Genomic DNA, 230686 nt, shown 5'->3' on the forward strand with positions numbered 1-230686 from the left:
ACGCCATTCAGGCGCGGGCCGGCGTTGCCTCCAAGATCATCATACGCGTGGCAGCGGATGCACTGGGCCGTCTGGTGGCGGAAGAAAATCCGTCGGCCCTGGTTGGCATCGCCCCCGGAGAGACTACCCTTGTAGGAAGCCAGCAGATCGTCGGGCGATAGCTTAGCACTGATGGCTTTGTAGCGGGCGGTCAACTGGGGCGAACGGGTATTGTTGACGGCCTCTTCCAGTTCCAGGCCGATCTCCGTAGGCAGCGTACCGTTCTCCATTTTCGCCAGTAACTGCTCGAATACCTTTTGGGTGTTGGCCACCGGCAACTTGCCGAGCGTAACGAGGGCGGCCTGTTTTTCTTCCGTGGTGCGGGTGTTGATCACATCGGAAAGCAGTGCCACCATCCGGTCTTTGGCCATGGCCGTTTTGTCGACCAGGTCAAGGGCAGCTACGCGAACGGTTTTTTCGCCGTCGGACAGCGCCTGTTCAATGGCCTTGCCAATGTTCGGGTTCTTCATCGCGGCCAGCGCACGCAGGGCTTCAACCCGAACGGTCGGGTCGCTGTCGCTCTTCAGCCGGTCGAATAACTCGTCGGCCGCGTCGGTGATTTTCAACTTACTGATGGCTTTTACGGCGCTCATCCGTATAGTCAGGTCCGAGTGGGTCAACAGGGTAGTGTACGTACCACCGGCTTTGGCTTTCACTACGTTCGGGTCGCGCTGCACCTCGCCCCGGTAGCGGCCATCAACCCGGTCCAGTACCGATGGCTTGGCCCAGGTGCTGAGGGCGTCCATTGCTTCGGCCCGCATGGCCACCGGATTGCCTTCTTTTTCGGCGTACGTAATCAGGTTTTGCATGGCCGCCGGCGTACCAACCCGCAGGTTTGCGTTGATAGCCCGCCGAATCAGGGCTTCGTTGGTAAAACGGGTCGTAGCCAGCACATTGCCCAGCGCGGGGAGGGCTTCCTTGATGGACAGGTCATCATTGATACCGCGGGCCGCTTCCGTTACAACAAATTCATCCGAATCGGTCAGGAACGCTGCAATGCCCGGATTACTCATCCGACGAAGCGCCACAACGGCCGCAATACGCAGCGCCCGGGATGGGCTTTTCGACAGCGCTACTACCGGTGCTGCTTTCCCAATGCGGGCCAGGGCCAGGCTGCCGGCGTGACGCAGGTACACGTCCTCGTCGTTGTTGGCTTCCAGCATCGCAATGATCGGCTGAACAGCCGGTTCGTATGCAATCCGGCCCAGAGCTTCAGCCGCAAAGAACCGGGCCCGGGCGTTGTTGTCTTTCAAAAGCGGCATCAGAGCCGGGCCGGCTTCCTGGTAGCGAATGTCGCCCAGCCATTTAGCCGCCTGCGCCCGGATTTCCGGATCCGAATCTTTCAGCAGCGGCAACAGGAGCGGAGCGTACTGCTTATCCTTGCGGGCCAGCTGACTGATACCCCAGATGCCGTGTACCCGCGCCAGTTGATTGTCCGTTTGTTTGATCGCGGCCGAAAAGATCGTAGCGCCTTTAGCCCCCCGCTTCGCCAGTTCGAACTGGGCTTTCTGCCGAACCCGCATATCCGGGTTTTTCAGGTAGTCGCCCAACTGATTTTCCGTGGTCTTCGTGAAATCGTCGGCCAGCAGCTTTTTGGTCAGCAGCCGTTCGGCCGAACCGGCTCCATCTTTATCATCCAGTTTCCAGATGCGGCCGTATTCCTTGGTGTCCCAGCCGTTGATCCAGTCCGCTACGTACATGGCGCCGTCCGGACCGAAATCAATGCCGGTAGCCAGTACGTTGCCCAGAATCTTCTTGTGTTCGCCCAGTTCGAACGAAGCGCCCTTGGGCTTCAGCTTGAACGCATGAATACCCGACCGGGCCGGGCTGCCAACAAACTCGCCGATGAAGAACGTATTTTTATATTTCGGACTGAGGGCCGTGCCGGGGTTGTAGAGCATACCCGTCGGGCCGCTCACGAAGTTGGCCAGGGTGGGGGTAAAGTACGCGGCCTGGCCGTCGAAACGGGGTTTGTACATTCCCTCGTCCATCCAGACCTTGTACGTATTGTTGTTCGGGTCGCGGTATTTGCCGTACTGCCAGTTGCTGCGCCAGCCCGTATCCGACCCGTTGACGATGTACACCAGGCGCTCTTTCTCGCCGGGATGGTCGCCGTCGTTGTCTTCGCTGATCAGGTTGCCGTATTCGTCGAACACAAACTCGTGGGTGTTCCGGACGCCGTGGGCAAAAACTTCAAAGTCGCTGCCGTCGGGGTTAGCCCGAACCACGACGCCACTGTTGGGATGCTCCCATTTTTTGCCGTCGGGCCCTTTGCCGTTGAAGCCGATGTCGCCGATCTGCCAGTAGATTTTGCCGTCCGGACCCATTTCAATGCCCGACATACCGTGACCGCTGAAGCCGACGTGAATGCCGTATCCGTGCGAGAGCGACACTTTCTCGTCGGCAATGCCGTCCCCGTTTTTGTCTTTCATGCGCCAGAGGTCCGGCGCTACGGCTACGTACAGATCATTGCCTTCGGCCAGCACGCCCCCGGCCACGTCGGTCACTTCGTCGTGAAAATCCTCGACCACCAGTTGCGACAAATCCGCCACACCATCGCCCGATACGTCTTCGAGCCGGTATATGTGCTCTTTCTCAACGGCCAGGTCACGCCAGTCGTGCGACCCGTCGCCGTTCAGGTCCTTCAGCCATTCGTTCTTTTTGCTGTTGGCCGGCGATAGTACGTTGCGCAGAAACGCGCGCCGGTCTTCCACCGTCTGGAGCCGGTTCGACGGGATTTCCCAGTCCTGATGGCCGCGAATGTCGAACTCGGAGTTTTTCTGCCGGTTGGTACGGGTGTAGAACAGCCGGCCTTTGTCGTCGATGTCGATGGCAATCGGGTCGGCCACCAGCGAATCAACGCCCCATATCTTCAGGGTTAGCCCCTCGGCCAGTTCAGGCGTAACGAGGGCTTCGATGGATTTGGCCAGTTCGGCGGCTTTTTCGGGTGCCATCCGCTTGATACGTTTGCCGATCGGGTCGTCCTGAAAGCTGCCCAGTATGACAAACGGCGAAACGGCCAGGGCAGCGTACCAGGCAATTTTTTTGAGAGAGGGTAACGTTGTAATCGGTTTTTTCATGCGCTACAAAAATCGAGAGCGTGGGTTAACACAGGTTTTATTGGTCAGCCGTGATGGGTCCGGACTCCATGAGCACCGGGACGCAGCGGGCTTATCACTCCAGGGGTGGTTGGTTCACAACGTCGCCGGCCAGCACCGCAGCTTCGTGGAGCAGTTCAGTCGCTACCAGTTCGTCGGTCAGTTCTTCAATGCGTTCGTCGATGGCATCCAGCCCATCGTCTAAAGCAGGCGCGGGCGTTTGCATACCCAGTAAAAAGCGACCGACGTACAACAAACTAAGCGAAAACCGTAACTCGGGCAGGGCAGGGCTGTGTCGGGTAATGGGTTCTGTTTGCATGGTACCGGTAGAACAAGGACCGCCGGGGCTTGGGTTCGCCCGTTCAGATCAAACTACAGCTCTTTGATCCGAATGTTGCGAAAATAGATTGGTGCGCCGGCGTGTTTGCCCTGCAGGCCGATGTGCCCTTTCAGGGGGAGTTCGGCCGGCGGTTTGCTGAGCCATTCCGGTACGGTCGACCCATCGGGGTTCGTTTTGGCCGAGGTGAATGTCGACAGATCGATGGTGTTGACTAACTCATTGTTCAGCACTATGTAGATCAGCTTGTCCTGGCACGTAATGGTGTAGCGGTTCCATTCGCCGGGTCGCTTCACGAGGCTTTTGGTAGCGGGCTGGTGACCGAAAAAGGCCCCGCACCGCCAGCTGGCCGGCGATTCAGCCCATTGTTTGGCATAATCGTCGGCAATCTGGATCTCGACCGAGTTTGGAATCCAGTTCGCCGTATCGCTCGCGTGAACAATCACGCCACTGTTGGTTCCGTCGGCGGTTTTGAACAGCAGGTCCAGCACGAAATTTTCGTAGGGCTGAGCCGTCCAGATGGCTTTGTCCTCGGTAGCGGTCAGGATGCCTTCCTCGAAACTCCAGACGCCTTTCGGGTAGCGGGCATTCGACAAATCGTCGGTGAATAGGGGGCGCCAGCCGGCCCCGACGGGGCTGGGGTGCCCTTTTGGTGGGGTCTGGGCAAAAACCGGCGAAGCAAGCAGTAAGGCTAATCCAAGGAGACGAAGTGGGTTTTGCATGGAGGTAGGTAACGGTTTGTATATAAAGCAAACGGCCGGGGCAATTTCCTCATTGCCACCGGCCGTAAACATTCGTCAGCATCGGCTTGTCTGAACCGGATTTACCCGATTAAGCATTTTCCAGCTGAGCTTCCCCATCGGTACTGACAATCGATTGGGTGTCGTTCCGGCGGAAGCTTTTCATAATCCAGCCCCCACCAACAACGTCGTCGCCTTCGTAGAACACGGCGGCCTGACCCGGTGCGATAGCCGACACCCCGTCGTGGAACAGAACCTGAATTTTGTCGCCGGCCTGATGGATTGTCGCCGGTGTACCCGGATCTTTGTACCGCACTTTCGTGACGGTTTCCAGCGGTCCGGCGATGCGGTCGTATTTTTGTAGATTCAACCGGCTGACGATCATGCCGTCGCGGAACAGGTCTTTATCGACGCCGAGCACTACCTCGTTCGTGTCTTTCCTAATCTCCGTTACAAACACCGGATAGCCCAGCGCAATACCGAGCCCTTTCCGCTGCCCGATTGTGTAGAACGGATACCCTTCATGCTTGCCGACAACTTTGCCGCTGCCTTCCAGAATGAAGTTACCCCCGGCAACTTCCTGTTCCAGACCCGGCACGCGCCGTTTCAGAAAACCCCGGTAGTCATTGTCGGGCACGAAGCAGATCTCGTAGGATTCTGATTTGGTCACCAGTTCAATAAAACCGCGCTCTTTGGCCATTTCGCGAATCTCGGATTTGCGCAGATGACCCAGCGGCAGTTTCGTCCGGCTCAGGCTCTCCTGCGAAACCCCCCACAGCACGTACGACTGATCTTTTAACGTATCGACGCCCTTCGAAATAACATACCGGCCGTGCGACGGACCGTCGTTTTCAGTGCGGATGTTCGCGTAGTGACCGGTGGCAATAAACTCGCAGTCCAGTCGGTCGGCCCGGCGGAGCAGCGCATCCCATTTGATGTGGGTGTTGCAAAGCACACACGGGTTGGGCGTCCGGCCTTCGAGGTACTCGCCCGTGAAGTGGTCGATAACGTAATCGCCGAACTCGTTGCGGATGTCGAGGATGTAATGCGGGAAACCCAGGCTTACGGCAATGTTGCGGGCGTCGTTGATGCTGTCGAGGCTACAGCAGCCGGTTTCTTTTTTGGTACCACCCGACGACGCGTAGTCCCAGGTTTTCATGGTCATGCCGATGACCTCGTAACCTTCTTCGTGCAGCATAACGGCCGCGAGCGAAGAATCAATGCCGCCACTCATGGCGACCAGAATTCGTCCGTGTTTGCTCATGGATGATCTGCCAGGGTTCAAAGCCCTGCGATTTAGTAATTTCGGTAAAATTAGCCGGTACTGGGCCAACAACCGAATGGTTCGGTTTAGTTTCCGGCAGTATAGCGCAAGTTTTTTGTTATTTTTGACAAAATCGCCTACTTGGGCAGACGACGGTTATGGAAGCACTCATTCAACCAGCATCGGATTACGAAACGGAGCGGAATAAACCCATGCCCAATCTTATTCACGGCATCATTCAGGCTAATCTTGTTTTTGAACTCAAAACGCGGTACCGCACCGACTATCACGTTGCTAGTGAAGTGGCATTGGCCACGTTGCCTGATGGGAGCACACCTGACGTTGTTGTCTATCCAAAATTTGCGCTTGATTATCAGAACCAGCCGGCTAAACGCACCGATGCACCGTTAATTTGCATTGAGATACAATCTCCTTCACAGAGTAACGAGGAAATGGTTGCAAAAACTCAGGTGTATTTCCAGTTTGGGGTGAAATCCTGTTGGGTTGTTCTGCCAAGTTTACGTGCCATTATGGTCTTCGACCGTCCCGGGCACTACGTGTTTTTCTACGAGGATGATACGCTACGTGATCCAAACACAAACTTCGAGGTTCCACTGGCGGCTATTTTTGGCTGAACAGCAGCAAACACGCCACTGGTACCAGCACCAGCGATACTAACGACGACAGCGATACCAGCAGAGACGCGTTCTCGGTTTCGGTGTCCAGAAACGTAGCAAATACGACCAGGTTCGCGGCAATTGGGAAGGAGGCAATCAGGAGCAATAACTTCTGCTCGTCACCCTCAAGCTGCGAGATCACTGCGGACTCCAGCAGGACCAATCCCCCCATCAACAGGGCCGCGGCAACATACCGAATGCCCAGCAGCTTGCCAAATTTCGCATAGTCAACCTTTTTGAACTCTATTTCGGTCAGCGTAATACCAATGATGAGCATACCCAGCGCCGAGAGCGTCCAGCTGGCGCCTTTGGTGAACGGTTCGATCTCTTTGGGTAATTCAAACCCCTGGATGTTCGCGATTATGGCCGCGATACAGGCGTAAATGGCCGGAATCTTCAATACGTTCTTCACTGAATCGCTGATGGGCAGGTCCTTACTGCGCGACACGAGATAATAACCGATGGTGTCGCCGTACAGTACGTTGCCCATATACGCACTGATGATCAGCGGCATTTTTTCTTCCCCGAACAGAGCCATGACAACCGGAATTCCGAACCAGCCGATGTTGAAATACGAGTAGGAACAACTGAGCAGGTTCTGGTTCATTTCCCGATCTACGTAGCGACCGGCCAGCAGGGCAGGCCCGGTCATGAGCAGCGCCAGCAGAAAAATGATCGCGGCCACAATGGCTAACTGACTCAGCTCGGCCTTCAGAATGTTGTCGAAGATGACGAGCGGAATCAGGACGTAGAGCAGGATTTTGGAAATCGGCTTGCTTTGCAGGCCAAACCGCCGACTGGCGACGTAGCCCGCTATGATGAAGCCGTAGAGGGGTAGTACGTTAGTCAGCAGGCTGGGCAATACGTTCATAAGACAGGCGTCGGAGGATGGCGTTGGTCATTTGGTCGGTCCGGGCTACCAGGAACCACAGGGCATTGGTGTCGAGCAGTTCGCCCACCAATACGTGGCCAATGCCGTACAAAGGCGCGTCGGGGTGGTCGGGTACAAGGAGTTGCAGGGTATCAACCTCAGCCCGAACGCCCCCCGGTTCATAGGGAACAATTCGTTTCCTGCGGAGTAATTGCTGGAGAATCGGAACGTCCATTTTCTCGATGGACGTGGCCGGGCCGGTCGCGTTGATGACGTAATCAACCTTTTCCGTTTTCCCGTCTTCGGTCGTGACGTAAAAGACATGCTCATCGGCGTGCCATTCCACTTCTTTGGAGTGAGCTGTTACGGTCAGTTGACCGGACTCCATGAAGCTGCGGAGTCGTTCGGCGTTGCGCAGCGGAATGGCGTGGCGGTTGATGTCGTTGTAGGGTTTCAGCCATTTCAGAAAGAGCATTTTCTGGTCGGGGGGCAGCAGCTTCCAGATGTCGAACGAGTCGTAGCGGGTCGAATACAGGATATTTTCAAAGATGTTTTCTCCCTTTAGAGCCAGATCGATGTCCTCTTTCAGTAAGTCCAGTTGCGGCTTATCAATCCGCTTAAACCGCTTCCAGTCCTGCTTGCCCATAACGCGTTCGGCTTCCTGCAGAAACAGGCGGAACAGGTCTTTTACCCGAAGCGGTTGATTGGTTTCCCGAATCCGCTTCCGGATGTTAGCCATGGTCAGGATCTGGCGGTCAAACGGCACTTCCTTGGGGGATTGTACGCGGGGCAGCAGACCGTCCGGCGAAAACATTTTTAGCGGACCCGTATGACCGTTGTTGGTGAGCGTGATCACCGCGTCCAGGGCCGTCAGGCTGGCACCCAGGATGCAGACGGTGGCCGCTTTATCGGTGATGGTGTCGGTCAGCCGGTCTTCGGGCCAGGGCGAATCCAGGTAATTGGGTGAGCGTTCGAGGTGGTTGAAGTTGTTGGATCTGGGTGTGCCGGTAGCCAGCACCGCTACGTCGGCCCGAATCTGACGGCCCGAAGCCAGAGTCAGCGTAACAGAATCGCCCAATCCGTCGTGGTCCGACAGCTCGGCATCAACGGCCTCTTCGTTACAAAGTTCAACGTCGATAGCGTGTTGCTTCGCCAGCTCGACGTACTCGTCGAACATAGCCTGGAGGTAGTGGCCGTATAAATTACGGGGCGGGTAGGCTTCCGGTTTAATCTCCGTGCCCGGGTATTCCCGCTCAACAAGATCGCGGTTCGCCTGCATCCAGTCGACAAAGTGCAGGGGCTCCCCGGCAAAGATGCCCATCAGCCCGGCCGACGTATTGAGTAAGTGCCCTTTCTGCCCGGTGCCATAGGCTAATCCCGGACCGAACTCCTCGCGGGGTTCGATGATTACCAGGGTAACGGGCGCAGGGACGGGCTCGACAACTAATTTTAGAACAAGGTGAATGAAGGTTGCTACCCCACTGGCACCACCGCCAACGATAGCGATTGTCTTGGCTTGCATGAATAACGTTGAGAGTATATGGCAGATACCGCTTTTGCGATGTATCTCCATAGCCTAACTGAGGGTTTTAATCTTTTGTTTATCAGAAGTAAATAAGGTGCCGGTTTACGAACAGGCAACCAGAGCGTTGAACCGCTCTTCGCAGAAAAGCCGCGTTCGGACTCCACCGACGCGGCTTTTCTGGTTACGTATCGCCTGGAGCTGGTCAGGGTTGTCCACCACCGCCGGCGGCTCCGTACACCTGCCCCGTGGCATAGCTGCCGTCGTTGGCCGCCAGCTGTACGTAGATCGAAGCCAGTTCGACGGGTTGGCCGGGACGTCCCAGCGGGGTATCACCGCCAAAATTTTTCAGCTTTTCCGGCGTAGCGCCACCGCTCGGTTGCAGGGGTGTCCAGATCGGCCCCGGAGCAACGCCGTTGACCCGAATGCCTTTCGGGCCGAGTTGCTTCGCCAGCGACTTCACGTAATTCATGTTCGCGGCCTTGGTCTGGGCGTAGTCGAATAAGTTCGCTGAGGGGTCGTAGGCCTGCTCGGAGGTTGTGCTGATAATAGCCGAACCGGGCGGCATGTGCGGAAGCGCAGCTTTGGTAATCCAGAACGGCGCGTAGATGTTGGTTTTTATCGTCGCGTCGAAGTCCTCGGACGTCAGGTCCGTAAGCGACTCGCGCTGTTGCTGCCGGGCCGCGTTGTTGACCAGAATATCGAGACCGCCAAGCCCTTTTACGGCTTCGTCGACCAGCCGCTTGCAGAACGCTTCGTCGCGGATATCGCCGGGAATGGCAAAAGCTTTCCGTCCTTCTTTTTTGATCAGGTCAATCACCTCTTTGGCGTCGGGTTCCTCGGCCGGCAGGTAGTTGATGGCTACGTCGGCTCCTTCGCGGGCGTAGGCAATAGCGGCCGCCCGGCCCATACCCGAATCACCACCGGTGATCAGGGCTTTGCGTCCCTGTAAACGTCCTGAACCCTTGTAGCTGGTTTCGCCATGATCCGGCCGGGGATTCATTTTGCTGACCAGACCCGGCCAGGGTTGCATGGGCGTATTAAACGGCGGCCGGGGGTATTTCGTGGTTGGGTCCGTAAGCGGAGCGGGAGCGGCTGTGTTCGCAGGCTGCCCTGCCGAACCGGCAAATCCTGGGGTTGTCAGTACGGAAGCCGCCAGGCCGCTTCCAATGCCGCCGATGACCTGGCGTCTGTTAAACCGATTCTCAGTCATGGTTGTATTCTGTCGTTGAGCAAGTACTCGTTTTGTTAAAGTTATCCTATTTTGCCTGTAGGCAAATAGCTAACCAGTTGTGTCGCGGTAAGGTTAGATTTTTTCCAGGATTTAATGGGTTGTCGAACCGGGGCCTTGTTACTACCAGAAACGCCCGGCTGTTCATGAAAACGCCGGGCGTTGTTTGGGCTGTACGGATTGTCCGGTCAGGAACCGGCTGCGTTCTTTTTGCGGGTAGCCGCAGCTTTCCTGGCGGATGCAGAGCGCTCTTCGGGCGTGCGTGACGCTGACGCGGCCCCGCCTTTCTTACCCCCTTTCTGGGCTGGCTCTTTGTTTTCGGCGTGCCCCCGGCCTGAACCGCTTTTTTTACCTCCTCCCGATGTTTTGTTCACCGTTGCCCAGGCCCGGCGCTCGGCTTCATCTTCGGGTACCCCGCGGTCTTCGTAGCTTTCTTCGATGTGTTCAGCCTGCCGTTTTTGCTTGTCGGTATACGCTGATTTGTCTCCTCTTGGCATAGTTTGATTTCGTTAAACGTTGAGATGTTTGTGGTAAACTATTCAGGAAGGATTGTGTTTGAGCGGGTTAACTACTGGTCATTTCCGTATGACTTCTGCCGGGGATGGCCGGCTATTTACCCCTTGACAACCCTACTATCCGCTTCTCATTTCGCCAGTCCAACGTACTCAAGCCACAGGCCGATGGGCTGGCCGTCTTGTTCGGTACGTATGTCCTGCTCAACCCGAATCTCAACTTTTTCGATACTGGCAACGGCAAACGGAGCGGGCCCGGCGGGTTGGAACGTTAGGGGCTGGAAATCCGGGTAGGGGCGCGGCAACAGGAGCATGGCCTCCTGAGTCAGGCGGCTGAGCGGTACGTCGACCTCGGTCATTTGCTGCGGCAGGCTGACGACGGTACCGTAAGCATTGCCGTCCCGGCTGATCAGACTGACGTTGACCCGCACCGGCTTTTCCTTGTCCGACCGGCCCCGAACCAGCAGTCGGGTGCAGGCAGATAGTTCGGCTTTCCGACCGCTGATTTTATCCGTAAAGTAAACTTGAAATGCCAGTGGCCGGTCGGGATGGGGCTTGGCAACGCTGGCTTTGAGGAGCAGCTGGCCGGGATTTACATCAGGAACGAACGCCACCGTATTGTTCCGAAAATCAGGATTATAGATCAGTAACCGGCTGCGATCGGTGTGGCTGGTGAACAAATCCAGTCGACTGGTTTCGGGCGTAACGATGGTTTGGTACGTATCGGTCGGCAGGTAGTCCCAGGCGTTTGGGTTGCCCGTCAGGCCACCGGGATACGTTCGGTAGTGCTGGCCCTGCCGTACCATGATGCGGTAGGTCAGTACACCCGCCTTCACCACCTCCGCTGGCACCTCCGCTTCGTAGCGATACGGACCGACGGCCCGGAGAGGCAGTACCCGCGGGCGGCCCGGACCCGTGGCCGGTCGAATCTCAACACTGGCTTGATCGGCTGAGTCCAAGCCCACAACCGTAGCCGACAGGACAAACGGCTTTTGCGCCGACACGGTCTCGTAGGGCGTGTGGACGACAATCGGCTCGGGGTCGGTGGGAGCCGGGGGCGCATAAAACTCGGATAAGCCGATGACGGCGTTGGGTAAGGATGCCGGCAAGTTGACGGTGGCTTTTTTCAGCAGATACGTACCGGGGCGGATGGAAAACTGACCGCCGGTGGCCGACGATGAAACGGAATTGCCTTCGTTCTGTCCAATAACGTCAAACGACGACCCCAGGTCGGGCAGGTCGACGCGCATTGGCCAGGTAGCGTAGCGAATGGTGGTCACTTCTTTCCGGAGCGATGGCCGCCCGAACGGGTCCCGTACCCGAATGGCGTCGGGCATGACCTCAAGCCGCCAGACGCCGTTGCCGATTTTGTCCAGAAAATACGCGCCTGTTCCCCGATACGTAACAATTGGTGAGCTGCCCACACCGGCAATGTGCTGCAGTCGGGCCGGATTGACGGGCTTGCTCGGTGTTGGATTCGAGTGATAAAAGGCCGTCTCAGTGTTCATTTCGCTCAATGCCCGGGCATAGCTCACCCGAAACGGCCCGAACGTCGTATCCTGTGGGTACTTGCCGTACTTTTTGAAGCGGGGTGTTTCGTGGAAGACCCGTGCGGCAATCAGCATACTGATCGCTTTCGAGGGCGTATAAGCCAGATTCAGGTAGTGCGTCTGGTAGTCGGTGTTCGCGTAGGCGAAAGCCATTGGATCGTAGGCAAACTGCGTGGCCCACTGGAAACCGGCACCCCGGAAACTACGCGCCATGGCCGGGTACATGAACGGCGCATACACATCGCCCGCATCGAACTCGTAGACCATCCGGGCTTTGTTTTTGAACGCGGGGATGGTATCAAACGGAATCTGATACGTATCTACGTGTGGGAGCGTATTACCTTCCAGCGTACGGCCGGCCACCAGACCCGTTGGATACCACTGAAAGCTGTGGCCATTCACATCCGATTTGGCGACCGCATCGGCATACCAGGGGTTCTGCGCAATGTTGTAGAAAATGGGCTTGTCCCAGCCGGTGCTCCGCAGGGCGGCATTGACCCGATTAATGTACTCAGTCACTTTGGGTTTAGGGCCGCTGTGGCTTGGCTCGTTGTTAAGTTCGACCGCAATGACGGATTCATCGGCACCGTAGGTCGTTTTCGTGTACGGGTTTACGTGCCGGAACAACTGCCGGATGTATTCTTCCTGCGCCCGGATGGCGTTTTCGTTGACGTTTGCCTGCCCTTTGCCGTATACCCGCGAAAAGCCGGGCGTTCGCTCATCGGGTTCAGGATAGCCATTGCCCCAGTAGGCGATGGGGGTGATCACAATTTTAATGTTACGCTTTTTAAGCTGGGCCAGCAGGTAATCGAACAGGCGCAGGTGTTCGTTGTTGAGCAGATTGCCCAGCGAATCGCTGATTTCGGTGTCCCACATGTGTACCCGAAAGGCATCGACTCCCATGCGGGCGAAGTGATACACATCCTGATCAATGGCTTTCTCGTGGCTGATGCCCAGGGATTTCACGGCCCGATACCCATGCGCAAACGGCAGGCAGTAATTCACGCCGTAAAAAGCAGCTTCCTGCTTGTTTTTTGTGTAGCGGATGACCCCGGCCGCATCCATGTACACCAGATTTTTAGGATTTGGTTTTGTCTGGGCTGCGGTATCCGTGCCGACCAGCGCCAACAGCAGGCAGACTGCAATGTGTTGAGCAAAGAATTTCATTAGTAATCAACTTGTCCGTAATTGATTAATAATGCACCGGGGTATAGGATCAGTTCCGATATAGGAGCCTTGCCGCGTTTTTAGTTACCGTGAATTATGGATAGGCATTAAGCCGGTTTTTGTTGGTATGACAAAATGAACCCATTTGTTAGCTGTTCTTGCGTCGATTATTCTGACTTGAATCCATAAGTTACTGCTACCCGTCTGCCTGCGGGAGTCGCAACGTAGTGTGTTGAGCAGTATTCAGCCGCGAACCGTAAAGGCCAGCTTACTCCGTCCGCAGACTTTTCACCGGATTCATCAGCGCGGCTCGGATGCTCTGGAAGCTGACCGTCAGCAAGGCAATACCCACAGCCAAAAGCCCGGCCAGGCCAAAGACCCACCACTCGACGTTGATCTTGTACTCAAAGGTTTTGAGCCACTCGCTGATGCCATACCAGGCAATGGGTGCAGCAATCAGAATGGCAGCCAGAACCGGCTTGAGGAAGTCGCCGGAAAGCAGGCCCACGATACTGGCAACGGATGCCCCCAGCACCTTCCGAACGCCGATTTCCTTCGTACGCGACTCTGCCGAGAAGGTGGCCAGGCCGAACAGACCCAGGCAGGCAATCAGAATGGCAACCAGCGTGGCGGTTTCGATAAGTTGGGCAGTACGTGTTTCGTTGTGATACGCCCGCGCCAGGGTTTCGTCCAGGAATTCGTAGCTGAACACCTTGTTGGGAAACGTGGCCTTCCAGATGGATTCAATCGTGGCAATCGTTGCGTTGAGGGTCTCGGCCGACGCGTTTTCGGCTGCTAACCGGATGCCGGCCTGGTAGTAGTGTTTCGGAACGACCTGCAGCAATGTCGGGTCGATGCCCTGATGCAGCGAGTTGACATGGAAGGTTTTGACGACACCGATGATCGGCGCTGATTCCTGACTGTCGCCGAAGTACACCAACTGACCGATGGCTTTCTCTGGTTTATCGATACCCATTCGCTTCAGAAAAACCTCATTGGCAATGAGCTTGGGCAGTGTGTCACCCTCGCGGAAGGCTTCGCCCGCAATAAGCTGAATGCCATACGTAGTCAGGAAGTGCGCATCCACCATTTTCATCTGGGTCCTGATTTCAACGGGTTGGGTGCTTTTCCGGTATTGAATGCCCTGCATCCAGTTGCTCTCCGCCGATGGGCTGTTGAACGAAAAACTAACGTCTTTTATCTGCGGAGACCCTATCAACTGACTACGCAGCGTTTGCAGCTTACCAGGGTCGTTGTTAGGCAACCCGACGGTGATAACGGCGTTTTTGTTGAAGCCTAAATCCGCGTTTTTGAACAGCGACAATTGCCGGTTAATGAACAGTGTGCTGCTGATGAGGATCATGGATACCGTAAACTGCACGACCACCAGGCTCTGCCGGAACGTAATGCTCCCGGCAACCCGGGGCAGTTTGTTGTTTTTCAGCGCCCAGATTGGCGACATCCCCGACAGCCGGAAGGCCGGATACGTACCAGCCAGTAACGTAGTCATGATAAATAACAGCGTTACAAACGTGCCAACCGGCCACGAGAACAAATCACGGGTTTTCAGCGGAAGCCCCATCATATTGGCAGCCGCCGGGAGCATGGTCCGGGCCAGCAGCAGAGCCAGCAGAGTCGCTATGAACGTCAGCAGGCCCGCTTCAGTGATGAACTGGTAAATCAGCGTCAGGCGTGTACTGCCAACGGCTTTGCGAATGCCAACCTCTTTGGCTCGCCTGAGGGCTTTGGCTGTGGTTAGGTTGATGAAATTAATGCAGGCAATCAACAGCACAAACGCCCCAATCAGCGACAGAATGGTCAGGAGTTTCTGATTAGCCTGTCGGCCGCTGAAGTTGTAGCCGTAATGAAGCTGCGACAATGGGTTCAGCTCAAAATGCTGGTTTTTGATGGTTTCCGGGTCTTGCTGGTATTTCACCTGAATCGCACGAAATCGGTTTGCCAATTGCTCTGGTCTGATTCCTTGTCGCAGTAACGTATATACCTGATAGTTATCGCCGAACCCGCCCCAGCCGTGGGTGTCATAATCCGGACTGATGCGCTTCAGGGTAGGCAGCGAAACCAGGACGTCGAACGGGAAATTGGTAGTGGCCGGGTGGTCTTTCAGTACGCCCGTAACGGATAAGTTGTGGTCGTCGCCGAGGAGGACGGTTTTCCCGAGAACATCCATCGTACCGAACAGCTTCTGCGCGTGCGACTCAGTTAAGACAACCTGATTCGGTCTTGTCAGCGCCGTATTGGCATCACCGCTAACCCACTCGTAATCGAGCAGTTTAAACAAGTCGTTGTCGGCAAAAGCGACGGGTTCTTTAAAAAATTTACCTTCCTGCGGAACGGCGATAGATTGCCCGGAAGTCCGGTACACTGGGGCTACCCGGTCAATTTCGGGCACCTCGTTTCGCAGGACGGCCGTCATCTCTGTATACGTACCGGCATGGGCTTCGCTGTTTCCCATATTAACTGTTTCGACCCGGTATATGCGGTCTGCGTTTTTATGGTGCAGATCGTAGCTGGTTTCGTGACTAACCACCACAAAAATGAGCAGGGCACAAGCCAGGCCCAGAGTCAGGCCGAAGCCGTTGATGAGCGAAAAACTTTTGGCGTGAGTCAGGTTACGCCAGGCGATCTTTACGTAGTTGCGTATCATAGCAGGACTGAGTAAGAAAGGCAAAGGATAGTCAGCAGGGTGCTGATCCGTAGGTTTACGTTTGATAATCGACGGGCGCAGATACGTCAGCGTCTGCCGCCAGTAGAAGCGACGGGCCGGGCCGGGGCCAACCTCCTGAAGCTGCCTGGCGTAAACTTCGTGCAGATCGCCCAGCAGGTCTTCGCGCAGGTGGGGAGCCACCAGCCAGTTCAGCAGACGGTCGGCCACGCGGGGTGGTTGGGAAGTTGGTTTATTGTTGGTGGACATAGGTCGGGAATGGCTTGCTTACTGACCGATGAGTTGTAGCTTGCCCTGCGGAATGGCCTGCCACAGTCGCTGGCGCATCTCCTGAATCTCCAGCAACGCCCGGCTGCCTAAGGCCGTTACGGTGAAGAAGCGTTTGCGTCGTCCACCGCGTTCGGCCGTCGCGCCCCCCATCTGCGACGACAGGTAGCCTTTTTCCTCAAGCCGGTACAACGTAGCATGAACGGCGCTGATGGTGATGCTGCGGCCGGTCTGCTCCTGTAGCTGCTCCCAGATTATTACACCATAGGCATCCTCGGTGCAGGCCGCTACCACCAGCAATACAACTTCTTCAAACTCACCCAGGAAGGTTCGTTTCATATGTCAGTAATGATTAGTTATAATAATGCAAATCAAATCCGGTGCCAGAACTCTAAATCTACCTCAGCGTCGCCGGAAGGGCTGTTGCAGGATGAACCGCAGACCATAAGCTGTCCGTTTCTGGACAGCTTATGTACGCCCCCGGACAAGTTTACAGCAGCAAAAAAGCACCACCCAGCAGGTGATGCTTTCGAATAAAGAAACTTTTTATTCACTCTGTCCGTAGACTTTTCACCGGATTCATCAGCGCGGCTCGGATGCTCTGGAAGCTGACCGTCAATAGCGTAATGAGCAGGGCGCCAGCACCCGAAGCCGCAAAAATCCACCACGATAGCTCCGTCCGGTACTCATACTTCTGAAGCCAGTCGGACATGGCGTAGTAAGCCAGGGGCGTAGCCAGTAGAAACGCGATAAGAACCAGGACAACAAAATCCTTCGATAACAGCCCCCATAGGTTCAATACCGATGCACCCAGCACTTTGCGGATGCCGATTTCTTTGGTGCGCTGCTCAGCCATGAAGGAAGCGAGTCCGAACAAGCCTAAGCAGGAGATTAATATAGCCAGGAAGGCAAAGACGGATGCCAGTTTACCAATGCGTTCTTCAGCGGCAAACTTGGCCCCATACTCCTGATCGGCAAACTTGTAATCGAAAGGGACAGTTGGGATGAGTCGTTTGAATACCGCTTCAATTTTGGGCAAAGCTTCGGCCGCACTTACCTGTGGATTGAGCTTGATGTTTATCCAATTGTAGTTGTCTTCCAGAAAGAAAACGGTCGGTATGGCTGACTCGTAGGGCGATAGAGCCACCATATCATTCACCACACCTAAAATGGTGTACGTCCTGGCTTCACGAGAGCCTGGGCTCCAGGTGACAGTTTCACCCACCAGTGATGCTGCCGTTTCCTTGCCTGTTCGGGTCCGATTGTTTAGACTGAGTAGTTTGGCAAATGATTCGTTGATGATAAAGCCAGCCGAATCACTCGAATACGCTCGGTTAAAGTCTCTTCCCGCCACAAATTGCCAACCGACCGTTTGGCCGTACTCCGTTGACACGGGCAACGTACCGCAACCGTTCGGACAGGTTATTCCCGTACCCCTTCGCGAAAAGCCGCCATTCCACATCGTGATGCCGGTTGTTGAACTCCTCGATTCGGCCATGTCGAAAACCACGCCGGTATTTTTCAACTCGCTCCTTAGTAATTCGTGCTTGCCTTTGAAGTCAGCCGTTTTCTGCTTTACCAGCAAGAGCCCTGCTTTATCATACCCGATTGGCCGGTTTTTAGCGTGCTGAATCTGTCGGTATACGATGAGCGTACCGGTGATCAACGTTACCGAGACGGTAAACTGGAGCACAATCAGGAGCTTACGCGGGGTAGCCACCAACCGCCCGCTGTTCAGAGTTCCTTTGAGGACTTTAACGGGCTGGAATGACGACAGGTAGAACGCGGGATAGCTGCCTGCTACAAAGCCGGTCAACAGGATGAAGCCCAACCCGGCCAGCCAGAAGTATAGATTAGTCCAGCGAAAGGTTAACTGCTTGGCCGCAATGTCATTAAACCAGGGCAATGAAAAATGTATCAACAAGACGGACGCTACAAAAGCCAGGCCAACGACCAGAAACGATTCGCTGAAGAATTGGCCCACTAACTGCCCCCGTAGCGAACCCACTGCTTTCCGAATACCCACTTCTTTCGCTCGTTTCATGGAACGGGCTGTACTTAGATTCATGAAGTTGATGCAGGCTAACAGTAATACAAATGCGCCAATCAGGCCAATCAACCACACCATCTGTACCGGCCCCTTATCGTCCTCATAGTAGTTGCCGTACAGGTGCCATCGACTCATTGGAAGCAAGGCTATCTGCGGCTGGCTGGCTACCTGCTTCTGTGCGCCCTCCAGGTTTCTGATTTTATTCAGCTCAATATCTTTAATGAGCGCAGAAACCTGATCAAAGTCGATACCCGGCTGAAGCTGGACATAGACAGATAAAAACCAGTTATTCCATTGCTGTTCTTTTACCCAGGGATTGACCGAAGTCCAAAGCACGAAGGGTGCAAGAAATTTTATCCCGTTGAACTCCGTATTGTGGGGAAAGTCTTCGTACACGCCGGTCACTCTGGCGTCCATGTCCGTGTTGATTTTGACGTGTTTGCCCATTGGATCGGCGTTTCCAAACAGAGCCTGAGCCGTCGATGCCGATAATAGAATGGAATGAGGATCTTGCAGCCCTGCCCATGTCCCTTTCAGCATCGTTAACGTAAGCATTTCGGGTGCCCCTGCTTCAATAAACCGGCCTGTCTCAGTTAGCTTTGTCTGGTCAGCCGTCAGGATATGCTCTTCGGGGTCATTGGCGATCAAAATGTGCTTGAAAAAGCGTTGGTAACTGGTTTTCAGTTCTGTTGCCAGCGGATAGGGTAACGATGTGTTTGAATAACGTCTCCCATCTTCCCGAATACCGCGCTCTCTAACCTGCGCAATCCGGCCGTAATTCTGGTGATAGTTGTTGAAAGACAACTCGTCGTGAATCCACAGGCCGATCAGCATAGCGACAGCCATGCCCACCGCCAGGCCACCGATGTTAATAGTTGAGAAAGCTTTGTTTTTGGTGAGGTTTCGCCAGGCGATTTTAAGATAGTTGCGCAGCATGTCTGTATGGCTTGGATTTGGATATTGGTTGGGTTTGCGTCTAATAAATCTGGGGCGCACGTAGGCCAGCACCTCGCGCCAGTACGTCTGTCTGGCCCGGCGCTCACCCAGCCGCTGCATCCGCAGGGTGTAGCGCTCGTGGATGTCGCCCAGCACCTCCTCGCGCAGGTGGGGTGCAACCAGCCAGTTGAGCAGCTTATCGAGCCAGCGGGGTGGGGACGGGTTGGGTTTCATATCGCTGGTAGGTGACGTAGGCTATTCGGTGCGCAGGCTTTTTACCGGATTCATCAGGGCGGCTTTGATGCTCTGGAAGCTGACCGTCAGCAAGGCAATACCTACCGCCAACAGCCCGGCCAGGCCAAAGACCCACCACTCGATGTCAATCTTGTAGGCGAAGTTCTGCAACCACTGATGCATGGTGTACCAGGCTATCGGCACCGCAATCACAATGGCGATAATCACCAGTCGAATAAAGTCTTTTGCCAGCAACTGAATAATCTCTGCTATACTAGCCCCCAGTATTTTACGTACGCCAATCTCACGCGTACGAACCTGCGCCGTGAACGTTGCCAGCCCAAACAGACCCAGGCAGGAGATCAGAATGGCTATGGAAGCAAACAGATTGAAGAGCGTACCGGTACGTTGTTCTACCCGGTAGAGATTGTCGAACAGCTTGTCGAGGAAAAAGTATTCGAACGGGTAATTCGCATTGTACTGTTTCCACGAGCGTTCGGTGGCGGCAAGTACCGGTTCGGCCTCATTGCCCGTCGTTTTAACGTAAATCGCATTGAGTCGGTCGGGGGCGTAGTAGAAAACGGCCGGTTCGATTTTCTGCCGCATGGAGGCAAAGTGGAAATCCTTTACTACACCAACGATGGTTCCGTCGCGGTCCCACAGTTTAAACCGCTTACCGACCGGATTTTGAATACGGGCAGCCTTCACGGCGGCTTCGTTCAGGATAAAGCGGGTCGAATCAGCTACGGCACCCGTGAAGTTGGCCCCCTGTTGCAGCTTCATCCTGAAGAAAGGCACAAAGTCTTTGTCAATGGCCACCGGATACACAAACATTGTCTCTCCCTGTTCCTTACCATCCCATTGTGTATCACCGGTCTGTTCGCCCAGTTGAACGATATTGGCACTGGCCCGGGTGACTCCTGCCACACCGGGCTGGTTCAGGAGGTCTGCTTTCACGGCCTCGTAATGCTTCCCCATGTCGCGCATGAAAAAGGCAAACACGTGCGTTTTGTCGTACCCTAATTCCTTCGAGCGAATGTATTGCAGTTGCTTGCCGATGATGAACGTACCGGCTATCAGAATCACCGAAACGGCAAACTGCGTAACGACCAGAACTTTCCGGAACGCTACGTCGCTCAAACGGGCGGAAATCTTTCCCCGCAATGCTTTCAGCGGTTCAAACGACGACAGCAGCAGAGCCGGGTAAATGCTCGAAGCCGCCAGTGTCCCAAGGATAGTTAGCCCCATAACCTGCCAGAGCTGGCTATCCAGCAGATTAAGAACCAGTTCTTTACCCGAAATCTGGTTGTAGACCGGCAACAGCAGGTAAATCAGACCAAGCGCCAGCAGGGTAGCCAGCGAGAAAAGGAGTGCCGTCTCGACCAGAAACTGCATGAAGAGCTGACTGCGGGCTGCGCCTACAATTTTGCGCATGCTGACTTCTTTGGAGCGAAGCATAGCCCGGGCCGTTGAAAGATTGACGTAGTTAATGCAGGCAATCGTCAGAATAAGCAGGGCAATAATGCCGAACATCCGGACCGTCTCGATACCGCCGTTCGTGCCATCGGCCCGGTACAAGTGCATGTCGGGCAACGGCTGCAACAGGTAGCTGAGGTCGGTGTCGTCGGGTTTATGACTGAGGTGAATGGCCCGCAGTTTCTCGGCTACGCTACTGATGGAAGCGCCCGGTTGTAGGAGCAGGTACGTATTGTAGTTGAACTGACTGAAGTCGTTGGCCAGCGTTTTATCGTCGTCCCGGTTCGTATAGCGATCCTTGAACATGAGCGATATTGGGAGCAGTATATCAGCCCTGATACTCGAGTTTTTTGGAAAGTCGCGGACCACACCACTCACCTTGAATGAGGTTTTATCATCGACCGACAGGGTTTTACCCAGTGGGTTTTCATCGCCGAAATACCGTTTGGCCGTCGTTTCGGTTAGCACAACGGAAGAGTTGTCGGGGAAAGGGGCAGCAGGGTTACCCTGAATCAGCTGGAAATCAAAGACCGGAAAGAGCGATGGATCGGTGAAGAACGTATTGTCTTCCTTGAAGAGCTTATCCTTGTATCGAAATAACGTATAAGATCCATTATATGAAATACGAACGGCATCGTTCACTTCGGGTACTTGCTTCTTGGCGTAATCGGCAATGGGGGCAACGGTTACGGTCCAGATTTGCCGACTGCTGCCGGTGCCTGCCCAGTTCTCCAGGCGGTAAATGGAGTCGGCTTGCCGGTGAAACCGGTCAAAACTCAGTTCACTCTGCACCCATAGCAGAATAAGTAGACCAACGGCCAACCCGACGGTCAGGCCAGTCATGTTGATCAGCGAGTAGAACTGATTTTTGGTCAGATTGCGCCAGGCTGTTTTGATATAGTTGCGAATCATGTCAGTAAACAGGGGTTTAGCGTATTCGGATGGTCTGCGTTTGATAAATTGAGGCCGCAGGTAAGCCAGCACCTCGCGCCAGTACGTCTGTCTGGCCCGGCGCTCGCCGAGTCGCTGCATCCGCAGGGCGAAGCGTTCGTGGATGTCGCCCAGCACTTCCTCGCGCAGGTGCGGAGCCACCAGCCAGTTGAGCAGCTTGTCGGGCCAGTTGGGGGGCGGAGGTGGTTGGTTCGGGTTCATGGTTTGTGGGGCTGGGGGCGAAGGGCTGAGCTTGGTCACCCCAAGCCCCCGGCCCCACGCCCTTAGCCAATTACTCGGACCGTAAACTTTTAACCGGATTCACCAGGGCCGCTTTGATGGCCTGATAGCTGACTGTGAGTAACGTAATGAGTAGTGCTCCGCCACCAGCCACGGCGAATATCCACCAACTGATGTCGGTGCGGTACGTGTACTTCTGGAGCCAGTTGTTGAGAAAGTACCAGGCTATTGGAGTGGCTATCACGAAAGCAACAATAACCAACAGCACGAAGTCTTTCGAAAGCAGTCGCCACAGATTAAACACCGATGCGCCCAACACTTTGCGCACCCCAATCTCTTTGGTGCGCTGTTCGGCCACGAACGAAGCTAGTCCGAAAAGACCCAGGCAGGAGATAAAGATGGCCAGTGCGGCAAAGATGCCTGCCAGGGTGCCAATCCTCTCTTCAGCCTCAAACTTTTCAGCGTATTCCTGATCGACAAAATCGTAATCAAAAGGAACTGATGGAATCACTTTCTTGAAGACCGACTCAATCTTGGGTAAGGCATCGGAGGCTGCTACGTTCGGCTTGATTTTGATATTAATCCAGTTAAGTGGTCCTCTGAGGAAGAATATGGTCGGGTGTACCGGCTCAAATGGCGAGGTCATTACCATGTCTTTAATGACGCCCACAATCCGGAATGGTTGACCGTCGCGACGGATAATTTCGCCAACTGGCTTCTGTAAGCCCATGAACTTGACGGCTGCTTCGTTAACCACAAAACCCGCCGAATCGGAGGCAAAGTCCCGCGAGAAGTCCCGCCCGGCAACGAACTGCCAACCTACGGTTTTGCCATATTCAGGCGAAACGGTTAGGGTGCCGAAGTCAGCTTGTAGAGAAGGATCTTTACCGGTCCACTCAAAACCCCCATTATTTGACCATAACTCTGTGGCACGGCTGGCCGATTGCGCCGTTTCGAAAACAACACCGGTGTTCTTCAGTTCCTGGCGTAGCACGTCGAATTTGGTGTAGAAATCATCGGCTGCCATTCGAACCTGCAACAACCCTTCACGATTGTAGCCTACAGGGCGATTCTTAGCATACTGAATCTGGCGATAGACGATGATGGTACCAATGATGAGCGTAACGGATACGGCAAACTGAACTACGACTAAAACTTTGCGGGGAATAGCCGCTAGCCGCCCCACTCGAAAGGTACCTTTCAGGACTTTGATGGGCTGGAAGCCGGACAGATACAAGGCCGGATAGCTGCCTGCTAATAAACCTGTGATTAGAATGAAGCATAGGCTAAACAACCAGAAGTAAGGATTCTCCCAAAGGATCGTCATCTGTTTGTCAGCCAGTTGATTAAACCAGTTGATGGTCAAGGCGACTAAGCCAATGGCTACCCCAAAAGCCAGAATAACGACGAGGAACGACTCGCTGAAGAACTGCCCGATCAACTGCCTCCGCACCGACCCAACGGCCTTGCGGATGCCGACTTCCTTGGCGCGTTTGTCGGAGCGGGCAGTGCTCAGGTTCATGAAGTTGATGCAGGCCAGCAGTAACACAAACGCCCCGATGATGCTAAACAGCCAGACATACTGGATGAAGCCGCCGTTGTTGTTTCCTTGCTTATCGAAATCCGAATACAGATGCCACTTGCTCATCGGGTGTAGGAAAATCTGGAAGTTGAAGGCGAGCTGCTCCTTATTATCCCCGAGGTTCTTGTGCTTGATATCCTTGATCTTAGCCGATAGTTTATCCACATCCACATTCGGCTGAAGCTCAGCGTATGTTTGAATAAAGTTATTGAACCAACTTTGTTCTTTTATCCACGTATTCGCCGATACGTACAGATTCCAGGGAGCAAAAAACTTAACCTGATGAAACTCGGTATTGTGAGGTAGATCTTGGTAAACACCGGTGACTTTAGCATCCATTGCGTTGTTGATCTTCACTACTTTCCCCATCGGATCAGCGTCGCCGAAGAGCGCTTTTGCCGCCGATGCGGAGAGCAAAATTGAGTTTAGCTCCTGAAGCCCCGCCCGCGTACCCTTCAGCATGTCGAGCGTCAGCATATCTGGTGCTTCGGACTCGATGAACTCGCCGGTTATCGAAAGCTTATTATCTCCCACTGCCAGAATGTGATCCTGTATTCGCCAGGCCTTCAGAACGCGCTTGAAATCGTTAGGATATTTGGTTTTCAACTCGGTGCCCAGTGGGTAAGGCAATGAGCTTCCCGTCCAGGTTTCGCCATTAACAGTTCCATGTTGGGCTACTTGCACAATCCGATCGTAGTTCTCGTGGTACCTATCAAACGAGAGTTCATCCCATACCCAAAGGCCAATCGAGATAGCGACGGCCATACCCACAGCAAGCCCCGAAATGTTGATGAACGAGTATCCTTTATTTTTGGCGAGGTGGCGCCAGGCAGTTTTGATATAGTTGCGTAGCATGTCAGTAATCAAAGGGTTAGGATACGCTTGGGGTTTACGTTTTATAAATCGGGGTCGCACATAGGCCAGCACCTCGCGCCAGTACGTTCTTCGGGCCTTGCGTTCGCCCAACCGCTGCACCCGTAAGGCATAGCGCTCGTGGATGTCGCCCAGCACTTCCTCGCGCAGGTGCGGAGCCACCAGCCAGTTGAGCAGGCGGTCGGGCCAGTTGGGGGGCGGAGGTGGTTGGTTCGGGTTCATGGTTTGTGGGGCTGGGGGCGAAGGGCTGAGCTTGGTCACCCCAAGCCCCCGGCCCCACGCCCTGAGCCAATTACTCGGACCGTAAACTTTTGACCGGATTCACCAGGGCCGCTTTTATCGCCTGATAACTGACGGTCAGCAGAGCGATGGCGATGGCTGAAAGTCCCGCCACGGCAAATACCCACCACTCCACATCAATGTGATAAGCAAACTCTTGTAGCCATTGATGGGTAGCCCACCAGGCCAGCGGGAAAGCAATGCCATTGGCGATCAAAACCAGTCTTAGAAAGTCTTTAGAAAGTAAGGCGGTAAGATTGAGGATGCTTGCGCCTAATACCTTACGGACGCCAATTTCCTTGATGCGTTGTTCGGCGGCATAGGTGGCCAACCCGAATAACCCCAGACAGGCAATGAAAATCGTAGCCAACGCTACCCAGATCAGCAGGGTTTCCCGGCGCTGGTCTTCGACGTAAAAGCGGGCCAGTTGATCATCCAGAAAGTGATATTCCAACTGGTGCGTAGGATCAATACTAGTCAAAACGTCGTTCATTTTGGCCAAGGTCGCCGGAATATCCTTGCCTTCAATTCGGGCTGTATAATAATCGATCGGATAGACCGGATTATTCTGGTAAGCCAACACCAGCGGGGCAATCTTTTCGCGTAAGGATTGGAAATGAAAATCCTTTACAATACCGACGACCCTTGCGTTAAAAGGCTGATTAGCCTCGTTAAGTGGGCTATAGCTCCCGCCCATTGCTCGGGTGGGTATCTCAACTTGCTGCGCCGAGGCTTCCCGGATACCGAGTAGTTTGGCGGCCGTTTCGTTGAGGATGACGGATGTCGAATCGCTCATTCCGCCAAAATTTCGGCCGTTCAGCAACTGTACTTCAAAGGTCTTGGCGAAGTTCTCGTCGGCTCCAATCAGATAAGCGATTTTGTGTTCGTCGGTATTTCCCTCGGGCCTGATTTTGACCGTAGAAATTGTTTTCCACTCGCCCGGTACTCGCGAGGTCGCCGACACGTTTTTGACGGTTGGAATCCGGCTAAATTCGGTTTTGATCGTTTCGGCACTACTCCGTACTTTACCACTGTTAATGTCGATCACCAGCAACAAATCTTTGTTAAAGCCCAGATTCTTATTGTTGGCAAACCGAACTTGCTGGAACAGCACGATGGTGGCGATCATCATGACGACCGAAATCGTAAACTGAAACACGACTAATCCTTTTCGCAATGACAGATCGCCTTTATTTTGCAGTTTAAGATTCTTCAGCAACAACAGGGGACTAAAACGTGACAGTAAAAAGGCGGGATAACTACCCGATAATAAACCTGTGATAACCAGGGCGACGAAGGTGTAAATCCAAATTCGATAATCACTATAAAAGCCTAACGAGAGCTCTTTATGAGTGAATTCATTAAAGGCAGGAAGCAGTAGATTGACCAATACCACGGCCAGCAGAAAAGAAATAGCCGTTACGACCAGCGATTCGGTCAGGAACTGATGTATGAGATGACTCTGAAACGCGCCACTGGCTTTGCGAACACCAATTTCCTTCGACCGGTTGGAAGCCCGTGCCGTGGCGAGGTTCATGTAATTGATGCAGGCAATGAGTAAGACAAACAAGGCAACAACCGCAAAGATTTTGATGTAAAGCAAAACTCCCTGGCTCATCGCTTCTACGTTACCGTTTCTGGCGCCATCCTCAATGTTTTCGGAGTGCAGATGCATGTCAGCGAGAGGTTGCAGTGAATACCTCACCGAATGCCCGGCCTCCCGTTTCAGATTGATATTGAGTAGGTTGTTGATTTTATTAGCTGCGACTTCCGGATTGGCCTGTTGCTTCAATAGGAAAAACGTCAGGAAATTTTGGTCATCCCAATTAGTTATCCATTCGGCAAAGTCGTCGCTGTTGGCGATGGTTGCTTCCGAAATCATCGAATTGAAGGTAAAACTTGAATTGCGGGGGTGATTTTTCAGAACCGCCGTTATCTTGAGCGGTTTATCGGGCATGAATTCAACGATGACGGTTTTGCCGACAACCTGGGTGGTGTTGAAAAGCCGCTGCGCCAACTCCTCGACGATAATAATGGAATTTGGCTCGTTCAAACCTGATTTACTGTCCCCATCAATAGCTTCAAAGTCAAAAACTTCCAACAATCCTGAGGAGCCAAAGGCGATTGTCTCCTGAAACGTATTTTTGTTGTCGGGGTTTGATAGGTTCGCCCTTCCGACTCGGTTAATGCGAGCCGAGTTTTCGATCTCTCCAATGCGTTTCTTGGATTCTTCGGCCACTTTGTAGCTCGATGCCGCAATGGTCAGATCGTCATTCGGTGTCTTTCTATGCTGAACAGCCCGGTAAATTCTGCTCGTTTTGCTGTGTTGCTGATCAAACGTCAGTTCATCGAAGAGGTATAATCCGATCAGCAAAAAACAGGTAACGCCAAAAGTCAAACCGGCTACGTTAAGCCCGGTGTACAGTTTATTCCGGCTCAGGGTTCGGAAGGCAATCTTGAAGTGGTTGCGCAGCATGTCCATATTCGTTGGGTTCGGATAGTTAACAGGTTGTCGTTTCATGAATCCAGGTCGCACGTACGCCAGCACCTCGCGCCAGTACGTGGCCCGCGCCTTACGCTCGCCAAGTCGCTGTACACGTAGCAGGTAGCGTTCGTGGATGTCGCCCAGCACCTCCTCGCGCAGGTGCGGAGCCACCAGTCTGCTGAGCAGCTTGTCGGGCCAGCGGGGACGTTTCGTAGCGTTTGGCATAGGGCTGGGGGCTTAGGGCAGGGGGGTAGGGGCTAGGTAGTTACCCCACGCCCCTAGCCCTTATCTGGTTAACTCCACTTCAGTATGGTTTGCGGCACAATGCGTTCCCAGAGTCGGTTGCGGACCGAACGGACATCGTTCAGAACGCGGCCGCCCAGGGCCGTGACGGTGAACAGCCGTTTGCGTCGGCCCCCGCGTTCGGGCGTAGCCTCGCCCAGTTCGGAGCGGAGGTAGCCCTTCTGTTCAAGTCGTTGCAGAGCCGCATGAACCGCCCCGGTGCTGACGGTCTGGCCGGTCTCCCGTTCGAGTTCTTCGGCAATAACCACCGAATACGCTTTGGGAGAAAGCACGGCTACGGCTAGCAGAACGACCTCTTCAAATTCGCCTAAATCACTCCGTCGCATGGGCAGAAAACAGCGGTTGGTTTGGGTTATCGGATATTATCTATTTCTGTATGTCAAATGCCTTGCCAAAAAGAAAAAAGGCCCTTTCCAACGCAGAAAGGGCTTTTGTACTTTGTGAGTGCTATAGGATTGTCCAGAAACGGACAGACTTTGTACGAGCGCGGACAAGCCGGTAAACAAACCTGAAAACGATCATCAACTGGCCAGTTTCTGCCGGCTGGCGGATGTTTGGGGGATAGTAGTGAAGCGTGTAACTTTAGATCGGCAGACACGAGAGCTGATGACCGAAATCTTTGACAATATTCGAAGGCTGTACCGGTTTTATACGCCTGCTAATGAGCTGGCCGATTATGTTGAGTTCTTTTCGGAATCATCCGCAGAGGACACGTACCGACATGTGGCTGACAATCGGTTTACGATCAGAATGTTTCCTAGCTGGACACCGACGTGTTATATCAACCTGGGCGCGCCGTATCAAATGGATGTCGGTGATAACCGGTATCTGATCCGGAAGGACACCGACGTGCTGTTGCTGCGAAATTCCATTGTTGAGCGAATTAACTTACCCTCCGATCACATCTTCACAATCAAGTTTTATCCCGGTGGACTCGAAGCCATTCTGGGCGTTAGTCAAGTTCAGTTTGTGGATCAGGTTGTGCGGCTGGAGACGGTCTTGCCGGCTGACCTGATCCAGCGAATGAAACGGCTGCAAGCATTTGATGAACGGATTGAGCTGCTCGAATCATTCCTGTTGAGTCAGTATGGCGGCTGGAAAAAAATGGATCATTACCGAACCATCGTGACCGACACCATTGGTACGTTTGCTGCCAACGGACTGGTGCTTAGTCCCAGCCAACTGGCCGACCGAACCTTCGTTACGTCTAAAACCATCAACCGGTATTTTCATCGGGTAATCGGTACGTCTCCTAAGCAGTATCTGTCTCAGGTGAGGGCCCGGACAGCTCTTTCCAGGTACGTTTCGGATATGAATCAGTTCTCGCCCTATGAGTATGGCTACTACGATATGAGCCATTTCTACAAAGACGTTGTCAAATTTACCGGTCAGACCCTAAAGCAGAACGTCGGGAAATAATGTCCGTTTTTTACTAAAATCTTCGCGGGCAACCCAGTTGATTTGTCGAAAGTTTAATCATAACCGGATGAATAGATTTTCGATACATGTCCTTGCGCTAGTGCTTGTTTTGCAGTCGATTGGCTACGCACAGGGTCAACCTGGGGTGGTAAGGGCCCTGGAACCCTGCGCGTGTCAGGTTAAGGTAGACAGCAGCTTTCGGACTCGCTGCGCCTACCTGATCGTACCCGAAAATCGCAGAAAGAAAAACGGCAAAACCATTAAACTGCCGTTCATTGTCGTCGAAAGCAAGAACCCGAACAAGAAGAAAGATCCGCTGCTCTACACCGCCGGTGGCCCTGGGGGCAGTTCATTGGGGTGGGCGAGGGGCGTTCCGCAGCGGTTAGTCATTAATGATCGTGATTGTATTGCGTTTGAACAGCGAGGTACTCGCTACGCCGTTCCGAACCTCTGGAGCAACGAACTGAGTGATGCAATCAAAGAATCCTACCGCAAAAATCTGAACAAAGACAGCATGGTGGTTGTGGGCGTCAAACGCTATAAAAAAGCTCTCGAAGCCAAAGGAATTGATTTGTCCGGCTACAACACGGATGAAACCGTGTCGGATATTCATGATCTGCTGGCTACGCTGACGCTCGATTCGGTCAATCTATCCGGGGGCTCGTACAGCGGAGGCCTCATGCTGGCTGTGCTGCAACGGGACCCCACCCGTATTCGATCAGTGGTGCTGGACTCTCCATTGCCGACGTTTGTGCCGATCGATGAAGATGAGCCAGCCAACTTTAACGAGGCCTTACAGAGGCTTTTCAAGCGGGTGGAAAGCGATTCAACCGACAAAAAACGGTATGGAAGCCTGAGCGAACGATTCCGGCATTATTTCACGTCCATTGGTAATAAGACGTTTACGATCCCTTACGTGGAAAAAGGAACAATGGATACATTGCGTTTGCAATACACCCGAAATGACCTCTGGACTATTATTCAGAACAACTTTTACCCGCCCCAACTCCAGCAGCTTCCTTATATCCTTACCGATCTGATGGCCGGAAATCATTACAATTACGTCAAGCCTTACCTGGATCAGCTATTCAGTCAGGGAAACGGGCCTTCGGGCATGCGTATATCGGTTTATTGCGCCGATCAGACGGCTTATCACAGTGAGAAAGTTGCTCACCAGCTCTACGATGCTTACCCGCACATGCGGGGGTATCATATCAACGATGTGTACCAGGCCATGTGCGACTGCTGGCAGGTACCTCCGATCAAACCCGAAACGAAACAGCCGTTCTATTCAACCAAACCGGCGTTGCTGGCTGCTGGTGAACTGGATAACGCCTGCCGTCCTTTGTACATCGACATGATTCATCATTACATGCCAAATAGTCAGCGGCTACTGTTTAAAAACCGCTCGCATGGCGTAGGTGGGCCGGATATGAACCGCTTTACGCGGGAGTTTCTCAATAATCCATACCGGAAACTAGAGTCAGCAACGCCGGAAATCATTGCGTACTAAGTAAGTGAACGGCCACCGGGATGGAAGAAAGTATGTTGCTCAATTTTCTCCATTCCGGTGGCCATTCGTTTATTCAGTACGTAACGACTTGATCGGGTTCGACAGAGCCGCCCGGATGCTCTGGAAGCTGACCGTCAGCAGGGCGATCGCGATGGCCATAACAGCAGCAACGACAAACGTCCAGGCACTGATGTCGATGCGGTACGGGTAGTTCTGCAACCACGCGTCAATCGCATACCAGGCGGCCGGGAAGGCGAACACAAACGAAAAGCCCACCAGCTTCAGAAAATCCGACGAAAGCAGTTGCACCAGGCTCGAAACCGATGCACCCAGTACCTTACGGATACCAATCTCCTTCGTACGCCGTTCGGCCGAGAGGGTGGCCAGCCCGAACAGACCAATACACGAAATAAAGATGGTCAGGATAGCCCCGAACAGCATAATCTGCTTCCATTTGGCCTCGGCTTCGTATTTGCTGCGGTTCGATTCGTCCAGGAACGTATACGAGTACGGCATAATGGGAAACAGACGTTTGAAGGTCTTTTCCAGATGACGGAGACTGGCCGTTTCGGTTCCGGGCTTGATCTTTACAAAGAACTTGCCGTACGGATTCGTCGGCTTCATCGTGAACAGTTGCGGGCCAATTTCTTCGCTCAGCGAGGCATAATGATGGTCTTTCACTACGCCCACGACCCGGTACTTTTCATTTTCGTTGTACCAGAAATCAACCACCTGCCCGATTGGATTCTTCCAGCCGGCTTTTTTAACGAACGTTTCGTTCACCAGCACCGCCTGTGTAGAGTCTGTTCGCAGGTCTGCTGAGAAATTACGCCCCTGCACAATCGGGATTTTGAACAAGGGAAGGAAATTAGGATCAATGGTTTCGTACGCGAAGTTTTGCTGCGTTTCTCCGTTTATCTTGGCAATCGTACCCCAGCGACCACCGTTTTTGGGCGTAACACCAACGATGTTGGGGTTTTTGAGCAACTCGTCACGTAGCAGTTTCAGCTCATTTCGATTTAACCTTGATTTTTCAACGTCAATCACGTGCCGGTCGTCGTAGCCCAGGTCCTTGTTGGTTAGGTACTCGAATTGTGAGTATATCGTCAGCGTACCGATAATCAGGAACGACGCGATAGCAAACTGAAGCACAACCAGCGATTTCTGAAGGTAGTTTCGGCCCGACAGTTTGAACCGGCTGTACAGCGTTTGCACGGGGTCGTAACTCGACAGGACCAGCGCCGGATAAAAGCCCGCCAGCAGGCCAGTGGCGAGAAATAGGCCAATGTAGCCCGCCACCAGTTTGACGTCGAACAGGTACGACAGCGCCAGGGCTTTGTTGGCAAGCTGATTGAAGGTCGGTAGTACCAGCAGCACTAGTAGCACGGCGAAGACAAACGCAGCGAAGCACAGCAGGAACGACTCACCCAGAAACTGAAACGTCAGTTGCGAACGGCCACCACCCACGACTTTCCGGATGCCGATTTCCTTGGCCCGTTTCAACGACCGCGCTACGGTCAGGTTCACGAAGTTGATGCAGGCAATGATGAGAATGAACAGCGCAATACCCGTCAGGATGTAGGAGTACATGGGGTTACTGCGATCAACCAGCCCATTATCAGGGGGCAGGTCTTTGTTGAGGTGCATGTCCGTAAACGGCTGAAGCATATACTCCATTCGGTTCTTCATGCCGAATTGCTGAGCCATCGTTTTGATCGCGTCGCGGGCATCGGCCACATAAATCCGATTCATCTGCTTCTCAACTTTGCCCAGATTGGCATTCGGGTTGAGCAGCACGAACGTATTGAGGAAAAAATTGAACCAGTTGTTATTATCGGCCATTGCCTCCTGCGGAACAATAAGCTGCTTCAGGATGTCAAACTTAATCGACGAGTTCTGGGGGCATTTGGCCGAAACGCCGGTTATGATATAGGGGCTGAACTGGCTATTGTCCTCGTAATCTGAGTCTTTGAGATAAATTATCTTGCCCAGTACATCGGTGGTGCCAAATTCCCGCTGCGCTACGTCCTCCGAAACGACAACCGAATTGGGGGCCTTGAGTGCCGTTTTCGGGTTGCCGCTCAACAAGGGAAAGCTGAACACCGAGAAAATGTTGGAATCGGCTTCAAACACCGGCTGGCTCGTTACCTCGTTCCCACGTTTCATGTCGAGCCGTTGCTCCCGGTACCGAACAAACGACAGAATCTCCGGGACGCCGGCCATGAACCTGGGCCCCTGAAAGTAGCCGGTGTTCGTTCCCACGCGCTCCTGTACGCCGGCGGGGTTAAACTCCCGGTTCGTTATCCGATAAATGTGCGGGTTGTTGGCGTGGAAACGGTCATAGCTGACTTCATCTTTGGTGTACAGCATAATGAGCATGGCCGCGGCCAAACCAATGCTGAGACCAACGACGTTGATGAGCGAATACACCTTGTTGTGGGCGAGGGTTCGCCAGGCGATGGTGAAATAATTACGTAGCATATCAGGACTCAGTAAAAAAGGAGGAGGATATTCTCTTGCTTGTTTTGATTTGGCCAGCGGCCGTAACAGTTTTAGGACATTCAGACAATAGCGCCAGTCGGCCCGCCGTTTGCCCACCGTCATGACCCAGTAGTGGTACAATTCCAGCAGGTCACCCTGCACGTCTTCGCGGGTGTCGGGGTGGCTCCACCAGGAGAGAAGCCTGGTGGCCCAGCGCGGTGGTCGGGTGGCGTTTGGCATAGGGTTGTGGGGGAAGGGCAGGGGGCGTGGGGCTTAGGGCTTGGGGCAGGGGCTAGGTAGTTACCCCATGCCCCCGGCCCCTTGCCCTTCGCTATTATTCAGAACGTAAGGACTTGACTGGGTTCATCAGGGCGGCTTTGATGCTCTGGAAGCTGACCGTCAGCAGGGCAATACCAATGGCTGCTATGCCCGCCAGGGCGAACATCCACCACGACAGGTCAATCTTGTAAGCGAAATCCTGCAGCCAGCGACTCATGCCATACCACGCAATGGGCGTGGCAATGAGCAGGGCCAGCACAACGGGCTTCAAAAAGTCTTTTGACAGTAGCCCAACGATGCTGGCGACGGATGCCCCCAGAACTTTCCGAACCCCGATTTCTTTAGTGCGCCGTTGCGCCGTGAAGGTGGCCAGACCAAACAAACCCAGGCAGGCGATGAAGATCGTCAACCCGGCAAAAATGGTAAACAATTGACCAATGCGCTGCTCCGACTGGTACATGGTATTGAAGCGGTCGTTCAGGAATGAATAGGCAAACGGGTTGTCCGTCTGGGTTTTCCAGATTCGTTCGATCTGCCCAAGCAGAGCCGCCATGTCGCGGGTATGAATGCGGAGAGCCATCTGATAGGAATCGGCCCCGTAAATCATTACCAAAGGGGCAATCGGCTGGTGCATCGATGCAAAATGGAAGTCCTTAACGACCCCTACCACAGTATAGGTACGTTTGCTTTCGGGGCTTCCGTTGCCCACTGCCGTGAGCCGTTGCCCAATCGGATTCTTTCCGCGGGATGCGGTCCAGCCAAACTGACGGGCGGCTGCTTCGTTGATTAAGACAGCGGAACTGTCGGACGGAAACGCTTTTGAGAAGTTACGGCCAAGTGCCAGGCGAATTCCCAGGGTAGGCAGGTAGCTTTCGTCGATGTAGTACGCCTGATTGCGGTAGGTGACCGATTCGCCCTTGCTGTTTGTCGACTGAAATCCATCGGTGCCCGTGTTGGACGCCCCGGCGGGCAGGTATCCCGCCAGCGTAACTGCACGTACCTGCGATAGCCTGGTTAATTCGGCTTTGAGCGCGTTGACTTTGTTGTCAAGTGCGTACGTATCGTGGATGATCAGGACCTGGTCTTTATCGTAACCTACCTTTTTACTCTGGATAAAGTCTAATTGCTGATACACGGTCAGGGTACTGATAATCATGCCAATCGAAACCACAAACTGAACCGTCACCAGCGTATTACGTAGCTGACCACTCCGGGCGCCACTCTGTAGCGCCAGAGCCGAACCGTTGCCTTTTAACACAGTGATCGGTCTGAACGCGGACAGGAAAAAGGCCGGATAGCTACCCGCGAGTAATCCGACCAGCAAACAGCCGAATCCAATGCCCGGCAGCATCCAGCCGCTGGTGAGGGTGCTCAGGTCGAACTGCTTACCCGCCAGTTGATTAAAACCGGGTAATACGGCCAGCACAATACCTAATCCAATCAGTAAAGCCATGAACGTAATCAGCACGGACTCACTCAGAAACTGACCAATCAGTTGCTGTTGCTGCGATCCGAGCGCCTTGCGAATGCCGACTTCTTTGGCACGACCCGCTGATCCGGCCGTCGACAGGTTCATAAAGTTGATGCAGGCAATCAGCAGGATAAAAGCCGCAATGGCCGAGAAAATGTACACGTATTTGATGTCGCCATTAGGCTCAATCTCCCCTTCCAGGTCGGAGTGAAGGTGAATGTCGGTAACCGGCTGGAACTGAAATCCGAAGCGGTCTCCTTTCCTGGAAAACTCGGCCAGACTTATGCCTAACAACTGCTGCAGCTCGGGACCAATGTACCTCTGCACCAGATCAGGCATCTGCGCTTTCAGCGTCTCAATCGAATAACCGGGACGTAGGGTCAGATACGTCAGGGCACCGCTCGACAGCCACGTATTTCGTAAGTCGATGGAGCTGAGCGATCCGAATATGTTGTAGTGAAAGTGGGTGTTCGACGGTATATCCTGACACACACCCGTTACCCGAAAGAGTGCCCGCGAACCTAGCGTCAAGGTTTGGCCGATGGGATTCTGGGCTCCAAAATACTTGCGGGCAATGGTCTCCGTAATAACGATGGTATTAGGTTCTCTTAAGACAGTGCGTTTGTCACCCTGCAGCAGGGGAATGGAGAAGAATTGGAAAAAGTTGGAATCGGGGAAAACAACGTGTTCTTCCTTGAACCGCGCTGACCCGCGTTTGACAATAAACGTTCCTTCCTGATACAACCGGACGGCTGCTTCGACACCCGGATAGTCGTGTACCAACGCCGGACCAGCCGGAACGCCTACAGGAGCTGTACGAAGCTCTTTACCGCCTATCTGACCGTTCATGGTCATGCGGAACATGCGGTCGGCGTTAGCGTAATAACGGTCGTAACTCAACTCGTGCGTAACAAACAGCATAATTAACAGGCAGGTCGCCAGGCCAACGGCCAATCCGACAATGTTGATCGTCGCGAAGGCTTTTTTACGCCACAGATTTCTCAGGGCAATTTTGATATAGTTCCGTATCATATCGGGACTTAAAAAAAAGGGTTGCGCGTATTCGGTCGACTGTTTCTGTTTGGCCAGCGGCCGTAGTAACCTCAGTGCGTTCAGACAATAGCGCCAGTCGGCCCGCCGTTTGCCCACCGTCCTGACCCAGTAGTGATACAGTTCCAGCAGGTCGCCCTGTACGTCTTCGCGGGTGTCGGGGTGGCTCCACCAGGAGAGAAGCCTGGTGGCCCAGCGCGGTGGTCGGGTGGCGTTTGGCATAGGGTTGTGGGGTAAGGGCAGGGGGCGTGGGGCTTAGGGCTTGGGGCAGGGGCTAGGCAGTTACCCCATGCCCCCGGCCCCTTGCCCTTCGCTATTATTCAGAACGTAAGGACTTGACTGGGTTCATCAGGGCGGCTTTGATACTCTGAAAGCTGACCGTCAGCAAGGCAATACCAATGGCTGCTATGCCCGCCAGCGCAAACATCCACCACTCGATATCAATCTTGTAGGCAAATCCCCGGAGCCAGCGATTCATGGCATACCAGGCCACCGGCGACGCCAAAATGAGGGCAATCAACACAGGCTTCAAAAAGTCGGTCGATAGCAAGGCAACAATGTTGGTCACTGATGCACCCAGTACCTTCCGAACGCCAATTTCTTTGGTGCGCTGCTCGGCACTGAAGGTGGCCAGACCAAACAGGCCCAGGCAGGCCACGAAGATGGTCAGCCCGGCGAAAAGGCTCAGGATACGTCCCGTTTTCACTTCGGCCTCATACATGGACTGGTATTTCTCATCCATGAACCCGTAGCGGAACGGTTCGTCCGTGTTGAAGCCTGTCCAACGCTCCTGCACCGATGCCAGCAAACCGGCCACGTCTTTCGTTCGGGTTTTGACAAGGATACAGCCCGAATTCGTGCTGTTGAACATCACCATTGGGGCAATGCGCTCGTGTAGCGACCGGAAATGGAAATCGCGTACTACGCCGATGACTTCGTAGGTCCGGTCGGTGTCGCGTTGCCCATTTATGGACGGCAGGAGTAACTTACGACCCAGCGCCTGATTTCCCCACCCGAAATGTCGGGCCGCTGTTTCATTGATAATGACGCCAAAACCGTCTGTTTGGTTAGCTGCCGAGAAGTTGCGGCCGGCAGCTAGTTTCATACCCAGTGTTGGCAGGTACTGGTCGTCTATGCCGAACAAAGCCAGACGCGTTAACTGCCGGGCATTCCCCTCCGGCTGCATACTAACCAGCCCCACGTTGTAGCGGGTATTCGGCAGGAACGCCGATACGCTGGCGTTCACTACACGGGCATCCTGCGCCAGTTGCTGACGCAATACGGCTTCGTTTTTACCCAACGCCGACGTGCCTTCCAGAATCAGTACCTGCTCTTTGTCGTAACCGAGCTTAATGTCCTGAATATAGCTCAATTGCCGGTACACCACCGTTGTACCAATCATCAGGCTAATCGACACGAAAAACTGAACTACTACCAGACTGCTGCGTAGCCCGATGCTGGTGCGACCATTGGCAACGCGCAGGGCATTGGCTCCGCCTTTGAGAATCGCAATGGGATTAAACGACGACAGGAAAAACGCGGGGTAGCTACCCGCCAGCAGACTCACTACCAGCCCAAACCCGAGCAAGGCAGGCAGTATCCATGGAGTCTGTACCATATCCAGTCGCAACGCCTTTCCCGACAATTCGTTGAACAGCGGCAGTACCAGATAAACAAGGCCCACGGCCAGCGTCAGCGCCAGTCCGGTGAGCAGCATCGACTCCACCAGAAACTGCCCGACCAGCTTGCCCTTTTCCGAACCCAGCGCCTTGCGAATACCCACTTCCTTAGCGCGTTTGGATGCCCCGGCGGTACTCAGGTTCATGAAATTGATGCAGGCCAGCAGCAGCATGAACACTGCAATAGCGCCAAAAATGTACACGTACCGTACATCGCCACCCGGTTCCAGTTCGGTTTCAGGTTTGAGGTCCGAATGCAGGTGAATGTCTGTCATTGGTTGCAGAAACAGGCCTACATCGTTGCCTTGCTCGCGAAACTGCGCCAAACTGATACCCGTCATCTGCTTCAGAGCTGGCCCCATGTACGTATCTACGATTCGCGGCAGTTTGGCTTCCAGTTTATGATAATCGTACCCTTCGGGCAGCAGCAGGTAGGTAAAGAAGTTAGAGATTAACCAGTTTGCCTGATTGGCTTCAGGTAAAGTCGCCATGGAACCCAGCACGTCGAAGTGAACATGCGAGTTGGTGGGTACTTCGGCGAACACGCCCGTGACGGTATAATTCGTCTGTCGGGCTTTAACGGTCAGCACCTTACCGATGGGGTCGTCGTTACCAAAATACTTCTGCGCGGTGGCCGACGAGATAACAAGCGTATTGGGCTGCGACAGGGCGGTTCGGGTATCACCCTTTATGAGCGGCAGAGTGAACACCTGAAAGAACGTGGAGTCGGCAAAGTAGAACCGCTCTTCCTTGAATTCGTTGTCGCCATACGCAAAACGCGTTGCCTCACCAGACCGTATGCGGGTAGTTGCCTGCACCTCCGGAAAGGTGGATTCAAGCGTTTTTGCGACCAGCGGCATCACGTTGGCCTCGCGCATCTTCTCGCCGTTCATGGTGCCCTTGAACACGACACGCACAATCCGATCCGCTTTTTCATTATAACGGTCGTAGCTCAGCTCGTCAAAAACAAACAGGCTGATGAGAATGCATGTGGCCAGACCTATGGATAATCCGACGATGTTAATGGCCGAAAAAGCCCGATTTCGGTTGAGGTTACGCCAGGCGATGGTGAAATAATTACGTAGCATATCAGGACTCAGTAAAAAAGGAGGAGGATATTCTCTTGCTTGTTTTGATTTGGCCAGGGGCCGTAGTAACCTCAGTGCGTTCAGACAATAGCGCCAGTCGGCCCGCCGTTTGCCCACCGTCCTGACCCAGTAGTGGTACAGTTCCAGCAGGTCGCCCTGCACGTCTTCGCGGGTGTCAGGGTGGCCCCACCAGGTTAGCAGTTGGGTGGCCCAGTGCGGTGGTTTCGTAGCGTTTGGCATAGGGTTGTGGGCGAGGGGCGAGGGGCTTAGGGCGTGGGGGCTAGGAGTTACCCCATGCCCCCGGCCCCAAGCCCCAAGCTATTTATCCAGTAATCAGTTGGAGGGTTTGCGGAGGCAGTGAACGCCACAACTCCTCGCGGACTTGTTTGACGTCCCGTAACGCTTTTCGTCCGGCGGCCGTGACCGTAAAAAACCGTTTCCGCCGACCACCGCGCTCGGCTGTGGCCCCACCCATGCGCGAAGCCAGAAAGCCTTTCTCCTCCAGACGTTGGAGGGTCGTATGGACCGTACTGAAGCCGACAGACCGGCCGGTTTTCTGCTCGATTTCCTGCGTGACGGTTACGCCATAGGCTTCTTCGTCGAGGATGGCGACGGTCAGCATGACTACTTCTTCAAACTCTCCCAGAAAGGCTCGTTTCATGGCTTCGGCATTTTCTCCGATAATGCCGAACAAATGCGGTGCCAACCGGGCAGAAAGGCCCCGAAAGCCATAAAACAGCCCTTTTAGGCCAAACGGCGCTTGATGGGGTTGTCCGCTTTTGGACACTGACCGTACCGAAACGGACAAGTCAGCCCAGGCCTGGGCCGACTTGTCCGCAGTAAACAGAGCAGGTTGTCGGTGGAATAGAACGGAAAGCGGTTGGGGTTGAACGGGCGGTTATTCCGTCCGGATTGACTTTACCGGATTGGCCAGGGCGGCTTTGATCACCTGCAAACTGATGACTACGCTCGTCAGTATAGCCAGCAGCACGCCAACCTGCACAAACGGTTGCCAGTTGATTGGCGTGTGGTAGGCGTAGTCGGCCAGCCAGTCCGAAATTACCAGATACGCGAGGGGCCAGGCAATGCCGTTGGCGATACCCATAAGCCAGACGTATTCCCGCAGGAACAAGGTCACGATGCTGGGCACCGATGCACCGAGTACCTTCCGAATACCAACTTCCCGGGTCCGGCGGGCTACGCTCAGCGACACCAGGCCAAGTACACCCAGGACGACAATCAGAAGCGCGAGACCGGTGGCAACGTAAGCGGCTTTTTCGAGCTGCAACTCAGTTTGATACAGCTTTTGCAACGTCTGGTCCATGAATGCGTAATCGAACGGGGCGTCGGGGAAGAGCTTTTGCCAGGTCTGTTCAATGGCCGCTATTGTTGGTTGTGTGTTGCCCGGAGCGATTCGGAAGGAGAAAAAGCGGTAGAGGGGGCGGGTCTCAACGTGCAGCAGGGCCAATGGGGTAATGGCCTGGTGCATCGAGCCCACGTGAAAGTTCTGAACAACGCCCCGGATCTCGAACCGACGGGGGCTGCCCTGGAAACGAACTCCCCGGCCAACGGCTGATTGTGGATTCGCAAACCCCAGTACCCGCGCGGCCGCTTCGTTGATGACCACACTCGTTGAGTCGTAGTTACCCTGACCGTAGTGAAAAAAGCGTCCGCTTTTCAGAGCAATCCGGTACGTTTGGGCGAAGTATTCATCGGTGGTCATAAGGTTGACACTAACGGCCCCGGTTGAGTCCTTGCCTTCGGGATACAAATTGCCGCTGTTGCCGACATTGCCGTTGGGTATCTCGAACGAAAGACTCGCCGAACGGATACCCGGCAGTCGGGCGAACTGATCGCGGGCGGCTTCCATCCGGGCGACGCCTTCTTTTGACCAGGTTCGGGGGAGCGACGATACAGTCAGTACGGCTTCTTTCTTGAAACCAAGATCCGTGTTGAAGAAATAGGCAATCTGGCGGGAAACAACGACTGCACCAATGAATACAAAAACGGCGATGCTGAACTGAACCGTGACCAGTCCGCGACGAAAAAGCACACCCTCCCGGGCTGATTTGCCTTTGCCTCTGAGCGAGTCGACCGACGAGTAGGCGGACAGGTGCAGGGCCGGGTAGCCGCCCGCCAGACCGCCAATCCCCAGTACCATCACCAGCAGCAGCCAACTGTACTGCCAGGGGAGTTGAGTCAGCGACGGAACGGGTTTGCCGACGACCTCATTGAACAGGGGTCGGAAAACAAAATACAGCGCTATTGAGAAGAGCGTAGCGACCATCGTCAGGACAAGCGCTTCCAGCAAAAACTGGGCGGTTAACTGCCGGCGGAGTCCCCCCAGCACTTTACGCACGCCGATTTCCCGCAGCCGGGACGACGAGCTGCCCATCGAAATGTTGACGAAGTTGACCACCGCCATCAGGAGAATAAATACGGCTACGGCCGCCAACGTAATGATCATCTTGCCCACCAGGCCGTTGTTACTTTGCAGGTAAAAGTCGGTCAGGGGCGTAACATAAGCTGTCAGGTTTTGTCGGATCTCGGCCGGGGTGTTGGTCGCGATCAGGTGAGCGAGGGGCTTCTCCAGATCGGCCGGCGTTACGCCCGGTTGCAGTTCGACATAGTTGACAATGTATGGGTTGAGCCACGAATCCAGCGTGGCGCCAAAGTAGGGGAGCGCCCCGGCCGCCATGAAGATTTCATTGTCTTCGGGCAGCAGCTGCCATACCGAATTAGGAGGTAACGGTTTCAATACGCCCGTAACGATAAACGCCTGCCGACCCTGCTGTGGCGTTTCGACGGTCAGGGATTGGTTGAGCACATCGGTTGTTCCGAACAGCTTGAGGGCTTTGGCTTCGGTCATGACGATGGCGTTGGGGCCGGTCAGCGCCGTTTTTGGATCGCCGTGCAGCAGGTCAAAACCAAACATGGTCAGCAGGGTGGAGTCGCCAATCTGGATAGACTCCCGAAAATGGCGATTGCCCGTTGAGACGGTGGCCCCTACGCCGTGGAAGCGGTAATAGTTGGCAACCAGGGTGGGGTACTGCGCCGTCAGGGCCGGCCCCATTGGCGCCAGTGTCGTAATAGGCATTCCCATATTATCCTCCTTCCATCGGCTCTGGACAATGCACTGCTGACCGGCATTGCGCAGCCGTTGATTGACCTGGTACTCACCCCAGATGTAGCTGCCGATCAGCAGGGTAAAGGTGATCCCGACGGCCAGACCGATGATGTTCAGAAGGGAGTAAAATTTGCGACGGAGCAGGTTCCGCCAGGCGATTTTGAAGTAGCTGCGAAGCATAGTTGTATGGGTATGAGTATGAGGCTTGGGGCAAAGGGCGTGGGGCTGGGGGTGGGTTTGTTACCCCACGCCCTTTGCCCCAAGCCCAGGGCTATTCAGTTCGTAAACTCGTCACTGGATTCGCCAGGGCGGCTTTGATGCTTTGGAAGCTTACCGTTGCCAGGGCAATGCTGATCGCCAGTAGACCCGCCACGGCGAATACCCACCAGGCAATATCTACCTTATAAGCGAAGTCCTGCAGCCACTGATTCATGGCGTACCAGGCCAGCGGTGATGCCACCACAATGGCAATCAGTACCAGTTTCAGCGTGTCTTTCGACAGTAGGGCGACGATACTGGTTACGCTGGCACCCAGCACTTTGCGAATGCCGATTTCTTTCGTGCGCTGTTCGGCGGTATACGTTGTCAGGCCGAACAGCCCGAGGCACGACACGAGTACAGTCAGTACCGCAAATCCGTCGAAAAGTGTCATCATAAGCCGGTCTTTGCGGTATTGGGCGTCTACTGATTCATCCAGGAATGAGTAGTCGAAAGGAATATTCGGATAATGTTCCTTCCAGGCAGCCTGTACGATCGGCAGGTGTTCCGGCTGAAGTTTCAGCGTCAGGCTGGCTGGCGGGAACGTGTTGTAGATCAGCACCAGCGGCTCGACCGGACTGTGCAGCGACCGGTAATTGAAGTTCCTGACCACCCCAATCACCTTGCCCTTGTGCATGAAGCCTTCTATAGCCTGCCCAACGGCCTGCTGCCAGCCCGCCATCCTGACAAAGGCTTCGTTCACCAGAAAGCCCCCCGTCCGGTCAGCCTCCGACGTATTGGTCAGATTACGCCCGCTGATTATCTTCATGTTCAGCAGGGGAACAAACCGTTCATCAATGAAGAAGTAGTTGCTGGTAACCTCGCGTTTCTTTCCGTTCGCGCGGAAGAATGTAGTACCGACTGGTAGTATGGCGTCGGGCTGTAGCCCTGAACCAAGGGTTACGTCGGTAATTTCGCTACGCTGCCGCAATGTATTCGCCAACGCTGGTGCCAGAGTCCGGGCCAGTGAATCGTCGGGTAGGGGAACGGTCAGGACCTGGTTGCTCGAAAAGCCCAGCGACAGGCGTTGCAGGTAGTTCATCTGGCTACGGATAACCACCACGCCGACAATCATGGCGACGGTAAGGGTGAATTGAAACACAGTTATGCTTCGGCGCAGCCATAGCCCTGTGCCGAAATGCCCGAACCGTCCGCGCAGTACGTTCGCTGAGTCATAGCCGGAGAGCACGAAAGCGGGATACAGGCCACCCAGGACCGTTGTGACCAGTATGGACACAGCCGCCATCAATAACCCATCGGTCCAGTGGATCGAAAGCCGTATCTGCAGCAACGTATTGAAGTACGGAACAGCGACAACCAGAAGCCCGACCGCCAGACTGACGGCCAGCAGACTGAGCAGCAACGATTCTGACAGAAACTGCCCAATTAGTTGACTGCGCACGGCTCCGTTGGCTTTGCGAATGCCTACCTCTTTAGCGCGGCTGGTCGCCCGGGCAGTGAGCAGATTGATGTAATTCAGAATGGCGATGGCGAACACAAAAGCGGCCAGGAACGCAAACAGATAGCCGTACTGGCGGTTGCCCTTGGGGGTATCAGCCATCTTGCCCTGACTAAAATGCACATCGGCCAACGGCTCCGCCTGAAACCGGACCGCGTAGCCCTCGGCTCCCATCCGCTTGAATTCCGGTTGAATGTACGTCTGGCTGAGCAAGGCCAGTTTCTGCTCAAACGCCCGAAGGTTCGGCTGGTTCCGAAACAGCACAAACGTGTAGGCTGGAAAGTCTTCGCCTAACCAGGAAGTGGAGGTCGAAAAGTCTTTATGTAATAGGGCGCTAATGTGCAAGTCAGTGTTGGAGGGTAAGTCCGCAATCACGCCCGTGATCCGGTACGTTGTCTTGTTGCATTGGAAGAGTTCACCCAGCGCATTGGTTTGACCTACGTACTTTCGGGCAAACGACTCAGTCACCACGGCGCTGTTGGGCCTGGTTAAAGCCCCAAGCGGATCACCGGCCAGAAACTCGTACGAAAAAGCGTTGAAGGCATCCGAGTCGGTGTAGAATACGTCGGGCTGATTAAACAGCTTGTCACCATACCGAACCGTAGCCGATAGTGGTTCAAAGCGCACAGCCGCTTCCACTTCCGGGTAATTCTGCCTGAGGACGCTGGCCAACAGAATCGGGCAGGACGCCACGGACATCGGCGCTTCGGGTGTTTTCAGGCTGGTCGTAATCCGCACAATCCGATCGGCCTTGCTGTGATAGCCGTCGAAGGTAAACTCGTGCTTTACGTACAGAAACATGAGCAGACAGGCGGCTAACCCAACGGCGAGTCCTCCAATGGTTAAAGCGGTGTAAAGCCGGTTTCGGCGCAGGGTCCGCCAGGCGATTTTAAGGTAGTTGCGAAGCATAGTTGTAGGGGCTTGGAGCAAAGGGCGTGGGGCAAGGGGCTGGGGGTGGGGGTGGGTTTGTTACCCCACGCCCATTGCCCCCAGCCCTTTGCTATTCAGTTCGTAAACTTTTCACTGGATTCATCAGGGCAGCTTTGATGCTTTGGAAGCTTACCGTTGCCAGGGCAATGCCGATCGCCAGCAAACCCGCCAGCCCAAACATCCACCAGGCAATGTCAATCTTGTAAGCGAAGTCTTGTAACCACTCATTCATGGCGTACCAGGCAAGGGGCGACGCAAGTACAATGGCGATGAACACCAGTTTCAGGATGTCTATTGAAAGCAGGGATATAATACTAGCGACGCTGGCACCCAGCACTTTTCGAACACCAATCTCTTTTGTGCGCTGTTCGGATGTAAAAGCAATCAGCCCAAACAGGCCAAGGCAGGAGATAAGAATAATGAGCGTTGAAAACCAGGTGAGCAGGATTTTAGCTTTCTCTTCCTGCTGGTACTGTTTGTCGAAGCTTGTGTCCAGAAAAGCCGCTTCGAAGGGATACTCCGGTATGAGCGAAGCCCAGGCTGACCGGACGACCTCCACATCAGACGGCCTGAGCCGAACCAGCACGTTGAGCGGGTTGTCTGTCTGGTAATACAGCATCATGGGCTCAATCCGGTTGTGCAGCGACGCGAAGTGGTGGTCGCGTACCACACCAATTACCTGCCGAGGTAGCGAATCATTCGATGACGTCTTTACTGTCTGACCAATGGCCTGATCCATCCGCCAGCCCATCCATTTAACAAAGCTTTCGTTGACGATAACGGCCCGGTTTTTATCGCTGGCAAGTTCAGAATTGAAATTTCGACCCGCTTGCAGTTTGATTTGCAGTAGGTTCAGATAAGCCTCGTCGATACGGGCGAAAAATACCAACTGCTCAGTTTTCTGACCGTCGACTTCTCGAACGACACTCCCTTTTGCGTCATTGGTAATGGGACTCAGGCCCAGCGAAACGGCTTCGATGCGGCTGTTCTGGGCCAGCATCGTTTTCAGAACGCGCATCTTCTGTCGAATCGCTTCTTCGGCCGGCACACTCACTACCAGAACCTGCTCTTTCGTAAAACCGGGGTCTTTGCTACGTAGATAATCCGTCTGTTGCCGCACGACCAGCGTACTGACGATGAGACTTACCGACAGCGTAAATTGCAGTACGACCAGCGACTTTCGGGTCCACTGGCGACCCATTCCGCGTGATTGCCCTTTCAGTGCCCCCACCGGCTGAGCCGACGACAGGAACAGGGCCGGGTACAATCCGGTGAGCAAACCCACTAACCCAAGCCCGGCAAGCCCACCCGAAACGAATGACCAGTTGGGCAGCGTCAGCGGAATAGCGGTGAACTGTTCAAACACCGGACGAACCACAAGTATCACGCCCAGTGACAAAACAGTGCTCATGAGCATAACCAACCACGCTTCGCCGAGAAACTGACCAAGCAACTGATGGCTACCAGCTCCCATTACCTTTCGAATTCCGACCTCTTTCTGCCGCTTGGTAGCCTGAACCACGTACAGGTTCATGTAATTTATGCACGCAACCAGCAAAATAAATGCGGCCACAATGGAGAAAATAGTTAGGTACATCCGGTTGCCTTTGGGCGTATCATCGAACAGGCCATCAACGAAATGCAGCTCCGTGAGCGGTTGTAGCTGATGCTCTATTTTGATATCATACCCTAATGCCTTAATGCGGGGGGCTACCTGTGTCTTATCAAATTGAGCCAGCTTTCGGCGGAATCCACTTGCCTGCGTCTGATCGGCCAGGAGCACATACGTAAAACAGGACGTGTCAAATACGTCTTCAGCCGAAGCAGGGGCATCCCGCCAGGACAGAAGCGCGCTGAACCTTAGATCAGTGTTAGGCGGAAGGTCCTGCAATACGCCGGTCACTGTATAAGGCTGCTTATTCAGTATCAGGATTTTTCCAGTTGGATCGGCTGCGCCAAAATATTTCCCGGCTAATTGCTGAGTCAGCACCACACTATTGGGCTTGTCTAAAGCGGTTTTACTGCCGGAAAGCAACCGGTACGAGAACACGTCGAAAACGCTTTTATCCGTTTCGTACACATCGCCTTCGTTCGTCAGTTCATTGCCGTGTCGTTTGGTTGCTACGGGTACAGATTTGAATCGAACCGTTTTCAGCACCTCGGGATGTGTCTGCTGTAATCTAGGACCAACATCGGCACCCGACAGCGCCAGACCATCATCCGAATCAGCCATTTTGAATCGGGTGATGACGCGAAAGATCGAATCCGCCCGCTCATGAAACCGGTCAAATGTGAGTTCGTTCCAGACGTACAGACTTATCAGCCAGCAAGCGGCCATACTGACCGACAAGCCTATCATGTTGATCCCGGTGTAAAGCCGGTTTCGGCGCAGGGTCCGCCAGGCGATTTTAAGGTAGTTGCGAAGCATAGTTGTAGGGGCGTGGGGCCTAGGGCTTGGGGCTGGGGGCGGGTTTGTTACCCCACGCCCCAAGCCCCAAGCCCTGGGCTATTCGGTTCGTAAACTCGTCACTGGATTCATCAGGGCGGCTTTGATGCTTTGGAAGCTTACCGTTGCCAGGGCAATGCCGATCGCCAGCAAACCCGCTACGGCGAATACCCACCAGGCGATGTCGATCTTGTAGGTAAAGTCCTGCAACCACCCGTTCATGACATACCAGGCCACCGGCGAAGCGATGAGTATGGCAATCAGCACCAGTTTCAGGAAATCCTGGGAGAGCAAAGCGACGATGCTCGTGACGGATGCACCGAGAACTTTACGGATACCAATTTCTTTGGTTCGCTGAACCACTACGTGCGATACCAGCCCGTATAAGCCAAGGCAGCAAATCAGGATGGCAATCCCGGTGAACGCATTGATTAGTTTATTAATCATGTTTTCGGTCTGGTACAGGCTGGCTACCTGCTGGTCGAGAAACTCGTACTCAAATACCTCGTCGGGGTAGATTTGCTGCCAAACTTGTCGAATGCGTTCAAGCGTCTGCGCGGAGTTCTGACCCGAAATTCGAATGCCTGCTTTCCGGTACCAGTCGGCGTAACTGGCGATGACGCAAGGCCCAATTTCATCGCGCAGTGATTTCTGATGAAAATCGGTAACGACGCCCACAATAGGTAACGGAACGGGCGATAGGTAGTATTGAAGCTTTTTGCCCAGAACCTGCTGCGGATCATGAAAGCCAAGTTTGTGGAGCAGGGTTTCATTAATCAGGTACTCCCGGATGGTGTCGCTGGGTGTTATATTTCGGCCAGCCAGCAACTTTATACTGTACGTACTCATGTAATCGGCATCGCCCAGCCGCTCCAGCACCGGAAACTTGGCCCATTCGGCACTGCCATTGAATTTAAACGAACCGCCATAACCCAGGACGCTGGAAGGCGGCAGCACGGTTAAACTAACGGACCGTATATCGGTATACGACGAAAGCTGCTGTTTAAACGCATCCTGTTTCGCTTTTTGGCCCTGCGGCAACGTGATCGTTATCACATTGTCTTGCCGAAAACCCAGATCAGCCTGTTGCATGTATTGAAGTTGATAGGCCACCACGAATGCACCTAGAATCAACGCCTGGCAAACCGCAAACTGCGTGACAACCAGCACCCGGCGAACCGTAAAGCCACGACCAGACTGCCCAACCGCCGAACCGGTTAACCTGCCCCGCAGGGCAGCCAGTGGCGAGAAGCCTGACAGGACTGCAGCCGGGTAACCACCCGCCAGCAAAACAACAACGGTCAGCAACAGACCTACGAAACCCAATGTCAACCCATCGAGCCGTAGTGTCAGATTAAGTTGTATCCAATTGTTGAACAGCGGTAGTAACACAAGAACGAGCAGAATGGCCACGACCATAGCGGCCATAATAATCAGGGCTGTTTCGAGTAGAAACTGACCAATCAACTGACCCCGCGAACTGCCCAGCGTTTTTCGGACGCCTACCTCCTTACTACGCCGGAGAGCCTGTGCAGTAGCCAGATTGATAAAATTGATGCAGGCTGCTACGACCAATAAAATTCCAACAGCGCCCAGCGACCACAACAGCGAGGGACGAATGGCTCTGCCGGGATCACGGGCTATATCAAAATGAAACTCCCGCATTGGCTGCACCGTAAAGCGAAACACATTGGCGTCGGAGCCGTAATGCTTCTTGGCAAGGGCTGGCAGCGCCCGTTGCAGACTTACGGCTGACTCCGGATTTTTGAGCGTAGCGTACAGCCGGTTGGTGCTGTTCAGAAACCCCCAGTCCGCTACGTTGAAATCCGGCGACAGCTTTTTCAACGTAGCCATTGAGATAAATAAATCCAGGTCAGTGTCGGTCGTGGCAGGTGGGTCAGCCAGCAGGCCGGTCACGGTAACATCGCTTTTGTTGTTAAGGGTCAGTACCTGGCCAATCGGGTTGGTGTCACCGAAGTACTTCTTCGCCCAGGATTCGGTCAGGACAACCATATTGGGCTCACGCAGGGCGGTTTTCGGATTGCCCTGCAACCAGGTATAAGTCAGCACATCAAACCATTCCGGCTCCACCAATCCTGTCCCTTTGTGTTCCAGAAAGCGTATGGTTTCCTGCTGACCCCGGCGTTTGACACTGACCGTTAAGTCGCGGTTCATTATCAAAAAAGCCGCCTGGTCGACCTGCGGATACTGGGTACGTAACACCTGGGCCATCGGAAGTGGCGCTTCGGGATTGTATTCTGTGTAACCGTCGGGGAGGTACACATCCGTAGCGATGCGAACGATGCGGTCGTAGTTGGCGTGGTGCCGGTCGGTGCTGAGGTGATGACGTAAAAAGAGGAAGATTACCAAAGCCCCCGCTACACCAACCGATAGGCCGATGGTGTTCAATAGCGCATAGCTACGTTGTGTGCGCAGGTGCCGAAGGGCAATAGTGAAGTAGTTCTGAAACATGAATGTCCGTACCCTGATTCGGCGGTCAAGGTACGGACGATGTTGATATCTAGGCTGTTAAAAAAAGTTAAGCCTTGTAAGCGGCTTCTGTTGGATTACTTCAACACCACCCACTTGTTGACCGAGTTGGCGGGGCCTTCGAGCCAGATTTTGTAGAACGACGATGGTTTGTCTTTCACCGGGACGCTGAACTGCTGCTGGCTTAACGGCACCTGGCCAACCAGTTGATACGTGTCTTTGCCGCCGGTTTCAAACTGATTGGTGGTTGCCAGCCAGACCTTGACGCTGCCGGTTGGTTCCAGCGTTTTCCAATGGATTTGCAACGTGCCGTTGTCAAGCACAACCTGCGGGTCGGCCAGGGAAACCGGTCCCAGCAGGGAAACCCCGTCTACTTCCGGCACCAGATCGTTGGGAATGTCGATGCGCATAAATCGGGCTATTGTCGGCATCAGATCAACAATACCCGGTGCAAACTGCCGCCCGTAGGTGTTCAATCCCGGCTGGTTAGACACAACCCAGGTGGTCCGCTCGCGATCCGACTGCCCACCGTGGTTAAGTCCGGTTTTAGCGTCGCGGCCGTGGTCGGTGGTAATAATCAGCAGCCAGTCTTCCGGAAATTGTTGCTGACGTAGCTGAAACGCGCGGCTGAGCCGCCCGATCTGGGCGTCCATTTTTCTGACGGCCTCGTCCATCTGGGGGCTGTCGCCGTACTTATGCCCAATGTCGTCGGTGAACTCAAGATACACCCACGACAGGTCGGGGGCCTGGCTGGTCAGGCAGGTAACGGCTTCGTCGATGACCCGGTTGTCAATCCGGTTCATAAATGTCCGTTCCTGGTCGTGCGGGAAATTCACGGTATCCAGCTCGTAGCCATCAGCATGGTAATCAACGTTGATAGTACCGGTCTGGGGCAGGCCGTCGCCCACCAGTTTGGTGCGGTTATCCAGCCAACTGCTGAATACAGCCGTTTTTTTATGAGGATACTGATTTTTGAGAAGCCGAAAAAGGGTGGGGTAGTGGTAGTTGGGTGCTTTGATGTCGTTGCCCCAGACGTTGTGTTTGTTCACCCAGGTGCCCGTCAGCAGGCTATTGTAACCCACCGCCGAGATGGTCGGCGTTTGTGAATACGTCCCTTTCTGCCCTCCCACGTACGCCCGTTTGTAGAAGCCAGCCTTCGCCAGACTGTCCAGATGGGGCGTCGGCACCTTCTCAATCACGTCGGCCGGTATCCCATCGACGATAACAAAGACAGCTTTGGGCGTGCGGTTTTGAGCCAGTAAGGAAAACGGCGCAGCAACGGTCAGCAGGGCAAGAGCGAACAGCTTTTTCACGATACGTATGCAAATGAACTAATCGGACCCAAAAATAACGGTTCGTCTTCGTCCTGGCCGACAGGCTACGTTAAGCATTCGTTACGGATACAGCAGATACTTCTTCCGCATCGTTTTATAGTCAGACAACCCCGGCTCCCAGCTCTGGCGTATCTCTTTTTCACTCGCGCCGGCGATGATCTGCTTTTTCAGGTTTTCGGTGCCCGCCAGCTTATCGAAGTTGCCGATCTCCTTACTCTGGCTTATGTCAAAAAAACGCGCTTTGTCGGGATAGGCCTTGTACAGCTCCATGAGCCATTGCAGGTTGAGTTGCCGGGTTTTTCGGAGGGCATTGGTATCGTACTTCCGCAGGTCGAGACCATAACAATCCGTATCCTGGTGCAGGGGCGCTTCTTTCATACCTTTGATGCTGACCGGCCGGAACGAGAACGAATAGGTACCCTTCAGGGCCGGAGCGCCCAGCACCGTGAACGGGATGTAGGTGCCCCGGCCCTGACTGATGATAGTGCCTTCGAACAGACAAACACTCGGATAAAGGAGGATAGACTGCTGGGTATTCAGGTTTGGCGAAGGGGCCACCGGCAGTACGTAGGGGGTGTCGTGCGTGTAGTTAGCTACCTTGATGATCTTCAGTTTGCACGAATTTTTGGGTAGGCTCCAGCCTTCCCCGTTAATCATTTGGGCAAACTCGCCAATGGTCATGCCGTGCGTAATGGGAATCCTGTGCTTGCCGATGCCCGAATGCAGGTGATCTTCCAGAATGGGGCCATCCACGATAAAACCGTTGGGGTTGGGCCGGTCCAGAATCAGTAATTCTTTGTTGGCCTCGACGCAGGCTTCCATAATGTCATTCAACGTATTGATATACGTATAAAAGCGGGCCCCTACGTCCTGGATGTCGAAGATCAGCAGATCAATCTTGTCTAGCTGCTCTTTCGACGGTTTCCGGTTTTTGCCGTACAGCGAGATAATGGGAATCCCGGTTTTGGCATCGACTTCATCGGCAACCCTGGCTCCGTTGCTGGCGTTACCGCGAAAGCCGTGTTCGGGTCCGAATACCATAACGATGTTCACGCCCAGGCTTTGCAGACTGTCTACGCTGGGTTTACTGCCGATGATGGAAGTCGGGTTGACCACCATCCCGATCCGTTTTCCTTTGAGATACGGCAGGTAAGCCGATACCTGATCGGCACCCGTGATCAGATTCGGCTTCGACGGACCAGTACCAACAGGGGCGTTTGGTTGCGTAACGGGCGTTGGGTCGATAAACGGTGTCGCGCACAGCCCCAGTACCAGCGGGAGCCAGACAATGGAAAACGATTTCATACAATTCAGATCAGCAATAAGGCGGCAAGTTGAACAGAAAACGAGAATGTGCCAAACCTAACAAAAAGACCCAGCCTGGAAAACTCTTCGATGGACACGTAGGTCAGGATACTGCGAGCGGATAGTTATAGTGTGGAAAGCAGATTAAGCCGGTACGTAGTAGGGGTGCTCTTGTAATGGCGTTTGAACAGCTTGTTAAGGTGGCATACGTCGGTGAAGCCAAATTCGTCGGCAACCTCCGACACGGTCAGTGAGGTCTGCTGAAGTCGCCTGGCCACTAATTTGAGCTTGTGCCGGATAATAAACTGCTGAATGGAAGCGCCGACCTGCTGCTTGAACAGGGCGCTCAAATGGCTGGGCGAGTAATTGAAGGCATCAGCAATCGTATCCATACGTAACCGATGCGGCTCACCGATATAACGAGTGATGTAGGCGATCACCCGCCGGGTAATTTCCGACGAATGCGTGGGCTGCACGGATGTGGTCGGGGCAGACCGGGCGAGCAACCGGCAGACCAAACTCAGAATAACCGCCATCAATGATTCAACAATGCAATTGTCGGAAGATGGGCGCAGGCTTTGCTTCTCCGCCAGCAGCATGACTACCAGTGCCCGAAGCTTGTCCTGGTCGGCGACGTCGGTGGCAATTGATCCCAGGCAGGGCGAGGTGGCGGCATCGAGATAGCCCCACGTATGGTTTTCCCGGGCGGGCAAGCTATCAACGAAGAACCGCGAAAACGAAAGCCGGTAAACGCTTGTTCGCTGCGCCATCGAAAAGCTGTGCTGATCCTGAGCAGCCAGGAAGAAGACATCCCCCGGGCCATACACAACCGGATTTCCATTGACTACGAGGTGGCCTTCGCCCGCCTGAACCAGAATCAGTTCCTGACAATCAGGCCACCGCTTCGGCATAATCCGCTGATCCAGTTTAACATGTTCGACAAACCAGGATTCCGACTGAGAACTGCGTTGTGTAAGCATGAGTAGTGAAGGTTTATGGCTACTGCTACCGGAACCAACACAATGCCATTCTGACAACGTAGCCATCCGGTTTTGAAAAGATTGTTGATTGTCAAAGGGTTATTAAATTTAGAGGTAAATCGGTATCCTCCACTATAGTAGAGACTCCAATATATTGGAGAGGCTGGCTGGAGTCGTTTTGGAGGTTTATCTTTACCGGTAGTCAACGTTCTTAATCCGACATGCTGCCCGTCAACGAGCCAACCGCCCTGCCTTCCCTGCTCATAGTGGAAGACGAGTTTCTGATTGCCAACGATCTACGGCGGATGCTCACCAAGGCAGGCTACCGGGTAGCGGGTATTGCCGGGTCCGTAGCGGAAGCCAAAGAACTGCTGGGCAATCAGCAGACCGACATTGTGCTGCTGGATATTTTTCTGGACGGCCCGGAAACGGGTATTGACCTCGCCCAGTGGCTGAACCGGCAGGCCATTCCGTTCGTGTTTCTGTCGGCTAATTTGACGGATAGCCTGCTCGAAGCAGCCAAGGTGACCCAGCCGTTCGGATTCCTGACCAAACCCTTCCGGGAGAAAGACGTACTGTCGACGCTGGAGATTGCCCGGTACCGCCATGCGCACAGCGAAGAAGCCAAACTACGTCAGCAGCAAAGCATTCAGATCGCGGTCAATAACGCCAGTATCAATATTCAGGACCGCGAACAGTTTTGTCTGGCCATTGCCGAACAGATCAATCGATTCGTACCGTTCTCATTTCTCACCTTCCGGATTAGTTTGCCGGACGACTCCTCGTTTTACTGGCTCATGCTGGAAAAAATGGGCGACAACGCGTTCAGGCGGATAACCCTGGCGACTCTGCTACCGGACGAAGCCGATACAATCCTACCGCAAAAACCTGATAAAGAAGCGCCGGATCCGCTGGGCGAACAGACAGGCGTATTCTGTGGGGAAGCATTTGAGCGGCTCTGCGGGCAATACGTTACCGTGCGGGCCAGTCGGGATCGGTTCGGCGTACGGTCGCTGGCCCTGTTTCCGATTCCGCTGAAGCGCAATGCCGTAACCACGATTATGCTGTCGAGTACTCTTGCCGATGGGTTTACGGACCAGGATTACCAGACGGTCAGCCTGATCTGCCCGCAGATTGCCCTGACCCTGGATAATCTGCTCGCTTATGAAGAACTGGACACACGTCGGCAGGTAAAGGCCATTGAACTCGCCATTGCCAATGCGTTCCGCAGTGGGGTGAGCATGAACACCATGCTCACGCAGGTGGCCGGGTCGATCAACGAGTTGCTGCCCTTTGATCTGCTGGCGCTGTACCGAACCGACGAGCAACGGACCTCGGCAGTTAGTACACTCAGTACGGTGCAGAAAATGAATGGCCGTTTTGAGCCGCTGGATGTTCAGTCGTTACCCGTGTATACCACAATCAGCCCGGCAGCCTGGGCTGCCACCCTGGATTCGCTGCAAACCTGGCTCGCCAAGCCCACGCTCCATGTAGGCTTTCAGTTTACCGATCAGGCAGCCACCAACGTACTTGACGGGCTTTTTCGGAAAACGCTGGGGCTGCAATCCATTATGTACGTGCCCGTTTTTGTCAGCGATCAACCGGCGGCCTCGCTTATACTGGCCAGCAAAGTCCCCTACGCTTTTACGTACCGAGACCTGCACACCCTGCAGGACATCAGCGTTCAGATGGCGCTGGCGCTGGACAATGTGCTTGCCTTCGAGCGGATTAACCAATTGAGCAAGCGGCTGGAACAGGAGAAAACCTACCTCGCCGAAGAGATCAAAACCAGCTACAATTTCGGGGAAATCATTGGTCAGAGTGCGGTCATGCAGGCTGTGTTTACCAACATTAGCCAGGTGGCTCCTACCGACGCGACCGTGCTGATCCTGGGCGAAACCGGAACGGGTAAAGAACTGGTGGCTCGCACGGTGCATACCCTCTCACCACGGAATGGGCGGCCCATAGTCAAGATTAACTGTGCCGCGCTGCCTGCCCAACTGATTGAATCGGAGCTGTTTGGCCACGAACGGGGCAGTTTTACGGGAGCCACCGAGAAGCGCATCGGCAAGTTTGAACTGGCCGACAGCGGTACGCTGTTTCTGGATGAAATTGGTGAACTGCCCCTCGAACTACAGGCCAAACTCCTGCGGGCCATTCAGGAAAAGGAAATCGAACGCATTGGCGGCAAAGGGCCTATCCGCATCGATGTCCGGATTATTGCGGCCACCAACCGCAACTTGCAGGAAGAGGTTGCTAAAGGCCGGTTCCGGTCGGATCTCTACTACCGGCTGAACGTATTTCCGATTGTGGTGCCGCCCCTGCGAGAACGTACCGACGATATTCAGCCGCTGGCGCTGCATTTTCTGCGACGCATCAGCAAGAAACTGGGTAAACCCCTGACCGGCATTGCCAACGACGCCCTTCGGCAGATATTGACGTATTCCTGGCCCGGCAATATCCGGGAACTGGAACACGTACTGGAACGGGCCGCTATACTGTCGCGCTCAACGACGCTGGAACTGGCCGAACCACTGCGGTCGGCACCCTCGTCCGACGAACCAGCGTTTACCGAACCGCGAAGCGATTACGTACGGCCCATCAACGAAACCATGCGGACGGCTATCCTGGCTGCTCTGGCCAAATCGGGCGGGCGTATCCGGGGGCAGGGCGGAGCGGCCGAACTGCTGCACCTTAAACCCACAACGCTGGAGGCCCGGATGAAAAAACTGCGCATCAGCGTCCCGCCTAAATCGACCGGTAGCTGAGCTACAAGTCCGGCAATAACGCCGTTTTGGGCAAAACAGCGCTATTTTTTTGTGGGGCTAAAGTCCAGTTGTATGCCAACGCCCTGGGCATGGCGAATCTGGAGCTGGCCCCCAATCTGGCGGCTCAGGCCCTGAATCATCGTCAGGCCCAGCGTATTGCTGCGGGCAGGGTCGAACTCGGCGGGGAAGCCCACACCATTATCCTCAATAATGAGCCGGTATGCTGGTTGGGTCAGCGGCTGCAGGCTAACGCGAATCACCCCCGACGGGTGGGTACCAGTAGCGCAGGCCGGAAAGGCGTATTTAAGCGAATTGGTAACAGCCTCATTGATGATTAGCCCAATGGGCGTAGCCAGATTCACATCGAGTCGGACCGGAGCCACCTCCAGTTCTGCCCGGACAGCCGGCTGGGTGTTGAATGATTCCAGCAGATAGTCAATCAGTTCGCCGATGTATCCGGCCATATCTACCTTCGACAGATGATCCGATTCGTACAGCCGCTGATGAATCAGCGCCATGGTCTGAACCCGATTCTGACTTTCCCGGATGGCGGTCAGGGCTACCGAATCCTGCAGATAGTCCGACTGCGCGTTCAGCAGGCTGGTGATGACCTGTAGATTGTTCTTCACCCGGTGGTGGATTTCTTTGAGCATCCATTCTTTCTCCACCAGCAGCGCTTCTTTCTCGGTGACGATCTGTTCGAGCGACTGGTTTTTCTGGTCAATCTCCCGCTGTTTGGCTTCCAGCAGTCGGTTACTCCGCTGTTTGAGCCGGTAGCGGTTGTAGCTGACACCCAGCAGACCCGCCAGCAGAACGGCCCCAATCATCATGGCAGTCTGGTTTGTTCTGGCCCGTTTCAACGCCGACTGCTGGAGTTCGCTCTGCTTGGTCAGCAGCGCAATATTCTGCTCTTTCGCCCGCGTGTCGTACTGAATCTGTAGCTGGGAAAGCTGTCTGCTTTTCGCTTCGTTGAACAGGGAATCGTTCAGGGTTTTGTACAAACGGAAATGGTTAATGGCCGACAGGTAACTGCCCTGCGCCGAATCGACCCTGAACAGCATGAAATGAATGTCCCTCAGCGACGACAAAGCTTCTTTCTGGGGTAGTATGGTCAGGGCTTTTGTCAGATAATCACCAGCCTCTTTATACCGCTGCTGCCGGAGGTAGAAAGCGCCTAACTCCTGCCTGACGCGCAGTGACCCTTCGAAGTCGAGTCCGTTCTTTTCGTACCAGTACAGCGCTTCCAGGTAAGACCGCTCGGCCAGCCGGTTGTTGTTTAACGCTTCGTAGCAATACGCCAGATTCTGCGCCACGCAACCTTTCTGGATAATGGTATTCGTTGGAATCTCCTTGACCAGTTGCTGAATGAAATGGAGAGCTTCGGTTGGTTGTCGTCTGTTAATCATGTCTTTAGCAATAGTCCCGGCGGCATTGAAAAGCGCAAAATTTGGAAGTCGTTCCCGACGCCAGGCCGTGAACGACTTTTTGGCCCAGTCAATGTGCTTCTGGTGATTGCCGGCCACTTCATATACCTGCGCCAGATCGCCGTAAAAAGCCGCTGCCGAGGCTGTATCTGCTGTTTTGTGCATGGTATCGATGCACAGCAGCGCGTATCTCAGGGCACCGTTCAAATCGCCTTTGACGCGGCTGATGGACGATAACAGATTGTAGGTATAGTGTAAATTAGGATAGTGAATGGCTCTGTACCGCTTCAGAACGGCGAGGAGTTCAGTTTCGGCCAGCGCCAGCTTGCCTTCATAAAAATGGGTAACCGCAACTTCTTTCAGGGCATATAGCTCACTTTCGGGTTTAGAAATGGACCGATAGATAGCCGCTGCCCGCCGGAAATTGGCCACCACCTTTATTGAGTCCGGCGCGTAGTTGCGGAGCCAGATGGCGAATCTGGTTCGGGCTATGGCTTCGCCTTCTTTATCGCCCGACCGCTGGCAGTTCGCGATAAGACTCGCAAACCGTGACCGGCCGCTGGCCGTATGGCCGCTTTCCAGATCAGCGACGATCAGTAAACTTTCGGTTTCGTGTTGCCGGGTCACCAAATGCAGTGAGTCACTTAATTTCCTGGCCCAGTTGAGGTACATCCGGCTGCTGTCCAGATCGGCTTTCGACTCCCCCGGTTTGTAAATGTGAAACTTGCCTAATTCGAGTAAAATAGCAACCCTATGGTCATCGGCTCGGCTTTTCGGCAAATCATCGAGCAGGCCATTCACGCGTTGCCGGTTTATGTTCTGTCCGTTCGATACCAGCGCAGCCAGCAACAACACGAACAGCACGGAAATCCGCCTGTAACCGGAGACTATTTTAAGGGTGGCCAGTAAATGACCCGCACGTTTAGCCGCACCTGGCTGCATATTTTCGGGAGTTACGCAGGCGCAACCCGTTGCAAAACTGGTTAGCAAGCCTGCCAATGAGGGCGCTGTTCGACAAATATACACCGTCACCTGGCAAGGCGCTTTCGTCCCGATCAAGGTTTATACAGCCAGCGGGCCACCAGCCGAACGTAACGGGGCATAATGACAAACGTCATCAGGCCAACGATGAGCAGGCTGGTTACGAACGCGCGAACCACCGGAACCGCAAGTATGGGAAAGGCTGTCAGGGCCGGGCCGAGGAGCTGCGGAATCAGAAATGATAAGGGAAAAATGGCAGATAAGGTTATCAGAAACTGTTTATAAGCCGGGGCTACTTTGTGGCTGGGTGGTGTGAACCAGAATTCAAGCCCGGTCCTGATATCGATTCGTTCGACTTCGTTCAGCAGCGGACGTACTTCGTCAAGGAGTCGTTTGCGGGTGTCGGAGGCCAGCCAGTCGCGCAGGTAGGCCTCCGACTCAAAATGCAGCACAATGGTATATTCCTCGCTCTGCCCGTGCGGCCGAATTACGTTTACGCCCCGGTGTCCCGGTGCCGTCTGGGCCAGCGGAACAATTTTGTTTAACCAGTTTTCGTAAGCCTGAACAGACTGCCGGTAAGGCCGCTGGACGATGATGGTCGTAACAGCACTGTTGGAATCGATGGAAATGCCTGCAGCCATACATTGCACTTAATTAGTGTATGCGCCCATTCAGGGAATGTGTTCAGGGCGCTTACTAGTAACGACCATCGGCACGAAATACGGCTGTAAGCCAGGCCGACGGATGGGATCAAACCGGTTTTAAAAAGCTAATTCTGTCATCCCGACGCCAGGACCGGGCCGCCGGGATGACAAAAGATTAACGTTGCCGTTTGGCCTTAATCCGCCCGTTTGTTTAGCCAGCTCAAAATATCCTGCATGACAATCTCCCGGTCTGTATCATTCAGCAAATCGTGATAATGCCCTTCATACAGTTTCAGTGTTTTATCGTCGGATGAGGCCGTGTCATAAAAATACTGACTGCCACTGGGTTTGGTGGCTTTGTCGGCAGTACCGTGCAGGATCAGCAGGGGTAGGTTTATGGTAGCCATCTCAGCCTTTAGTCGTTCGTCGGCAAGCGACAATTGCTGTACAGTTTTCGTCGGCTGGACTTCATCCGCAATAAGCGGGTCATTATTCATAAAGTCAACTACGGCCTGATCGCGGGAAAAATCCTCGTTTTTCAGTCGCAGTACGTGGGCATGGGGGAATACGTGGCTTAAACCCCTTAGAACAGCCACGGCAAAATCGGGGGCAGGCACCTGAAACGCGAAACTTTCACAAATGAAACCGCTGAGCTTCTCCTGATGCTCCAATGCATAAACAGACGACAAAACACCGCCCGCACTATGCCCCAGCAGGAACGTAGGCAAGCCCGGATGGGCGGCTTTGGCAAGATCGACTAACTTGTCCAGCTCTTTGACAAACGCTTCATAGTCGGCTATGTAGTACCGTTCTCCATCGGAGTTTCCCCGGCCCGGAAAGTCAATGCCGTAGACTTCATAATTCTGAGCCGTTAGCTGTTCGGCAGCCCATTGAAAGTAGCCACTGTGTGAGTTAAATCCGTGGGCCAGAACGACAAGGGCTTTTGGCGCGTCGGCTGCATGCCAGTTCTTGTAGGAAACAGCAAGGCCCTGTTCCGAAACGAACGACTTGGTTTGGGGTTGACTAAGGGTTTGCATTGTATTTGTAGTGTTTGGTTTCCTGGTAAACTCGTCAGTTGGTCCGCAGCACCGGGAGCGCCTTTTCAATTCGGTCCCGGGAAGCTGCGTACTGTTTAGGTAGTTTAAGGTGGCTGCCCAGTTCGGCCAGCGGCTCATCAACCGTAAAGCCCGGATTGTCGGTCGCGATCTCAAACAGAACACCACCGGGTTCGCGGAAGTAGAGCGAAAAAAAGTAGTCGCGGTCAATCTTCGGGGTGATCTGTAAGCCACTGGCCAGAATCTTTTCCCGAAATGCCATCTGAACCGTGTCGTTGGCCACCCGAAAAGCAACGTGGTGATTCGTCCCGGCGGCATTGCGGCCCATTTGTCCATCCGGCTCTTCGAGCAGGTCAACGATGGCGGCTTCGGGTACGGCATCCGTTCGGAACCGGTACCTATTACCTTCCTGCGCCAGTTGCCGATACCCGAAAATATCGGTCAGGATCTTCGCCGTAGCGTCTATTTTTTGCAGTGTCAGCGTAATGGTATGGAACCCCCGGGTGGCCATGTCCTGCCTGACCGTGTCAGTTTCCCAGGCTATGCGGTTGTCGGGCTGTTGGGAAACAACCAGCGTCAGTGCCAGCCCGTCGGGGTCTGTAAACGGAAGATACCGTTCGCCGAAACGCTCGGCCTGTTCACCCATCGATACGCCAGCCTCGCGGAAGCGGGCAACCCAATTGTCCAGACTACCGGCTGGTACTGAATAGCCAATTTCGGTCGCCATACCGGTACCGTTCCGACCGGGGCCGATGCCTTCCCAGGGGAAGAACGTCAGAATGGTACCGGGAGCCCCCTGCTCATTGCCGTAATAAAAATGGTAGGTGGTGGGGTCGTCGAAATTAACCGTTTTCTTGACCATGCGCAGGCCAAGTACCCGAGTATAAAAATCGTAGTTGCGTTGGGCGTTGTTGGCAATGGCCGTTATGTGGTGAAGACCTAAAATTGAATCGTTCATGGCAAAAGGGTTAAGCAGCAATACCGATTGGTTTACAGAATGAAGACAGGCTGACCCGTCTCGAACGTGTAGGGGTCAGCCTGTCGCGGGCTATGATTCTGATTGCAAAAAGGCCAGTAAGTCCGCATTGATCGTAGCGGCTTCGGTGGTTGGCATGCCGTGCGGAAAGCCGGGATACGTGATCAGACGACCGTTCTTCAGAAGTTTAATGGCTTTGTGGGCGGTAATCTGAATAGGTACAATCTGATCATCTTCTCCGTGCATGACCAGTACCGGTACGTCGATGCTTTTGAGGTCTTCGGTGAAATCAGTTTCCGAGAACGCTTTAATGCCATAGTAGTGAGCATTGATCCCCCCCATCATTCCCTGGCGCCACCAGTTGTCCCGTACACCTTGTAAAACCTTGGCTCCCTCCCGGTTATAGCCGTAAAACGGCAGGGTAAAATCCTGAAAATATTGGGGACGGCTGGTAGCCGTGTTTTCCCGAATCTCATCAAACACGGAAATTGGTACCCCGTCTGGATTCGTTTCGTTTTGTACCATCAGCGGGGTGACCGCACTAATGAGAACCGCTTTGGCCACCCGCCCCTGTCCGTACCTGGCAACGTAGCGGGCTACTACCCCGCCCCCCGTTGAGTGCCCAATGTGAATAGCATTGCTCAGGTCGAGGTGATCGACCAGCTCGGCGGCATCGGCGGCATAAGTGTCGATGTCGTGTCCGTTGGGTGATTGAGTAGAGCGTCCGTGGCCCCGTCGATCAAGGGCAACGACCCGATACCCGTGCTTCAGAAAAAACATCAGTTGAGCGTCCCAGTCATCGCTGGATAACGGCCAGCCGTGGTGAAAGACAATGGGCTGACCTGTTCCCCAGTCTTTGAAATAGATCTCGGTACCGTCTTTAACAGTTAGCGTAGGCATATTCTTTCGCTTTAATGGTTAGTAAGTTCCGGAGCGGTTGAGGCTCTCCGGTTGACTGAGACAAAGTTGGGGGGAGGTGACGGACGAATCGCGGTACGAATTGCGGGAAATGCGGTACTTTCAGCGGTTCTTGAAGGAAGAGCGGGTGTGCCTGCCTACAGGGTGCGGGCGTTCGAGATTATAGAGATCAGCCGCACCGGAAAAGGTCAGTTGCTTCTGCCCAACGATTTCGATGGCCGTATGGGAGCTATTGAGCGCAGAAAAGCACGTATCAACCAGACAAAAGGCAGCGCTGTGGGAGGGAATCCCGCCAGCCACGAAAAGCATACAACGACCCCGGATTTGTATAATCCGACCGCCAGCCGATGGGGCGACCTTTGCATGGTTTACCAACTAAATCAATGCAATCATGAGCAACGTAGTGATTATCACGGGAGCCTCCTCCGGTATTGGAAAAGAAAGTGCCAGGTTGTTTGCCCGGCATGGGTATCGGGTATTTGCCACGGCCCGTAACGTAGAGCGCATGAAGGACCTTGCGGCCCTCGGCTGCGTTATGATTCCGATGGACGTAACCGATGAAGAGAGCATTCAGCAGGCGTTTAAGCAAATTTACGCCCAGACCAGTCGGGTAGACGTACTGGTGAACAACGCGGGTTTCTCTCAGAACGGTTTTTTTGAGGAACTGACTCCGCAACACCTTCGCTATCAGTTTGAGGTGAACGTTTTTGGGCTGGTGCGGGTGACCCAGATGGTGCTCCCAATCATGCGGAAGGCCCGGCAGGGGCGCATTATCAACGTCGGTTCGGTCGGAGGGGATTTCACGACGGCCGGGGCCAGCGCCTACCACGCGTCGAAATACGCGCTGGAAAGCTTGACTGATGGCCTGCGTCAAGAGATGAAAAACTTTGGCATCGACGTAGTACTGGTCAAACCCGGTGGGGTCGAAACCGAATTCATCAACAATGCGGCCTCGTTCTATCCCGAGCCGATTGCCGGTAATCCGTACGGGGCGATGCGCGAGAAATTTCTGAAGATGACCGAAACCATTCTGGACTCGACCAACAGTTCGTTTCCGATCCTGAAAGCCACGGAGGTGGCAAAAGCTATATTTGACAGCACAACGGCCAGCCAGCCACGCACCCGCGTGCGGGTAGGGCGGACCGCCAGGATGATACCGCTTATGAAGGGCGTACTGAGCGACCGCGCCTTCGACAACATGATTATGGGCCAGCTTGGTTTGAACAAATGAGCGACTTTCTGAAGATAGACTCCATTAGTCAGCTGCACCGGATGCTGGGGTACGAAAAACCCCGGCATCCGTTGGTAACCGTGATCGACTACGGCCAGGTTACGGCTCACCCGGAGCATTACAACGTCAGAATCGTGGTCGATTTTTACGTCATCAGCCTCAAGAGCCCCGCTCCCAGGTCCATGCAGTACGGTCGGCAGTACTACGACTTCGAGGAAGGAACGATGATGTTTATGGCGCCGGGGCAGGTCTTCTCCGTTCAGGCGTTCAACGAAGAGACACAGTACGAGGGCTGGGGACTCTACTTCCACCCCGATCTGCTCGCTCATTCCGATTTGGGCCGGAAGATGAAGGACTACACATTCTTTTCCTACGCCGTCAGCGAAGCCCTGCACGTGTCGGACGAGGAGCGGCAAACCCTTTCGGTGCTGGTTGATACGATACGCAGCGAATACAGCGGGAACCTGGACCCCTACAGCCAGCGGGTGATTGTTACGGCAATTGAACAACTGCTCAACTACGCCCACCGCTTTTACGGGCGGCAGTTTCTGACCCGGCAAAAGCTCAATACGGACCTGGTTTCCCGGTTTGAGGAACTGCTGATCGGCTACTTTCAGACTAACCAGCAGCGCGAAAACGGCCTGCCGGGTGTAGAATACCTGGCCGGCCAGCTGGGTCTTTCAGCCGGCTACCTGACCGATCTGCTGAAACGGGAAACGGGTAAAACGGCTAAGGAGTATGTCCAGCACTACGTCATCGAACAGGCCAAGCTGAGGTTGTTGAGCACCAGCGAAACCGTCAACGAAATTGCCTATGGGCTGGGCTTTGAGTATCCACAGTACTTTAACCGGCTCTTCAAAGCAAAAACCGGCATGACCCCCATGGCGTATCGGACTCCAAATTGATGGGGCCTGGCAGAGATTCCCCATTCTCCTCTGCCAAGCCCTATCGTTACTCGCTTCGTAAGCTTTTGACCGGATTAACCAACGCTGCTTTGATAGCCTGGAAACTGACCGTTAGCAACGTGAGGAGTACCGCGCCCAGGATTGCCACCGCAAAAATCCACCACGACAGCTCCGTACGGTACTGGTAATTCTGAAGCCAGCCGCTCATGAAGTAATAGGCAATCGGGACGGCAATCAGGCAGGCGATGAGGACCAGCACCACAAAGTCTTTCGAGAGCATCTGCCACACGTTGGCCACCGACGCGCCCAGCACTTTGCGAATGCCAATCTCCTTAGTGCGTTGCTCAGCCGTAAAGGAAGCCAGACCAAATATCCCCAGGCAACTAATTAATACAGCCAAACCCGCAAAGAAAGTAGATAGCTTCCCAATTCGTTCTTCGGCACCAAACTTGGCTCTGTACTCATCATCCACGAACTTGTACTCGAACGGAACCGAAGGTACTACTGCCTTGAAGACGGCCTCTATCTTCGATAAAGCATCATTGACGCTGGTCTGCGGGTTGATCTTAACAAATAGCCATCGCTTGTAGCCCCGTAGCGAAAAGATCGTCGGGCGAACCGGCTCGAAGGGCGAATCCATCACCATATCCTTGATAACTCCCAGAATTCGGAACGTGCCTTTGTGCCAATCGTCCGATCGAACGATTTCGCCGACCGGTTTTTTTAGACCCATCACTTTTACGGCTGCTTCATTAACTACTAAGCCCGAGGAGTCACTCGGAAATTGCCGCGAAAAGTCGCGTCCTGCTACAAATTGCCAGCCAATAGTTTTGCCGTACTCATACGAAACGCCCAGCGTGCCGAAGTCGTCATCAGCTCCAGGGACTTTACCGGTCCATTCAAAGCCCGTGTTATTGGAGCCGACTTTCGTGAGTGGACTGGCCGATTCGGCCACTTCGTAGACTACACCGGTTCGGAGCAGTTCGCCACGGAGCACATCAACCTTGTCCAACAAGCCATTCTCGGGGAAACTCAACAGGCCATTGCGCGAGTATCCAACCGGACGATTCTTGACGAACTGAATCTGGTGATGCACGACAAGGGTACCGATAATTAAGGCAATGGAAATTGTGAACTGAAAAACGACCAACAGCTTGCGGGAGTAAGCCGCCGAACGTCCGCTTAAGATACCACCTTTCAATGTCCTGATTGGCTGCAAGGAAGACAGATAGAAAGCCGGATAGCTGCCCGCTAACAAGGCCGTGAATCCAGTGAAGGTTAGACCTGCAATCCAGAAAACCGGATTTGTCCACAGAAGGGCTATTGTCTTATCAGCAACGCCATTAAACCAAGGTAGTATAACCTGAACTATCCCTAAACACACCATAAAGGCAAGCCCGGCCATGAGCAGTGATTCACTCAGAAACTGCCCAACCAACTGAGCCCGCTGCGAGCCAACGGCTTTGCGGATGCCTACCTCTTTAGCGCGTTTTTCGGAGCGGGCGGTTGACAGATTCATAAAGTTGATGCAGGCCAAGAGCAGCACAAACACGCCGATGATACCATAAAACCACACAAACTTTACTCCCTCACTCGTGACCTTGACTCCGTTTTCAAAGGTTGAATACAAATGCCACTGACTCATGGGGTGCAGAAATACTTCCGGCTTTTGGGCTGCTTTTTTCGCATCCAAGTGCTTGAGCATGATGTTCTTCAGTTTACTCGAAACTTGCTCAAACGTGGTATGAGGGGCTATCTGCACGTAGATGGGGAAATTGTTTTCGCCCCACTTGTCCTGCGCTTCCTTTACCCACGGGTTAATTGACGCGTATAAATCAAAGGGGGCGATATAGGTTACGTCTTTGAATTCGGAATTAGTAGGTAAATCTTTATACACGCCTGTCACTTTGGCTTCTGCTTTCGTGTCAATCGTCACAATCTGGTTAATCGGGTCAGCGCCACCGAATAACTTTTGAGCCAGCGATGCCGACAGCAGAATAGAGTTTGTCTCCCGAAGACTGGCCCGGCTCCCGCGAAGCATGCGTAAGCTCAGCATATCCGGCGCTTCGGATTGCATGAACCGCCCGGATTGCGTGAACTCATCGTCGCCGTTGGCAATAATGTAATTCACCGGCTGCGTTGACATGACAACGTGGGTGAAGTCACCGCTAAAGGACGACCGTAGTTCCTGGCCAAGCGGAGTCGGACTGGATTGACCACCCGTTTCTTTCTTGCCGTCGATGGTAAAGTGCCGCAGGACCGTGGCGATGCGGTCGTAGTTCTGGTGATATTTATTGTAAGATAGCTCGTCCCAAACCCACAGCCCAATCAGCATAGCAACGGCCATACCGCTCGCTAAACCGGTAATATTGATGAATGAGTACACCCGGTTCTTAGCCAGATTCCGGAACGCGACGGTCAGATAATTGCGGATCATGTCAGTGTGTGTTGGTCTGGGATACTCACTTTTTTGTCGTTTTATAAGCGAGGGGCGCATCAGGCTTACCACGTCGCGTATGTAGCGCCACCGCGCTTTTTGCACCCCTACTGTTGCTACTCGTTCATGAAACAGCTCATTGAGGTCGCCCTCCATCTCGTCGAGTCGGTGCGGGGCGCAGAACCAGCGCAGCAGGCGCGTAGCCCAGCGCGGGGGTGAAGGTCTGACTGACGCCATCGTCACTCGCTTCGTAAGCTTTTGACCGGATTCATCAGGGCAGCTTTGATGGCCTGGAAACTGACCGTCAGTAGCGTTATAAGCAACGCACCAGCGCCCGCCAAAGCGAAAATCCACCACGACAACTCAGTGCGGTACGTGTAATTCTGCAGCCAGCCGCTCATGGAATAGAAGGCAGTCGGGATGGCGATCAGGCAGGCTACGATGACGAGCACCACAAAGTCTTTGGAAAGCATCTGCCACAGGCTGGCCACTGATGCGCCCAATATTTTACGGATGCCGATCTCTTTCGTCCGTTGCTCGGCGGTGAACGAGGCCAGACCAAACAGACCCAGGCAGGAGATCAAGACAGCCAGCGAGGCAAAGAAGCCGGCCAGTGTACCAATTCGTTCTTCGGCCGCAAACTTGGCAGCATACTCCTGATCGACGAATTTATACTCAAAAGGAGCTGAGGGAATGAGTTTTTTGAAGACGGCTTCAATCTTGAACAAGGCGTCGCTCGCGGTTACTTCTGGCCGAATCTTAATGTTGATCCAGCTTACTGACCCGTTGTGCCCTTTAATGTAGAAGACCGTAGGAATAATAGGTTCATAAGGCGACTCCATCACCATGTCTTTAATGACGCCCAGAATTCGGTACTGAATAGGTGGTTTGTTGTTCTCCCACCACCTCCAGGTGACCAGTTCACCGACCGCAGCGTCGGCTGCCGGATTGGCTAAGCCCATGTACCTGGCTGCTGCCTCATTGATAACCATGCCTAAGGAGTCACTGGCGTATTTTCGGGAGAAGTCCCGGCCCGCTACAAACTGCCAGCCAACTGTTTTCCCGTGTTCGTGAGTTACCGCCAGCGTACCAAAGCTTTCGTCTTTACGGGGGTCTTTCCCCTTCCACTCAAATCCGTTATTGCCTGAATAAACGTCTGTAACGGGTCCCATCGACTGCGACATTTCAGCCACTACGCCCGTGTTCTTCAGTTCACGTCTCAACACATCGTACTTACCGTAAAAATCATCAGACTTCATTGGCATCGTGATCAGACCTTCTCGCGAATAACCCACTGGTCGTTGCTTGGCGTACTGAATTTGTCGATAGACGATGATGGTGCTGATGATGAGCGTTACCGAAACGGTGAACTGAACGACGACCAGTACCCTACGGGGAACGGCCGCAAAACGCCCTACTCGGAACGTTCCCTTGAGCACTTTGACCGGCTGGAACGAGGATAGATACAATGCCGGATAACTACCCGCTAATAAACCAGTAATAAAAACGAAGGCCGTACTTGTCGCCCAGAACCAGCCATTGTTCCAGGGCATTACGATCTGCTTGGCGACCAGATTATTAAACCAGTTCAGCGAGACGGTAGTAAGAAACAGGGCCACCACCAGTGCGAGCATGGCTACTAAGAATGACTCGCTAAAAAACTGACTGATCAGTTGCCCACGTACCGACCCGACGGTTTTACGAATGCCCACTTCTTTCGCGCGTTTTTCGGAGCGGGCCGTGCTCAGGTTCATGAAATTGATACAGGCCAGGAGTAACACAAATCCACCAATAATGCCAACCAACCATACCATCTGCACTGGCCCTTTGTTGATCTGGCCCCTCTCGTAAGGAAACAAGTGCCACCGACTCATGGGATAGAGTAAAATCTGCGGTTTGCGCGCCGACTCTTCAGGCAAGTGAGCGATGTTGTTAAGTTCGGCATTTTTGATCCGTTCGGAGACCTGATCAAACGTCGAACCGGCTGGGATTTCCGCGTAGATTTTAATAAAATGATTACGCCAATTATCAATAGCTCTTTTTTCAATCCAGTCATTCTCTTGAAGGAAAAGTGCCCAGGTTGTTAGGAATCTGGTTTTATGAAATTCGGTATTCAGCGGAAGGTCTTCGTAGACGCCGGTCACTTTCACTTGCGTCTGGTTATTGAGCGTAATCACTTTGTTGAGCGGGTCGGCGTCGCCGAATAGCGCCCGAGCTGTTTGAGCAGAAATCAAGATTGCATTTGGGTCGTTCAGACCAGCCCGATTGCCATAGATCATTTTTAGGCTGAGCATCTCGGGGGCTTCCGGATCCATGAACTGCCCCGTGACGGACAGTTTGTTGTCGCCGGCCGCCAGAATCTTGTCTTGTTGAAATGACGCCCGTACCAGGTGCCTGAAGGTATCGCGGTACTTAGTTTTAAGCTCCGTTCCCAAGGGATAGACCATAGTCTGACCAACGCCAGTCTCACCCTCGTGAATTTGTTGTTTGACGACCTGCGCAATGCGGTCGTAGTTTTGGTGGTAATTGTTAAACGATAGCTCATCCCAGATCCAAAGACCATTGAGCATAGCCACCGCCATACCTACGGCCAGACCACCAATGTTAATGGCCGAATAACCTTTGTTTTTGGTGAGGTTACGCCAGGCGATTTTGATGTAATTACGTAGCATATCAGTAAATAAAGGATCAGGATATTCAGCTGGTTGTCGTCGAATAATAAAAGGTCGCATCAGGCTCAGCACATCGCGCCAGTAGCGCCACCGCGCCTGACGCAGCCCCTCCATCTCGACCCGCTGGTGAAACAGCTCGTCGAGGTCGCCCTCCAGCTCATCGAGTCGGTGCGGGGCGCAGAACCAGCGCAGCAGGCGTTGGGCTAAGGGCGGAGGGGCAGCACTCATACGATTACTCGCTACGTAATGACTTGACCGGATTAATTAGAGCGGCTTTAATGGCCTGAAAACTGACTGTCAACAAGACGATTACTATGGCCGAGCTTAGCGCGATAGTGAACGTATTAATGCCAATCGAAATGCGGTACGTGTACCCTTGAAGCCATTTATTCATAGCGTACCAGCCAATTGGTGCTCCAATGACAAACGCGATGACGGTTAGATAGATAAACTCTTTGGTAAGGAGTTGGACAATACTGGTTACGGAGGCTCCCAAGGTTTTTCGAATGCCAATCTCTTTTGTTCGTTGCTGAGCCGTGTAGGCAGCTAGTCCAAATAGTCCTAAACAGGCGATAAAGATTGTCAGCCCGGAAAAGAGACTAGTCAGAGTACCAACACGTTGTTCGTCAGCGAACTTGGCTTCATACGACTCGTCGGCGAACGTATAGGCAAATGGATACGCTGGATTATACTTTTTGAAGATTGCTTCGGTAGTTTCCAGGTTTCTGGCCAGCGTGTTAGCCGGATTTAACCGGATGCTTGTCCAACCGAGACCTATCGGACTACCCGGACCCGTAACAACAACCGGGTTAACGGGATCGTAAGGTGACGCAAATACGAAGTCCTTCACCACACCAACTATATGCCAATCGCGATCATGAAAGTGAATAGTTGTTCCAACCGGGTTTTTCAAATGCATCGTTTTGACGGCCGTTTCGTTCAGCATGACTGCCGTAGAATCCGTTGGATACTGACGAACGTTAATTTCCCGACCTGACAGCAACTTTGCACCTGTTGTTTTAAGGAAATTGGCGTCGGTGCCAAACCGGTCAAACTCGATATCCTTGTCGGCTTTGGTGCTGCCAGGCCAAGAAAGACCCCACTGACGAGAATTGATCTCGGTAAGAGGGCCAAGTGATCGGCTAACCGAAACAGCGGCTCCGCTACGGATCAGATCCTGTTGCAGCGCGTCGTAATGCGATGGCAAGTCGCCGTGCAGGAAGGAGAATAGAAGGTTATTTTGATCGTACCCACTTTCTCGGTTTTGACCGTACTGAATTTGTTGCTGAATAACCAGCGTGGCTATAATCAGGACAATAGCAAACGTAAACTGAAGAACGACCAGGCCTTTTCTGGGCGAAAACGTAGCCGTTACGGGCTGTAATGTTCCTTTCAGGACGCGTATAGGCTGGAAGTTCGCGAGATAAAAAGCCGGATAGCTTCCCGCTAGTATACCTGTAAGCAGAACAAACCCCAGCGCCGTGAGCCAGAAGTCAATCGAGCTAAACGGTAACGAGAGCTGTTTACCCGTTACGGTATTAAACAAGGGCATACAAAGCGCAATGAGCAGTAAGGCCACAATGCCAGCAAACAAGGCGAGCAACACGGATTCACTAATAAACTGAAAAATTAGAGAGCGTTTCTGGGCCCCAGCTACTTTTCGAATGCCAACTTCCTTTGCTCGTTTTTCACTACGGGCCGTGCTCAGATTAATGAAGTTGACAGCGGCAATGAGCAGAATAAACGCGGCAATCAGACCAAACAAACGAACGGTAACAATCTTGCCATCAACCAGGGAACCATTTTCCTGCTCCGAAAATAAGTGCCATTTCCTGGCCGGGTGGAGAAAAATCTGACGGTTCGACACATCATCCAGAACGCCTTTAAGGCGCTGAGCAGTGACGTGCTTAATTTTGTTCTCCGTGATAACCGGGTCTACCTCATCTTTCAGCAGAACAAACGTATACTCATTGTTCGAAGCCCAGTCGTCGGAACCCCAACCTGATGATATGAAATATGTATACGGGAGTAGATACGATACATGGCTGAATCGCGAATTGTTGGGTAGGTCATCCAGCACACCAGTTACCGAAAAGCTATCCTTATGGTCAACCTGAATGATTTTACCCAGCGCTTGAGTCGTTCCAAACAGTTTTTCGGCTAATGATTTAGTGATAACGATGCCAGCAGGCTCTGAGAGGGACGTTCGGGGATTGCCCGTTATAAAGGGTAAATCAAATAAATTCAGGAAGGCAGGTTCCGCAAATGCACCGTCGATACTCAGGTTTTTCTCATTAGTAGTCAGAATAAACGTAGTCGGTCGATACCGGGACGCATCTTCAATGTCGGCGTAGTCTTGTTTCAGGACTGGCGCTAAAGGGCGTGGGGTTGTTTCCCAAGCTTGTGTGATACCACTAAACTTGTCGCGGTTGTATACCTGAAAGAGACGATCAGTTTTGTTATAAAATCGATCATAGGTTAATTCACTCTGTATCCACAGAATGATAAGGGCCGAAGCCGCCATTCCCACAGCCAGCCCGGCAATATTGATAAACGTGTAGCTTTTGGCGCGAGCCAGATTTCGAAACGCGACGGTTAAATAATTACGGATCATGTCTGTATAGCTTGGGGTTGGATATTGCCGGTACGCTGGATCGTTTGATTGTCGTCTCATTAGTGAAGGCCGCATCAAGCTTGCTACGTCACGCCAGTAGCGCCACCGCGCCTGACGCAGCCCCTCCATCTCGACCCGTTGCTGGAACAGCTCGTCGAGGTCGTCTTCCAGCTCGTCGAGCCGTTGCGGGGCGCAGAACAAGCGCAGCAGGCGCGTGGCCCAGCGCGGGGGTGAAGGTCTGACCGACGCCATCGTTACTCGCTTCGTAAGCTTTTGACCGGATCTAACAAGGCGGCTTTAATAGCCTGGAAGCTCACGGTCAGCAGCGTAATGACCAACGCGCCAGCGCCCGTTAAGGCGAAGACCCACCAGGTTACGTCGGTACGGTACTCATACTGCGCCAGCCAGTTGTTGAGAAAATACCAGGCAATGGGCGTAGCAATTAGGAACGCAATCAGCACCAGTACGACAAAGTCTTTCGACAGGAGACGCCAGACGTTGAACACCGACGCCCCCAGCACTTTGCGGATACCGATTTCTTTAGTGCGCTGTTCGGCAACAAAAGAGGCTAAGCCAAACAGGCCCAGGCAGGAGATAAAGATGGCCAGACTGGCAAAGAGACTGGACAGTGTGCCAATACGTTCCTCGCTCCGAAACTTCTGATCGTACTCCTGATCCACAAACGTGTAGTTGAAGGGCGCTTCGGGCAGGTGTTCCTTCAGCACCGCGTTAATGGCAGCCAGGGCCGCCTGTGGACTGCGCTCCGGATTCAGCCGCATGGTCAGGAATTTGCCGGGGTTATTGTCGATAAAAAAGAGGGTCGGTTTGGCCGGTTCGTAGGGTGAATCCATCACCATGTCCTTGATCACGCCGATGACGTGAAAACGGACATTGAAATCACTGCCACTCCAGGTGATGGTTTTCCCGACGACATCCTGCATGCCCATAAACGCCACGGCAGATTCGTTCAGCACGACGCCCATTGAGTCGGAGGCCAGTTGCCGGGAGAAATCGCGCCCTTCTTTGAACTGCCACCCTACGGCCCTGCCGAATTCGTGCGATATGCCAATTGTCCCGAAATTAACCTGCAATGTGGGGTCTTTGCCTGCCCAGTCAAATCCGCCGTTGGTCGAACGAACTTCGGTCAGCGGACTCGCCGATTCGCCCACCTCAAGCACAGCCCCTGATTTAATCAGCTCGTTTCGCACGGTCTCCCGGTGCCGTTCGTAATGAGGAACGTTCAGAAGCAATGAAACCAGGCCGTTTCGACTGTAGCCAATGGGGCGGTTCTTCGCGTGTTGAATCTGCCGATATACAATCAGGGTACCAATGATGAGCGTAATCGATACCGTAAATTGCATAACGACCAACGCCCGGCGGGAAACAGCAACGCCCTTGTTTGCCCGGAACGTACCTTTCAGGACAGATACGGGACGGAACGACGACAGGTAAAGCGCTGGATAACTCCCCGCAATCAGGCCCGTAAGCACCGTGAATCCCAAGCCAGACAGCCAGAAAAGCGGGGTGTTGACCGGAACGGTCATGTGCTTGTCAGCCACCTCGTTGAAGAGCGGAATCGCCAGGTAGGTAAGCCCAATTGATGCGCCATAAGCCATGGTAACGACCAGCAGCGACTCGCTGAAAAACTGAACGATTAGCTCCTTGCGCCGGGAGCCGATTGCTTTTCGGACACCCACTTCTTTGGCCCGATTGACGGAGCGGGCTGTTGACAGGTTCATGAAGTTGATGCAGGCCAGCAACAGCACGAATACCCCGATGATACCAAATAACCAGACGAACTGAATCCGTCCGCCCACATTAACGCCGTTTTTCCAGTCCGAATACAGATGCCAGCGCGCCATCGGATAAAGAACGACTTCTGGTTTTTGAGGAGATAGTGTTCGTGTATTATCGGCTAACAGGTTCCTGATTTTTGCTGACACATCCGCTGCTGTAACCTGCGGAGCGAGTTCAACGAAAATCTCAAACGACGTATTGGTCCAGTCGTCTTTGGCTTCATCTACCCAGGGCGTTGCAGCAGCATAGAGGTCCCAGGGCGCAATGAACTGAACGTCGTCAAAGCTGTTTCCGCTGGGTATGTCCTCGTAGACACCCGTAACGTTAACCGTCATCGTATTGTCGAGGGTCAATGTCTTATTCAGTGGGTTTGTATCCCCGAACAAAGCCTTTGCCAGCGACGCGGATAGCAATATGGATGCTGGTTCTTTTAACCCATCCCGGCTGCCTTTCAGCATCGTTAATGATAGCATCTCGGGCGCTCCGGGCGTCATGAATTTGCCGCTCTTCGAAAAGACCTGGTTTTTCAGCGTAATGGTATGCCAACTGGTCCACCAGGCTAATACTACCTCTTCAAAAGCATCGCCGTAGGTAGCTGTAAGCGTTTGAGCCAGCGGAATTGGCAAGCCTGCTCGGGTATCCGTTTCGCCGTTGACCGTTCGGTTCCGCATCAACTGTGCAATCCGGTCATAGTTCTGGTATGATCTATTGACCGACAGTTCATCATAAAGCCAGAGGCCAATCAGCATAGCCACCGCCATTCCCACGGCCAACCCACTGATGTTGATGAAGGAGTACACCCGATTTCTGGCCAGGTTGCGGAGGGCGATTTTGAGATAATTACGTAGCATGTCCATAGTACGTGGGTTTGGATACTCATTTTTTTGTCGTTTGATGATGAAGGGCCGCATCAGGCTCAGCACATCCCGGCAGTAGCGCCACCGCGCCCGACGCAATCCCACCGTTTCGACCCGCTGCTGGAACAGCTCGTTCAGGTCGTCTTCCAGCTCGTCGAGCAGGTGCGGGGCGCAGAACCAACGCAGCAGGCGCGTGGCAAGTCCAGGTGGTGACTTAAGAGCGGAGCGCATAGACTTATTCGCTGCGTAACGATTTAACCGGGTTGACTAAAGCCGCCCTGATGGCCTGATAGCTGACGGTTAGTAAGGTAATCAGCAGCGCACCCGCGCCTGAAACCGCGAAAATCCACCAAGCCAGTTCCGTGTGGTATTGATACTTCTGTAGCCAGCCGTTCAGGAAGTAACGGGCAATGAACGTGGAGATACCAAAGGCGATTATTACCAGGATCACAAAGTCTTTCGAGAGCAGCAGCCACAAATTAGTTACCGAAGCGCCCAGCACTTTCCGCACGCCAATTTCTTTGGTCCGTTGTTCGGCGATAAACGAGGCTAAGCCAAACAGCCCCAGGCAACTAATCAGAATAGCGAGAATAGCGAAGCTCGAAGCCAGTTTGCCAATCCGTTCTTCGGCGGCAAATTTTAAGGCGTATTGCTGATCCGTGAACTTGTAATCGAACGGGCTGCCGGGATTGAATTTACGGAATACACCCTCAATGTTAGCCAGTGACTCGCTGGCGCTGCGGTTAGGATTGAGCTTGATGTTGATGACGTTGGCCCAGCCATAATCCAGCATATAAACCGTCTGGTAAATCGGCTCGAAGGGCGAGCCCATGAGCATATCCTTGATGACCCCGACTACCCGGAATGACCTATCGTTCCATTTAATCTGCTTGCCTACCGGGTCTTTCAGGCCCATGTACCGAACAGCCGTTTGGTTGAGCACTATGCCCGACGAATCGGTGGCAAACTGCCGCGATAAGTCTCTGCCCTGCACAAACTGCCAGCCCACCGTTTTGCCGAAATCGTGCGAAACGGCAACGGTACCGAAGCTCGCCTTCAAGGCCGGATCTTTGCCTTCCCAGGTGAAGCCGCCGTTCCGCGAGTTCAGATTCGTTGTCGGGGTTGATGAGGTCGACATATCAACAGCCGCCCCGGTTTGAATCAGGGCGTCGCGGAGTGCGTTGTAATGCTGATACAGTTCCGGCGTGTTCATCGCCACGGTAATCAGGCCACTCCGGTCATACCCAACCGGACGGTTTTTAGCGTGCTGAATCTGACGGAACACGATGATCGTTCCGATAATTAAGGTGACCGATACCGTAAACTGCACCACCACCAGCACCTGCCGCGGTACCGAGGCAAACCGCCCCACCCGAAATGTACCTTTTAAGACTTTAACCGCTTGGAACGACGATAAGTAAAAGGCAGGATAGCTACCCGCAATGAGACCCGTTACCAAACTAAACCCGATGCCGCAGAGCCAGAAGACCGGATTCGCCCATAAAATACCGATTTGCTTATCGGCCACCTCGTTGAAAACGGGTAAGACGAGTAGCACCAGCAGAATGGATAGAACAAACGCAAAGGCAACGACCAGCAACGACTCGCTAAAAAACTGCGCAATCAACTGACTACGTACTGAACCGACGGCTTTGCGGATGCCGACTTCTTTGGCGCGTTTCTCGCTTCGGGCGGTGCTAAGGTTCATAAAATTGATGCACGCCAGGAGCAACACGAAGACCCCGATGATGCCGAACAGCCACACGTACTGAATCCGCCCGTCGCTATTCCCCGCTTTATCCCAGCCGGTGTAGAGGTGCCATTCGCGCATGGGCTGCAGATAGACTTTTGGTTTGAGAAACGCTACTTCCGGCGTATGTTTCAGCCGAATGTCTTTGATTTTTGCCGATACGGCCTCGAACGTAGTATTCGGCGCAATCTGCACCAGCACCTGCCAGGAATTATTGCCCCATTCTACGTTGTCCTGCGCCCGCTTCACCCATTCCTGCGACGATGCATAAAGGTCCCAGGGGGCAATAAATTTCAGATCCCAATATTCGGTGTTGTACGGAAAATCTTCGTAAACGCCCGTCACCTTGACATCCAGCCGGTTATCAATTTTCACCATCTTGCCTACCGGATCAGTCTCGCCAAACAGGGCTTCAGCCGTCGACTCCGATAGCAAAATTGAGTTCTGGTCTTTTAAACCAGCCCGCGTGCCGCTAAGCATGTTCAGCGTGAGCATATCGGGCGCACCGGCACTCATATAACTACCGGTTTTAGTCAGTTTTTTGTCGCCGTAGGCCAGGATGTGATCATTATTGCCATCATAAGACAGCATGACGACGTGCGAAAAATTTTCGCCGTAAACGTTCCTCAGTTCAGGCCCCATGGGAGCCGGGTTATAGCCACTGTGAAACACCTCTCCCTCGAAGGTTCCGGTTTGCATGACCTTGGCAATGCGGTTGTAGTTCTGGAAATACCGGTCAAATGAGAGTTCGTCGTATATCCAGAGGCCAATCAACATGGCCACCGCCATTCCCACGGCCAGCCCACTGATGTTGATGAAGGAGTACACCCGATTTCTGGCCAGGTTGCGGAGGGCGATTTTGAGATAATTACGTAGCATGTCCATAGTACGTGGGTTTGGGTACTCATTTGGTTGTCGTCTGATGATGAAGGGCCGTATCAGGCTCAGCACATCCCGGCAGTAGCGCCACCGCGCCCGACGCAATCCCACCGTTTCGACCCGCTGGTGGAACAGTTCGTTCAGGTCGTCTTCCAGCTCGTTGAGCCGGTGTGGAGCGCAGAACCAGCGCAGCAGGCGTTGGGCTAATTGGGGCGGGGATGCAGTTGACTTGCTCATGACCAGGCGGTTTTTGGGATGGCCTCCCACATCTGGCTCCGCAACTCCCGTACTTCTTCAAGGGCTCGCCGACCCGCATTGGTGACCGTATAGAGCCGCTTCCGTCGACCACCCCGTTCGGCTGATATGCCGCCCATCTCCGACCGGACCAGCCCTTTTTCCTGAAGGCGGTTCAATGCCGAATGCACCGCGCCCAGGTTGACCGACCGGTTCATCTGCTGCTCAATCTCGTTGACAACGGCGGCTCCGTACGCATCGCCCGCCCGGATCGCCACAGCCAGCAACACTACCTCCTCGAACTCGCCTAAGTAAGTTCCCTTCATGCCCGAATATTAGTTGTGTAAATGTATAACAAATGGCCTGCCAGATTAACGAAAAGGCCATTCCAGTGCTGGAATGGCCTTTCTGCCAATGAGTTTATGCAGGCACCTGTCCAGAAACGGACACTGTTTGTACGCTGGTGGACAGGGTTGCTCTGGTCAGGCGTCTACCGTTGCAGTACGTCGTCGATGAAGCCGTATTCCCTGGCTTCGTCGGCTTTCATCCAGTGGTCGCGGTCGGCTTTGCGTTCGAGTTCGTCGACTGGCCGCCCGGTATGGTGAGCCATAATTTCGTACAGTTCGGTCCGTAGTTTTACGATTTCGCGGGCCGTAATTTCAATGTCTACGGATTGCCCCTGGGCTCCACCGTGCGGCTGGTGAATCATCACGCGGGCGTGGGGGAGGGCCGACCGCTTGCCCGAAGCACCGGCGCATAACAGTACCGCCCCGAAGGACAGGGCAATGCCGGTGCAGATGGTCGCTACGTCGGGACGAACGTACTGCATGGTGTCGTAAATGCCCAGTCCGGCGTAGACCGACCCTCCCGGACTGTTGATGTACATCAGGATGTCTTTTTTCGCATCGGCCGACTCCAGGAACAGCAACTGGGCGATGATGATGTTGGCGATGTTGTCGTCGACGGCCGCCCCCATGAACACAATCCGGTCAGCCATCAGGCGTGAGAAGACATCGACCTCCCGGAAGTTCATCGGACGTTCTTCGATGACGGCCCGCGTCATGTTTTCGACTTGATGCAAGTAGCGATCAACGGTTAGGCCGTTCAGGTGTTGGTGGTGCACGGCGAACCGCCGGAACTCGCTTCGGCTAAGCTCTGGATAATACATAAGACAGGGGAATAAGTATGGGATGAAAACTTGATGCTTCAGACAGGCGGTTGAAAAAGGCAATACAAAGCCGGATGGCTTGTTTATAGCCATTTAAAAACGCCGATGAATTAACTGATTTATCCGGGGGAACTAACCGAACAGACGAACGTGGATAGCTTCCAGTTCGGCGCGAAGCTGTCGGCGGCCAAACAGACGTAACGCCCTATACGCCAGCTGCTGCCCGGCCAGTTTCTGCTGTAGGTCCCGGTCCCACAGCAAACGAACCGCTACGTCGAGCTGCTGCTCTTCGGGTAGTGTGCCTTCGGCGTACGCTTCCAGCAGGTGAACTTCTTCCAGGAGGGGACGCATAGACTTTATGATTTAAACTGCTCGATGGTCAGATGGCTCACGGCACGGCGTAAGCGTTCCAGGCACTTAAACTTCTGAACGGTGGCCGACCGAACGCTCCGGTACCCATGCTCCGTGGCAATCTGCTCCAGACGCTGACCGAAATAGTAAAAGCTAACCAGAATCGATTTACAGGTTTCGCCCAGTTGTTCAACGAAGGCCATCAGCGATGCCGTCGGTGGCTCAGCGTCAGGTGTGGGGTCTTCGGCCAGGTCGGCGTGGGTATCCGTCAACGCGGTCTGGCGGGCTCGTTTTGCCAGCTCCTGCCGCCAGAGGTTTTTGCAAATGCCCATCAGATACGTAGTCACCGACGCAGTTAACGTAAGCTGCTCGAACACCACCTTTTCGTAGTACGTAATCAGCGCTTCCTGAACGAGGTCTTTGGCGTCGTCGTCGGAACCACCGTGTTCCCGGACGTAATGACGCACCATTGGGTACGTCTTCGCATAGATCCGTTCCAGCGTTTGTGCCCGGTCGGTCAGCAGGGCGGCTTCCATTGATCGGCTTTGTGTCGAAACCATACGCTTTTTACAGGTTAATCGGAATCAGGCGCAACTATCACCCATGAACAGGAAAAATAAGATGCAGATTCTTCCGGTGCAACCGAATCCTCTCTGCTTGCATCTTAACGGAAAAGATAGACCAATGAACGCTACCTTCTTTCGATCATTTGCCATTGCGGCCGGTGTAATGCTGGCTTTGTTGTATTCATCAGACGTTACAGGCCAGCCGGGTATCAACGGCGGTAAACCCATCATTACGTATAACACGTACGGACCGGTATCTATCCAGACGCAGTCGCCACCGTCGTTTCCAGGCGGGGAGGAGAAACTCGAAGCGTTTGTGCTGAGGAGCGTTGAGGACGCCGAAGACCCAATCAAGCTACCCCGAAAAGTGTGGCTGACGGCCAGTATTAACAAGGACGGTAAGGTAATTAGCCTGGTGCCGACCTACGACGGTGACCCAGCTTTAAAGCGTGGAATGGAGCGGATTGCTAAAGCAATGCCCCAATGGAATCCGGGTCTGATCAACGGCAAAGGCGTGGAGACCCAGTTTCAGTTTCTGGTTAGACGGTAACAGATCATTGTGTTGTCAGCGTTAAGAAGTTGACAACACAAAACGAACTTTGAACAGCAACTTGTGTCGCAATGACCGTTGACAGACGAGCATTCGCTTCGCTGGTTGATCATTGCCCTTTACCGAATAAACGGACGTATTGACTCCCACACAGCGGGGAAGTTGCAGAAGATAACCACATGCGGGCAGCCGGGAATGATACTGAGCTGGCTTCGGGGAATGAGTTTGGCGGCCGTTGTCACCCGATCAATCGTATGGTAAGTATCGCTATCTCCGCTCATGACCAACACCGGACATTTGATTTTTTCAAACGTTTCAGCACTTATGTAATCGTCGTTGTACAGCTTGTTGAGCATCGACAGGCTCTCGCCCCAGCGTTCCGGCTCCGGCATGAGGGCTTTCCGGCTTTCGAAAAGAGTCCTGGCCTGACCCATCAGCATGTCGGGCGAATAGGTAAACGTATTAGTGCGGGAACCCTTCGGCGTATCGCCCGCACCAATCGCGATGAGCTTCCTGACCGCCTGAGGATATAAAGCCGCCAGTTTATACCCCGCAAACGCTCCGTCACTGAACCCTAACACCAGCACACTATCCTGCGTAAGGCTTCGGATCAGTTTGTAAGCATCTTCGGCGCGTTGCTGCCAGGTGTAGGGTTGCGAGCCGATCTGAGACTTGCCATGGCCTCGGGTTGCTAAACAAATGACCTGATGGGTTTGGGAAAGCCTGGCGATCAACGGCTCAAATTCACTGATATAGCCGTAAACTCCGCCATGCAGCAATAGGATCGGCTTCCCTTTGCCGTACACTTCGTAGTAAAGCCTGGCGTCGCCCACGTCGATGTATCGGCCGGCACGTGGGTTATTGCCATACGGAATTTTATCGTCCTGCGTAGAGAGAAGCCCAGTTGCTCCAGCCCGGTTAAACGCGAAAGAAGCTACCAGACATAAACCCATCAATAGGGAACGGTTTAGAAAAAAATACTTGAGGTGCATAGCTGTTTGAGGATGTTGGTCAGGGTATGGTTGGTTATCTATCAGCCGCCAAGTAACACGTATAATGCCTGAAATACGTTATTTTCACCTGTCCAAGTTTACGTCAAATTTGTTCAATCGGGTCTGATACGTGAAGTATGCTTAAAAATTCGGAAGAAGAGTCGCTGCGTCAGTGTCTTCGGTTAATCGAAGCGCAGTTAGGCTGGGGGGATGGCACCGGCTGGACGCAGTACGACTTTGAAACGCTCAGCGAAGCCATTCAGGAGCGGACTCAGGTGCGGCTTAGCGTGACTACGCTCAAACGAGTCTGGGGGAAGATCAGATACGACAGCGCGCCCACACTGACCACCCTGAACACGCTGGCCCGGTTTGCCGGGTACCCCGACTGGCGTGGCTTCAAACAGCGCCAGTCAGAACCGACTCACTACGTCTATGATGCGGACGTGGCTGCGGAGGAACCCGTCGTGAACTACCCAATTCCTGACAAAGAACCGGACGTATCGACCCGCCGTTTGTTCCGGCGCTACTGGCTAGTGCTGGGCCTGGGGCTGGTAGTGGCAGGATGCCTGTTTATTGCATTCAAAGAAAAGTCAGGCGCAATTACCATCAACCCAAATCAGTTTGCGTTCAGGGCCAATAAAATGACTACGGTTGGTGTACCAAATTCGGTCGTGTTTAACTACGATGCTCGGGCGGCCAGAACGGACTCGGTGTTCATCGTCCAAACCTGGGATATCAGACGAAAAACCTTAATGGCCAAGGATAAGCATGCGCATTCCGCGATGTACTATTATCCCGGTTTCTTTCGAACCAAACTGATTGTCGACGGGCAGGTTGCCAAAACGCACGACCTGTGTATCAACACCGACGGCTGGCTCGGGCTGGTTGAAACCGAACCCGTACCGCTTTACTTCAAAAAAACGGATTACCTGAAGAACGACCGGGTCGAGATTGATGCCAGTACGTTGCAGGCATACAATCTGCCTCTGCATCCCCGAGCCCCCAAAGTGCGGTTCTTCAATCAACGGGAAATGGGGGATCTCATGAGCGATACCTTCGTTTTTGAAACCTCGCTGAAAACGGATTTCAAGGACGGAGCCGGTGCTTGTCAGAAGGTGGAAGTGTTGATTCAGTGCAAAGACGACATCATTAGTATTCCTTTGTCGGTTAAGACGTGCATTGGTGAAATGAACCTGTATTTCTGCGGGAAGAACATCAGCAGCAGAGACGCGGATTTATCGGGTTTTGGATGTGACCTGACCCAATGGACTACCTTACGGGTAGAAGCTAAAAACAAGCAGGTGGCTATCTACGTGAACGGGACGAAAGCGCAATCGTTTACGTTCCCCAATCAGGCCACGGGTATCGTCGGGTTGCAGTACCGGTTTGACGGCTTGGGAGCCGTAAAAGATACCTGGTTTCAAGATAAGGGGGGTATCACCCGGTTGTGAAATGGGCAGAAGCCCCTGACTGTCAAAGCAGCAGGGGCAATGTTTGCCAGAAACAGGTATGCCTACTCCGAACGCAAACTTTTCACCGGGTTCATCAAAGCCGCTTTGATACTCTGGAAGCTGACCGTCAGCAGGGCGATACCAATGGCCAGCGAACCCGCCCCGGCAAACACCCACCACTCAATCTCGATCTTGTAGGCAAAATCCTGCAACCACTGATTCATTGCCCACCAGGCCAGCGGGGAGGCAACAAGGATGGCAATAATGACCAGTTTCAGGAAATCTCCGGACAGCAGGGCCACGATGCTGGTTACGGAAGCCCCCAGGACTTTGCGAATACCGATTTCTTTCGTACGCTGTTCCGTAGTGAAGGTAGTCAGGGCAAATAGGCCCAGACAGGCGATGAAAATGGCCAGGCCAGCGAAAATACTGACGAGCGTAGACAAACGTTGTTCCGTCTGGTACTGGCGGTTAAAGTCCTCATCCAGAAAATAATAATCAAAATCATAGCCGGGAAAACGAGTTTGCCAGAACTGTTCAATCCGCGCTACGGAGTTATGCACGTCGCCGGCACCCAGTCGAATGGCCAAATAGCGGTACGTATAGGCCGGGGTGATGAAGGTCAGAATGGGGGCAATTTTCTGCTGCAACCCGTGCTGATGAAAGTCTTTGATGACACCCACCACCTGCCCGTTTTCCAGTCCTGGTGTGCCAATTCCTTTGCCAACCGCTTCGTCGGGTTTCCAGCCGATGGCTTTACAGGCGGCTTCGTTCAGTAATACGGCATGACCGGCATCGGTGGTAAACTGGGTTGAGTAGTCGCGACCGGTACGGATAGTCAGGCCAAGCGTTTTGACGTAATCGTGGTCGACGGGAATGACTTCGAGCGAAAACGCCTGCTCACGCGGTCGTCCTTGTGGGTAGACCATCTGACCATTCCAGCCGTCGCGGCCGGGAAGCGCCGAAACCCCCGTTACAGCCTGTACGTTAGGTAAGGAAGCTACCTGCTGCTTAATCGTCTCGTAGTTGTTGATGAAATCCAGCCGGGGCAGCTTCCGAAGCTCAATCGTCAGAACGCGTTCTTTGTTGAAGCCGAGCTGCTGACCCTGCATAAACTGCAACTGCCGAACCACTACGATGGTGCCGACGATCAGGCCCAGTGAGATACAAAACTGGAACACCACTAATCCGCGTCGCAGCCAGGCGCCTTTGGTCCTGGCCACCCGACCTTTCAACGTTTCGACCGGCCGGAACCGCGCCAGCAGCAGGGCGGGGTACCAGCCCGCGAGCAGACCCGTCATAAACAGAAAAACAACGCCAATGCCTATCGTTATGGGATGAATCAGAATGCTGATCGGAATGGCTCTGTCAGTCAGGTGATTCAGGGCCGGTAGCGCGGCTGCCATCATCAGGACCGCCAGAAAGCCGGCTAAATAGGCCAGCAAAAGCGATTCGCCCAGAAACTGTCCGATCAGCGATGAGTAAGCCGCGCCGATCGCTTTTCGGATACCGACTTCTTTGGCCCGTTCGCCCTGATGAGCCGTCGTCAGGTTAATGAAGTTGATACCAGCCAACAATAACAGAAACAACCCAATGACACCCAGTACGTAAAGCTGTTTAGCACTGCCATACGACCGGTTGTTAGCCCCGCCCAGATCGGGCATCCCAAACGAATGCAGATAAATCCAGGGAAGCGGTTCCAGCGAGTGCGTTACGTACATCCCGTTGTTGCGATACTCCTGGCCGTTGTGTTTCATCGGTAAAGCGGCAATTTTCTTCTCTGCTGTCACCGGGTCGGCCTGCTCCGGAAGCAGCACATAACAGTATTCATCCCAGGTAAACCATTGTCCATCCTCGTTGCCATTCATGGCGTAGAAAGTCGGCAGGGACAGCAGCAGTTTGAAATCGATATGCGATGGCTGCGGGTCGGCGGTAACACCCGTAACCCTGAATGGTAGGGTATCCTGAAGCATCAGGGTCTTTCCCAGCACAGCGGTAGTTCCGAAGTATTTGCGGGCTGTACTCTCTGTCAAAACCACCGTGTACGGATCGCGTAGGGCAGTTTGAGGGTTACCTGCGATCAACGGAAACGAGAACGTAGTCAGGAAGTCGTTGCCGACGAATAGTTCCTTGTCAAAGAAATAGCGGTTGTTTTGTTTGATAGAGAAGTTAGCCCGTCGCACAGGGATGACGGCTTCGACATCGGGTACTTCCTGCCGGATTGTTTCAGCCACGGGGCGCCCTACCGTATTGGAAGCCATCGTTGCCTCCCCTTTCTCGACGGTGTTGGTAACGACCCGGTATATCCGGTTGCCTTTTTCATGAAACCGGTCGACCCGCCATTCGGTGAAAATGTACAGGGCTATCAATCCGCAGGCTGCTAGGCCAACGGACAGGCCCGACAGGTTGGTAAAGGTGTATACCTTGTTTTTAGCCAGCGAACGAATTGCGACTTTTAAATAATTACGTATCATGGTAAAAGTTGAAGGACTTGGATACTCACTCTTTTCCCGTTTGATGACATAAGGCCTGACAAAGCCCAGCACCTCGCGCCAGTAGCGCCATCTGGCCCGGCGCTCACCCACGCGCTCGACCTGATACGCAAACTCCTCGTGCAGGTCACCTTGTAAGGTTTCCAGCAAGTGCGGAGCTACAAACCATTCCAACAAGCAGTCGGCGAAGCGCGGAGGGGTAGGGCGGTCCGGCGATCGGGCGGGGGGCTTGGGGTTCATTGCAAAGGGTTTAGGGCTAGGGGCGTAGGGCGGGGAGCTGGACTGGGTGTCACCCCTTGCCCCACGCCCCCAGCCCCAGGCGATTTACTCACTCCGTAACGACTTCACCGGGTTCATCAAAGCCGCTTTGATGCTTTGGAAACTGACCGTTAGCAGGGAAATGCCAGCGGCTAACAAGCCGGCCAGCGCAAAGACCCACCACTCGATATCAATCTTATAGGCGAAGTTTTGCAGCCATTGGTGCATGCCCCACCAGGCCATTGGCGAGGCTATGACGATAGCCACCAGGATCAGCTTTAGAAAGTCTCCGGAAAGCAGTACGACGAGGTTCGTCACACTGGCACCCATTACTTTCCGGATGCCAATCTCTTTCGTCCGTTGCTCGGCGGTGAACGCAGCCAGTCCAAACAGGCCAAGACAGGCAATCAGAATAGCCAACCCGGCAAATATCAGGACAACCCGGGCGGTACGCTGCTCACTCCGGTACAGATTGTTTAAATACTGATCGAGGAAAACGTACTCAAAAGCGGCATCGGGCAGGTTTTTCTGGTAGGCTGCCTGCAACTGCCGCATCGTTTCCGGCAGATTACGGGTTTGGGTACGCACCAGCAGAAACGTACGGTTTTCCGTATTGGCGTTGTGAAAGCCGTACGCGCCGATGGGCTGGTGCAGCGACTGGAAATGAAAGTCGTCCACTACGCCTACAATTTCGGCATTGTTATCAAACACACCCGGCGCTTTTTTGCCAATGGCCTGTTCGGGAGTGTAGCCTAAGAAATCAACCGCCGTTTTGTTCAACACGATTTGAACCGTCGTGTCGCTTTCGTTGTCAGTGTCGAGTTTATCCGACTTAGCCGCAGGCAATGTTGTACCCGCCAGCAGTTTAAGGCCCAGAACTTTGATGAAGTCAGAGGTAACCCGGTTCGTTGTGATATACGTAGAGGCTTTGTCGTCGAGGGGTTTGTTGAGTGAACGCCCGCTTCCTGTCTTGCCCGGATACGTCTGCGCCCGGCACACTTCGTCGATGCTGCTCAACGACCGAAAATCGTTTGTCAAGGATTCCATGTGCTCTTTGGAGGGTACGGCTGCCGTTGACACCGCTACTACCTGAGTAGGTTCGTAACCCAGTTTTCGCTGCTGGATGTACTGTAGCTGCCGATAGAACAGGAACGTACTGATGATCAAAATAAGCGAAGCCGTGAACTGAGCCACCACCAGCGACCGTCTGAGCCAACCCGCACCTGTAGACGAACGGTAGCTGGGGTTCATCAGGTGTTTGGCCGAAAATCGCGACAAGTGCAAAGCGGGGTACAGGCCGGGTAGTAAAATAACGAGCAATCCCAGGACCAGCAGATTGCCTAGCATGTCGGGGGTAAGCAGCGAGCCAAGCGTAAGCTGTTTTTCGGCCAGATCATTGAAGAAAGGCAGGCTGATAACCACTAACCCGATTCCGAGCAGCAGGGACCCGGTCACAACCAGTGTTGTTTCCGTGTAAAAACGCCCGATTAGTTGCGTACGGGTAGCACCAACGGCCTTATTGATGCCTACCTCCCGACTCCGTACCTGTGATTGAGCAGTGGCCAGATTCATGTAATTAATTCCGGCGATAACCAAAATCACAATGGCCAGTATGAGGAGAATGTTCACCTGGCTTTGGTCGCCCACCCGGTCCGTACTGGTGTTCGTGAAGCCGGGTGAGTGCAGATGTACGTCCGTTAATGGCTGCAGACCGAGGGTGTAGAAGCGATCGCCCGGTTTGACGTTCCTTTCAAGGATTGCATTCATCTGCCCGGCGAGTCGGGTCAGGTCCGTTTCCGGCCGGACCAGCAGATACGTTTCAAAACTGGCATTGCTCCAGCTCTGGTTTGTTGGGTTACTGGCCCATTTGACGCTGGCCCACGAACCGATAAGGTCAGCATCGAGTGTAGCGGTGGCGGGCAGATCGGCGTAGACGCCGGTTACTTCCAGTTTTTGTTGCCCATCCACGTTCAGCACATTGCCAAGCGGGTTAGCGGTGCCAAAGTACCGCCGGGCGGTCGATTGGCTCAGAATCACCCGGTCAGGTCCAGCCAACGCTGTGTTTGGATTACCCACGAGCAGCGGAATATCAAACACCTTGAACAAGGTGCTATCGGCCCAGTATAACCGGGTCTCGGCAAATTTGCTGGCGAAGCCGATGGCGTTTACGAAGGCCGTCTGTCCGTAGTTGTGGCGTAGAAAGCGCACCTGCTCCTCGATACCGGGTAACTGAGCCTTCATGGTTGGGCCGACGATATTAGGCGCGTTGCCCCAGTGCATGGTTTCCCCGTCGAAAGAGGCCGTAAGCGTTATCCGGGCAATTCGGTCGGCGTTGGTGTAGTGCCGATCAAAGGCTCTTTCGTCGCGGACGTAAAGCAGAAGCAACAGAGCCACAGACAAACCAATGGCCAGCCCGGCACTGTTGAGGAGCGTAAAAAGACGATTTTTCCAGAGGCTTCTCCAGGCGATTTTTAGATAATTACGAATCATAGCGGGACTGAGTAAATGAGGTGAGGAATATTCGTTTGGTTGACGCTTCATGACATAAGGCCTGACAAAGCCCAGCACCTCGCGCCAGTAGTGCCACCTGGCCCGGCGCTCACCCACGCGCCCGACCTGGTAGGCAAACTCCTCGTGCAGGTCGCCCTGCAGGGTTTCCAGCCGATGCGGAGCCACGAACCATTCCAGCAGGCGGTCGGCGGTGCGCGGAGGGGTAGGGCGGTCCGGCGATCCGGCAGGGGGCTTGGGGGTCATAGCAAAGGGTTTAGGGCCGGGGGCATGGGGTGGGGAACCGGGCGTGGTAGTACCCTTCGCCCCACGCCCCCGGCCCCAGGCGTTTATTCGTTACGTAGTGATTTCACTGGGTTCATCAGGGCGGCTTTGACACTGTGGAAACTGACCGTCAATACCGTAATGACTAGCGCACCAGCACCCGCTGCAGCAAAAATCCACCAGGTAATGTCGGAGCGGTATTGATACTGCTGCAACCAATTACTCATAAAGTAATAGGCCAGCGGGTATGCGATCAGCAACGAGATCATGACTAACACCACAAAGTCTTTCGAGAGTAGTTGCCATAAATTGATTACCGAAGCCCCCAGCACTTTGCGGACGCCAATCTCTTTCGTCCGTTGCTCAGCCATAAAGGAAGCCAAGCCGAATAAGCCAAGGCAAGAGATAAAGATTGCCAGAAAAGCAAAAACGGTGGATAGCTGGCCAATACGCTCTTCGGTGCGGAATTTCTGGTCGTATTCGTCGCTGGCAAACTTGTAATCGAACGGGCTACCGGGGTTGTATTTGCGAAAGACGGGTTCAATCCGATTCAACGCTTCGCTGGCACTCAGTTGAGGGTTCAGTTTGACGAGGATCAAGTTGGCCCAGTCGTAGTCGAGCAGGAAAACGGTCGGCTTAACCGGCTCAAAGGGCGAACTCATAAGCACGTCTTTTACCACGCCGACGATGGAATAAGTCTTGCCGTTCCACGTAACAAACTCGCCAATCGGGTTTTTGAACCCCATAAATTTCACGGCTTTTTCATTGACGATTATGCCGAGTGAATCGGTCGAAAAATCGCGTGAAAAGTCACGCCCCTGCTTGAACTGCCAACCCACTGTCCGGCCGAAGTCATGCGTAACGGCAACCGTACCAAAATCACCTATCTGGTTATGAGCTTTACCTTTCCAGCTAAAACTTGCGTCCGTTGCCCATAGATCGGTGGTTGGACTCGAAGTTTCAGCCATGTTTACGGCAGCACCAGTACGCATCAGTTCATTGCGGATTGCGTCATAATGTCCGTAAAAATCAGGAGTGTTCATTAACACAGTGAGCAGTCCGCTTCGGTCGTACCCAACCGGGCGGTCTTTGGCGTGTTGGATCTGACGAAAAACGATAGTGGTACCAATGATAAGGGTGATCGATACCGTGAATTGTACAACAACCAACGCTTTACGGGGAATGGATGCCAGCCGCCCAACGCGAACGGTTCCTTTCAGCACTTTGACCGGCTGGAAGGAGGATAAGTAGAACGCCGGATAACTACCGGCAATAAAACCAGTTAATAAGCTCAGACCTAGGCCGATACCCCAAAGCACTGGATTCGTCCACGGAATAGACGTCTTTTTATCGGCAATCTCGTTAAACCACGGTAGGGCGAGTTGAACAAGCAACAAGGACAACGACAAGGCAAGCAATACTACCAGAAACGACTCGCTAAAAAACTGAGTGACCAGCTGACTTCGTAACGAACCAACCGCCTTGCGAATCCCAACTTCTTTAGCGCGTTTCTCAGATCGGGCAGTACTTAAATTCATGAAGTTGATACAGGCCAGCAGCAGCACGAATACACCGATGGTGCCAAAAAGCCAGACGAATTGAATACGTCCCCGAAGCAGTACACCGTTCTCCCAATCTGAATACAGGTGCCAGCGGGACATGGGGTGGAGTATCTCAACAGGATTGAATCGGGCTTCATCCTTGGCATGTCGGGCTTTAATTTTACTGATTTTTGCCGAAACGTGCTCGAAATCGGTATTCGGGGCAATCTCTACAAACAGTTGAAAGGAGTTGTTGCCCCAGTTGTTTTCTGAGCGTTTCACCCAGGGCTGATCGACCAGATATTGTTGCCATGAAAGCAGAAACGTGACCAGCCGGAATTCAGTGTTGTAAGGGAAGTCTTCATAAACGCCCGTCACCTTAACGTACTGTTTATTATTTACTTTGATGATTTTGTTGATTGGATCAGCCGTGCCGAAAAGTGCATTAGCTACTGATTCCGACAGTAGAATAGAAGCCGGGTTGTCAAGCCCATTCTGACTCCCTTTCACCATCTTCAAGGGCAGCATTCGGGCAAACTCAGACTCAACGTAGTTCCCCATTTTGGTGAACTTGTTCTCTCCAAAAGCAAGAATGTACTCCTGTGTCCAGGACGAAAGCGCCAGATGTGTAAAATCACTGCTATGTTCGTTTTGTAGGGCGGCCCGAAGGGGAATAGCAATGGCATTTGATGTAAAGGTTGTTCCGTTTGTAGTTTGCTGTTCGATTACTCTGGCAATCCGGCTATAGTTCGCGTAATAGTTGTCGAACGACAATTCGTCGTAAATCCACAAACCAATCAACATGGCCACGGCCATACCAGTAGCTAAACCACCAATATTGATAGCAGAATAACCTTTGTGCCTGACCAGATTCCGGAAAGCGACTTTGAGATAGTTGCGGAGCATAGTAAGATTGGTTGGGTTTGGATACTCACTCGATTTACGCCTAATCACATAGGGCCTGACAAAGCCCAGCACCTCGCGCCAGTAGCGCCACCGCGCCCGGCGCTCACCCACGCGCTCGACCTGATAAGCGAACTCCTCGTGCAGGTCGCCCTGTAGGGTTTCCAGCCGGTGCGGAGCCACGAACCATTCCAACAGGCGGTCGGCGGTGCGTGGAGGGCGAGGGGGTTGGGGCGTGGGGTTCATGGCAAAGGGTTTAGGGCAAAGGGTTTAGGGCTGGGGGCGTAGGGCGGGGGGCGGACTTGGTATTCCCCTTCGCCCTATGACCCCTGCTCCAGGCGTTTATTCGTTACGTAGCGATTTCACCGGGTTCATCAGAGCCGCTTTGATAGCTTGAAAACAGACGGTTAAGATGGTGACTACCGTAGCCAGTACACCGGCCAGGGCAAACATCCACCACTCAATGTCAATCTTGTAGGCAAAACCTTGTAGCCATTGATGCATGCCGTACCAGGCAATGGGCGAGGCAATAATAATGGCGACCAGGACCAGTTTAAGGAAATCTTTGCTCAACAACGCTACGATGCTGGCTACTGACGCGCCGAGGATTTTGCGGACGCCGATTTCTTTAGTGCGTTGAGTGGATATAAGGGTCGCCAACCCAAATAAACCAAAGCATGAAATCAGAATGGATACCGCCGTGGCCAAGTTGATGATCCGGCTTTGGGCCATCTCATTTTGATAAAAATCGGCTAACTGAGCGTCGTAAAACCGATACTCAAATGGTTCATCCGGATAGAATTCCTTCCATTTGGTGGCTGCCTGTTCAAGGGTCTGTTGCCAGTAAGCCGGTTTATCAAAGGCTAATTTTATGTTGACGGTTAGAAGGTTACTTTTCGTCATTAACAGTACCGTTGGCGAAATCTTTTCGTGGAACGATTGACTATGGAAATCTTTTACAACGCCAACTACTGGAAACGAGGCTCCTTCTTCTTCAGTCAGAATTTTTCCGACTGCATCTTTGGGCTGCTTAAAGCCGAAAGCTTTCGCGGCCGCTTCATTGATGACATACTCACGAATAGTATCGCTGGGTAAAACATTACGCCCAGCTAACAGAGGTATTCCGTAAAACTTGAGGTAATCAGTATCTATAAATTTTCGATAGAGCGATACAGATACTTTGCCTTTTTTGCCTTGGTAACTCCAGACGTTATTATTAAAGTAGTCCGTTGCGGGGGCATCTCCGAGACTTATAGCTGCTATTCCGGGCAACTTCTGGAGTTCGGTTTTCAATACAAACCGGCGCCCTTCGTCTTTGTAGTCCCAATACGGTGTTCGCGCCAGTACTACTGCTTCCCGGTTAAAACCCATTGGCTGACCGAGCGCAAAACGGAGTTGTTGCCCCATTAGTAACGTACCGACAATGAAGGTTTGTGAAATGATAAACTGAAAGACAATTAAGCTTTTACGTAATGTAAGCGTTGAGGATCCAAGACCAATTCCCAGTCGCTTCTGTAATCCAGCAAGGGGTTGTAAACGGGCGATAAGCCAGCCAGGGTAGATGCCTGCTAGACTGGTTACGACCAATGATAAGACAATCGCAAAACTAATAGCGAGTGGTGGATTGGTGTACTCGGCCGTTCCAGCAGGAAGCAGATCACCGAAGCCCGTAAAAAACAGGTTCGTCAGAGCGAAAGCGATAAGCATTGCCAGCGAAACCACCAGCAGCGTCTCACATAAAAAGTGGACGACCAGCAGCCAGCGGCTGCTGCCAAGCGTCTTACGAATGCTGATTTCCCGGGCGCGTTGCGGTACTAAAGCCGTGACCAGATTAACGTAATTGATAGTGGCTAATAGGAGAATAAATCCAGCCAGACTCATCAATCCGTACAATAGCTCTTTACTGGCGGTACGAGAATCGTTGGCGTAGTCGGCGTCAAAGTGCAAATCAGATAGAGGCTGAAGCAGATGCCATCGGGTAAAAGGTACACCTTCTTTGTGGATAGTAGCTGTGTATTTTTGGGCAAGGGCGTTTAGGCGTCGTTCGACTGCCGACGGCTGCGCGTTCGCATTGAGCCTCACGAAGACTTGCGTAGTAGCACTAACTTCCCCCCACTCACTGACATCGGGTGTTAGGCGCATTGAGGAAAGAGAAAGAAATTCATGGCCGACAAAGTCTGTGTTGATGGGCGGGTCAGTCACCACACCTGCCACTCGAACCCGTAGCGTGTCCCAATAGATTATTTCCTGACCAATTACCTCTTTTGACGACATCCCTGGAAAATATTGGGTAGCCCGGTTTTGGGTCAGAATTACCTGATATGGCTGGGAAAGTGCAGCAGCCGACCCAATTAAAAACGTGTTGGAGACCAGCGAGAAATAGTCCGGCTCGGTCGCGAAAATTCCTTTCGGTTTTTTGACGTTCTGAATTCCTTTTTTCGGTCGGAGTACCTGAAGATTCTGCATTCGCTGTTCAAACACCGGTACGGACAAGTCTGCACCGGGCAATTGAGCGCGTATAACGTTTAGCATTGGTATTGGTACACCAGGATTGCCTGATTCTTTGCCGTCGAAAATAGACCGGCTCACAACCCGGTAGATTCGATCATGGGCTGGGTGATTCGTGTTAAAGCTGAATTCGAAACTTGCCATTCGGTACACAACCCAACAAGTCGCTAATCCAATGCTTAGGCCCAGTACATTCAACAGAGTAACCATGCGATTGTACCATAGTTGGCGCAGCGTAATTTTAAGATAGTTCCGGATCATGTCGAAGTTGGTTGGGGTTGGATACTCACTCGATTTACGCTTAATCACATAGGGCCTAATGAATCCCAGCACCTCGCGCCAGTAGCGCCACCTGGCCCGCTGTTCACCCACGCGCCCGACCTGGTAGGCAAACTCCTCGTGGAGGTCACCTTGCAGGGTCTCCAGCCGGTGGGGAGCTACGAACCATTCCAACAGGCGGTCGGCCAGGCGGGGTGGGGTAGGGCGGTCCGGCGATCCGGCAGGGGGCTTAGGGTTCATGGCAAAGGGTTTAGGGCTGGGGGCGTAGGGCGGGGAGCCGGACTTGGTAGTACCCTTCGCCCTACACCCCCTGCCCCAAGCAATTTATTCGTTACGTAAGGACTTCACTGGGTTCATCAGAGCCGCCTTAGCACTTTGGATGCTGACCGTTAGCAAGGCTACAAATAGAGCGAATACACCCGCTAGAGCGAACACCCCCCACTCAATGGAAACCTTATAAGCAAAGTCTTGCAACCAGCGGTTCACTGCGTACCAGGCAACGGGAGAGGCAATTACGATAGCGACCAAGACCAGTTTTAAAAAATCTTTGGAAAGTAATGCGACGATGCTGGCGACCGATGCGCCGAGTACTTTGCGAATGCCAATTTCTTTCTGACGTTGCTCTGTAGAAAGGGCTGTTATACCTAACAAACCCATACAGGAAATCAGGATGCTCAGACCCGAAATTATCGACATGAACTGTAGCGCCTTTGTATCGTTGCGGTAAAGCGCTTCGAACTCTTCGTCCATGAATGAATAAAACAAGGGCTGGTCGGGGAAAGCAGATTTGAACGCTGCTATGGCTTGGTTCAACGCCGGGACAGCTTGACCAGGTTGCGTTTCGATTAGAAAAGAGCGGCTGTTGGGTAAGTTGGCTTTTATGACTACCGGACCAATCTTTTCATGCATGTTTTGATAGTAAAAATCTTTAACTACCCCAATAATGACGCCCTCATTAAACCGTTTCCCAATAACGGGTTGGGTTAAGCCGAACTGCTTGACGGCGGTCTCATTAAGAATTGTGTTTTCTTTGTCCGAACTGATCGCTTTATCAAACCACCGACCTTGCACTAGTTTGAATTTCATGATCGTATTGAGATCCGAGTCCGCTCCGTAACTGACGTAAGAGGGTTGGTAGTCGGGAGAACGACCGTCCCAGTCAATACCCCCCGATATTCTATAGCCATCATTGACGACGGATTCCAGATTCATTCGCGCCACCTGTTTTATAGCCGCTTGGGTCAAAAGGTGCTGCTTCAAAGCTTCCAGCCGAAACTGTAACTTTTTGGTTTGTTCCTGAGCTTGCTCGAAGCTGGAAATTACTACGTGTTCATCGGGGACCTGGATGGTCAACAACTGACTGCGATTGTAGGCGTTGTGCTGCCGTTGCATATACTCAATCTGCCGGTACACGACAATTACCCCGATCACCATAAGAACGGTAATGCTGAATTGCACCGTTATCAGGCCTTTGCGAATGGAAGTGTTCCTGACCTGGAAGAGTCCGGCTCCTCTAAACAGATTGAGAGGATTAATGGAAGAGAGTAGCAACGCTGGATAGACACTGATGAGCAATAAAGTAACTACCCACGTTCCAAGCAGTAGTTTACTAATATGCCATTCGGTCAGATCAAAGATGAATTGTTTATTGGTAAAAGTATTGAACGCCGGAAGACAAACGTTTGCCAGTAGGACGGACAGCATAATAGCAATAAGGCTGATTAACGCCGATTCAGCCATGATTTGACTGAATAACTGACTACGACCAGCCCCAACTATCTTTCGAATACCGATTTCCTTGGAACGTATCCCCGTTCTGGCAATGGACAAATTCACATAGTTAACGCAGGCGCTCACTAGTAACACCAGAGCTAGCAGTGTGAAGATGTTCACATTCCGAACGTCAGTATGTTCGAACGCTGTGATGTTGAAGTTCGTCTGGAAATGGAGTGCTTGTAAAGGGAGAAGGGATGGAGACAGGTCATCTTTATCTCGATTTGCTTTGTACAGGGCAGCAATCGCCTGTGCTGTCTGGGTTGGGTTAGCCGACGGGCGGAGCCGGACGAATGTTTTGTGAGTAGGGTACAACCAGTATTGTGCTTCCTCTCGCTGGGTTTTGGTGATAAGTTTTACCGATAGTGGAATATAAACATCGAATTGAAAGCTGGAATTGACGGGATTATCTTTGACAACGGCCTGAACCACGTATTCCGTTGAGTCAATACGTATTCGTCTGCCCGTAACATTGATATCATTGAAAAGCTGCCGGGCTTTTGATTGTGTCAGCATCAGGCTGTATGGATGGGCAAGAAAAGACTGCCAGCTTCCAGCCAGAAACTCATAACGAAACATCCGAAACCAGTCTTGATCTACATAGACAGTAAATTCCTCTGTGAAGTAGTTGCCATTAACGTTTAACGTTACTTCGTTTTTCTGTGACCTGGCCATGTGGGTAACCAGTTCAACGTCAGGCAACTGTTGCCTCATAGCAGCTGCCAGTAGATAAGGACTATTTTCCACAATAACATTCTGAGCGATGTCTGACTGGTGCTGATTAGTAACCAGAAAAATCCGATCGATACTTGAGTGATAGGTATCAAACCGTAACTCGTTTTGCACCCACATCATAATCAGGATGGCTGCGGTTATTGCTACAGATAGGCTACCAACGCTTAATACACTGTGCATCTTTTGATTGATGCTGTTGCGCCAGGCGATTTTGAAATAATTACGTAGCATAACAGAACTTAGTAAAAAAGGACTTGTGTACTCACTTTTAGCACGCTTAATCACATAGGGCCTAATGAATCCCAGCACCTCGCGCCAGTAGCGCCACCTGGCCCGTTGCTCACCCACGCGCCCGACCTGGTAGGCAAACTCCTCGTGGAGGTCACCTTGCAGGGTCTCCAGCCGGTGGGGAGCTACGAACCATTCCAACAGGCGGTCGGCCAGGCGGGGTGGGGTAGGGCGGTCCGGCGATCCGGCAGGGGGCTTAGGGTTCATGGCAAAGGGTTTAGGGCTGGGGGCGTAGGGCCGGACTTGGTATTAGCCTTCGCCCTATGCCCCTGCCCCCAGCTATCTATTCACTCCGTAAGGATTTGACCGGATTCATCAACGCGGCCTTAATACTTTGGAAACTAACCGTTAGCAGGGTAATGCCAACCGCCAGCAAACCCGCTACGGCAAATACCCACCATTCGATGTCGATGCGATAGGTGAAGTCCTGAAGCCACTGGCTCATTAGATACCAGGCAATTGGCGATGCTATGCCGATCGCAATGACAACCAGTTTGAGAAAATCTTTGCTTAGCAGAGCCACAATACCGGCCACGGACGCACCGAGTACTTTCCGGATGCCAATCTCTTTCGTGCGCTGCTCGGCAGTGAAGGCCGCTAAGCCGAACAAGCCCAGGCAGGCAATGAAGATGGTCAGTCCGGCGAAGGCGCGGTAAAGCCAGCCCATCTGCTCTTCCGCTTTGTAATACGCATTCAGGCTTTCTTCGTAAAAACGGCCGACAAACGCCACTTCGGGAAAGACACGGGCATGGGTAGCCTTAATACGTTCTACCGTTTGCGCCAGGTTTTGCGAACGTATTTTCACACTACCTGCATAATAGAACTTCTGTGATGGCGTAAGAAGAAGCGGCTGAACGCCCCCGTCCCGCGCCGAGTTGGTGTGGAAATCCTTTACTACACCTACAATGGGACCGGTAGCACCGCCTAATCGTAGGTTTCTACCCACGACCGAGGCCGGGTTCTTCACCCCCAGCTTCTTGAGCAGTGTTTCGTTCACCACAAACTTGGGAAGCGTATCATTGACCGCGTAAGGGGCACCTGCCAGAAAGGTTATACCGTGGGTTTTGAAGTAGTTGCCGTCGGCCATCTTCAGCGATGCGATGAAATCTTCGTTTTTCGAAAGATTAGTGAAGGCAAACGTGCTTTGCCACCGGCTGTCGGACGACGGCACATCCGACGAAAACGTAACGGCGGAAACGCCTGGAATCCGCAGTAGTTCATTGCGTAAGGTGGCATTTCGGGTACCGTATTCGGTATCCATCCCGAAATTAAAAATGCCCTCTTTATTAAAGCCTAAATCCATGCGGCTCAGATAGTCCATCTGACGCAGGTTAATCACCGTACTGATGATGAGCACCATCGCCGAAGCAAACTGAAACACAATCAGGCTCTGACGGAGCGAAATGCCTCGGAGTAACGGCTGCCGGAGCCAGCCCCGCGAAATTTGCTTGCGGAACATGTCGAGCGGAGAAAACGACGATAAAATCAAGGCCGGATACAGACCTGCCAGCAATGTAAGTAGTACGAGTAACCCGAGTAGCGGTAAACCTAAGCCGGGGCCAAAATACAGCGATGCCTGCGCAGGGATGTTGAACAGGGTGCTGACGAAAGGCAGGGCTACATAGGCCAGTCCAACGCCCAGCAGCAACGATACGAACACCATCAGAAACGTTTCAGTGAGAAACTGTAGAATCAACTGGCCCTTCTGACTACCGAGTACCTTCCGAACGCTCACTTCTTTGGCCCGCCGGGTAGCCAGTGCCGAGGCAATGTTAACGAAGTTAACGCAGGCCATCAGCAGCAACAGTCCACCTACGATGGCCAGGTTCCAGATACGTTGTAGAGACACGACAGCCACTTTGTTGGAAAACGTATCGTATCGGTTATCGTGGTGCAGGTCGGCCAGCGGACTGAGAAAGTGCGTTTTTTTATCTTTGTCGCGCCCGTCGTAGTGTTTGCGCGAAAATTTTTCTAGAAGAGCATCGGCTGAAGATACAGGGAAATTACGCGGCAACCGGATAAAAATCTGGTCGTTGCTCGATGTACTGCCCCAATCATCAAACGAACCAAACCCAAACCGCTCCGCAGACTTATCTGCTTGTTTCGTCGCATACGAAATCACGATATTCATCGGGAACGAGGTATTGAGTGGAGCATCGGCGAGTACGCCCACCACGCGCATGGTCGTGTGGTTGTTGATGCGCAGGAACTTACCCACCGCCTGCTGTGCATCACCGAAATATTTCTCGGCAAACGTTTTCGACAACGCCATTACATTCGGTTGCGCCAGCGCGTCGGGCTGACCAATGAGCCAGCGGAAGTTAAAGAGTTGGAAAAATTCCGGCCCGACGATCATGCCTTCGTCGTCCTCAAGAAACTTGGTAGCCGAGTTCGTCGCGTTAGGGTTGCTGCCCAGTACGGTAATCTGCGGGTCAAGCGTCCCAAAAACGGGTACGATTGTCTCAAACTGCGGAATATCCGTTTTCAGCGCAGCCGCCATCGGCAGCGGATTCCCCGGCGTAACCTCCTTGTCGCCGTTGGCGAGTACCTGCTCCCGCACGACGCGGTAGATGCGGTCTGGTTCAGTGTGGAATCTATCAAAACTGAGCTCGTAGCGCACTGTCATGAACAGCAAAAGGGCTGCGGCCACGCCCACGCTCAGCCCCAGTACATTCAACGCGGTGAAACTCCGATTGCGCTTTAAGCTGCGCCAGGCAATCAGCAGGTTATTGAGAATCATGTCCGTATTTGTTGGGTTTGGATATTCATTTGTTTTACGCTTGATGATGTAAGGCCGCACAAAGCCCAACACGTCGCGCCAGTAGCGCCACCGCGCCCGCCGTTCGCCCACGCGCTCGACCTGATAAGCGAACTCCTCATGCAGGTCACCCTGCAGGGTTTCCAGCCGGTGCGGAGCCACGAACCATGCCAACAGACGGTCAGCCAGACGGGGTGGGGGCTTTGGTGAGTGCTGCATAAGTTTACTCGCTGCGTAAAGACTTGACTGGATTCATCAACGCGGCTTTAATGCTTTGATAACTGACGGTCAATAGAGTTATCAGGACAGCCCCTGAACCCGTCACGCCGAAAATCCACCACGAGATATTCGTGTGGTAGTCGTATTGCTGAAGCCAGTTGCTGAGGAAATACCAGGCGACGGGAGTGGCAATGCCGAAGGCGATGGCAACCAGTCCGACAAAGTCTCTGGAAAGTAACCCCCACAAGTTGAGTACGGACGCCCCCAGCACTTTTCGGACACCGATCTCCTTCGTGCGTTGCTCAGCCGTAAACGAAGCTAAGCCGAATAGCCCCAGGCAGGAAATGAAAATAGCGAGTACCGCAAAGATGGACGCCAGGGTACCGATTCGCTCTTCGTCGCCAAATTTTCGGGCGTATTCCTGATCGATAAACCGGTAGTCGAACGGAATAGCCGGGTTGTATTTTTTGAATACGGTTTCGATACCCGCCAATGCCTGACCGGTGCTAACCGCCGGGTTGATTCTGACAATTACAAAACTGCCGTTGTTCGGGTCTAAATGGTAAATGGATGGACGGATGGATTGATAAGGTGATTCAACAACCATATCCTTCACCACCCCGATGATGGTGAATGGATGCCCGTCCCAGCGGACAATTTCACCCAGCGGATTTTTGAAACCCATGAACTTCGCAGCCGTTTCGTTGATGATGAACCCGGCGGAGTCCGTGCCGAACGCCCGCGAAAAATCCCGGCCGGCCACGAGTTGCCAGCCAAGCGTTTGGCCAAACTCATAGGATACGCCCGCATTCGGAAAGTCTACCGATAGACCAGGGTCTTTACCCCGCCACTCAAAACCACCGTTGGTACTCCAGACATCGGTGGCTGGTGTACCTGACTCCGCCAGTTCGGCAATGACCCCCGCTGTTTTTAGCTCACTTCGGATCACATCAATGTATTTGTGCGTGTTTTCTGTACCCGCCAGCCTTACCAGTCCGGCCCGGCTGTAACCAACGGGTCGATTTTTGGCAAACTGAATCTGACGAAATACGATGAGGGTGCCGACAATCAGCGTGATGGAAACAGTGAACTGAACAACGACCAGCACCCGACGCGGAACGGCCGCAAAACGCCCTGCTCTGAAGGTTCCTTTCAAGACATTGAGGGGTTTGAACGCCGACAGATACAAGGCCGGATAGCTGCCCGCAATCAGTCCCGTGAACACCGTAATACCCAGACCCAATAGCCAGAAAACAGGATTGGTCCACGGCAGGGGTATCTGCTTATCAGCTACCTGATTAAAAGTGGGCAGGGTGAGCACTACCACTGCTAACGCCAGCCCGAATGCCAGGGCTACCACCAGGAGCGATTCGCCGAAAAACTGCGTAATCAACTGCCCCCGCAACGAGCCAACAGCTTTGCGGATGCCGACCTCCTTCGCCCGTTTTTCCGAGCGGGCCGTGCTGAGGTTCATGAAATTGATACAGGCCAGCAACAGCACGAACACGCCAATACTGCCGAACAACCACACGAACTGAATGAGGCCACCAGTGCGAATGCCTCCTGTAAACTCGGAGTACAGATGCCATTGCCGCATTGGATTCAGGAACACCTGCGGCTGATACCGTCGCTCTTCGGGCCGAATGTTTTTCATCTTAACATCCCTGATTTTGGCCGACACCTTACCAATATCCGCCTGCTCGGTCAACTGAACGAATAACTGGAAGGAGTTGGAACGCCACGGATTTTCCATAGCCCGAACCCAGGTTCGTTCGGACAGAAACAACTCCCAGGGTGTTATAAAGGACATCGTGCTAAACGACGAGTTTTGCGGTAGGTCTTCGTACACGCCGGTTACTTTCACCGTCGTTTTATCATCGAGCCGGATGAGTTTGTTCATGGGATCAGCCTCGCCGAATAGGTCGCGGGCGGTCGATTCGGACAGCAGGATCGACGCGGTCTCGGTTAGTCCGGCCCATGTGCCTTTACGCATGGACAGCGTGAGCATGGCGGGAGCCTGCGGCTCAATCGCAAGGCCGCTCTTCGAGATGGTTTTATCCCCAACGGTCAACACACGCGGCTCTATCCAGGTCGCCATCAGAACGTGTTTGAACGATTCGCCATAGTTCCGGCGTAATTCATCACCCAGCGGAAACGGAATAGCTGTCTGGGTGCCAATCTTGCCGTTGTAGGTCTGATGCTGCATCACCTGCGCAATGCGGTCGTAATTGGCAAATGATTTATCAAAATTCAGTTCGTCCCAAACCCACAGACCAATCAGCATCGCCACAGCCATGCCTACGGCCAACCCACCAATGTTGATGAGTGCATAGCCCTTCGCCCGGATCAGATTGCGCCAGGCGATTTTGAAATAATTTTCGATCATGTCCGTGTTTGTTGGGTTTGGATATTCATTTCTTTGACGCTTAATCACATAAGGCCTAATGAATCCCAGCACATCCCGCCAATAGCGCCACCGCGCCCGCCAAACACCCACGCGCTCGACCTGATACGTGAACTCCTCGTGCAGGTCACCTTGCAGGGTTTCCAACTGGTGCGGAGCCACGAACCACTCCAGCAGGCGGTCGGCGAGGTGGGGTGGATGGCACTTGGGGTTCATAGACTGGTGGCCAGTTTTGGTGTAATGGGTACGGTGCTCCAGAGCTGCGCCCGCACAGCCTTAATTTCCTGCAGGGTTCGGTAGCCGTAGGCCGTTACGGTGAACAGCAGCTTCCGGCGGCCACCGCGCTCGGGTGTGGGGTCGCCCAGCCGCGACGCGACCATGCCTTTCTCCTGCAGGCGGTGCAGGGCCGCGTGGACCTGATTGAGCCGTACCGACCGGTCGGTTTCCTCGTTTAGTTTGTGCGTAATGCCGACGCCGTACGCTTCCCCGTCCATCCCCGCGACCATCAGCAGCACAATCTCTTCAAACTCGCCTAAGTAGGTTCGTTTCATAGCTAAGTATTAAATCTATTTTTGCTGAGCAAATAGGTTGCCAATACGAAAAAATCTCAGTATACGTAGTAGAATGCAGGTTTTGCAAAAACCGGCCGTTGTCAGATGTCCGCTACCGGACACGTAAACGTACGCTTCAGGACAAAACTGTTCGGCTTATAGATGCGAACCGTTCGGCCACGTTGGGGAAATTATCTATTGTAGTACTGCGCTAAGAAATAATTATGTTTGGTCAATAACCTGTTTGCAGATGCCTATTTCCCGGTGATTGGTGACTAACTTGGGAGATTATTACTTTCCCCTGATTTATAAGCATGAAAAACAAATTACTAGTTGCTGGGCTGTTGCTGGGCAGTTCGGTGCTGGCCTACGGGCAGGATGAAAAACTCGACATGGCAACCCTCGATAAGATTCGTCAGGAGGGTATGCAGCGGTCGCAGGTGATGGAAACGGCGTTCTACCTTACCGACGTCAACGGGCCACGCATTCAGGGGCCGGGCTACGTTAAAGCGGCCAACTGGTGCAAAGACAAACTGACCGGATGGGGGTTGCAGAACGCTAAGCTGGAAGCCTGGGGTGACTGGGGTAAAGGCTGGGCCGTTGAGCGCTGCTACTTAGCCATGACCGCGCCCTATTACAAGTCGATGATCGCCGTGCCCCGCGCCTGGAGTGGCAGCACCAATAAACTACAGGCCGCCGATATTCTGTTCATCAGCGAAACCGATACGACCGCCCTCGAAAACTACCGCAGTAAACTAAAAAATAAAGTTATTCTGCTGGATCAGTCCTTCAGAATATCCCCTTCGTTCAAGGCCGATGCCGACCGGTTCACCGATGAAGAACTCCAGAAAATGGCCGGTGAAGCCGCCGGATCGCGCGGGCAGCGGATGCAGGGCGACTCCAGTATGCGCCGGCTGATGCAGGCCATGCGGTCGCGCAACGTGTTCAACCAGAAAATGCGCAAACTGGCCAAGCAGGAAGGAGCGCTGGGTATTCTGAACACCACCCAGACCAGCAAAGACGGTACGCTGTTCGTCAGCGGTGACTACGCCAACGCGGCTCTGGGGTCTACGCCCGACGATCTGGCAGACCTCTCGATTGCGGTGGAAGATTACCTCATGCTTTGCCGGTTGATGAAAGCGAACGTACCGGTAAAACTGGAACTGGACGTAAAAACCAAGTTTTTCGCCGACGACATCAAAGGGTACAACGTACTGGCCGATATTCCCGGCACCGACCCGAAGCTAAAGGAGGAAGTGGTTATGTTGGGGGCTCACCTCGACTCATGGCATGCCGCCACCGGTGCTACCGACAACGCGGCCGGCAGCGCCGTGATGATGGAGGCTGTGCGCATTCTGAAAACGCTCGGTGTCAAACCCCGCCGGACAATCCGCCTGGCGCTGTGGAGTGGCGAGGAGCAGGGACTGCATGGCTCAAAGAACTACGTAGCGAATCATCTGGTCAACACCGCGACGAACCAGTTGACCAAAGAAGGACAGAACGTATCCGCTTACTTTAACGTCGATAACGGAACCGGCAAGATTCGGGGTATCTATCTCCAAGGCAACGAAGCCGCCGGACCTATTTTCTCGCAGTGGCTGAAGCCAGTCAATGACCTGGGTGCTACGACCGTCACAATTCAGAATACCGGCGGCACCGACCACCTTTCGTTCGATCGATTTGGCATACCGGGTTTCCAGTTTATTCAGGATCGTATCGAATATAACACCCGGACGCACCACACCAATATGGACACCTACGATCACCTGCAGCCCGACGATCTGAAACAGGCTGCCATCATCGTGGCCAGTTTCGTGTACAACGCGGCTATGCGTGATCAGAAAATTCCGGCCAAACAGCCCGTTACGGCTCAGCAGGCCACCCGGTAATACGTTGCCGACTAACCAGTCAACTTCTCGGAAGGCGGTTTTGGCCCACTGGCCAGGCCGCCTTTTTTACTGGCTGGACGGGCAACGGGCTGGATAGACAACTACTTCCGCTCGTTAACAAAGCTGTCCGGAGGGGTGCGGTAATTTTCGGTGAGTAACGACGCGTCAGAACCCGCTTTTAGTGGTTACCAGCCCCCAGTTTACTATGCCGTTTCGACTCCTTCTGGCGCTTCTGGCCAGCTTATGTGCAACCCCTGCGCAGACTCAGACCTTGAACCAGAAAGCTACAGGCTACCGGGGCATCTGGTATTTCATCGGGAAGACGGGCAACGAATATACGCATAAGTACAGCGGTGGATTAGGTACGTACCCGGCCAATCACTACCCCTTTTCAGTCTATGCCCCGGCCGTGCAGCGGACATTCTTCTGCTACGGGGGCGTTATGGATTCTTCGTCGAAGGAGCTATGCCACATGGTCGGCTTTTATGACCACCGAACCGGTCAGGTATCGCGGCCGACGCTGCTGCTCAACAAACAAACCGACGACGCTCACGATAATCCCGTCATCCAACTTGACGACAAAGGCTACATCTGGATCTTCTCCACCTCGCACGGTACCGAACGGCCGTCGTTCATCCACCGCAGCCGCCGGCCGTATACGATTGATGCGTTCGAACAGGTGCCGGCTACGCGCTTAGATAGTGCCGGGAAACGGGTGGCATTCGACAATTTTTCGTATGTGCAGAGCTATTACCAGTCGGGCCGGGGCTTCCTGAACCTGATGACGCATTACGACCGGGGTGTTTTGCGGTACGGTGCCAATAAACCCCGCCGGACGATCAGCTTCATCACCAGCCCGGATGGCGTCAGCTGGTCGGCCTGGCAGGACATTGGCGTGATTGAGGAAGGACATTACCAGACCAGCGGGCAATCGGGAAACAAAATTGGCAGTTCGTTCAATTTCCACCCGGACACGAAGACCGGCAGTGGCCTGGATTACCGCACGAACCTGTACTACGTCGAAACGAATGACTTCGGCAAAACCTGGCGTACGGCCGGTGGTAAGCCAGTTACCCTACCGCTGACCAACGTTCAGAACAGCGCCCTGGTGAAAGACTACCAAAGCGCAGGGCAGAATGTGTACATCAGTGACCTGAACTACGATGCCGCCGGGCGGCCAATTATCCTCTACATCACCAGCCAGGGCCCCGAACCCGGCCCACAGAACGGCCCCTACGCATGGCACGTCGCGCACTGGGCTGGTACGGGCTGGTCGATCCATGACGTAGCGCAGTCGGATCACAACTACGATATGGGGTCGCTGTACGTGGACAAAAACGTCTGGCGCATCATCGGGCCGGTCGAGGCTGGGCCGCAGGCGTTCGGAACCGGCGGTAATCTGCTGCTGCTCGAAAGTCGCGATGCGGGCAAAACCTGGCAGCGGATTCGGACGCTTACGCCCGGAAGTACGCGCAATCATTCGTATCCGCGCCGACCGGTAAACCACCAGCCGGGGTTCGTCGCGCTCTGGGCCGACGGAAACGCCCGGCTGATGTCGGCGTCGAACCTGTATTTTTGCGATGACAAAGGCCGGGTGTTTCAACTGCCGCCTGTAATGACAGCGGAGATGGAAAAACCGATACCCGTCTTTTCGCAACCGGTCCGATGAATGATTGTGGTGTCTATTCGGTTCGCAAACTTTTCGCCGGATCCATCAGGGCGGCTTTCACGCTCTGGAAACTCACCGTTAGCAGCGCTATGCCCATCGCCAGCAGTCCCGCCAGGACAAATACCCACCAGGTGATGTCGGCTTTGTAGGCAAAATCCTGCAACCATTTGTCCGTCGCCCACCAGGCAACCGGCGAAGCAATCAGGATGGCGATAAACACCAGCCTGATAAAATCAGCCGACAGCAGGGCGATGATGCTCGACACCGAAGCTCCCAGCACTTTCCGGACGCCAATCTCCTTGGTGCGCTGCTGGGCGGTGAAGGTAGCCAGACCGAACAGCCCCAGGCAGGAGATCAGAATGGCGATGGCCGTAGCGGTGTTGACGAGCCGGGCGGTTTTCTGCTCTTTTTCGTAAAACTGAGCGAGCGTATCGTCCATGAAGCTGTATTCAAATTTGGTGTCGGGATACACTTCCTGCCACAACTGCCTGATTTCGCCCAGTGTCATGTAAAATTGTTCGCCCTGCACATGGCTTAATTTGACGGCCAGGTCCCGGGCGTACGGCACGGTCGTAATGAAGGTCGGCGCAATTTTCTCGTGCATACTCTGCTGGTGAAAATCAGCGACTACGCCCACAATGGGGTACAGTTTATCCCGCCATTGCAATGACTTGTTCAATGCCTCGGCTGGTTGTTTGAAACCCAGTGCTTTGACAAAACTCTCGTTGACGACCAACTCCCGGGAAGAGTCGCTTTTCACCAACGTCCGCCCGGCCAGCAGCTTCATCTCGTAGAACGGAATGTAGTTTTCGTCCCCCATTTTATACGCGGCCTCGAGCGTCTGAACCGTCTTGCCTTTGTAGGTCACCTTGTCGAGGCCGTAGCTGATGCCCATTGGTTCCAGCACCTGCAGCGTAGCTTTCTGTACACCCGATAACTGCCGGACTTTATCGTACAGTACCGACAGCTTATTGCCGGCCCCTTTGGGCGGAGAAAGCACCAGAACGGCATCCGAACGAAACCCGAGGTCTTTGTTCCGCATGAAGTTCAGTTGCCGTCCTACGATGATCGTGCCGATGATGAACACCAGCGAGACCGTAAACTGAAACACAATCAGTCCCTGACGCAACCGGCCTTTCTGATTACCCAGCAAGGCATTCTGGCCTTTGAGCGTAATGACCGGCCGATACGACGACAGGGCCAGCGAGGGGTACAGGCCGGCCATAATCATGGTCAGTATGGTCAATGCACCCAGAAATACCAGCACGCGAGGAGCCGTTGGGTTGATGTCAACGCCCGCCGGAATGAATGATTGGAACGAAGTCAGTATCGGTTTTACCAACAGTAGTGACGTCACTACCGCGAGGGCCGTAAGGATAAAGGTTTCGCTCATGAACTGGCCTATCAAACTCCTTCGGCTACTCCCCAGTACCTTGCGAATGCCGACCTCCTTAGCTCGCTCAACGGATTGGGCGGTCGACAAATTGATGAAGTTTATCGCTGCAATCAGCAGAATAAACACGGCCACGCCCATCAGGCCATAGAGGGTGGGTAAATGGGCTTTGCGGGCATAATTGTCGCCGTAATCGGCATTGAAATGCAGATCTGACAGAGGCTGCAGGTCAAGCTCAAAGTTGAAGTTTTTCGGGAAGTGTCTTTGGGCGAATTGCCGGAACGCCGGAGCAAACTGAGCCGTCGTCGCTCCTTCCGGGAGTTTGACGAATGCCTGCGAAGCTGACCAGATGTCGTTCCATTCGTCCAGGTTTATGCTCCGTTTCATTTGGGCACTGGCCCGAATGGTCGGGAATGAGATAAAGTCAGTAAAGGTCAGATCCGTTGACTGATCCCAGTCCTTCACAACGCCGGCAACGCTAACACGTATTGAATCCCAGTAGATTACCTCTTTGCCCAGGACCTGATCGGGAGGGAGGTCGCCAAAGTACGTACGCGCCTTTTTCTCCGACAACACCATTTTGAAAGGTTCACGTAGCGCTGTTTGGGGATTACCGGCCAGCCACTGGTACTTGAAAATGTCGAAGTACTGCGGCTCGACAATGATGATTTCGGCGTTGTCGACGCCATGTTTTCGCTGGTCAAATTGTTTCGGCTTTTCCCGGCCATTCGGAATCAGCACCTCCGATTCGATATTGTGAAATGCCGCTACCGTTTCGAACCCGGAAATCTCCTCCCGAACGGCTTTGGGTACCGCGTTCGGAACAAACCCCATCGGACTTTTTTCACCGGTGGTCGGGTTTGTAAACGTGCCTACCATCCGGTAGATGCGTTCACCATCGGGATGGAACGTATCGAAACCCAATTCAAAGCTGGTGATGACGTAAATGACCAGACAGGCCGTTACGCCCAGCGTAAGCCCCGACAGGTTGATAAGCGTACTGGCCTTGTGTTTGGTCAGGTTGCGGTAAGCGATTTTAAGGTAATTCCGAAGCATGTCCATGTTGGTTGGGGTTGGATACGGGTTAGGTTGACGCTTAATGGCGAACGGCTTGGTGATGAAACCCAGCACCTCCCAGACGTACTGGCGCCGGGCACTGCGCTCCCCGAACAGCGCCACGCGCCGGTGGAAGCGCTCATGCAGATCGCCCTGGACTTCTTCCAGCAGCTCAGGGGCGCAGCACCAGGCCAGCAGGCGCTCGGCGAGCAGGGGCGGGGTTGGGCGAGGAGGTTGGGGCATGGGGTTCATGGGCGTGGGGCGTGGGGCAGAGGGCTTGGGGCGTGGGGCAGGGTGTTGGGCCATCCTTTACCCCACGCCCCCAGCCCCACGCCCCCAGCGGTTCATTCACTACGTAACGACTTGACGGGGTTCATCAGCGCGGCCCGGATACTTTGAAAGCTGATCGTCAGCAAAGCGATTACGACCGCCAGTATGCCTGCTGCGGCAAACACCCACCACTCGACACCGATCTTGTACTCGAAGTTCTGCATCCATCTGTTCATGGCGTACCAGGCCAGGGGGGAGGCAATCAGGATCGCAATCAGCACCAGCTTCAGGAAGTCGGCCGACAGCAGCGTGATGATGTTGGTGACGGTAGCCCCCAGGACTTTGCGGACCCCGATCTCTTTAGTACGCTGCTCGGCGGTGAAGGCGGCTAAGCCAAACAGGCCTAAGCAGGAGATGAAGATGGCCAGAAAGGCAAAGTAATTGGCCAGACTTCCCACAACCGTTTCGCTTTTATAAAGATTAGTGTACTCTTCATCAGCGAAGCGGTAGGCAAACGGAAATTTCGGGTTCATCTGCTTCCATACGCGTTCGATGCTCGCCAGGGCCTGTTGCGTCTGGCCGGACTGCGTCCGAATCATAAAGTTTTGCGAGCTCGGCTCGGTGCTCAATCGAAAGATCAACGGCGCGATTGGCGTGTGCAGCGACTGGAAATGAAAATCTTCAATGACGCCGATAATCTTGCCGGGTCTTCCCCACATGGTCAGCGGCTGCCCCACCGGATCTTTGTAGCCAATGCGCCGGGCGGCTGTCTGATTGATCAGGTAATTGGTTGTGTCGGTGCTGAATGCAGGCGAAAAATCACGCCCGCTTATCTTCAACTGCATCGTTCTGGCAACGTCGTAGCCAACGGAGGTTTGCGTAAATTCGATGAGTACGTTCGGGTCTTTGCCCGGCCAGTTGACGCCCCCCGTGCTGCTGCCGATGTTGTGGGGCGCTTCCTGTATGGACGATACCGAGGCTATGCCGGGCAGTCGCAGCAGTTCGTCGCGAAAGGTTTTGTAGGCCGATTGGGTAGCCAGGTCGCCTTCAACCGGTACGTACAGCAGATTCTCGCGGTCGTAGCCGAGGTTTTTGGTCTGTATAAAATTCACCTGCCGATACACCACAATCGTGCCGATAATCAGCAGTGTTGACAGCACAAACTGGAACACCACCAGACCCTGCCGGAAGAGCCGCGCACCGGAACCAAACTTCAACGCTCCCTTCAACACCCGAACCGGATTCAGCGACGACAGGAACAAGGCCGGATAACTACCCGCCAGCAGGCCCGTCACGACGGTGATACCACCCAGCATCAACCAGAATCGAACGTCTGTGATTTGTAGGCTGATGTGTTTGCCAGTCAGCGAATTGAACGACGGCAGGATAAGGTAAATGAACCCAAGGCCAATCAACAGGGCCAGCGACGTAAGCAACAGCGCTTCGCCGATGAACTGCCCCACCAGTAAACTCCGCATGGCACCGACCACCTTCCGAACGCCCACTTCCCGGGCCCGTTTGACCGACCGCGCCGTGGCTAAGTTCATGAAGTTGATGCAGGCAATCAGTAGCAGAAAAGCGGCTACGATACCGAACAGACGAACGTATTCAATGCGGCCGCCATCCTGCTGTCCGTTCTTGAAGTTTGAATATAAATAAGCGTCGGGCAGGGCGTGCAAAAAGAGTTCGGCGTCGAAACTGCGGCCCATTTCTTTGTTGTATTTTCTTAAGAAGGGTTTCAGTTTCGCGTTGAGAGCGGCAACGTTGGCATCCGGGCGAACCTGAATCCGGGTGTGCGGACCGTTGTTACCCCACTCCTTCATCCACGGGTTTCGCGTGATGCAATCCTGCCAGTTGAGCAGGAAGTCGTACGTATCGGATGAGTTTGCGGGTAAGTTCTCGAATACGGCCGTGACCTGATAATCCGTTTTGTTGTCGATGCGGATGCTCTTGCCAAGTGCCGACGTCGGTTCGCCAAAGTAGAATTCGGCTACTTTTCTGGAAATAGCCAGACTATTCGGCGTACTGAGTGCCGTTGCGGGCGTACCGGCCAGCAGCGGTATGCTGAACATCTTAAACCAATCGGCTCCGGCCCAGTGACCACTTTCCTTGTTGATTTTGTCGCCCACGGCGAATGTCATCCGGGCGTCCCAGCCAGTGTATCCCGCGGCATGAACAATTTCAGGAAACTGTTTCTTTAGTTCATCGGGCAGTACACCCGGCGTAAAACGACCCGTTTCTACTTTACCGTCGTACGACTGCCGCTGCATGACGTGGTACAACTGCGGCCCGTTGGCGTGGTAACTATCGACGCTCAATTCGTCCTGAATCCAAAGAAGAATCAGCAGGCTGCAAGCCATACCCAGGGCAAGCCCCAGAATGTTAATGGCCGAAAAGGTTTTGTTGTGGGCGATGTTGCGCCAGGCAATCTTGACATAATTACGAATCATAGCTGGGTGTACTAAAATAGGTGATGGTAACGTATCGATATCTTGTTGAGCCGATCTACGCTTAATGGCGAACGGCTTGGTGATGAAACCCAGCACCTCCCAGACGTACTGGCGCCGGGCACTGCGCTCCCCGAACAGCGCCAGGCGCCGGTGGAAGCGCTCATGCAGATCGCCCTGGACTTCTTCCAGCAGCTCAGGGGCGCAGCACCAGGCCAGCAGGCGCTCGGCGAGCAGGGGCGGGGTTGGGCGAGGAGGTTGGGGCATGAGGTTCATGGGCTGGGGGCAGAGGGCTTGGGGCGGAGGGCGTGGGGGGTAGGGCGTAGTACTTTACCCCATGCCCCACGCCCCCAGCCCCACGCGATTCATATACTGATGGCCGGTAGCGTGTTGGGTAGAATCGAATTCCAGAGTTGCTCCCGTACCGCCCGGATGTCGTGGAGGGCCCGACTGCCCAGTACGGTTACCGTAAACAGGCGTTTGCGCCGACCCCCGCGCTCGGCGGTAGCATCACCCATCCGCGACGAAAGCATACCTTTTTCTTCCAGCCGGTGCAGGGCTGCGTGAACGGCGCTGATGCTGACCGATCGGCCGGTTTGCTGCTCCAGCTCGTCGGTGATCGCCACGCCGTAGGCTCCGCTGCCGAGCACCGCAACGGTGAGCAGCACGATCTCTTCAAACTCCCCCAGATAGGATCGTTTCATAGATAAGAGGGTTATTTCAACTTTAGTAGAACAAATGCCTTGCCAAAAGCCAGAATACGCGTTTCTGGCTTAAATTCTGGCTTTTTGTGCGAATTGGTCTGTCCGAAAACGTACACTTCCTGTCCGAACGTGAACGAACCCAACCCCGTTAGCGGATCTCGTCGAGCCGGTAGGGTACCGAACCCCGGCCGATAGTTAGCCGATACGTTCGGGTCTGTTGTTTGGTAGCGATCATGAACCGGAAAGTCCCCTCGGGCAAATGACTCACGTCGATAGCCCGCTTGTAGGCCGGGAGCGAACTGATATCCCGGTAGATTGGATTGAACGAGCTATCGTCGATGGATATAAAGACCCGGTCCTGCCCGGGATTCAGAAAAATGACGCGAAGTTTTCCCTCGCTGTTGACTAGTGGCTGGCTTACGAATCGATTCGTCCCGTCGGGGCTGACCGTCGTTTCGTCGCGCAGCGTACTGGGGCGCAGGAACGCGTTGATGGGCAGGCGTTCGTTATCGGCCAGCAGTTCATGCGTTTTCATGTGCGGTGACAGAAGCTGGTTATTCACCAGGCGGTTCAGCATGGAATCAAACAGGCGGATAGTCCGCTTTCTGAGCTTTACGTACCGGCCGCTGAGCGTCTCCTGATAAATCAAGTGGCGGTCGCGGTCATAGAACCGGATCATTGTGCTGCGGCTGGCGTAGTCGGTGTGCAGGCGCCAGTAGCCGTTCGAAGAATCGGCCGGATAGGCATAATGAGCATTGGGTGTCTGGCCAATAGCTGCTGTTGGCAACGCAGACAAAACAAAAGCGAGGAGCCGGAGCCGGGCTGCGTTGGCGATGGAGTAGTAGCGCTTCATTAGCTTTATTAGTAGTTGTTGGTTGTTTGGATAATAGCCTGCCGGGCCCGAAAGCGCCGATGCCGCCGGGATCTGAACGTAATGAACGCGATGGAAGAGAGGTTAGAAAGGTAGACTTCGTTTGTCTCCGGACGCTACTCGGCCCTGAATGAGACGTAGTTTGACAGGTGTTGTCAACTGCCCGAAAGATGCAGGTTTGAGCGCCAGGGTTGCATGAGCAGCTGCCTGAATTCTGTTAAAATTGATAAATAGGTCCGCAGGTCGGTCCGGCAAAACGGTTACCTTCGCAGTAGAATGGTTAAAACGCACCATTCCCGTTTGTTTTACACGCATGGCCCTTCAGACAATCGTAAAAATTTCTAACGTTACCAATTTAAGCGATGCCCGCTACTGCGCCGGCATGGGCGTTGACATGCTCGGCTTTTCGATGGACGACGACACGCCGGAGTACGTTGAGCCCAAAAAATTCGAAGAGATCCGTTCGTGGGTAGCGGGTGTGAAAATTGTTGGCGAAACCACGGCTACGGATACCGAACACATCGAGCGGCTGCTCGATACTTACCAGCCCGACGTATTGCAGGTCGATGAAGCTGCGCTCCTGCCGTTTCTCAGCACATTTGGCAAACCCCTCATCCTCCGCGTTGACCTGTCGCAGTTTACCCTTGATCAGTTGGAAACGCTGTTCCAGACCAGCAGCGCCGGGGCTGATTTCGTGCTGCTCGAAAGCCGTGCGCCCCTCCACATCGACGACGATCTGAAGAATACGCTCCAGCCGTTAGCCGTTCGCTATCCGGTTCTGCTCGGAACGGGTATCTCGGCTCAGAACGTCCATGAGCTCCTGGCCGAATTACCCGTTCAGGGCATTGCCCTCAGCGGGGGCGAAGAAGAGCGGCCCGGTAACAAGGAGTTTGGCGAACTGATGGATATTCTCGAAGCCATTGAAGTAGAGTAGGCCAGAGAGTTTAGGGTAAACGCAAACCGGCCCCGTGTATTAGGGGTAGCACCAAAAAGAAAGAATGGTTTTTTTATTTTTTGCCCGAATTGCGCAAACAAATCTGATAATCAGCATGTTATGAAGCAGGTTTGAAGGCTGGGCAAAATGCACCAAAAGTTAATTTTGGATCGGGCTTAAACTGGAGTTGCAGCATCAGGCTGACCAGGCGCTCAAATACGGGGAAAACTTGAATCGGATTGGAGGGATTGAGCGTATAAGAGCAATAATCTACTGAAATGGACGGATAACCGGGGAACTGGCTATCTTTACTATTAATACAAGTTACGGTGGGTATTGAAAGCCGTCTTCGCGATGAAAGACGGCTTTTTCGTTCATCACAACGAAATAAACCTATAGTGGTTAAATAAGGCTAAAAACGGCGTTAAATACCGCTTAATTCAGCACATTTTGGGCTAATACCCTCTGAACGTCGTAGATATTAACCTGCTTATTAAACTTCTTCTGGATGCTCGGAGCTGATTCGCCAGAAATCCAGATTTTAAGCTCTGCATCAAGATCGAAGTCGCCAACGGTTTCTATACTGAACCGCGAAATGCTCTTGTAAGCGATGGATAGGTAGTCAATTTTGCGGCCTGTAAGCCCTTGCTTGTCCACCAGGATCAGCCGTTTGTTCGTGAACATAAAAACGTCACGGATCAGCTTAAATCCAATCTCAATGCGTTCACCATCAGCCAGAAGACGGCCATAATCTTTGTTCAATTCATCGGACGATACTGCGCCCGCGTTACCAAGTAGTGAGGATAGAAATCCCATAAATCTGAAATAAAGGTTTAAAAATTGGTTTAAATAGGCTGAATTGTATACCTAATCTTGACATTACAAATTAGGTATACAATTAGGTATACAATTAGGTATACACCTGAAATTAGATTAGTCCAACTGAACAGGTATGCCGTCTGCTTCGACTAAAAGCCTGCGATTTCGAGCAACACCCGTTTCTTCCCAGTACTTCGTGAAGCTGTTGGCAGCGACGGCAAGTTGGTATGCCTGGTCGCTGGTAAGAAGTCTTTGCGTTTCGACAATGAGGGTGAATTCGCGCTTGCCTAATTCGTCAGGTAGAATCCCTACTAAGTCGTCTGCTTGTTCGTTGCCAATGAAATAATGATACTCTGGAGCCTGGAGCCGGAAGGCACTGGCAAAGTGAGCAAAGCAGGGTGTCTTACGTTGTAGATAGGCTTGGAAATCGGACGGCTTTGCGTCTACTGAGACCTCAAAACGAACTTTACAGGTTACATTATCGAGTGTACCAACAGTAATTGTTTTACTCATAGATAAGAACTGGTTGAATGAATATGTACAAACTTAGCTGTTCATATCTTATTATTACATCGCTTTTGTTCATTTATCATATAAATTATATAAATGGTTTAAGTTGCTGATGCTCTAAGCGGCTTTTTGGTGACCCGAACGAGTCGTAAGGAGTTCTTTATATAAATTGATGCTATCCTTTAGCGCCTTTATTAATTCATCCTTCTCTTTTAGGCGGTCTTCATAGATATTTTTTTCGGGTATCTCTTCCTCTTTGATGTGAGATCGTGGCTCCTGGGCTACGTATTCGCCTTGTGACAGGTCCTTAAAGATGATGTCGTCGGCGCTGACTCCAAATAATTTTACGATATCTACAAATGTTTTGAAGTCTGGATAGCTGGTCCCTGTCTCATAGTTTGATATTGTTCCCCCTCTGACATCCAGTAGAGTAGCTAATTTTTCCTGCGACCATTTCTTGGCCTGCCGTAATGCCCGAATGTTTCCAGCGAAGTAAGTCATCAAAAATTTTAGTCTAAATATTTTGTAGTTCCAATATTTTTTAAACCTTTGTACTGTTGACAAACGGCAACAAAGGAAATGAAGACAGTACAGGAAGTCAAATCCTATTTACGAAACGGCGACATGACGAAGATCGCTAAGATGGCCGGTGTAACCCGTAAACATGCCGATGTGATACTTCGTCGTCCGACCTCAAAGCGGTTTGAGATTGTCTTCAAAGCCGCCAAAAAAATCGCGTCAGCTAATCAGCGCCTGGGTATATGAAGAAGGTCGCCGACATATGGTATTGCAGCTTTAACGAGGTAGTTAACTGCTGTGGTATTAAGGAAGTTACGGTTAAGATGGGTTGCCTTCGCGGTTCGTCGTACTGGCAAACTATCCCTGATCCTGACGACCGTCGTCGGCGGCTGATCCGGTATGATACGCTGGCTGTAAAGTATCGGCGAATGGTTGAATCGGCCCTGTGTGGTGGCCTGACTCCAGACGTTTGGTTCTCGGAAGCGAGACGCAAAGTTTTGAGCGAACGGTCATTGCCTGAACTACTTGAAATCGCCCTCCAAACAGATTGGAGACGTTACGTAGGGTTGTATAAGATCACCGACCGAAACGAACGTAGTACAGAGAAGCGGGTACGCTCCCTGGCTATGGCGGCTGCTGTGATCGAAACACTAGGCAACTACATCCAGGATCACGACATCGACCCACGGAGCTACGTACCCTACCGGGAAGCTCTTGCCTGGTTGGGCGACCACTGGGTCTACTACAGCGCCTATAAGGACGTACCGACCAATGAAGTACGCCTAAAGGAGAAGGTGAACCAACGCTTCGTAGATCGGCTGCCGATTCAGGAAGTGGTCAAGTTACCCAGGCAGGGCAACCGGAGCCGGGAACAGTTCGCCAACGATCCCGAACTCATGGCCTGGATTGCGATGGCCAGAAGCCAGGGCACCAACGACCCGAACGCTTACATTATTCGCAAGATCAGCGAGGTATGCCGGATCGTAGGGCGCGAAGTGCCTTCTAATAGCTGGTTTTCGCAAGTGCTGGCCAGTCCGAAGATGAAGCAACTCACGGCGAACGGTCGGTTTGGCGCTGGTACCAAGTACGCCGGTCGCTACACCCATTCAATCACGATGGCCAGGGCGATGTACGCGGGCGATTGCTGGATGATGGACGCGACGCGGGTCAATATGGTCGAACACCAGACCCAGGAGAAGGGAAAACAGGCGTTTTTGTTCGTAATCGCCATTCGGGACGCTTATTCGGGCGACATCGTAGGGTGCCACTTCGATACGAAGGAAGACCGCTGGGGTTACACAAATGCCTTAAAAATGGCGGTCAAAGTGACCGGCTACCTACCCCATACGCTCGTTTATGACCGTTTTCCGGGTCATATCAGCGACGAAATGCAGTCGATTCTAGGGTCGATGGAAGCCAAAGGGGTTCAACTGGTATGCACCCACAAGGCGACCGGAAAAGCCTTACTGGAACGGTGGTTCGATACGCTCCAGACGGTGTTTTTCTCGCAGTCGCGGTACTACTACGGGCAAGGGATCATGTCAACCCGGCCGTATGCCCATCGGTCGCCTGACTACCTGGTCAAACTACGCAAGGAAGCCCGTAATGAAGGCTGGGACTTTGATAAAGCCTGGCAAGAAGCATGGCGACGTATAGAAGAGTACCGTCAGACGCCGGTCAGCTACTACAGCCGCAAACATGCGAAGCTGGATTTAAGCCCTTCGACACTACACGAACAGAGCGAAAAGCCGAACGTGATCCGGGTGGAGGTATGGGAACAGGCGTCGCTTTTCTGGATGACCAAAATTCTGGACATCCGACGCAACCGGATCGAACAGGAGGTCCACGGCGTCCGCTACGAATACCTGATCTACGACACGCAGATCATGTACCGATACAGCCGGGTAGCGGTTCGCTACGAAGAAAGCGACCCAAGCAAGGTAATGCTGTTTGCGGTCGGCGCTGACGACCGGGTGAGCGACTTCTTTATCGCTGAACTGACTCATGCCAAGCCGATTCCGATGTATGGTCCTGACGCTGATCCGGGCCGGTTGGCCGGTCGTCAGGCGAAGATCGACAAGTTCGAGCAACAGAAGCGGGCTGATCTGGAGGAACTGACCAGCGGGGCGACGGTCGATCCGGAATACCTGCTGACGCTGGGCGGTCGGGTGTCGAAAGACGAGTACGAATCAGTCGCTACGGCGGTGATCTACGAACAGATGGGGGTGTCGATTCAGGCAGACGCGCAGACGCCCGCCAAACAGAAACGAACGAAGCCAGCGCCCCCGATTCTTCCCGACGCTGACGAGGTATTCGACCCGAAAGACTTTGTGAATCAATCTTTTTTCAACAATAACCCCTAAAACACATGCAAGTAGAGCTATCTGATTTTCAAGTGCATCTGTGCGTTAAGGCACTCAACACGTTCGTCGCCCAACTGCCTGTTCCACCGGAGACAAGAAATGGGGTTGTAAACCCACTTGACGAGACGGTCCACATGGTACGCTACGAAATTACCGACTTGGTGAAACTGCTTCAGAAGCCGGTTGATACGACGCCAAAGAATACGTTCCGAGTCGATAAAGATAAAGTGATTCTTTCAGACCCATTATCGAAGAGGGACATCAATTGACTGCCGTTTAAACACTCGTTAAATACCCTTTTTAATCCTAACTGAGATGATTACAGACCTTCAAAAAAGCGAAATCGGGCGGTTGCTGGAGATTGAATCCGGACGCCTGGGCGGTTGGCGGCAAGTGGCCAACAAACTGGGCGTTAACCAGGTGACGATCCGGTACAACATGGTCGAACGTGAGAAGTGGCACCTGGTATCAGATCAAATGTGGGCGCGGGTAGCTCATAAGCTGGGCTATAAGCTCAATGAAGAACGCTGGAACTGGGTATCGACCACGAACACGAACGTAATGTTCGAGCTACTGGAGCGGGCACAATTTGAAAGCCTGTTTACCTGCATTAGCCACGATGCCGGGCATGGTAAAACGACCGGGGCGCTGATGTACACGTTGCAAAAGGAAGCGGTTTTCTATCTGGAGTGTGAAGAGAGCTGGAGCCATAAGCGGTTCGTGCAAAAGATCGCCGAAACGCTGGGTGTTCGGACGGAACGCTACAACGTATCGGATTTGACTGATCTGATCGTGTCGGTCCTGAAGCAACGGGCAGCCACGGCCCGGCCCCTGCTGATTATCGATGAAGCCAATAAGCTGAAACCGTCGTCGCTACGTCTGTTCATTCCCCTGTACAACAAGCTACATGATGAGGTTGGTATGGTGCTGATCGGGGCGCATGACCTGAAGCGACATATACAGGCAGGCGTTCGCCGGGATGCGCGGGGCTTCGATGAATTGGAAAGTCGATTAGGACGCGCTTACATGCCCTTAGTTGGCATTTTCCGTCAGGATGTTGTTGCGATCTGCAATGCCAACGGCCTGAAGAATCCGGACGCCCAGGAGCGGGTTTGGCTGCATCTGAATCCACGTAAGGAGTCGATTCGGGGTAAGTACGTCTGGGTTGCAGATCGTGACTATCGGGTACTGCAACAGGCCATCAAACACGAGCGTGTACGGGCGCAAGAGAAGGCGACAAAAAAGGAGCTGGCCCCTACGGAGATGGAAGCGGATATGGGTGGGCGGGTTGTCGCTCTGAGCGCGTAAGGGAATTGGGAATGCGTCAACCTAATCAATTAGAACGATGGATGGCAAAGTCATTCGGTTCTATCCCAACCAAAACCGACCAATACAACCAATGGACATGCTCACGATAGATGACCTGAAAGCGGCTGGTTTCGTAGAATACCAGTACTGGGGGGTTCAGCACAATCAGCAATGCGTCGTTACAGACCCGAACCGCCTGGTACACAAGTCGGCTGCTGAATGGTGTAAAGGGAAGCATCAGTTCCAGCGAGAACACCCGGTTATTCAACACGAACTCGGTAATGGCTGGATAGCTCGTTGGGGCGCAATGACCTTCCATCTGAAAAACGAGGTTGCTTTCTGGCGCTTCATGAAAACGTTCGGGTATCCACTTCCAATTGATGCAGCACAATGAAGATTCTAAGCGAAGAACAGAAGAACCGCTTACAAGATGAGTTAGGCAGCCTACTCCAATCCTACGGCCTGACAGCGGGGTATCTGGTGGCTGAGAGTGTGCCAGATCAGCAACAGTCGGACGGTTACAGCCTGGTCGTAGTAGGCAAAACGCCGGGTAAGGAATTGAGCAAGTTCCTGGACTCAATGGGTGCTCAGACCTACGGAATCATTTGCCAAATCAGCGGGTCCGTTGCCCCGAAGATCAACGATAATTAATCTCCCCTAAAACACAAATCCCTTACACGTATGAGTAACAAAGTCAATAACGCCCTGAAGGGGCGTATAGCCCGCCTTTTTGCCTTAAAAAGCGAAATCGCCCTAAAAGAGGCTGAATTGGAGAAGCTGAATAAGGAGTTGAAAGCCGAGTTCGACCGGATGGCTGGTCAGAACAAGTTCGTTAACGGACGGCTCGAATTGCCGGGCTTGGCGAAGGTTTCGGTTAAGCTTAACCCGCCGAAACTGATCTGGGCAAACGATGCCGAGAACCTGACGCCTGAAGATCGTGAGGGGGTTGCCCTGCTGTTGGATGATCGCTTTACGAAGGTCGATGTGAACGTTCCGGAGATCATGAAGGCGATTGACCGGGGGGATAATAAGTTATCCGCCCTGCTAACTGAGAAGGGAATCAAGGTAGTACAGGGATCACGCTATGAGGTCAAGCCGGTATGAGTACGATCACGCGGCAACGCCTGGCCGAACTGACCGACGACGATCTACGCGATCTGACCGACTTCGTGGAACGGGCGATTACGGAAAAGGATCGCTTTGACCGGAACGTCATGCGGACGCTGGTCTGTGACATCCTGGGGGTATGTCTGGGTAAACCGGACTGGGATGTACTGCCGATCCTGCTGATTAACGAGACCCGACGACGCGCTGAAAAGAAGGCTATCGAAATCCAATTCAATCTCTGTCTGAACTGATGAACCAACACCAAGCAAGTGTATATGCCAAGCTGGACGCCCTGACGACCTACGAAGTACGAGCTATGTACTACCTGGTGCGGGCGATGGACGAAGCAGACGCCTATCGAAGCCTTCGGGTACTGACCGCGATAGAAGGGTTAGTTGGTAAGCTGACTAATGATGAAGCGTTTGCCTTACCGCCTGCTTTGATGCAGGTGATCGCTGAAAAAGACCCGGACATCGTAGCCAGGCAAGCGATCAAGGAAGCCTACCAATTCGAGCAAAACACTGACGGACGAGTGTAACAGTCCTGGGACGGTGGTGCAAGGGTAGCATAGCTGGGCGGTCTTCTCCAATTAAGGGGTTAGTTGGTTGCCGCTCCAGTGATCCGGGTTCGACCCCTGGCCGTCTCGCAATGGCAATACTGCCAGATACTCAAATCCTTTTACAATCATGGCCAAACAACAGGCTACCAACGCCAAGCCGACATCGGTAAAGGCAAAATTTCAATGTACCCGGGTTGCGGACGATCCGGAGCGGGCTTTCTTCAAGACCATCGACGGGCCGGATGCGTCAGGCAATAACGACAATCAGGTGCTTGGCGGGGCCGAACTGATGATCTCGAAAGACGACACGGCTGGGTTCTTCGCGGCCGGTGGTGAATACATGTTCGAGATCACTCCAGTAGGAAAGTAATGCAGAACGCTGAAGACGTAATCAAGACCACGTTCCACATCATGCAGGACGGCAAGCCGGTCAGCAAGGAAGTTCACATGACCCGCGCCAAGTTCTTGGAATACAATCAGCGGACTTGGAATAGAAAGAAATGGTCGGAGATGTACGAGTTGATCGTAGCGGAAAAAGCGTACATCCAGATCGTGGACGTAGGGAACAGTAACTAATCAAGTCGGCCGGTTGACGGAAGAAAGTTTCGAGATCCGTCAGCCGGCCGTCCATGGAAACCAAAGAATGTATGGCGATCAAGAGCATTACAATCAAGGTCATTGAAAAGGAGGTAGGTCAGTCGATCAAAATTGAGATCAGAACGAAGCAAAGCGAGAAGGTGTATACTTCTGAAGCGGTTTCTGTCCTGGCTGAAGCTATTCAAATGATCGTAAAACAGTAAGGATATGAACGCACAATTCACAGACGACGAACTGATAATGGAGCCAAAGCTGACGGTCGAGAAGTTCGACACGAAGCGGAACTACTGTGAACTGAAGATCATCGTTGAGATCGACCGACTAATCACGTTCGATTGCATCTCAACGCTGGCAGGCTTTGAGCGTGAACTACGCAAATGGATGAACGAAGCATCGACGGGCACGAACGGTACCTTCCACGGCCTGTATCGGGTAGAACGTAAACCGGGTTGGGTTGACATCTGGCACCGTTCGGATGCGAAGGGCGACCGCTTGGTATGCAAAGTGACGTATATCGACAAGTCGTCTGATCCGGTGGTCGAGGACGAAGACTACTTTCTAAACTATCAATTCTGAGATGGAAGCCACACGAAAGAAAGCTGTAGTGTTTGATGACTTCAATTTTCACTTACTGAAAGTTGACAGCGAAGACCTGATGTACGACCTGATAACTTGCCGAAAGTCTTTTGAGTATCGGCGTAATGATCGAGAGTTTGCCGAAGGCGATGTACTATGTCTGGTTTACTGGAATGGGCTTCAATTCACGAATAGCTATGTATTTAAGGTAGTAGACTACATACATTATGGCGGTCATTATGGTGTTCCAATCGAATACTGCATCATGGCAATCAGCGAATTTAGGCGCTATGGTTTAGGGCTAAGTAATGATGAGTTGGTCGATCATTTAATACTGAATTATTATGACGCTACGCACCCTATCCCAGAACAGTAGGTTTCACACGCTGCTGACCCAGCGTAAGTTCGACGCCTACGAAAAACGCGAACTGGTACTGGCCTGCACCAATGGCCGAACCGACTCCAGTAAGTTGATGACGGTCGATGAGATGGCAGCGGCAATCAAGCATCTGGAAGACGACCAGATGACCAGTATCAAGAAGATGAGGGCCAAGATCATCAACATTGCGAAGGACATCTTCAGCGTGACCGACTGGGAACAAAAGGACTACGACGCCCTGAATACCTTCCTGGTCAAGAAGTTCCGAGCCCCCTTGCACAAGCTGAGCTATAACCAGCTTGTCGATGCCACGACAGCAATGGAGAAATGGCGGGAAAGTGCGCAGAATAAGATGATTGAAAAACTATTTAACTAGCGTTTAAACCATGATTTGGGTCTATATAATCGGGACAATATTCTTTGGGGCCTTCTGCTACGTAGCGGGTTGGGCGTTCGGCGTTAACCATGCCGACAAGAACGGCTGGAATAAATTAGACAGCGACGGCCTATGAAACTGAAGATGAAACTTAACCACAGTGAACTGGTAGCGTTAAACTCGCATCTGTATTTGACGCTGACCAGTCAGCCGATTGAAGAGCTTCGCCGGTACCCGGCTGATTTTGTAATCAACTCGAATGTCGCGGAAGTGTACCAGCGGACGAACCGGATGGTCGAAGACGCCCGGATGTTTCCCAGTAAGACCGACAAGATTTATTCGTTGTCGCTGACTCGTTCGCAGGCGATTGCTGTCCTGTGTACGATTATGACGGAACAAACAATTGATACCGGACAGTCTGCAACGATGGACTTGTTGCCCTTCTCAGATGACAGCTACGAAGCGGCCATCCTGCAACAGATTGTAAGTACAATTCACCAAACCTACTTAGTGTGACCATGTTCAATAATGTTAATATATTAGCGTTACGATTATGCCCCGAATCTCCCCGTAACGTTTTGAAGACTTCCAACCCTGCTACTGAACAGCGACGTTCTGAACGTAACGTTGCTATCCGTCTGGCCTTCCGTCAATTGAGCGAAAAGGGGCTTCGTTCTGGCTTCATTTATCGCCAACTCGCTGACCGCTACTGTCTGAGCGAGGAAACTGTCGAGCAAATCGTTTGGGAACGCGGTCGGTATCGGTCGCTGTCTGAAACACTTCAGCAACAGGCAGCATGAGCGACTATTACTTCATTGTGCTGTGGGTAACGTTGGCGGTCGTGCTGGCGGCTCTGGGTGGCTTCGTAATCGGCATGGTCTATATGGACAACCGCCGACGACTTGATGATGCGTACAATCCAAAATTTCGCCCTGACGACTATGCGCCCCGACGTTTATCCGGGCTGTAATCCTGGAAAATACGATTTTATGAAGCATCGGTACACGATTACGTCAACGTCTTTTGAAGGAGAATTGACGTTTACTTATAACGAAGAGGGGATTTTGACCGGGTTTTTTAACGACGCTACGCTGAGCGAAAAACACCTGGACTGGTTGCATAGGAATTTTCCGGTGGTGCAAGTGCTACTGGAGCGGATGGCTGGAAACAGCGAAACGCTGACGATTCGGCTGACGACCAATGAGGTTACGTTTGAACAGTTCTGGGAAGCGTACAACTATAAGGTGGATAAGCAGGAAGCGAAAAAGGCGTTCGACAAACTGACGAAGGACGAGCAGATCAAGGCGTTCGAGACGATTCCGTCGTACAATTTTTATCTGATGATGCGGCCCAACACCAACCGACTCTACCCGGCAACGTATCTTCGCGGGAAGTTCGAGAACGATTACAAGTCGCTGGCAAAGGCTACACAACAAAGTTAGGTCGGACCGCCGAAGCGGTTAGAATTTAGTGAGTGTTTAAGTAAAAAGGCCGGACGCATTGCATCCGGCCTTTTTTAATTACAACGCATTAACTGTTCACTTTAAGAATCCGATCCAATATCGACCCCCTGTACGGGCTGTCCAGCTCGTTGTTAGATCGACCTGACCAGACAAGGGAATATCGGTCGAGTTTTTTTGCATGTAGCGGATAGGGGCCGCAGACATGTCGAGGTTCACGATAGATAGACCCGACAGGTTGGCAAAGCCACGGAGACCGGCCGGGGTAGTACCCGTCGAGACGAACAGGATCGTATACTGTTGTCCGGCCGTAACGACCACGTTATTAGACAGCGCAACCGTCTTTAGCCCAACCGTCGCGAATGCGGTCTGGCAGTTGGCCGTAGCCAGTACATTCCGATTGGCGTCCAAAAGGGCGATGCCGTTTTTCAGGGTTGCCCCGTTTGCCGTAAGTCCCGAACCATTTCCCGACACTTCAAATCCGACCCGCGTGATGGTCTCCGATACAGGAGCCGTTACCAGCATCGCTACCAGTTGGTTGCTGGTTGACGAGATCGACGCATTGACATCGTTGATGTCGGCCGTCTTGATAACGACGCTATTGTAGGTATAGTCGTCGTCTATGTAGGTATAGCTGGCCGGGGCGCTGACCGTCTGCCAACTGGCCGCGAAGTCGGTGGAACTGGTCTTGGTCAGGACCTGACCCGTCGTTCCGCCTGTGGGAAGACCATTGGCAGCCGCGCCGGGCGTTGTCCAGGCCACGGCTCCGTTGGCTCCTGATGTCTTCGCCAGTACTTGCCCGGTGGTTCCGCCCGCTGGCAAGTTGATCCGGCTGGTGTTGCCGGTTTTGGGTCGGATGTAATAGTTGCCCCCCATCTCCCTGATCTGGAACCATCCGGCCGGAAAGTTCGTGCTGGTGGTGTCGTTCGCCTTGTTGAGCGCCTGGCCATTAACGATGGGGCCCCATAAAAGAGCAATGACTAAAATCAGTAAATTCTTCATGTTATAGGGTGGTTTTCGACAGCCGTTCGAGGGATGTCGGCGTTTTTAAATAGAGTGCGTTCGTGTCGTTATAATCGACGTCAGTTGATACCAGGATCAGGGTAGGCAACTGAACCGTCAGGGCTTGCGCGGCCGTCAGGTTGGCGACGGTTGGTAAGGTCGGATCAGCGGGACGGCCGGGCGCATACACTTCCAGTTGTTTGATCTGGAGAATATAGGCGCTGTTGCCTGGGTCCTGCCATAGCTTCGTTGATCGGAGCCGAACGGCGTCGGCCTGAACCGCTGGGAAGGTGATCCGTTCGCGGTAACTCACTGACGAGGGTTTGACCTGGTTCGTCCGGGTGGCCACGGTCTGCCAGGTTGATCCCCCGTTCGTACTGACTTCAATCACGTAGCTGACTGGCCAGCCATCGCCTACGTTGGCGTCGCCACGGGGTGCGATCACCACTTCGCCAATTGTCTGCCGGTACTTCAGATAGACCCCAACAAACTCGTTGGTACTTTCACTGAAGCTATAGGGCGACGAATAGAAGTTGGCATTGGCATAGTTGTCGGTAATGACCGACGAGCTGAAGAGGGTGTTGGCCGCGAAGGTTGATTCGCCCAGGGCAAAGTTTGCGCCTGGTAGCTTTGGCCAAACGGTACCGTCGTCCAGGTGGTTGTTTGACACAATGACCTGCTGACGAAGACCGGCCGTTGGCTGGCCAACGATCACGTTACCCGCCCCGAACGTATTGCCCCGAACGTATCGCTTCAGCGAAGCCGTCGCGTTGGCGGCTGTGGCTTTCAGGTCGAGATCGTTGGTAAAGCCGATGATCCGGTTGCCTTCGATGTATTCAGCGTTGCAATAGGCTCCGTCTGAGTTGAAGATCGACAGACCAACGTTTCCCCCCGCTGTGGTGGTGATCGTATTGTTGCGAACAATCAGAAGCGGCTTTTCGGTAGCGGTACCGACCACAGTTCCGCAGGTCGGGCCGTCTTCAGCGACGGTGTATTCGACCGTGTTATCCCGGATGATCTGCTTTCGGCTCCCTACTTCATGCCAGTACCAGCGGGCGTTCTTGAAGGTGTTGCCGATGATGTTGACCGATTTGAAGGCGGTCCCATCCGGACGGATGACGCCAACCTGACCCGCGATTTTACAATCAAAGGTGTTATCCTGTATGGTGATGTCTTCAGCGGTATTGTCAGCCATGATCGGAGAACCGAAGAACGCGCCAAACTTTGCGCCCGCCTGGGTGATCTCAATGGTGCAGTTGATTATCTTATGCCCCTTCACATGCCCGAACGTAGCGATAACGCCCGCGTTGAAGGCGTCTCGAAGGGTGCAATGAACCGCCCGGCAATTTATGCCGCCTTCGTCGTCCCAACATGTATCCCCCCAATTCTCGATGGTACAGAAGCTGGCCACGATGTCGTTGCCGCGTGATCCCCACGCGCCCCCGCCCGATCCGTTTTTGATGAAGCCGCCCACAATCCGGCCGGGGCCTACTGGCCGACTGGCCGTCAAGTCGGCATACCCATTGGTGTAGCCCGCTCCGGATGCTTCGTTGGTTCCCCCGTCCCAGTGTACGCCATGCCCGAAACCGTCGATCTCCGGATTGATAACCCAGAAGTTAGTCGTGTAGGGGAATAAGAGGAAACTTTCAAAGCCGCCTTGCTGGTAGTTGATTCCGGTTTCGGTGTTAGTCCCCTTCGGATTGAAGACCTTAATATTGTTTCCGAACGGAAAACGGCCCAACGTACAGCCAACACATTCCATGTCGATCAGCTTCAGATCAGAACAGCCATGCGCTGACAGGATGCGAACCTTATAGGCACACTTGCCGAAATTGCCGCCCTCGTTCGGATCGCCTGCACATACCCACTTGCCGCCCCTGATCGTGAACCCCTGCTTACTGTTGCCATCGAATATGACACCGTTCGACTGCACCCAATTGGCTCCTGCAGGAAGGCTTACGTTGATGATGGAGCCGGTAAAGTCCAGCGTCACGCGGTCGTTCGGGATCGACAGGACGCCGGTTCTGAGGGTGTAGGTGCCTGGTAAAAATTTAAGGGTGGTTCCGGCTGGGATGCCGCTATCAAATACAGCATCCAGCAAAGCGGTCATATCGCCCGGTAGCATGAGGGGCGTAATGACACGCTGACCAACGACCGATTCGACGGCTACCTGTTTAGCCTTCTGATCGGTGTCAGTCGTAACCAGATAATGCGGCTGTGAGACGAGTAATTCGTCAAGATCAAGAAACGACATGGGACGGTGGGTTATGGCCGCGACTGGGCTAGTCGCGGCCGGTACTGATTACTTCGCTACGACCACGACCGTAACGTTGTTACGGGCTTTGGCCGCGTTGATGCTGATGGTATTGGCATTGGTAATGGTCCACTTATAGAGAACCGGACCATTCGCTTCGTAGGTCGAGACAACCAGGGCCGACGAATTCAGGTTGTGGCTGATGCCGTTGGCTCCAGCCGCAATATTGAGCGTCGTCGTGTAGGACTTCACGCGCCCCAAAGCGGCTTCCCAGGCGTTGAGCTGAGCGACCGTAATGACCTTGTTGGCGTCGCCCCCCGCGTTGCCCTGAATCTGGGCCAACGTTGCCAGAATGACCAAACCGAGAACCGACGTACTGGCAGCATCGGCGTTGCCCTGAATGACGACCCACTGGGTAGCGTCGGTGGATGATGCACCCGACACTTTGGGTAACAGCATATCGCCGACCTGGAGTACCAACCCCTGAACGGTACCGGCTGAGGATGCCCGGTAGCGATCCTTCAGCGTTGCGCCCGATGGCAGGTTCGTAGCGTTGGCGGCATCAAAGTCAGAGATCGGGTTCTGGCCTGAACTGACGACTGAATCGACGTACTGCTTAACGGCCTTCTGGGATGCCAGAATTACGTCGGATGCTGATGCCCCGCCCAGGGTGCTGTCGGTGCTGATGTCGTTATCCTGGAGTAATTTCCGGATGGTGGTACCATCGAAGATTTTGGCGCGTTGCAGGGTGGTATCGTACCCCATTTCACCGATGACGGTCAGGCCAGCATCCAGCGCGGCCGTTACTGCCTTTTCGAGTACCAGATTAAGGGCCTGGTTGCCATCGAAATTCAAATCCGATCCTAAAATCATTGTGCTACAGTGGTTAAATTAAAAGATTATGATAAAGCCGGTCAGCGGTTTGCTGCTGTGGAAATACACGTCGTCGGTTTCGGGGTCGATCCGGATGTCGGTCAGGATGATCGCCCCGTTCTCGTTGGTGACGGTGACGCCCGATACATGCGCAATCTTGTGTTCACTCTTTCGGATCACCAGGTCGGCCGTGTTGGTGATCGGAAGCGTGAAGTCGGGGCCGTCGTGACCCGGCCGGGTGACGGTGACGGGGCGTTCAGATCGGGCGGGAATGCTGACCTGTTGCGCCGGGCCGGTTTTGATGGTGAGCTTAGCCATTGATCGACGGTTGAACGATGAGTTTGCCAAAGAAGATGTTTTCACTACGACCGTCGGCTTCTTGCGTCAGGTTGTAGTCGTAGACGCCGGTCGGCATGTTCATATCGGTATGGCTCCGACTGATCCGTAGCTGCTGACCAACTTTGTCCACCGGAATCGTAAAGCCGGTACCGCCCGCTTCCGGTGTTGCCGTCAGGACGTAGGTACCAGCCAGCGGCCGGTCTACGTCGATCTGGAGATCGAACGTTCGGAGCCGTTTACAGAAGATCGTTAGCTCGTTGGCTTCGTCAATGTTGATGCTGAGTCGTTTCATCGGCGGGCAATGCTGATTCTAAAGATGTAGGTGAACAGAACGAACAACAGGGTTAAGACCAGCAAGGCCAGGGCTACGAAGAAACCGACTCGGTACCAGGCCGCGACACCGAACTGAGCAACGGGCGGGCACTTCTGTCTGATGGTTTTTGTCCGGCTGATGACCCGGATCACCGTGTCGGGTTTGGCTTCAGCGGTTAGCCTGGTCAATCCTTTGCTGCGTTCGAATGTCAGCTTCGCCCGTTTGCCTTCTACCACTTTGTACAGATACGTCGTATCGGTTTGTACACTGAGCGTAACTGTATCGCCCGGAATCGTCAGGGTGTCGTGGATCACAATAGGGACGGTGGTCGTGACTTCAACGCTGTCTTTGGCCATGTGTGCGTACTTGCGGACAGCCCGCTTGTAGGTCATGCAAGAGTTCATGGCCAGCACCAACAGGAGGGCAAGGGCCAGTAACAGGATGTTGGCTATGGTATAGCCGATGCGTTCGGTTTTCATGCTACGGATGGGTTATGTAAAAACGGATTGATTTTGGCGGTAACGGGGACGGCCTTCAGGTTGGGCCCGAACTTAAACGAACAGTCGTAAATCTGTTCGACTACGTAGAACATGCCAGCGGGGTAATCATTGGAGTGGCGACGACCCACCACGCCGGGGACTTGACTGACGGCGAGGTTGATTTCGTTGGCCAGTTCGATGTCCTTCAGGTTGGCCAGCAACAGCGGATCGGTTAAGTGGGTCTGATGTGATAAGCGTAGGACCAGCTTGACGGTGATCTTTCCGTCGCCTTCCTGACTCAATCCCCTAAGATTCTTCCAGTCCACTTCGGACGTGCCGATCAGGACGGCCGGGACAATCAGGCTGTTGAAGTTTTCCGGGTTCTCAACCTGCCCTTTGTCGAGGTCGAACCATAGAATGCCCGGTGCCTGGTCTTTAATAGCCTGGGCTATGGCAACATAATTTTCAAGCATTACGGTAGGCGGTATTGGGTTGCACTTATCAGTAATCCTTCGTTTATTTAACCTCTGCACAAACTATCATTTATGAAGAAGTCGTACTTTCATGCTATCGGCACCTTTCTTTTGCTTTCATGTTCTCAGAGTCGGGTAAAAGAATCTGACCTGATCGGCAAGACCTTTAGGGTCAAATACCATCTAGATCAGGTTAAGGCAGAAACCGAAGCGCAAAAGCAGTTATTAACTTCTATAGCCAGCCTCAACTATTCATACTCTTTTCAGTCCGAAGGCAAGGGGACTTATACGGCGCTTGGTATGCAGGTGCCAATGCAATGGGGGTTAATCGGTGACTCTATCAAAATCGACCTCAGCTTACCGGACATGGAACAGAGCAACCAGTACCATATCGAACCCAGCGAAGGCGGTTATCTAATGAAGTCGGATTCATTGACGGTCAGCCTTTCGGCGTCAGAATAATTTTAAGAAGTGGTGGAGATGCCTCTACCTCCACCACTTCTTATTTCATCGTTGATCTTTCTGGAAAGGACGGACTTGCTTAAGTACCCATTGCAGTTCACGCCATCGCCGAAAGAAATCTTCGTCGGACAAGGCGTCCGGGTCAATATGAAAGAAGTAACGTAGTAAGGCGCTTATGCCTGCGAGATCACACGACTCAGCGGAACCCGCGAGTTCGGGTGTCTCGTCTAAAGCTTTTTTAGCTCACCCCGTTTTACTTCCATCAATTCATTGAGCGCCTGAGCCGCACCCAACATATAACGGTCATCATCCATTATCACCTTATCACCTCCCAGCCAGCAAGCGGAAACAAAGGTGTGTTGCATCTTAAAGGGTTGATTGTGAAACGTACTGATGAAATTCATCTCAGTACGATTAGGCTTCCGAAAATAGCCCTTTAAGGTCTGGCCTTCGTTATCTTCAAATTCGACAGCGAAAATGTCGCCGTGCTTTTTCTTCCATTCGGCAAGCTGATTTTCGGTTGCGCTCTTTGAAGTTTCGACTGGCAAATTTGTTTCTGTGTTCATGTGTGAAAATTGGTTTGTAACTTATTTATGATTGATAAAAATTATAGATAATCACCACGCACGATCTATTGCGTTTGCTGAGTCTAATACTCGGATCAGGGTTTCTTTAACCCGTTCCTCAAAGTCATCAATCCCCTCATTTACGGTGGACGTATGCAGGTGAACCCCGCCTTCGATAAGACTCTTTAGATTGATCGTTATGTTCGTTGACTTAGCGCCCGTAACACCCGACTGAATGCCGCTCGATTTTGCCTTATCGACCGAACTGCTCGATGAGACTGTATTACCGAATGGCTTGTTGGCAAATACCGAGTTTGCGCCCGCAACAGGCTTATAGGGCTTTTTTCGGTCATCGCGTTCATTTTCAGCCTGCGCCCGTTTATCCTCCTGCCGCTTGGTTTCGAGTATTGTGCCCGCCGAATTCCAAGCCTTTCCAACCACATCGAAAGCCGCTTTCAGATTGCCCGGTGTTGGCATGATGATCGCCCGAAGCACGACACCGATGTTATTGAAGATACCCTTCATGGTTAACCAAGCCCTATCCACCGCATTGCGGAACCAGTCTACATTATCGTAAGCCGTTTTGAGAAGTGTGCCCAACGCCACAAACCCCACCAGAATAGCCGTAATGGGATTGGCCAGCATCACCGCCCAAAGCGCCTGCAAGCCTGTAGCCAGCGACACAATGCCCTGAGCGCGTAAGGCCATCAGACCCGCGTTAAACAGCATAGCCCCCTTTAGTGCCCCCGCAAACAGTAAGACCAGTTGACCGAACGGAGACGCTACCACCTCAACCGCCGTTGTCAGTAGGTTGATACCTGTCGTCAGGGCGCTAACGATACCTGTTACGCCTGACCCCTGTTCGGAGACCAGACCCAGCGATACGGCCAGACCAAACAGCGAATCACCGATGGGCTTAAAAGCTTGTAGTAACCCCGTGAAAGCCACTTCAAGCGGCTGCATCTGCGAAAGAAAGCTGGTCCCAAAGTCGAAGACCGTACCCAGAAAGGTGTTTTCTGAAGCCGCCCAGGTCGCTATCTTATCCTCGAATGTACCCAGCATCGTAGACAGCTTACCACCCGCCGTTTTGCTGAGCTTTTCCAAGCCGCCTTCATAAGCACCGCCTTTGGCGGATAGGTCAGCGATAGCCTTATCTATATCAGCAAAACGGATTTGCCGTTTTTCGGCCATCTTGAACAGTCCTTCCCCGTCAACGCCTAAGTTTTTCTTAAGCTGGTCCATGAGTAGGGTTCCACCGAACTCCTGATGAAGTTCCCCGCTGTCAGCAAACCCTTTCGCTTTGATCTTGGCGTAGGAGGATGTTAGTTCCAGAAAATCTTTCTGGCTAACAGCGGCCATGTTCCCCACGTTGGTAAGCTTCTGATTCAGTTCACCCGGCCCAACTTTAGCGGCCAACAGGTTTCGCCCGGCTCCGTATACCTCATCGTTCGTATAGGGGGTCACGTTGGCGAAGGTGTTAAGCTGGCTCATCATGGGGGCAATGCCCTGCTTGCCGACGAACTGCTCAAAGGCCACACCGACCTGTTCACGCTGCATACCCTTCTGCGCAAAGTGCATAGCCCCGCTTACCAAGCCCCCCGCTACCAGCATTCCGGCGGCTGGTTTGAGCCAGTCCATAAACCCTCCACTCCCCGACGAAGAGCCGCTACGCCCGGTATTGCGCATTCGGTCCATGCGCCGTTCCAGTTCCTGAATTTCCCGGTTGGCGCGGGCAATATCAGCCGTGTTGACCATCAAATCCCGACGCCGGGTTAGCTCGTTCAGGCGCTGGTTCAACTGATCGACGGACTGGCGGGGTGAAGCCAGTGAACCCACCATGCGTCTTGCTCCACTAACCAGGGAGTTAAAGAAGCCTGACGCGGGCCGGTTGGCTTGGCTTTGCGCCCGAACCAGTTGGCGTTCGAGCCGGGCAATTTCCCGGTCGGCACGAACGGCCTGTTCATAGTCTACCACAAGCGTTCGCCTAGCCGTCAGGTCCACCAGCCGATGTTCAAGCTGTTCTACTTCACTGCCTGCGCTTGGAAGCAACCCCGTAAGCCGGTTGACGCCCGACCGCATGGCATCAAACAGACCCGACGCGGGCCGGTTGGCAGTGTTGTGTAGATTGGTTAACTGATCCTGTGTCCGGGCAATCAGCCGGTCGGCTCGTTCCAGATCGGCACTATCCACCAGTAAAGCCCGGTTAGTGGTCAGTTCATTGAGCTTGGTTTGAAGCCGATCTGCCTGAGCCGACGTATTGTCAAACATGCTTCCCCACTGCTTTGCCATATCCAGAAAGCCTCCTGAACGGGGCCGTGGTTGGGTCATATCCGGTGCTTGTCGTTCGGGCATCGGAGCGGACCAGCTTGGACGCGAACTGGCTAATGGAGCAACGGGCTTAGCCGCCTGCTCAAAGGAAAGGTTTGGCATAGCCCATCGCCCCATGCCGTGTTCGACAACGCGAGTCGGCTGGTAGGATCGGTCGGGCGGGGCAACGGGCGCACTGGCCGACATAGCCTGCATGAAGCCGGGTGCTTTAGCGGGCCGCTTCTGTAGGCTGTCGATATGCCGCTGGAGCTTGGCAATATCCCGGTCGGCGGCTTCAATGGCTGACGAATCAACCATCAGCTTGCGTCTGGCCTGTAGCCGGTTGAGTTTGTCGCTAAGGTCGTCTACGTTTTCGCCTGTCTGGGAAAACAGATTGGCGAACTTGGCGGCTGACTTCATCCACCCCGCTTCAACCCCCTTGAAGGTCTTAGCGAAGTTGAGCACCGGACCAGATGCCAGGTCATTAATCTTTATATCAAAAGAATAAGGCTCCATGTTACCCAGTGGTTACAGGTTATGGACAGAATAGAAGTTAGGCTGCTGCTCCGGCCTTTTGATCGTAAGTACCTCGTCTTCAAACGTCAGGTTGAAGCTTTGGCCTTCGTAGGTAAAAGATTGGGTTTGCGTGATCTGTAGAACCAATGGTTCGCCATTGTTAATAGTCCCAATTAATACCAGCGAGCCGGGCAAGGGTGTAGCTAAGAGTGTGCCCGGTTCGGTATCTTCGTCCGTTGCCCTGTAGAGCCGAACACCATCTAAAATGAGCGATGAACCAAGAACTTGTACGGTACACGTTTCGCCTTCAACAGAGATAAGTCGAGTTGCCCAGGCGCGAATCGTGTGTTTTGCGTTCAGCCGCTCAAGCTGTTTACGTTGCTGTTTGGTAAGCATAAGTACGTACGGGGGGTATTGGTAGATAAAGGTCGGCGGCTTGTGGCAGGTCGCCAAATCGTTTCTAACTGGTTACGCGAAACCCGGTACTGGTCACGCTTTTTACCGTATCCGATTGGTAGGGGGTGGAAGAGGGAGGATCAAATAAACGCGCTATGAGAGACTTTGGGGAGTAGCCAACAAAAGGGTCGGCTTTTGGATTTGCGTCGATTCTCGACCAATTTAAACAGTATTTAAACGGGTGCTCAATTGGTATTGCTTTTTAGCATCCTTTATAGGTTCTTGTGAGTGCAATAAACAGATGAAGAATCAATGAGCGAAGAGCGCAAGAGTTACGCTATCCAGTTTGAAATTAGCAATGAAAAAAAGCGGTGTTTTGTAATAACCCCTATCGGGCCGGATGGGAGTGAGATAAGAAGGGCAACAAACGGCCTGCTACAGTCAGTGCTTCGACCCGTTCTGGTTGAGTTTGGCTATGAAGTCAAGGCGGCTCACGAAATGGAAGAAGGTGGCTCGATTACCAATCAGGTCGTAAAGGCAATCTTGGAAGATGACCTAGTGGTAGCGAATCTGACCGGGCTTAATCCTAATGTCATGTATGAGCTTGCTATTCGGCATGGAGTCAATAAGCCGGTTATTGCCATTGTTGAAAAAGGAACCTCGCTACCCTTTGATATTAACCAGGAGCGTACAATCTTCTTTGTTAATGACTTTGAGGGCGGTGAAGAATTGAGGTCAGCACTTCGGAAGGCGGTTCGGCGTATCACAGAAGGTTCAAGCAAGGAGACTGACAACCCCATCACTAGGGTTGTTAAGGATACCCTTATAAAGAAAGACTTGGATATAAAGCATGGGTCAGTAAATGATTATATGCTTGAAAAGCTGGATTTGATACTTAGCAAGGTTGAGCGAAATAATATACCTGCCAGTTCTCGATTAGAAGACCATTCTATTTTTAGTGCCTCTTATACAATTACGTCAAAGGACAAGAAGTTGCCTACATTAGAGCAAGCTATTGAGATAGTGAGTTCAATTTTTGGCTCAATTCCAGCAGGTAGCATGACATTTGATAGATACAATGATTCGTGCGAATTATTCCTAAAGTATGAAATTGATCTCTACCCGACTAGTGCCATTGAAGTTTACGCTAGACTATATGATCTTGGATATGATGTTACAATGAGCTTAGGTTTGGTATAGGCTATATGATTGAAATGTCATTTTAATCCACCTTAACAAGACAACAATAGTAATATGGCAGAGCTAATCCAGGTGCATGATCGCTTCGTTAGAGGGCCAAAGGATGGCCGGAAAGACCTCGACTTAGGTGACACAATAAATAAAGCCTATGAGGATGATATGAAACAAATGGAGCGATTGGCATTCATGCTCAATAGTAAGCAAGTGCCTATTAAATTGACCTTTTACGGCAATGTAAAGAAAGGTTTATTTTTTGAAGTAGAGTGCGAAGACGCAGAAACTAAAGAGAAAGTTGATAAGGTGTTGAATAAATATAAGGCAGATCAGGATGATTTGTTTAACTTCTAATTAACCTACGGCAAGGGGGCGATAAGCCGGTTACGAAAAAGGCAGGTGACAAACCCCGGCTAGGCCGTCTAATGGTTATATTAGCGCCGGATATGGAGGATATAAAGAAACGGGTAGGCCAACAGATACGCGACGCCCGAAAAGCAAAGGGGTTGACCCTGAAAGAGCTTGGCGAAAAGGTGGGCGTTGCTGAATCGACATTTAGTTTATACGAGTCAGGAAAACAGAACCTTACAATTGAAACTTTGCAGAAAATTGCCGAAGCGCTTGGGGTAGAATTTGACCCAACCTTTAAGTAGGTAAATATTTTTTTGCCTTTAAACTTTGTATTTGTACAAAGTTATGTTATTTTTACAGAGTCAAACGACAACAAAAACCCCCGCGTTTTGATCTTGCCGGATACAACGCAGGGGCGATGTGTACCAATTAAACGCCTTACGTTCAAATGAACACTCTGCAAAACTACGCCCTGCAACGCCAAGTTGCAACTTCTGTTGAGCCAATGGCAGCCCCGCTTGCCGACCAGTGGCCCACCCTGACCGATTGTCTTGATCTACTCCAAGATGTACGGTTGCTCGCTGACCACCCCGCGTTTCAGGCGAGCCGGAATTATCACCTGCACCGTTCGGTAGACGAATTGACCGCTGGCCTGCATGGGCTGATTGCCCGGCTTGACCCCGAAATCCTGCAAGCTGTCCAGTATCAACCGGCGCACGCCTAACCGTAGATTGATATGGTACGCTTTGAGAAGCACGCGCTGATAATTGAGATTCCCATTGAGGATGGGGACCCGGTTGAGTACTACGAAGGCTTGCAGAATGCGCTGTATGATGTGTTCTGGCAAGTAACTACAGGCAAAGAACACCTGCAACCCCGCAACGGAGCCAACTGGATAGCGGCCTACCTGGGTCCGGCCATCTCGGAACTGGAACCCTCGGCCCGTGAGGTATTGAAAGGGCTATCTCAGACCCCGCCCGAACACCGCCCCCTATCGGCGTCGGATTATACCGACGCTCAGCTATTAAGCCTGTTAACCGATTTGACCGCTTCCCGCTTTGCTTGGCTGATGGGTCAGCTTGAGAAACCCAGTAAACAGTAAGGTTATGATGTACAAACGCTATCGCTACCGGATTTATCCGACCAAAGTGCAGGCTCAGACCCTGAACCGGCACTTTGGGGCGGTGCGTTACATCTATAACTGGGGACTGGCAACCAAGAAACGGGCGTGGGAAGAAAGCAAAGAGCGGGTCTCTTACAATGACCTGCAACGGCAGTTGCCTATCCTGAAAAAAGAACTTACTTGGCTCAGTGACCCTTATTCGCAGTCCCTGCAAATCAGTTTGCAGAATCTAGAAAATGCTTACGCTGGTTTCTTTGCCGGAAATGGCTACCCTGCCTTTAAAACCAAGTTTAGTAAGCAATCGTTGGCTTATTGTCCACCCCCTAGCCGCAGTTACATTAACTTTGATTCGAGTCTTATTCAGGTGCCAAAGGTTGGTCCCGTCAAATGCGTTATCTCCCAGCGATTTGAAGGAAAACTTAAAACCGTCACTATCAGTAGAACCCCGACCGGCAAGTACTTCGCGTCTTGTCTGGTTGAAGAAGACATTAACCCGGCTGCCAAAACCGAACCCATTGAAAGCGGGGCCGTTGGCGTTGATCTGGGTATCAAGTACTTTGCAACGCTCAGTACGGGCGAAACCATCGCCAACCCCCGGCACCTGTCGAAATCTCTGAAAGCCCTGCGCCGGGCTAGTAGACAGCATTCCAAGAAAAAGAAGGGCGGCAAGAACCGGGAAAAGTCCCGTAAGAAACTGGCGCGAATCCATGAGCGCGTTACCAACCAGCGAACCGATTTTCTGCACAAAGTCACTACCCGACTTGTCCGTGAGAACCAAACGGTGTGCATTGAAGATTTAAACGTTGCTGGTATGGGCAAAAACCACAAGCTGGCCCGGCACATTAAAGATGCGGGGTTCGGCACGTTCCGCCGGATGCTGGAATACAAAGCGGGCTGGTACGGTGTGAACGTACTGGTTATCGACCGCTTTGCGCCAAGCAGTAAGCAATGTAGTTGTGGCCATAAGAACGACGCCCTTACCCTGAAAGATCGGGTTTGGACGTGCGTTAGTTGTGGCACGACTCACGACCGGGACCAGCTTGCGGCTAAGAATATTGTCAGATTTGCGTTTCATCCTGAAATAGTAGTTAAGACATTAGTAGGGCGGGGTGCGCCCGAATTGACGCCTGTGGAGACCTTAGCACTAGCGGGTCGGTGAAACAGGAATCCGTACTTTGGACTGCCATACGCCTACCGTAATGCTCTCTATGGTACCTCCTACCAAACGGCGGTTATCGTTTGAAAATCTTGGCCAGCTCCTTTTCGATCTTGCCGATAATCTTCTTCTCCAGTTGCTTCGACGGCCCCATGAACTGACGCTTCGGCATTCCCTTTAACCCTTCGTTGTGCCGCTGGGCGTAGGGGACATCGGTTGATACCACTACCTTATCGCCTTCTTCCGAGTAGGTCAGCGAGTCGCCCAGGTCGCCGGAGTCGGTCAGGATCGGCGGTAGGTCGCCGTTGGCCCGTCGCTTCTGCACCTTGCGCGGTTCGCCGATGTCGTCCCATTCTTCGAGCTTGTCGTCGGTAAAGCCTTCGTCGCGGAATGACCGCTTAAAGTGCTTTGTCGCTTCGATACCGATGATCTTAGGCACTTTCTGCTGAATGAACCGTCTGATCTCGTTTGCCGATGACTCAAAATCTTGGGGCGACATGATCGAATTCGTCTAAAACTTTGTTATACTTGATGCACCAATTACAAATCTCATGGCCACTAAAACGAACCCCCATGCTGCCCCTGACGGCGGTCCCAAAGAGGGACGGTTCGATGCGTGGTGGGAATGGGAAAAAGAACGTGAACAAGAACGCCGGGATGCGTTGACCACAGAAGAGCGCGACCAGGAGGACAAAGAAGCCCGCCAGATACGTCGTCGTCGTGCCAGCGAATTATCTTGATTTGGTTTCCTTCAGGTAAATCCATAGCAGCCCGTCTTTTGTCTCCATTTTTTCCACCAGGAACCACGTTCCTGCATCGAACAGTACTTCTTCCTCGGATTTGAAGTCACTCAATTCCTTAATCTTGCGGCCGGTCTTCGACTTGATGACAAATCGTTGGGGACCCTCAAATGCTTTATTGGCACTTGCCGACGTTGACGTGAAGCCCTTGTGCTGAATGGGTACCTTTCGGCTGAGGGCGTCACGATACCCGTCGATGACCGATTGCGGTAGATCATCACCCCGATAGACCCGTTTCGTGTACTTCGGTAGCTTGTTAAGCAGGGAAGATAAGACCCGCGTAAACGCACCGAAGTATTGCTCCTGATCGGGCCTTGCACCCCGAAAGTTCCCCCTTAGCCATCGGTTCAAATCGTAGTATGCACTTCGCGAATAATCGAAGGTGGCCGCCAGCTCTTCATGATCGGCGGTCGGGAACTGGCTTTGCAACGAATCCGTCTTATTGAGCGCATCCATGAACGATGGACTTAGCCGAAGCGTCTGATAGTCGGCTTCGCGCTGGAGCCGTTCGCCGTCCTGGTCGATGGCGTCGATGTCAGCCTTCTCTTCCTGAAGTTGCACCGTGTACGGGTGCGAATCACTGAAGACCTGTTCAGTCTGTCCGGGGTTATGATCCAGACCAGGCGCTGGCTTGGGTTGGACTTCCGGAAGGGGCGTTTCGTCTTCGTCGGTGGGTTCAGCTCCACACACACAGTTGTAGTCTGAGGGTGGGTAATGCGTGGCCCAGAACGGATCATCGAACGCCCGAATGACGTGGTAGAACGGCTTATGCTCTTCGCGGGGCGTTGCGGCCCGGCTGGGCAAATACTCCAGATTCGGATACAGGTCGCTGTTGGCAGCAAACTCCTGCCAGCGGCTCCCCATCCGGGCGGCCCGGATCGCCGTGTTGTATTCCGTCTTCAGCCATCGTTCGTTGTAGGCTCCGACTATACCTTGCGCGGCCTTTTTGAATTCACGCCACGGCCGTTTCGTCGTGCCGTCTTCCGACATCAACAGCTTGGCTAACTCCTGCTGCTGCACATAGGATTTGCGGGCGCTGAACCAGGTGCCCGTCTTGTGCATGTGTCCCAAAAACGCCGGGTTCGGTTTGCCGTACTGGAGTACGCCGACCGTTATGCCGTGTCCAATCGCTTCGTTAGTCAGCTTGAAGAGGTTGGGTTCGACCAGACCGCTAAAGCCATCATACACGTTCTTTAGTGCCGCTTCCGACATCTTCTTTACGTCGATGAAATCAGGCAGGTCCTGCAACTCGTCGTCGCCCGCAGCCAAGTGGACGTGATCGACATGATCGCAGTAGTACAAATGGCGAATGGTTGCCCCGATCACAGGATCAGTTACCGGGTCGGGGCTTCGGCGAAAAAATCGCGAAACAGGTTTAAAAAGCGTTTAAACGACATTTCGTCCAACGCCTGTTCCACTTTCTTACCTTTTCCAGTCGGCGCTTTCTTCTTGGCGGCTGGTGGTTGCGGCTCCTGTTCCTGCTGTTCCTTGCGCTCCTGAAGGGCCGCTTCGTCAATCGGTACGTTGTACTCTTCGGCGAAGTAGTCGATCTGGAGCGGTGCCACTTCCTTGTGAATCCGCAGGTCCATTTCTAACCGTTCCTTCTTGGTTAGTTTGGCTTCTTCTTCCACGAACTTGAACTCACCGTTGGCCGCAGATGCAAAGCCCTGGGCGACCAGCATGTTCCGCACGTGGTGGTTCAGGTAGCGAAGAACAAACCGTTGATCGGCGATGGCGATCTTGTCGGCAACGCGCTCATGGACTTCCGCCTGGCTTCGACTTGACCCTTTGTCAGTCGTCATAGTCTGACCGATAATAAGCTTGGAGATGGCTTCGTCCATCCGTTTGGCGAACCGTTCGTAGGTGTCGGCTGACGAGGTTTGATACGTAGACTGGAACGTGATCTCTGATCCAATCGGAAGGACGCCATAGGCCATTGATCCCATTGACTCCAATCCCTTTGCCACTTGCTCCCGGTTGCCGGGGATGTTGGGGTCATACTTGCCGACACGGAGCGGCTGACCGAATACTTCGTTGAACGTTGCCCAGTCCGACACGTCGCCCCGTTTTAGCAGGACCAACGGAGCCGCCTTCAGGAGTAAACCCAGATCGTTCTTTTTGCCGACGCCCAGGCATAGCTTATCGTAAGGGGCGACGGTGTAGTCGATGCCGGTCGAGTCGGACGGGTTGGCGACTACGATCCCGAATTCAGGTCGGACGTGAGGGCGCGGTACCAGTTCAATCTTACCGTTAGCGAAATCGCATTGTGACAAGGAATAGCCGTAGAACTTACTGTCCAGGATATTGACAAGTAAGTCCTCGAAGCACTCCTGGTCGATGATCGCCTGAATGTCGTCAATGGGTTCGCCATCCTTTTGAAAGGTGAGGGTTGAATTGGTAAGCGTAAGACGGCGCTGATCCAGCACGCTCGAAAGCTGGTCGTCCAGAACGATGTCGGCATATAGATCATATAGCAGCTTGCGGACTGGATTGACAATGGACTCTGCTGACTGGAGGGCGGTCTTCCAGGACTGTAGCGACTTCTTCGACCTGTCGAGCGACCGGACCTGTAGCGATTGGTCAATGACGGTTAGCGCAGGATTTTTTGCTTTCGGTTTAGTGGTTGACTTCGCCATGTCAAAACGTGCGTTTTAAGGCACTCAAATAGTTAGGTGGGTACTGCTACGTTTTTTTAGAGAGCGTAGAATCTCGAAGAATTTAAACAGTATTTAAACGGGTGTCGCCCTACAGGTCGAGCGGTGGACGGCGGGGGTTGCTGCTAAAGGTCACTTGCCCGCCAACAACCGGCTCTTCTGGTATAGGAGCCGGGGCAACGCCTGCCAGCTTGATCTTTCCATTAGCCAGCATTTCGAGCGTCTTCAGCGAGCGTTCATACGCCTTGTCTACCTTCGTGGGAATCGTCTCCTGATTGCCATATAAATAGTAGATAGCGATGTTGACGCTAAGCTGAAGTAGCAGCTTATGGCGGGCGGTGCCGGTCTTCTCCAGTTCGGGCCGGATGTCATAGAGTTGACCTAAATAGGTCTCCAGTTCGGATTCAGCCGTTTGACAATGCACCATCACGCCTTCATCGGAGTAGCGGGAAATAGCCGCGATGATTTCAGGGTAGGCGTTGGCCGTTAAATCGGGCTTGTTTAAAAACATATCAGTAGCGGTTATCACGGCGCATGGGGCCGGGCGTCATGGGTACGTCAATCTTTGCCTTGCGGTTGATCTGCCAGATACCCCCTTCGAGGGCATCGGGACCGTCGTCGTGCGCGGCCGGGAAGCCGATGAGCTGGTCTTTAAAGTTTCGGAAGTCAACCGACTTCTTGATCTCTTCATTGAAGCGAATCACGCCCCGTTCAAAAAGCGGTGTCAGGTTTTCGATCCGGCCGTACTTGTCGGGCTTCTTGCGGTCGTCGCCCCTGATCGGTAGCATATACCCGCGTGGAGTGGACTCGGTAACGTAGTCTACCAGAATCAAATCCTGAATGAAGTTGGCTTCCATGTAGTGGGTTACGAGTCTCGCCCCGTTCTCTTCAAGCCATTCGTGCAGATCATAATGCGCCTTCACCATTGCGCCGGTCGTTGCCTGCCGAACCGACATATTCAGCACATCGTAATACCTGCCGATCTTACCGACCGCGACGATGGCTTTATAGTCATTCTTCTTGGTGTCTTTGAATGACGGGTCGTTATAGGTGACGATGTGATCGTAGACGTAGAGCTTGGCGGGTTTGGTCCACAGGATATGTTCGTTCTTGAAAATCCGGCCGACCTGAATGTGCTTATGGAAGTATTCGCGTTGGCTGGAGAGATAGCCGATCTTACCGAATAGTTCTTCCAGATCAGTACGGGCGAAATTTTCCTTCCAGGCCGGAACACCCTTTTCGCTCTGATCTTCCTTATGGGTCTTCGGGTTCTCCAGCGCGAATACTTTGAGATGATAGATGCTGGGGTTGACAACATCGGTGTCTTCGACATCACCCACTAGATGCGCCAATATGGAAGCCCGGTGTATCCGGTTGCCGACAATGACCATACGACTCCGTTTCCCATCGAAACAACCATATAAATCTTCTCGCACCCAGTCAACCGCTTCAGTAACCCGGTCCTGATTCTTGACGATCTCCTTGTCGTCAATATCGTCAACGACGATGTAATCGGGCCGCTTTTCTCCTCTACGAGTTCCACGAGGGCTTTGCCCCCGACCGAATGCCCAGAAGCCAATACCGTCCTGGGTAGCGAATTGGCCTTCCGCCCAGTCACCATGCGAGTACTGTTCCCCGTAATCGGCAATGTAACGGGCATTGCCCTCCAGTTCCAGTTGAATGTCGATCAGTAGTCCAACGGCTTTTGCGTAGTTGTTAGATACGACGATCATGCCGTTCAGCTCACCCTTTGCCTTCAGATATAAGGGAAGCATCACGTTCGCAAAAACTGATTTTGCGTGAGCGCGTGGCCATTCCAGAACCGCCATGATACGGCAATCAGCCGTTATTTTTTTGGCCGCTTGTTTGTGGAACCAGCCGAAGGGCGACTTGCAATATTTGGGAAAGTAATACTGACAGAACTCGCTGAAGTTTCCTTTCAGCCGTTCGATCCGGGCAAGCCGCTGTTCGGTTGACTCGTTGAGGTCAGCGGTCGCGGAGTCACTGACGATCTTCTTTCGGAGATCGTAGTAGTCTTGAAGTTCCTGACGCTCTTTAAAGTTCAGTCGGCTCATGCCGGTACCGGCAAGCTGAGCATCTTCTTTCTTCTGGTTGCGGGCTTTGTCTAACTGGCTCATTGTTGCATGACTTCGCGTTTAGTGACCAGATAGTCGTCCGAATAAGGGACAATAGCCTTTGCCAAATCAGGCGACTTGGCATTGATGAACTCAACTAATTCCCGCACGATGCCGACGATATTGGCCCAGCTCAGTTCCTTTCCTTTGATGGTGGCGAACATCTTGGCCAGGGCGTCTACTTCGCCTTTGTCGATGAGGACCAGAGCAGCTTCGGGATCGTCGGTAATAGCCTGTCGATTGGCTTTAACCCGTTGGTGCATGGCTTCGAGCTGATAGTCGATCAGATCGCCCATTAAGTCCATACGGTTGCGCTTGCGGGAAATAGCGCCAGCCCGCTCTTCGTGCCAGCCTTCCGCTGTCGTCCAGTTTGAAACGGTCGTTGCCGATACGTCCAGAATCCGGGCGATCTCGTTGGCCGGAATCTTTATCATGAAGAGTTCCTTCCCGATCTCCTTCTTGTCGCGATTGCTCATATAAGTACGGTGGTGGGCGTTGACTGCCTGACCAAAGTTGGTCGGTAGCGGGGGAATTGGGAAAAGTGATCCTAACTGGTTATCGGAAAAAGCGTGACCAGTATCGGATGTCGCGTAACCAGTTAGAGACGGTTTTGCGACCATCGGCCGGGCTTCTCAACTTTCGGTCCTAAAGCACGACGCGGTTCCCCGCCGGGACCCGGCCGTACACGATCAGTACCCACCGTACACACATGAGCAAAACCGCGAAGTCAAAGACCTTCCTGGCCAGTGATGAAAGCATCAACTGTTATGGCCTTCGTATCCTGACTGATGGGATCGACACCACCGCTTTCGAGAGCAATCCTGTGATGCTGTATATGCACCAGCGAGGAAAGGTTTTTGGTTCGTGGGAAAACCTGACCAAGAAAGACGGTAAGTTCTACGCTGATGCCGTCTTCGATCTGGACGATCCGGACGAGGTGGTTCAATCGGTAGCCGGTAAAGTGGAGCGCGGTCATATCCGGGCCTGTTCCATCGGCATTGAACCCGACTGGTCGAAGGTGGTCCGTAACGACGACCTGAACTGTTACGACTGCCCGGTATCGGTGCTGACTGAGATCAGTATTGTAGACATCGGCGGCAACCGGAATGCTTTGAAGCTGTATCGGAACGGCGAATTGTTAGGCGACGACATCAAACTATCGGCCGTCCTGGAAGAGTACAAACCAATCGAAACCAATACCCCCCAAACTGTACAGACTATGAATCTTGCAGCCATCGCTACGGCCCTGGGCCTAGCAGCTACGGCTACTGAACAGGACGTTCAGGGAGCTATCATTAACCTGAAGGCCGAAAGCGGCTACAAAGAGAAGTTTGAGCAGTTGCAGGCTGCTGTCACCAAAGCCAAGAAAGACGATGCTGTAAAGCTGGTCGATGCGGCTGTTGCGGACAAGCGGATCACGGCGGCTCAGAAAGAAGACTATCTGGCCTTGTTCGATCTGAACTTCGACCTGACGGCGAAGACGCTGGCTAGTCTGACTAAACCCCAGGACCTGGTACAACTGGCCAACCAGGGCGCGGCTGCTACGGCCACGACGGTTGCCCTGCCCGACGCTAAAGCGAAGGAAGACTGGGATGCACACGACAAAGCCGGAACGCTGATTCAGCTTAAGGCGAAGCAACCCGAAGAATACGCCCGTCTGTTTGAAGCCAAGTTTGGCCGCAAACCGACTGCCTAAAATAACCGACCCGCGAATAAGAGCCAGACAGAAGGGAGCCGCCCGCAACCGGGCGGCTCCTGCACAGGGGCTTCAACGTCGGTCCAATCTTTATCCAACTATTTATCCATCGTAACAATGGCACTTGAAAAGGAAATCTGGCAACAGGACATCGTGAAGGGTCTCTACAAAGAGAACGAGTTCCTGAACTATGCTACCAACGAAGATCAATATGTGCTGGCCGGGAAGGTCGTTCACATTCCGCAGGCTGGAACTGCTTCAGGCGTAGTAAAGAACCGCACAACGCTACCCGCAACGGTCAATAAGCGGTCGGATACAGAGGTGACGTATGTACTTGATGAGTACACGTCAAACCCGACGCTGATCCCCAACCTCGACACGATTCAGCTATCCTACGATAAGCGGGCGTCGGTCATGGAAGAGAACATGAACTATCTCCGTGAAGCGGTAGCCGAATGGATGCTTCGAGTTTGGGCACCATCTGTAGCGGCTCAATACATCCGTACTACGGGCACCGCTACACTCGGTAAAGCTCCTGGTGCAACGGGCGACCGGAAAGGCTTCCGGAAAGAAGACTTGAAGCGGGCGCGTACCATCCTGAATAACCAGAACGTGCCGAAGCAAGGGCGGGTTGCACTTATCCCTGGTGACATGATGGAATACTTGTTGGATGATGAGGACCTGAAAAAGCGGGATAGCTCATTAGAATTGGATATGAAAGCTGGTGTCGTTTCGCGGCTCTACGGTTTCGATCTGATGGAACGTCCAACCACCGTATCTTATACGGCGGCTACTACGCCCGTCCCGAAAGACCCGGATGCAGCTACGGCGGCCACCGACAACGCGTCTGTCATGTGCTGGCATCCTTCGGCCGTTGCCCGCGCAATGGGTACGATTGATATGTTTGAGAACATTGGCGATCCAACTTATTTCGGCGACATCTATTCCTTCCTGGTAATGATGGGTGGTCGCCAGCGCCGGGCCGATGGTAAAGGCATCGTGTCGATCATCGAAGCGGCTGCTTAATCCATTCACTCTTTCACCTATCGGTTCATAGGCTTGCCCGTTGGTTCGGGCAAGCCTATACCACAACCGTAACTTCACATGGCACTACCTAAAGTAAGTGTAACCTTAAAGAACGGCGGGCTGGGCCAGGTGGCTCCGTCCGACGATGCCGTCTTCGGGATGATCCTGAACGGTCTCGGTACGAACAATACGCCGTTCCTGCAACCGCGCCAACTCTTCTCACCCGACGACTTTGAAGCCTGGGTAACGGAAGCGGGTATGACAACCGGGCCGTATGTGGCTGAAGCTCGTCGTCAGATCAAAGACTTCTATTTGCTGGCTGGCAATGGGGCCGAACTGTTTGTGATGTTCGTTGACGGGGTTGCGACCACGACCCAACTGTTTGTCGATGGTCATGCCGCTTCGCTGATGCAGGCGTCACAGGGCCGTATTCGACTGATCGGGGTTACGCGCTTCCTGGCGGCTGAACCGGCCGAACCGACGCTGGTCGAAGGGATCGACGCGGCCACGGCCAACGCCATCGACGAAGCGCATGCCTTCGCTCAGAGCTACGCCAATCAGAACTTACCCCTTCGTGTGTTGCTGGAAGCGAAGTATTTCGATGGTACGGCTGCTACGCTTCGCAACCTGAAGGGATTGACCTTTAACCGGGTTGGTCTGGTATTGGCCCGTAATTCGACGGCCGCTACTTCCTGCATGGGTCTGTTACTGGGTCGGCTTGCTTCGATTCCCGTTAACCGCTCTATCGGACGGGTGAAGGACGGGCCGGTGATCGGCGTAGACGAAGCCTATCTGGGGCCTGCCGCTGTCAAGACGTTGAACGATGGCTACCTGGGCGCAATCCACGATAAGGGCTATATCTTCCTGCGTAAGCATCTGGGCCGGGGTGGGTTCTACTTCAATGCCGACCCGATGGCGACCGCCGACACAGATGACTACAACCGACTGAACCGGGGCCGGGTGATCGACAAGGCGCATCGGATTGCCTACGATACGTTCCTGAACGAATTGCTGGACGAAGTGCTGGTCGATGAGGACACAGGTAAGATCGTGCCGACTACGATCAAACAGTACCAGGCGCGAATCGAACGGGCGATTGATCTGTCGATGACCGCCAACGGTGAGATCAGCGGAGTACAGGCGTTCGTTGATCCGGATCAGGACATCTTAGGGACCAACACCCTGAACGTTGACCTTCGGATCACGCCAACCGGCTCGAATGAGCAGATCAAAATTACGCTGGGACTCTTCAACCCACAGGCAGCCGTTTAAGCATCCATTCGACCTACCGGCTTTCAGAGTCGGTAGGCTCATACCTACCGTACTAACATCATGCCAGCATCATTCAATTCAGAGCAATACCAGTACAGCGACGTGTCGGTCCAGATCGGCGACCGCGTGTTGGTTGGCTTGCGGGGCGTAAAGTATATGTCCGAGCAAGAGAAGGAACCCGTCTATGGCAAGGGTAATCAACCCCTGGCTATTCAACGCGGCAATAAGAAATACGAAGGCGAGATCAAGATACTCCAGGGTGAACTGGAACTGCTGATCGACAAGGCTCCCAACAAGGATATAATCGACTACCGCAACCTGACCATTACGGTTGCCTACTCGAACGGGGCCGGTCTAACGACTGATAACCTGGTCGGTGTCGAGTTTAAGCAATCGCCGAAGGAGATGAACCAGAACGATAAGTTCATGGAAGTTACGCTTCCGATCCTCTTCCTGAAGTTGAAGCAAGGCGTATAGGGATGATCGCGCAAATTAGCTCCGAAACGGTGGTCAGTTTGACGCTTAGTCAACTGATCGCCGTCCTGGTGTCACTGGGTACGCTGATAACGTTTCTGGTTGCCGCCACTCGCTATGTGGAGCGTTACCGGATTCAGCTTACCCAGAACCAGGCCGATATTTCTGAGCTGACGCGGGTAGTTAAAGCGCAGCAAGAACAGATCGGCCGGCTGTCGGAGCAGGTAGCGACATTCTTTAAGATGTTCCAGTCGAAGTCAAAGACAACCCCTACCCGTCGCCCTGGTGACAAACCCAATGTTTAAACACTTTTTCGAGAACCTGCCGCCAAAGATCAAGGTGCTGGTACATGCGCTCGACATGGCGATTCCGGCCGCGTATATGGCCGCTGTTGCCCTCAAACGTGATCTGTTGCACGACGTGCTTCAGCAAAAGCCTGAACTGGCTATCCTGTACATCGTCCTGGTTGCATTGGTTCGCTTCCTGGTCGAGCTGACGTTTGGACAAACCCCTAAATCACCGACCGATGCCCAGTAGCCGAAACATTGCCGATGCCGTCGTGACCCTGCAACGCGCCTGGTTATTTCTGAAGCAGGAGTACAACAGCCGCTACCCAAGCGACCCGGTTGTGATGCTGACGGAAGTACACCGTCCGGCTGAAGTGCAGCGGGCTTACTACGCCCAGGGACGCCAAAAGCTGTCCATCGTGAATCGGCTCCGTCAAGGGGCGGGGCTGTCGGTGATCTCGGAAGCGGAGAACCGCCGGAAGGTCACCTTCAAGCAACCTGGTACCAGTAAGCACGAGAAGATGCCTAGTCAGGCGTTCGACATCGCCTTCCGCAATCCGGACGGTACGCTGAACTGGGACGAGAAGTATTTCGACCGGGCCGCCCGCATCATCCGGGAACGCTTTCCGAACGTGACCTGGGGCGCTGACTGGGACCGCGACGGTCGGAGCGATGACGAAAAGTTCGTGGATCGCCCTCATTTTGAAGTGTAAGTAAAACCCATTTAAACAGTATTTAAACGCACATTTCACGCATGACAACTGTAACTGATAAGCAAATCGCCGTTGCCGCCGATCAACTTCCCGCTGGCGTTACTGGAATGACAACTGTAACCGATAAGCAAATCAATGATTGGAAAGAGAAACACGGCGAAATCTTCGCTATAGATTTTGAGGGCGAAGACAATCAGACCATTGTTGGCTACTTCCGTAAGCCTAACCGTGTTGAGATGAACTACATCAGTACGTTTCACAACCAACCCTTCAAGATGCAGGAACAATTAGTTAAAGCCTGCTTTTTGGGTGGCGACACCCGAATCCTACATGTGGATGGTTTTATGTTGGGCGCGGCTCAGGCGCTCAATGAACTACTGGAGGTTAAGCGGGGTGAGCTAAAAAAGTTATAGAGGAGACCCCAGAACTGACAGGTACTGTCGAGTTGATGGATCTCCCCGAAATCAACGCCTTACTTCGCTACTTCTTTCACATTGACCCGGACGCTTTGTCCGATGAAGACTTCGCCCTTCGCTGGCGTGAACTACAATGGGTGCTTAAGCTAACCCGACCCTTCTCAAAAGACTGATGCGTTACGGCTGGGATTTATATGTAAACGACCTGATGAGTTCGCCCCTGATGAAGATGGCGAACCTGTATCAATCCACGGTCTCTACATTGACCAGAGGGGCGTCGGCGATGGCTGGGTCGTTACAGCCGGTCGCTCGTCAGGTGGACAACCTGAACGGGCGGCTGGATCAGTTGCGCCGTCAGCGTAATCTATCGGTCAATACCGACGAGGTAGAGCAGGCCGAAGCAGAGATCGGACGGCTGGAACGTCGGATCGATCAACTGAATCGACCGGCTTCTATCAACATCACAGAACCGCCGTTGGCCAGGGCCTTTCGTCCGACAACGGTGGTTCCTCATGCACCAACGGCCGGATGGTCTACCCGGCAATTATCGTTTGACCAGGGCGCGGCCAGTCCAGTTGCGCCCCTTGCTACGGGGCGTCCAAGCTGGTCCGCTCCGATGCCCGAACGACAGCCGGTCGCTCCGATTCCCAGTCCCCAACCATCGCGGAACTTTACCGACGTTGTGAGGGGCTGGGCGTCGGCGTTCGTGCCCGCTCGTCAGTCGGCGGAAGGTCTTCAGGCTCGGTTAGATGATCTGGTCAGACGCCGGGCGCTGGCTGTGGACTGGGAAGCCGCTTCCCGGATCGACCGCGACATTGCCCGGACGGAAAGCCAGTTGACCAGGCTCCAGGAGCGGGCGAACCGTCCAGCGCGGGGCTTTGTCGATTCGGTCGTGTCGGGTATGGGTCGGCTGTCGGGATCGTTTGGGCCGGTACGTCAGGATGCTGATGAGCTGAATGCCCGGTTAGATGACCTTCGTCAGCGCCGGGCACTCATGGTCGATGCCAGCCAGATCGGACGGGCTGATCGTGACATCGCCCGGATGGAACGGCAACTGGCCAGAGTGCAGGAACGGGCGAACCGACCCGCGCCGTCTGGCTTCTTTGGTTCGTTGCGGAATAACGTCAACCGTTTTGTTGGGGCGCTGATGCCTGCCGGTGTGCAGTTGGCAACGCTCCGTCAGCAACTCGAACGGGCGACCGAACGCCGGGAGCTGGCGATTGGTACGACCGCGATCCGGAACGCCCAACGCGAAGTCGAACGGCTCCAGCGTCAGATCAATCAACTGGAGGGCAATGGGGGCGGTGAGCAGAAAGAAGGTATGTTCTCGTCGCTACGGTCGTCGGCCCTGGGCTACATTGCTGGTGCTGGGTTGCTAGCCGGGGCGGGTGCGTTCTTTAGTTCTGGAATGCAGCGCGAACAGACCCAGGTTGCCTATGAGCAATTCTTGGGTAAGGACACGAAGCCGGTGATGAGTCAGTTGGATGTATTTGCCAACAAGACGCCGTTCGAGAATGACCAGGTGTACAAGGGCGGCCAAAGTCTCCTGTCGGTTGGCTTTACCGGGCAACAGTTGATCCCTGAAATGACGGGGATCGGCAACATGGCAGCCGGTGCCCAAAAGGACTTCAATGAACTGACGGCCGCTTACGCCAAGATCAAAGCAAAGGGCTTTATCGACGGCGGTGAGTTACACCAGGAGTTCGGCGGTACCAGGCTCATGGACCAACTGAAAGCGAACCTGGGCGTTAACGGCGAGGAACTGTTTAAGCTGGCAGAGCAACGTAAGATTAAGTTCGAGGATGTCCAAAAAGCCATTGGTGATTTATCGTCTCCAGGAGGGGCATACGGTGGTGCAATGGATAAGCAAAGCCAAACGGCCTTTGGTAAGTTCTCAACCTTCCTGGGTACGCTGAAGCTGAAGTTCTCAACTTGGGCGGCTGGCTTCAATGATTCATTAGGGAAGTTGTTCGATTTCGGTACGGCGTTGATCGATCAGATTGATCCGTTCTTAGCCAAACTTCAGCCGGTGTTTCAGGTGGTCGTAACCGGCATGGGGCAACTGTGGACGGCTACGGAGCCAGTACGCACCCTGATCGGCGACCTGCTTACGTGGGTGGTCAACCTGTGGACCGGCTTCGGTGGGTTGGGGGGAGCCACCAGCGGCCTGTCGGTCATCTTTGACGTACTGGCGTCGGTGGTCTGGACAATCAGCACTGCGCTTCAGTTCGTCGGTAACATCGTCTTATGGCTGGCCAGTAGTCCGTATGTCCAACTGATCGCCATTATCTACGGGGCCGTTCGAGCGGCCATGATGCTAAACGCGGCAATGATGGCGAACCCGGTCGGCTTTATCGTCGGTGGGATCATGGCCGTAGTTGCCGCTATCAAGTACCTGTGGGATAACGTGGACGGCTTCCGGCAAACCCTCATGAAGTTGTGGGAAGTAGCCAAGTCAATTTTCGGCCGGATCGGTGCCATCGCCAAAGCCGCCTTCACCTTCGACTTCGCGGAGCTGGCCAGGCAGTTAGGAGCCGCCTGGACGGAAGGGACCAGCAACGGCCAGAAGCGGTTCGATGACGACAAGAAACGGCGGGAATCGGAGAAGGCGGGCGCAAAGCCTAAGCCCATCGCTGGTCCTAATTCGGCCTTCGCCAATAACCCCTTCGCCAAAACGCCGGGGCTGGCCAGCGCAGGCAATGCCGCTGATAAGGATAAGAAGTCGGGTATTCAGTCAGGCGTGACCGGAGCCAAGTCCACCAACATCACGATCAATCTTAAGAGTCTGGTCGATGGGGGTGTTCACGTGCATAGTACAACCTTAACCGAAGGGTTAGGCGACATAGAAAGGAAAGTAAAGGAGGTGCTTTTGAGTGTCCTTAATTCAGCTAGTTCAATCGAGACAGTGTAACGATGGCAGATGCAACTACAGGTGGATTAAGTCTTACTGCGTCATCGGCTGATCTGGCTGGGGCGGGTGGTCTAGTGTCCGTTGAAGTAACGGGGGGCTTGACCATGATGTGTCCGGTGTATCTGGGTCTGAGTCGCGCCCAAAATGATTTGTACCTGTTCCCGCTGGAGCCGCTGATTTCAGTGAAAGGTAGGAACGTAATCACCGAACGTCAGATTGCCAAAAATCGGGGCGTCGGTTCAGTTAAAGAACAGTTTGGCACGGGCGACTATACGATTGAAATCCGGGGTATGCTTCAGAATAAAGAAGGTACCTATCCCGAAAGCGATATAACTAAGCTGACCAAGCTATTCACGGCGGGTAAGTCGCTGGTCATTGTCAGTCAGCTAACCAGTATTTGTAACATCGAATTGATGTGCGTAACCGAATGGGAATTTCCCGAAACGCCTGGTCTGGAGAATCAAGCGTTCGTGATCCGGGGGGTGTCGGATGAGGATTTTCAACTGCTAACCTAAACGGCGTTTAAACGATGTTTAAAATGGATTTCGAGGTAAAGGTTGGCAACTACCGCATTAATGGCATTGAGTCGATTACTATTGAATCGTCGGTTGATCTGTTGTCGGATAAATGCACGATTACCTTTCCGGGGGCGCTCTATAATAAGCCCTGGCAGGTTGAAGATAAGCTCAAGCGGGGCGATAAGGTGACGGTTAAACTGGGCTACAACGTAAAGGATAATCCGGCTAATCTGCATACGGAATTCGTCGGCTACCTGCGTTCGTTCGGGCCGAACCTGCCGATGAAGCTCGAATGTGAAGACGCGGCCTACCTGCTGAGAAAGCCAATACCCGACCGGCACTTCAAGAAAACGACGGCCGTAGAAGTGATTCGCTACATCGTCGGTGAAGTCAATAAGCAGCTTACCGGGGACTCGATTCAGTTCGTGACTAATCTGAAGGGCTTGGACTATGAAAAGTTTACCCTGATCCGGGCCAATGGCTACGAAGCTCTACAGAAGATTAAGGACGACTTCGGTATAGCGATCTATTGCCGAACCAATGCGGCCGGTAAGCCCGAACTGCATTGCCATCTGGCCTATACCGAAAAGCGGGGCGAAGTGAAGTATGACTTCATGAAGAACGTCGAAGAGTCGGACGATCTGAAGTACATCAAAAAGGATGATGTTCGATTTCGGGCGAAAGTGATTGGCCATCAAAAGAATGGCAAGACAATTCAGATTGAGGTAGGCGACAAAGGGGGGGACTTGCGGACGATCCACTTGCCGAACGTGTCCAGTAAAGAGTCGCTGGAGAAAGCCGGAAAGGAACACTTAAAGCGGTTGACCTATGACGGATACAAAGGGTCGCTCAAAGGATGGCTTATCCCCGTCTGTGAGATTGGCTATTACGCGACTGTAGTCGATAAAGAGTACCCCGAACGAGAAGGCAAGTACTTTGTCAATGCCGTTAAAACGGAGTTCAATAAATCAGGTGGTTGTCGGACGGTGACGCTTGGCGTTAAGCTATCCTAACAAAACAATCTTCCGTTTCTCAGCTGTAAGCGCAGCAGCAGTTCAAAATATTCTATGGATTTAGACGCACAAATAGTAGCGGGATTAAAAAATAGTCAATCCCCCCCGCCCATTCAGGTTTGGCCCGCTACCGTCAAGTCGGTGGAGGGCCTGACCTGTACGGTAAACCTGCTGAATACGGGGCTTCAGGGTGACGCGGCCATACCAGGCGTGAACCTACGGGCGAACGACGAAGCAAAGGAAGGCGTGTTGCTCGTACCCCGAAAAGATTCGGTTGTCTTCGTGGCAGCCGTCGAAAACGACATGAACAATATGTTCGTCGTCTTTGTGTCGGAGGTCGATAAGGTCGAATGCATCATCGACAAGATGAAGGTATCGGTCGATAAGGACGTGCTGAAGGCCGAACGGGAAAAGGTATCACTTCAGCTTGATACGAAGCTGACAGCCGCCAACGATAAAGTTAGCCTGGTCCTGGAGCCGTCGAAGCTGACAGCCGCCAACGACGGCAAGGTAACGATGACGCTCGAAGCCAGCAAAGCGACCATGAAGCAGGAAGCGGCCGTGATTGAACTGTCGGCTGGTAAGATCAGCATCAAGAACGGGTCTACGTCGCTGAAGCAGGTCCTGGATCAACTGCTGACGACCCTAATCGGCTTCAAGGTGATTTGCGCGGCTCCTGGGTCGCCCTCGGCTCCGTTCCCGGCCGACGTGACGGCCTTCACCAACCTGAAGGCAACGCTAAACAACTTACTCCAATGACGACACCTATCGACATCATATCGACGCCCGAAGGCGACTTGCTGGAGAAGTTCGGCGATCTGGTACTGGGCAACGCGACGGAGCTACACCAGTACGACATCGTGATCGCACACAAAGCCTGGCACCACTGGGAGCCGACCGTTGGGGTAGGTATTCGTGACTACCTGTTGGACGAACGTGACGGGGCGGTCCTGAACGGGATCGTTCGTAAGGAGCTGACCCGCGACGGCCTGGTTGTGCAGTCGCTTACGGTTAATCGGGGGGAGGTGTTTATAGATGGCTATTACGATGAAAACTTACTCAGTACGTGACGGGCAAAGCCTGTGGGATATAGCCGTCGAAGTGTATGGTGACGTGGAAGCGGTGTACTGGCTGCTGGATGACAACCGCAGTCAGATACAGGGTATCACGGATCGGCTGTATCCGGGTATGCTCCTGACCATTCGGGACGTACCAAAGAACACCAGGGTAGCGACCTACCTAAAAGACTTTGCGCCTTTTCAAACCATTGATGAGGGAGACCGACCGGAAGGGGTCGGCTACTGGTATTTGAGTGAATATGTAGTGCAATAACTAAACGAGTACCCAACCGTAATGAGAACACTAGAAGAAATTAAAACGGAGATGGACGCGGTTCAGTCGACCATTCCCGAAGCGGCTAAATTAACCAGTAAGTCGAAGGTGTCGGTCTTTGGGACGCTTCGCAATATCTGGGCGCTGTTTGTCCAGACGCTCGAACACCAGTTCGATGTCATGACGACAGACCTGCAAACCGCTTATGATGCCAAACAGATCGGAACCGTTGGCTGGTATGCTGACCAGGTGCGAAACTTTCAGTATGGCGACCGCCTGACGTTCGTTAATGGCCGTCCGGGGTATGCCGTCATCGATGATGCCAAGCGGATCGTTCGTCAGGTATCGGTTACGGAAGTGGGTAATAGCCGACTATTGATTAAGGCCGCTAAGCCTGATGGCTTGTACATGAAGGAGTTGTCCAATGACGAGCTGAACGCCCTACGTGCCTACGTTCGTAACATCAAGTATGCCGGGGTGAAGACCGATGTTGTGAGCCTGCCTGCTGACGAACTACGCATTCGAGCGGTGGCAAAGATTGACCCTCAGATCATGAATCCGGACGGTATGGCCTTAGATGGTAGCGGGCGTAAACTTGTCCATGAAGCAATCATTATTTACGCCCGTTCATTGCCCTTCGATGGCGTCTTTTCATGGACTGGCTTAACCGACGTTTGTCAGACCTATTTAGGTATTAAAGACTTCGTGGTGCGGGAAACGTCATGGCGTCCGGCTGGTTCCCCCAACTGGCAGCCGTTCGAGCGTGAGTTAGTGTCTCCAGCGGGGCACATGAAGGCGATTGAGTTTCAGATTGAATACATCTTCTAATCACGACCATGTTCGATCTGGATAGTTTCATTCGCCAACTGTTGCCCCCGCACCGTCGCCAACCGCTGACGGTTGCCCTGCTTAAAATCCTGTTCGGCCCGGCTCGTCTGGTCATGCAGGCGGTGTTTGACGCCCGCGCCCGGATGCTGGAAGACCTCCAGACCACGGGTCAGGTGATGACGCTCGAATACCTGCTGAACCGCGAATGTGCCAGCCGATGTTCAGGCCGCTTTCGCATTGAAGACGGCGACGATACCGGCTACACGTTCTACGTGATCTTTCCAAAAGACCTCGAAAACGTTGATGTGAATGGGATCGCGGGCCGGTCGATGAACGACATCATTGATCGGTACCGGCTGGCTGGTAAGAACTACTTCGTGACCACGGCTGGTAACTTTGTGCCCCCTACGACGCCGGTACTGGACTGGCAGGAGGGCTACCCCTTCCGGGATCGAACCCTGTTGGCCTGGGGGGTTAAAACATATGGATCATACCGGACGAAGATTACGACGGGCACGACCATCGTACTGGATACAACGCTGGAATACGACGGGCCGTCTGACGTGCGTAGGCTGACGATTGATCCGACCAAAGAGTACATGATTGAAGTGGACTTTTTGAAAGTCACGCTTCCAGCAACCCAACAGCCGAACCCTGATCCCGACCCTGATCCCGATCCGGGGCCTGACCCCGATCCGGAGCTGATCGACATCGAAGCGGCTCTGGAGTGGAAGCCGCAGCAAAACCGACTGCTGTTCATCGGCGTGATCGCTAACGCCCTGCCGACCGTTCGGCTGTCGGGTCCGGTTGCAGTGAATAAACCCGCCATTAACTTCGGTGTGAGCTTTTCGGGTGTGTACTATCCCTTCCGCTTTGATCGGGATACCCTGCCGAATGGTCGCTACATCGTAACCATCGAAGACGGTAAGGTGCCCAATTTCGTCGGCTGGTTCGACCTGACCGACGCCAACGGTGGTCAGGCTCCGATTCAGGAAGGTCCCCCGCCCGCGACGAACCAGGCACCCACTGTTCAGAACCAGATACCCGACCAGACGGGCAAGGTAGGCATATCGTTAAGCTACCAGATACCGAATAACACCTTTGCCGATTCGGACGGTCAGATCGTACAAATCGGGGTGAACGGTATTCCGCTGGGCCTATCCTGGAATGAGCCGGTTCGGGTGATTTCAGGGATTCCACAGATGCCGGGCACGTTCGTGGTGATTGTGACCGCGATGGACGACAAAGGGGCGACCGTCGAAGATCGGTTTAACTTCGTGATCGCGCCGGACCAGACCAACCCCGAAAACCCGCCCCCCACGTCAGGGTATCAGAATACGTTCGTGGACGTGCCGCCCGATCCGGACATTCTGGACTTGCGCTATAGCTGGTCGAACATCAACGGCGAACTCTTGGCGCATATCACCAACGCGGCCCCGACGCCGACGCCCCAACCAGGCGAACGCAACATGTGGTGGATTTCGGGCTATGATGAGCCGTTCTACGACAACTTCCCGAATGACCTTTACGTGCCGGAAGATACCTGGCTGAATGTGTATTTTGGTCAGGGACCCCGTAAGGAGGTGTACAATCAAGGGTACATCAATAAGTCGAATCAAACCATGTATATCGGCAAAGCCAACACGTAGCCATGCCAGAAATTGAGAAACCTGCATTTTTAGATTATTCGACCTTCTTGCCCAATGCGGTAGCCAGCGGGCCGGTCTTTACCATGCCGGACGGTCGAACGTCAGCAACGACCATTCAGCGGGCCGACGTGAACGCCGGTAGCGCGGCTGGTCGGGGTGGGATGCACTTCTTCCGGAACGGCGAAGCGCCCCTATCGAATCGGCTTCGGTGGATGGAGTCGAAGGAGATGTTTCCGGGCGTGGGTGGTCCATCGTTCCCCCTGGGCTACGCCAAGTCGCCCCAGGAGTGGGAAAACCGGGCTACGCAGGAACCGCTTTATGGGATCGAGATTGACGAGTTCATGGAAGGCGAATGGAACCTGGAGACCGAGAATGAACGCTACACGCGGTTCAAGGCGAAGCGAAAGCAGATGTACGCTGACGCTGGCATTCAGAACCCTCGTCTGTTTTTGAACTACGGGGCGTTCTGTTGCGCACAGGCGCGAAACTGGCAACGGGACGGCATAACCCTAAAGCCGACCCATGACTACTTCCTGAACACGCTCCAGTCGCAACAGGCAGCCCGAAACCGGATGTCCACCTACTTCGCTGTTCACTTTGGTACATCGTGGCCGAACGTCAAGTACTACCCGGAAGGGCCTGGTACCAGCGGTGAATTTTACATGCGACTGTATGAAATGACGCTTTCGATGTTGGCCCTGGGCGACGGTGGTCAGTGTGCCTACGTAACGAGTGACCTGATTGAGTCGCTTCCGGGTACGGTATCGCGCCCGGAAGGTGCTACCCACGGCCTGATTAGACAGGCGCGACGGGTAGCCAACCCGCCCGGCAAAGTCACCGTAACGGGTGGCCATGCCGATTGGGATTTGGATCAGCACTTGGCGAGCTTTTTCATTATTGGCCTGGTCGTAGGTACCTGTAACATCTTCTGGAAGGTTGGCCGGTATGGTACCAACCCCAACACGATCTACGGCCCGCCCCATCCGGACGAAGTGCAAATCTCGAACTGGTCGCCGGATCAGCCGGGAACGCCCCCGCCCTGGGGCGATCCGGGCTTCCCGCAGCTTCGTTGTACGTCCGAAGACAAGATGGCTGAAGCCAATTTTTACTATTGGAAGTGCAGCCGGACGGCCGGACAGAAGTGGAAATACTTGCGCTTTCGGATCAATGATGGTGCCTGGATCGAACCCCGTCAGGATGCCGCCGATGTGCTGTTTCGGGGAGAGTTGAAGCAAGGTATTTGCCTGGGTCGAACGCTGGGCAATGCCGCCGACTACTGTTATTATAATCCATCGCTACCGAAATGGCGTAAGGAGAAGGTGACAGTCGAGATCGGCGGTCGTCAGTTTAGCTCTATCGTCTGGGGCGGTCGGCTGAAGGTATTTAACGAAGATTTGTAAACCCACGTAACATGGCTATACGAGTATTAGCGGTCCTGAAGGGTTACTTCATGACGGGCCGCAAACCGACCGAGGGCGACTATCACGATATGTTGGATAGCCTGGTCCACAAGAACGATTTGCAAGCGGCCAATGAACAGGCCGTTCAGGAAGCGATAACCGCGTATGACACCTCGCAGAAGACGATCAATAACAACGGCATTATTGAGAACATCGGCGAAGTGTTGCAGTATTTGACGGGCTTAGCCGATACCGCCAGGCTGAAGGCGACGTTGGACCTGCTGACATCGCGGGCGACATGGGGCGGTTTGCCGGGTAAGCCTTCATCGGTACCGCTGGCCTGGAACGATCAGGTGATCGACACATCGACAGCAACTTTAAATCCACGGCCAGGCGCTCCCAACAGTACGCCCGTCAACCCAGTGCAACGCTGGTTAGTATCGGAGTTCATTGGCATAACCGGGCCAATCGTGGATATTAAGGTAGAACGGTATTGGTACGAAACAGGTCAGTTTTACGTCGAACATATCGTATTGGTGAAGGTCGCGGTTCAAACTAAAGTCAATTTGTAAGATGTATAAGCTCATTGTCAATCATAGCGGCCTGCTGTCGGCCTGTCCAACGAATAGGCAGTATCTGTCGGGTGGCTATATCGGCGAGCCCCATATGAAGGTCTTCAGCGTGAGTATCGACAATGCCACGTACAACGACCTATACACCAATCGGGACCGGGCGTATGTGCTGGGTGATGGCCTGCCAGCCATGCAGGAGTTGCCCGGACGAGTCTATTATCAGGTCGAAGTCGGTGTTTTAACGAAGGTTTAAATAGAAGTTAAGTTACGCTAGTTGTGTAAAAGCCGGGGTTTGTGATCCCGGCTTTTTAGTGGTGTCTTATGTTGAATCTTGTACAAAAAAAATCAGTATTATACATATGGCTACTGTTGAGATTAAAATTTAATTATCAATAAGTTATGCCATTTTGTACAGAAAAAGTCAACATTATACATATGGTTGTCAGTGAACTGAGTCACTACCGCTTTTTTGCGTTGGTTAGATAGGCGTCAGCCAGCTTGCGGCATAGTAAAGATTGTCGTCAAGTAGGATGCCTTGCGGTTCGACTCGCACTACCTTTCTGACCTCATTAACCGCGATTGGCCAACGTTTGCCCCACATAAAGATATGCCTGATTACTCTAGTTCTGACCTGTTGACCTGGTTTGAAATCGTGAAGTCTTACCGTCATGACTTTATTATTTAAGTACAATTTTGGGGTAGCAGCAATCTTTACATTTGGAAATGTTGAAATTCACTTTTCGTTTTGTGATTAATACGTGCCCAAGGCCCTCCGCCCCAAACACCGTGCGTTAGCCGCTACCTTGCATTACCTACTATCATTGAAAACATACATCCATCAAACCCCGGGGCCATTCTTCTATTCCTGATTGGGCAGAAATAGGCGTTGGCGTAGGTTTACATCGGTTTTAGACCCTATTAGCCATGAACAATCAATTGGGTAGCACTCCGCTAGAACGCATCCCTGGTGAAGCCATGATCGGGGGCGTTGCGGCCGGGTTGGCCCGCCACTTTGGATGGAACCGGACGGTTGTCCGCCTGATTTTTATTGCCGGTATTTTTCTGCCGCACTTTCCCGCGTTGCTTATCTACATTATTTTGTGGATCGCTATGCCGAAGCAAGCATTCGGCACTTCTCTTAACCAGGTAACCGTTTATTCAAACCCAGTCTTTTCTATGCAACCTTACAATCCCAACAACCCTACTTCGTCCAACGGCAGCGTCGTCGGTGGTATCGTCCTGATTGTGCTCGGTGTTCTGTTCCTGCTCGACCGCTGGTTCGACATTGACTTTGGCGATCTGTGGCCGTTTATCCTGATTGCGGTGGGTCTGTGGTTGATTTTCCGCGACCGGATGAAAACGCCCTACGACTCCAATAACACCAACAATCCTCTGTAACCGACGTATGAGATGCGGGGTATGGCATAGCCTGCTACGTCATACCCCGCATCCCATACCGCACATAACTTAACCTTCTGTACCATGCAACGTAGACGAAATAATGGATTATTCTGGGGCATAGCGCTGATTACGTTCGGCCTGCTGATCGTTGCGCGTCGTGCCGACTGGATTGATTTTGACTGGCACTCCCTGGCCAACTTCTGGCCGGTGCTGCTCATCCTGGCGGGTGTCAATCTGATTCTCGAACGGCGGGGCAATGCTGCGTCGCTCGTCACAACGGTTCTGCTGGCCGTAGCCGTTCCGTTTACCCTGTTTGGGCTCTTCAGCCGGGACCGGGACGACAGCCGCTACGAGTTTCGCTGGAACGACCACGATGATGATGATGATAACAAGGCCGGTCAAACTGACGACGATGATGACAACGCATCGGATTCCGATCAGGGCAAAGTACGCAGCAGTACGTTTACGGAAGTGATGGAGCCTGATACCCGCGAAGCTGTGCTGAAACTGGCGGGTGGTGCCGGGCGCTTCACCATCAGTGAGCCAACGGCGGAGCTGATTAAGGCCGATACCCGGCAGACGATCGGTAATTACTCTATGACGGTGGAACGGGACCCGACGACCCGAATTCCTACCATTGAACTCAAGCCCGCCGAGGAAAATCAAAAGATTCGACTGAAGGACGGTGATTTCGAGAACCGAGTCGACGTGCATCTGAATGATAAGCCCCTCTGGACGATCGACGTTGGTCTGGGGGCCGGTGATGCCGATCTGGACTTGAGTCAGTACGCCATCAAGGAGTTGAAAGTAGGGGTCGGGGCTTCGGATCTGGATCTGAAACTGGGGGCGAAGGCTAACCAGATGGATGTGAAACTGGACGCCGGTGTAGCGTCCGTTACTGTAGAGGTGCCCAAGGAGGTAGGCTGCCGCATCAAAAAAGACGGAGCGCTGAATGTTAACCAGCTCGAAGGCTTCACCGAAACCGCCGACGGCGAATTCGTAAGTCCCGGCTACGATACGGCCACCAAGAAAATCAACATCCGGTTCGACGGGGGCGTGTCGAGTTTTACGGTGAAGCGTTACTAAGTTTCCCGTATGGTTCAGATACAAAAAATCCCGGCTGCAAGCGCGGCCGGGGTTTCTTTTTCCATAGGTTTATTTAAAAACGTTCGGAACGGTCGATGGAGGGTGTCATTGTCGCGGACTACCCAATCGGTTCAATAACATCTTGTTAAACTCCCGCTCGCTGCTATACAACTCGCGCAGCTGCTGGGGTGATATCACTTTCAGAAAGCGGCTCATGTACTCGTCGTCCAGATCCGCGATCTTTTGCTTGGTCGAGTTAATTTCCTTCAGGTCGGCGAGTGCGTTCGACTCGGTCAGACCGGGGCGGGTCGGATCACCGCTGAGCTGACGCAGCCGGCGGTTAAGCTCCTGCTTGCGCCCGTTATACTCATTGTAGACTGCCCAGAATTGGGGAGCCTGCTCCGTGGTCAGGTTTAATCGGTTGGTGATGTAAGCGATTCGGGCCGATTCGATCCGTTGCCGCCCATCCTGCGCAAAAGCAACGCCCGTTGTCAGCATCAACATCAGCAACCAACTATATAATACGTGTTTCATTAGTATAGAGTAAACTGTTTGTCTAGGAATTAACCGGTTCGCTGCCTGAAGTTCCCGAATAGCCTTCTTCGTCCATGTAGCGCTGGATATCCGCGGGGTTTACGTCCAGGTATTGGATTATGGTCGAATCCGTCCCAAACGACGACTGAATATCCTGCTGTTCGGCTAATTCATAGGGGTTCACACCCTGTTCTTCCAGGTAGCTGGCAATGGCCGAATCACTTACGCCCTCCAGCGTATCGGCTCCGAGCGACTCCTGCCGTTGGGGCAGCGTTTGCCATACCAGCACGGCAATCAGACTCGCGCCGGCCAGCGTGGCGGCTGTCCGCTGCCATGACCAACTGATGCTGAAGCCGGGCTTCTTCCGGGTTACCCGTGCCTGCACCCGCGAAGGCAAGGCGTCAAAGTAGCCCTCCGGCACAGAAAACGGCTGCTGTCGCAGCGGATGCTCCCGCGCTAATTCCTCGATCCGTATAGGTTTTTTATCGTTCATCATCGTTGTAGCCAGTGACCCGTTCCGGGCTACGTTTAGTATTGGACAGCCGCCAGCGGCCGTGGTTTAATCAGTAGAATCAGAATTATGTATATAATCTTCAATTTTTTTGACTGCCAGGTGGTACGATGCTTTCAAGGCCCCGACCGATGTACCCGTAATTTCGGCAATTTCTTCGTACTTCATGTCGTCGAAGTACTTCATATTAAATACCAGCCGTTGCTTATCGGGTAGTTTCAACAATGCTTTCTGGAGTTTCAGCTGAACCTCTTCACCGCTGGGTTCCGTTCCTGACGTAACGTAGTCGGAATTGGCTTCCAGCTTTTCCATTAATTCGCCCTCCACATCGCCAATGGGCAGAAAGAAGCGCCGGCGTTTCTTGTTCAGAAAGTTAAGGCACTCGTTGGTGGCGATGCGGTATATCCACGTATATAACTGACTGTCGCCCCGAAACTGTTCCAGACTATTCCAAACTTTGATGAACGTTTCCTGCACCAAATCATCAGCGTCGTCGTGGTCAATAACCATCTTTCGGATATGCCAATAAATCTTCTGCTGATACTTGCGTACCAGCAGATTAAAGGCATAATTCCGGCTCGACGGATCGCGGTATTTAGCTAGGAGTTCCTCGTCAGTCATTCGTTGATAGCTGTAGTTTGTGGTTTGTAGTTAGTGGTTGGCTGATGAAAGAGAACACTATGTATCAGCCAGTCACTAACTACAAACCACAAACTACGAACTTATTTTCTTGCCATCACTTTCTTCACCTGCTCAACAATCTTGTCGGCGGTGAGGCCGTATTTCTGCATGAGCTGATCGGGCGTACCGCTCTCGCCGAACGTATCATGTACGCCAACATATTCCAGCGGGGCGGGGTAGTTGCGGGCCAGTACCTGCGCAACGCTGTCGCCCAGGCCGCCGTTAATCATGTGCTCTTCGGCCGATACGGCGCAGCCGGTTTTCTTCACCGACGCCAGAATGGCTTCCTCATCCAGCGGCTTAATGGTGTGAATATTGATGATATCCGCTTCAATACCCTGCTCCGACAGCATTTCACCCGCCTTGATGGCTTCCCAGACGAGGTGGCCCGTACAGAAGATAGAAACGGCGTCGCCTTCGTTCACATGCCATGCCTTACCGATTTCAAACTTCTGATCGGCGGGCGTAAAGATAGGAATGACCGGCCGACCAAATCGCAGGTACACCGGCCCGACGTGGTCGGCAATGGCGATGGTTGCGGCTTTCGTCTGGTTGTAATCGCAGGGGTTGATGACCGTCATGTTGGGCAGCATCTTCATCATGCCCAGGTCCTCCAGAATCTGGTGGGTAGCACCGTCTTCGCCGAGCGTCAGGCCCGCGTGGGAAGCACAGATTTTGACGTTCTTATTCGAATACGCGATGGACTGCCGGATCTGGTCATATACCCGACCCGTAGCAAAGTTGGCAAACGTGGTCGCATACGGAATTTTACCACCTATCGTTAACCCCGCCGAAACGCCCATCATGTTTGCTTCGGCAATACCACACTGGATAAACCGATCCGGAAACTCTTTAATGAACGCTTCCAGTTTGAGCGATCCGGCCAGGTCGGCCGTCAGGGCGATAACATTGGGATGTGTCTTGCCTAGTTCGGCAATGCCCGCACCGAAGCCCGAGCGCGTGTCTTTCTTGTCGGTGTATTCGTATTTTTTCATTGGCTGCTCTTAATTCGCTGTAGCGAAAGTTTGATTTTCATGATTATGACTGTTGTAGAGACGCAACATCTGGCGTCTCTACATCTGGCGTCTCTACATCTGGTGTCTCTGCAACTGGCGTTTCTACCTCGTGCAGGGTACATCAAATCAATAATCCGTCGTTCCTACCGACAGGGGCAGACCGTTCAGGGCCTGCTGTAGCTGGTCGGCATTCGGTGCCGTGCCGTGCCACTTGTAATTGCCGACCATGTAATCGACACCGTATCCCATTTCGGTATGCATGAGAATCAATGTCGGTACGTCCGGATCTTCCTGGGCTTTGCGGAGCGTCCGGATAACCTCTTCCATGTCGTTGCCGTTCATTTCCTCAACGAACCAGCCGAAGGCCCGGTATTTGGCACCCAGGTCGCGGTTATCGTTCACGTTGTCGGTCGTACCGTCAATCTGCGCGTGGTTGAGGTCGATGATGGCCGTCAGGTTGCCAAGCTTCTTGTTCGGCGCGAACTGAGCCGCTTCCCAAATCTGTCCTTCCTGCTGTTCACCATCGCCCATCAGCACATACACGTGCTTGTCGTCGCCGTTGAGTTTTTTGGCATAGGCCGCACCGCTGGCTACCGACAGCCCCTGGCCCAGTGAGCCCGAGGCTATGCGCACGCCGGGAATGTGTTCGGCCGTGGCGGGGTGCCCCTGCAGTCGGCTGTCAAGCTTACGGAACGTTTTCAGTTCTTCGAGTGGGAAATAACCGGCCCGTGCCAGCACAGAATACCAGACCGGCGAAATGTGACCATTCGACAGGAAGAAAAGATCCTCGTCGTGACCGTCCATGTCAAAAATCGGATTGCCATTTTCGTCTGTCTTCCGGCGCATAATGTCAAAATAAAGCGCAACGAAAAAGTCAGTACAGCCAAGCGAGCCGCCGGGGTGGCCGGAGTTTACGGCTGCAACCATGCGCAGAATATCGCGCCGGACGGCGGTGGCAATGCCTTCGAGTTTTTCTAGTTCCATAGTTTGGAGGTTAAACATTAGACGATTTAGCTATTGGACTATCCACTAAAACTGGTTGGGCTGGTTCGCCGACGTGGGTCCAATAACCATCGTCCGACGTCCAGGGGTTTATTTTAAAATTTGTTCCGTATGTTGTTTCGTGTCAACTTTCCCGATGATGTCGGTAATGACGCCGGTCTCATCGATGACGAATGTGGTGCGTGTCGTTCCCATAAACGTCCGGCCGTACATTGACTTTTCCTGCCAGACACCGTACGCTTCCACGATCTGCTTATCCGTATCGGCGACTAAAGTAAACGGTAACTGGTATTTAGCAATAAATTTCTGGTGCGATTTCTCGTCGTCGACGCTTACGCCCAGCACCTCGTAGCCCGCTGCCTGCAGGCTGGTGTAGTTGTCGCGCAGGTTACAGGCCTGCGCCGTGCAGCCCGGCGTATCATCTTTCGGATAAAAATACATCACCACTTTCCGGCCGCGGTAGTCCGACAGCTTAATGGGCTTGCCGGTCTGATCCGTGGCGGTAAAATCGGGTGCCTGATCGCCGATGTTGAGTTTCATGCTGTTTAGTGGTTTACGCTTTTCAGTTTTCGGCGGTCGCCGATCCTGTCTTCAATTTAATGACTCGGTCTAGAGCCAAACTTCCTCAGTACTCCCCCTAAGCCGAAGCCAGAAAACCGGTTATCGCTTCCGCCCGCGTCGTTTGGTCGTCGCTTTCTTTCGCACGACCGGACGCGGGGTTTCAATGGTAATGCTGTCGGAGCCGATGTTGCCGGCGTTATCTTTTACCTGAACCAGTACCTCCGAACCTTCGGCAAACGGTTCGTCGGGGTTGAGCTTGTCCGACCACAGCAGAGCCCGTTTGTAATCGTACTGCATCAGCACCCATTCGCCATTGACAAGCGCCCGGAACTGGTTGATTCCCGACAGATCGTCGCGGATTTTGGCGGTGATACCCTTGGGCGTTGCCGACAGGATTTGTACCGTTGGCGGCTGCGTGTCCGTGAACAGCTGAAACTGCCCTAAATCACGCGTTTTAAACTCGATCCTGCCGTTGCGCCACGTGCCCCCCAGAAATTTACGACGGCCGCCACTGGTCATGTACGCTTTCGTACGCATGGTGTCGATCGCAATCGGGTACGTCGGGGTGTGTTGAACAGCCAGGTAATCATTCAGCGGAATCGTATGCTGGTTAATTTCCAGGCCGCCACCGGGGAGCTGCCGCATAGCCAGGTGCAGGGTATCAAACAGCGTGGCCGGACTGAATTCCAGCCGGGTTCCGCCCTCGGAAAAAACATCTTTCCGACCCGGCAGGATGCGTTTCTTCAGGTTCGTTCGCACGATGCCATTACCGATCTGAACCGAATCAGGTAGTATTTTCCGCAGGTCGATCACGTACACCGCTACGTTTCCTCGCACGTAACTTACCGGCGTTTCCGTCGAGTTCCTTCCTGCAAATAACCGGGCTTGGGGTGGATTGGTTATCGATACATTCCGAACGGTCAGTTTCAGAATGTTCTCGTCGTTGGTGATCGTGGCGGTCGGGGTGCTGGCCGTGCCGCTTTCATCAGCGTCCAGTTCATCCGGCGTAAAGGTCGCGGGCCGGGCCCGGAATGAATCGCGGGCCGGGCCATTGGCCTGCGTCGTATCGGGTAAAACGGTGAACCGCAGTTGGGCCGACTGATCGAATACGTCGTAAATCGTAACGGTCACTTCGTGCGGCTGACCGTCCAGCAGCGGAAGCCGCCCCCGGTACTGAGCGTTGTTGGCCAGTTTATACAGACTCAGGGCGTTGCCGTCGGCAATGTAGCCGCGATGATACCGCTGCCCGGTCAGCTGCTCAACCTCATAGTTCATGTGTACGTTGATAAACCGCGTCTGCTCGTGCGGAAACGTATTCATGTTATAGGCAAAAACCTCCCGGCCATCGAGCTTGAGTTCCAGACAATTGATACCGTTGCGGTAGGGCGATCCGCTGGTTTTGTCGTAAGCCAGCACTTCCAGTCCAAGCAGGCCGGAGGCTGTTATGGGTTTGTTCAGGACGTAGGAGCCGTCGGCCTGACGTACGGGAACCAGGGTCAGGCGCTGGTACTCGCCGTTGATCCGCGACGTAGGTGTCATGGTCTTCAGGGCAATCCGCTCAAAGTAGGGCGGTACGTTGTCCTGTAGTTCATTGAAGCCGTAGAGTAACGGATTGATCAGATTGTCGCCGGCGTCGCGCACTTCAAAATGCAGGTGAGGGCCGCCCGACCCACCCGTGTTGCCCGACAGCGCGATGATGTCGCCCTTTCGAACCGGAAACTGATTGGGTTGAGGGCGCAGATCGATCTCAAAGGTTCTTTTCTCGTACTGCTGTTGCCGCAGGTACGTGCCCAACGTATCGTTGAGCGTTTTGAGGTGCCCATACACGGTGGTTAGTCCGTTGGGGTGTTTGATGAAAATCACATTCCCGTAGCCGCCGGTAAACACCGCAATCCGTGATACGTAGCCGTCGGCGGCTGCGTAAACGTTCAGGCCTTCGCGCCCCTGCGTGCGAATGTCAAGCCCCGCGTGGAAGTGATTGCCGCGCAGGTCGCCCAGTCCACCCGACAGTGAATTTTCGCCCCCCGGCATGATCGGGAACATAAAGTAACCGGGCGCCACGGCTCCCAGCGCCAGATTACCGGCCCCGCGACCTGTTGCCGCGCCCGGCTCGCTGGGTCGGCCGGCCTGCCCCAATGCGGCTGTCGTACTGAGCAGTCCGATAAGTCCGGCTATAAAAAGGTATGTTCTCAACTCGTTCTGAAACTTACTCGGTTATTTAACGTCAAATTCGAGCATGTTGCGGTCTTCAAGGTAGGCCGTCAGACGGTCGCCAACCTGAACCGGTCCTACGCCTTTGGGTGTACCCGTGAACAGGATGTCGCCCTGCTGCAGAAGGAAATACCGCGACACGAACGAGATGAGGTAATCAAATTTGAACAGCATCAGGCTCGTGTTGCCCTGCTGGCGGGTTTCGCCGTTGATATCGAGCCGGAAGTTGAGATTCTGGAGATCGGCGAACTCGGTCTTAGGAACAAAGGGGGAGATCGGTGCCGAGCCGTTGAAGCCTTTGGCCAGATCCCAGGGGAGGCCTTTGGCTTTCAGTTTCGATTGCAGGTCGCGGGCGGTGAAATCAATACCAATGCCGATTTCATCGTAGTATTTATGGGCGAACTTTTCGTCGATGTTTTTGCCGGTTCGGCTGATTTTCACCAGAATTTCTACTTCGTAGTGGACGTCAGTCGAGAAGTCAGGGAAATAAAACGGTTCGTTTGTACGTAATATAGCCGTTTCGGGCTTTGTAAAGATGACCGGATCGTCGGGTTGTTCGTTATTGAGTTCTTTGATGTGTTCGGCGTAATTGCGCCCGACGGCAATAATTTTCATATGGCAAATTCAGATCAATGCTTCCTGGAAGCTTCAGGAAACCTTTGTTTCAGACTGAGGTCTTCAGCACGGCCTTAATTGACAGGCAGACCTGCAAATCTAAGGAGTAATGATAACCTGACCACGACCATTCTGAAATATTTGGAACAAATACGGCCTCTTGCGGGTCATATACTGTCAGAATAATCACTTGTTTAAAATCAGATAGACCAATGAAAAGAGGATTGATTGCTATGCTGCTGATCGGGCTGGCTATTGGGTGCCAGAAAGTACCCATCACAGGGCGTAATCAACTTAAACTTATTTCGAGCGATGAGTTGCTGGCGCTGAGCGCCCAGAATTACCGTGAGGTGCTGGATACGAGCCAGGTCATTCGCGGAAATAACCAGGCCGAGCTCGTACGTCAGGTCGGCAATCGCCTGAAAGACGCTATGGAAACGTATTTGAAAGCTAACAATTATGGGAGCCGGATCAATGGGTTTCAATGGGAGTTCAATCTGATTCAAAGTCCGCAGGTAAACGCGTGGTGTATGCCGGGCGGGAAGGTGGCCGTTTACACGGGCATCCTGCCCTACACCCAGAATGAAGCGGGTATGGCCACCGTGATGGGACACGAAATTTCGCACGCTCTGGCCGAGCACAGCGCCGAACGGTTGAGCGAATCGCTCATTGCAACCAACGTTATCCAGGCGGGGCAGGTCTATACCGGGGCCGTGGCTCAGAACAGCCGTAGCCAGGTAAATTCGCTGCTGCTACAGGCCGTTGGGGCTACGTTGCCGGTGGCCTACCAGGTTGGACGGGCCTTGCCTCATAGCCGTAAACAGGAGTTGGAGGCCGACCGTTTAGGCTTGATTTTCATGGCGATGGCGGGGTATAATCCGCAGGAAGCCGTTAATTTCTGGAGCCGGATGGCGCAGGCCGGCGGTGGTCGGAAACCACCCGAGTTTTTGTCGACGCACCCGTCGGATCAGCGCCGGATCAACGACCTCAAAAAACTCATTCCGGAGGCCATGAAGTACTATAAAAGCGGCCGGTAAACTAGCTGTCAGCGGCTTTTTTTATAAGAAAGGGCATCCGTGCTTTCTCGCACGGATGCCCTTTCCTGTTTATACAGCTACATTACGTATAAGTGAATGCGTAGTGTGTTTTGAGCCGTAAATCAATTCGAAACAACTTGGTATTAGACGTATGCGGTAACACAGAGCCAGTTTAAGTCATTGATTAAGCGGATCCGCAAGTTGGTTCATAATGAGTTATTACTTAGTTTTACATTAATAAGTAACAAATCTACCCTCTGGACGGTGTTTTACCTGACGCCTGTTTTGTTTATCGACATAAGCTACTCATTAGCTTTTTCAACGTAGTAAATTTCTGATGAAGGGGGGGATTTGCTTGCTTTCAGTCGATTGGCTGAAATAAACCGCAAGGGCTAATTGAAAAACAAACCAGTTAAGTATATAGTCTAAATTTACCAGCGTTACAGAGAACTTGTCGCAGTATGAATGAATGGGAACGACCCGGCGGACGAGTAGCATCACAGGCGATTGCAAAACCTGCTGAGCAGCTCGCGCTTTATGATCGCTACGGCTCAATGGCCTACGGAATTATCCTTCAGATACTTCCTCAGGCTCAGCAAGCGCAGGAGGTATTGGTCGATATGTTTTCGTCGCCGGAATTGCAGCAGTATGTGAATTATCCCGGCAATACGGCCGTGGCCATTGTTCGGTTGGCCCGGGCGAAAGCGCTGGAAGCCAAAGCCCGGCTGCAGGGACCTCTTCCGCAGCCGATAGAGCCCGGAACGGCCGCAAAAGGAAGTTTGCCGGAGGTGGTGTTTGAACTGGCATTCCGTCAGAGTTGTTCTATTGATACGATCGCCGAAAAGCTTCAATTACAGAAGGCCGATGTGCTGAAAGCGATTCACGATTACTTTGTATCTTTTCGTCAGGCGTAACCGTAAAACCGTAACCACTTTTGAAAACAGAGGACTATATATCGAGTGGCCTGCTGGAGGCTTATGTGCTGGGGTTGGTTTCTGACCAGGACAAGCGGGAGGTGGAGCACATGGTGGCTACGCATCCGGAAATTGGCCTGTATCTCGACAAACTGGAAGTTAAACTGGAAAGTCAGTTTCTGCAGGGCGCTGTTCCGCCCCCACCGGCTCTGCGCGAACGGATTGAGTTGCGGGCTACTCAACAGGAGGTAAAACCTTACGAAGCGCCCTACCAGCATCAATATCAACCGACCGACGAACCGGCTGCCGACCGCTCCGGTTACGTTGATGTACAGGTCAGCAATACCCACATTCAGGTGCACAAATACTGGCGCCCTGCTTTCATCGCCGTATTTATTCTGTCAAAGATATTTCTCGTGTTTGGGCTGTATTACTATTTCAAAGCACAAACGCAGGAACAGGAGATCAACCGGTTGACTAAACAGGTTCACCAAACAGCACCCCGGGCAGGGACGCCGTAATGAGCATAAACCAACAAAAAAGGAGCGTTCTGCAACGCTCCTTTTTTGTTTTCGATCAACTTGAGCCGGACTGAAAATACTCCCGACTAATGATAGTTAACCCCCAGGCCCTGCCAGATAAGCGTACCAGCTTATGCCGGTTTGGTTGGGGCGAGGTTCCGGAGTGTAAGGTTATTACAAACGCCGTACGGCGAAGTAGCGGAAGAAACACAGCGATGTTGAGGTAACTCAACATGAAAAAAGCAGGAAGCCGCGTGCAGGACTAGCTGACGCGGCTTCTTGGTGACTGGCTATCGACTGTGCCGACGGCGGAAAGTGATTGCGTTCTGTTACAGGCCCATTTCCTGAACAACATTCCGCACTTTTTCAGCGGCTTCTTTTAACTCAACCGCCGACTGTACTTTCAGGCCGGACTCGTCGATGATCTTGGCGCCTTCGGCTGCGTTGGTACCCTGCAAACGCACAATGATTGGTACCGGAATGTCGCCGATGGCTTTGTAGGCCTCTACCACACCCGTTGCAACGCGGTCGCAGCGAACGATACCACCGAAAATATTGATCAGGATAGCTTTTACGTTCGGGTCTTTCAGGATGATCCGGAAGCCGGCTTCTACCGTCTTGGCATTGGCACCACCGCCTACGTCGAGGAAGTTGGCCGGCTCGCCACCCGACAGTTTGATGATGTCCATCGTTGCCATAGCCAGGCCTGCACCGTTTACCATACAGCCCACGTTGCCATCCAGCTTAACGTAGTTGAGGTCGTTGGCCGATGCTTCGACTTCGAGGGGGTCTTCCTCCGTGATGTCGCGCAGATTGGCCAGGTCAGGATGGCGGTACAGCGCGTTGTCGTCGAGGTTTACCTTCGCGTCAACGGCCAGAATTTTGTTATCCGAGGTTTTCAGTACGGGGTTGATTTCGAACATCGATGCGTCGGTATCAACGTACGCCTTGTACAGAGCCGTCACGAATTTTACCATCTCTTTGAAGGCTTCACCTTCCAGACCCAGGCCAAACGCAATTTTGCGGGCCTGGAACGGCTGGAGACCAACGGCCGGATCGATCCACTCCTTTACGATCTTCTCGGGCGTGCTGGCTGCTACTTCTTCAATGTCCATACCGCCCTCGGTGCTGGCCATGATTACGTTGCAGGCCTTGCTCCGGTCGAGCAGGATACTGATGTACATCTCTTTCGGCTCAGAAGCACCGGGGTAGAACACATCCTGAGCGACGAGCACCTTGTTGACTTTCTTGCCTTCGGGACCAGTCTGGTGGGTAACCAGTACGTTACCAATGAGGTTTTTAGCAATGTCGCGTACTTCGTCGACCGATTTGGCGACGGCCACACCCCGCTGCTCCATACCGCGAATGCGGCCCTTACCGCGACCACCGGCGTGAATCTGTGACTTCACGACGACGTACTTGGAACCGGACTGCGCCATAATCTGCTTGGCGGCTTCGACGGCTTTCTCGGGCGATTCGGCCACAATGCCTTCCTGAATACGGACGCCGTAGCGTTTGAGGATGTCTTTCCCCTGGTACTCGTGTATATTCATGACAACTGCAACAAGGATTGTTGGAAATCGTATTTTTGCGAGGCAAGTTAGCCAGAAAAACGAGTTTTCCGTTTACGGGCTTACGGTTTTCGGTTCAGAGCTCCCGGTTGCCAGGTAGGGTAGAATCATCCACCAGAGGAATCAACCGCCGACTGTCCCGGGCCGAAAACCGTAAGCCGAAACCCATACGCTTAGCAAATGCCCCTTCTCCAAACCACCGACATACGCCGGTCATACGGCAGCTTACCCGTTCTAAAAGGCATTAACCTGGCCATTGAGCCGGGCGAAGTAGTATCGATCGTTGGGGCCTCGGGGGCCGGCAAAACCACCCTCCTGCACATCCTGGGTACGTTGGATCGGCCCGATTCCGGCGACTTGACCATTGATGGCGAGAACGTATCCAGGCTGAACGATCGGCAACTGGCCCGGTTTCGCAATGAGCGCATCGGATTCGTCTTTCAGTTTAATAACCTGTTGCCCGAATTTTCGGCGCTCGAGAATGTTTGTCTGCCGGGTTTTATTGCCGGAAAAGACGAAAAAGAGGTTCGGCAGCGGGCGCAGTCGCTGCTGGATACGCTCGGTCTGCGCGACCGGCTCAACCACCTGCCTTCTCAACTGTCGGGAGGGGAACAGCAGCGAACGGCCGTGGCCCGGGCGCTGATCAATCAACCCGCTATCGTTTTCGCCGACGAACCCAGCGGAAACCTCGACTCGCGCAACGCCGAGGACCTGCACCAGTTGTTTTTCCGGCTTCGCTCGGACCTGGGGCAAACCTTCATTATCGTAACCCACAACGAAGCACTGGCCGGTATGGCCGACCGGACACTCACGATCCGCGATGGGCTGATTGAATAACCGCTCATACCGTTTTGCGGTAGCGCCATGACGCCAGTCCAATCAGCGAGCTGGCTATGATGAGCAGGGCGAAAAACTGCGTCTGCACATCCCGGAACGAGCTGCCCTTCAGCATGACGTTGCGGCCTACTTCGATGATATACCGAAGTGGGTTGACAAGATTCACGTACTGTGCCCACTGCGGCATGTTTTCGGTTGATGAGAACAGACCGCTCAGCAGAATAAACAGCACCAGGCAGAAAAACACGGCGAACATGGCCTGTTGCTGCGTGTCCGAAATGGCCGAGATCAGCAGGCCAAGTCCTACACAAAGCAGCAGAAACAGAAAGGCAAAACCGTACATCAGCATAATGCTGCCTTCGGCCGGAATCCTGAACAGGAAAATACCAACCAGCAGTCCCATTGTAAACTGAACCAGCCCAATCAGGACAAAGGGTGTTAGTTTGCCGAGGATAAACTCGTGCTTTTTGATGGGCGTTACGTTCAGCTGTTCCTGCGTGCCGATTTCCTTCTCGCGCACAATGTTCAAGGCGGCAATCATTCCGCCAACCAGAATCAGTAACTCGAACAGAATACCCGGCACCATAAAGGTTTTGTACTCGAGTCGGGGGTTGTACCAGTATTGGTTCTCAACGTTGAGTACAGGCCGGCTGCCGGGTTCGATACTGACGATTTCGGCGCGGATGTCGTCGTTAAAATTGCGGATAATAGTTTGCGCATAGCCGGTTGCAATGCCTGCCTTTGAGCCATCGATAGCGCTGACCAGCAGTTGCAGCGACGCCCCATTTTGTTTGCCAAGGTCTCGCTCAAAATGGGGTGGAATCACCAAAACAAGGTCAGCTCGCCCTGCTAACAACTCCCGGTACGCCGACTTGTAGGCCGGGAGGTACCCTAAAAACTGGAAATTATCGATGTAGCGAAACTTGCCGGTCAGCCGTTGAGCGTAGGTGGTGTGGTCGCCATCGACGACGGCTATAGTCAGGTTTTTGACCTCGAAGTTGGCCGCGTACGTGAGCAGAATAAGTTGCAGGACAGGTGCCGCAATCATCATCCGGAGCAGGACGCTATTGCGGAAAATCTGCTTGAATTCTTTTTCGATGAGAAATAAGGTGCGGTTCATGTCAGCTGAGTCTTGATTTCAGATTGCGTAAACTGATGGCCGTAAATACACCCGACATGCCGATGAGTACCAGCGTTTCTTTCCACAAATTGCCCAACCCGACGCCCTTGATCATGATGCCTTTCACGATTGAAATGAAGTACTTCGCCGGAATTACGTTAGAAATAATTTGCAGTGGCGCGGGCATGCTTTCGATGGGGAAAATGAAGCCCGACAGGAAGATGGTTGGCATGAGCATAATCAGCAGCGACGCAAACATGGCCACCAGTTGCGTGTCGGCAATGGTGGAGATGAGGATGCCGATGGAGAGAGCGAGAAAGATAAACAGCAGCGTTTCGACCAGCAGTAATGCCAGGCTCCCGTTAAGGGGAATTCCCAGCAGAAACACGCCCAGTGCAATAATCAGGCAGCCGTTCAGGAACGAAAGCAACAAATACGGCAGCACTTTACCGAACAGAATTTGCGGCTGAGTCAGGGGCGATACCATCAGCACCTCCATGGTGCCAGTTTCTTTCTCGCGGGCAATGGTGACCGACGTCATCAGGGCCGACACCAGCAACAGGACCATGGCCATTACACCGGGTACGAACACAAAGGCACCTTTCAGTTCTGGGTTGAACACCATCCGTGGCTCTACGTTAATCTGGGCGACAGGCTGGCTGCCACTTGGATTCTGTTCGTTAGCGTAGCCCTGAATAATGTTTGTGGCGTAGTTAGTCAGGCTGATGGCGGTGTTCTGCTCCGACGCGTCGGCCAGTAGCTGTACCTGAGCCTGCTGACCATGTACGTAGTCGTTGCTGAAGTTGGGCGGAAAGACCACCACCAGCCTGACTTCACCCCGCCGGAACGTAGCTTCAATACCCTCGTATGAGCGCACATTCTCCACCAATCTGAAATAGCCCGACGATAACAGCCGGTTCGTAATCTGCTGGCTGTGCAGACCATGATCGAAGTCGAGCAGGGCGATTTTGGCGTTCTTGATTTCGTTCGTCAGCGCAAAGCCGAACAGCGCGACCATCACCAGCGGCATGCCAAACAGAATCAGCAGCGTTCGCCGGTCGCGCAGAATGTGGAAGAACTCCTTTTTGACAAAAGCGAGGAATCGGTTCATATTTTTAGGGGGCAAGGAGAGGAAGAAGGGGAGTAGAACAAATTATTTGTCCTTTACTCCCTTTCTCCTTACTTCCTTCTTTTCAGGCAATCGCTTCAATTCGATCACCCAATGCGAAGATGTGATTCAGGTACTCGCTGAAATCGTCGGACATAACCGGCTGACTTCGGTAGCCAATAAACCCGTCGGGCCGGATCAGGTACAGGCATTCGTGTCTGGCTCCGTAGCGGTCGTGTAACTGGCCCACCGTGTCGATGAGCAGCTTGGAATCATTCAGCGATGCTTCGGGCTGGTGTCGTAATACGAGCAGCGGTCGCAGCCAGTCGCCATGCTGTTTGGTGAGTTGCATAGCGTATTGGTACAGTCGCGTATACCGTTCCAGACTAAGATGGTCGCCCCCGAACAGTAGCAGCCGATGCCGGAAATCGCCCGCCAGGTGAGTAAGCAACCGTTGAGGTGGTTGTCCATTGGCCGAGATACCCGTAGCATCCGGGGCCCGAACGCCGGGTGCCGGACCACCCGCAAAGGCCAGATCGTCGGCCGGATTAGGGTGCAGAATGCCATGGACGATGTTGCTGAAGTACTCGCCCGGCGTTTGGGTGCGCTGCCGAAGAATTGGGTTGGATGCATACGCTCGTGTGGCACCCGAGAAAAGCTCACGCAGCACCGGCTGGGCCGCATCGAGATTGGTAACGAACCCCATGACGCTGTTCCGGGCGGCCAACAGCATCGGGTGCGACCAGAACAGCACTTTACTCATCAGGGCCGTATCGTTCAGTACGTCGGCAATCAGCGGACCACGTTCCGCTTGATAGGTGTCCAACAGGTCCTGTCCCGCCTTCCCCTGAAGGTGGTAGGCCAGTTTCCAGGCCAGATTCAGGGCATCCTGCATGCCTTCGTTCATACCCTGACCACCCATTGGACTGTGGATATGGGCCGCATCGCCCGCTAGAAGTACGCGTCCATGCCGAAACTGACTCACCATGCGGGTGCTGATGCGAAACGAGGAAGTCCAGCGGGGTGAGTGTATCCAGCATTTAATACCGTGTTTGTCGGCCGTTAGTTGTAGCTGCTTCACAATGTCGTCGGGGCTAGCCTCCGGAGAGAAGCCGTCGGGCGCAATGGAGGCTACTTTCCAATAGCCATCGGCTAGTTGGCCAAACAGTAGCAGCGGGTCGAGAAACAGATGCAGGTCTCCATTGAGCGGTTCATCGGCAAAGTCAATCGATACGTCGGCGAGTACAAATTGGCTGGGGTTCGACTGACCGTCGAACTGGGCGTTTAGCTGGCGCCGGACTGTGCTTCGGCCGCCATCGCAGGCCACCATAAACCGAGCCTGCACCGTCTCGATCTCGCCATTGGGCCGTTGCAGGCGGACGTTCACGTGGTCGTCGTCCTGCGTGAAGTCGAGAAACGCGAGTGGTCGCTCAACCTGGCCGCCGTGCCGTTCAAGGTTCTGCGCAAGCAGTTGCTCGACGTGGCCTTGTTGCAGAATGATTGGGTTCGGGTGCGATAGGCCCGTTTCCCGAAAATCAATTTTGCCTAGAACACGCCCCTCCGCGTACAGGGTAGCTGCCAGTAGTGGACGAGCGAGGGCAAAGGCCTCTTCGGCAAAACCGAGCTGTTCAAAGAGTTCCTGCGTCCGAATGTGAACGCCCTCCGCCCGCGACTCAACCACTGGCCGCGGAGGCACCTGGTCGATAAGGCGATAGCGTACGCCGTGGCGGTGCAATAGGTTGGCCAGCGTAAGTCCGACTGGTCCGGCACCCACCACTAATACCTCTGTTTGCGCTGTAGTGTCCATACTTGATTGGCTTTTTAGCGTTGATTAATGTGTCATTTTGTTGATGTACCGCGTGCCAGAATCTGAAAAACACCGTCCATCGAATCAACGTCGAATGAGCGTTTCAGCTGGTTGGGTGTATCGAGCGCTTTGATGCGACCGTCGACCATGATTGACACGCGGTTGCAGTATTCGGCCTCGTCCATGTAGTGGGTCGTTACGAAAATGGTAGTACCCCGGTCGGCGGCTTCGTAGATCATATCCCAGAACTGCCGACGCGTAATTGGGTCGACGCCACCCGTTGGCTCGTCCAGAAACACAATCTTTGGATTATGTATTAGCGCTACCGAAAAGGCCAGCCGCTGTTTCCAGCCAAGGGGCAGGTCAACGACCAGTTTGTCGGCTACGCTGCCCAGGTTCAGTTGCTCAATAATCTGCTGGGATTTGGCTTTCAGATCGGCACGGCTCAGTCCGTAAATACCGCCATAAAAGCGGATATTTTCCCGAACGGTCAAGTCTTCGTAAAGCGAGAACCGCTGGCTCATGTAGCCAATGACCTGCTTGATCTGTTCGGTCTGGCGGTATACGTCGAATCCGGCAATCCGGGCCTCGCCCGACGATGGTTTCAGTAAACCGCACAGCATCCGAATCGCCGTGGTTTTTCCGGCTCCGTTGGCCCCCAGAAACCCAAAGATTTCGCCCTGCGCAACCTCGAACGTGATCTCGTTGGTAGCCACAAAATTGCCGAAGCGTTTGGTTAATTTATTAGTGACGACGGCCTTATCCATGTTGCATCAGTGCCATAAAACTATCTTCGATACCCGCCTGAATTGGTTTTACCTCACTGTGCTGATGTTGATGCATTATGAGGTAGCGATTAACGGTTTCGGGCGTGACACCCGCGTGGGTGGTCAGGTGCAGGTATTCGCCGAACGCGTAACAGGTTTCCGTGAACGGAGCCCGCCGTAAGTCCTGAATCAGCTGGTACGTTTCAGTGGCTTTGACAGCGAACAGCGGTTTATCGAACAACTGCTCGACGCCCGTTGGCGTGTCAATCGCCAGAATCTGGCCGGTTTGCATCAGCGCAATCCGGTCGCACTGGTTAGCCTCGTCCATGTAGGGGGTTGAAACAAGCATCGTCAGCCCGTGTATCTTGAGTCGTTGCAGCATCTCCCAGAACTCCTTCCGCGATACGGCATCGACACCCGTGGTCGGCTCGTCCAGAAACAGCACGTCGGGTTTATGAATCAGGGCGCAGCACAACGCCAGCTTCTGCTTCATACCACCCGATAACGCCCCTGCCCGGCGGTTTTTGAACGGTTCCAGCTGCACGTAGATATCACGAATCAGGTTGTAGTTAGCGGAAATGGTTGTGCCGAAAACCGTCGCGAAAAAAGTCAGGTTTTCCTCAACGCTCAGGTCCGGGTAGAGAGAGAACCGGCCCGGCATATAACCAATCATTGTCCGCAGTCGGCGGTAATCCTTCACCACGTCGAAACCCGCTACGGTCGCCTGGCCCGCGTCCGGACGAAGCAGCGTGACGAGTATCTTGAACAGGGTCGTTTTACCGGCACCATCCGGCCCGATCAGCCCGAACAGTTCGCCGGTTTTCACGGACATCGATACGTCGTTCACCGCTTTGGTTTCGCCAAACGATTTTGATATACGCTCAATGACAATCGCATCCATACGCGTTGTTGGACAGTAGTGATGATTATTTCCACCGTACTTCGCCGGGCATGCCAATCTTGAGCGCCCCGTCGTTTCTGACGCGGATCTTCATGGCATAGACCAGATTGACACGTTCGTCTTTCGTCTGGATAACCTTCGGCGTAAACTCCGCCTTGCTCGAAATCCAGGTGACGGTGCCTTCGTAGGGCTTCAGCTGGCCGTTGGGTGCATCAACGTACACCTTCACTTTCTGGCCTGTTTTTACATTCACCAACTGATCGCCACCTACATAAGCCCGGAGCGTGATGTTGTCCAGGGCGGCTACCTTGTAGAGCGGCTTTCCGTAGCTGACCACTTCACCCGGCTCGGCATATTTCACCGTCACGGTCCCGCCAATCGGGTTCACGACCGATGATTTCTGAATCTGATCGTCGATCTGTTTTACCTGCTGAACCAGCGGAGCCGTTTCGGCCACCGTACCGCTGCGTTGCGTACCCAGCGCCGATGCCTGAGCCGCCCGCTGTTTCTGAATCAGGGCAATCTGCCGTTCGATAACAGCCATTTGCGCCACAATGTCGTCGAGTTGTTTGGTCGGCGCGGCCCCGGCAGCAATCAGGTTCTGCGACCGTTCCTTTTCTCGTTCGAGGGTACGTAGCTGTTGCTGCTGAACGGCAATCTGCTGTTCGTAGGCAGCCAGCTGAGCAGCTACATCCGGCGTTCGGCTGCGAACGGCCTGCTCGCTGGCGACGAGCTGCGCTTTCCGAAGCTGGAGTTGGGTCGTTTCAATCTGCCCAACGGTCTGCCCGGCTTTCAGGGGCTGGCCTTCTTCCACGGCAAACTGCTGGAGCGCACCTGTGGCTTCGGCGGAGACAATGGTTTCAACGGCCTCAAAATTGCCGTACGCGTCGGCCTTGTCGTCGTCAGACTGGCAGGCCATTTGTACCAGACTACAGAGCAGCGGGATAAGGAGTCGTTTCATAGCTTAATTGCCGGTTAATGTTTGGTATTGAATGCGGGCCTGGAGCAGTTGCAGTTCATGGAGTTTCTGGTTCAGCAGGGCCTGGTTTTCGTTATTCAGTTCGGTCGTATAGTCGCGGGCGGCAATCACGCCGTTATCGAGCTGGACGGCCGCGGCCTGTCTGACTCGGGAACGCAGGGCAACGATAGCCGCATCCTGATCGAGCTGGCTCTGGAGCCGGTCGATGTCGGTTTGCTGTTGCCGGAGTTGCAAGGCCAGGTTTTTCTCAAACGTAGCTTGCTGTACATCAATCGTTTGCTGGTTGAGCCGGAGCGTTTGCCGTTCGTTGCCGAGGGTGTAGGCGGCCGATAGATTCCAGTTCAACCGTAGGCCGCCGATGAAGAAGCCTTTGAACGTATTGTCCAGAAAATTCAGGGCCGGTCGACCAAAACCACCCTGGGCAAACAGGCTGAAGCGCGGTTTCAGGCGATTGTCGGCCAGACGTAGCTGGGCGTCGTAAAGCGACCGCTGCGATTGGTATAAAGCTAGCTCGGGGCGGTTCAGGGGCAGATTGGCGACGGGTTGCACTGGGGGCTCGGCTACTACCAGTTCGGTACTATCCGTAATGGTCAGATTCGTCAGAATTTGAAGGGCGTCGCGCAGGCCCCGACGGGTAGCAGTCAGGTCGGCGAGTCGCTGCTGGGCGCGGAGCACCTCGGCCTGTAACCCGTCGACGTTCATCTGGGCCGCCGTGCCAAATCGGACACTGGCCTGTAGCTTCTCAATCCGGTTGCGGAGGTCGGTCATCAGCGTCTGCGTAAGCCGCAGGTTTTCGTCGGTGAGCAGGGCGGTCAGGAAAAAGCCATTGACCTGATCCTTCAGCCGGTTCAGTTCCACTTCGATCTGCTGCTGGGCAGCGACCGTGCCGGCACGCTGCACATCGGTCTGGAGCCGGGTCAGGTTGCCGTCGTATAGCAGATAACTGGCATCGAGCGTCAGTTTATACTGGTCCTTGCTCAACACCGGAACCGCTACGTTAGGCAGTTCAATCGGCAGACGGGTAACGTCCGATTGCCACGAAGCCTGCCCGTTGACGGCTACCTGCGGCAACTGACGATTGGTGTTCAGCGTAGCAATCGCCAGGTTCTTAGTTTGCTCCAGAATGGCTGACTGTCGCAACAAAGGGTAGTTGGCTCGGGCAGCTTCGTAGCATTGCCGGAGCGTTAGGGTGGGTTGCCCGGCAAGTGGTAGCCCAAGCAGCCAGAGGAATCCTGTTACGTAAGCTTTCATAGTCTCCAAACATGTGTTCTAAACATCTGTTTAATAAACGGGTAAAAAAATTTAAGTCTGTCGCAGATACGCCATAATCATTTCCGGAACGATCTGCTTGCGGGTTTCCATAAATTGCCTGAAACCGGCTTCATCAAACGCGCCAACGTACGATACGATTGGCTTTGCCATCACCGGAAAAATGACACTGCTCATGATTGTAATGATTACCTGCAACGGTTCCACAGTCCGGATGGTGCCTTTTTCGGCTTCTTCAAGGAGTTGTTTTCTAAAGAATGAGTTCTCAATAATACCTTTGATATTCAGTTCTTTAAAGATGGGCACTCCTTCCTGCCGCTGTTCAGACAGCACAAACATTGGTAGCAATGGATTTTCCAGAATAAAGTCAGTATACCGGTCGATGATCTTCCAGATTTTTACTTCCAGCGGGGTTTGTTCATTGAGCATCATCACCATACGGCCCAGGAATTCACGAAACGTATCGATATATATGCTTTTGAATAACAGCTCTTTGCTACGGAAGTAATAGTTAACCATAGCCAGGTTTACGCCGGCTTCGTCGGCGATCTGCCGAATCTTGGCTCCTTCGTATCCCTGCTCCAGGAATATTTTCCGGGCGGCATTCTTAATCTTCTGTTCAGTATCCTGTACGTCCTCTGCCATGTTGCTGATAACTACTGCAAAGGTAAGGATGTTTGCGTCAATTAAACAAGTGTTTAGTTTCTGTTTGTCAAAATTTCTTTGACAATCCGGCTGACTTTAACTCTGCTCAAACCACTTTCGGAAAGCGGGAGCCTTGTCTTTGCTGATGGTGATTTCCAGCGAGGTGGGCTGGCGAAGGGTAAGCAATAGTTTGCCACTGTAGTGTGGCTGATAACCGGTGATGGCTTCCAGATGGACGAGGTACTGGCGATTGGCCCGGAAAAAAGCGGCCGGATCTACCAGGTCTTCCAGTTCGTCCAGCGTAACGTAGTCTGTAATCAGTTTCTGGCCGGTCAGCGTATGTAGATAAATCACCTCGTCGCGGCAGAAGCAGGCCACCTGCTCCTGCGGCACCGATACGATCTGGCGAAGGTAGTGGGCCGTAAACCGACGTTTGTAGGTTTTTTGGGTAGAATGGCCGGTCATATCAGTCAGAAATGCCCGGAACTGCTGCTGAAAATTATCGCCGTCGGGCTGCCACCGGTGAAATTTGGCGAGGGCCGTCTGCATGTCGTCAGGATCGATGGGTTTGAGCAGGTAGTCCAGGCTATTGAGCTTAAACGCCCGAATGGCATACTCGTCGTAGGCCGTCGTAAAAATAATAGGGCAGGAAACGTCCAGCCGACCGAATACGTCGAAACTAACCCCATCGGAGAGTTGAATATCGGAGATGATGAGATCGGGCCGCGGATTATTCTGCAGGTAATCCGCAACCTGCTCCACGCTGGGGAGCGGCCCGGCGATAGTTGCCTGCGGTTCAAGCTGGCGGACCAGTTTTTCCAGTTGACGGGCAACCACCGGCTCGTCTTCGATTAGCAGAATGGTCATACGATTGGCGTTGGCTTGGCAGCATTCGATCCGGACAGCCGGGTTACATCCATCGACAGCAGCGGAATCCGGACGGAAAACAACTGCTGGGTTTCGGCAATGGTAACTGGGAGCGGACTTAGATATTGATACAGCATTTTGAGGTTATTCAGGCCCTGTCCGTTCGACGTAGCGACCTGCCGCTTCCGCTGCACCGGATTTGCTACGGTCAGGAATCCCTCGGCCGCAGTGATGCTGATCGTGAGTGGGTTGGCTTCGTTGATGGTGTTATGCTTGATGGCATTTTCGATCAGTACCTGGAGGGTAACCGGTACAATGGCCTGCTCCAGGGCATCGTCGGCAATCAGCACCGTAACCTCCAGCGCGCCGTCGTAGCGGGTTTTGAGCAGCGATACGTAATTTTTGATAAACGTCAGTTCCGTTTCGAGCGGTACCAGTTCCTTTTCTTTATGCTGAAGTACGTACCGAAATACGCGTGATAACTGTTGCAGAAACTTACGGGCCAGCGCCGGATCTTCGTCGATCAGGCCATCGAGCGACGACAGGCTGTTGAACAGAAAATGCGGATTGAGCTGGTTTTTTAAATTTTCATACTGGGCATTGAGCCGTTGTTTTTGCAGTACGGCTTTCTCTTTCTCCCACTTTTCTTTCTCGACAAGGTTGTTTTTCCACTTCTCGAAGAAGTAAAAGCCAAAATAGGCCGTGTTGACGGACACAACTATAAAAATGTTTAGCCCAAACGACGCTACCTTGATGGCGTTGGCGAACTGAATTGGGAAGTATTCGCTGTAATAGCGCTCAACGTAAATGGTTACACTCGTCTGAATGACAATCAATACGATCAGGCAGGTACCGGTCTGAACGAAGAATCGCCTTAATACGCCTTTCTCAAACGGCAATCGGTGGTTTAGGTAGGCATTGAAGGCGTTGACGCTTTCCCACATGATGATTACGAACGCGAAGCTGATAGTTGAAATAAACAGGCGTTCATCACCATCAAATTGCGGGAAATACAGGAATATGAGCCCGTAGCGGATCAGGCTCATCAGGAGCGCGGCAGCGTACACATACCGACGCGGAGGGCGCAGGAATCTACGGATTTTTGTGTTCAGAGATAATGCTGCCATCGCTCATTTCAATAATACGGTCGGTGCCGGCGGCAAAGTCAGGATCGTGCGTAACGGCAATGATGGTCTGTCCTTTATCCGCCAGCTCGTGGAAAATTTCGAATACGTTTTCGGTGTTGGCTTTATCCAGGTTGCCGGTCGGTTCGTCACCCATGATAATCGTCGGGTCGTTGATCAGCGCCCGGGCAATGGCGACTCGCTGCTGCTGCCCACCCGAGAGCTTGCTGGCTGGTTTGCGGGCGTGTTCGGCCATGCCGATCAGCCGAAGTTTTTCCATCGCCCGGTCTTCTACCTCTTTTTCCGGATACTTCCCCAGTTTTAGCCCCGGCAGCATCACGTTTTGCAGCGTGGTAAACTCCGGCAGCAGGAAGTGAAACTGAAACACAAAACCCAGATGTTCATTGCGGAAGTGGGCAAGAAAGTCCTGATTGCGGCCTTTCAGCGTAACCCCCGCCATTTCGATAGCGCCTTCGTAGTCCGTATCCATCGTCGAGAGCAGATACAACAGCGTCGATTTGCCGCAGCCCGATTTTCCTACAATGGACAGAAATTCACCTTTCTGTACCTCGAAGGTAATGTCTTTCAGGACCTGAAACGTCTCTGGGTCGTAAAAGTATTTATTAACGTGTTGGGCTTTTAGAACAGTGCTCATTGGGTTAAGAATTGTCTGATTAACAAATTGACTTGTGGAATGGGGTGCCTGAGCAATGAGTAGACGTAAAAACAGTCCTGACCATCTAATTCGACGACTCAATCATTCCTCAAGTCAATCCTCCGGTAATTACCCTCTCAAAATCGACACCGGATCTACTTTGGCTGCTTTCCGGGACGGAAAATACCCCGCCAGCACGGTCGTTACGACGCCAAACACAAGGCCCATCGCGTAGTACGTACCCGAAAAAATGACCGGAAATGTTTTGATGCTCAGAAAATCCCCTGCCTCAAATGGCGTGATTGACAACAGGTAACTCAGGCTGAAACCGATGCCCAAGCCCAGTAATCCACCCGACAGACCGATAAACATGGCCTGTAGCAGAAAGATGGCCACAATGTCTTTGCCGTCGAAACCGGTCGCTTTCAGGATGGCGATGTCCTTGATCTTGTTGATAACGGTCATATTCATGATGTTGTAGATGCCAAATCCGGCCACGACGAGCAGCGTTATGGATACGACGTAGGTGAGCATATTCCGGATTTGCTCGCCCGCCAGAATGGCCTGGTTGGCCGTAGCCCAGTCTTCGGTGTAGTAGCCATATTCGGCCCGAAGCTGCCTGCCGAACGGAAGGGCCTGCAACGGGTCGAACATCTTGATGTGAATGTCGGTGATGTAGCTCGGGTCTTTCTGTAAGATCTCCTGCACCGTCGACAAGTTGGCGTAACTTTTCGTGTTGTCGACCGTACCGACGCCAAAGCCAAACGTACCGACCACCCGCAGGATGCGTGTGCCCCCACCGGGCGTTGTAATGGTCACTTTGTCGCCGGTGCGGACGTTTAGTTTTCGAGCCAGCGTTGAGCCCATGATCAACCCGTCGGGGTTGGTCCGCAGGGCGTTGATACTGCCCGACTTCAGCCGGGATGTCAGGGTATACAGCCGGTTTTCGCGCTCGATATCCACGCCGGAGATGGTACCCGACAATTGAATAGGGCCGTTGTTGTAGAACACCTGGGTAGCTACCTGGGGCGAAACGCCCAGCACACCGGGTTCTTTCGCAATTCGGTCGGCAATGGCCAGCCCATTTTTGAGCCGTGCCAGTTCATCTTTCGGTTTCTGGTGGTACACGACGTTGAAACCGCCGGGATTTAACTGCTCGATCAGGCTTGGTCGCTGGGTGTTTACCTCGTTGTACATCCGGACGTGCGGACTGGCGTCCAGTGCCGAATCTTCCAGAAACTGGTTGACGCCCTGCATGAACGAGATCATGGTGATAAACATGGCAATTCCGAACGTAACGCCGAGCATGGCCACGAGGGTCTGGCGTTTCTTGGCCAGCAGGTGTGTCTGCGCAATCTGCGCGGCTATTCGAATATTCATAATTTAAAGAGCGAAAGAGTGAATGAGCGAAAGAGCGAATGAGTGAAAGAGAGACTAGCTGACGCATCTGAACGTTCACCGGGCGGACCCGTCGCTTTTTCACTCATTCGCAAGTAGTTTTGTCTGCTCGTTCAGGCCACTTTTTACTTCCACCAGGTCAAAGTTTTCGGCTCCTTTCACAAAGCGAATTTTCTGCTTCTGGCCATTTTGCTCTATCCACACGCTGTCGTTGCCGAATACGTACGACTTGGGAATGGTCAGTACCCGCTGTTTCTGACTGACGATGATGTTGGCTTCGACCGTCAGGCCGTAGTAAGCATCGGGTTTTTCGCCCGTAAACTCAGCATCGACCCGGAACGACTGATCCGTGCGGTTGAGCTTGGGGTACACTTTCGTGACGCGGGCGTTGAAAACCTTATCGGCGTACACGTCGGTTTTGATCACCACCGGCTGACCAACCCGGATTTTACCAAAGTCACTTTCATCGACGGCCAGTTGCGCGTAGATCTGGTTGCCGCTGCCTACCAGGGCCAGCTGATCGCCCGGCCGAACGACTTCTCCGGGGTCTTTATAGACTTCATACACCTTACCATCGACCAGACTACGAACGCGGGTGCTTCGGCCGGCTTCGACCGTCGACACCAACTGGCTGCGGTTGTTCGCTACGTCCAGCCGAAGCTGGTCGCGGGTTCGGGCGAGTGAGTTGAGCTGGGCCCGGAGGTTGTTGCGCGAGAGCGTATAGTTCAGTTCGGCCCGCTCCAGTTCGGCCCGCGACGTAGCATTCTGCCGGTACAGGTCCTGGAACCGGGCGTAGTTGATGGAGTCGTTAGCCAGCCGCACGCGGGCGTTGCGGACCTGGGCTTCCAGTTCGGCCAGCACCGGCGAGTTCCCCTGCAGGTTTGCCTGCGACTGCCGGAGGGCCGTAGCCGCAGCGGCTCGTCGGGCATCTTCGGTGGCGCTTTCCAGCACAAACAGGAGTTGATCCTGGCGAATGGTATCGCCCTCGTTAACAAGCCGCTGTTTCAGAATACCGTTGGCATCGGCTGTTACGGTGTATTCATTGCGGGGGTACACATTTCCCGACGCATAAACGGCTTCGGTCAGGTCCCGGTACGTCGGTGAAATACCCTCCGCGTTGCGGTTGCAGGTAACAACCACCGATGCCGTCAGAACGAGCAGGCCCAGCGCCATCCACTTATTCGGGTACGTACGTAAGGCGACGGACAACGTTGATCGCCCGCTGATGTACTTATTTTCCATTGCGAATCTGTAAAATCGTTTGGTTGATAAACACGTTCGAGAGGTTGTAGAGAAACCGATTCTGGGCCGTCAGCGATTCATTGAATACGTTCAGGTATTGGTCGTAGGCAAACAGCCCCGATCGGTACTTTACCAGCGCAATCTGAACGTTCTGGGCGTTGAGTTCGTAGTTCTGCCGGTTCAGATCCAGCGACTGAACCGCCTGGTTATACGTATTGCGAACATCGTCATTGTCAAGCTGCTGTTGGTTACGCTCGTAGGCCAGTTCCGCTTCGTCGAGCCTGAGTTGTAATCTGGCCCGGGCAATGTTGCTGTTACGCAACCCCCCCGAATAAAGCGGAAGGTTGAACTGCAGGCCCGCCACCCCAATGGTGAACCAGCGCTGGTCTACATTGAAAAAGTTAAACTGATTTCGCTGGGCCTGCTGCGAGTAACGTATGTAGCCTGAAACGGTAGGCCAGCGCGTCAGACGTTCCCGCTCTATCTGCATCTTGGCCAGCTCGACCTGAGCCTGACGGAGCGTTATCTGCGGGCGTTCGGCTGCCGTCAGCGCCTGAATTCCGGCCAACCCTTCAATGGGCCGGTTCGCGAGGTTTTCCATTAGGATCAGACTGTCGGCTGGAGCCAGGCCGAGCAGCAGTTTGAGCTGGTTCAGGTTGCGCTCGTACGACAGTTGATTCTGGTACAACACATCGGCCGTGGTGAGTTGTACGGATCGAATGCGGTTGTACTCCAGCGGTTCAATCTGGCCTTTGTCCAGCCGGGCCTTTGCGATCTGGGTCAGGGTATCGGCCGCCGACAGATTGCGCCGGGTGATGTCAATGGCGGCCCGGGTCAGCAACGTAGCATGATAGACCCGGGCGGTTTGTGTAGAGACTTCATCCTGCAGCACCAGATTCTGAATATCCAGGATGTGCAGGTTCTTATTCGTAATAGCTATATCAGCGCGGGCGGGCCGGTTGACGACCGGAATTGTGGCCTCGCCGGTTGCCGTCAGGAACCAGGGCAGGCCAAAACGCAGTGTCTGGAACTCGCCGGGACGTCCTCCCAAAAATTCAGCCGGGACGAGCTGCACGGGTAAGGCATAGTTGTAGTCGAGGTTGCCATACAGCCGGGCCTGGGGGAGGAGAGCCGCTCGTACGGCGGTCTTCTGCTGTTCCTGCACAACCAGATTCTGACGGGCATTAACCAGTTCCGGATTGCTGCGTCGGGCAAGAGCCAACGCTTCCTGAACAGTGGCTACGGTAGTTTGTGCCTTTAGGTTCGATGATAGCCCCCATAAAAAAAGTAGTACCAGCCGCTTCATACATCATGCTAAATTGGATGCTCAAAGAAAAGAAGGCCAAATTGAGCCCAGAAACTTTTCTCGACCAAGCTTCCAAAATCAGCTACGAAACTGCCCGCCGGCAAACGAGTCAATCCTCCGGTGGTAATTTCATTGCCTGGGAGTTTCATTGCCTGTTTCTGAGAACGGCCTCCGGATTTTCTTATCAAAAGAACTATCGCTTAGGAAATAACCTTAGTGGTTTTCCTGAAATTGCCTGCGTATAAGTACTTAATTACGATTCGATCTAATTGATTTGATAAGGAGGTATCTTACTGTTAGTGAGACCGTTATATGAGTTGTTAAATTTTTTTTTGGAAAACAGAACCTTTATTTGCTACTTTTGTTCTATAATTGCGTCGAAAAGAAAAGTTTTTCATAACGTTGAGTAAATCAGAAAGCCAAGAGAGTGTCTCGCTTGGCTTTTTTGTTTTTAGGCCTCCTCAACTCACACCTGTAGCCAAACCTACGTTCACACGCTCCTGTCTTTTTTTCAGCATGTCCTGCCAATAAGGGTGGGATTTTTTGTTTCCGGTAGTCTCTGAATCCAGCCGGTCAATCAATCAAATACTGTCAATGCCGGGCAAGCCAGGTAGCGGTTGTTCAGGCTGTGTTGTCTCACTAAATACAGATGGTTTTAGTCTCGGGCTTCTATACTACGTCAAAAAAACAAACGATACGTTCAGGTATGACTTATATTGTTTTTCCAGGCTGACAATTTTTTACTCTATCTAAAATATAGGAGTGAGTTGTTGTAGAATCTATGTTAAAAACACTAAAAGTTAGTATTTTATATTGCTCTCAAGGGATTTTAAGAATTTTATAATAGGTCGATGCCAGTCAATAAGAATTAATTAAATATCTTGCGAGCTAATTCTACTTCATAATCTAAACTATGAGAAAGTTTCTACAAATCCTCTGTTTTTTGCTTGTGGGTTTGTGTAGTCAGGTTGCACTGGCTCAGGACCGAACCGTGACAGGAACCGTGACGGCCGATGATGGCTCTTCAATTCCTGGTGCTACTGTTGTGCTAAAAGGCACGAAACGTGGAACCTACACCAACGCTGAGGGTAAATTTCGGATTGAAGCCCCGGCCGATGGACGACTGGTAATCAGTTTTGTCGGGTATGCAACCCAGGAACTTGCAGTGGGTAATCAGACAAACATTTCAGTTCAGCTGGCGTCGGATGCCGCTAATCTGGAGGAAGTGATTGTAACGACGTTTGGTACGGCCAAACGGGCTTCGTTTACCGGTTCGGCGGGGGTAATCTCGGCAGAACGGCTCAAAGAGCGTCCGATTACGAACTTTGCTCAGGCCCTGGCGGGTTCAGCTCCCGGTATCCAGACAACAGCGGGGAGTGGCCAGCCCGGTACAGCCCCAGCCATCCGGATTCGGGGTTTTGGTTCGATCTCCTCGGGTAATGATCCGCTTTATGTCGTCGATGGTGTACCCTACACGGCCAACATCGCTAACCTGAACCCGCAGGATATTGAAAGCATCACCGTACTTAAAGACGCAGCCTCTACGGCACTGTATGGCTCACGTGCCGCCAACGGGGTAGTAGTTGTTACCACCAAAAGAGGTCAAAAGGACCGGAACAGTATTTCGGTCAACGTGACCAAAGGGGTCAATACCCGGGCTATTCCGGAATACGACCGCGTTGGTCCGGATCAGTATTACCCATTGATGTGGGAGCAAAACCGGAACAGCCTTGCCTATCGGGCAACCAATCCATTGTCGCTTTCGGCTGCCAGCCTCAGCGCAACGAACAGCCTGAGCAGCCTGGTTGGCTATAACGTATATGACGTACCGTTCAACCAGCTGGTCAACACGGACGGGCAGATGAACCCCAATGCCAGACTGATCTATTCGCCTGAAGATCTGGATTGGGCCAAGCCTTTAATGCGGCAGGGCAACCGTGATGAAGTGAATGTAAGCTTCGCCGGCGGTCAGGACAAATCAGACTATTTTCTATCGGCGGGTTATCTGAGCGATAAGGGCTTTTTGATCCGTTCTGACTACAAACGATACACAGCCCGTTTGAATGTAAACTCACAGGTGAAACCCTGGTTCAGAGCCGGCGCTAACCTGTCGACCACCATCATCCGGTCGAATCAGGCCGATGTGCCTGCCGACGGTGGTACTACGTTCGTAAACCCGTTCTTCTTCTCAAGAACAATGGGCCCGATCTTCCCGGTTTATGCCTACGATCCGCAGAATCCAGGCCAGTTCCTGACCCTGCCAAACGGCCAGCGCCGGTGGGATTATGGTAACCTGACCAGCCTGGGCTTGCCTTCGCGGCCGCAGTACGGTGGTCGGCACGCCATCGCCGAAACGCTCCTGAACCAAAACAACTTCCGGCGGAATACGTTTGGTGCCCGTGGTTTTGCCGAAGTTACGTTCCTGAAGGATTTTAAATTCTCGGCAAATATCGGTGCTGACCTGACCAATACGAACACAGTCACGTTTGGTAACCCCGAGATTGGGGACGGTGCGCCCGCCGGTCGGTCGACCCATGAATTTGAGAACATCACGAGCTATAACCTGAACCAGTTGCTGAACTACAATAAATCGTTTGGTCCGCACACGATCGACGTTTTATTGGGTCATGAGAACTTCCAGGTGAACGACAATTACCTCACCGGCTCACGGTCGCAGCAGATTCTGGACGGTAACGTCGAGCTGATCAACTTTACCACGACAACGAACCTGAATTCAGTGTACAATGTCCGCCGGGTTGAAGGTTTCTTCTCACGGTTCAACTACGACTACAATCAGAAATACTTCCTGTCCGGCTCAGTTCGTCGCGATGGTTCCAGTAAGTTCTTCCGCGATGTGCGCTGGGGTAACTTCTACTCGGTGAGTGGTGCGTGGCGTCTGGATCAGGAAGCCTTCATCCAGGCTATTCCGACCATCAATGTGTTGAAACTGCGGAGTTCGTACGGACAGACAGGTAACGACGGTGGTGGCAATACGGCCGATGGAGCAGCCATCAGTTATTACGCCTGGCAACCGCTGTATGCGTTAAGCTGGAACAACGCATCGGAGGCTGGTATTCTGCAAAGCAGTCTGGGTAACTCCGGGCTGGTGTGGGAAAAGAACAGCCAGTTTGACGTAGCGCTGGAGTTCGGCCTGTTCAGAAATCGGGTTTCCGGTACGGTAGAATACTTCAATCGTCAATCGTCGAACCTGATTTTTGCTGTACCGCTGCCCCTGTCGACCGGTATTCAGACCGTCACCCGGAACATCGGAACAATGTACAACCGCGGAATTGAAGTAGAATTAGGAGTTGAGCCGGTTCGTACGAAAGATTTCACCTGGCGCATCGATGTGAATGCAACAAGGCTTCAGAACCGGATCACGAAGATGCCGGAAGAAAACCCCGAAATCATTGATGGAACCAAGAAACTTAAAGTGGGTACGTCTATCTATGATTTCTGGCTGCGTGACTACCAGGGCGTAAATCCGGCAACGGGAGAGGTGCTTTACCGGGCTAATGCCTACATAGCCTCAAACTCAATCATCACTGAAGCCGGTGATACGCTGACAAACAACGTGAATAACGCCCGCTTCACCTACCACGGCAGTTCAATCCCGAAACTGACGGGCGGTATCACGAACACGTTCACCTTCAAAGGTATTACGCTGTCCGGCCTGCTGGTGTATCAGATCGGTGGTAAAGTATATGATGGTGCCTACGCAGCTCTGATGAGCGCGGGGGGATATGGTAGCGCCAAGAGTGTGGACATTCTGAGACGCTGGCAGAAACCAGGTGACGTAACCGACGTACCCAGAATGGACGCCGGAAGAACGGCTGACTTTGATGCCGCTTCAAGCCGCTGGTTGATTGATGGGAGTTACCTGAACATACGGACAGTTACGCTGTCGTATGGCTTACCGAGCACACTGGCCCGTAAGCTGTTCCTCACCAACGCGCAGGTTTACCTTAGCGGTGAGAACTTCCTCATCCTGTCGCGCCGGAAGGGCATGAACGCTCAGCAGAACTTTGGCGGTACAACCGGTAACGTATTCAGTTCAGCCAAGAGCCTGGTTCTGGGTCTATCCTTATCGCTCTAAAAACTTCAGACAAACCAATGAAAACAAGACTGTTAACTATATTTATTGCGCTGGGGTTACTGTCAACTTCATGCAGCGAAGAGTATCTGGAGACTTCTCCAACGGGTAGCGTTGATGCTGCCGCAGCTTACTCTACCACTAAAAACGCATCAGCCGCCATCAATGGCATTTACCGGGCCATGGTTGTGCGTTATCTTGGCTCGCAGGGGCACTTTGGGCATCCGGCCATGATGATCATCATGGATGTCATGGGCGAAGATCTGGTGTTCAGTAACCCGTCAAATAACTGGCATTTTGGTGAACAGCGCTGGACAAGTCACCGCTCCGATGTTGGAACCATGTCTGAATTTGCGTATTTGCTCTATTACCGGCTCATCGGCAATGCCAACATTGCCGTCGCTAATATTGACAATGCGGCCGGTACAGATGCTGAGCGGAAACAATTGAAAGGCGAAGCGCTGGCACTGCGGGCGTTTTCATACTTTAACCTGGTTCAGCTTTACGGTATACGGTATAATGGAGCGGCCAAACCAAACAGCCAGCTTGCTGTGCCCCTCGTTTTAACCCCGACAACGGAAGGGCTTCCCCGGGCTACGGTTGAGGATGTGTACACGCAGATCAACAAGGACCTGACCGAAGCAGCTGGGTTGCTGACCACGTCGCGTTCGTTCAAGTCGCACATCAACATCGATGTGGTAAAAGGCTTCCAGGCACGCGTAGCGCTTACCCAGCAGAACTGGGCTGACGCGGCCAGATTCGCGGCTGAGGCTCGTAAGAGTTACGCATTGATGACTGTAGCACAGTACCAGGAAGGTTTCTCGGATATTGCCAATTCGGAATGGATGTGGGGCTTTGACCACCTCGAAGATCAGTCGGAGTTTTTTGGGGCGTATCATTCATACATCTCTTCCAACTTCAACTCTACTAACATTCGGGCAACGCCTAAACTGATCAATAACCTGCTATACGATCAGATTCCGTCAACGGACGTACGGTCGAAGATGTGGGTGAAAACGCCTACTGCCGCTAATTCAGTCGTGCCGCCGGGAGGTATTCGTGCTCCGTACATGAACCAGAAATTCCGGTTGCCGGGCACACCGTCGACCAGTACCATGGGGGATATTCCGTACATGCGGTCGGCTGAAATGTACCTGATCGAAGCCGAAGCACTGGCTCGTCAGGGTAAGGACGCCGATGCAGCCAAGGTACTGTTTGATCTGGTCAGCAAGCGTGATCCGTCGTACAAGCAGTCGACCAGCACCGGCACCAAGCTCATCGACGAGATCCTGTTCAACCGTCGTATTGAGCTATGGGGCGAAGGGTTCCGGTTCCTCGATCTGAAGCGGCTGAACCTGCCCCTGAACCGCAACGGCGCCAACCACAACTCGGCTGTAGCCGTATTGTTCGACGTACCGGCCGGCGATAAGCAGTGGGAGTTCCTGATCCCACGCCGTGAAATCAACGCCAACAAGGCGATCGAGCAGAATCCGTTGTAAGCAATTGCAAGACGTTCAAACAAACATGCCGGACCAATCCTGGTCCGGCATGTTTGTTTGAACAGATTTATTCGTGAGCTGAGCCAACCGGGCTTACTCTGTTTTTACTGTCTATGTTGTACGTACACGACACGGTCGGGTTATACGAAAAAGCCCCAGCCATCAGGCTGGGGCTTTTTCGTATAACAAGGGGCAAGATTACATCATGCCGCCCATGCCGCCACCCGGCATACCGCCAGGAGCTGCTTTTTCATCTTCAGGCTCATCGGCGATGACACACTCAGTTGTGAGCAGCAGGCCGGCGATTGAAGCCGCGTTTTCCAAAGCCAGACGAGTCACTTTCTTCGGATCGATTACACCAGCCGCGAACAGGTCTTCGTACGAGTCGTTCTTAGCGTTGTAGCCGTAACCACCCTGGCCGTCTTTCACCTTGTTCACGACAACCGAACCTTCGCCACCAGCGTTGGCTACGATCGTACGGAGCGGAGATTCCAGTGCCTGACGGATGATGTTGATACCCGTCTTCTCGTCTTCGTTGATGGATTGGATGTTCTCCAGCGCTGAGATCGCACGGATCAGGGCAATACCACCACCCGTTACGATACCTTCTTCAACGGCAGCGCGGGTTGCGTGCAGCGCATCGTCAACGCGGTCTTTCTTCTCTTTCATCTCAACCTCCGTAGCGGCACCGATGTAAAGAATAGCTACACCACCTGACAGTTTCGCCAGACGCTCCTGCAGCTTCTCGCGGTCGTAATCAGACGTAGTGTTTTCGATCTGCGCTTTGATTTGGTTAACGCGGCCCTGAATGTCCTCTTTGCCGCCAACACCGTTAACAATCGTGGTGTTGTCTTTGTCTATGATGATCTTCTCAGCCTGACCGAGGTAGTCGATCGTAGCGTTCTCCAGTTTGAAGCCACGCTCTTCGCTGATCACCTGACCACCGGTCAGGATGGCGATGTCTTCCAGCATAGCCTTCCGACGGTCGCCAAAGCCAGGAGCTTTCACAGCAGCCACTTTCAGGGCACCGCGGATTTTGTTCACTACCAGCGTAGCCAGTGCTTCGCCGTCAACGTCTTCAGCGATGATCAGCAGCGGACGGCCTGTTTGAGCAACCTGCTCCAGTACCGGCAGCAACTCTTTCATCGACGACACTTTCTTCTCAGAGATCAGGATGAACGGGCGATCCAGCTCGGCCTCCATTTTCTCCGTGTTCGTTACGAAGTAAGGCGACAGATAGCCACGGTCAAACTGCATACCTTCTACGGTCTTAACTTCCGTTTCGGTACCGCGGGCTTCTTCAACCGTGATGACACCTTCTTTGCCAACTTTCTTCATGGCTTCGGCAATCATCTTACCGATTTCCTCGTCGTAGTTAGCCGAGATGGTAGCAACCTGCTCAATTTTGCCGAAATCGTCGCCAATTGTCTGCGCCTGCTCTGACAGGTTAGCCGTTACCGCAGCAACCGCCTTGTCGATACCACGCTTCAGATCCATCGGGTTAGCGCCGGCGGCTACGTTCTTAGCGCCGATTGAATAGATGGCCTGGGCCAGAACGGTTGCCGTAGTCGTACCGTCACCGGCTGAGTCAGCCGTTTTTGACGCCACTTCTTTCACCAACTGAGCGCCCATGTTCTCCATAGCGTCCTTCAGTTCGATCTCTTTCGCTACGGTCACACCATCCTTGGTGATAGCGGGTGAACCAAATTTCTTGTCGAGGATTACGTTACGGCCTTTAGGTCCGAGAGTAACTTTTACGGCATCTGCCAGCGTATCGACACCTTTCTTAATGCGCTCACGGGCTTCGGTATCAAAGAAAATTCGTTTTGCCATGGTTGTTGAATCAAATTAGTTAAGGAACTAAATCGGGTCGCCGAAGCGAACGTTTACCGTTTCAGGTACCTGAAACGTGGGTGAATTAGAGAATAGCAAAGATGTCTGATTCGCGCATGATCAGGTACTCCTTGCCGTCGACAGTGATCTCCGTACCGGCATACTTGCCGTACAGGACTGTGTCGCCAACCTGTACCGTCAGGGGCTCATCTTTCTTGCCAGGTCCTACAGCGACAACTGTACCGCGCTGGGGTTTTTCTTTGGCCGTGTCAGGGATGATAATCCCGAACGAGGTCTTTTCTTCGGCCGGGGCGGCTTCTACCAGAACCCGGTCTGCCAGCGGTCTCACGTTCACTTTAACGCTTTCCGTTTCTGCTACCATGATAATGAGATGATTAAGGTTAATAAATTGTTTGTGTGCAACATTAAGTGACGCTTTCCGCCTGCCAACTTCTGTGCCAAACCGTTAAACTGTCAATTTTTCAGTAGCCAGCCTGACATCTGGTCAATCCCCGCTGTCAGCTACCGTTTCTAAGGTACTTTCCATATTCCGGCAAATAGAATTTGGGAAAATCAGAAACTCTTATTAGTTTACTGATAGAGTACACTTAGTTGAATACGCTTTTTTGGCTTATGAAACAGTTACAGCCTGACTGGTTTGCGCAAGGCTGGATCGATGCCGAGTATCAGAAATATGTCGTCTTGGCATACCTTCAAGCGGTCCAGCGAAATTTTACTGACAAAAAACTGTGCCCTGATCTGCCAGAATTACGCCGGCACTATGACAATGGACTTCGTTTTTCGCGGGGCAAAGGTACGTTAAATGCTGCGTTCCCCAAACGAATCAGCCGAATAACCGGCCGCCCCCCCCGAATTGAGTATGAATCTGAGGTAACGGACGATGAGTACATGGCTGAAATGGACGCGATTATGAACTTTGCCCTGCCTCGCTTTCAGGCCACCCTGACCGAAGGCGAACAGATCTGGGCCGACATCGCCACCTCGTTGACCTTGACGCCCATTGGTTTGCTGCCGCTACGTCCGGAAGAAGGGTACCTTTTCCTGCACGCAACGAATCAATCCGAAACGCAGGTGTATTATTTCTGCCTGACGCTATATTCCGATCAGGAGCCGGGTGGTCGAATGGTGCGGTTGCGGTTCCTGGAGGTAATACGTAAGAGTCTGGTCAATACGTTCGAGAACGTCAAGCTCGACCTGATCCGGCGACACCGGGCGCTGCCCAACCCGGCTACGTTTATGCTCGAAAGCCAGCGGCACTACCCAGTGCAGGAGACCCTGTTACCAATTGCCCGTCAACTCCTGGCTCAGGCCGTTGCGTAGCCAAAGGGCGATAACCAACTTTTTGGCCGTGGCTACACGAAAAAAGCCGACTGTCAAGCCGGCTTTTTTCGTAACAAAAGACTATGCTTATCGCTGGGGAGTCAGTGCTGAAGTCGATGCACCCGGTGTAGCAGCACCCGGTGCGGCCTGACTAGGTGCAGCTCCCGGAGCCGGCTGCGTGTTTGGCGCTGCGGCACCCGGAAGGGTCTGCGTCTGAGCGCGGTCAACGTTGACACTGTTGATACCTGCGTTCTCGCCTTTATCGATCATGATGTACGACGCCAAAGTCAATACCATTACACCGATACCGAGTCCCCACGTAATCTGTTCCAGCAGGTCGGTTGTTTTCTTGACGCCCATTAACTGGTTGGAACCCAGCCCGCCGAATTCGCCGGCCAGTCCGCCACCTTTTGAGTTTTGGATCAACACAATCAGGATCAACAGGACAGTCAGAATACAAGTCAAAATAACAATTGCCGTTACCATGTACGAAGTTTACAGTTTTCTATTAGTTAGTTTCCAGTTCTATTGAAAAGCGCAAACTACTCGTTTGATGTAACTTGGCTTCCGGTAAGTTCACTGATTTTTGCCGCAAAGTACGCTTTTTTCTGGGGATTTTTCAAGATAAGCTGCTGGTAGATTTCAACGGCTTTATCAATCTTGCCCTGTTTCTGCAGAATAATCGCAAAAGCTTCGGTCACCAGTCCACCCTTGGAGGCTAACTGACTGCGTTTGGTCAGGTCCTCCTGCGGCTCGTTCGAATCCATCACTTTGTTCCGGATGCGCGGAATTTGCGGTTCGTTCTGAATGAAGCTGTCAATCAGGTCTTGCTGCCGCTGCCGTTCGGGATCTACCAGAGACGTAACGGGCTCGATAGCCGAATCGGGGTTCTTTTGAGCCAGATCGTGTTGTAAATTGGTTTCAACCAGTGTTGGATCGTCTGGAGTGGGAGTCGTAACCGCCGGCTCCTGCGCTGTATGACTGCCATTGGTCTTGTCAAATGAACCAGGTTCGGGCAGGCGAATGAGCGACATTTTGGGAAAACCGTTGCTCAGTCCGGCTTTCGATTTGAACAGAGCGTAACTTTCCTGCTGATAATCTTCAGGAATCGGTACGTGCCGCGCCGACAATTCGTTCAGTTTCGTCAACAGGTTATCCGACCACTGGAATTCATTATCAATCAGTTTGCGTAACGCATTGCGGCTAAGCGCATACGCAGCCGCCTGCCGTACGTACGTGATCGTCTGCGCGGTCTGGCCTTTCTGATGCACTGAGGCTGCTTTGGCGGCCAGTGTATGAAGCGCCTGGCAATAAGGAAACGTTTGCAGAGTTTCTTTCATCTGCGCAAAGTCAGTAGGCGTCAGGTCGTCCGGATGAGTGACCCAATACGAAAAGGTTTCCTTATCAAGTGCTTGCATGGAGTAGAGAGGACTGTGTCGTACGTAAAGCCGAAAGTACGAAATTAACCGCGTCCGACAATAGGAAAAGCGGGTTGTCGTAGCGTTACACCACAAATGAGCCGGATCGGCACCAGTAGCAAAATTACCAGTCGGCGGCCGTTTTGTTGAAAATATCGAGGACAATCTGATCCAGAATTCGGGGAATCAGCCGGCTTTCGTTCTGGCTCAGGGTCTGGTTCTGCGGGAAATCCTGGTAGAACGAAAAGGATTGTTCAAAGTTTTTGCTTTCGTCCTTGTTGTTGTAGAAACGAACCAGCACCGTAATCTGAAGGCGATTGACGCCGGCCTGGTCCTGAGCCGTGGGGGCTACGGCCAGCAGGTCATAGCCCGTAATGCTGCCCTCCAGCACCAGGTCGCCGTTGCTAGGCACTACTTTCAGGTTCGTATACCGCTGGTAGTACTCCCGTAGTCGCTCGTTGAACGTAAGGGGCAGATTGGCCGGGCCACCTGCCGTGGCCAGCGTGAAATTGTTGATAGTGATGCTTTTAACATCCGGCGACAGGGTCGACCCGGTGAAGGAATAGAGTCGGCAACCGGTAGTTGTCAGGCAAAAAAAGAGGAGCAGCACGAACGCGTTCAGGGTTTGGTTTCCTGATAACCTGCCGTATTGGACCAGCCGATCTGCTCCCCGGCCTGGAACGGAATGCAGAAAACCGTACGTAAAAACCTTGTGTTTATTCCTCATCAATCTGATACTGTTTGATTTTCCGGTACAGCGTACGCTCGGAAATGCCGAGCGCCTGTGCGGCATATTTGCGCTTGTTGTTGTTCCGCCGGAGGGCCTTCACAATCATTTCTTTTTCCTGCCGCTCGAGCGAAAGCGAATCGTCGTCTTCAGTCTCGTGGGTAACGTCTTCAATGGCTACGTCGTTGATATCCTCGTCTACATCATCGAAAATCTGCACGGGTGGGTGATACGATTCGGTAGGCGAGGGGGGCGGCCCGTCGGGGCGGTCGGTGCGGGTCAGCGAAGGCAGGTACCGCGGCTCGCCGTCGTTCGTTCCGGGCAGCGGACGGCCGTCGCTCTCAGGAATGGAGTCGAAGAGCTCTTTGTGGTTGTTCAGGACCTGCCGACCGTACTGCTCGTTGCCCAGCATGTCGCGCACGAGTCGCTTGAGGTCGTTCATGTCCCGGCGCATGTCGAACAGCACTTTGTACAGCAGTTCGCGTTCTGAAAAATTATCACCGGTGGCATTGCCCGACTGGGGCGACAGCATCGGCATACGGGTGGTAGTCTTCTGGGGCTGGGGCAGATACCGGTCCAGCGTTTCGGGACCGATCGGTTGCTCCTGATTGGATTCAAGAATTGAAATCTGTTCGGCAATGTTTTTCAACTGCCGGATGTTGCCCGGAAACGGGTAACTAAGCAGCATCTGTTTGGCCGCATCGGTCAGTTGAATCGGGTTGATCCGGTACCGCTCGGCGAAGTCGGTGGTGAACTTACGGAACAGCAATTCAATATCGGTACCCCGCTCGCGGAGGGGCGGTACGTAAATAGGTACCGTATTGAGCCGGTAATACAGGTCTTCACGAAACTTACCGTTGTCGACCGCAGCCAGGAGGTTAACGTTTGTTGCTGCGACAACGCGAACGTCGGTTTTCTGGACTTTTGAGGAGCCGACCCGGATAAATTCTCCGTTTTCGAGCACCCGCAGCAGCCGGGCCTGGGTGCCCATGGGCATCTCGCCGATCTCGTCGAGAAAGATGGTGCCACCATTGGTGGTTTCAAAATAGCCCTTCCGCTGATCAACGGCCCCGGTAAATGAGCCTTTTTCGTGACCAAATAATTCGGAATCGATGGTTCCCTCTGGAATGGCGCCACAGTTGATGGCAATAAACTGACCGTGTTTCCGGGCGCTCAGGCTGTGGATGATCTTGGAAAATGATTCTTTACCACTACCACTTTCGCCCGTAATGAGCACGGTCAGGTCAGTAGCCGACACCTGCATGGCTACGTTGATGGCGTAGTTCAGGGCAGGTGCGTTACCAATTATACCGAAGCGTTGTTTGACACTCTGAATTTCTTGTAAGTTCATTGAATTTGAGGTTTGTAGCTCGTAGTTTGTCGATTGAGGTCTGTTTCGGGCAGCTGCTTTGCAAGCCCACCTACAAACGTCAAACGACAAACCTCAAACTAACCCACCACTTCGCCCAGCAGCGTGGCGGCTGTGCAGTCCGTCACCAGTACGTCGACATACTGACCTTTCTGCAAATTACCTTTAGGAAATACGACCATTTTGTTCTGGTCGTTGCGGCCACACAGGAAGTCGTCGGAGCGTTTGGACGTACCTTCAATCAAAACCCGCTGGACTTTACCCACGTGCCGGCGGTTGCGCTCGGCCGAGTGCTGCTGCTGCAAGGCGATAATCTCGTTTAGCCGCCGTTTTTTTACGTCCTCCGGAATGTCGTCGGTGTATTTTTTAGCCGCCAGCGTACCGGGCCGCTCCGAATAGGCGAACATGTAGGCGTAGTCGTACCGAACGTAGTTCATCAACGACAGCGTTTCCTGGTGCTCTTCTTCCGTTTCGGTGCAGAAGCCGGAAATCATGTCGGTCGAGATGCCGCAGTCATCACCCAGAATCCGGCGGATACTATTGATTTTTTCAATGTACCACGGCCGGTCATACGTCCGGTTCATCAGCTTCAGTACCCGGCTGTTGCCACTTTGGGCGGGCAGATGGATGTATTTGCAGATGTTGTCATACCGCGCCATCGTGTACAGCACCTCGTCGGTGATGTCCTTGGGATGCGACGTAGAGAAACGAACGCGCAGCTCAGGGCTGATTAACGCAACCCGCTCCAGTAACTGCGCAAAATTGACCGTTTCGGTGCCGTTTTCATCGGCCCATTTATAACTGTCAACGTTCTGTCCCAGCAGGGTAACTTCTTTATACCCATCCGCCAGGAGCGCTTGGGCTTCACGAACGATGCTGTGCGGGTCGCGGCTCCGCTCGCGGCCGCGCGTGAACGGCACCACGCAGAAGCTGCACATGTTGTCGCAGCCACGCATGATCGAAACGAAAGCTGATACGCCATTGGAATTGAGTCGGATCGGCGCGATGTCGGCGTACGTTTCTTCACGCGACAGGAAAACATTCACGGCTTTCTGACCGGATTCGGCTTCCTCGACCAGTTTCGGAATGTCGCGGTAGGCGTCGGGACCAGCCACAATGTCGACCACTTTTTCTTCTTCCAGCAACCTGGTTTTCAGTCGTTCGGCCATGCAGCCGAGCATACCGACCAGCAGCTCGGGTTTCCGGCGCTTGAGCGCGTTGAGGTGCTGGAGCCGGTTGCGCACCTTCTGCTCGGCATTCTCACGAATGGCGCAGGTATTCAGAAAAATCAAATCCGCTTCTTCGGCCGATGAGGTCGTAGCGAAGCCGGCATTGCGCATCACGGCGGCCACAATTTCGCTGTCGGCAAAATTCATCTGGCAACCATAGCTCTCAATGTACAGGCGTTTTTTGCCCGTGGCCAGTTCGTCCTCCGACGTCCGGGGCAGATCGATGGCTTCTTTATCCTCTGGCTGGAGTATAGTGAGTGTCTCGGCGACTCGTTCCATGCTTCACAAATAAAATTCACGTGTCAGATCCAGGAGGCCGGGCGATAGCCTACAGAAACACACCCTGAGCCGACCGGCAGCCTGGTTGAAACGTGAAACAAATCAATAATTAGTATCGTGCCCTAAAATTACGAAAAATTAACGAAAATCTGCCAATTTGTCAGAGTGTGTTGAGGCAGTTTACCTGCGTTTCATACGTATCATGCAGATCCACAAAGCCATTAGAAGTACGTGCTGCGCGGGTTAGAACGGATAGCCGATGCCGAAATTCAGGACCAGGGGGTTTGGGCCTTTGGTCAGCTGACGTAGTGAGAATTTGGGAAGTAAGAAGCGCTCATCGACCAGTCTATTATCATTTGCGAGGTACCGCCGGGCTGGATCCCAGACCTTGATGCCGCCGTCAAACCGGATCACAAAAAAGGAGAAATCGATACGGAGACCAACTCCGGTGCCAACCGCAATCTGTGGGACGAAGGTATTGAACCGAAATTGTTCGCCAAATCGCCGGTTGTTGTTCCGGATTGTCCAGACGTTTCCGGCATCAATGAAGAAAGCGCCGTTGATGTCGGCGAGCAGGCGAAACAGATGACCGCGTAATTCAGCTGACCCTTCGATGAGCATATCGCCGGGCTTTTCGAAGGTATAGGCGAACTGCTCATCCCGGCCATCCCGGTTATCGAAAACAGGCACCCGCTGAGCACCGTCGCGGGCCTGAGGTAATTCAGCCCCGGGACCTAAACGGCGAAGGGGCCAGGCCCGAATGCTGTTGCTGCCGCCTGCAAAAAATAACTTTTCGTAAGGAGCAGTTCGGTTAGAACCATATCCGTATACCAAACCGGTATTGAACCGAAACGCAAGCGTAGTACGCGGCCGAAGCGGGATGTAATGTCGGAAATCAACGTTGAGCCGCAAATACTTAAAATACTGTAAACCTGTCGAATCGGTCAGATTGAAAATTTGACGTAACTGCGACTCCCGGAAAAAATTCAGTGTAGTGCCGCCTGATTCGACCACGGCCCGTAAAAAGTTTGCCCGCCGGTTTTGGCCGGGTGTGTTTGTGTTGTAGGTGTAGGCAAAGCTGATGCTGGAACTGATCGACCGACGGAAACTCTGCTTGATCGTACTACCCAGACTGGCCAGCGAATCCAACTGCTTTTCAAAGGCAGCACCAAACTGCGTGTTGAAGTTGGCGTTAATCAGGTTGACGTCGGCGATCAGGAAACTGAATTGTTTGGCCGGGGTTGTCTGCCAGTTATAGGCCATTGTCGACCGGAGAGTTGACCGCCTGTAATCGGGCCGAATCGAATTGGTAAAGCCCAAACTGACCTGCGTGCGCGGATTGTACGGATTAAACTGAAACCGCATCCGCCCCGGAAAGAGGATCTGAGGAAATATGAATGAACTGGTTATGCCTATTTCCTGCGCAAAATAGACTCTTGAGCGATTGGTTGTAGAGTCAATGGCGAAGCCGGTCTGTGCTTCAAAACCATAGCGTACGGATGTTTCAAGCGTTTCAAGGCCACCGAAGAGGTTACGGGCTCTGAATGACAGGTTAGCAAATGGACCGGGATAGCCCTGTCCCTGATACAGAACAAATAAGCCGCCTTCAAATGTATATTCGTATTTATCGACGGGAGCGGCCGTAATGAGCGTCCGTAGCTGCCGCCGGGTCGAATCCGTAATGTTGAGGTTAATAAACTTAAACTGATTGAGCAGGAAGAGCTGCCGCTGGGTGTCGCGGTACTTCGTCTGGCTGTAGGGCTGGCCGGGCCGCATAAAAATTTTCGAGTCCAGCAGGCGCGACGAGATGTTGCTTCCGCCAAGCAGGTACGTAATGCCATTTCGGCGAACGGTGTCCAGCTGAACGCTGCTGCCGGGAACACCGGTTTCGTCGCGGGTGATCTGGAACTGAACATCCCCAACGTAGTAAACCGGGTGCGCTGATTGCCCGGGCGGGTTGGTGATCTGCATATACAGATCGAGGTTGCGCCGGAGCGAATCGTCGGCAAGCCGCCGGGTGGAGTCGACTTCCCAGCCGATGTACGCCCGGCTGAACGCGTAGTAACCCTGATCGCGCAGCAGGCTTTCAATACGTACCTTTTCGGCCGAAACGTTGTCGAGGTCGAAGCGGTCGCCGACGCGCACCACCGAATTTTTCTGCGACTGCCGAACGAGCGAATCGACCCGTGGGTCAGCTATTTCATACGTTACGTTACGCAGGAAGAAGCCGGGGTTTTCGTTTACGAGGTAATTGACCCGGATCTGTCGTGCGCGCAACGTATCAAGTCGGTATGCCGTTCCGGCATTGAAAAACCCTTTGCCTACCAGGTATTTCTGCATTTTGCCGGCGTTGACCTGGGCGTCGCGTTCGTAGAAGTAGGTCGGCGGTTCGCCGAGGTTGCGCATGATCCAGTTGCCTTCCTCAGCTTTCCGGCGCAGTCGTTTGAGCCGACGTTCGTAGTGCCGGTTCAGCTTCCGGAGGGCGGCCGGCTGGCCGGCCAGTTGCTGACTTTGCTGCTCAAATTCATTAGTTTTGTCCTGGAGGGCTTTCACGGCCGCTGCCTGATTGAACCGGCGCGAACCGAGCTGATAGAACCATAAGGCGGGGGTAATGGGTAAAGCCAGAATCCGGCGGTTAGGCTTCTGGGGGATCAGACTTTCCAGTTCTTCGCGCGTTACGGAGCGGTTGCCCCGGACGGTCTGTGATGTAAGCAGGTACTCTCTACGCCCTCCTGTTGAGGTCAGGCAGCCCGATAAGCTGACTGTCAACAGCAGGCAGGTGGCCCAGATAAGGTATTTATATGTATGACGTATGCTGTATGATGTAGAGCTATTCGAAAGCCGATCATCCATCATACTTCGTAAAGCATACATTTTGTTCATGCTGTCTAAAAATCAAATCAAGTATATTCAGTCACTCCACCAGAAAAAGTACCGTCAACAGCATGGCGCGTTTCTGGTCGAAGGGGCCAAGAGTGTACAGGAAGTTTTACAGTCTACATTCCGGGTCAGTCTGCTGGTGGCGACGGAAGCATTTTACAAAGAAAACGCCCACCTGACAGACCGCCAACGAATACCGGTCGAAATTGCGTCACCGGCCGAGCTGGAACGTATCGGCACCCTCGAAAGCAATAACGCAGCACTGGCCGTTGTCAGTACGATGGAGAACCAGCCGTTGCTGGCCGAACCCGGCGAAATGGCCCTGGTGCTGGACGATATTCGCGACCCGGGCAACCTCGGTACGATCCTGAGAATAGCCGACTGGTACGGTGTCCGAAAGATTCTGTGCTCCGAAACGACCGCCGATGTGTACAACCCGAAGGTAATCTCAGCCAGCAAAGGCTCCTTCACCCGCGTCAACTGGTGGTACGGCGACGTGGCCCGCTTCCTCGCTGAGACAAGCGGCCGGTCAAAGCGTTTAATCTACGGGGCTTTTTTAGATGGTGAAAATGTGCACCAGCTGTCATTTGTAGAAGACCAGCCCTTGCCTGGTTACCTCATTATGGGCAACGAATCGAACGGCATCAGCGCGGCAGTGGGGCAGTACGTTACGCATAAACTAACGATTCCGCGCTTTGGGGGCGCGGAATCGCTGAATGTAGGCATCGCCACCGCCGTGATTCTGGACAACTGGCGGAGGAGGGTGTCGGTATCCCCAACCCCCTGAATGGGCAACGCAAGGTCACATAAATGAACTCATGGCTGCTTCGTTTGCCAGATCTTTGGCGTGGTCCTGGCCGAGGTAACGGTCAATAAAGTAATGCGCTACGTAGAGCACCGGCGTCAGGATTACGGCCGTAAACGCCTTGTAGATGTAGTTGATAATGCCCACAGCCAGCACCTGCGCGAATGACCAGTTGCCGAACACGTAGAAGGCAATAAACAGTACGACAAACGAGTCGATCAACTGCGAAACCAGCGTGGAGCCTGTCGCACGAAGCCATATTTTCCGGCTGCCGGTTATCTTTCGCAGGTACTGAAATACGGACGCATCCAGGATCTGCCCGATCAGAAAGGCCGTGAGTGACCCGATAATGATGCCAAGGCCCTGCCGGAAAATCATGCCGAAGGCACTGTCGATGTTGATTGGTAAACCAGCCGGATCTTTCGCATTTACATCCAGCCAGAACTGCGCCGGTGGAAGCGTCGTTACGGCGTAAATAATCAGAAAGCTGTAGCCGACGAAGCCGGCGGTCAGAAAGGAGATGCGCCGGACGCCCGCCTTGCCGAAATACTCGTTAATGATGTCGGACGTGATGAACACGAACGGCCAGATGACGGCACCGGCGGTGAGGTTGAAATCCAGCACAAAATCGCTGAACAGGTGAATCTGAGCGGGTTTGGTGCCTATTAAGGTTTCAACCGAAAAGATTTTGACGCCGATGATCTCGGCTACCAGCGCGTTGGTCAGGAAGATCGCGCTCAGGAAAATATACAGATTGGTCCGTTTGTTAGTAAACGTGTAAGCCATTGGTTGATTGATGGAATGAACGTGGGTTGCGAACGTATGAGCGTCCGGACGGAAATTTACGCCATAAACCCCTTTTTATCTGCCACCTGCCGCTAAATTTTACACGCCTTTTCGCCGATAAACGCCCGCAATCGAGGTCGGTTCATACTGGGCGGCCAGGGCCGGCGCCCGCTGAAACAGCTTTTCTATTACGTTTTCGTGATCGACAATGTAGTCCGGGGGGTCTTTCCGGAAATGATCGAATACGTTGATGACAGCCTCGTAACTATCCAGATTCCTGAGGTCGTATTTGGCCAGGTCCCAGCTCAGGTACGGGGTAGCCAGCCGATTCTGCCGGTAGGCGCTCAGGTCTTCGCCAATAATCAGGACCTGCTTGTTCCTGATGTCGGCGGGGAGGGGCGAGGGCTGGACCCGCAGGCTACTGAGCCGGCCGAGTTCCAGACCCGGAATCAATTGCAGAGCGCCCTGGTAAAAAACCAGCATCATGATGCCGAAAGCCCCTGTGAAACTGAGTTCAGCCATCCACGATTTTCGGGCGTTCTCGAAGTAGTACACCGCGAAATACGCCATTGGAATCACAAAGCTCAGAAACATCATCGGGGCCAGAAACGGCATGAGCACAATCGTCAGCACGGCCGTCAGGAAGTATAGCATCATGATCTGCTGCACCCGCTGCTGAAAGTTGACGAAGCTGCGAATTGTATTGAACAGGCTCAGGAAACCCAGTACGCCCAACCCCAGCGGAATCAGCAGCGACGTGAACAGAGCCTGAAAATCGGTCAGTGAATACTGCCGCACCCGGAACACCGACGCCAGCAGATTCCGGTTAAAATCGTCCAGGCTGTCGTTCAGGTAATAGAACAGCACCGTAACGGCAATCGGGAACAGAAAACCGAACAGCGACAGCGAATGCTGCCGGAACGTAGCGCCGGTATACAGCAGGAGCGACAGGGCGGCCCACAAAATAAACAGCGCCGAGGGAAGATAGAACAACGCGGCCAGACCAATGTAGAAGCCAACTTCAAAGACCTCGTCGGTAGCGCCCCGGCGATCCATCTGCTTGATGAGCGTTCCAAAGGCCAGCAGCAGAAAACTGGTCGACAGCAGCACCGGCGACAACGTGAGGCAATCGAACGACAGGTGCAGGAACAACATGTAAATTAGTCCCGGCCAGAAATACCGGTCGGGGTAGACATCGCGGTTGTTGGTGACGTAGTTGAAATAACCGATCTGAAAAATAGAAACGGCGGTAGCCGCTGCGTGGTAGGCCAGCTGCGACCGGCCAAACAGGGTGTCGAGGCCCCAGTAAACCAGAGCCGACAGCGGACTGACGCTATCCCAGATGTCGCGGTACAGCAGATCGCCCTGACTCATCTGTTCGCCGATCAGCATCCAGTTGAGTTCAGGAATCAGCAGGGGCAGCGGATGCAGCACAAACGGCAGTCGGATCAGCATCAGCAGGGCCAGCAGGCTGAGGTATTGATATGGAACGTAGGTTCGGAAAAAACGTAGCAAGTTGGTCTGAAAGTCAGTCAGTTGTTTGGTCGATGGCGTAAACCGGCAGCGAATGGCTACCCGAGTCAAGGCATCGACTAATCTGCGAATTTAAGCTCCTTTTCGGCAGAACGAAAAAACCTGCGGATATTTGCAGAATGGGTATTCGGTCGGCGTTCTTTTTCTGCGACGTATCCGACGAACGAATGGACAACCCAACGGGCGACAAACTATTCGACGCAACAACCGTTCACCTAAATACCCAGGTTATAATTGGTATGGAATCGAAACGACAACAAAAAGTAGCACGCCAAATCCAGAAGGATTTAGGCGAAATATTTCAACGCGACGTACCGCACTTGTTCAACGGAGCCTTCATTACGGTTACCAGCGTTCGCGTTTCGCCGGATTTAAGCGTAGCCCGGGTCTACCTGAGTTTTCTGGCCACCAAAAACAAAGAGATGCTATTGGACAGCATCCGCGAAAAGAGCCGGACTATCCGCCAGCTCCTCGGGGAGCGGGTGCGTCACCAGCTCCGGATTGTACCTGATCTGAGTTTTTATATCGACGATACGGCCGAATACGCCGAAAAAATGGACAAGCTCTTCGCCGGTCTGGACATCCCACCCGCCCCGGAAGAGGACGAAGACGAATAACTAACTGAATGATTGAGTTATTGAATGATTGAATCATGGACTTCTATAAATTCAATGATTCAATAACTCAGCAATTCAATCATTCCTGATGAACCTCCCCACCTGGATTGCCCGCCGGTATTTTTTCTCGAAGAAGAAGCGCAGCTTTATCAGCTGGCTGTCCATTTTGTCGATGCTCGGCGTGGGTGTCGGTACGATGGCGCTGGTGATTGTGCTGTCGGTTTTCAACGGGATGGAAGAGCTGAACCGCACGATCTTCAGAACGTTCGAGGCCGACATGACCATTTCGCCCCGCCAGGGTAAGCGCTTTACGGCGTCGCCCGCCCTGCTGAATCGGCTCCGGCAAACGCCGGGGGTGGGGTTGCTCACCCAGGTAGTGCAGGACAACGCCCTGGCTCGCTACGCCGACGGCCAGACCGTTGTGCAGCTTAAGGGGGTCGACGAAAATTACCTTCAACGGCGGCAACTGGATACGGCCCTGGTCGAAGGCCAGCTGCTGTTACGCGATCAGGGGATCAACTACGCCATCGTGGCGGAGGGCGTGCGGAACGACCTGAGCATATCACCCGTCGATATCCTGACGCCCCTTGAGTTATGGTACCCGCAGGGCAACCAGACGACGTTCAACGTCCTCAACGCCGACGCGTTCAATCGACAGGCGCTGAACGTCTCCGGCGTGTTCTTTATTGAGCAGCGCTACGACAACTTTGTGCTGGCTCCGCTGCCGGTGGTGCGCGACCTGCTCGGCTATGCCCCCGATCAGGTGACGGGCCTGGAGATTCAACTGCTGCCTGGCACCGACGAAGAGACCGTCAGGCAGGCGTTGCAGACGGTTGTGGGTGAGCAACTGCGCGTACAAAGCCGCGATGACCTCAACGTTGACCTCTATCGGGCCATCCGGGTCGAGAAACTGTTCGTAGGCGTTACGTTGTCGCTGATTATTCTGGTGGCTTCCATCAATATCTTTTTCTCGCTGTCGATGCTGGTGATCGAAAAGCGGGAGGATATCCAGATTCTCTACGCCATGGGCGCTACGTCGGCGCTCGTTCGCCGGATTTTCCTGACCGAGGGGGCGATCATTGCCCTCACTGGTGCGCTGGTTGGGCTGGTGCTTGGCATAGTGATCTGTCTGTTGCAGGAACAGTACGGCTTTATCCAGATGGGCATGGTCAGTTCGGTCATTGATGCGTATCCGGTGCGGCTTCGACTCAGCGATATTCTCGTTACTGGCGTCATCGTCGTGCTGGCCACCATCCTGACTTCCTGGTTTCCGGCCCAGCGAGCCGCCCGGACCCGTTTAATTTAACGTACTATGCACCGGTTGTCGACCTGTTTGCTGATGAGTCTGGGGCTGCTGGTTGGGGTCATAAGCCGGGCGCAGGTACTCACACCGGTCGATACTAGCCGCGCTACGTTCTATCTGACCCGTACCGGTACCTATCATCCCAGCCACCCCCGCCGGATCGACCTGCTGCATACCGAGCTGAACTTACGCTTCGACTGGGCCCGACAGTACGTTGAAGGAACGGCCACGCTGCGTTGTACGCCTTATGTCTACCCGCAAACTACGGTCGAACTGGATGCCAAAGGCTTTCTGATCCGGAGCGTCGTGCTGATCGATACGCTTGACCGCAAGCCGGTCAGGGATTCACTGCGGTACGACTATGCCGATGGGCAGAAGCTGCGGATCAGCCTGCCCCGGACCTATTCCCGACGCGATACGTTCGATCTCCGCATTGACTACGTAGCCCGTCCGAACGAACTGCCCGTAGGAGACAGTCAGGCCATTACGTCGGACAAGGGCCTGTATTTCATCAACCCCACCGGCAGCGAACCCGACAAACCCCGGCAAATCTGGACGCAGGGCGAAACGGAGGCCAATTCGGCCTGGTTTCCGACCATCGACGCCCCGAACGAAAAGATGACCCAGGCCATCAGCCTGACCGTCGACAATCAGTTTCGTACCCTCTCGAACGGGCGGCTGGTTTCCTCCCGGCAGAACCCCGACGGGACACGTACCGACCGCTGGGTACAGGCGTTGCCTCATGCGCCGTATCTGACGATGATTGCCGTGGGGAACTTTGCCTATGTGAGCGACCAGTTGCCCCGCACGCCCGACCGCGGACCTCTGACCGTGGGCTACTACGTTGAACCGGCTTACGAGCCGTTCGCCCGGGCAATTTTCGGGCGGACACCGGCCATGATTACCTTTTTCGAAAAGCGGTTCGGTACGCCGTTCGTCTGGGATAAATACAGCCAGATCGCCGTGCGGGACTTCGTTAGCGGAGCCATGGAAAACACCACGGCGACGGTACATCAGGAGGGGGTACAGATGGATGCCCGCGAGCTGCTGGACGGCAACTCCGATGCGGTCATTGCCCACGAACTGGCCCACCACTGGTTCGGCGATCTCGTTACCTGCGAATCGTGGGCGAATCTGCCCCTGAACGAAGCTTTTGCCACCTACGCCGAGTACCTGTGGTTTGAACACGCCCAGGGGCGGGATGAGGCCGAACGGCACGGCCAGATGGATCTGTTGCAGTATCTGTCGGAGGCCGAAACGAAGCAGGAGCCGCTGATCCGCTACCGCTACGCCGACCGGGAGGATATGTTCGACGCTCATTCGTACGCCAAGGGCGGGCGGGTGCTGCATTTCCTGCGGAAGATCATCGGCGACGATGCGTTTTTTCGGGCGTTGACCGGCTACCTGACTCGCCATCGTTTTGGAACAACCGAGGTAGAAGACCTGCGCCAGGCTTTTGAAGAAGCTACGGGCCAGGACTTGCACTGGTTTTTTGATCAGTGGTTTCTGTCGCCGGGCCACGCGGTGCTGGCCGTTGAAACAACGTACGAAGCAGGCCGTGTCAACCTCCGCGTTACGCAGAAACAGGATACCACCTTTACGCCAATCTACCGGCTGCCCGTCCGGGTCGACATCTGGGTGAAAGGCCAGAAAACCAGCTACGACGTCGTGGTTGATCAGGCGCAGCAAACGCTGACATGGCCCGCCGACCAACGCCCTGATCTGGTGCTGTTCGATGCGGACCACCGCCTTGTCGGTACGGTTGATCACCCCAAACGTCAGGCCGAACGAGTTTTTCAGTACTACCACGCCGAGCTGTATCAGGACCGGAGTGAGGCCATTCTGACCCAGGATAATGCGACGCTGGCGACTGATGGCGACGCCCGAGCCATGGTTATTGCCGCGCTGAATGACCCGTTCTGGCAAATCCGGCAGATGGCGGTCGGAAAATTTGCCAGTTATGCGGGCCCACAAAAAGCGGAGGTGCAGCGGTTGATCCGGGAGCGCCTTCGGAGCGATCCATCGTCGGCGGTGCGGGCCGAAGCCGTTCTTACGCTGGCGTCGTACAACGATAAAGCCAACCTGCCGATGATTAAGGCGGCCCTGACCGATTCGTCGTATTTGGTGGTGGCGATTGCGCTGGAGCGGTATCTGGCTGCCAAACCGGCCGATGCCAAAGCCGTAGTGGCCCGGCTGGAACACAGTCGGCAGGGCGAAGTGCTGTCGGCGGTGGCGGATTACTACGCCGAAACGGCCGATCCGGGTCGGTATGACTGGTTCGTAACGACCTGGCGAAGCCTGAAGCCCGGCGAGCAGTACAACTTTTTGCAGGTGTTTGCCAAATACCTGCTGCGATCGTCGAAAGACGTACAGCAGCGGGCAGTTCCATTGCTGGAGAAAGCCGCCCGAACCGACCCGTCCTCGTCGGTCCGGTTCGGGGCGTATCAGGCGCTGGGGCTGCTGCTCGACGTACCGGGCGTTGAAGCGCTGCGGCAAAGCATCCGGGCAAACGAGCGCGACCCGCAACTAAAAGAACTGTTTGAAAAGCTGGGCGCTTACTAGCCCGCCAGACTAGTCCGCTACGGCACCCTGAGCGACCTGAATCACGTACGCTTTCCCGCCGGCGCGTTCAATCGCTTCGGCAACGACGTTGGGCTGGTCAGGCGCGTAGACGAACATACAGCCCCCGCCACCGGAGCCGTTGATCTTTCCGCCCAAAGCCCCTGCGGTACGGGCAGCCTCAAGCATCCGGTCGATCTTGGGGGTTGAAATCCGCTGGGCATCGCGCAGAGTGGCCTGGTGGTCGGTCAGGAGCTGGCCCAGTCGGGCATGATCGAGCTCGGGAGCCTGCAAAACCGTCAGGGCTTCGCGCAATACGTCGCGGTTGGCCAGCGTACCTTTCAGTAGTACATACTCGTCTTTGGTCAGAATGTCCTTGTATTCAGCCGCATCGGTCAGCGACCCCGTATGCAGGGAAAACGCCGGATTGATGCCATTGATGCGTTTCAGGATGTCTAGCATACCGAACTTGACCCGTCCCAGAATCCCCAGCGTATCCTTTGGTTCCTGCGAATCGCCCAGCACAAACGTACCGAGCCTGGGCCGGAGGACCGTCAGATTAATCTGCGGTTGCGATTCCAGATAAATCACGTTGCCAACGGCGGTGGAGTAGTGGTCCATCATACCGCCCGGTTCGCCAAATTCCAGCACCTCGGCCCCGTAGGCCAGTTCGGCCAGTCGCTCGGGCGGCAGCGGTTGTGGGTGGTCGGCCAGACGGGCCAGGGCATTCAGCCACGTAACGACCAGCGCCGATGAGCTCGACGTACCGGAATTGATGGGAATATTCCCCCGAACCGTTACGTCGAAGCCACTGGAAAAGGTATAGCCTTCGCGCAGCAGTACATTGAGAGCCGCCCGGTAATAGTCCCGGTCCTGCACGTAGGGCAGGGGCTGACCCGCAAACGCAAACTGCTCGTTGGTGCCGAGGTCAGGCAAATGCAGCCGTACTGTCGGTTCTTGAATCCGCTCGGCAGTGAGGGTGATCCGGCGCGAAATAGCAGCCGCTATGACCGGCAGGCCGAGGTAGTCCAGGTGTTCGCCAAAGAGACAGATACGGCCGGGAGTTGACGCAGTAACCCCCATTTACCAGCTCGTTTTCTTATAACCCGTCGTTGCGTAGTACAGAATAAAGCCAAACAGGGGCAGCAGCAGGGCGTAGGCCAGCTTGGGACTTACCGTATCAGACAGGTAGCCGTGCAGCAGCGGCAGCACCGCCCCACCCGCAATGGCCATGATGAGCAGGGCCGAGCCGATCTTCGTGAAACGGCCCAGCCGGTTCAGGGCCAGGGGCCAGACGGCCGGCCAGATGGGGGCAATCGCAAAGCCGAGCAGCGCAATGCTCAGAATGGACGTGAATCCATCCGTTGCCAGCGCTATCGTCGTCAGAACCAGCGCCAGGGCCGACCCAAACTGCAGGGCCTTTTGCTGCGAGATCACTTTGGGAATCAGTACAATACCCAGCAGGTACCCCGCCAGCAGTCCGTACAGCGTGTAGGTCGTGAAATACTTGGCTTCGTCGTTGCTGAAACCGATGGCCCGGCCGTAGTTGATGATGGTATCACCGGCGATAACCTCCGCGCCGACGTAGCAGAACAGGGCCGCTACCCCGAGCACAAGATTCGGGAATTGCCAGACGCTGGTATGGGCCGTTGCGCCCGAACTGCCGGTGGTGTCGTCCTGCTCTTCCGACACTTCAGGCAGGGTTGAAAAGCGAATCAGAAGGGCCAGCACGATCAGCACCCCCGTCAGGATCAGGTACGGTGTGACCACTTTTTCCAGACTGGCCGTACCCGCTACGGCATTGGCGCTTCCGAGCAGCAGCCCCCCAAAAATGAACTGACTGCTGATACCCGCCAGCTTATTGGCGATACCCATAAAGCTGATCCGCTGGGCCGCGCTCTCGCGGGGGCCAAGAATGGTGACATAGGGGTTGGAGGCTGTTTGCAGGATCGTCAGACCGATACCAATCAGGAACAGCCCCGCCAGAAACAGGCCGTACGAAACGGTATTGGCAGCTGGAACGAAGATCAGCGTACCAACGGCCATCACCAGCAGCCCCAGCGACATCCCGTTCTTGAATCCCGTCCGTTTCAGTACCGCCGACGACGGAATGGCCATGAGCGTGTACGAAATAAAAAACGCAAAGGCGACCAGATTCGACCCGAACGTACTGAGGTTGAACGCCTGCTTGAAAAACGCAATCAGGACGCTGTTGACCCAGGTAACAAAGCCAAAAATAAAGAACAGTGCACCGATGATGAGCAGCGGGCCGAGGTAGTTTGCGCGGGTTTGAGGAGGTGTCTGAACCAAAATTCTAGGGATTTAACGGATTAACAGAATGACTAATAAACGCCAATTTTAGCAAAATCCTGTCAATCCGTTAAATCTTCTGGAAATCCCGGTCAGAAATTGTCCGTCAGGCCGAAGATCCGCGGATTGGTTTTCCACTTCCCCCGCGTAAAGTCGGGGATTTCGACGGGTTTGCTGCCCTGCGCGATACTCTGCTCCGACAGCGGACTAATGGCACTCCAGGCGGCTGCGTCGTATACGTCGATGGGTGGGGGAGTTTTGCTTTTCACCGACTCGATAAATGCCCGCAGCACGAAGAAGTCAATGCCTCCGTGGCCGGCATTATCGGCCGCCTGGGCGTGGCGCTTCCAGAGCGGATGGTCGTATTTTTCCTGGTACGCAGTAAACGGCTCCCACGCGTGCGCCTTCGGACTGACCTTTTCGAGGTAGATCATGTCGTTGTCGTCCATCCAGATGCCTTCGGTGCCCTGGGCCCGGAACCCGAGCGAATAGGGCCGGGGTGAGTTGGTATCGTGCATGATGACAATATTCTCGCCGTTGGCGCACTGGATCATCGTCGTGACGACATCGCCCAGTTTAAAGTTGACCTTGGCGTTGGGGTGGTTGGCCCCGCCCTTGTCCACTACGTACTTGTGCAGGCCCCGGCTTTTGGTAGCCATGCTGGTCAGATGCATGAACCGATTGCCCCGGTTGATGTCGAGCCAGTGGGCCACCGGGCCAAGGCCGTGGGTTGGGTAGAGATCCCCGTTACGGTCGACGGAGTGCTGCGTGCGCCAGCGGGCTTCAGCGTAGCCTTTGGCCCCAAACTCGGCCCCGCCCCCGGCGTAGTGCTGTCCGTCATTGAATTTGATGTCGCGAAGGTCGTGTTGGTAGCCGCAGTGCGCGTAGGTCATTTCGCCGAACAGCCCCTGCCGGATCATGTTCAGCACGGCCAGTACGTCGCGCCGGTAGCAGACGTTTTCCAGAATCATGCACGGCACTTTCGTCTGTTCATAGGCATTGACTAGATCCCAGGATTCTTTCAACGTAACGGTGGCCGATACCTCCAGCCCGGCGTACTTGCCCGCTTTCATCGTTGCCACGGCCATGGGCGTGTGCCACTCCCAGGGCGTAGCAATCACAACTCCGTCCAGATCATCGCGTTTGAGCATCTGCAAAAACGCTTCATCGCCTTTTGTATAGGCTTCGGGGAGTTTACGGCCCGCCTTCTGAATGAGCGCGTTGGTGCGGGCAATGGCATCCGGATCAACGTCGCAGATGGCCGGAATCACCACATCATCGCGGAACAGAGCCTGCTGTACGTGGCTGCGGCCGCGCGAACCGACGCCAATGAAGCCCAATCGTACGGGGCCGTCGGCGGCCTGATAGCCGGCGGCAGACACCGCCGAAGCAGAATTCAGGAGCACATCGGGCAGGAAGGGTGTTGCGGCTCCGGTCAGGGCGGCTGTGCGAAGAAAGGTACGTCGGGTTGTTGACTTCATAGCGAAATGCTGGAGGATGGGTTGGAAACGTTAAAGAAACAAATTTTTCTAAAAAACCTACTGGTTAAACGCCCAATTCTGCCGTTAAAACAGAACCTGAAAACCGGGGAACGAACCCGGAAAAACCGGTGTTTTAGGAGTGAAAGGGTGAAACGACGTGTTTAACATTTGTTTGAAAACGTTGAACAAAAAATTTAAAACACGGGTTATCTCTTTGTCAATCGCACTCCAAGAAGCGTCTGGCCGACTGGGTATCCGGAACCCGATCTGACTGGCTTAACGGCTTTCCACACGCTTCGCGGTCTGCCTGTGTTGTACACAACCTTTGTAACGACAGGTTGACTGGTTTTTTACTTAGTAAATGAAACTATGGACATTTTGCAGGTGGAGTCACCACGTGTGAACACAACCGACGTGGTTGTGCCGCGGGTGGCAGTGTTCCGGAAGGAGCATTTTAACGCAGCCCATCGACTGCACAACCCAAACTGGTCGGACGAAAAGAATGAGCGTGTGTATGGTAAGTGCAACAACCCCCACTACCACGGGCACAACTATGAACTGATTGTACAGGTGGCCGGGCCGGTCGATCCTGAAACGGGCTACGTCATTGACATGAAGTACCTCGGCGATCTGATCAAAGAACACGTAACCGAACGCTTCGACCACAAAAATCTGAATCTGGACACGGAGGAATTTGCTGATCTCAATCCTTCGGCCGAAAACATTGCCATCGTTATTTACAACATTCTACGTAACCTGCTAAGCGACAGCTTAGATCTTAAAATCAGATTGTATGAAACTGAACGGAACTTCGTCGAATACCCCGTTGCTTAATGGCAAGCACCACAATGGCTCATCCGTCGATGCTGTGCTGGCAGAAGAGATGGGTGATGCGCACGCGGCTGCTTCGCTCGAAACACCGTTGCGCGACGACGCATTCGACCTGGATGATGACTTGAAGATTGACCTCATTGAGGAGCATTTCCGGGAAATCATGCAGATTATGGGCCTTGATCTGACCGACGACAGCCTGAAAGGCACACCCCGGCGGGTCGCCAAAATGTACATCAAAGAAGCGTTCAGTGGGCTGAATCCGGCCAATAAGCCGGGCACTACGTTATTTGATAATAAGTACCAGTACAACCAGATGCTGGTAGAGAAAGATATTACGGTGCATACGTATTGCGAACACCACTTCGTACCGATTATAGGCAAAGCCCACGTTGCGTATATCTCAAGCGGTAAGGTGATTGGCCTGTCGAAACTGAACCGCATCGTGCAGTATTTTTCCAAGCGTCCGCAGGTGCAGGAACGCCTGACCATGCAGATCGCTGATGAACTGAAGAAAGCGCTGGATACGGAGGATGTAGCGGTGATCATCGACGCCAAACACCTGTGCGTTTCTACGCGGGGGGTCAATGATACGGCCAGTTCGACCATTACCTCGGCCTACAGCGGGAAGTTCGAAGAGGAAGCGACCCGGCAGGAGCTGCTGCGCTATATCAGCGTCTCCACGGCAACAATCTAGGCAGTTTGTAGTTCGTAGTTTGTGGTTTGTAGTGTTCATGAGGGTAACCGGAAAATGGACTACAAACCACGAACAACAAACTACAAACTGTTTTCATGCAAGGCAAACAAATCCTTATCGTTGGTGCCAGCTCAGGCATTGGCCACGCGCTGGCCCAGCACCTTCAGACGCAGGGCGCGACGCTCTTTACGGCCGGCCGGCAACAGCCCGAAGGCATTCAGTCGACGCACATGACGTGGGACGTGACGCAGCAGTCGGCCGCCGACGCGCTCAATCAACTCCCCGATACTCTCCACGGCTTGGTCTACGCACCGGGAACGATCAATCTCAAACCCTTTCAGCGGCTTACTGTCGACGACTACCGTTCGGACCTGGAAGTTAACGTACTGGGTGCCATAGCTGCCATTCATGCTGCCTATCCGGCCATCAAGAAATCGAAAGCCGGGAGTATTGTCCTGTTCAGCACCGTTGCCGCCAAACTCGGAATGGGCTTGCACTCATCCGTTTCGGTGGCTAAATCGGCGGTTGAGGGACTGGCTAAATCCCTGGCGGCCGAATTTGCGCCCTACAATATTCGCGTCAATGCCATAGCCCCATCGCTGACGGATACGCCCCTGGCCGAATCGGCAGGCTTGCTCGGTGATGACAATAAGCGCGATGCCGCCAAAAAACGCCACCCATTGAGCCGGTACGGTACGCCGGAAGATATCGCTGGTATGGCCGCCTACCTGCTCTCCGACCAGGCCGCCTGGATTACCGGCCAGATCATTGGCGTGGACGGCGGCATGGGGAATCTCAAATAAAAACCCACCCGATACCAAAGCATCCGGAGCGGAACGCGTTTGTTACTGACGCGTTCCGCTCGTTGGTTTATGGCGGGCCGACGCCCTTTGTCGGTACTGCGGGTATTACGTTGACAAAAGGAGTTCGTATTTTTGCCCTGACTATGCGTTACTTCATCGAACTCTCGTACCGGGGAACCAACTACCACGGCTGGCAGCGGCAGCCAAACGGCATGAGCGTTCAGGAAATGATTGAAAATGCGCTCACTACGGTACTTCGGGAGCCCGTATCCATCGTAGGCAGTGGCCGAACCGATACCGGTGTGCACGCCGGGCAGCAGTTCGCGCATTTTGACAGGGAGGAGCCTCCGCGGTTGGGTACGCAGCTTATTCACTCGCTGAATAGCCTGCTGCCCGCCGACATAGCCATTCGGGACATCTTTCCGGTTCGCGCCGACGATCACGCCCGTTACACCGCTTTGTCGCGGTATTACCAGTACCAGATCATCCGGCTGAAAGACCCATTCCGGGCGGGACTGGCTTACGTATTCACGCCAGCGTTAGACGTAGAGCGCATGAACGAAGCCGCCGGCCTGCTGCGCAACCATACTGATTTTGAAAGCTTCAGTAAAGTTAAAACCGACGTTCGGACGTTTAACTGCCGGATCGAGTTTGCAGGCTGGGAGCAAACCCACAACGGAGCTACGGCCGATCTGACGTTTCATATCAAGGCCGACCGGTTCCTTCGGGGCATGGTCCGGGCCATCGTCGGGACGTTGCTTATGGTCGGGCAGGGGCGGATGTCGGTAGCCGAATTTGACGAAGTTATACTGGCCCGCGACCGGAAACTGGCGGGTCGGGCGGCTCCAGCCGAAGGCCTTTCGCTGGTCGAAGTAGACTACCCGGCCGAGGTGTTTGCCCGGCGTCAGAACCCGTCCACCCCAGTTCGTGTTACGATATAGACTAACAGAAGAAATCGCTTGATACTTGGAACCATCATATTAGCCGCCGGTTCATCAGCCCGCATGGGTGGCGAACCCAAGCAACTGCTGACCTACGAAGGCAAAACGCTCATGCGCCGGATTACCGACTCGGCTCTGTCGCTGCAGGCCGGTCCGGTAGCTGTGGTGCTGGGCGCTCACCGCGAACAGATCGCACCGGAGCTGGCTGGTCTGCCCATTACGCTCATCGACAACCGGCAATGGGCGTCCGGTTTGGCGTCGTCGCTGAAAATTGGTCTGGCCGCCCTGTACCTGACCCAGAAAGAACTCGATGCAATCCTGGTGCTGCTGACGGACCAGCCGCTGGTATCGGCCGGGGTGCTGCAACACCTGATCGCAACGTATCAGGAAGAAAATAAAGGGATTGTGGCCTGTCAGTACAATGGGCAACTTGGCCTGCCTGCTCTCTTCAGCCGAAACTACATTGACGAGCTGCTGCAGCTCGACGGTGATAAAAGCCCGAAATGGGTCATTGTGCGGCACCGCGCCGATTGTGCGATGGTGCCGTTTGAAGCGGGGGCCGTCGATTTGGATTCGTGGCGGGATGTCGAGTTATTTGCACAGGCCCAGGCCAGCGAAAACCTGTAACCGACTGCATGCAGAAACTCGAAACGTCCCGTCTGCTTCAGCAGCGTCTTACCGTCGTGCTCGATACGGTAGCGCGTGAATTTGCCCCGTTGACGGCGGAGCAGTTCATCTGGAAACCGGCCCCAAACCGGTGGAGCATCCTTGAATGTCTCCAGCACCTGAATCTGGCTGAGCGGTTTTATATCCGCAATATTCAGCATAAGGTGGATGCACTGGGTCTGATTCAGACTGAGCCAACCGACCAGACTCTCCAGGGCGATCTCGTTGGGCGGTCGCTGCGCTACACGGTTGATCCGCAGACCACGATGAAATTTCCGGCGCCCGGAATGATTCGGCCGCGCCGGGTGCAGGAACTGAACCCGGCCGACGTACTGGCTCAATTCACCGAACTCCAGACGCTCCTCCACGATTTACTCCACAAAGCCGTTTACCTGGACTGGAATCAGACCAAACTCTCGACCCTGTTTGGTAACTGGTTGAAAATCCGCCTGGGCGACGCTCTTCTGATGCTGGTAGCCCATACGGAACGACACCTGGCACAGGCTATGCGGGTGAAGGCAGAAATGGCTACTTTTGCGTAATATACTACCCCCTGTAATGAAAAATTACTTAGAACACGATCCGTGGTGTATTGTCGAAAACGGCTTTCACCGCGACTACAATGAAATTACGGAGTCAGTCATGTCGCTCGGTAACGGCCGGATGGGCCAGCGGGGCAACTTCGAAGAAAAATTTTCGGGCAAAACCCTCCAGGGCAATTATGTAGCGGGTGTGTACTATCCCGACAAAACCCGGGTCGGCTGGTGGAAAAACGGCTATCCCGAGTACTTCGCCAAAGTGCTGAATGCCGCCAACTGGATTGGTATCGATATAGATATTGAGTACGAAACGCTCGATCTGAACACCTGTGAGCTGCGGGACTTCCGGCGGGTACTCAACATGAAGGAGGGCTATCTGGAACGGTCGTTTGTAGCGGTGCTGAAAAGCGGTAAACTGCTGCAGGTTGCTTCCAAACGCTTCTGTTCAATCGTCGACGACGAAGCGGGGGCCATCCGATACGCCATCAAACCGCTCAATTTCGATGCGAAAATTACCGTTACGCCCTACGTTGACGGTGACATTCGGAACCGCGACGCCAACTACGACGAGAAGTTCTGGGATGAGGTCCGGAAAGAAACCGGCTACGGCGAAGCGTTCATTGAACTGCGTACCCGTAAAACCGGCTTTCACGTCGTAACGGGCATGTGCGTGGAGATCGAGCAGGATGGTAGCCGGATCGATTACCAGTCGCAGCCGATCAAATACGAAAAATACGTAGCTAACCGCATCACGCTGGATTGCCAGCAGGGTCAGGAAACCGTTATCTACAAATACGCGGTCAACCTGTCGTCGCTGAACTACGACAGCGACCGGATTATGGTCGATGCGCACGAATACATCCGGCGAATTACCCGCAAAGGGTTCGATAAGATGCTGTTCGAGCAGAAACTGGCCTGGGCCGACAAGTGGAAAGTGAACGACATCGCCATCGACGGCGACGTAGCGGCCCAGCAGGGGATCCGGTTCAATATCTTCCAGCTGAACCAGACCTATACCGGCGAAGATGAGCGGCTCAACATTGGCCCCAAAGGCTTCACCGGCGAAAAGTACGGCGGCTCTACCTACTGGGACACCGAAGCGTACTGCCTGCCGTTCTACCTGGCTACGGCCGACCAGAAAGTGGCCCGTAATCTGCTGCTGTACCGTTACCGGCAACTGGGTAAAGCCATCGAGAACGCGCAGAAACTAGGCTTCAAGGCCGGGGCCGCGCTGTATCCGATGGTAACCATGAACGGTGAGGAGTGCCACAACGAGTGGGAGATTACTTTCGAGGAAATTCACCGCAACGGCGCCATTGCCTACGCCATTTACGACTACGTGCGCTACACCGGCGACGAGCAGTACCTGGTTGACCACGGGCTGGAAGTGCTCATTGCCATCAGCCGGTTCTGGAGCCAGCGCGTGAACTGGTCGGAGGCCAAGCAGCAATACGTGATGCTGGGTGTAACGGGGCCGAACGAGTACGAGAACAACGTCAACAACAACTGGTATACGAACTACATTGCGGCCTGGACGCTTCGCTACACCCTTGAGAGCATCCAGAAGGTAAAACAACTGGACGCGGCAAAATTCAGTGCACTGGCCGACCGGATTCATTTCCGCGAGAAGGAGATGGAGACAGCCGGGCACATCATCAATAATATCTACCTCCCATATGATGAGGAGCGGCAGGTGTTTCTGCAGCAGGAGGGCTTCCTGGACAAGGAACTGATGCCGGTCAGCGATATCCCGAAAGGGCAGCGACCACTGAACCAGAACTGGTCGTGGGACCGGATTCTGCGGTCGTGCTTCATCAAACAGGCCGATGTGCTGCAGGGGCTGTATTTCTTTGAAGACGAATTCGATACCGAAACGCTCCGGCGGAATTACGCTTTCTACGAGCCGATGACCGTACACGAGTCGTCGCTGTCGCCCTGCGTTCACTCGGTACAGGCGTCGAAGCTGGGCATGAAGGAAAAAGCCTACGAGATGTATCTCCGCACGGCGCGTCTGGACCTCGACGACTACAATAACGACACCGAGGACGGTTGCCACATTACGTCCATGGCCGGTACGTGGCTGGCCGTAGTGAAAGGATTTGGCGGACTGCGCGTGGAAACTAATCAACTGGTACTTAATCCGTACTGCCCCGACAACTGGACATCGCTGTCGTTCAAGATTCGGTTCCGTGGGGCGTTGATCCAGGTCATGACGACACAGGAGAACGTAACGGTGCAGAACTTCTCGACCGAGCCAATTACGCTGCGGGTACTGGGTCAGTCGCTGACCGTGGCGGCCGGGAGCCGGGAGACCGTAGCGGTTCAGGTGGAAGCTTTGCCAGTAGGCTCAGAAACCCCCGAAGACTGAGAACGAACATAACTGAACAGACAACGCCCAACGAAACCAGTTTCGTTGGGCGTTGTCGTTGTAGAAGCTGCGAATTAGTGCCGGATTACCTTCACCGTCCGGGTTTGCCGGAGTGTAGTGGCCTGGAGCATAAACAGCCCCGTTGGCTGCTGCCGAAGATCGAACGTGCGCTGATCGGACGTACCAGCGCGGTCGATCAGCTGGGTACTAACCAGTCGTCCGCGACCGTCGACCAGCCGGAGCTGTACCGCTTGCCCGCTGGCTCCGCTCACCTCCACCGTCACGGCATCGGTAACGGGATTTCCCAGCGTCCGCAGGGTCAAGGCCGACGGTAGCTCAGTAACCCCCTGTCGTGCCCGACCGCAGGCCGCTTTGAGGTTCCAGGTGTAAGTAACCTCCCGCCCGCTTTGACGGGCCTGCAGCGTAAACGGCTGTACGTCGTTGGCCGTACGGCTTTCCGCATCCACGAACTGGTTTGGATTCGTCGTCCAGTCGGTAATGCCGATGGAACGGAATTCGATCGGACTGCCATCGCCCCCGCTGGTGTTGAACCGGATGGCTCCGGTCGCGCAGTTGTAGGTAGGTTCCAGCAAGGTTAGCGGCCCGTCGACCGGAGGAGGGGGCGGTGGTGGGGGCGTACCCGTACAGAACGCTGCGAAGTCAAATACGTAAGTTGCCGTTTGCCCGCTCTGCGTAGCCTGAATGGTAATCGGCTTGGGGTCGTTGCGTAGCTCCTGTTCTACCACCCCCGAATTACTCGTTGGTGACGAACGTATGATGCCTGGCGCAACGTACGTAATGGCGGTACCGTCGCCCCCGGTCGTATTGAACGTAATAGCGCCCGTCTGGCAGTTATACGTCGGCTGGGTCAACTGGAAACCGGTCGGCGGTGGAGGGGGCGTGTTGGTTTCCGTATTCAGTTTAGTCAGTTGTCCGGCCGAACTGACGAAGACCAGCCCACCGTCGCCGGCGGTGCTGATGCCTTTCAATGAACCATCCGGCGAACTGTCGAACGCTCGCTGAGCGACAACGCTGAATAGGGACGGGTCCTGGTGCGGGGCATTGACCGAGCCGACCAGCGTCACCTGTGGGTCGATGCCGGTCTGCCGCGACGAGTTGCCAACGGCATAGTGCGTCGTACCATTGCGGTTGTATTTGGTGATAAATGCTTCGGTTGGTATGGTTTCAAGTGAGCGGGCCCGTCGGAAATTACCGTTCAGGTCAAGCTCTACCAGCGCTATTGACGGGGGCGAGGGCGATGGTGAAGACGGTTTCAGGCCAAAACCAACGAGCACATAACCATTCCCGTCGGCCGAAACGGTCACGTCCGTAACCGGCAGCATCTCGATGATAGAGCGGGGAATGGCGCCATTAAAGTCCATAGCAAGTGGCAGGCTGTTGAGCAGTTTCTGCCAGCTTACGTTGCCCGCTCCGTCGAGTTTGGCTACCCAGCCCGGATTGCCGATGAGAGTCGTATTAGCGCCGTCGATAATCTGCCCGGACGTATTATGATAACCTACCAGCAGGTAGCCACCGTCGGGCGTAACGATTACCGCTTCACCCTTGGTTACCTTATTGTCCGATGAAGCGGGGTAGGCAACGTCCTTACTCCAGGAAAAATTACCGCCAGCGTCGTATTTCCGGACGACCACATAAGCGTTCAACGCGAATGGACGCACCGTCAGCAAGATCAGAAATCCGCCGTCTGGTGTACCAACTACGTCTTCTATGAAATTTTGACCGGGGTAGCCAAATAGATCGCTGTCTTCCCAGCGTTTGGCTGTACCATCGGCAAATACTTTAGTAGCAACTTGGGCTCCCCGCAGCGACGTAAGTCCAACCACCGCGATACCTCCATCAGTCGTAGCGGCAGTATGGGTGATACCCAGCACTTCATACGGATATCCCTGAATTCGGCCACCGATGAAAAAGCCTCCTTCCAGTCGGCTTGTTCGCGAGAGCTGATTACCCTGTGGTGAATACTTGACCAGGACACTGCCGGTTCGTGAGGGCGCTGTATTCGTAGCAGGGTCAGTAACTTCTTCGGTGGTCACGATGTTGCCATCAGTTGTTACCGCAAGGGTTGACCCGGGTCGGGTCCATTGCACATCAGGTACTGGTTGGGCCTGGGTGCCGGTACACAGCAACCCCGACAACACGACACTCAGTACAATCCGCTGGTTGGCCAGTAAACGTGGTTTTGTCATACAATTTATTGATTAGGAGTGGAAAATGAATGCGGCTTCTTAGGTAGTTGGTCCAGCGTTTAATTGGCGTACAAGGTGCCGGTCAGGGAACCGTAAAGCACCAGACAGCTTGTATTACACGTATATGCTCACTTGTAGTAATTGCCATATATTCAACGGGTTACCGCAATAAAATTAATTAATTCTCTTAATCGGGCGGACCATTCAATACTCATCACGTAACAGAAAATTAGTAGACGAGTTATAAGAGGAATACTCATTCACACGTTATGGCGAAACATACGGCGGGATTAGACGACAAAATACACTGGTACAAGGATGCCATCATTTACGAACTTCATATCAAAGCCTTCCGCGACGGAAACGGCGACGGTATCGGCGATTTTCAGGGGCTGCTCGAGAAACTGGATTATCTCCAGGAACTCGGCGTAACGGCCATCTGGGTACTGCCGTTCTATCCGTCTCCCCTGAAAGACGACGGCTACGATATTGCTGATTACTACAGTATCAACCCGGCCTACGGCAACCTGAAGCAGTTCCGGCAGTTTCTCCGCGAAGCCCACAACCGGGGCCTGAAGGTCATTACCGAACTGGTCATCAACCACACATCCGACCAGCACCCGTGGTTTCAGCGGGCCCGGAAAGCCCCCAAAGGCTCACCCGAACGCGATTACTACGTCTGGACCGACGACCCGAATCAGTACAAGGATGTGCGCATCATTTTCCAGGATTTTGAAGCGTCCAACTGGACCTGGGATCCCGTGGCGCAGCAGTACTACTGGCACCGCTTTTTTCATCACCAGCCCGACCTGAACTACGACAATCCGCTGGTGCAGGAGGAGGTGTTCAACATCATCAACTACTGGTGCCGGATGGGCGTCGACGGCTTCCGGCTGGATGCCGTGCCGTACCTGTATGAGCGCGAAGGCACCAACGGCGAAAACCTCCCCGAAACCCACGCGTTTCTGAAAAAGCTGCGGAAACATGTCGATGACAACTTCCCCGGAACGGTGTTTCTGGCGGAGGCCAATATGTGGCCGGAAGATTCGGCGTCGTACTTCGGCGACGGCGACGAGTGCCACATGAACTATCATTTTCCGGTGATGCCCCGGATGTTCATGGCCCTGCAGCGGGAAGATCGCTATCCGATTACTGACATTTTTGATCAAACGCCCCCCATCCCCGAAAACTGCCAGTGGGCCATGTTCCTGCGTAACCACGACGAGCTGACGCTCGAAATGGTAACCGACGAAGAGCGGGATTACATGTACAGCACCTACGCCCAGAACCCGAAGGCCCGCATCAACCTCGGGATCCGGCACCGGCTGGCTCCGCTGATGAACAACGACCGGCGGAAAATTGAACTGCTCAACAGCCTGCTGTTTTCGCTGCCGGGTACACCCGTACTGTACTACGGTGACGAAATCGGGATGGGCGATAACTTTTACCTCGGCGACCGCGACGGCGTCCGGACGCCCATGCAGTGGTCGCCCGACCGCAACGCCGGATTTTCGGTAACGAACCCGCAGCGGCTGTACCTGCCCGTTATTCTTGATCCGGAGTATCACTACGAAGCCGTGAACGTAGAGACCCAGCGCCGGAACACCTCCTCGCTGTTCTGGTTCACGAAGCGGATGATCAACATGCGGAAACGGCACCTGGCCTTTGGGCGGGGCGACCTGAAATTCCTGAATGTTGAAAATCCCAAAGTGCTGGCGTTTACCCGTACGTACCAGGACGAAACGTTGCTCATCATCGTCAACCTGTCAAAGTATACGCAGCCGACCGAGATCGATATGAGCGAGTTCAAGGGCTACGTACCGGTGGAGGTGTTCAGCAAAAACCGCTTTCCGGTCGTGTCCGAGAGCGGAGCGTATGCCTTCACCCTCAGCCCGTACGCGTATCACTGGTTTGTGCTGGATAAAGTACGGCTCGACGCCGGCGAACAGGCCGCGCTGCCTCAGCTTGAGTTGACCTCGTGGGATGCACTGCTGGAAACGGACACCCGCGCAGAACTGGAAAATGCCATCCTGCCGGACTATCTGCAAAAAGCAGGCTGGTTTATGGGCAAGGGGCGTTCCATCAACAACGTATCCATTGCCGACGTAGCAACCTTGTCGCTGGCCGATGCCAGTACGTACCTAATGCTGCTGGAAGTGTCCTATGAACAGGGACTGCCGGAACTGTATACCCTGCCGCTCTCGTTCGTGCAGGGCCCCGTGGCTGTGACCGCCAACGAAAGCTGTACGCAGGCGATCATCGCCCAGCTACAGATTGGTGATCAGGAAGGGCTGCTGTGCGACGGGCTGTATTTCGCCGACTTACAGCGGATGCTGTTACAGCAGCTGGCCGCGAGCGGATCAGTCGACGTACCGGGTGGCGAACTGGTCTTTTCAGGGAATGAGGGGCTAAAATCGTTTGTACAGGACCGCGACGATGTGAAGCCGCGAATGGCATCGGCGGGGCTGGATTATACGGCCATCGGGTACGACAACTGCTACTACCTGAAGATATACCGCAAGGTGAACCGCACCGTCAACCCCGATACTGAACTCAGCCGGCACCTGTCGGAGCAGACCGATTTTCCGTACGTTCCGGTCTATGTCGGCTCAATCGACTGGCAGACCGAAGCTGGTACCATTACGGTGGGCATGATCGAAGAGATGGTCGAAAATCACGGCGACGGACATACGTACATGCTCGAGCGAATGAACAACTACATCGAGCGGATTTTGTCGGTAGAACCCGAAAGCCGACCGTCGTTTCCCCGCAAAGGAACGCTGATCAATCCGGTTGGCTACGACGAGTTGCCCGATGACCTGCAAACCCTGCTGGGTGGTTCTACTGCCGAACAGGTGAAGCAGATTGGCATCCGCACCGGCGAAATGCACCTGACCCTGGCGGCCGTCACCGACAAGGACTTCAAGCCGGAGGAGTTTTCGCTGCACTATCAGCGGTCGCTCTACGCCGGTATGCAGGCGACCGTGCGCGAAAGCTTCCAGAGCCAGAGCCGGAATCTGAATAAACTGCCGGAGCCCATCCGCCAGCAGGTTGAGGAACTGATGGGCCGCAAAGAAGAGATTCTGAACGTACTGAAGGGAATTTATACCCAGAAATTTGATGCCACCAAGATCCGGATTCACGGGCAGTACCAGTTGAATAAGCTGTTGCTGACGGGCCGGGATGTTAAAATCCGGGACTTCGGTGGTAACCCGCTGCAACCGTTCAGCGAACGCCGGCTGAAGCGGACTCCGTTGCGGGATGTGGCCGCCATGATCCGGTCAATCTGTTACGCGGCCTACGAAGGGGTCTTGAAAACGAATCAGGTGCAGCAGGAAGCCATCACCCCGCTGCTGCCGTACGCCAGCTTATGGGCGCATTACGTAGCGGGTTTCTTTACCAAGGCGTATTTCGAAACGGTGAAAGACAGCAAGTTCATTCCTGCCAGCAAGGATGATCAGAAAGTGCTGCTCGATACACTCATGCTCGAACAGGCCCTCGCTGATCTGAAATATGAGCTCGACAACCGGCCGGAGTGGGCCGTTGTGCCGCTGCGGATTATCCGACAGATCATGCAGTAGGCCTGGCTGTTGCTGAAATACCGGGTGCCGGGTTATCCTCAATGTGATAACCGGCACTCATTTTTTTGTTCGGCAGTGGATAAGGTCACTACAGAACAGGGTAGATTTTTCCGGGGAAATCCGCAACTTAGGCATTCAATTTCCTGACGTGTTCCTAAACGCTTCCTGATTCCTTTATGGCTACCTCCCGCCGAGAATTTCTCTATGCTTCCACCCGACTGGCCGCTGGGACCGGTCTGACGGCTTTGCTCCCCGACCATGCCGACGCTGGCAGTACTCCCCGGACCTATTCGGCGGCCGATACGATCTCGGTCGTGTTGATTGGTTGCAACAGCATGGGCTGGGCCGATCTGTCGTCTATGTTGAAGCACCCGGGCGTTCGCTGCATCGGCCTCTGCGACGTCGACAGCAACGTGCTGAACCGACGCGCGGCCGATCTCGAAAAACTCAACGTCCGGCTGCCGGTCGGTAGTACCGCGCCGGCAAAACCGGCGTTGTATAATGACTTCCGGAAGGTGCTGGACAATAAGGATGTAGACGCCGTCATTATCGGAACGCCCGACCACTGGCATTGCCTGCCAACAGTTATGGCCTGCCAGGCCGGGAAGGATGTGTACGTTGAAAAACCCCTGGCCAACAGCATTGAAGAGTGCAACCTGATGGTGGCAGCGGCCAAAAAGCACGGCCGGATCGTACAGGTAGGCCAGTGGCAGCGCAGTGGCGCGCACTGGAAAAACGCGCTCGACTACGTGCGCTCCGGCAAAATTGGCCGCGTGCGATCGGTCAAGACCTGGGCGTTCATGACCTACGGCAAAACGTTTCCCGTCAGGCCCGATGAGCCGGTACCGGCCGGTGTCGACTACGATATGTGGCTCGGACCGGCCCCGAAGCGGCCTTTCAATCCCAACCGTTTCCACGGCAGTTTCCGGTATTTCTGGGATTATGCCGGTGGACTGATGACCGATTGGGGAGCTCACATGATCGATGTGGCTTTGTGGGGCATGCAGGTGACCGCCCCCCGGTCGGTAGTGGCAACGGGCGGCAAATTCGGCTTCCCGGACCATGCCAGCGAAACGCCCGATACCATGCAGGCCGTGTACGATTTCGGCGATTTTTCGGTGCTCTGGGAGCAGTCGCTCGGCACGGGACGCGGCCCCTACGACCGCGATCATGGCGTAGCGTTTATCGGAAACCTCGGCACGGTGGTGATCGACCGGGGTAAATGGGAAGTGCTGCCAGAGATTGAAGGCGGCAAATACCTGACCGAAGCACTGCCCATCCAGCGGGGCGATGGTAAAGACCTTGATAACCACACGCTCAACTTTCTAGAGTGTATCCGCAGTCGCCAGACACCCAACTGCCCTGCCGAAGCCGGCCGCAACGTAGCCCTGAACGCCCAGCTAGGCAACATCGCGTACCGCACCGGCCGGAAAGTGGTCTGGGATGATGAGAAAGGCACGATTGCCAACGACCCCAAAGCGGACGAACTGGCGCGGGCGCACTACCGCAGCCCGTGGCGGCTGCCCGTTGTCTGAACAGCCTAGTCGGGCAGGGGCAGATAGACCGTGAACGTAGTGCCTTGCCCTAGCTCGCTGCGGGCTGTGATGTGGCCGCCGTGGTTATCAACGACGCGCTTGCAGATG

Annotated in this window: 193 protein-coding genes and 1 tRNA gene (2 of these 194 running past the window's edge); 82 read left to right on the forward strand and 112 right to left on the reverse strand. The window is 53.6% G+C overall.

The genetic code is table 11. The annotated features are described in order from the left end of the window. The 4 genes from DYU11_RS17930 to mnmA all read right to left on the reverse strand — a co-directional run. On the reverse strand, nucleotides 1–3119 hold the 5' portion of the coding sequence (locus DYU11_RS17930) for a HEAT repeat domain-containing protein (protein ID WP_119669081.1). Its footprint begins 319 nt before the window's first position; the window shows 3119 of its 3438 coding nt (coding positions 1–3119); the start codon lies at nucleotides 3117–3119; the stop codon falls past the left edge of the window. 94 nt (nucleotides 3120–3213) lie between these two features. Next, nucleotides 3214–3456 carry a hypothetical protein gene (locus DYU11_RS17935; RefSeq protein ID WP_119669082.1) on the reverse strand — a complete coding sequence of 81 codons (243 nt, stop codon included), beginning with the start codon at nucleotides 3454–3456 and terminating at the stop codon, nucleotides 3214–3216. Between the two features lie 53 nt (nucleotides 3457–3509). After that, nucleotides 3510–4196, reverse strand: a complete 687-nt coding sequence (locus DYU11_RS17940) for a 3-keto-disaccharide hydrolase (RefSeq protein WP_229365909.1) — start codon at nucleotides 4194–4196, stop codon at nucleotides 3510–3512. Between the two features lie 109 nt (nucleotides 4197–4305). Next, nucleotides 4306–5478: a tRNA 2-thiouridine(34) synthase MnmA gene (gene mnmA, locus DYU11_RS17945; protein WP_119669084.1), complete on the reverse strand. Its 1173-nt coding sequence runs from the start codon at nucleotides 5476–5478 to the stop codon at nucleotides 4306–4308. Nucleotides 5479–5636: 158 nt separating this feature from the next. Here mnmA and DYU11_RS17950 point away from each other — a divergent pair, with 158 nt between their 5' ends. Then, nucleotides 5637–6113 carry a Uma2 family endonuclease gene (locus DYU11_RS17950; RefSeq protein WP_229365910.1) on the forward strand — a complete coding sequence of 159 codons (477 nt, stop codon included), beginning with the start codon at nucleotides 5637–5639 and terminating at the stop codon, nucleotides 6111–6113. On the opposite strand, the gene DYU11_RS17955 is transcribed toward DYU11_RS17950, so the two are convergent. The 12 genes from DYU11_RS17955 to DYU11_RS18010 all read right to left on the reverse strand — a co-directional run bounded on the left by DYU11_RS17955 (nucleotide 6100) and on the right by DYU11_RS18010 (nucleotide 27672). After that, nucleotides 6100–7026 (reverse strand): AEC family transporter, encoded by a 927-nt coding sequence (locus DYU11_RS17955; RefSeq protein WP_119669085.1) that lies wholly within the window; start codon nucleotides 7024–7026, stop codon nucleotides 6100–6102. The genes DYU11_RS17950 and DYU11_RS17955 overlap by 14 nt on opposite strands. Then, a complete protein-coding gene (locus DYU11_RS17960; RefSeq protein WP_158600304.1) occupies nucleotides 6998–8548 on the reverse strand; it encodes an FAD/NAD(P)-binding protein in 1551 nt (516 codons plus the stop codon). Before DYU11_RS17960 ends, DYU11_RS17955 begins: the two co-directional genes overlap by 29 nt. A 205-nt stretch (nucleotides 8549–8753) precedes the next feature. Further along, entirely contained in the window at nucleotides 8754–9761 is a 1008-nt protein-coding gene (locus DYU11_RS17965; protein WP_119669087.1) for an SDR family oxidoreductase, read from the reverse strand. Between the two features lie 206 nt (nucleotides 9762–9967). Beyond that, nucleotides 9968–10276 (reverse strand): plasmid stabilization protein, encoded by a 309-nt coding sequence (locus DYU11_RS17970; protein ID WP_119669088.1) that lies wholly within the window; start codon nucleotides 10274–10276, stop codon nucleotides 9968–9970. 146 nt (nucleotides 10277–10422) lie between these two features. After that, the gene (locus DYU11_RS17975; protein WP_119669089.1) at nucleotides 10423–13008 is read right to left on the reverse strand and encodes a cellulase family glycosylhydrolase; all 2586 of its coding nucleotides are present in this window, start codon (nucleotides 13006–13008) and stop codon (nucleotides 10423–10425) included. A gap of 268 nt (nucleotides 13009–13276) precedes the next feature. Further along, nucleotides 13277–15940, reverse strand: coding sequence for an ABC transporter permease (locus DYU11_RS17980; RefSeq protein WP_119669090.1), 2664 nt, complete (start codon nucleotides 15938–15940; stop codon nucleotides 13277–13279). Between the two features lie 18 nt (nucleotides 15941–15958). Continuing rightward, the gene (locus DYU11_RS17985; RefSeq protein WP_119669091.1) at nucleotides 15959–16297 is read right to left on the reverse strand and encodes a PadR family transcriptional regulator; all 339 of its coding nucleotides are present in this window, start codon (nucleotides 16295–16297) and stop codon (nucleotides 15959–15961) included. 211 nt (nucleotides 16298–16508) lie between these two features. Further along, the gene (locus tag DYU11_RS17990; RefSeq protein WP_119669092.1) at nucleotides 16509–19178 is read right to left on the reverse strand and encodes an ABC transporter permease; all 2670 of its coding nucleotides are present in this window, start codon (nucleotides 19176–19178) and stop codon (nucleotides 16509–16511) included. Between the two features lie 21 nt (nucleotides 19179–19199). Beyond that, nucleotides 19200–21806: an ABC transporter permease gene (locus tag DYU11_RS17995; protein WP_119669093.1), complete on the reverse strand. Its 2607-nt coding sequence runs from the start codon at nucleotides 21804–21806 to the stop codon at nucleotides 19200–19202. A gap of 70 nt (nucleotides 21807–21876) precedes the next feature. Continuing rightward, on the reverse strand, nucleotides 21877–24501 hold the full coding sequence (locus DYU11_RS18000; RefSeq protein ID WP_119669094.1) for an ABC transporter permease: 2625 nt from the start codon (nucleotides 24499–24501) through the stop codon (nucleotides 21877–21879). 70 nt (nucleotides 24502–24571) lie between these two features. Then, complete coding sequence (locus DYU11_RS18005) at nucleotides 24572–27268, reverse strand: ABC transporter permease (RefSeq protein WP_119669095.1); 2697 nt, start codon at nucleotides 27266–27268, stop codon at nucleotides 24572–24574. A 68-nt stretch (nucleotides 27269–27336) separates the two neighbouring features. Then, nucleotides 27337–27672, reverse strand: a complete 336-nt coding sequence (locus tag DYU11_RS18010) for a PadR family transcriptional regulator (protein ID WP_119669096.1) — start codon at nucleotides 27670–27672, stop codon at nucleotides 27337–27339. Between the two features lie 280 nt (nucleotides 27673–27952). On the opposite strand from DYU11_RS18010, the gene DYU11_RS18015 reads away from it, so the two are divergent. Continuing rightward, nucleotides 27953–28765 carry an AraC family transcriptional regulator gene (locus DYU11_RS18015; RefSeq protein ID WP_119669097.1) on the forward strand — a complete coding sequence of 271 codons (813 nt, stop codon included), beginning with the start codon at nucleotides 27953–27955 and terminating at the stop codon, nucleotides 28763–28765. 100 nt (nucleotides 28766–28865) lie between these two features. Further along, a complete protein-coding gene (locus tag DYU11_RS18020; protein ID WP_229365912.1) occupies nucleotides 28866–30278 on the forward strand; it encodes an alpha/beta fold hydrolase in 1413 nt (470 codons plus the stop codon). Nucleotides 30279–30347: 69 nt separating this feature from the next. Here DYU11_RS18020 and DYU11_RS18025 read toward each other — a convergent pair whose 3' ends face one another. From DYU11_RS18025 to DYU11_RS18075, 11 genes are all read right to left on the reverse strand, one after another. Beyond that, the gene (locus DYU11_RS18025; protein ID WP_119669099.1) at nucleotides 30348–32999 is read right to left on the reverse strand and encodes an ABC transporter permease; all 2652 of its coding nucleotides are present in this window, start codon (nucleotides 32997–32999) and stop codon (nucleotides 30348–30350) included. 94 nt (nucleotides 33000–33093) lie between these two features. After that, the gene (locus DYU11_RS18030) at nucleotides 33094–35781 is read right to left on the reverse strand and encodes an ABC transporter permease (protein WP_119669100.1); all 2688 of its coding nucleotides are present in this window, start codon (nucleotides 35779–35781) and stop codon (nucleotides 33094–33096) included. Between the two features lie 94 nt (nucleotides 35782–35875). After that, nucleotides 35876–38566, reverse strand: coding sequence for an ABC transporter permease (locus tag DYU11_RS18035; RefSeq protein WP_229365914.1), 2691 nt, complete (start codon nucleotides 38564–38566; stop codon nucleotides 35876–35878). An 82-nt stretch (nucleotides 38567–38648) separates the two neighbouring features. Continuing rightward, nucleotides 38649–38987: a PadR family transcriptional regulator gene (locus DYU11_RS18040; protein ID WP_119669452.1), complete on the reverse strand. Its 339-nt coding sequence runs from the start codon at nucleotides 38985–38987 to the stop codon at nucleotides 38649–38651. 237 nt (nucleotides 38988–39224) lie between these two features. After that, nucleotides 39225–41633 (reverse strand): ABC transporter permease, encoded by a 2409-nt coding sequence (locus tag DYU11_RS18045; RefSeq protein WP_119669101.1) that lies wholly within the window; start codon nucleotides 41631–41633, stop codon nucleotides 39225–39227. Between the two features lie 91 nt (nucleotides 41634–41724). Continuing rightward, entirely contained in the window at nucleotides 41725–44079 is a 2355-nt protein-coding gene (locus DYU11_RS18050) for an ABC transporter permease (RefSeq protein WP_119669102.1), read from the reverse strand. Between the two features lie 91 nt (nucleotides 44080–44170). Then, entirely contained in the window at nucleotides 44171–46528 is a 2358-nt protein-coding gene (locus tag DYU11_RS18055; protein ID WP_119669103.1) for an ABC transporter permease, read from the reverse strand. Nucleotides 46529–46606: 78 nt separating this feature from the next. Then, the gene (locus DYU11_RS18060) at nucleotides 46607–49018 is read right to left on the reverse strand and encodes an ABC transporter permease (RefSeq protein ID WP_119669104.1); all 2412 of its coding nucleotides are present in this window, start codon (nucleotides 49016–49018) and stop codon (nucleotides 46607–46609) included. A gap of 95 nt (nucleotides 49019–49113) precedes the next feature. After that, nucleotides 49114–50349 (reverse strand): alkaline phosphatase family protein, encoded by a 1236-nt coding sequence (locus DYU11_RS18065; protein WP_229365916.1) that lies wholly within the window; start codon nucleotides 50347–50349, stop codon nucleotides 49114–49116. Nucleotides 50350–50430: 81 nt separating this feature from the next. Further along, nucleotides 50431–51675, reverse strand: coding sequence for an exo-beta-N-acetylmuramidase NamZ family protein (locus tag DYU11_RS18070; RefSeq protein WP_119669105.1), 1245 nt, complete (start codon nucleotides 51673–51675; stop codon nucleotides 50431–50433). Nucleotides 51676–51800: 125 nt separating this feature from the next. Continuing rightward, nucleotides 51801–52655 carry an AraC family transcriptional regulator gene (locus tag DYU11_RS18075; RefSeq protein WP_119669106.1) on the reverse strand — a complete coding sequence of 285 codons (855 nt, stop codon included), beginning with the start codon at nucleotides 52653–52655 and terminating at the stop codon, nucleotides 51801–51803. Between the two features lie 221 nt (nucleotides 52656–52876). Here DYU11_RS18075 and DYU11_RS18080 point away from each other — a divergent pair, with 221 nt between their 5' ends. Then, entirely contained in the window at nucleotides 52877–55423 is a 2547-nt protein-coding gene (locus DYU11_RS18080) for a sigma 54-interacting transcriptional regulator (RefSeq protein ID WP_119669107.1), read from the forward strand. 41 nt (nucleotides 55424–55464) lie between these two features. Here the strand turns inward: DYU11_RS18080 and DYU11_RS18085 are convergent, their stop codons facing one another. The 6 genes from DYU11_RS18085 to DYU11_RS32990 form a co-directional block, all read right to left on the reverse strand. Further along, a complete protein-coding gene (locus tag DYU11_RS18085) occupies nucleotides 55465–57789 on the reverse strand; it encodes a histidine kinase dimerization/phosphoacceptor domain -containing protein (RefSeq protein ID WP_119669108.1) in 2325 nt (774 codons plus the stop codon). A 113-nt stretch (nucleotides 57790–57902) separates the two neighbouring features. Continuing rightward, nucleotides 57903–58469, reverse strand: a complete 567-nt coding sequence (locus DYU11_RS18090; protein WP_119669109.1) for an antibiotic biosynthesis monooxygenase — start codon at nucleotides 58467–58469, stop codon at nucleotides 57903–57905. Nucleotides 58470–58666: 197 nt separating this feature from the next. Continuing rightward, complete coding sequence (locus DYU11_RS18095; protein WP_119669110.1) at nucleotides 58667–59509, reverse strand: alpha/beta hydrolase; 843 nt, start codon at nucleotides 59507–59509, stop codon at nucleotides 58667–58669. A 34-nt stretch (nucleotides 59510–59543) separates the two neighbouring features. Then, on the reverse strand, nucleotides 59544–60485 hold the full coding sequence (locus tag DYU11_RS18100; RefSeq protein WP_119669111.1) for a ring-cleaving dioxygenase: 942 nt from the start codon (nucleotides 60483–60485) through the stop codon (nucleotides 59544–59546). 90 nt (nucleotides 60486–60575) lie between these two features. After that, a complete protein-coding gene (locus DYU11_RS18105; protein WP_119669112.1) occupies nucleotides 60576–61403 on the reverse strand; it encodes an alpha/beta fold hydrolase in 828 nt (275 codons plus the stop codon). A 120-nt stretch (nucleotides 61404–61523) separates the two neighbouring features. Continuing rightward, the gene (locus tag DYU11_RS32990; protein ID WP_147367961.1) at nucleotides 61524–61730 is read right to left on the reverse strand and encodes a hypothetical protein; all 207 of its coding nucleotides are present in this window, start codon (nucleotides 61728–61730) and stop codon (nucleotides 61524–61526) included. An 82-nt stretch (nucleotides 61731–61812) separates the two neighbouring features. On the opposite strand from DYU11_RS32990, the gene DYU11_RS18110 reads away from it, so the two are divergent. Together DYU11_RS18110 and DYU11_RS18115 are read left to right on the forward strand one after the other, a co-directional pair. Then, nucleotides 61813–62652, forward strand: a complete 840-nt coding sequence (locus tag DYU11_RS18110) for an SDR family NAD(P)-dependent oxidoreductase (RefSeq protein WP_119669113.1) — start codon at nucleotides 61813–61815, stop codon at nucleotides 62650–62652. After that, nucleotides 62649–63557 carry a helix-turn-helix domain-containing protein gene (locus DYU11_RS18115; protein ID WP_119669114.1) on the forward strand — a complete coding sequence of 303 codons (909 nt, stop codon included), beginning with the start codon at nucleotides 62649–62651 and terminating at the stop codon, nucleotides 63555–63557. Before DYU11_RS18110 ends, DYU11_RS18115 begins: the two co-directional genes overlap by 4 nt. Before the next feature lie 46 nt (nucleotides 63558–63603). Here DYU11_RS18115 and DYU11_RS18120 read toward each other — a convergent pair whose 3' ends face one another. The 9 genes from DYU11_RS18120 to DYU11_RS18160 form a co-directional block, all read right to left on the reverse strand. Continuing rightward, on the reverse strand, nucleotides 63604–66231 hold the full coding sequence (locus tag DYU11_RS18120; protein ID WP_119669115.1) for a permease prefix domain 2-containing transporter: 2628 nt from the start codon (nucleotides 66229–66231) through the stop codon (nucleotides 63604–63606). Nucleotides 66232–66233: 2 nt separating this feature from the next. Next, nucleotides 66234–68894 (reverse strand): permease prefix domain 2-containing transporter, encoded by a 2661-nt coding sequence (locus DYU11_RS18125; RefSeq protein WP_119669116.1) that lies wholly within the window; start codon nucleotides 68892–68894, stop codon nucleotides 66234–66236. A gap of 4 nt (nucleotides 68895–68898) precedes the next feature. After that, nucleotides 68899–71532: an ABC transporter permease gene (locus DYU11_RS18130; protein ID WP_119669117.1), complete on the reverse strand. Its 2634-nt coding sequence runs from the start codon at nucleotides 71530–71532 to the stop codon at nucleotides 68899–68901. A gap of 2 nt (nucleotides 71533–71534) precedes the next feature. Beyond that, on the reverse strand, nucleotides 71535–74165 hold the full coding sequence (locus DYU11_RS18135; protein ID WP_119669118.1) for an ABC transporter permease: 2631 nt from the start codon (nucleotides 74163–74165) through the stop codon (nucleotides 71535–71537). Between the two features lie 4 nt (nucleotides 74166–74169). Further along, complete coding sequence (locus DYU11_RS18140) at nucleotides 74170–76800, reverse strand: ABC transporter permease (protein ID WP_119669119.1); 2631 nt, start codon at nucleotides 76798–76800, stop codon at nucleotides 74170–74172. After that, entirely contained in the window at nucleotides 76797–77123 is a 327-nt protein-coding gene (locus DYU11_RS18145) for a PadR family transcriptional regulator (protein WP_119669120.1), read from the reverse strand. The genes DYU11_RS18140 and DYU11_RS18145 overlap by 4 nt, the downstream gene beginning before the upstream one ends. Before the next feature lie 164 nt (nucleotides 77124–77287). Next, complete coding sequence (locus DYU11_RS18150; RefSeq protein ID WP_119669121.1) at nucleotides 77288–77965, reverse strand: ClpP family protease; 678 nt, start codon at nucleotides 77963–77965, stop codon at nucleotides 77288–77290. Nucleotides 77966–78097: 132 nt separating this feature from the next. Further along, a complete protein-coding gene (locus DYU11_RS18155; RefSeq protein WP_119669122.1) occupies nucleotides 78098–78316 on the reverse strand; it encodes a hypothetical protein in 219 nt (72 codons plus the stop codon). A gap of 5 nt (nucleotides 78317–78321) precedes the next feature. Beyond that, entirely contained in the window at nucleotides 78322–78876 is a 555-nt protein-coding gene (locus DYU11_RS18160; RefSeq protein WP_119669123.1) for an RNA polymerase sigma factor, read from the reverse strand. Between the two features lie 124 nt (nucleotides 78877–79000). Here DYU11_RS18160 and DYU11_RS18165 point away from each other — a divergent pair, with 124 nt between their 5' ends. Then, nucleotides 79001–79432: a hypothetical protein gene (locus tag DYU11_RS18165; RefSeq protein WP_119669124.1), complete on the forward strand. Its 432-nt coding sequence runs from the start codon at nucleotides 79001–79003 to the stop codon at nucleotides 79430–79432. 119 nt (nucleotides 79433–79551) lie between these two features. Here the strand turns inward: DYU11_RS18165 and DYU11_RS18170 are convergent, their stop codons facing one another. Beyond that, nucleotides 79552–80424 carry an alpha/beta fold hydrolase gene (locus DYU11_RS18170; RefSeq protein ID WP_119669125.1) on the reverse strand — a complete coding sequence of 291 codons (873 nt, stop codon included), beginning with the start codon at nucleotides 80422–80424 and terminating at the stop codon, nucleotides 79552–79554. A gap of 137 nt (nucleotides 80425–80561) precedes the next feature. Between DYU11_RS18170 and DYU11_RS18175 the strand changes: the two genes are divergently transcribed. Beyond that, nucleotides 80562–81875, forward strand: a complete 1314-nt coding sequence (locus DYU11_RS18175; protein ID WP_119669126.1) for a hypothetical protein — start codon at nucleotides 80562–80564, stop codon at nucleotides 81873–81875. A gap of 62 nt (nucleotides 81876–81937) precedes the next feature. Here DYU11_RS18175 and DYU11_RS18180 read toward each other — a convergent pair whose 3' ends face one another. From DYU11_RS18180 to DYU11_RS18215, 8 genes are all read right to left on the reverse strand, one after another. Beyond that, nucleotides 81938–84607 (reverse strand): permease prefix domain 2-containing transporter, encoded by a 2670-nt coding sequence (locus DYU11_RS18180; RefSeq protein ID WP_119669127.1) that lies wholly within the window; start codon nucleotides 84605–84607, stop codon nucleotides 81938–81940. A gap of 84 nt (nucleotides 84608–84691) precedes the next feature. Continuing rightward, the gene (locus tag DYU11_RS18185; RefSeq protein ID WP_229365918.1) at nucleotides 84692–87379 is read right to left on the reverse strand and encodes a permease prefix domain 2-containing transporter; all 2688 of its coding nucleotides are present in this window, start codon (nucleotides 87377–87379) and stop codon (nucleotides 84692–84694) included. An 83-nt stretch (nucleotides 87380–87462) separates the two neighbouring features. Next, nucleotides 87463–90087 carry an ABC transporter permease gene (locus tag DYU11_RS18190; protein WP_119669128.1) on the reverse strand — a complete coding sequence of 875 codons (2625 nt, stop codon included), beginning with the start codon at nucleotides 90085–90087 and terminating at the stop codon, nucleotides 87463–87465. 96 nt (nucleotides 90088–90183) lie between these two features. Continuing rightward, complete coding sequence (locus DYU11_RS18195; protein ID WP_119669129.1) at nucleotides 90184–92868, reverse strand: permease prefix domain 2-containing transporter; 2685 nt, start codon at nucleotides 92866–92868, stop codon at nucleotides 90184–90186. An 84-nt stretch (nucleotides 92869–92952) separates the two neighbouring features. Then, nucleotides 92953–95631: an ABC transporter permease gene (locus DYU11_RS18200; protein WP_119669130.1), complete on the reverse strand. Its 2679-nt coding sequence runs from the start codon at nucleotides 95629–95631 to the stop codon at nucleotides 92953–92955. A 76-nt stretch (nucleotides 95632–95707) separates the two neighbouring features. Further along, nucleotides 95708–98401 (reverse strand): ABC transporter permease, encoded by a 2694-nt coding sequence (locus tag DYU11_RS18205; RefSeq protein WP_119669131.1) that lies wholly within the window; start codon nucleotides 98399–98401, stop codon nucleotides 95708–95710. Between the two features lie 4 nt (nucleotides 98402–98405). Next, nucleotides 98406–101021 carry an ABC transporter permease gene (locus DYU11_RS18210; RefSeq protein WP_119669132.1) on the reverse strand — a complete coding sequence of 872 codons (2616 nt, stop codon included), beginning with the start codon at nucleotides 101019–101021 and terminating at the stop codon, nucleotides 98406–98408. Further along, nucleotides 101018–101356, reverse strand: a complete 339-nt coding sequence (locus DYU11_RS18215; RefSeq protein WP_119669133.1) for a PadR family transcriptional regulator — start codon at nucleotides 101354–101356, stop codon at nucleotides 101018–101020. The genes DYU11_RS18210 and DYU11_RS18215 overlap by 4 nt, the downstream gene beginning before the upstream one ends. 314 nt (nucleotides 101357–101670) lie before the next feature. Here DYU11_RS18215 and DYU11_RS18220 point away from each other — a divergent pair, with 314 nt between their 5' ends. Together DYU11_RS18220 and DYU11_RS18225 are read left to right on the forward strand one after the other, a co-directional pair. Continuing rightward, nucleotides 101671–103245, forward strand: a complete 1575-nt coding sequence (locus DYU11_RS18220; protein WP_119669134.1) for a M28 family metallopeptidase — start codon at nucleotides 101671–101673, stop codon at nucleotides 103243–103245. 205 nt (nucleotides 103246–103450) lie between these two features. Continuing rightward, entirely contained in the window at nucleotides 103451–104914 is a 1464-nt protein-coding gene (locus DYU11_RS18225) for a BNR-4 repeat-containing protein (protein ID WP_119669135.1), read from the forward strand. Nucleotides 104915–104927: 13 nt separating this feature from the next. Here the strand turns inward: DYU11_RS18225 and DYU11_RS18230 are convergent, their stop codons facing one another. The 4 genes from DYU11_RS18230 to DYU11_RS18245 form a co-directional block, all read right to left on the reverse strand. Beyond that, nucleotides 104928–107615 carry an ABC transporter permease gene (locus tag DYU11_RS18230; RefSeq protein ID WP_229365920.1) on the reverse strand — a complete coding sequence of 896 codons (2688 nt, stop codon included), beginning with the start codon at nucleotides 107613–107615 and terminating at the stop codon, nucleotides 104928–104930. Nucleotides 107616–107707: 92 nt separating this feature from the next. Continuing rightward, nucleotides 107708–110347 carry an ABC transporter permease gene (locus DYU11_RS18235; protein WP_229365925.1) on the reverse strand — a complete coding sequence of 880 codons (2640 nt, stop codon included), beginning with the start codon at nucleotides 110345–110347 and terminating at the stop codon, nucleotides 107708–107710. A 98-nt stretch (nucleotides 110348–110445) separates the two neighbouring features. Beyond that, nucleotides 110446–110784: a PadR family transcriptional regulator gene (locus DYU11_RS18240; protein WP_119669137.1), complete on the reverse strand. Its 339-nt coding sequence runs from the start codon at nucleotides 110782–110784 to the stop codon at nucleotides 110446–110448. A 148-nt stretch (nucleotides 110785–110932) separates the two neighbouring features. Beyond that, the gene (locus tag DYU11_RS18245) at nucleotides 110933–111637 is read right to left on the reverse strand and encodes a hypothetical protein (RefSeq protein ID WP_119669138.1); all 705 of its coding nucleotides are present in this window, start codon (nucleotides 111635–111637) and stop codon (nucleotides 110933–110935) included. 331 nt (nucleotides 111638–111968) lie between these two features. Between DYU11_RS18245 and trpF the strand changes: the two genes are divergently transcribed. Then, nucleotides 111969–112589, forward strand: coding sequence for a phosphoribosylanthranilate isomerase (trpF, locus tag DYU11_RS18250; RefSeq protein WP_119669139.1), 621 nt, complete (start codon nucleotides 111969–111971; stop codon nucleotides 112587–112589). Nucleotides 112590–113024: 435 nt separating this feature from the next. On the opposite strand, the gene DYU11_RS18255 is transcribed toward trpF, so the two are convergent. From DYU11_RS18255 to DYU11_RS18265, 3 genes are all read right to left on the reverse strand, one after another. Next, the gene (locus tag DYU11_RS18255) at nucleotides 113025–113405 is read right to left on the reverse strand and encodes a PH domain-containing protein (RefSeq protein ID WP_119669140.1); all 381 of its coding nucleotides are present in this window, start codon (nucleotides 113403–113405) and stop codon (nucleotides 113025–113027) included. A gap of 117 nt (nucleotides 113406–113522) precedes the next feature. Further along, nucleotides 113523–113921 carry a hypothetical protein gene (locus DYU11_RS18260; RefSeq protein ID WP_119669141.1) on the reverse strand — a complete coding sequence of 133 codons (399 nt, stop codon included), beginning with the start codon at nucleotides 113919–113921 and terminating at the stop codon, nucleotides 113523–113525. 114 nt (nucleotides 113922–114035) lie between these two features. Beyond that, complete coding sequence (locus DYU11_RS18265; protein WP_158600305.1) at nucleotides 114036–114482, reverse strand: helix-turn-helix domain-containing protein; 447 nt, start codon at nucleotides 114480–114482, stop codon at nucleotides 114036–114038. A 15-nt stretch (nucleotides 114483–114497) separates the two neighbouring features. Between DYU11_RS18265 and DYU11_RS18270 the strand changes: the two genes are divergently transcribed. From DYU11_RS18270 to DYU11_RS18345, 20 genes are all read left to right on the forward strand, one after another. Next, nucleotides 114498–114683, forward strand: coding sequence for a hypothetical protein (locus DYU11_RS18270; RefSeq protein ID WP_119669143.1), 186 nt, complete (start codon nucleotides 114498–114500; stop codon nucleotides 114681–114683). After that, nucleotides 114680–116800 (forward strand): integrase catalytic domain-containing protein, encoded by a 2121-nt coding sequence (locus DYU11_RS18275; protein ID WP_119669144.1) that lies wholly within the window; start codon nucleotides 114680–114682, stop codon nucleotides 116798–116800. Before DYU11_RS18270 ends, DYU11_RS18275 begins: the two co-directional genes overlap by 4 nt. A 5-nt stretch (nucleotides 116801–116805) precedes the next feature. After that, entirely contained in the window at nucleotides 116806–117069 is a 264-nt protein-coding gene (locus DYU11_RS18280; protein WP_119669145.1) for a hypothetical protein, read from the forward strand. A gap of 46 nt (nucleotides 117070–117115) precedes the next feature. Then, nucleotides 117116–118108, forward strand: coding sequence for an AAA family ATPase (locus DYU11_RS18285; RefSeq protein ID WP_119669146.1), 993 nt, complete (start codon nucleotides 117116–117118; stop codon nucleotides 118106–118108). 97 nt (nucleotides 118109–118205) lie between these two features. Continuing rightward, nucleotides 118206–118502: a hypothetical protein gene (locus DYU11_RS18290; protein ID WP_147367962.1), complete on the forward strand. Its 297-nt coding sequence runs from the start codon at nucleotides 118206–118208 to the stop codon at nucleotides 118500–118502. Next, complete coding sequence (locus DYU11_RS18295; protein ID WP_119669148.1) at nucleotides 118499–118759, forward strand: hypothetical protein; 261 nt, start codon at nucleotides 118499–118501, stop codon at nucleotides 118757–118759. Before DYU11_RS18290 ends, DYU11_RS18295 begins: the two co-directional genes overlap by 4 nt. Before the next feature lie 30 nt (nucleotides 118760–118789). Further along, a complete protein-coding gene (locus tag DYU11_RS18300) occupies nucleotides 118790–119212 on the forward strand; it encodes a hypothetical protein (protein WP_119669149.1) in 423 nt (140 codons plus the stop codon). Next, nucleotides 119209–119466 carry a hypothetical protein gene (locus DYU11_RS18305; RefSeq protein ID WP_119669150.1) on the forward strand — a complete coding sequence of 86 codons (258 nt, stop codon included), beginning with the start codon at nucleotides 119209–119211 and terminating at the stop codon, nucleotides 119464–119466. The genes DYU11_RS18300 and DYU11_RS18305 overlap by 4 nt, the downstream gene beginning before the upstream one ends. Beyond that, nucleotides 119466–119753, forward strand: a complete 288-nt coding sequence (locus tag DYU11_RS18310) for a hypothetical protein (RefSeq protein ID WP_119669151.1) — start codon at nucleotides 119466–119468, stop codon at nucleotides 119751–119753. The genes DYU11_RS18305 and DYU11_RS18310 overlap by 1 nt, the downstream gene beginning before the upstream one ends. 7 nt (nucleotides 119754–119760) lie before the next feature. Further along, nucleotides 119761–119861: transfer RNA gene (locus tag DYU11_RS33250), tRNA-OTHER, on the forward strand. Nucleotides 119862–119901: 40 nt separating this feature from the next. Beyond that, nucleotides 119902–120144, forward strand: coding sequence for a hypothetical protein (locus DYU11_RS18315; protein ID WP_119669152.1), 243 nt, complete (start codon nucleotides 119902–119904; stop codon nucleotides 120142–120144). Continuing rightward, the gene (locus DYU11_RS18320; RefSeq protein ID WP_119669153.1) at nucleotides 120144–120350 is read left to right on the forward strand and encodes a hypothetical protein; all 207 of its coding nucleotides are present in this window, start codon (nucleotides 120144–120146) and stop codon (nucleotides 120348–120350) included. Before DYU11_RS18315 ends, DYU11_RS18320 begins: the two co-directional genes overlap by 1 nt. A 53-nt stretch (nucleotides 120351–120403) precedes the next feature. Then, a complete protein-coding gene (locus tag DYU11_RS33255) occupies nucleotides 120404–120574 on the forward strand; it encodes a hypothetical protein (protein WP_158600306.1) in 171 nt (56 codons plus the stop codon). A 4-nt stretch (nucleotides 120575–120578) separates the two neighbouring features. Continuing rightward, on the forward strand, nucleotides 120579–120947 hold the full coding sequence (locus tag DYU11_RS18325; RefSeq protein ID WP_119669154.1) for a hypothetical protein: 369 nt from the start codon (nucleotides 120579–120581) through the stop codon (nucleotides 120945–120947). A gap of 1 nt (nucleotide 120948) precedes the next feature. After that, nucleotides 120949–121323, forward strand: a complete 375-nt coding sequence (locus tag DYU11_RS18330) for a DUF3850 domain-containing protein (protein WP_119669155.1) — start codon at nucleotides 120949–120951, stop codon at nucleotides 121321–121323. After that, complete coding sequence (locus DYU11_RS18335; protein ID WP_119669156.1) at nucleotides 121292–121702, forward strand: hypothetical protein; 411 nt, start codon at nucleotides 121292–121294, stop codon at nucleotides 121700–121702. Before DYU11_RS18330 ends, DYU11_RS18335 begins: the two co-directional genes overlap by 32 nt. Before the next feature lie 10 nt (nucleotides 121703–121712). Continuing rightward, on the forward strand, nucleotides 121713–121838 hold the full coding sequence (locus tag DYU11_RS33830) for a hypothetical protein (RefSeq protein ID WP_262697119.1): 126 nt from the start codon (nucleotides 121713–121715) through the stop codon (nucleotides 121836–121838). An 8-nt stretch (nucleotides 121839–121846) separates the two neighbouring features. Then, complete coding sequence (locus DYU11_RS18340; RefSeq protein WP_147367963.1) at nucleotides 121847–122218, forward strand: hypothetical protein; 372 nt, start codon at nucleotides 121847–121849, stop codon at nucleotides 122216–122218. Between the two features lie 280 nt (nucleotides 122219–122498). Further along, nucleotides 122499–122672, forward strand: a complete 174-nt coding sequence (locus DYU11_RS33260; RefSeq protein ID WP_158600307.1) for a hypothetical protein — start codon at nucleotides 122499–122501, stop codon at nucleotides 122670–122672. Next, nucleotides 122644–123144, forward strand: a complete 501-nt coding sequence (locus tag DYU11_RS18345) for an LvrA C-terminal domain-related protein (protein ID WP_158600308.1) — start codon at nucleotides 122644–122646, stop codon at nucleotides 123142–123144. Before DYU11_RS33260 ends, DYU11_RS18345 begins: the two co-directional genes overlap by 29 nt. 96 nt (nucleotides 123145–123240) lie before the next feature. Here the strand turns inward: DYU11_RS18345 and DYU11_RS18350 are convergent, their stop codons facing one another. The 7 genes from DYU11_RS18350 to DYU11_RS18380 are packed head-to-tail and all read right to left on the reverse strand — an operon-like array spanning nucleotide 123241 to nucleotide 128895. Further along, a complete protein-coding gene (locus DYU11_RS18350; protein WP_119669159.1) occupies nucleotides 123241–124164 on the reverse strand; it encodes a hypothetical protein in 924 nt (307 codons plus the stop codon). A 1-nt stretch (nucleotide 124165) separates the two neighbouring features. Then, the gene (locus DYU11_RS18355; RefSeq protein WP_119669160.1) at nucleotides 124166–126418 is read right to left on the reverse strand and encodes a discoidin domain-containing protein; all 2253 of its coding nucleotides are present in this window, start codon (nucleotides 126416–126418) and stop codon (nucleotides 124166–124168) included. Between the two features lie 48 nt (nucleotides 126419–126466). Beyond that, nucleotides 126467–127291: a hypothetical protein gene (locus DYU11_RS18360; RefSeq protein WP_119669161.1), complete on the reverse strand. Its 825-nt coding sequence runs from the start codon at nucleotides 127289–127291 to the stop codon at nucleotides 126467–126469. Nucleotides 127292–127309: 18 nt separating this feature from the next. Further along, complete coding sequence (locus DYU11_RS18365; RefSeq protein ID WP_119669162.1) at nucleotides 127310–127609, reverse strand: hypothetical protein; 300 nt, start codon at nucleotides 127607–127609, stop codon at nucleotides 127310–127312. Then, nucleotides 127602–127922 carry a hypothetical protein gene (locus DYU11_RS18370; RefSeq protein ID WP_119669163.1) on the reverse strand — a complete coding sequence of 107 codons (321 nt, stop codon included), beginning with the start codon at nucleotides 127920–127922 and terminating at the stop codon, nucleotides 127602–127604. The genes DYU11_RS18365 and DYU11_RS18370 overlap by 8 nt, the downstream gene beginning before the upstream one ends. Further along, nucleotides 127919–128422 (reverse strand): hypothetical protein, encoded by a 504-nt coding sequence (locus DYU11_RS18375; protein ID WP_119669164.1) that lies wholly within the window; start codon nucleotides 128420–128422, stop codon nucleotides 127919–127921. The genes DYU11_RS18370 and DYU11_RS18375 overlap by 4 nt, the downstream gene beginning before the upstream one ends. Continuing rightward, nucleotides 128419–128895 carry a hypothetical protein gene (locus DYU11_RS18380; protein WP_119669165.1) on the reverse strand — a complete coding sequence of 159 codons (477 nt, stop codon included), beginning with the start codon at nucleotides 128893–128895 and terminating at the stop codon, nucleotides 128419–128421. Before DYU11_RS18380 ends, DYU11_RS18375 begins: the two co-directional genes overlap by 4 nt. Before the next feature lie 72 nt (nucleotides 128896–128967). Here DYU11_RS18380 and DYU11_RS18385 point away from each other — a divergent pair, with 72 nt between their 5' ends. Beyond that, on the forward strand, nucleotides 128968–129357 hold the full coding sequence (locus tag DYU11_RS18385; protein WP_119669166.1) for a hypothetical protein: 390 nt from the start codon (nucleotides 128968–128970) through the stop codon (nucleotides 129355–129357). Between the two features lie 227 nt (nucleotides 129358–129584). On the opposite strand, the gene DYU11_RS18390 is transcribed toward DYU11_RS18385, so the two are convergent. Genes DYU11_RS18390 through DYU11_RS18400 form a run of 3 tightly spaced genes read right to left on the reverse strand, consistent with a single transcriptional unit; the run spans nucleotide 129585 to nucleotide 133142 of the window. Beyond that, nucleotides 129585–129923 carry a hypothetical protein gene (locus tag DYU11_RS18390; protein ID WP_119669167.1) on the reverse strand — a complete coding sequence of 113 codons (339 nt, stop codon included), beginning with the start codon at nucleotides 129921–129923 and terminating at the stop codon, nucleotides 129585–129587. Between the two features lie 51 nt (nucleotides 129924–129974). Next, nucleotides 129975–132746: a tape measure protein gene (locus DYU11_RS18395; protein ID WP_119669168.1), complete on the reverse strand. Its 2772-nt coding sequence runs from the start codon at nucleotides 132744–132746 to the stop codon at nucleotides 129975–129977. A 12-nt stretch (nucleotides 132747–132758) separates the two neighbouring features. Further along, entirely contained in the window at nucleotides 132759–133142 is a 384-nt protein-coding gene (locus DYU11_RS18400) for a hypothetical protein (RefSeq protein WP_119669169.1), read from the reverse strand. A 312-nt stretch (nucleotides 133143–133454) separates the two neighbouring features. Between DYU11_RS18400 and DYU11_RS18405 the strand changes: the two genes are divergently transcribed. From DYU11_RS18405 to DYU11_RS18430, 6 genes are all read left to right on the forward strand, one after another. Further along, the gene (locus DYU11_RS18405) at nucleotides 133455–134342 is read left to right on the forward strand and encodes a hypothetical protein (RefSeq protein ID WP_119669170.1); all 888 of its coding nucleotides are present in this window, start codon (nucleotides 133455–133457) and stop codon (nucleotides 134340–134342) included. Between the two features lie 54 nt (nucleotides 134343–134396). Further along, nucleotides 134397–134690, forward strand: coding sequence for a hypothetical protein (locus DYU11_RS18410; RefSeq protein WP_119669171.1), 294 nt, complete (start codon nucleotides 134397–134399; stop codon nucleotides 134688–134690). Nucleotides 134691–134761: 71 nt separating this feature from the next. Further along, complete coding sequence (locus DYU11_RS18415; RefSeq protein ID WP_310589484.1) at nucleotides 134762–134989, forward strand: helix-turn-helix domain-containing protein; 228 nt, start codon at nucleotides 134762–134764, stop codon at nucleotides 134987–134989. Between the two features lie 146 nt (nucleotides 134990–135135). Next, nucleotides 135136–135411, forward strand: a complete 276-nt coding sequence (locus tag DYU11_RS18420; protein WP_119669172.1) for a hypothetical protein — start codon at nucleotides 135136–135138, stop codon at nucleotides 135409–135411. A 12-nt stretch (nucleotides 135412–135423) separates the two neighbouring features. After that, complete coding sequence (locus tag DYU11_RS18425; RefSeq protein WP_119669173.1) at nucleotides 135424–135789, forward strand: hypothetical protein; 366 nt, start codon at nucleotides 135424–135426, stop codon at nucleotides 135787–135789. A gap of 4 nt (nucleotides 135790–135793) precedes the next feature. Further along, nucleotides 135794–136969 (forward strand): RNA-guided endonuclease TnpB family protein, encoded by a 1176-nt coding sequence (locus tag DYU11_RS18430; protein ID WP_119669174.1) that lies wholly within the window; start codon nucleotides 135794–135796, stop codon nucleotides 136967–136969. 73 nt (nucleotides 136970–137042) lie between these two features. Here DYU11_RS18430 and DYU11_RS18435 read toward each other — a convergent pair whose 3' ends face one another. Further along, nucleotides 137043–137465, reverse strand: a complete 423-nt coding sequence (locus DYU11_RS18435; protein WP_119669175.1) for a phage virion morphogenesis family protein — start codon at nucleotides 137463–137465, stop codon at nucleotides 137043–137045. Nucleotides 137466–137517: 52 nt separating this feature from the next. Between DYU11_RS18435 and DYU11_RS18440 the strand changes: the two genes are divergently transcribed. Beyond that, nucleotides 137518–137706 (forward strand): hypothetical protein, encoded by a 189-nt coding sequence (locus DYU11_RS18440; protein WP_119669176.1) that lies wholly within the window; start codon nucleotides 137518–137520, stop codon nucleotides 137704–137706. Here DYU11_RS18440 and DYU11_RS18445 read toward each other — a convergent pair. From DYU11_RS18445 to DYU11_RS18465, 5 genes are all read right to left on the reverse strand, one after another. Further along, on the reverse strand, nucleotides 137698–139092 hold the full coding sequence (locus DYU11_RS18445; RefSeq protein ID WP_158600309.1) for an ADP-ribosyltransferase domain-containing protein: 1395 nt from the start codon (nucleotides 139090–139092) through the stop codon (nucleotides 137698–137700). The two genes, DYU11_RS18440 and DYU11_RS18445, sit on opposite strands and share 9 nt — an antisense overlap. A gap of 8 nt (nucleotides 139093–139100) precedes the next feature. Beyond that, entirely contained in the window at nucleotides 139101–140402 is a 1302-nt protein-coding gene (locus DYU11_RS18450) for a phage portal protein family protein (protein ID WP_119669178.1), read from the reverse strand. A gap of 109 nt (nucleotides 140403–140511) precedes the next feature. After that, nucleotides 140512–140931 (reverse strand): phage protein Gp36 family protein, encoded by a 420-nt coding sequence (locus DYU11_RS18455; protein WP_119669179.1) that lies wholly within the window; start codon nucleotides 140929–140931, stop codon nucleotides 140512–140514. Nucleotide 140932: 1 nt separating this feature from the next. Further along, the gene (locus DYU11_RS18460; RefSeq protein WP_119669180.1) at nucleotides 140933–142558 is read right to left on the reverse strand and encodes a hypothetical protein; all 1626 of its coding nucleotides are present in this window, start codon (nucleotides 142556–142558) and stop codon (nucleotides 140933–140935) included. Further along, nucleotides 142555–143031, reverse strand: a complete 477-nt coding sequence (locus DYU11_RS18465; RefSeq protein ID WP_158600310.1) for a hypothetical protein — start codon at nucleotides 143029–143031, stop codon at nucleotides 142555–142557. Before DYU11_RS18465 ends, DYU11_RS18460 begins: the two co-directional genes overlap by 4 nt. A gap of 233 nt (nucleotides 143032–143264) precedes the next feature. Here DYU11_RS18465 and DYU11_RS18470 point away from each other — a divergent pair, with 233 nt between their 5' ends. The 22 genes from DYU11_RS18470 to DYU11_RS18580 all read left to right on the forward strand — a co-directional run bounded on the left by DYU11_RS18470 (nucleotide 143265) and on the right by DYU11_RS18580 (nucleotide 161149). Continuing rightward, the gene (locus DYU11_RS18470; RefSeq protein ID WP_119669182.1) at nucleotides 143265–144251 is read left to right on the forward strand and encodes an HK97 family phage prohead protease; all 987 of its coding nucleotides are present in this window, start codon (nucleotides 143265–143267) and stop codon (nucleotides 144249–144251) included. Between the two features lie 117 nt (nucleotides 144252–144368). Continuing rightward, nucleotides 144369–145277, forward strand: a complete 909-nt coding sequence (locus DYU11_RS18475; protein WP_119669183.1) for a phage capsid protein — start codon at nucleotides 144369–144371, stop codon at nucleotides 145275–145277. Between the two features lie 78 nt (nucleotides 145278–145355). Next, nucleotides 145356–146549, forward strand: a complete 1194-nt coding sequence (locus DYU11_RS18480; protein WP_119669184.1) for a DUF2586 family protein — start codon at nucleotides 145356–145358, stop codon at nucleotides 146547–146549. Between the two features lie 60 nt (nucleotides 146550–146609). Then, entirely contained in the window at nucleotides 146610–147026 is a 417-nt protein-coding gene (locus DYU11_RS18485) for a hypothetical protein (RefSeq protein ID WP_119669185.1), read from the forward strand. Between the two features lie 2 nt (nucleotides 147027–147028). After that, nucleotides 147029–147328, forward strand: coding sequence for a hypothetical protein (locus tag DYU11_RS18490; protein WP_119669186.1), 300 nt, complete (start codon nucleotides 147029–147031; stop codon nucleotides 147326–147328). Further along, nucleotides 147321–147560, forward strand: a complete 240-nt coding sequence (locus DYU11_RS18495) for a hypothetical protein (protein ID WP_119669187.1) — start codon at nucleotides 147321–147323, stop codon at nucleotides 147558–147560. Before DYU11_RS18490 ends, DYU11_RS18495 begins: the two co-directional genes overlap by 8 nt. Further along, nucleotides 147550–148023: a M15 family metallopeptidase domain-containing protein gene (locus tag DYU11_RS18500; RefSeq protein WP_119669188.1), complete on the forward strand. Its 474-nt coding sequence runs from the start codon at nucleotides 147550–147552 to the stop codon at nucleotides 148021–148023. The genes DYU11_RS18495 and DYU11_RS18500 overlap by 11 nt, the downstream gene beginning before the upstream one ends. A gap of 41 nt (nucleotides 148024–148064) precedes the next feature. Further along, the gene (locus tag DYU11_RS18505) at nucleotides 148065–148436 is read left to right on the forward strand and encodes a hypothetical protein (protein ID WP_119669189.1); all 372 of its coding nucleotides are present in this window, start codon (nucleotides 148065–148067) and stop codon (nucleotides 148434–148436) included. 35 nt (nucleotides 148437–148471) lie between these two features. Next, complete coding sequence (locus tag DYU11_RS33265; protein WP_158600311.1) at nucleotides 148472–148612, forward strand: hypothetical protein; 141 nt, start codon at nucleotides 148472–148474, stop codon at nucleotides 148610–148612. After that, complete coding sequence (locus DYU11_RS18510) at nucleotides 148612–151350, forward strand: tape measure protein (RefSeq protein WP_119669190.1); 2739 nt, start codon at nucleotides 148612–148614, stop codon at nucleotides 151348–151350. The genes DYU11_RS33265 and DYU11_RS18510 overlap by 1 nt, the downstream gene beginning before the upstream one ends. Nucleotides 151351–151352: 2 nt before the next feature. Next, complete coding sequence (locus DYU11_RS18515) at nucleotides 151353–151865, forward strand: DUF6046 domain-containing protein (RefSeq protein ID WP_147367964.1); 513 nt, start codon at nucleotides 151353–151355, stop codon at nucleotides 151863–151865. 23 nt (nucleotides 151866–151888) lie between these two features. Beyond that, on the forward strand, nucleotides 151889–152881 hold the full coding sequence (locus DYU11_RS18520) for a hypothetical protein (protein ID WP_147367965.1): 993 nt from the start codon (nucleotides 151889–151891) through the stop codon (nucleotides 152879–152881). 54 nt (nucleotides 152882–152935) lie between these two features. Beyond that, nucleotides 152936–153640 carry a hypothetical protein gene (locus DYU11_RS18525; RefSeq protein WP_147367966.1) on the forward strand — a complete coding sequence of 235 codons (705 nt, stop codon included), beginning with the start codon at nucleotides 152936–152938 and terminating at the stop codon, nucleotides 153638–153640. Then, on the forward strand, nucleotides 153637–153951 hold the full coding sequence (locus DYU11_RS18530) for a hypothetical protein (RefSeq protein WP_119669194.1): 315 nt from the start codon (nucleotides 153637–153639) through the stop codon (nucleotides 153949–153951). The genes DYU11_RS18525 and DYU11_RS18530 overlap by 4 nt, the downstream gene beginning before the upstream one ends. Next, nucleotides 153929–154213: a LysM peptidoglycan-binding domain-containing protein gene (locus DYU11_RS18535; RefSeq protein ID WP_147367967.1), complete on the forward strand. Its 285-nt coding sequence runs from the start codon at nucleotides 153929–153931 to the stop codon at nucleotides 154211–154213. Before DYU11_RS18530 ends, DYU11_RS18535 begins: the two co-directional genes overlap by 23 nt. A gap of 21 nt (nucleotides 154214–154234) precedes the next feature. Beyond that, entirely contained in the window at nucleotides 154235–155041 is an 807-nt protein-coding gene (locus DYU11_RS18540) for a hypothetical protein (protein WP_147367968.1), read from the forward strand. Nucleotides 155042–155049: 8 nt separating this feature from the next. Then, entirely contained in the window at nucleotides 155050–156690 is a 1641-nt protein-coding gene (locus tag DYU11_RS32995; RefSeq protein ID WP_147367969.1) for a putative Ig domain-containing protein, read from the forward strand. A gap of 2 nt (nucleotides 156691–156692) precedes the next feature. Next, nucleotides 156693–158090 (forward strand): hypothetical protein, encoded by a 1398-nt coding sequence (locus tag DYU11_RS18555; RefSeq protein WP_119669199.1) that lies wholly within the window; start codon nucleotides 156693–156695, stop codon nucleotides 158088–158090. A gap of 11 nt (nucleotides 158091–158101) precedes the next feature. Beyond that, nucleotides 158102–158662, forward strand: a complete 561-nt coding sequence (locus DYU11_RS18560) for a hypothetical protein (protein WP_119669200.1) — start codon at nucleotides 158102–158104, stop codon at nucleotides 158660–158662. 1 nt (nucleotide 158663) lies between these two features. Further along, a complete protein-coding gene (locus DYU11_RS18565) occupies nucleotides 158664–158915 on the forward strand; it encodes a hypothetical protein (protein WP_119669201.1) in 252 nt (83 codons plus the stop codon). A gap of 671 nt (nucleotides 158916–159586) precedes the next feature. Next, nucleotides 159587–160060, forward strand: coding sequence for a PspC domain-containing protein (locus DYU11_RS18575; protein ID WP_119669203.1), 474 nt, complete (start codon nucleotides 159587–159589; stop codon nucleotides 160058–160060). A gap of 84 nt (nucleotides 160061–160144) precedes the next feature. Further along, nucleotides 160145–161149, forward strand: a complete 1005-nt coding sequence (locus DYU11_RS18580; RefSeq protein WP_119669204.1) for a toast rack family protein — start codon at nucleotides 160145–160147, stop codon at nucleotides 161147–161149. Nucleotides 161150–161254: 105 nt separating this feature from the next. Here DYU11_RS18580 and DYU11_RS18585 read toward each other — a convergent pair whose 3' ends face one another. From DYU11_RS18585 to DYU11_RS18620, 8 genes are all read right to left on the reverse strand, one after another. Further along, on the reverse strand, nucleotides 161255–161683 hold the full coding sequence (locus DYU11_RS18585) for a hypothetical protein (RefSeq protein ID WP_119669205.1): 429 nt from the start codon (nucleotides 161681–161683) through the stop codon (nucleotides 161255–161257). A gap of 22 nt (nucleotides 161684–161705) precedes the next feature. After that, complete coding sequence (locus tag DYU11_RS18590) at nucleotides 161706–162179, reverse strand: hypothetical protein (protein WP_119669206.1); 474 nt, start codon at nucleotides 162177–162179, stop codon at nucleotides 161706–161708. A 63-nt stretch (nucleotides 162180–162242) separates the two neighbouring features. After that, nucleotides 162243–162815, reverse strand: coding sequence for an RNA polymerase sigma factor (locus tag DYU11_RS18595; protein ID WP_119669207.1), 573 nt, complete (start codon nucleotides 162813–162815; stop codon nucleotides 162243–162245). 101 nt (nucleotides 162816–162916) lie between these two features. Then, nucleotides 162917–163870, reverse strand: coding sequence for a transketolase family protein (locus tag DYU11_RS18600; RefSeq protein WP_119669208.1), 954 nt, complete (start codon nucleotides 163868–163870; stop codon nucleotides 162917–162919). Between the two features lie 147 nt (nucleotides 163871–164017). After that, on the reverse strand, nucleotides 164018–164875 hold the full coding sequence (locus DYU11_RS18605) for a transketolase (RefSeq protein ID WP_119669209.1): 858 nt from the start codon (nucleotides 164873–164875) through the stop codon (nucleotides 164018–164020). Nucleotides 164876–164983: 108 nt separating this feature from the next. After that, a complete protein-coding gene (gene bcp, locus DYU11_RS18610; RefSeq protein ID WP_119669210.1) occupies nucleotides 164984–165433 on the reverse strand; it encodes a thioredoxin-dependent thiol peroxidase in 450 nt (149 codons plus the stop codon). A gap of 120 nt (nucleotides 165434–165553) precedes the next feature. Beyond that, nucleotides 165554–167497 (reverse strand): M23 family metallopeptidase, encoded by a 1944-nt coding sequence (locus tag DYU11_RS18615; RefSeq protein WP_229365940.1) that lies wholly within the window; start codon nucleotides 167495–167497, stop codon nucleotides 165554–165556. A 171-nt stretch (nucleotides 167498–167668) separates the two neighbouring features. Further along, complete coding sequence (locus DYU11_RS18620) at nucleotides 167669–168280, reverse strand: fumarylacetoacetate hydrolase family protein (RefSeq protein ID WP_119669212.1); 612 nt, start codon at nucleotides 168278–168280, stop codon at nucleotides 167669–167671. A 212-nt stretch (nucleotides 168281–168492) separates the two neighbouring features. Here DYU11_RS18620 and DYU11_RS18625 point away from each other — a divergent pair, with 212 nt between their 5' ends. The 3 genes from DYU11_RS18625 to DYU11_RS18635 all read left to right on the forward strand — a co-directional run bounded on the left by DYU11_RS18625 (nucleotide 168493) and on the right by DYU11_RS18635 (nucleotide 170752). Continuing rightward, on the forward strand, nucleotides 168493–169317 hold the full coding sequence (locus DYU11_RS18625) for a M48 family metallopeptidase (RefSeq protein ID WP_199736742.1): 825 nt from the start codon (nucleotides 168493–168495) through the stop codon (nucleotides 169315–169317). Between the two features lie 461 nt (nucleotides 169318–169778). Further along, a complete protein-coding gene (locus DYU11_RS18630; RefSeq protein ID WP_119669214.1) occupies nucleotides 169779–170231 on the forward strand; it encodes a hypothetical protein in 453 nt (150 codons plus the stop codon). A 20-nt stretch (nucleotides 170232–170251) separates the two neighbouring features. Next, on the forward strand, nucleotides 170252–170752 hold the full coding sequence (locus DYU11_RS18635; RefSeq protein WP_119669215.1) for a hypothetical protein: 501 nt from the start codon (nucleotides 170252–170254) through the stop codon (nucleotides 170750–170752). 329 nt (nucleotides 170753–171081) lie between these two features. Here the strand turns inward: DYU11_RS18635 and sucC are convergent, their stop codons facing one another. After that, complete coding sequence (sucC, locus tag DYU11_RS18640) at nucleotides 171082–172305, reverse strand: ADP-forming succinate--CoA ligase subunit beta (RefSeq protein ID WP_119669216.1); 1224 nt, start codon at nucleotides 172303–172305, stop codon at nucleotides 171082–171084. 198 nt (nucleotides 172306–172503) lie between these two features. Here sucC and DYU11_RS18645 point away from each other — a divergent pair, with 198 nt between their 5' ends. Next, entirely contained in the window at nucleotides 172504–173160 is a 657-nt protein-coding gene (locus DYU11_RS18645; protein ID WP_119669217.1) for an ABC transporter ATP-binding protein, read from the forward strand. Between the two features lie 4 nt (nucleotides 173161–173164). Here DYU11_RS18645 and DYU11_RS18650 read toward each other — a convergent pair whose 3' ends face one another. The 14 genes from DYU11_RS18650 to DYU11_RS18715 form a co-directional block, all read right to left on the reverse strand. Beyond that, entirely contained in the window at nucleotides 173165–174280 is a 1116-nt protein-coding gene (locus tag DYU11_RS18650) for an ABC transporter permease (RefSeq protein WP_119669218.1), read from the reverse strand. A 1-nt stretch (nucleotide 174281) separates the two neighbouring features. Beyond that, a complete protein-coding gene (locus tag DYU11_RS18655) occupies nucleotides 174282–175391 on the reverse strand; it encodes an ABC transporter permease (RefSeq protein WP_119669219.1) in 1110 nt (369 codons plus the stop codon). An 82-nt stretch (nucleotides 175392–175473) separates the two neighbouring features. Beyond that, complete coding sequence (locus DYU11_RS18660) at nucleotides 175474–177195, reverse strand: FAD-dependent monooxygenase (protein WP_119669220.1); 1722 nt, start codon at nucleotides 177193–177195, stop codon at nucleotides 175474–175476. 32 nt (nucleotides 177196–177227) lie between these two features. Then, a complete protein-coding gene (locus tag DYU11_RS18665; protein ID WP_119669221.1) occupies nucleotides 177228–177962 on the reverse strand; it encodes an ABC transporter ATP-binding protein in 735 nt (244 codons plus the stop codon). Continuing rightward, complete coding sequence (locus DYU11_RS18670) at nucleotides 177955–178863, reverse strand: ABC transporter ATP-binding protein (RefSeq protein WP_119669222.1); 909 nt, start codon at nucleotides 178861–178863, stop codon at nucleotides 177955–177957. Before DYU11_RS18670 ends, DYU11_RS18665 begins: the two co-directional genes overlap by 8 nt. A 25-nt stretch (nucleotides 178864–178888) precedes the next feature. Then, on the reverse strand, nucleotides 178889–179824 hold the full coding sequence (locus DYU11_RS18675) for an HlyD family secretion protein (RefSeq protein ID WP_119669223.1): 936 nt from the start codon (nucleotides 179822–179824) through the stop codon (nucleotides 178889–178891). A 3-nt stretch (nucleotides 179825–179827) separates the two neighbouring features. Then, a complete protein-coding gene (locus tag DYU11_RS18680; protein ID WP_119669224.1) occupies nucleotides 179828–181093 on the reverse strand; it encodes a TolC family protein in 1266 nt (421 codons plus the stop codon). A 51-nt stretch (nucleotides 181094–181144) separates the two neighbouring features. Beyond that, the gene (locus DYU11_RS18685) at nucleotides 181145–181756 is read right to left on the reverse strand and encodes a TetR/AcrR family transcriptional regulator (RefSeq protein WP_119669225.1); all 612 of its coding nucleotides are present in this window, start codon (nucleotides 181754–181756) and stop codon (nucleotides 181145–181147) included. Nucleotides 181757–181852: 96 nt separating this feature from the next. After that, nucleotides 181853–182623 carry a LytR/AlgR family response regulator transcription factor gene (locus tag DYU11_RS18690; RefSeq protein ID WP_119669226.1) on the reverse strand — a complete coding sequence of 257 codons (771 nt, stop codon included), beginning with the start codon at nucleotides 182621–182623 and terminating at the stop codon, nucleotides 181853–181855. After that, a complete protein-coding gene (locus tag DYU11_RS18695; RefSeq protein WP_119669227.1) occupies nucleotides 182620–183750 on the reverse strand; it encodes a sensor histidine kinase in 1131 nt (376 codons plus the stop codon). Before DYU11_RS18695 ends, DYU11_RS18690 begins: the two co-directional genes overlap by 4 nt. Next, on the reverse strand, nucleotides 183716–184402 hold the full coding sequence (locus DYU11_RS18700) for an ABC transporter ATP-binding protein (RefSeq protein ID WP_119669228.1): 687 nt from the start codon (nucleotides 184400–184402) through the stop codon (nucleotides 183716–183718). The genes DYU11_RS18695 and DYU11_RS18700 overlap by 35 nt, the downstream gene beginning before the upstream one ends. Nucleotides 184403–184531: 129 nt before the next feature. After that, a complete protein-coding gene (locus DYU11_RS18705) occupies nucleotides 184532–185782 on the reverse strand; it encodes an ABC transporter permease (RefSeq protein WP_119669229.1) in 1251 nt (416 codons plus the stop codon). A 99-nt stretch (nucleotides 185783–185881) separates the two neighbouring features. Beyond that, nucleotides 185882–187042, reverse strand: coding sequence for an efflux RND transporter periplasmic adaptor subunit (locus DYU11_RS18710; protein WP_119669230.1), 1161 nt, complete (start codon nucleotides 187040–187042; stop codon nucleotides 185882–185884). Further along, nucleotides 187032–188348 (reverse strand): TolC family protein, encoded by a 1317-nt coding sequence (locus tag DYU11_RS18715; RefSeq protein WP_119669231.1) that lies wholly within the window; start codon nucleotides 188346–188348, stop codon nucleotides 187032–187034. The genes DYU11_RS18710 and DYU11_RS18715 overlap by 11 nt, the downstream gene beginning before the upstream one ends. Nucleotides 188349–188353: 5 nt before the next feature. Between DYU11_RS18715 and DYU11_RS33000 the strand changes: the two genes are divergently transcribed. The 3 genes from DYU11_RS33000 to DYU11_RS18725 all read left to right on the forward strand — a co-directional run bounded on the left by DYU11_RS33000 (nucleotide 188354) and on the right by DYU11_RS18725 (nucleotide 193940). Next, a complete protein-coding gene (locus tag DYU11_RS33000; RefSeq protein WP_147367970.1) occupies nucleotides 188354–188593 on the forward strand; it encodes a hypothetical protein in 240 nt (79 codons plus the stop codon). A gap of 668 nt (nucleotides 188594–189261) precedes the next feature. Continuing rightward, the gene (locus DYU11_RS18720; RefSeq protein ID WP_119669232.1) at nucleotides 189262–192444 is read left to right on the forward strand and encodes a SusC/RagA family TonB-linked outer membrane protein; all 3183 of its coding nucleotides are present in this window, start codon (nucleotides 189262–189264) and stop codon (nucleotides 192442–192444) included. Nucleotides 192445–192461: 17 nt separating this feature from the next. Beyond that, nucleotides 192462–193940, forward strand: coding sequence for a RagB/SusD family nutrient uptake outer membrane protein (locus DYU11_RS18725; protein WP_119669233.1), 1479 nt, complete (start codon nucleotides 192462–192464; stop codon nucleotides 193938–193940). 198 nt (nucleotides 193941–194138) lie between these two features. Here the strand turns inward: DYU11_RS18725 and groL are convergent, their stop codons facing one another. Beyond that, entirely contained in the window at nucleotides 194139–195773 is a 1635-nt protein-coding gene (gene groL, locus DYU11_RS18730) for a chaperonin GroEL (RefSeq protein ID WP_119669234.1), read from the reverse strand. Nucleotides 195774–195858: 85 nt separating this feature from the next. Continuing rightward, nucleotides 195859–196155, reverse strand: coding sequence for a co-chaperone GroES (locus tag DYU11_RS18735; protein ID WP_009281088.1), 297 nt, complete (start codon nucleotides 196153–196155; stop codon nucleotides 195859–195861). A 251-nt stretch (nucleotides 196156–196406) separates the two neighbouring features. Here DYU11_RS18735 and DYU11_RS18740 point away from each other — a divergent pair, with 251 nt between their 5' ends. Continuing rightward, on the forward strand, nucleotides 196407–197114 hold the full coding sequence (locus DYU11_RS18740; RefSeq protein WP_119669235.1) for a hypothetical protein: 708 nt from the start codon (nucleotides 196407–196409) through the stop codon (nucleotides 197112–197114). 87 nt (nucleotides 197115–197201) lie between these two features. Here the strand turns inward: DYU11_RS18740 and secG are convergent, their stop codons facing one another. The 6 genes from secG to tamL all read right to left on the reverse strand — a co-directional run bounded on the left by secG (nucleotide 197202) and on the right by tamL (nucleotide 205019). Then, nucleotides 197202–197600, reverse strand: coding sequence for a preprotein translocase subunit SecG (secG, locus tag DYU11_RS18745; protein ID WP_119669236.1), 399 nt, complete (start codon nucleotides 197598–197600; stop codon nucleotides 197202–197204). A 56-nt stretch (nucleotides 197601–197656) separates the two neighbouring features. Then, complete coding sequence (locus tag DYU11_RS18750) at nucleotides 197657–198532, reverse strand: DUF8458 domain-containing protein (protein ID WP_119669237.1); 876 nt, start codon at nucleotides 198530–198532, stop codon at nucleotides 197657–197659. A 124-nt stretch (nucleotides 198533–198656) separates the two neighbouring features. Then, nucleotides 198657–199142, reverse strand: a complete 486-nt coding sequence (gene lptE / locus DYU11_RS18755; RefSeq protein ID WP_229365928.1) for an LPS assembly lipoprotein LptE — start codon at nucleotides 199140–199142, stop codon at nucleotides 198657–198659. 106 nt (nucleotides 199143–199248) lie between these two features. Beyond that, the gene (locus tag DYU11_RS18760; protein ID WP_119669238.1) at nucleotides 199249–200610 is read right to left on the reverse strand and encodes a sigma-54 interaction domain-containing protein; all 1362 of its coding nucleotides are present in this window, start codon (nucleotides 200608–200610) and stop codon (nucleotides 199249–199251) included. A gap of 98 nt (nucleotides 200611–200708) precedes the next feature. Beyond that, nucleotides 200709–202136 carry a tRNA (N6-isopentenyl adenosine(37)-C2)-methylthiotransferase MiaB gene (gene miaB / locus DYU11_RS18765; protein WP_119669239.1) on the reverse strand — a complete coding sequence of 476 codons (1428 nt, stop codon included), beginning with the start codon at nucleotides 202134–202136 and terminating at the stop codon, nucleotides 200709–200711. Nucleotides 202137–202379: 243 nt separating this feature from the next. Further along, the gene (gene tamL, locus DYU11_RS18770; protein ID WP_119669240.1) at nucleotides 202380–205019 is read right to left on the reverse strand and encodes a translocation and assembly module lipoprotein TamL; all 2640 of its coding nucleotides are present in this window, start codon (nucleotides 205017–205019) and stop codon (nucleotides 202380–202382) included. On the opposite strand from tamL, the gene DYU11_RS18775 reads away from it, so the two are divergent. After that, nucleotides 205018–205803: a TrmH family RNA methyltransferase gene (locus DYU11_RS18775; protein ID WP_119669241.1), complete on the forward strand. Its 786-nt coding sequence runs from the start codon at nucleotides 205018–205020 to the stop codon at nucleotides 205801–205803. The two genes, tamL and DYU11_RS18775, sit on opposite strands and share 2 nt — an antisense overlap. Before the next feature lie 15 nt (nucleotides 205804–205818). Here DYU11_RS18775 and DYU11_RS18780 read toward each other — a convergent pair whose 3' ends face one another. Together DYU11_RS18780 and DYU11_RS18785 are read right to left on the reverse strand one after the other, a co-directional pair. Then, nucleotides 205819–206607: a queuosine precursor transporter gene (locus tag DYU11_RS18780; RefSeq protein ID WP_119669242.1), complete on the reverse strand. Its 789-nt coding sequence runs from the start codon at nucleotides 206605–206607 to the stop codon at nucleotides 205819–205821. 99 nt (nucleotides 206608–206706) lie between these two features. Continuing rightward, nucleotides 206707–208122: a DUF6427 family protein gene (locus DYU11_RS18785; protein ID WP_119669458.1), complete on the reverse strand. Its 1416-nt coding sequence runs from the start codon at nucleotides 208120–208122 to the stop codon at nucleotides 206707–206709. A gap of 257 nt (nucleotides 208123–208379) precedes the next feature. Here DYU11_RS18785 and rbfA point away from each other — a divergent pair, with 257 nt between their 5' ends. The 3 genes from rbfA (at nucleotide 208380) to DYU11_RS18800 (ending at nucleotide 212622) form a co-directional block, all read left to right on the forward strand. Further along, nucleotides 208380–208757, forward strand: coding sequence for a 30S ribosome-binding factor RbfA (gene rbfA / locus DYU11_RS18790; protein WP_119669459.1), 378 nt, complete (start codon nucleotides 208380–208382; stop codon nucleotides 208755–208757). An 88-nt stretch (nucleotides 208758–208845) separates the two neighbouring features. Beyond that, nucleotides 208846–210063, forward strand: coding sequence for an ABC transporter permease (locus tag DYU11_RS18795; RefSeq protein ID WP_119669243.1), 1218 nt, complete (start codon nucleotides 208846–208848; stop codon nucleotides 210061–210063). 6 nt (nucleotides 210064–210069) lie between these two features. Next, nucleotides 210070–212622 carry a M1 family aminopeptidase gene (locus DYU11_RS18800; RefSeq protein WP_119669244.1) on the forward strand — a complete coding sequence of 851 codons (2553 nt, stop codon included), beginning with the start codon at nucleotides 210070–210072 and terminating at the stop codon, nucleotides 212620–212622. Nucleotides 212623–212631: 9 nt separating this feature from the next. Here DYU11_RS18800 and DYU11_RS18805 read toward each other — a convergent pair whose 3' ends face one another. From DYU11_RS18805 to DYU11_RS18815, 3 genes are all read right to left on the reverse strand, one after another. Continuing rightward, nucleotides 212632–213702 (reverse strand): mevalonate kinase family protein, encoded by a 1071-nt coding sequence (locus tag DYU11_RS18805; protein WP_119669245.1) that lies wholly within the window; start codon nucleotides 213700–213702, stop codon nucleotides 212632–212634. Continuing rightward, complete coding sequence (locus DYU11_RS18810) at nucleotides 213703–214929, reverse strand: sugar MFS transporter (RefSeq protein WP_119669246.1); 1227 nt, start codon at nucleotides 214927–214929, stop codon at nucleotides 213703–213705. A 92-nt stretch (nucleotides 214930–215021) separates the two neighbouring features. Next, on the reverse strand, nucleotides 215022–216410 hold the full coding sequence (locus DYU11_RS18815; RefSeq protein ID WP_119669247.1) for a Gfo/Idh/MocA family protein: 1389 nt from the start codon (nucleotides 216408–216410) through the stop codon (nucleotides 215022–215024). Nucleotides 216411–216779: 369 nt separating this feature from the next. On the opposite strand from DYU11_RS18815, the gene DYU11_RS18820 reads away from it, so the two are divergent. The 7 genes from DYU11_RS18820 to DYU11_RS18850 all read left to right on the forward strand — a co-directional run bounded on the left by DYU11_RS18820 (nucleotide 216780) and on the right by DYU11_RS18850 (nucleotide 223255). Then, nucleotides 216780–217244, forward strand: a complete 465-nt coding sequence (locus DYU11_RS18820) for a 6-pyruvoyl trahydropterin synthase family protein (protein ID WP_119669248.1) — start codon at nucleotides 216780–216782, stop codon at nucleotides 217242–217244. Further along, entirely contained in the window at nucleotides 217204–217938 is a 735-nt protein-coding gene (gene folE / locus DYU11_RS18825) for a GTP cyclohydrolase I FolE (RefSeq protein WP_119669249.1), read from the forward strand. Before DYU11_RS18820 ends, folE begins: the two co-directional genes overlap by 41 nt. Before the next feature lie 95 nt (nucleotides 217939–218033). After that, nucleotides 218034–218741 (forward strand): SDR family NAD(P)-dependent oxidoreductase, encoded by a 708-nt coding sequence (locus DYU11_RS18830; protein ID WP_119669250.1) that lies wholly within the window; start codon nucleotides 218034–218036, stop codon nucleotides 218739–218741. A gap of 143 nt (nucleotides 218742–218884) precedes the next feature. Further along, nucleotides 218885–219682: a tRNA pseudouridine(38-40) synthase TruA gene (truA, locus tag DYU11_RS18835; RefSeq protein WP_119669251.1), complete on the forward strand. Its 798-nt coding sequence runs from the start codon at nucleotides 218885–218887 to the stop codon at nucleotides 219680–219682. 18 nt (nucleotides 219683–219700) lie between these two features. Further along, nucleotides 219701–220309: a nucleotidyltransferase family protein gene (locus DYU11_RS18840; RefSeq protein WP_119669252.1), complete on the forward strand. Its 609-nt coding sequence runs from the start codon at nucleotides 219701–219703 to the stop codon at nucleotides 220307–220309. An 8-nt stretch (nucleotides 220310–220317) separates the two neighbouring features. After that, nucleotides 220318–220890, forward strand: coding sequence for a DinB family protein (locus DYU11_RS18845; protein ID WP_119669253.1), 573 nt, complete (start codon nucleotides 220318–220320; stop codon nucleotides 220888–220890). 16 nt (nucleotides 220891–220906) lie between these two features. Next, complete coding sequence (locus DYU11_RS18850; RefSeq protein ID WP_119669254.1) at nucleotides 220907–223255, forward strand: glycoside hydrolase family 65 protein; 2349 nt, start codon at nucleotides 220907–220909, stop codon at nucleotides 223253–223255. Nucleotides 223256–223329: 74 nt separating this feature from the next. Here the strand turns inward: DYU11_RS18850 and DYU11_RS18855 are convergent, their stop codons facing one another. Beyond that, nucleotides 223330–225462: a T9SS type A sorting domain-containing protein gene (locus tag DYU11_RS18855; protein ID WP_119669255.1), complete on the reverse strand. Its 2133-nt coding sequence runs from the start codon at nucleotides 225460–225462 to the stop codon at nucleotides 223330–223332. Nucleotides 225463–225731: 269 nt separating this feature from the next. On the opposite strand from DYU11_RS18855, the gene treS reads away from it, so the two are divergent. Then, nucleotides 225732–229043: a maltose alpha-D-glucosyltransferase gene (gene treS, locus DYU11_RS18860; RefSeq protein ID WP_119669256.1), complete on the forward strand. Its 3312-nt coding sequence runs from the start codon at nucleotides 225732–225734 to the stop codon at nucleotides 229041–229043. A gap of 176 nt (nucleotides 229044–229219) precedes the next feature. Beyond that, on the forward strand, nucleotides 229220–230578 hold the full coding sequence (locus tag DYU11_RS18865) for a Gfo/Idh/MocA family protein (RefSeq protein WP_119669257.1): 1359 nt from the start codon (nucleotides 229220–229222) through the stop codon (nucleotides 230576–230578). A 5-nt stretch (nucleotides 230579–230583) separates the two neighbouring features. On the opposite strand, the gene DYU11_RS18870 is transcribed toward DYU11_RS18865, so the two are convergent. After that, nucleotides 230584–230686, reverse strand: the 3' portion of a protein-coding gene (locus DYU11_RS18870; protein ID WP_119669258.1) for a PAS domain-containing sensor histidine kinase. Its footprint extends 2201 nt past the window's final position; the window shows 103 of its 2304 coding nt (coding positions 2202–2304); the start codon falls outside the window, past its right edge; the stop codon is at nucleotides 230584–230586.

This window comes from Fibrisoma montanum, assembly GCF_003583365.1.
Classification (GTDB): domain Bacteria; phylum Bacteroidota; class Bacteroidia; order Cytophagales; family Spirosomataceae; genus Fibrisoma; species Fibrisoma montanum.

Excerpts from the sequence above, each read along its gene's own strand:
- DYU11_RS17935 (WP_119669082.1), bottom strand. The coding sequence starts at position 3,456 with ATGCAAACAGAACCCATTACCCGACACAGCCCTGCCCTGCCCGAGTTA.
- DYU11_RS17940 (WP_229365909.1), bottom strand. The coding sequence starts at position 4,196 with ATGCAAAACCCACTTCGTCTCCTTGGATTAGCCTTACTGCTTGCTTCG.
- mnmA (WP_119669084.1), bottom strand. The coding sequence starts at position 5,478 with ATGAGCAAACACGGACGAATTCTGGTCGCCATGAGTGGCGGCATTGAT.
- DYU11_RS17950 (WP_229365910.1), top strand. The coding sequence starts at position 5,637 with ATGGAAGCACTCATTCAACCAGCATCGGATTACGAAACGGAGCGGAAT.
- DYU11_RS17955 (WP_119669085.1), bottom strand. The coding sequence starts at position 7,026 with ATGAACGTATTGCCCAGCCTGCTGACTAACGTACTACCCCTCTACGGC.
- DYU11_RS17960 (WP_158600304.1), bottom strand. The coding sequence starts at position 8,548 with ATGCAAGCCAAGACAATCGCTATCGTTGGCGGTGGTGCCAGTGGGGTA.
- DYU11_RS17965 (WP_119669087.1), bottom strand. The coding sequence starts at position 9,761 with ATGACTGAGAATCGGTTTAACAGACGCCAGGTCATCGGCGGCATTGGA.
- DYU11_RS17970 (WP_119669088.1), bottom strand. The coding sequence starts at position 10,276 with ATGCCAAGAGGAGACAAATCAGCGTATACCGACAAGCAAAAACGGCAG.
- DYU11_RS17975 (WP_119669089.1), bottom strand. The coding sequence starts at position 13,008 with ATGAAATTCTTTGCTCAACACATTGCAGTCTGCCTGCTGTTGGCGCTG.
- DYU11_RS17980 (WP_119669090.1), bottom strand. The coding sequence starts at position 15,940 with ATGTCCACCAACAATAAACCAACTTCCCAACCACCCCGCGTGGCCGAC.
- DYU11_RS17985 (WP_119669091.1), bottom strand. The coding sequence starts at position 16,297 with ATGAAACGAACCTTCCTGGGTGAGTTTGAAGAAGTTGTATTGCTGGTG.
- DYU11_RS17990 (WP_119669092.1), bottom strand. The coding sequence starts at position 19,178 with ATGAAACCCAACCCGTCCCCACCCCGCTGGCTCGATAAGCTGCTCAAC.
- DYU11_RS17995 (WP_119669093.1), bottom strand. The coding sequence starts at position 21,806 with ATGAACCCGAACCAACCACCTCCGCCCCCCAACTGGCCCGACAAGCTG.
- DYU11_RS18000 (WP_119669094.1), bottom strand. The coding sequence starts at position 24,501 with ATGAACCCGAACCAACCACCTCCGCCCCCCAACTGGCCCGACCGCCTG.
- DYU11_RS18005 (WP_119669095.1), bottom strand. The coding sequence starts at position 27,268 with ATGCCAAACGCTACGAAACGTCCCCGCTGGCCCGACAAGCTGCTCAGC.
- DYU11_RS18010 (WP_119669096.1), bottom strand. The coding sequence starts at position 27,672 with ATGCGACGGAGTGATTTAGGCGAATTTGAAGAGGTCGTTCTGCTAGCC.
- DYU11_RS18015 (WP_119669097.1), top strand. The coding sequence starts at position 27,953 with ATGACCGAAATCTTTGACAATATTCGAAGGCTGTACCGGTTTTATACG.
- DYU11_RS18025 (WP_119669099.1), bottom strand. The coding sequence starts at position 32,999 with ATGCCAAACGCCACCCGACCACCGCGCTGGGCCACCAGGCTTCTCTCC.
- DYU11_RS18030 (WP_119669100.1), bottom strand. The coding sequence starts at position 35,781 with ATGCCAAACGCCACCCGACCACCGCGCTGGGCCACCAGGCTTCTCTCC.
- DYU11_RS18035 (WP_229365914.1), bottom strand. The coding sequence starts at position 38,566 with ATGCCAAACGCTACGAAACCACCGCACTGGGCCACCCAACTGCTAACC.
- DYU11_RS18040 (WP_119669452.1), bottom strand. The coding sequence starts at position 38,987 with ATGAAACGAGCCTTTCTGGGAGAGTTTGAAGAAGTAGTCATGCTGACC.
- DYU11_RS18045 (WP_119669101.1), bottom strand. The coding sequence starts at position 41,633 with ATGCTTCGCAGCTACTTCAAAATCGCCTGGCGGAACCTGCTCCGTCGC.
- DYU11_RS18050 (WP_119669102.1), bottom strand. The coding sequence starts at position 44,079 with ATGCTTCGCAACTACCTTAAAATCGCCTGGCGGACCCTGCGCCGAAAC.
- DYU11_RS18055 (WP_119669103.1), bottom strand. The coding sequence starts at position 46,528 with ATGCTTCGCAACTACCTTAAAATCGCCTGGCGGACCCTGCGCCGAAAC.
- DYU11_RS18060 (WP_119669104.1), bottom strand. The coding sequence starts at position 49,018 with ATGTTTCAGAACTACTTCACTATTGCCCTTCGGCACCTGCGCACACAA.
- DYU11_RS18070 (WP_119669105.1), bottom strand. The coding sequence starts at position 51,675 with ATGAAATCGTTTTCCATTGTCTGGCTCCCGCTGGTACTGGGGCTGTGC.
- DYU11_RS18075 (WP_119669106.1), bottom strand. The coding sequence starts at position 52,655 with ATGCTTACACAACGCAGTTCTCAGTCGGAATCCTGGTTTGTCGAACAT.
- DYU11_RS18080 (WP_119669107.1), top strand. The coding sequence starts at position 52,877 with ATGCTGCCCGTCAACGAGCCAACCGCCCTGCCTTCCCTGCTCATAGTG.
- DYU11_RS18085 (WP_119669108.1), bottom strand. The coding sequence starts at position 57,789 with ATGCAGCCAGGTGCGGCTAAACGTGCGGGTCATTTACTGGCCACCCTT.
- DYU11_RS18090 (WP_119669109.1), bottom strand. The coding sequence starts at position 58,469 with ATGGCTGCAGGCATTTCCATCGATTCCAACAGTGCTGTTACGACCATC.
- DYU11_RS18095 (WP_119669110.1), bottom strand. The coding sequence starts at position 59,509 with ATGCAAACCCTTAGTCAACCCCAAACCAAGTCGTTCGTTTCGGAACAG.
- DYU11_RS18100 (WP_119669111.1), bottom strand. The coding sequence starts at position 60,485 with ATGAACGATTCAATTTTAGGTCTTCACCACATAACGGCCATTGCCAAC.
- DYU11_RS18105 (WP_119669112.1), bottom strand. The coding sequence starts at position 61,403 with ATGCCTACGCTAACTGTTAAAGACGGTACCGAGATCTATTTCAAAGAC.
- DYU11_RS32990 (WP_147367961.1), bottom strand. The coding sequence starts at position 61,730 with ATGCTTTTCGTGGCTGGCGGGATTCCCTCCCACAGCGCTGCCTTTTGT.
- DYU11_RS18110 (WP_119669113.1), top strand. The coding sequence starts at position 61,813 with ATGAGCAACGTAGTGATTATCACGGGAGCCTCCTCCGGTATTGGAAAA.
- DYU11_RS18115 (WP_119669114.1), top strand. The coding sequence starts at position 62,649 with ATGAGCGACTTTCTGAAGATAGACTCCATTAGTCAGCTGCACCGGATG.
- DYU11_RS18120 (WP_119669115.1), bottom strand. The coding sequence starts at position 66,231 with ATGGCGTCAGTCAGACCTTCACCCCCGCGCTGGGCTACGCGCCTGCTG.
- DYU11_RS18125 (WP_119669116.1), bottom strand. The coding sequence starts at position 68,894 with ATGAGTGCTGCCCCTCCGCCCTTAGCCCAACGCCTGCTGCGCTGGTTC.
- DYU11_RS18130 (WP_119669117.1), bottom strand. The coding sequence starts at position 71,532 with ATGGCGTCGGTCAGACCTTCACCCCCGCGCTGGGCCACGCGCCTGCTG.
- DYU11_RS18135 (WP_119669118.1), bottom strand. The coding sequence starts at position 74,165 with ATGCGCTCCGCTCTTAAGTCACCACCTGGACTTGCCACGCGCCTGCTG.
- DYU11_RS18140 (WP_119669119.1), bottom strand. The coding sequence starts at position 76,800 with ATGAGCAAGTCAACTGCATCCCCGCCCCAATTAGCCCAACGCCTGCTG.
- DYU11_RS18145 (WP_119669120.1), bottom strand. The coding sequence starts at position 77,123 with ATGAAGGGAACTTACTTAGGCGAGTTCGAGGAGGTAGTGTTGCTGGCT.
- DYU11_RS18150 (WP_119669121.1), bottom strand. The coding sequence starts at position 77,965 with ATGTATTATCCAGAGCTTAGCCGAAGCGAGTTCCGGCGGTTCGCCGTG.
- DYU11_RS18155 (WP_119669122.1), bottom strand. The coding sequence starts at position 78,316 with ATGCGTCCCCTCCTGGAAGAAGTTCACCTGCTGGAAGCGTACGCCGAA.
- DYU11_RS18160 (WP_119669123.1), bottom strand. The coding sequence starts at position 78,876 with ATGGTTTCGACACAAAGCCGATCAATGGAAGCCGCCCTGCTGACCGAC.
- DYU11_RS18165 (WP_119669124.1), top strand. The coding sequence starts at position 79,001 with ATGAACGCTACCTTCTTTCGATCATTTGCCATTGCGGCCGGTGTAATG.
- DYU11_RS18170 (WP_119669125.1), bottom strand. The coding sequence starts at position 80,424 with ATGCACCTCAAGTATTTTTTTCTAAACCGTTCCCTATTGATGGGTTTA.
- DYU11_RS18175 (WP_119669126.1), top strand. The coding sequence starts at position 80,562 with ATGCTTAAAAATTCGGAAGAAGAGTCGCTGCGTCAGTGTCTTCGGTTA.
- DYU11_RS18180 (WP_119669127.1), bottom strand. The coding sequence starts at position 84,607 with ATGAACCCCAAGCCCCCCGCCCGATCGCCGGACCGCCCTACCCCTCCG.
- DYU11_RS18185 (WP_229365918.1), bottom strand. The coding sequence starts at position 87,379 with ATGACCCCCAAGCCCCCTGCCGGATCGCCGGACCGCCCTACCCCTCCG.
- DYU11_RS18190 (WP_119669128.1), bottom strand. The coding sequence starts at position 90,087 with ATGAACCCCACGCCCCAACCCCCTCGCCCTCCACGCACCGCCGACCGC.
- DYU11_RS18195 (WP_119669129.1), bottom strand. The coding sequence starts at position 92,868 with ATGAACCCTAAGCCCCCTGCCGGATCGCCGGACCGCCCTACCCCACCC.
- DYU11_RS18200 (WP_119669130.1), bottom strand. The coding sequence starts at position 95,631 with ATGAACCCTAAGCCCCCTGCCGGATCGCCGGACCGCCCTACCCCACCC.
- DYU11_RS18205 (WP_119669131.1), bottom strand. The coding sequence starts at position 98,401 with ATGCAGCACTCACCAAAGCCCCCACCCCGTCTGGCTGACCGTCTGTTG.
- DYU11_RS18210 (WP_119669132.1), bottom strand. The coding sequence starts at position 101,021 with ATGAACCCCAAGTGCCATCCACCCCACCTCGCCGACCGCCTGCTGGAG.
- DYU11_RS18215 (WP_119669133.1), bottom strand. The coding sequence starts at position 101,356 with ATGAAACGAACCTACTTAGGCGAGTTTGAAGAGATTGTGCTGCTGATG.
- DYU11_RS18220 (WP_119669134.1), top strand. The coding sequence starts at position 101,671 with ATGAAAAACAAATTACTAGTTGCTGGGCTGTTGCTGGGCAGTTCGGTG.
- DYU11_RS18225 (WP_119669135.1), top strand. The coding sequence starts at position 103,451 with ATGCCGTTTCGACTCCTTCTGGCGCTTCTGGCCAGCTTATGTGCAACC.
- DYU11_RS18230 (WP_229365920.1), bottom strand. The coding sequence starts at position 107,615 with ATGAACCCCATGCCCCAACCTCCTCGCCCAACCCCGCCCCTGCTCGCC.
- DYU11_RS18235 (WP_229365925.1), bottom strand. The coding sequence starts at position 110,347 with ATGCCCCAACCTCCTCGCCCAACCCCGCCCCTGCTCGCCGAGCGCCTG.
- DYU11_RS18240 (WP_119669137.1), bottom strand. The coding sequence starts at position 110,784 with ATGAAACGATCCTATCTGGGGGAGTTTGAAGAGATCGTGCTGCTCACC.
- DYU11_RS18245 (WP_119669138.1), bottom strand. The coding sequence starts at position 111,637 with ATGAAGCGCTACTACTCCATCGCCAACGCAGCCCGGCTCCGGCTCCTC.
- trpF (WP_119669139.1), top strand. The coding sequence starts at position 111,969 with ATGGCCCTTCAGACAATCGTAAAAATTTCTAACGTTACCAATTTAAGC.
- DYU11_RS18255 (WP_119669140.1), bottom strand. The coding sequence starts at position 113,405 with ATGGGATTTCTATCCTCACTACTTGGTAACGCGGGCGCAGTATCGTCC.
- DYU11_RS18260 (WP_119669141.1), bottom strand. The coding sequence starts at position 113,921 with ATGAGTAAAACAATTACTGTTGGTACACTCGATAATGTAACCTGTAAA.
- DYU11_RS18270 (WP_119669143.1), top strand. The coding sequence starts at position 114,498 with ATGAAGACAGTACAGGAAGTCAAATCCTATTTACGAAACGGCGACATG.
- DYU11_RS18275 (WP_119669144.1), top strand. The coding sequence starts at position 114,680 with ATGAAGAAGGTCGCCGACATATGGTATTGCAGCTTTAACGAGGTAGTT.
- DYU11_RS18280 (WP_119669145.1), top strand. The coding sequence starts at position 116,806 with ATGCAAGTAGAGCTATCTGATTTTCAAGTGCATCTGTGCGTTAAGGCA.
- DYU11_RS18285 (WP_119669146.1), top strand. The coding sequence starts at position 117,116 with ATGATTACAGACCTTCAAAAAAGCGAAATCGGGCGGTTGCTGGAGATT.
- DYU11_RS18290 (WP_147367962.1), top strand. The coding sequence starts at position 118,206 with ATGCTCACGATAGATGACCTGAAAGCGGCTGGTTTCGTAGAATACCAG.
- DYU11_RS18295 (WP_119669148.1), top strand. The coding sequence starts at position 118,499 with ATGAAGATTCTAAGCGAAGAACAGAAGAACCGCTTACAAGATGAGTTA.
- DYU11_RS18300 (WP_119669149.1), top strand. The coding sequence starts at position 118,790 with ATGAGTAACAAAGTCAATAACGCCCTGAAGGGGCGTATAGCCCGCCTT.
- DYU11_RS18305 (WP_119669150.1), top strand. The coding sequence starts at position 119,209 with ATGAGTACGATCACGCGGCAACGCCTGGCCGAACTGACCGACGACGAT.
- DYU11_RS18310 (WP_119669151.1), top strand. The coding sequence starts at position 119,466 with ATGAACCAACACCAAGCAAGTGTATATGCCAAGCTGGACGCCCTGACG.
- DYU11_RS18315 (WP_119669152.1), top strand. The coding sequence starts at position 119,902 with ATGGCCAAACAACAGGCTACCAACGCCAAGCCGACATCGGTAAAGGCA.
- DYU11_RS18320 (WP_119669153.1), top strand. The coding sequence starts at position 120,144 with ATGCAGAACGCTGAAGACGTAATCAAGACCACGTTCCACATCATGCAG.
- DYU11_RS33255 (WP_158600306.1), top strand. The coding sequence starts at position 120,404 with ATGGAAACCAAAGAATGTATGGCGATCAAGAGCATTACAATCAAGGTC.
- DYU11_RS18325 (WP_119669154.1), top strand. The coding sequence starts at position 120,579 with ATGAACGCACAATTCACAGACGACGAACTGATAATGGAGCCAAAGCTG.
- DYU11_RS18330 (WP_119669155.1), top strand. The coding sequence starts at position 120,949 with ATGGAAGCCACACGAAAGAAAGCTGTAGTGTTTGATGACTTCAATTTT.
- DYU11_RS18335 (WP_119669156.1), top strand. The coding sequence starts at position 121,292 with ATGACGCTACGCACCCTATCCCAGAACAGTAGGTTTCACACGCTGCTG.
- DYU11_RS33830 (WP_262697119.1), top strand. The coding sequence starts at position 121,713 with ATGATTTGGGTCTATATAATCGGGACAATATTCTTTGGGGCCTTCTGC.
- DYU11_RS18340 (WP_147367963.1), top strand. The coding sequence starts at position 121,847 with ATGAAACTTAACCACAGTGAACTGGTAGCGTTAAACTCGCATCTGTAT.
- DYU11_RS33260 (WP_158600307.1), top strand. The coding sequence starts at position 122,499 with ATGAGCGACTATTACTTCATTGTGCTGTGGGTAACGTTGGCGGTCGTG.
- DYU11_RS18345 (WP_158600308.1), top strand. The coding sequence starts at position 122,644 with ATGCGCCCCGACGTTTATCCGGGCTGTAATCCTGGAAAATACGATTTT.
- DYU11_RS18350 (WP_119669159.1), bottom strand. The coding sequence starts at position 124,164 with ATGAAGAATTTACTGATTTTAGTCATTGCTCTTTTATGGGGCCCCATC.
- DYU11_RS18355 (WP_119669160.1), bottom strand. The coding sequence starts at position 126,418 with ATGTCGTTTCTTGATCTTGACGAATTACTCGTCTCACAGCCGCATTAT.
- DYU11_RS18360 (WP_119669161.1), bottom strand. The coding sequence starts at position 127,291 with ATGATTTTAGGATCGGATTTGAATTTCGATGGCAACCAGGCCCTTAAT.
- DYU11_RS18365 (WP_119669162.1), bottom strand. The coding sequence starts at position 127,609 with ATGGCTAAGCTCACCATCAAAACCGGCCCGGCGCAACAGGTCAGCATT.
- DYU11_RS18370 (WP_119669163.1), bottom strand. The coding sequence starts at position 127,922 with ATGAAACGACTCAGCATCAACATTGACGAAGCCAACGAGCTAACGATC.
- DYU11_RS18375 (WP_119669164.1), bottom strand. The coding sequence starts at position 128,422 with ATGAAAACCGAACGCATCGGCTATACCATAGCCAACATCCTGTTACTG.
- DYU11_RS18380 (WP_119669165.1), bottom strand. The coding sequence starts at position 128,895 with ATGCTTGAAAATTATGTTGCCATAGCCCAGGCTATTAAAGACCAGGCA.
- DYU11_RS18385 (WP_119669166.1), top strand. The coding sequence starts at position 128,968 with ATGAAGAAGTCGTACTTTCATGCTATCGGCACCTTTCTTTTGCTTTCA.
- DYU11_RS18390 (WP_119669167.1), bottom strand. The coding sequence starts at position 129,923 with ATGAACACAGAAACAAATTTGCCAGTCGAAACTTCAAAGAGCGCAACC.
- DYU11_RS18395 (WP_119669168.1), bottom strand. The coding sequence starts at position 132,746 with ATGGAGCCTTATTCTTTTGATATAAAGATTAATGACCTGGCATCTGGT.
- DYU11_RS18400 (WP_119669169.1), bottom strand. The coding sequence starts at position 133,142 with ATGCTTACCAAACAGCAACGTAAACAGCTTGAGCGGCTGAACGCAAAA.
- DYU11_RS18405 (WP_119669170.1), top strand. The coding sequence starts at position 133,455 with ATGAGCGAAGAGCGCAAGAGTTACGCTATCCAGTTTGAAATTAGCAAT.
- DYU11_RS18410 (WP_119669171.1), top strand. The coding sequence starts at position 134,397 with ATGGCAGAGCTAATCCAGGTGCATGATCGCTTCGTTAGAGGGCCAAAG.
- DYU11_RS18415 (WP_310589484.1), top strand. The coding sequence starts at position 134,762 with ATGGTTATATTAGCGCCGGATATGGAGGATATAAAGAAACGGGTAGGC.
- DYU11_RS18420 (WP_119669172.1), top strand. The coding sequence starts at position 135,136 with ATGAACACTCTGCAAAACTACGCCCTGCAACGCCAAGTTGCAACTTCT.
- DYU11_RS18425 (WP_119669173.1), top strand. The coding sequence starts at position 135,424 with ATGGTACGCTTTGAGAAGCACGCGCTGATAATTGAGATTCCCATTGAG.
- DYU11_RS18430 (WP_119669174.1), top strand. The coding sequence starts at position 135,794 with ATGATGTACAAACGCTATCGCTACCGGATTTATCCGACCAAAGTGCAG.
- DYU11_RS18435 (WP_119669175.1), bottom strand. The coding sequence starts at position 137,465 with ATGTCGCCCCAAGATTTTGAGTCATCGGCAAACGAGATCAGACGGTTC.
- DYU11_RS18440 (WP_119669176.1), top strand. The coding sequence starts at position 137,518 with ATGGCCACTAAAACGAACCCCCATGCTGCCCCTGACGGCGGTCCCAAA.
- DYU11_RS18450 (WP_119669178.1), bottom strand. The coding sequence starts at position 140,402 with ATGGCGAAGTCAACCACTAAACCGAAAGCAAAAAATCCTGCGCTAACC.
- DYU11_RS18455 (WP_119669179.1), bottom strand. The coding sequence starts at position 140,931 with ATGTTTTTAAACAAGCCCGATTTAACGGCCAACGCCTACCCTGAAATC.
- DYU11_RS18460 (WP_119669180.1), bottom strand. The coding sequence starts at position 142,558 with ATGAGCCAGTTAGACAAAGCCCGCAACCAGAAGAAAGAAGATGCTCAG.
- DYU11_RS18465 (WP_158600310.1), bottom strand. The coding sequence starts at position 143,031 with ATGAGCAATCGCGACAAGAAGGAGATCGGGAAGGAACTCTTCATGATA.
- DYU11_RS18470 (WP_119669182.1), top strand. The coding sequence starts at position 143,265 with ATGAGCAAAACCGCGAAGTCAAAGACCTTCCTGGCCAGTGATGAAAGC.
- DYU11_RS18475 (WP_119669183.1), top strand. The coding sequence starts at position 144,369 with ATGGCACTTGAAAAGGAAATCTGGCAACAGGACATCGTGAAGGGTCTC.
- DYU11_RS18480 (WP_119669184.1), top strand. The coding sequence starts at position 145,356 with ATGGCACTACCTAAAGTAAGTGTAACCTTAAAGAACGGCGGGCTGGGC.
- DYU11_RS18485 (WP_119669185.1), top strand. The coding sequence starts at position 146,610 with ATGCCAGCATCATTCAATTCAGAGCAATACCAGTACAGCGACGTGTCG.
- DYU11_RS18490 (WP_119669186.1), top strand. The coding sequence starts at position 147,029 with ATGATCGCGCAAATTAGCTCCGAAACGGTGGTCAGTTTGACGCTTAGT.
- DYU11_RS18495 (WP_119669187.1), top strand. The coding sequence starts at position 147,321 with ATGTTTAAACACTTTTTCGAGAACCTGCCGCCAAAGATCAAGGTGCTG.
- DYU11_RS18500 (WP_119669188.1), top strand. The coding sequence starts at position 147,550 with ATGCCCAGTAGCCGAAACATTGCCGATGCCGTCGTGACCCTGCAACGC.
- DYU11_RS18505 (WP_119669189.1), top strand. The coding sequence starts at position 148,065 with ATGACAACTGTAACTGATAAGCAAATCGCCGTTGCCGCCGATCAACTT.
- DYU11_RS33265 (WP_158600311.1), top strand. The coding sequence starts at position 148,472 with ATGGATCTCCCCGAAATCAACGCCTTACTTCGCTACTTCTTTCACATT.
- DYU11_RS18510 (WP_119669190.1), top strand. The coding sequence starts at position 148,612 with ATGCGTTACGGCTGGGATTTATATGTAAACGACCTGATGAGTTCGCCC.
- DYU11_RS18515 (WP_147367964.1), top strand. The coding sequence starts at position 151,353 with ATGGCAGATGCAACTACAGGTGGATTAAGTCTTACTGCGTCATCGGCT.
- DYU11_RS18520 (WP_147367965.1), top strand. The coding sequence starts at position 151,889 with ATGGATTTCGAGGTAAAGGTTGGCAACTACCGCATTAATGGCATTGAG.
- DYU11_RS18525 (WP_147367966.1), top strand. The coding sequence starts at position 152,936 with ATGGATTTAGACGCACAAATAGTAGCGGGATTAAAAAATAGTCAATCC.
- DYU11_RS18530 (WP_119669194.1), top strand. The coding sequence starts at position 153,637 with ATGACGACACCTATCGACATCATATCGACGCCCGAAGGCGACTTGCTG.
- DYU11_RS18535 (WP_147367967.1), top strand. The coding sequence starts at position 153,929 with ATGAAAACTTACTCAGTACGTGACGGGCAAAGCCTGTGGGATATAGCC.
- DYU11_RS18540 (WP_147367968.1), top strand. The coding sequence starts at position 154,235 with ATGAGAACACTAGAAGAAATTAAAACGGAGATGGACGCGGTTCAGTCG.
- DYU11_RS32995 (WP_147367969.1), top strand. The coding sequence starts at position 155,050 with ATGTTCGATCTGGATAGTTTCATTCGCCAACTGTTGCCCCCGCACCGT.
- DYU11_RS18555 (WP_119669199.1), top strand. The coding sequence starts at position 156,693 with ATGCCAGAAATTGAGAAACCTGCATTTTTAGATTATTCGACCTTCTTG.
- DYU11_RS18560 (WP_119669200.1), top strand. The coding sequence starts at position 158,102 with ATGGCTATACGAGTATTAGCGGTCCTGAAGGGTTACTTCATGACGGGC.
- DYU11_RS18565 (WP_119669201.1), top strand. The coding sequence starts at position 158,664 with ATGTATAAGCTCATTGTCAATCATAGCGGCCTGCTGTCGGCCTGTCCA.
- DYU11_RS18575 (WP_119669203.1), top strand. The coding sequence starts at position 159,587 with ATGAACAATCAATTGGGTAGCACTCCGCTAGAACGCATCCCTGGTGAA.
- DYU11_RS18580 (WP_119669204.1), top strand. The coding sequence starts at position 160,145 with ATGCAACGTAGACGAAATAATGGATTATTCTGGGGCATAGCGCTGATT.
- DYU11_RS18585 (WP_119669205.1), bottom strand. The coding sequence starts at position 161,683 with ATGAAACACGTATTATATAGTTGGTTGCTGATGTTGATGCTGACAACG.
- DYU11_RS18590 (WP_119669206.1), bottom strand. The coding sequence starts at position 162,179 with ATGATGAACGATAAAAAACCTATACGGATCGAGGAATTAGCGCGGGAG.
- DYU11_RS18595 (WP_119669207.1), bottom strand. The coding sequence starts at position 162,815 with ATGACTGACGAGGAACTCCTAGCTAAATACCGCGATCCGTCGAGCCGG.
- DYU11_RS18600 (WP_119669208.1), bottom strand. The coding sequence starts at position 163,870 with ATGAAAAAATACGAATACACCGACAAGAAAGACACGCGCTCGGGCTTC.
- DYU11_RS18605 (WP_119669209.1), bottom strand. The coding sequence starts at position 164,875 with ATGGAACTAGAAAAACTCGAAGGCATTGCCACCGCCGTCCGGCGCGAT.
- bcp (WP_119669210.1), bottom strand. The coding sequence starts at position 165,433 with ATGAAACTCAACATCGGCGATCAGGCACCCGATTTTACCGCCACGGAT.
- DYU11_RS18615 (WP_229365940.1), bottom strand. The coding sequence starts at position 167,497 with ATGTTCCCGATCATGCCGGGGGGCGAAAATTCACTGTCGGGTGGACTG.
- DYU11_RS18620 (WP_119669212.1), bottom strand. The coding sequence starts at position 168,280 with ATGAAAATTATTGCCGTCGGGCGCAATTACGCCGAACACATCAAAGAA.
- DYU11_RS18625 (WP_199736742.1), top strand. The coding sequence starts at position 168,493 with ATGAAAAGAGGATTGATTGCTATGCTGCTGATCGGGCTGGCTATTGGG.
- DYU11_RS18630 (WP_119669214.1), top strand. The coding sequence starts at position 169,779 with ATGAATGAATGGGAACGACCCGGCGGACGAGTAGCATCACAGGCGATT.
- sucC (WP_119669216.1), bottom strand. The coding sequence starts at position 172,305 with ATGAATATACACGAGTACCAGGGGAAAGACATCCTCAAACGCTACGGC.
- DYU11_RS18645 (WP_119669217.1), top strand. The coding sequence starts at position 172,504 with ATGCCCCTTCTCCAAACCACCGACATACGCCGGTCATACGGCAGCTTA.
- DYU11_RS18650 (WP_119669218.1), bottom strand. The coding sequence starts at position 174,280 with ATGAACCGCACCTTATTTCTCATCGAAAAAGAATTCAAGCAGATTTTC.
- DYU11_RS18655 (WP_119669219.1), bottom strand. The coding sequence starts at position 175,391 with ATGAACCGATTCCTCGCTTTTGTCAAAAAGGAGTTCTTCCACATTCTG.
- DYU11_RS18660 (WP_119669220.1), bottom strand. The coding sequence starts at position 177,195 with ATGGACACTACAGCGCAAACAGAGGTATTAGTGGTGGGTGCCGGACCA.
- DYU11_RS18665 (WP_119669221.1), bottom strand. The coding sequence starts at position 177,962 with ATGGATAAGGCCGTCGTCACTAATAAATTAACCAAACGCTTCGGCAAT.
- DYU11_RS18670 (WP_119669222.1), bottom strand. The coding sequence starts at position 178,863 with ATGGATGCGATTGTCATTGAGCGTATATCAAAATCGTTTGGCGAAACC.
- DYU11_RS18675 (WP_119669223.1), bottom strand. The coding sequence starts at position 179,824 with ATGAAACGACTCCTTATCCCGCTGCTCTGTAGTCTGGTACAAATGGCC.
- DYU11_RS18680 (WP_119669224.1), bottom strand. The coding sequence starts at position 181,093 with ATGAAAGCTTACGTAACAGGATTCCTCTGGCTGCTTGGGCTACCACTT.
- DYU11_RS18685 (WP_119669225.1), bottom strand. The coding sequence starts at position 181,756 with ATGGCAGAGGACGTACAGGATACTGAACAGAAGATTAAGAATGCCGCC.
- DYU11_RS18690 (WP_119669226.1), bottom strand. The coding sequence starts at position 182,623 with ATGACCATTCTGCTAATCGAAGACGAGCCGGTGGTTGCCCGTCAACTG.
- DYU11_RS18695 (WP_119669227.1), bottom strand. The coding sequence starts at position 183,750 with ATGGCAGCATTATCTCTGAACACAAAAATCCGTAGATTCCTGCGCCCT.
- DYU11_RS18700 (WP_119669228.1), bottom strand. The coding sequence starts at position 184,402 with ATGAGCACTGTTCTAAAAGCCCAACACGTTAATAAATACTTTTACGAC.
- DYU11_RS18705 (WP_119669229.1), bottom strand. The coding sequence starts at position 185,782 with ATGAATATTCGAATAGCCGCGCAGATTGCGCAGACACACCTGCTGGCC.
- DYU11_RS18710 (WP_119669230.1), bottom strand. The coding sequence starts at position 187,042 with ATGGAAAATAAGTACATCAGCGGGCGATCAACGTTGTCCGTCGCCTTA.
- DYU11_RS18715 (WP_119669231.1), bottom strand. The coding sequence starts at position 188,348 with ATGAAGCGGCTGGTACTACTTTTTTTATGGGGGCTATCATCGAACCTA.
- DYU11_RS33000 (WP_147367970.1), top strand. The coding sequence starts at position 188,354 with ATGCTAAATTGGATGCTCAAAGAAAAGAAGGCCAAATTGAGCCCAGAA.
- DYU11_RS18720 (WP_119669232.1), top strand. The coding sequence starts at position 189,262 with ATGAGAAAGTTTCTACAAATCCTCTGTTTTTTGCTTGTGGGTTTGTGT.
- DYU11_RS18725 (WP_119669233.1), top strand. The coding sequence starts at position 192,462 with ATGAAAACAAGACTGTTAACTATATTTATTGCGCTGGGGTTACTGTCA.
- groL (WP_119669234.1), bottom strand. The coding sequence starts at position 195,773 with ATGGCAAAACGAATTTTCTTTGATACCGAAGCCCGTGAGCGCATTAAG.
- DYU11_RS18735 (WP_009281088.1), bottom strand. The coding sequence starts at position 196,155 with ATGGTAGCAGAAACGGAAAGCGTTAAAGTGAACGTGAGACCGCTGGCA.
- DYU11_RS18740 (WP_119669235.1), top strand. The coding sequence starts at position 196,407 with ATGAAACAGTTACAGCCTGACTGGTTTGCGCAAGGCTGGATCGATGCC.
- secG (WP_119669236.1), bottom strand. The coding sequence starts at position 197,600 with ATGGTAACGGCAATTGTTATTTTGACTTGTATTCTGACTGTCCTGTTG.
- DYU11_RS18750 (WP_119669237.1), bottom strand. The coding sequence starts at position 198,532 with ATGCAAGCACTTGATAAGGAAACCTTTTCGTATTGGGTCACTCATCCG.
- DYU11_RS18760 (WP_119669238.1), bottom strand. The coding sequence starts at position 200,610 with ATGAACTTACAAGAAATTCAGAGTGTCAAACAACGCTTCGGTATAATT.
- miaB (WP_119669239.1), bottom strand. The coding sequence starts at position 202,136 with ATGGAACGAGTCGCCGAGACACTCACTATACTCCAGCCAGAGGATAAA.
- DYU11_RS18775 (WP_119669241.1), top strand. The coding sequence starts at position 205,018 with ATGCTGTCTAAAAATCAAATCAAGTATATTCAGTCACTCCACCAGAAA.
- tamL (WP_119669240.1), bottom strand. The coding sequence starts at position 205,019 with ATGAACAAAATGTATGCTTTACGAAGTATGATGGATGATCGGCTTTCG.
- DYU11_RS18780 (WP_119669242.1), bottom strand. The coding sequence starts at position 206,607 with ATGGCTTACACGTTTACTAACAAACGGACCAATCTGTATATTTTCCTG.
- rbfA (WP_119669459.1), top strand. The coding sequence starts at position 208,380 with ATGGAATCGAAACGACAACAAAAAGTAGCACGCCAAATCCAGAAGGAT.
- DYU11_RS18795 (WP_119669243.1), top strand. The coding sequence starts at position 208,846 with ATGAACCTCCCCACCTGGATTGCCCGCCGGTATTTTTTCTCGAAGAAG.
- DYU11_RS18800 (WP_119669244.1), top strand. The coding sequence starts at position 210,070 with ATGCACCGGTTGTCGACCTGTTTGCTGATGAGTCTGGGGCTGCTGGTT.
- DYU11_RS18805 (WP_119669245.1), bottom strand. The coding sequence starts at position 213,702 with ATGGGGGTTACTGCGTCAACTCCCGGCCGTATCTGTCTCTTTGGCGAA.
- DYU11_RS18815 (WP_119669247.1), bottom strand. The coding sequence starts at position 216,410 with ATGAAGTCAACAACCCGACGTACCTTTCTTCGCACAGCCGCCCTGACC.
- DYU11_RS18820 (WP_119669248.1), top strand. The coding sequence starts at position 216,780 with ATGGACATTTTGCAGGTGGAGTCACCACGTGTGAACACAACCGACGTG.
- folE (WP_119669249.1), top strand. The coding sequence starts at position 217,204 with ATGAAACTGAACGGAACTTCGTCGAATACCCCGTTGCTTAATGGCAAG.
- DYU11_RS18830 (WP_119669250.1), top strand. The coding sequence starts at position 218,034 with ATGCAAGGCAAACAAATCCTTATCGTTGGTGCCAGCTCAGGCATTGGC.
- truA (WP_119669251.1), top strand. The coding sequence starts at position 218,885 with ATGCGTTACTTCATCGAACTCTCGTACCGGGGAACCAACTACCACGGC.
- DYU11_RS18845 (WP_119669253.1), top strand. The coding sequence starts at position 220,318 with ATGCAGAAACTCGAAACGTCCCGTCTGCTTCAGCAGCGTCTTACCGTC.
- DYU11_RS18850 (WP_119669254.1), top strand. The coding sequence starts at position 220,907 with ATGAAAAATTACTTAGAACACGATCCGTGGTGTATTGTCGAAAACGGC.
- DYU11_RS18855 (WP_119669255.1), bottom strand. The coding sequence starts at position 225,462 with ATGACAAAACCACGTTTACTGGCCAACCAGCGGATTGTACTGAGTGTC.
- treS (WP_119669256.1), top strand. The coding sequence starts at position 225,732 with ATGGCGAAACATACGGCGGGATTAGACGACAAAATACACTGGTACAAG.
- DYU11_RS18865 (WP_119669257.1), top strand. The coding sequence starts at position 229,220 with ATGGCTACCTCCCGCCGAGAATTTCTCTATGCTTCCACCCGACTGGCC.